At 72.1% G+C, this 223,926-nt stretch carries 206 protein-coding genes, 1 tRNA gene, 6 pseudogenes and 1 riboswitch (2 of these 214 only partly in view); of the genes and pseudogenes, 94 read left to right on the top strand and 119 right to left on the bottom strand.

The annotated features are described in order from the left end of the window. Positions 1-536, top strand: partial view of a citrate synthase 2 gene (locus tag ACIBG6_RS22430; RefSeq protein ID WP_399224304.1) — the 3' end only. It extends 565 nt beyond the left edge of the window; only the last 536 of its 1,101 coding nucleotides appear in the window; its start codon lies beyond the left edge, outside the window; its stop codon occupies positions 534-536. Here ACIBG6_RS22430 and ACIBG6_RS22435 read toward each other — a convergent pair. Further along, complete coding sequence (locus tag ACIBG6_RS22435; protein WP_399224305.1) at positions 533-1,684, bottom strand: isopenicillin N synthase family dioxygenase; 1,152 nt, start codon at positions 1,682-1,684, stop codon at positions 533-535. The genes ACIBG6_RS22430 and ACIBG6_RS22435 overlap by 4 nt on opposite strands. A 379-nt stretch (positions 1,685-2,063) precedes the next feature. Here ACIBG6_RS22435 and ACIBG6_RS22440 point away from each other — a divergent pair, with 379 nt between their 5' ends. Next, the gene (locus ACIBG6_RS22440; RefSeq protein WP_399224306.1) at positions 2,064-3,116 is read left to right on the top strand and encodes a M4 family metallopeptidase; all 1,053 of its coding nucleotides are present in this window, start codon (positions 2,064-2,066) and stop codon (positions 3,114-3,116) included. 90 nt (positions 3,117-3,206) lie between these two features. Here ACIBG6_RS22440 and ACIBG6_RS22445 read toward each other — a convergent pair whose 3' ends face one another. After that, the gene (locus tag ACIBG6_RS22445; protein ID WP_399224307.1) at positions 3,207-4,502 is read right to left on the bottom strand and encodes a hypothetical protein; all 1,296 of its coding nucleotides are present in this window, start codon (positions 4,500-4,502) and stop codon (positions 3,207-3,209) included. 188 nt (positions 4,503-4,690) lie between these two features. Between ACIBG6_RS22445 and ACIBG6_RS22450 the strand changes: the two genes are divergently transcribed. Continuing rightward, positions 4,691-5,296 carry a hypothetical protein gene (locus ACIBG6_RS22450; RefSeq protein ID WP_399224308.1) on the top strand — a complete coding sequence of 202 codons (606 nt, stop codon included), beginning with the start codon at positions 4,691-4,693 and terminating at the stop codon, positions 5,294-5,296. A gap of 93 nt (positions 5,297-5,389) precedes the next feature. Here ACIBG6_RS22450 and ACIBG6_RS22455 read toward each other — a convergent pair whose 3' ends face one another. The 8 genes from ACIBG6_RS22455 to ACIBG6_RS22490 all read right to left on the bottom strand — a co-directional run bounded on the left by ACIBG6_RS22455 (position 5,390) and on the right by ACIBG6_RS22490 (position 15,616). Further along, positions 5,390-5,968: a TetR/AcrR family transcriptional regulator gene (locus ACIBG6_RS22455; protein ID WP_399224309.1), complete on the bottom strand. Its 579-nt coding sequence runs from the start codon at positions 5,966-5,968 to the stop codon at positions 5,390-5,392. After that, entirely contained in the window at positions 5,956-6,690 is a 735-nt protein-coding gene (locus tag ACIBG6_RS22460; protein WP_399224310.1) for an enoyl-CoA hydratase family protein, read from the bottom strand. The genes ACIBG6_RS22455 and ACIBG6_RS22460 overlap by 13 nt, the downstream gene beginning before the upstream one ends. Next, on the bottom strand, positions 6,687-8,270 hold the full coding sequence (locus tag ACIBG6_RS22465) for an AMP-binding protein (protein ID WP_399224311.1): 1,584 nt from the start codon (positions 8,268-8,270) through the stop codon (positions 6,687-6,689). Before ACIBG6_RS22465 ends, ACIBG6_RS22460 begins: the two co-directional genes overlap by 4 nt. Before the next feature lie 150 nt (positions 8,271-8,420). Further along, entirely contained in the window at positions 8,421-9,554 is a 1,134-nt protein-coding gene (locus ACIBG6_RS22470; RefSeq protein WP_399224312.1) for an acyl-CoA dehydrogenase family protein, read from the bottom strand. Continuing rightward, positions 9,551-11,458, bottom strand: coding sequence for a biotin carboxylase N-terminal domain-containing protein (locus ACIBG6_RS22475; protein ID WP_399224313.1), 1,908 nt, complete (start codon positions 11,456-11,458; stop codon positions 9,551-9,553). The genes ACIBG6_RS22470 and ACIBG6_RS22475 overlap by 4 nt, the downstream gene beginning before the upstream one ends. Before the next feature lie 35 nt (positions 11,459-11,493). After that, entirely contained in the window at positions 11,494-13,092 is a 1,599-nt protein-coding gene (locus ACIBG6_RS22480; protein WP_399224314.1) for an acyl-CoA carboxylase subunit beta, read from the bottom strand. Next, on the bottom strand, positions 13,089-14,789 hold the full coding sequence (locus ACIBG6_RS22485) for an acyclic terpene utilization AtuA family protein (RefSeq protein WP_399224315.1): 1,701 nt from the start codon (positions 14,787-14,789) through the stop codon (positions 13,089-13,091). The genes ACIBG6_RS22480 and ACIBG6_RS22485 overlap by 4 nt, the downstream gene beginning before the upstream one ends. Then, positions 14,789-15,616, bottom strand: a complete 828-nt coding sequence (locus ACIBG6_RS22490; RefSeq protein WP_399224316.1) for a TIGR03084 family metal-binding protein — start codon at positions 15,614-15,616, stop codon at positions 14,789-14,791. Before ACIBG6_RS22490 ends, ACIBG6_RS22485 begins: the two co-directional genes overlap by 1 nt. Before the next feature lie 254 nt (positions 15,617-15,870). On the opposite strand from ACIBG6_RS22490, the gene ACIBG6_RS22495 reads away from it, so the two are divergent. Further along, a complete protein-coding gene (locus ACIBG6_RS22495) occupies positions 15,871-18,420 on the top strand; it encodes an FtsX-like permease family protein (protein ID WP_399224317.1) in 2,550 nt (849 codons plus the stop codon). Between the two features lie 23 nt (positions 18,421-18,443). On the opposite strand, the gene ACIBG6_RS22500 is transcribed toward ACIBG6_RS22495, so the two are convergent. From ACIBG6_RS22500 to ACIBG6_RS22520, 5 genes are all read right to left on the bottom strand, one after another. Beyond that, positions 18,444-18,932: a carboxymuconolactone decarboxylase family protein gene (locus tag ACIBG6_RS22500; RefSeq protein ID WP_399224318.1), complete on the bottom strand. Its 489-nt coding sequence runs from the start codon at positions 18,930-18,932 to the stop codon at positions 18,444-18,446. Positions 18,933-19,052: 120 nt separating this feature from the next. Beyond that, positions 19,053-19,235, bottom strand: a complete 183-nt coding sequence (locus ACIBG6_RS22505; protein ID WP_399224319.1) for a DUF1272 domain-containing protein — start codon at positions 19,233-19,235, stop codon at positions 19,053-19,055. A 121-nt stretch (positions 19,236-19,356) separates the two neighbouring features. Next, positions 19,357-19,509, bottom strand: coding sequence for a hypothetical protein (locus ACIBG6_RS22510; protein ID WP_399224320.1), 153 nt, complete (start codon positions 19,507-19,509; stop codon positions 19,357-19,359). Positions 19,510-19,882: 373 nt separating this feature from the next. Continuing rightward, positions 19,883-20,260 (bottom strand): VOC family protein, encoded by a 378-nt coding sequence (locus ACIBG6_RS22515; RefSeq protein WP_399224321.1) that lies wholly within the window; start codon positions 20,258-20,260, stop codon positions 19,883-19,885. Between the two features lie 137 nt (positions 20,261-20,397). Further along, the gene (locus ACIBG6_RS22520; RefSeq protein ID WP_399224527.1) at positions 20,398-21,354 is read right to left on the bottom strand and encodes an EamA family transporter; all 957 of its coding nucleotides are present in this window, start codon (positions 21,352-21,354) and stop codon (positions 20,398-20,400) included. Between the two features lie 211 nt (positions 21,355-21,565). Here ACIBG6_RS22520 and ACIBG6_RS22525 point away from each other — a divergent pair, with 211 nt between their 5' ends. Next, positions 21,566-22,423: a LysR family transcriptional regulator gene (locus ACIBG6_RS22525; RefSeq protein WP_399224322.1), complete on the top strand. Its 858-nt coding sequence runs from the start codon at positions 21,566-21,568 to the stop codon at positions 22,421-22,423. 67 nt (positions 22,424-22,490) lie between these two features. On the opposite strand, the pseudogene ACIBG6_RS22530 reads toward ACIBG6_RS22525, so the two are convergent. The 3 genes and pseudogenes from ACIBG6_RS22530 to ACIBG6_RS22540 form a co-directional block, all read right to left on the bottom strand. Beyond that, positions 22,491-22,703, bottom strand: a pseudogene (locus ACIBG6_RS22530) (RNA-guided endonuclease TnpB family protein); the annotation flags it as partial. Positions 22,704-23,032: 329 nt separating this feature from the next. Next, complete coding sequence (locus tag ACIBG6_RS22535) at positions 23,033-23,314, bottom strand: pyrimidine/purine nucleoside phosphorylase (protein ID WP_399224323.1); 282 nt, start codon at positions 23,312-23,314, stop codon at positions 23,033-23,035. A gap of 174 nt (positions 23,315-23,488) precedes the next feature. Then, positions 23,489-26,314, bottom strand: coding sequence for an FAD-binding and (Fe-S)-binding domain-containing protein (locus ACIBG6_RS22540; RefSeq protein WP_399224324.1), 2,826 nt, complete (start codon positions 26,312-26,314; stop codon positions 23,489-23,491). 51 nt (positions 26,315-26,365) lie between these two features. On the opposite strand from ACIBG6_RS22540, the gene serC reads away from it, so the two are divergent. Next, positions 26,366-27,484, top strand: coding sequence for a phosphoserine transaminase (gene serC / locus ACIBG6_RS22545; RefSeq protein WP_399224325.1), 1,119 nt, complete (start codon positions 26,366-26,368; stop codon positions 27,482-27,484). 69 nt (positions 27,485-27,553) lie between these two features. Here serC and ACIBG6_RS22550 read toward each other — a convergent pair whose 3' ends face one another. Both ACIBG6_RS22550 and ACIBG6_RS22555 read right to left on the bottom strand, forming a co-directional pair. Continuing rightward, positions 27,554-27,919, bottom strand: a complete 366-nt coding sequence (locus ACIBG6_RS22550) for a hypothetical protein (protein ID WP_399224326.1) — start codon at positions 27,917-27,919, stop codon at positions 27,554-27,556. Positions 27,920-27,988: 69 nt separating this feature from the next. Further along, the gene (locus tag ACIBG6_RS22555) at positions 27,989-28,984 is read right to left on the bottom strand and encodes a WD40 repeat domain-containing protein (protein WP_399224327.1); all 996 of its coding nucleotides are present in this window, start codon (positions 28,982-28,984) and stop codon (positions 27,989-27,991) included. 71 nt (positions 28,985-29,055) lie between these two features. On the opposite strand from ACIBG6_RS22555, the gene ACIBG6_RS22560 reads away from it, so the two are divergent. From ACIBG6_RS22560 to ACIBG6_RS22570, 3 genes are read left to right on the top strand one after another with little or no spacing between them, the layout of a single operon-like run. Continuing rightward, complete coding sequence (locus ACIBG6_RS22560) at positions 29,056-29,907, top strand: alpha/beta fold hydrolase (protein WP_399224328.1); 852 nt, start codon at positions 29,056-29,058, stop codon at positions 29,905-29,907. 60 nt (positions 29,908-29,967) lie between these two features. Further along, positions 29,968-30,654, top strand: coding sequence for a GDSL-type esterase/lipase family protein (locus ACIBG6_RS22565; RefSeq protein WP_399224329.1), 687 nt, complete (start codon positions 29,968-29,970; stop codon positions 30,652-30,654). Positions 30,655-30,661: 7 nt separating this feature from the next. Beyond that, complete coding sequence (locus ACIBG6_RS22570) at positions 30,662-31,102, top strand: GNAT family N-acetyltransferase (protein WP_399224330.1); 441 nt, start codon at positions 30,662-30,664, stop codon at positions 31,100-31,102. A gap of 16 nt (positions 31,103-31,118) precedes the next feature. Here ACIBG6_RS22570 and ACIBG6_RS22575 read toward each other — a convergent pair whose 3' ends face one another. Continuing rightward, the gene (locus ACIBG6_RS22575; RefSeq protein WP_399224331.1) at positions 31,119-31,574 is read right to left on the bottom strand and encodes a carboxymuconolactone decarboxylase family protein; all 456 of its coding nucleotides are present in this window, start codon (positions 31,572-31,574) and stop codon (positions 31,119-31,121) included. On the opposite strand from ACIBG6_RS22575, the gene ACIBG6_RS22580 reads away from it, so the two are divergent. Beyond that, a complete protein-coding gene (locus ACIBG6_RS22580) occupies positions 31,573-32,130 on the top strand; it encodes a MarR family winged helix-turn-helix transcriptional regulator (RefSeq protein ID WP_399224332.1) in 558 nt (185 codons plus the stop codon). The two genes, ACIBG6_RS22575 and ACIBG6_RS22580, sit on opposite strands and share 2 nt — an antisense overlap. A 10-nt stretch (positions 32,131-32,140) precedes the next feature. Here the strand turns inward: ACIBG6_RS22580 and ACIBG6_RS22585 are convergent, their stop codons facing one another. After that, on the bottom strand, positions 32,141-33,130 hold the full coding sequence (locus tag ACIBG6_RS22585; RefSeq protein WP_399224333.1) for an aldo/keto reductase: 990 nt from the start codon (positions 33,128-33,130) through the stop codon (positions 32,141-32,143). 174 nt (positions 33,131-33,304) lie between these two features. Further along, complete coding sequence (thpR, locus tag ACIBG6_RS22590) at positions 33,305-33,889, bottom strand: RNA 2',3'-cyclic phosphodiesterase (protein ID WP_399224334.1); 585 nt, start codon at positions 33,887-33,889, stop codon at positions 33,305-33,307. 51 nt (positions 33,890-33,940) lie between these two features. On the opposite strand from thpR, the gene ACIBG6_RS22595 reads away from it, so the two are divergent. Then, positions 33,941-34,441, top strand: coding sequence for a GNAT family N-acetyltransferase (locus ACIBG6_RS22595; RefSeq protein ID WP_399224335.1), 501 nt, complete (start codon positions 33,941-33,943; stop codon positions 34,439-34,441). A 124-nt stretch (positions 34,442-34,565) separates the two neighbouring features. Here the strand turns inward: ACIBG6_RS22595 and ACIBG6_RS22600 are convergent, their stop codons facing one another. Then, positions 34,566-35,903 (bottom strand): MFS transporter, encoded by a 1,338-nt coding sequence (locus ACIBG6_RS22600; RefSeq protein WP_399224336.1) that lies wholly within the window; start codon positions 35,901-35,903, stop codon positions 34,566-34,568. 27 nt (positions 35,904-35,930) lie between these two features. After that, positions 35,931-36,374, bottom strand: a complete 444-nt coding sequence (locus tag ACIBG6_RS22605; protein ID WP_024759949.1) for a MarR family winged helix-turn-helix transcriptional regulator — start codon at positions 36,372-36,374, stop codon at positions 35,931-35,933. A 198-nt stretch (positions 36,375-36,572) separates the two neighbouring features. On the opposite strand from ACIBG6_RS22605, the gene ACIBG6_RS22610 reads away from it, so the two are divergent. Next, entirely contained in the window at positions 36,573-36,830 is a 258-nt protein-coding gene (locus ACIBG6_RS22610; RefSeq protein WP_399224337.1) for a hypothetical protein, read from the top strand. Here ACIBG6_RS22610 and ACIBG6_RS22615 read toward each other — a convergent pair. Further along, the gene (locus tag ACIBG6_RS22615; RefSeq protein WP_399224338.1) at positions 36,800-38,248 is read right to left on the bottom strand and encodes an NCS2 family permease; all 1,449 of its coding nucleotides are present in this window, start codon (positions 38,246-38,248) and stop codon (positions 36,800-36,802) included. The genes ACIBG6_RS22610 and ACIBG6_RS22615 overlap by 31 nt on opposite strands. Before the next feature lie 146 nt (positions 38,249-38,394). On the opposite strand from ACIBG6_RS22615, the gene ACIBG6_RS22620 reads away from it, so the two are divergent. The 4 genes from ACIBG6_RS22620 to ACIBG6_RS22635 all read left to right on the top strand — a co-directional run bounded on the left by ACIBG6_RS22620 (position 38,395) and on the right by ACIBG6_RS22635 (position 44,711). Then, positions 38,395-38,715 (top strand): DUF2530 domain-containing protein, encoded by a 321-nt coding sequence (locus ACIBG6_RS22620; protein ID WP_399224339.1) that lies wholly within the window; start codon positions 38,395-38,397, stop codon positions 38,713-38,715. 110 nt (positions 38,716-38,825) lie between these two features. Further along, complete coding sequence (locus tag ACIBG6_RS22625; protein WP_399224340.1) at positions 38,826-41,234, top strand: HAD-IC family P-type ATPase; 2,409 nt, start codon at positions 38,826-38,828, stop codon at positions 41,232-41,234. Between the two features lie 135 nt (positions 41,235-41,369). Then, positions 41,370-43,460: a protein kinase gene (locus tag ACIBG6_RS22630; protein WP_399224341.1), complete on the top strand. Its 2,091-nt coding sequence runs from the start codon at positions 41,370-41,372 to the stop codon at positions 43,458-43,460. Positions 43,461-44,177: 717 nt separating this feature from the next. Continuing rightward, complete coding sequence (locus ACIBG6_RS22635; RefSeq protein WP_399224342.1) at positions 44,178-44,711, top strand: DinB family protein; 534 nt, start codon at positions 44,178-44,180, stop codon at positions 44,709-44,711. Positions 44,712-44,734: 23 nt separating this feature from the next. Here the strand turns inward: ACIBG6_RS22635 and ACIBG6_RS22640 are convergent, their stop codons facing one another. Both ACIBG6_RS22640 and ACIBG6_RS22645 read right to left on the bottom strand, forming a co-directional pair. Beyond that, the gene (locus tag ACIBG6_RS22640; protein ID WP_399224343.1) at positions 44,735-47,935 is read right to left on the bottom strand and encodes a sacsin N-terminal ATP-binding-like domain-containing protein; all 3,201 of its coding nucleotides are present in this window, start codon (positions 47,933-47,935) and stop codon (positions 44,735-44,737) included. Between the two features lie 164 nt (positions 47,936-48,099). Next, on the bottom strand, positions 48,100-49,029 hold the full coding sequence (locus ACIBG6_RS22645; RefSeq protein ID WP_399224344.1) for a DUF3027 domain-containing protein: 930 nt from the start codon (positions 49,027-49,029) through the stop codon (positions 48,100-48,102). Positions 49,030-49,485: 456 nt separating this feature from the next. Between ACIBG6_RS22645 and ACIBG6_RS22650 the strand changes: the two genes are divergently transcribed. The 4 genes from ACIBG6_RS22650 to ACIBG6_RS22665 all read left to right on the top strand — a co-directional run bounded on the left by ACIBG6_RS22650 (position 49,486) and on the right by ACIBG6_RS22665 (position 53,128). Further along, the gene (locus tag ACIBG6_RS22650; protein ID WP_399224345.1) at positions 49,486-50,874 is read left to right on the top strand and encodes an MFS transporter; all 1,389 of its coding nucleotides are present in this window, start codon (positions 49,486-49,488) and stop codon (positions 50,872-50,874) included. Between the two features lie 151 nt (positions 50,875-51,025). Continuing rightward, positions 51,026-51,505, top strand: a complete 480-nt coding sequence (locus ACIBG6_RS22655; protein ID WP_317597978.1) for a DUF2771 domain-containing protein — start codon at positions 51,026-51,028, stop codon at positions 51,503-51,505. A gap of 7 nt (positions 51,506-51,512) precedes the next feature. Continuing rightward, positions 51,513-52,280 (top strand): futalosine hydrolase, encoded by a 768-nt coding sequence (locus ACIBG6_RS22660; RefSeq protein WP_399224346.1) that lies wholly within the window; start codon positions 51,513-51,515, stop codon positions 52,278-52,280. Further along, complete coding sequence (locus ACIBG6_RS22665; protein ID WP_399224347.1) at positions 52,277-53,128, top strand: 1,4-dihydroxy-6-naphthoate synthase; 852 nt, start codon at positions 52,277-52,279, stop codon at positions 53,126-53,128. Before ACIBG6_RS22660 ends, ACIBG6_RS22665 begins: the two co-directional genes overlap by 4 nt. 18 nt (positions 53,129-53,146) lie before the next feature. Here the strand turns inward: ACIBG6_RS22665 and ACIBG6_RS22670 are convergent, their stop codons facing one another. The 3 genes and pseudogenes from ACIBG6_RS22670 to ACIBG6_RS22680 all read right to left on the bottom strand — a co-directional run. Further along, positions 53,147-53,530, bottom strand: coding sequence for a cold-shock protein (locus ACIBG6_RS22670; protein WP_033211384.1), 384 nt, complete (start codon positions 53,528-53,530; stop codon positions 53,147-53,149). 280 nt (positions 53,531-53,810) lie between these two features. Next, a complete protein-coding gene (locus ACIBG6_RS22675) occupies positions 53,811-55,166 on the bottom strand; it encodes a recombinase zinc beta ribbon domain-containing protein (protein ID WP_399224348.1) in 1,356 nt (451 codons plus the stop codon). A 49-nt stretch (positions 55,167-55,215) separates the two neighbouring features. Then, a pseudogene (locus tag ACIBG6_RS22680) lies at positions 55,216-55,473 on the bottom strand (recombinase family protein); the annotation flags it as partial. A gap of 131 nt (positions 55,474-55,604) precedes the next feature. Between ACIBG6_RS22680 and ACIBG6_RS22685 the strand changes: the two are divergent. Then, the gene (locus tag ACIBG6_RS22685; RefSeq protein ID WP_399224349.1) at positions 55,605-55,883 is read left to right on the top strand and encodes a hypothetical protein; all 279 of its coding nucleotides are present in this window, start codon (positions 55,605-55,607) and stop codon (positions 55,881-55,883) included. On the opposite strand, the gene ACIBG6_RS22690 is transcribed toward ACIBG6_RS22685, so the two are convergent. Continuing rightward, positions 55,871-56,530: an HAD family hydrolase gene (locus ACIBG6_RS22690; protein ID WP_399224350.1), complete on the bottom strand. Its 660-nt coding sequence runs from the start codon at positions 56,528-56,530 to the stop codon at positions 55,871-55,873. The two genes, ACIBG6_RS22685 and ACIBG6_RS22690, sit on opposite strands and share 13 nt — an antisense overlap. A gap of 89 nt (positions 56,531-56,619) precedes the next feature. Here ACIBG6_RS22690 and ACIBG6_RS22695 point away from each other — a divergent pair, with 89 nt between their 5' ends. From ACIBG6_RS22695 to ACIBG6_RS22705, 3 genes are read left to right on the top strand one after another with little or no spacing between them, the layout of a single operon-like run. Beyond that, positions 56,620-57,624, top strand: a complete 1,005-nt coding sequence (locus tag ACIBG6_RS22695; protein WP_399224351.1) for a FecCD family ABC transporter permease — start codon at positions 56,620-56,622, stop codon at positions 57,622-57,624. After that, the gene (locus ACIBG6_RS22700) at positions 57,621-58,673 is read left to right on the top strand and encodes a FecCD family ABC transporter permease (protein WP_399224352.1); all 1,053 of its coding nucleotides are present in this window, start codon (positions 57,621-57,623) and stop codon (positions 58,671-58,673) included. The genes ACIBG6_RS22695 and ACIBG6_RS22700 overlap by 4 nt, the downstream gene beginning before the upstream one ends. Next, entirely contained in the window at positions 58,670-59,512 is an 843-nt protein-coding gene (locus ACIBG6_RS22705; RefSeq protein ID WP_399224353.1) for an ABC transporter ATP-binding protein, read from the top strand. The genes ACIBG6_RS22700 and ACIBG6_RS22705 overlap by 4 nt, the downstream gene beginning before the upstream one ends. Positions 59,513-59,516: 4 nt before the next feature. Here the strand turns inward: ACIBG6_RS22705 and ACIBG6_RS22710 are convergent, their stop codons facing one another. Then, entirely contained in the window at positions 59,517-60,614 is a 1,098-nt protein-coding gene (locus tag ACIBG6_RS22710; RefSeq protein ID WP_399224354.1) for a hypothetical protein, read from the bottom strand. 72 nt (positions 60,615-60,686) lie between these two features. Between ACIBG6_RS22710 and ACIBG6_RS22715 the strand changes: the two genes are divergently transcribed. Continuing rightward, a complete protein-coding gene (locus ACIBG6_RS22715) occupies positions 60,687-63,212 on the top strand; it encodes a helicase-associated domain-containing protein (RefSeq protein WP_399224355.1) in 2,526 nt (841 codons plus the stop codon). 3 nt (positions 63,213-63,215) lie between these two features. Here the strand turns inward: ACIBG6_RS22715 and ACIBG6_RS22720 are convergent, their stop codons facing one another. Then, positions 63,216-63,794: a Uma2 family endonuclease gene (locus ACIBG6_RS22720; RefSeq protein ID WP_399224356.1), complete on the bottom strand. Its 579-nt coding sequence runs from the start codon at positions 63,792-63,794 to the stop codon at positions 63,216-63,218. Between the two features lie 129 nt (positions 63,795-63,923). On the opposite strand from ACIBG6_RS22720, the gene ACIBG6_RS22725 reads away from it, so the two are divergent. Beyond that, the gene (locus tag ACIBG6_RS22725; RefSeq protein ID WP_317597960.1) at positions 63,924-65,564 is read left to right on the top strand and encodes a DNA repair helicase XPB; all 1,641 of its coding nucleotides are present in this window, start codon (positions 63,924-63,926) and stop codon (positions 65,562-65,564) included. Positions 65,565-65,582: 18 nt separating this feature from the next. On the opposite strand, the gene ACIBG6_RS22730 is transcribed toward ACIBG6_RS22725, so the two are convergent. Next, complete coding sequence (locus tag ACIBG6_RS22730) at positions 65,583-65,882, bottom strand: hypothetical protein (RefSeq protein WP_399224357.1); 300 nt, start codon at positions 65,880-65,882, stop codon at positions 65,583-65,585. 48 nt (positions 65,883-65,930) lie between these two features. Next, positions 65,931-66,119 carry a hypothetical protein gene (locus ACIBG6_RS22735; RefSeq protein ID WP_017239332.1) on the bottom strand — a complete coding sequence of 63 codons (189 nt, stop codon included), beginning with the start codon at positions 66,117-66,119 and terminating at the stop codon, positions 65,931-65,933. 268 nt (positions 66,120-66,387) lie between these two features. On the opposite strand from ACIBG6_RS22735, the gene ACIBG6_RS22740 reads away from it, so the two are divergent. Both ACIBG6_RS22740 and ACIBG6_RS22745 read left to right on the top strand, forming a co-directional pair. Then, positions 66,388-68,454: a HelD family protein gene (locus ACIBG6_RS22740; RefSeq protein WP_399224528.1), complete on the top strand. Its 2,067-nt coding sequence runs from the start codon at positions 66,388-66,390 to the stop codon at positions 68,452-68,454. Beyond that, positions 68,451-68,849: a VOC family protein gene (locus tag ACIBG6_RS22745; RefSeq protein ID WP_399224358.1), complete on the top strand. Its 399-nt coding sequence runs from the start codon at positions 68,451-68,453 to the stop codon at positions 68,847-68,849. Before ACIBG6_RS22740 ends, ACIBG6_RS22745 begins: the two co-directional genes overlap by 4 nt. On the opposite strand, the gene ACIBG6_RS22750 is transcribed toward ACIBG6_RS22745, so the two are convergent. From ACIBG6_RS22750 to ACIBG6_RS22765, 4 genes are all read right to left on the bottom strand, one after another. Beyond that, positions 68,846-69,613: a hypothetical protein gene (locus tag ACIBG6_RS22750; protein WP_399224359.1), complete on the bottom strand. Its 768-nt coding sequence runs from the start codon at positions 69,611-69,613 to the stop codon at positions 68,846-68,848. The genes ACIBG6_RS22745 and ACIBG6_RS22750 overlap by 4 nt on opposite strands. 71 nt (positions 69,614-69,684) lie before the next feature. Next, a complete protein-coding gene (locus ACIBG6_RS22755; RefSeq protein ID WP_399224360.1) occupies positions 69,685-70,578 on the bottom strand; it encodes an aminoglycoside phosphotransferase family protein in 894 nt (297 codons plus the stop codon). 198 nt (positions 70,579-70,776) lie between these two features. Then, a complete protein-coding gene (locus ACIBG6_RS22760) occupies positions 70,777-71,475 on the bottom strand; it encodes a copper homeostasis protein CutC (protein ID WP_399224361.1) in 699 nt (232 codons plus the stop codon). Between the two features lie 51 nt (positions 71,476-71,526). Then, complete coding sequence (locus tag ACIBG6_RS22765) at positions 71,527-72,531, bottom strand: hypothetical protein (protein WP_399224362.1); 1,005 nt, start codon at positions 72,529-72,531, stop codon at positions 71,527-71,529. 197 nt (positions 72,532-72,728) lie between these two features. Here ACIBG6_RS22765 and ACIBG6_RS22770 point away from each other — a divergent pair, with 197 nt between their 5' ends. The 10 genes from ACIBG6_RS22770 to ACIBG6_RS22815 all read left to right on the top strand — a co-directional run bounded on the left by ACIBG6_RS22770 (position 72,729) and on the right by ACIBG6_RS22815 (position 82,032). Beyond that, entirely contained in the window at positions 72,729-73,016 is a 288-nt protein-coding gene (locus ACIBG6_RS22770) for a heavy-metal-associated domain-containing protein (RefSeq protein ID WP_399224363.1), read from the top strand. 84 nt (positions 73,017-73,100) lie between these two features. Beyond that, positions 73,101-75,368 carry a heavy metal translocating P-type ATPase gene (locus tag ACIBG6_RS22775; RefSeq protein ID WP_399224364.1) on the top strand — a complete coding sequence of 756 codons (2,268 nt, stop codon included), beginning with the start codon at positions 73,101-73,103 and terminating at the stop codon, positions 75,366-75,368. A gap of 41 nt (positions 75,369-75,409) precedes the next feature. Continuing rightward, positions 75,410-75,691 carry a metal-sensitive transcriptional regulator gene (locus tag ACIBG6_RS22780; RefSeq protein WP_189834861.1) on the top strand — a complete coding sequence of 94 codons (282 nt, stop codon included), beginning with the start codon at positions 75,410-75,412 and terminating at the stop codon, positions 75,689-75,691. A 313-nt stretch (positions 75,692-76,004) separates the two neighbouring features. Further along, on the top strand, positions 76,005-76,406 hold the full coding sequence (locus tag ACIBG6_RS22785) for a BlaI/MecI/CopY family transcriptional regulator (RefSeq protein WP_399224365.1): 402 nt from the start codon (positions 76,005-76,007) through the stop codon (positions 76,404-76,406). Continuing rightward, positions 76,403-77,314 carry a M56 family metallopeptidase gene (locus tag ACIBG6_RS22790; protein ID WP_399224366.1) on the top strand — a complete coding sequence of 304 codons (912 nt, stop codon included), beginning with the start codon at positions 76,403-76,405 and terminating at the stop codon, positions 77,312-77,314. The genes ACIBG6_RS22785 and ACIBG6_RS22790 overlap by 4 nt, the downstream gene beginning before the upstream one ends. A 256-nt stretch (positions 77,315-77,570) precedes the next feature. Beyond that, on the top strand, positions 77,571-77,939 hold the full coding sequence (locus ACIBG6_RS22795) for a GNAT family N-acetyltransferase (RefSeq protein WP_399224367.1): 369 nt from the start codon (positions 77,571-77,573) through the stop codon (positions 77,937-77,939). Between the two features lie 190 nt (positions 77,940-78,129). After that, positions 78,130-79,023, top strand: a complete 894-nt coding sequence (locus ACIBG6_RS22800) for an SAM-dependent methyltransferase (RefSeq protein ID WP_399224368.1) — start codon at positions 78,130-78,132, stop codon at positions 79,021-79,023. A 125-nt stretch (positions 79,024-79,148) separates the two neighbouring features. After that, entirely contained in the window at positions 79,149-79,580 is a 432-nt protein-coding gene (locus ACIBG6_RS22805) for a Fur family transcriptional regulator (protein WP_399224369.1), read from the top strand. Between the two features lie 151 nt (positions 79,581-79,731). Next, a complete protein-coding gene (locus ACIBG6_RS22810; protein WP_399224370.1) occupies positions 79,732-80,757 on the top strand; it encodes a LuxR C-terminal-related transcriptional regulator in 1,026 nt (341 codons plus the stop codon). Between the two features lie 234 nt (positions 80,758-80,991). Then, a complete protein-coding gene (locus tag ACIBG6_RS22815; RefSeq protein ID WP_399224371.1) occupies positions 80,992-82,032 on the top strand; it encodes a LuxR C-terminal-related transcriptional regulator in 1,041 nt (346 codons plus the stop codon). 102 nt (positions 82,033-82,134) lie between these two features. On the opposite strand, the gene ACIBG6_RS22820 is transcribed toward ACIBG6_RS22815, so the two are convergent. The 6 genes from ACIBG6_RS22820 to asnB form a co-directional block, all read right to left on the bottom strand. Then, positions 82,135-82,380, bottom strand: coding sequence for a hypothetical protein (locus ACIBG6_RS22820; protein ID WP_399224372.1), 246 nt, complete (start codon positions 82,378-82,380; stop codon positions 82,135-82,137). A 217-nt stretch (positions 82,381-82,597) separates the two neighbouring features. Next, a complete protein-coding gene (gene mshA / locus ACIBG6_RS22825) occupies positions 82,598-83,920 on the bottom strand; it encodes a D-inositol-3-phosphate glycosyltransferase (RefSeq protein WP_399224529.1) in 1,323 nt (440 codons plus the stop codon). Between the two features lie 139 nt (positions 83,921-84,059). After that, positions 84,060-85,625 carry a class I tRNA ligase family protein gene (locus ACIBG6_RS22830; RefSeq protein WP_329621953.1) on the bottom strand — a complete coding sequence of 522 codons (1,566 nt, stop codon included), beginning with the start codon at positions 85,623-85,625 and terminating at the stop codon, positions 84,060-84,062. Positions 85,626-85,669: 44 nt separating this feature from the next. Continuing rightward, the gene (locus tag ACIBG6_RS22835) at positions 85,670-86,416 is read right to left on the bottom strand and encodes an SDR family oxidoreductase (RefSeq protein WP_399224373.1); all 747 of its coding nucleotides are present in this window, start codon (positions 86,414-86,416) and stop codon (positions 85,670-85,672) included. 91 nt (positions 86,417-86,507) lie between these two features. Then, on the bottom strand, positions 86,508-87,371 hold the full coding sequence (locus ACIBG6_RS22840) for a hypothetical protein (protein WP_399224374.1): 864 nt from the start codon (positions 87,369-87,371) through the stop codon (positions 86,508-86,510). A 58-nt stretch (positions 87,372-87,429) separates the two neighbouring features. Then, positions 87,430-89,244 carry an asparagine synthase (glutamine-hydrolyzing) gene (gene asnB, locus ACIBG6_RS22845; RefSeq protein ID WP_399224375.1) on the bottom strand — a complete coding sequence of 605 codons (1,815 nt, stop codon included), beginning with the start codon at positions 89,242-89,244 and terminating at the stop codon, positions 87,430-87,432. A gap of 195 nt (positions 89,245-89,439) precedes the next feature. Between asnB and ACIBG6_RS22850 the strand changes: the two genes are divergently transcribed. The 5 genes from ACIBG6_RS22850 to ACIBG6_RS22870 all read left to right on the top strand — a co-directional run bounded on the left by ACIBG6_RS22850 (position 89,440) and on the right by ACIBG6_RS22870 (position 93,033). Continuing rightward, the gene (locus ACIBG6_RS22850; RefSeq protein WP_399224376.1) at positions 89,440-90,171 is read left to right on the top strand and encodes a PIG-L deacetylase family protein; all 732 of its coding nucleotides are present in this window, start codon (positions 89,440-89,442) and stop codon (positions 90,169-90,171) included. Between the two features lie 135 nt (positions 90,172-90,306). Beyond that, positions 90,307-91,269 carry a hypothetical protein gene (locus tag ACIBG6_RS22855; protein WP_399224377.1) on the top strand — a complete coding sequence of 321 codons (963 nt, stop codon included), beginning with the start codon at positions 90,307-90,309 and terminating at the stop codon, positions 91,267-91,269. Between the two features lie 340 nt (positions 91,270-91,609). Continuing rightward, positions 91,610-92,233 carry a hypothetical protein gene (locus tag ACIBG6_RS22860; RefSeq protein ID WP_399224378.1) on the top strand — a complete coding sequence of 208 codons (624 nt, stop codon included), beginning with the start codon at positions 91,610-91,612 and terminating at the stop codon, positions 92,231-92,233. Positions 92,234-92,292: 59 nt separating this feature from the next. Beyond that, entirely contained in the window at positions 92,293-92,799 is a 507-nt protein-coding gene (locus tag ACIBG6_RS22865) for a DinB family protein (protein WP_399224379.1), read from the top strand. Positions 92,800-92,868: 69 nt separating this feature from the next. Next, positions 92,869-93,033 (top strand): hypothetical protein, encoded by a 165-nt coding sequence (locus ACIBG6_RS22870; protein ID WP_399224380.1) that lies wholly within the window; start codon positions 92,869-92,871, stop codon positions 93,031-93,033. 22 nt (positions 93,034-93,055) lie between these two features. Here the strand turns inward: ACIBG6_RS22870 and ACIBG6_RS22875 are convergent, their stop codons facing one another. After that, the gene (locus ACIBG6_RS22875) at positions 93,056-93,964 is read right to left on the bottom strand and encodes a GlxA family transcriptional regulator (protein WP_399224381.1); all 909 of its coding nucleotides are present in this window, start codon (positions 93,962-93,964) and stop codon (positions 93,056-93,058) included. Positions 93,965-93,971: 7 nt separating this feature from the next. Next, positions 93,972-94,574, bottom strand: a complete 603-nt coding sequence (locus ACIBG6_RS22880) for a cysteine hydrolase family protein (RefSeq protein ID WP_399224382.1) — start codon at positions 94,572-94,574, stop codon at positions 93,972-93,974. A 197-nt stretch (positions 94,575-94,771) separates the two neighbouring features. Between ACIBG6_RS22880 and ACIBG6_RS22885 the strand changes: the two genes are divergently transcribed. Further along, a complete protein-coding gene (locus tag ACIBG6_RS22885; RefSeq protein WP_399224383.1) occupies positions 94,772-95,314 on the top strand; it encodes a GNAT family N-acetyltransferase in 543 nt (180 codons plus the stop codon). A 43-nt stretch (positions 95,315-95,357) separates the two neighbouring features. Here ACIBG6_RS22885 and ACIBG6_RS22890 read toward each other — a convergent pair whose 3' ends face one another. After that, on the bottom strand, positions 95,358-95,930 hold the full coding sequence (locus ACIBG6_RS22890; RefSeq protein ID WP_399224384.1) for a dihydrofolate reductase family protein: 573 nt from the start codon (positions 95,928-95,930) through the stop codon (positions 95,358-95,360). 162 nt (positions 95,931-96,092) lie between these two features. Here ACIBG6_RS22890 and ACIBG6_RS22895 point away from each other — a divergent pair, with 162 nt between their 5' ends. Next, positions 96,093-96,326 (top strand): hypothetical protein, encoded by a 234-nt coding sequence (locus ACIBG6_RS22895; protein WP_399224385.1) that lies wholly within the window; start codon positions 96,093-96,095, stop codon positions 96,324-96,326. 22 nt (positions 96,327-96,348) lie between these two features. On the opposite strand, the gene ACIBG6_RS22900 is transcribed toward ACIBG6_RS22895, so the two are convergent. Next, positions 96,349-96,969: an NADPH-dependent FMN reductase gene (locus ACIBG6_RS22900; RefSeq protein WP_399224386.1), complete on the bottom strand. Its 621-nt coding sequence runs from the start codon at positions 96,967-96,969 to the stop codon at positions 96,349-96,351. A gap of 125 nt (positions 96,970-97,094) precedes the next feature. On the opposite strand from ACIBG6_RS22900, the gene ACIBG6_RS22905 reads away from it, so the two are divergent. The 3 genes from ACIBG6_RS22905 to ACIBG6_RS22915 all read left to right on the top strand — a co-directional run bounded on the left by ACIBG6_RS22905 (position 97,095) and on the right by ACIBG6_RS22915 (position 99,558). Further along, positions 97,095-98,210, top strand: a complete 1,116-nt coding sequence (locus ACIBG6_RS22905; protein ID WP_399224387.1) for an MFS transporter — start codon at positions 97,095-97,097, stop codon at positions 98,208-98,210. 95 nt (positions 98,211-98,305) lie between these two features. Next, entirely contained in the window at positions 98,306-98,809 is a 504-nt protein-coding gene (locus ACIBG6_RS22910) for a cupin domain-containing protein (RefSeq protein ID WP_399224388.1), read from the top strand. An 83-nt stretch (positions 98,810-98,892) separates the two neighbouring features. Further along, positions 98,893-99,558 (top strand): TetR/AcrR family transcriptional regulator, encoded by a 666-nt coding sequence (locus ACIBG6_RS22915; protein WP_399224389.1) that lies wholly within the window; start codon positions 98,893-98,895, stop codon positions 99,556-99,558. On the opposite strand, the gene ACIBG6_RS22920 is transcribed toward ACIBG6_RS22915, so the two are convergent. From ACIBG6_RS22920 to ACIBG6_RS22955, 8 genes are all read right to left on the bottom strand, one after another. Continuing rightward, positions 99,512-100,795 (bottom strand): amino acid permease, encoded by a 1,284-nt coding sequence (locus ACIBG6_RS22920; RefSeq protein WP_399224530.1) that lies wholly within the window; start codon positions 100,793-100,795, stop codon positions 99,512-99,514. The genes ACIBG6_RS22915 and ACIBG6_RS22920 overlap by 47 nt on opposite strands. A 335-nt stretch (positions 100,796-101,130) precedes the next feature. Then, positions 101,131-101,742: a LysE family transporter gene (locus tag ACIBG6_RS22925; protein WP_399224390.1), complete on the bottom strand. Its 612-nt coding sequence runs from the start codon at positions 101,740-101,742 to the stop codon at positions 101,131-101,133. Then, positions 101,739-102,047, bottom strand: a complete 309-nt coding sequence (locus tag ACIBG6_RS22930) for a DUF2087 domain-containing protein (protein ID WP_399224391.1) — start codon at positions 102,045-102,047, stop codon at positions 101,739-101,741. The genes ACIBG6_RS22925 and ACIBG6_RS22930 overlap by 4 nt, the downstream gene beginning before the upstream one ends. Positions 102,048-102,111: 64 nt before the next feature. After that, positions 102,112-102,390 (bottom strand): hypothetical protein, encoded by a 279-nt coding sequence (locus tag ACIBG6_RS22935; RefSeq protein WP_399224392.1) that lies wholly within the window; start codon positions 102,388-102,390, stop codon positions 102,112-102,114. A gap of 114 nt (positions 102,391-102,504) precedes the next feature. Continuing rightward, entirely contained in the window at positions 102,505-103,179 is a 675-nt protein-coding gene (locus tag ACIBG6_RS22940) for a hypothetical protein (RefSeq protein WP_399224393.1), read from the bottom strand. Between the two features lie 104 nt (positions 103,180-103,283). Beyond that, a complete protein-coding gene (locus ACIBG6_RS22945) occupies positions 103,284-103,748 on the bottom strand; it encodes a protein-tyrosine phosphatase family protein (protein WP_399224394.1) in 465 nt (154 codons plus the stop codon). A gap of 65 nt (positions 103,749-103,813) precedes the next feature. Further along, complete coding sequence (locus tag ACIBG6_RS22950) at positions 103,814-104,338, bottom strand: GNAT family N-acetyltransferase (protein WP_399224395.1); 525 nt, start codon at positions 104,336-104,338, stop codon at positions 103,814-103,816. A 103-nt stretch (positions 104,339-104,441) separates the two neighbouring features. Then, entirely contained in the window at positions 104,442-105,005 is a 564-nt protein-coding gene (locus tag ACIBG6_RS22955) for a dihydrofolate reductase family protein (RefSeq protein ID WP_399224396.1), read from the bottom strand. Between the two features lie 94 nt (positions 105,006-105,099). On the opposite strand from ACIBG6_RS22955, the gene ACIBG6_RS22960 reads away from it, so the two are divergent. Next, positions 105,100-105,600, top strand: a complete 501-nt coding sequence (locus tag ACIBG6_RS22960; protein WP_399224397.1) for a hypothetical protein — start codon at positions 105,100-105,102, stop codon at positions 105,598-105,600. Between the two features lie 510 nt (positions 105,601-106,110). Here the strand turns inward: ACIBG6_RS22960 and ACIBG6_RS22965 are convergent. Both ACIBG6_RS22965 and ACIBG6_RS22970 read right to left on the bottom strand, forming a co-directional pair. Beyond that, the gene (locus tag ACIBG6_RS22965) at positions 106,111-106,851 is read right to left on the bottom strand and encodes a class I SAM-dependent DNA methyltransferase (protein ID WP_399224398.1); all 741 of its coding nucleotides are present in this window, start codon (positions 106,849-106,851) and stop codon (positions 106,111-106,113) included. 59 nt (positions 106,852-106,910) lie between these two features. Then, on the bottom strand, positions 106,911-107,351 hold the full coding sequence (locus ACIBG6_RS22970; RefSeq protein WP_399224399.1) for a hypothetical protein: 441 nt from the start codon (positions 107,349-107,351) through the stop codon (positions 106,911-106,913). A 303-nt stretch (positions 107,352-107,654) separates the two neighbouring features. Here ACIBG6_RS22970 and ACIBG6_RS22975 point away from each other — a divergent pair, with 303 nt between their 5' ends. Further along, positions 107,655-108,626 carry a hypothetical protein gene (locus tag ACIBG6_RS22975; RefSeq protein WP_399224400.1) on the top strand — a complete coding sequence of 324 codons (972 nt, stop codon included), beginning with the start codon at positions 107,655-107,657 and terminating at the stop codon, positions 108,624-108,626. Here the strand turns inward: ACIBG6_RS22975 and ACIBG6_RS22980 are convergent. The 16 genes from ACIBG6_RS22980 to ACIBG6_RS23055 form a co-directional block, all read right to left on the bottom strand. Continuing rightward, on the bottom strand, positions 108,595-112,296 hold the full coding sequence (locus ACIBG6_RS22980) for an amino acid adenylation domain-containing protein (protein ID WP_399224401.1): 3,702 nt from the start codon (positions 112,294-112,296) through the stop codon (positions 108,595-108,597). The two genes, ACIBG6_RS22975 and ACIBG6_RS22980, sit on opposite strands and share 32 nt — an antisense overlap. Positions 112,297-112,626: 330 nt before the next feature. Beyond that, positions 112,627-113,304 (bottom strand): maleylpyruvate isomerase family mycothiol-dependent enzyme, encoded by a 678-nt coding sequence (locus ACIBG6_RS22985; protein ID WP_399224402.1) that lies wholly within the window; start codon positions 113,302-113,304, stop codon positions 112,627-112,629. A gap of 6 nt (positions 113,305-113,310) precedes the next feature. Beyond that, on the bottom strand, positions 113,311-114,768 hold the full coding sequence (gene ahcY / locus ACIBG6_RS22990) for an adenosylhomocysteinase (protein ID WP_399224403.1): 1,458 nt from the start codon (positions 114,766-114,768) through the stop codon (positions 113,311-113,313). After that, positions 114,761-115,621, bottom strand: a complete 861-nt coding sequence (gene metF, locus ACIBG6_RS22995) for a methylenetetrahydrofolate reductase [NAD(P)H] (protein WP_399224404.1) — start codon at positions 115,619-115,621, stop codon at positions 114,761-114,763. Before metF ends, ahcY begins: the two co-directional genes overlap by 8 nt. Then, a complete protein-coding gene (metH, locus tag ACIBG6_RS23000; protein ID WP_399224405.1) occupies positions 115,618-119,088 on the bottom strand; it encodes a methionine synthase in 3,471 nt (1,156 codons plus the stop codon). Before metH ends, metF begins: the two co-directional genes overlap by 4 nt. Beyond that, complete coding sequence (locus tag ACIBG6_RS23005) at positions 119,085-120,068, bottom strand: carbohydrate kinase family protein (RefSeq protein ID WP_399224406.1); 984 nt, start codon at positions 120,066-120,068, stop codon at positions 119,085-119,087. Before ACIBG6_RS23005 ends, metH begins: the two co-directional genes overlap by 4 nt. A 5-nt stretch (positions 120,069-120,073) precedes the next feature. Next, positions 120,074-121,405: a methionine adenosyltransferase gene (gene metK / locus ACIBG6_RS23010; protein WP_399224407.1), complete on the bottom strand. Its 1,332-nt coding sequence runs from the start codon at positions 121,403-121,405 to the stop codon at positions 120,074-120,076. Beyond that, positions 121,402-121,665 carry an acyl carrier protein gene (locus ACIBG6_RS23015; RefSeq protein ID WP_317597878.1) on the bottom strand — a complete coding sequence of 88 codons (264 nt, stop codon included), beginning with the start codon at positions 121,663-121,665 and terminating at the stop codon, positions 121,402-121,404. Before ACIBG6_RS23015 ends, metK begins: the two co-directional genes overlap by 4 nt. Positions 121,666-121,677: 12 nt before the next feature. Beyond that, on the bottom strand, positions 121,678-122,136 hold the full coding sequence (acpS, locus tag ACIBG6_RS23020) for a holo-ACP synthase (protein WP_399224408.1): 459 nt from the start codon (positions 122,134-122,136) through the stop codon (positions 121,678-121,680). Position 122,137: 1 nt separating this feature from the next. After that, positions 122,138-123,094, bottom strand: a complete 957-nt coding sequence (locus tag ACIBG6_RS23025; RefSeq protein WP_399224409.1) for a hypothetical protein — start codon at positions 123,092-123,094, stop codon at positions 122,138-122,140. Positions 123,095-123,143: 49 nt separating this feature from the next. Next, positions 123,144-124,037, bottom strand: coding sequence for a diiron oxygenase (locus tag ACIBG6_RS23030; RefSeq protein WP_399224410.1), 894 nt, complete (start codon positions 124,035-124,037; stop codon positions 123,144-123,146). A 26-nt stretch (positions 124,038-124,063) separates the two neighbouring features. Further along, a complete protein-coding gene (locus ACIBG6_RS23035; protein ID WP_399224411.1) occupies positions 124,064-125,107 on the bottom strand; it encodes a class I SAM-dependent methyltransferase in 1,044 nt (347 codons plus the stop codon). Next, positions 125,104-125,970, bottom strand: coding sequence for a class I SAM-dependent methyltransferase (locus ACIBG6_RS23040; RefSeq protein ID WP_399224412.1), 867 nt, complete (start codon positions 125,968-125,970; stop codon positions 125,104-125,106). The genes ACIBG6_RS23035 and ACIBG6_RS23040 overlap by 4 nt, the downstream gene beginning before the upstream one ends. A gap of 148 nt (positions 125,971-126,118) precedes the next feature. Continuing rightward, positions 126,119-126,661: a MaoC family dehydratase gene (locus tag ACIBG6_RS23045; RefSeq protein ID WP_329625615.1), complete on the bottom strand. Its 543-nt coding sequence runs from the start codon at positions 126,659-126,661 to the stop codon at positions 126,119-126,121. Between the two features lie 99 nt (positions 126,662-126,760). Continuing rightward, positions 126,761-127,942, bottom strand: coding sequence for a trans-sulfuration enzyme family protein (locus ACIBG6_RS23050; protein ID WP_399224413.1), 1,182 nt, complete (start codon positions 127,940-127,942; stop codon positions 126,761-126,763). Between the two features lie 101 nt (positions 127,943-128,043). Beyond that, on the bottom strand, positions 128,044-129,480 hold the full coding sequence (locus tag ACIBG6_RS23055) for an MFS transporter (RefSeq protein WP_399224414.1): 1,437 nt from the start codon (positions 129,478-129,480) through the stop codon (positions 128,044-128,046). A gap of 191 nt (positions 129,481-129,671) precedes the next feature. Between ACIBG6_RS23055 and ACIBG6_RS23060 the strand changes: the two genes are divergently transcribed. Both ACIBG6_RS23060 and ACIBG6_RS23065 read left to right on the top strand, forming a co-directional pair. After that, positions 129,672-130,346, top strand: a complete 675-nt coding sequence (locus ACIBG6_RS23060) for a hypothetical protein (RefSeq protein WP_399224415.1) — start codon at positions 129,672-129,674, stop codon at positions 130,344-130,346. A 101-nt stretch (positions 130,347-130,447) separates the two neighbouring features. Continuing rightward, on the top strand, positions 130,448-131,188 hold the full coding sequence (locus ACIBG6_RS23065; RefSeq protein WP_399224416.1) for a hypothetical protein: 741 nt from the start codon (positions 130,448-130,450) through the stop codon (positions 131,186-131,188). A gap of 94 nt (positions 131,189-131,282) precedes the next feature. Here ACIBG6_RS23065 and ACIBG6_RS23070 read toward each other — a convergent pair whose 3' ends face one another. Together ACIBG6_RS23070 and ACIBG6_RS23075 are read right to left on the bottom strand one after the other, a co-directional pair. Further along, on the bottom strand, positions 131,283-131,576 hold the full coding sequence (locus tag ACIBG6_RS23070) for a hypothetical protein (protein ID WP_399224417.1): 294 nt from the start codon (positions 131,574-131,576) through the stop codon (positions 131,283-131,285). 25 nt (positions 131,577-131,601) lie between these two features. After that, positions 131,602-138,789, bottom strand: coding sequence for a hypothetical protein (locus ACIBG6_RS23075; RefSeq protein WP_399224418.1), 7,188 nt, complete (start codon positions 138,787-138,789; stop codon positions 131,602-131,604). Positions 138,790-139,301: 512 nt separating this feature from the next. Between ACIBG6_RS23075 and ACIBG6_RS23080 the strand changes: the two are divergent. Next, positions 139,302-140,532 (top strand): annotated as a pseudogene (locus ACIBG6_RS23080) (Cmx/CmrA family chloramphenicol efflux MFS transporter). Positions 140,533-140,649: 117 nt separating this feature from the next. Here ACIBG6_RS23080 and ACIBG6_RS23085 read toward each other — a convergent pair. Together ACIBG6_RS23085 and ACIBG6_RS23090 are read right to left on the bottom strand one after the other, a co-directional pair. Beyond that, entirely contained in the window at positions 140,650-140,919 is a 270-nt protein-coding gene (locus ACIBG6_RS23085; protein WP_399224419.1) for a DUF4031 domain-containing protein, read from the bottom strand. A gap of 66 nt (positions 140,920-140,985) precedes the next feature. After that, positions 140,986-141,342 carry a hypothetical protein gene (locus ACIBG6_RS23090; RefSeq protein ID WP_399224420.1) on the bottom strand — a complete coding sequence of 119 codons (357 nt, stop codon included), beginning with the start codon at positions 141,340-141,342 and terminating at the stop codon, positions 140,986-140,988. 122 nt (positions 141,343-141,464) lie between these two features. Between ACIBG6_RS23090 and ACIBG6_RS23095 the strand changes: the two genes are divergently transcribed. The 3 genes and pseudogenes from ACIBG6_RS23095 to ACIBG6_RS23105 all read left to right on the top strand — a co-directional run. Beyond that, positions 141,465-142,391, top strand: a complete 927-nt coding sequence (locus tag ACIBG6_RS23095; protein ID WP_329622005.1) for a MurR/RpiR family transcriptional regulator — start codon at positions 141,465-141,467, stop codon at positions 142,389-142,391. Between the two features lie 115 nt (positions 142,392-142,506). Then, a complete protein-coding gene (murQ, locus tag ACIBG6_RS23100; RefSeq protein WP_399224421.1) occupies positions 142,507-143,487 on the top strand; it encodes an N-acetylmuramic acid 6-phosphate etherase in 981 nt (326 codons plus the stop codon). 268 nt (positions 143,488-143,755) lie between these two features. Beyond that, positions 143,756-144,040: pseudogene (locus tag ACIBG6_RS23105) on the top strand (zinc ribbon domain-containing protein); the annotation flags it as partial. Positions 144,041-144,164: 124 nt separating this feature from the next. Here ACIBG6_RS23105 and ACIBG6_RS23110 read toward each other — a convergent pair. Next, a complete protein-coding gene (locus tag ACIBG6_RS23110) occupies positions 144,165-145,700 on the bottom strand; it encodes an alpha/beta hydrolase (protein ID WP_399224422.1) in 1,536 nt (511 codons plus the stop codon). A 1,041-nt stretch (positions 145,701-146,741) separates the two neighbouring features. Here ACIBG6_RS23110 and ACIBG6_RS23115 point away from each other — a divergent pair. Continuing rightward, entirely contained in the window at positions 146,742-147,479 is a 738-nt protein-coding gene (locus ACIBG6_RS23115) for a transporter substrate-binding domain-containing protein (RefSeq protein ID WP_399224423.1), read from the top strand. A 76-nt stretch (positions 147,480-147,555) separates the two neighbouring features. Here the strand turns inward: ACIBG6_RS23115 and ACIBG6_RS23120 are convergent, their stop codons facing one another. Further along, positions 147,556-150,654 (bottom strand): FG-GAP repeat domain-containing protein, encoded by a 3,099-nt coding sequence (locus ACIBG6_RS23120; RefSeq protein ID WP_399224424.1) that lies wholly within the window; start codon positions 150,652-150,654, stop codon positions 147,556-147,558. 371 nt (positions 150,655-151,025) lie between these two features. Here ACIBG6_RS23120 and ACIBG6_RS23125 point away from each other — a divergent pair, with 371 nt between their 5' ends. Next, entirely contained in the window at positions 151,026-151,790 is a 765-nt protein-coding gene (locus ACIBG6_RS23125) for a class I SAM-dependent methyltransferase (RefSeq protein WP_399224425.1), read from the top strand. 15 nt (positions 151,791-151,805) lie between these two features. Here ACIBG6_RS23125 and ACIBG6_RS23130 read toward each other — a convergent pair whose 3' ends face one another. Next, positions 151,806-152,264 (bottom strand): SRPBCC domain-containing protein, encoded by a 459-nt coding sequence (locus ACIBG6_RS23130; protein WP_399224426.1) that lies wholly within the window; start codon positions 152,262-152,264, stop codon positions 151,806-151,808. Positions 152,265-152,477: 213 nt separating this feature from the next. Between ACIBG6_RS23130 and ACIBG6_RS23135 the strand changes: the two genes are divergently transcribed. Together ACIBG6_RS23135 and ACIBG6_RS23140 are read left to right on the top strand one after the other, a co-directional pair. Next, positions 152,478-154,094, top strand: coding sequence for a hypothetical protein (locus ACIBG6_RS23135; protein WP_399224427.1), 1,617 nt, complete (start codon positions 152,478-152,480; stop codon positions 154,092-154,094). Further along, positions 154,084-155,808: a hypothetical protein gene (locus tag ACIBG6_RS23140; protein WP_399224428.1), complete on the top strand. Its 1,725-nt coding sequence runs from the start codon at positions 154,084-154,086 to the stop codon at positions 155,806-155,808. The genes ACIBG6_RS23135 and ACIBG6_RS23140 overlap by 11 nt, the downstream gene beginning before the upstream one ends. A gap of 128 nt (positions 155,809-155,936) precedes the next feature. Here the strand turns inward: ACIBG6_RS23140 and groL are convergent, their stop codons facing one another. The 4 genes from groL to thrC form a co-directional block, all read right to left on the bottom strand. After that, positions 155,937-157,565 carry a chaperonin GroEL gene (groL, locus tag ACIBG6_RS23145; protein ID WP_030321969.1) on the bottom strand — a complete coding sequence of 543 codons (1,629 nt, stop codon included), beginning with the start codon at positions 157,563-157,565 and terminating at the stop codon, positions 155,937-155,939. Between the two features lie 342 nt (positions 157,566-157,907). After that, positions 157,908-158,111, bottom strand: a complete 204-nt coding sequence (locus tag ACIBG6_RS23150; RefSeq protein WP_015035246.1) for a cold-shock protein — start codon at positions 158,109-158,111, stop codon at positions 157,908-157,910. 403 nt (positions 158,112-158,514) lie between these two features. Next, entirely contained in the window at positions 158,515-158,793 is a 279-nt protein-coding gene (locus tag ACIBG6_RS23155; protein ID WP_329622015.1) for a MoaD/ThiS family protein, read from the bottom strand. Between the two features lie 13 nt (positions 158,794-158,806). Then, the gene (thrC, locus tag ACIBG6_RS23160; RefSeq protein WP_317597852.1) at positions 158,807-160,117 is read right to left on the bottom strand and encodes a threonine synthase; all 1,311 of its coding nucleotides are present in this window, start codon (positions 160,115-160,117) and stop codon (positions 158,807-158,809) included. Continuing rightward, positions 160,111-160,257: riboswitch (SAM riboswitch) on the bottom strand. It overlaps the preceding gene by 7 nt. A gap of 159 nt (positions 160,258-160,416) precedes the next feature. On the opposite strand from thrC, the gene ACIBG6_RS23165 reads away from it, so the two are divergent. The 3 genes from ACIBG6_RS23165 to ACIBG6_RS23175 all read left to right on the top strand — a co-directional run bounded on the left by ACIBG6_RS23165 (position 160,417) and on the right by ACIBG6_RS23175 (position 164,841). Next, positions 160,417-161,364: a glucosyl-3-phosphoglycerate synthase gene (locus tag ACIBG6_RS23165; protein ID WP_399224429.1), complete on the top strand. Its 948-nt coding sequence runs from the start codon at positions 160,417-160,419 to the stop codon at positions 161,362-161,364. Between the two features lie 38 nt (positions 161,365-161,402). Then, the gene (locus ACIBG6_RS23170; protein WP_399224430.1) at positions 161,403-163,280 is read left to right on the top strand and encodes a hypothetical protein; all 1,878 of its coding nucleotides are present in this window, start codon (positions 161,403-161,405) and stop codon (positions 163,278-163,280) included. A gap of 112 nt (positions 163,281-163,392) precedes the next feature. Next, positions 163,393-164,841: a trehalose-6-phosphate synthase gene (locus tag ACIBG6_RS23175; RefSeq protein WP_399224431.1), complete on the top strand. Its 1,449-nt coding sequence runs from the start codon at positions 163,393-163,395 to the stop codon at positions 164,839-164,841. An 87-nt stretch (positions 164,842-164,928) separates the two neighbouring features. Here ACIBG6_RS23175 and ACIBG6_RS23180 read toward each other — a convergent pair whose 3' ends face one another. Further along, complete coding sequence (locus ACIBG6_RS23180) at positions 164,929-165,225, bottom strand: hypothetical protein (protein WP_399224432.1); 297 nt, start codon at positions 165,223-165,225, stop codon at positions 164,929-164,931. 121 nt (positions 165,226-165,346) lie between these two features. Beyond that, a complete protein-coding gene (locus ACIBG6_RS23185) occupies positions 165,347-165,697 on the bottom strand; it encodes a winged helix-turn-helix transcriptional regulator (protein WP_399224433.1) in 351 nt (116 codons plus the stop codon). Positions 165,698-165,794: 97 nt separating this feature from the next. On the opposite strand from ACIBG6_RS23185, the gene ACIBG6_RS23190 reads away from it, so the two are divergent. Continuing rightward, on the top strand, positions 165,795-166,694 hold the full coding sequence (locus ACIBG6_RS23190) for an NAD(P)-dependent oxidoreductase (RefSeq protein ID WP_399224434.1): 900 nt from the start codon (positions 165,795-165,797) through the stop codon (positions 166,692-166,694). Between the two features lie 147 nt (positions 166,695-166,841). Here the strand turns inward: ACIBG6_RS23190 and otsB are convergent, their stop codons facing one another. The 3 genes from otsB to ACIBG6_RS23205 form a co-directional block, all read right to left on the bottom strand. Continuing rightward, the gene (otsB, locus tag ACIBG6_RS23195; protein ID WP_399224435.1) at positions 166,842-167,687 is read right to left on the bottom strand and encodes a trehalose-phosphatase; all 846 of its coding nucleotides are present in this window, start codon (positions 167,685-167,687) and stop codon (positions 166,842-166,844) included. Positions 167,688-167,772: 85 nt separating this feature from the next. After that, positions 167,773-168,045: a DUF3263 domain-containing protein gene (locus ACIBG6_RS23200; protein WP_399224436.1), complete on the bottom strand. Its 273-nt coding sequence runs from the start codon at positions 168,043-168,045 to the stop codon at positions 167,773-167,775. Between the two features lie 86 nt (positions 168,046-168,131). Continuing rightward, positions 168,132-168,281: a FitA-like ribbon-helix-helix domain-containing protein gene (locus ACIBG6_RS23205; protein ID WP_399224437.1), complete on the bottom strand. Its 150-nt coding sequence runs from the start codon at positions 168,279-168,281 to the stop codon at positions 168,132-168,134. Between the two features lie 17 nt (positions 168,282-168,298). Between ACIBG6_RS23205 and ACIBG6_RS23210 the strand changes: the two are divergent. After that, positions 168,299-169,505 (top strand): annotated as a pseudogene (locus ACIBG6_RS23210) (RNA-guided endonuclease InsQ/TnpB family protein); the annotation flags it as partial. 90 nt (positions 169,506-169,595) lie between these two features. Here the strand turns inward: ACIBG6_RS23210 and ACIBG6_RS23215 are convergent. Further along, positions 169,596-170,879, bottom strand: coding sequence for an extracellular solute-binding protein (locus ACIBG6_RS23215; RefSeq protein WP_399224438.1), 1,284 nt, complete (start codon positions 170,877-170,879; stop codon positions 169,596-169,598). A gap of 253 nt (positions 170,880-171,132) precedes the next feature. Here ACIBG6_RS23215 and ACIBG6_RS23220 point away from each other — a divergent pair, with 253 nt between their 5' ends. The 4 genes from ACIBG6_RS23220 (at position 171,133) to ACIBG6_RS23235 (ending at position 174,913) form a co-directional block, all read left to right on the top strand. Then, positions 171,133-172,092 carry an ROK family protein gene (locus ACIBG6_RS23220; protein WP_399224439.1) on the top strand — a complete coding sequence of 320 codons (960 nt, stop codon included), beginning with the start codon at positions 171,133-171,135 and terminating at the stop codon, positions 172,090-172,092. After that, complete coding sequence (gene nagA / locus ACIBG6_RS23225) at positions 172,092-173,246, top strand: N-acetylglucosamine-6-phosphate deacetylase (protein ID WP_399224440.1); 1,155 nt, start codon at positions 172,092-172,094, stop codon at positions 173,244-173,246. The genes ACIBG6_RS23220 and nagA overlap by 1 nt, the downstream gene beginning before the upstream one ends. Before the next feature lie 144 nt (positions 173,247-173,390). Then, on the top strand, positions 173,391-174,317 hold the full coding sequence (locus ACIBG6_RS23230) for a 1-phosphofructokinase family hexose kinase (RefSeq protein ID WP_399224441.1): 927 nt from the start codon (positions 173,391-173,393) through the stop codon (positions 174,315-174,317). A 170-nt stretch (positions 174,318-174,487) separates the two neighbouring features. Next, positions 174,488-174,913: a hypothetical protein gene (locus ACIBG6_RS23235; protein WP_399224442.1), complete on the top strand. Its 426-nt coding sequence runs from the start codon at positions 174,488-174,490 to the stop codon at positions 174,911-174,913. 111 nt (positions 174,914-175,024) lie between these two features. On the opposite strand, the gene ACIBG6_RS23240 is transcribed toward ACIBG6_RS23235, so the two are convergent. The 4 genes from ACIBG6_RS23240 to ACIBG6_RS23255 form a co-directional block, all read right to left on the bottom strand. Continuing rightward, entirely contained in the window at positions 175,025-175,993 is a 969-nt protein-coding gene (locus ACIBG6_RS23240) for a carbohydrate-binding protein (protein ID WP_399224443.1), read from the bottom strand. 108 nt (positions 175,994-176,101) lie between these two features. After that, positions 176,102-177,883 (bottom strand): diguanylate cyclase CdgB, encoded by a 1,782-nt coding sequence (gene cdgB / locus ACIBG6_RS23245; protein ID WP_399224444.1) that lies wholly within the window; start codon positions 177,881-177,883, stop codon positions 176,102-176,104. Positions 177,884-178,159: 276 nt separating this feature from the next. Beyond that, the gene (locus ACIBG6_RS23250; RefSeq protein WP_399224445.1) at positions 178,160-178,822 is read right to left on the bottom strand and encodes a DUF1707 domain-containing protein; all 663 of its coding nucleotides are present in this window, start codon (positions 178,820-178,822) and stop codon (positions 178,160-178,162) included. A gap of 69 nt (positions 178,823-178,891) precedes the next feature. Next, positions 178,892-179,845: a DMT family transporter gene (locus tag ACIBG6_RS23255; protein ID WP_399224446.1), complete on the bottom strand. Its 954-nt coding sequence runs from the start codon at positions 179,843-179,845 to the stop codon at positions 178,892-178,894. Positions 179,846-179,966: 121 nt separating this feature from the next. On the opposite strand from ACIBG6_RS23255, the gene ACIBG6_RS23260 reads away from it, so the two are divergent. Both ACIBG6_RS23260 and ACIBG6_RS23265 read left to right on the top strand, forming a co-directional pair. Continuing rightward, a complete protein-coding gene (locus ACIBG6_RS23260; RefSeq protein ID WP_329622032.1) occupies positions 179,967-180,419 on the top strand; it encodes an Lrp/AsnC family transcriptional regulator in 453 nt (150 codons plus the stop codon). A gap of 107 nt (positions 180,420-180,526) precedes the next feature. Then, positions 180,527-181,093: a flavin reductase family protein gene (locus tag ACIBG6_RS23265; RefSeq protein ID WP_399224447.1), complete on the top strand. Its 567-nt coding sequence runs from the start codon at positions 180,527-180,529 to the stop codon at positions 181,091-181,093. A gap of 29 nt (positions 181,094-181,122) precedes the next feature. Here ACIBG6_RS23265 and arfB read toward each other — a convergent pair whose 3' ends face one another. After that, a complete protein-coding gene (gene arfB / locus ACIBG6_RS23270; RefSeq protein ID WP_399224448.1) occupies positions 181,123-181,563 on the bottom strand; it encodes an alternative ribosome rescue aminoacyl-tRNA hydrolase ArfB in 441 nt (146 codons plus the stop codon). A 115-nt stretch (positions 181,564-181,678) separates the two neighbouring features. Here arfB and ACIBG6_RS23275 point away from each other — a divergent pair, with 115 nt between their 5' ends. Continuing rightward, entirely contained in the window at positions 181,679-182,254 is a 576-nt protein-coding gene (locus ACIBG6_RS23275; protein ID WP_399224449.1) for a TerD family protein, read from the top strand. Between the two features lie 82 nt (positions 182,255-182,336). Continuing rightward, a complete protein-coding gene (locus ACIBG6_RS23280) occupies positions 182,337-182,864 on the top strand; it encodes a GNAT family N-acetyltransferase (RefSeq protein WP_399224450.1) in 528 nt (175 codons plus the stop codon). Positions 182,865-182,885: 21 nt separating this feature from the next. Here the strand turns inward: ACIBG6_RS23280 and ACIBG6_RS23285 are convergent, their stop codons facing one another. Continuing rightward, entirely contained in the window at positions 182,886-183,560 is a 675-nt protein-coding gene (locus ACIBG6_RS23285; protein ID WP_399224451.1) for a response regulator, read from the bottom strand. A 108-nt stretch (positions 183,561-183,668) separates the two neighbouring features. On the opposite strand from ACIBG6_RS23285, the gene ACIBG6_RS23290 reads away from it, so the two are divergent. From ACIBG6_RS23290 to ACIBG6_RS23300, 3 genes are read left to right on the top strand one after another with little or no spacing between them, the layout of a single operon-like run. After that, entirely contained in the window at positions 183,669-184,616 is a 948-nt protein-coding gene (locus tag ACIBG6_RS23290) for an ABC transporter ATP-binding protein (protein ID WP_399224452.1), read from the top strand. Further along, on the top strand, positions 184,613-185,419 hold the full coding sequence (locus ACIBG6_RS23295; protein WP_399224453.1) for an ABC transporter permease: 807 nt from the start codon (positions 184,613-184,615) through the stop codon (positions 185,417-185,419). Before ACIBG6_RS23290 ends, ACIBG6_RS23295 begins: the two co-directional genes overlap by 4 nt. 10 nt (positions 185,420-185,429) lie before the next feature. Continuing rightward, positions 185,430-186,998 carry a sensor histidine kinase gene (locus ACIBG6_RS23300; RefSeq protein ID WP_399224454.1) on the top strand — a complete coding sequence of 523 codons (1,569 nt, stop codon included), beginning with the start codon at positions 185,430-185,432 and terminating at the stop codon, positions 186,996-186,998. A gap of 32 nt (positions 186,999-187,030) precedes the next feature. Here ACIBG6_RS23300 and ACIBG6_RS23305 read toward each other — a convergent pair whose 3' ends face one another. Beyond that, positions 187,031-188,488: a M1 family metallopeptidase gene (locus ACIBG6_RS23305; RefSeq protein ID WP_399224531.1), complete on the bottom strand. Its 1,458-nt coding sequence runs from the start codon at positions 188,486-188,488 to the stop codon at positions 187,031-187,033. Positions 188,489-188,630: 142 nt separating this feature from the next. Then, positions 188,631-189,170, bottom strand: a complete 540-nt coding sequence (locus ACIBG6_RS23310) for a heme-binding protein (protein ID WP_399224532.1) — start codon at positions 189,168-189,170, stop codon at positions 188,631-188,633. Positions 189,171-189,429: 259 nt separating this feature from the next. Here ACIBG6_RS23310 and ACIBG6_RS23315 point away from each other — a divergent pair, with 259 nt between their 5' ends. From ACIBG6_RS23315 to ACIBG6_RS23325, 3 genes are all read left to right on the top strand, one after another. After that, positions 189,430-190,611 (top strand): sensor histidine kinase, encoded by a 1,182-nt coding sequence (locus tag ACIBG6_RS23315; protein WP_399224455.1) that lies wholly within the window; start codon positions 189,430-189,432, stop codon positions 190,609-190,611. A gap of 70 nt (positions 190,612-190,681) precedes the next feature. Then, the gene (locus ACIBG6_RS23320) at positions 190,682-191,302 is read left to right on the top strand and encodes a response regulator transcription factor (RefSeq protein ID WP_317597815.1); all 621 of its coding nucleotides are present in this window, start codon (positions 190,682-190,684) and stop codon (positions 191,300-191,302) included. A 134-nt stretch (positions 191,303-191,436) separates the two neighbouring features. Further along, a complete protein-coding gene (locus ACIBG6_RS23325; protein ID WP_399224456.1) occupies positions 191,437-192,642 on the top strand; it encodes an FAD-dependent monooxygenase in 1,206 nt (401 codons plus the stop codon). 62 nt (positions 192,643-192,704) lie between these two features. Here the strand turns inward: ACIBG6_RS23325 and ACIBG6_RS23330 are convergent, their stop codons facing one another. After that, a complete protein-coding gene (locus tag ACIBG6_RS23330) occupies positions 192,705-193,511 on the bottom strand; it encodes an ABC transporter permease (protein ID WP_399224457.1) in 807 nt (268 codons plus the stop codon). Beyond that, a pseudogene (locus tag ACIBG6_RS23335) lies at positions 193,508-194,413 on the bottom strand (ATP-binding cassette domain-containing protein); the annotation flags it as partial. The pseudogene ACIBG6_RS23335 and the gene ACIBG6_RS23330, both read right to left, overlap by 4 nt. Positions 194,414-194,926: 513 nt before the next feature. Between ACIBG6_RS23335 and ACIBG6_RS23340 the strand changes: the two are divergent. The 3 genes from ACIBG6_RS23340 to ACIBG6_RS23350 are packed head-to-tail and all read left to right on the top strand — an operon-like array spanning position 194,927 to position 197,431. Further along, on the top strand, positions 194,927-196,207 hold the full coding sequence (locus ACIBG6_RS23340; RefSeq protein ID WP_399224458.1) for a sensor histidine kinase: 1,281 nt from the start codon (positions 194,927-194,929) through the stop codon (positions 196,205-196,207). After that, on the top strand, positions 196,204-196,917 hold the full coding sequence (locus tag ACIBG6_RS23345; RefSeq protein WP_399224459.1) for a response regulator: 714 nt from the start codon (positions 196,204-196,206) through the stop codon (positions 196,915-196,917). The genes ACIBG6_RS23340 and ACIBG6_RS23345 overlap by 4 nt, the downstream gene beginning before the upstream one ends. A 13-nt stretch (positions 196,918-196,930) precedes the next feature. After that, entirely contained in the window at positions 196,931-197,431 is a 501-nt protein-coding gene (locus tag ACIBG6_RS23350; protein WP_399224460.1) for a hypothetical protein, read from the top strand. 16 nt (positions 197,432-197,447) lie between these two features. Here the strand turns inward: ACIBG6_RS23350 and ACIBG6_RS23355 are convergent, their stop codons facing one another. Then, a complete protein-coding gene (locus tag ACIBG6_RS23355) occupies positions 197,448-198,125 on the bottom strand; it encodes a pentapeptide repeat-containing protein (RefSeq protein ID WP_399224461.1) in 678 nt (225 codons plus the stop codon). A gap of 111 nt (positions 198,126-198,236) precedes the next feature. Here ACIBG6_RS23355 and ACIBG6_RS23360 point away from each other — a divergent pair, with 111 nt between their 5' ends. Both ACIBG6_RS23360 and ACIBG6_RS23365 read left to right on the top strand, forming a co-directional pair. Beyond that, on the top strand, positions 198,237-199,400 hold the full coding sequence (locus ACIBG6_RS23360) for an NAD(P)-binding protein (protein WP_399224462.1): 1,164 nt from the start codon (positions 198,237-198,239) through the stop codon (positions 199,398-199,400). 71 nt (positions 199,401-199,471) lie between these two features. Then, positions 199,472-200,470 carry a zinc-binding dehydrogenase gene (locus tag ACIBG6_RS23365; RefSeq protein WP_399224463.1) on the top strand — a complete coding sequence of 333 codons (999 nt, stop codon included), beginning with the start codon at positions 199,472-199,474 and terminating at the stop codon, positions 200,468-200,470. A 42-nt stretch (positions 200,471-200,512) separates the two neighbouring features. On the opposite strand, the gene ACIBG6_RS23370 is transcribed toward ACIBG6_RS23365, so the two are convergent. Genes ACIBG6_RS23370 through ACIBG6_RS23380 form a run of 3 tightly spaced genes read right to left on the bottom strand, consistent with a single transcriptional unit; the run spans position 200,513 to position 202,274 of the window. Beyond that, positions 200,513-200,842, bottom strand: a complete 330-nt coding sequence (locus ACIBG6_RS23370; protein ID WP_056652160.1) for a hypothetical protein — start codon at positions 200,840-200,842, stop codon at positions 200,513-200,515. A 21-nt stretch (positions 200,843-200,863) separates the two neighbouring features. Beyond that, positions 200,864-201,352: a GNAT family N-acetyltransferase gene (locus ACIBG6_RS23375; RefSeq protein WP_399224464.1), complete on the bottom strand. Its 489-nt coding sequence runs from the start codon at positions 201,350-201,352 to the stop codon at positions 200,864-200,866. Positions 201,353-201,371: 19 nt separating this feature from the next. Further along, a complete protein-coding gene (locus ACIBG6_RS23380; RefSeq protein ID WP_399224465.1) occupies positions 201,372-202,274 on the bottom strand; it encodes an aminoglycoside phosphotransferase family protein in 903 nt (300 codons plus the stop codon). Between the two features lie 226 nt (positions 202,275-202,500). On the opposite strand from ACIBG6_RS23380, the gene ACIBG6_RS23385 reads away from it, so the two are divergent. Next, a complete protein-coding gene (locus ACIBG6_RS23385) occupies positions 202,501-203,892 on the top strand; it encodes an NAD(P)/FAD-dependent oxidoreductase (protein ID WP_399224466.1) in 1,392 nt (463 codons plus the stop codon). A gap of 56 nt (positions 203,893-203,948) precedes the next feature. On the opposite strand, the gene ACIBG6_RS23390 is transcribed toward ACIBG6_RS23385, so the two are convergent. Continuing rightward, positions 203,949-206,006, bottom strand: a complete 2,058-nt coding sequence (locus tag ACIBG6_RS23390; RefSeq protein WP_399224467.1) for a restriction endonuclease — start codon at positions 206,004-206,006, stop codon at positions 203,949-203,951. A 184-nt stretch (positions 206,007-206,190) separates the two neighbouring features. Here ACIBG6_RS23390 and ACIBG6_RS23395 point away from each other — a divergent pair, with 184 nt between their 5' ends. Beyond that, entirely contained in the window at positions 206,191-206,418 is a 228-nt protein-coding gene (locus tag ACIBG6_RS23395; protein ID WP_399224468.1) for a hypothetical protein, read from the top strand. Between the two features lie 138 nt (positions 206,419-206,556). Here ACIBG6_RS23395 and ACIBG6_RS23400 read toward each other — a convergent pair. Then, positions 206,557-206,630, bottom strand: a tRNA-Thr gene (locus tag ACIBG6_RS23400). A gap of 182 nt (positions 206,631-206,812) precedes the next feature. Between ACIBG6_RS23400 and ACIBG6_RS23405 the strand changes: the two genes are divergently transcribed. The 3 genes from ACIBG6_RS23405 to ACIBG6_RS23415 all read left to right on the top strand — a co-directional run bounded on the left by ACIBG6_RS23405 (position 206,813) and on the right by ACIBG6_RS23415 (position 209,363). Continuing rightward, complete coding sequence (locus ACIBG6_RS23405) at positions 206,813-207,910, top strand: ABC transporter ATP-binding protein (protein ID WP_399224469.1); 1,098 nt, start codon at positions 206,813-206,815, stop codon at positions 207,908-207,910. A gap of 222 nt (positions 207,911-208,132) precedes the next feature. Next, positions 208,133-208,543, top strand: coding sequence for a hypothetical protein (locus ACIBG6_RS23410; protein WP_329622062.1), 411 nt, complete (start codon positions 208,133-208,135; stop codon positions 208,541-208,543). A gap of 103 nt (positions 208,544-208,646) precedes the next feature. Then, positions 208,647-209,363 carry an NDP-sugar synthase gene (locus ACIBG6_RS23415; RefSeq protein ID WP_399224470.1) on the top strand — a complete coding sequence of 239 codons (717 nt, stop codon included), beginning with the start codon at positions 208,647-208,649 and terminating at the stop codon, positions 209,361-209,363. 211 nt (positions 209,364-209,574) lie between these two features. On the opposite strand, the gene ACIBG6_RS23420 is transcribed toward ACIBG6_RS23415, so the two are convergent. From ACIBG6_RS23420 to ACIBG6_RS23445, 6 genes are all read right to left on the bottom strand, one after another. Then, positions 209,575-211,287, bottom strand: coding sequence for a DoxX family membrane protein (locus ACIBG6_RS23420; protein ID WP_399224471.1), 1,713 nt, complete (start codon positions 211,285-211,287; stop codon positions 209,575-209,577). Positions 211,288-211,403: 116 nt separating this feature from the next. Next, entirely contained in the window at positions 211,404-212,360 is a 957-nt protein-coding gene (gene rlmB / locus ACIBG6_RS23425) for a 23S rRNA (guanosine(2251)-2'-O)-methyltransferase RlmB (RefSeq protein WP_399224472.1), read from the bottom strand. An 80-nt stretch (positions 212,361-212,440) separates the two neighbouring features. Next, a complete protein-coding gene (gene cysS / locus ACIBG6_RS23430; RefSeq protein WP_399224473.1) occupies positions 212,441-213,841 on the bottom strand; it encodes a cysteine--tRNA ligase in 1,401 nt (466 codons plus the stop codon). Positions 213,842-213,906: 65 nt separating this feature from the next. Continuing rightward, entirely contained in the window at positions 213,907-214,413 is a 507-nt protein-coding gene (gene ispF, locus ACIBG6_RS23435; RefSeq protein ID WP_399224474.1) for a 2-C-methyl-D-erythritol 2,4-cyclodiphosphate synthase, read from the bottom strand. Then, positions 214,403-215,152: a 2-C-methyl-D-erythritol 4-phosphate cytidylyltransferase gene (ispD, locus tag ACIBG6_RS23440; protein ID WP_399224475.1), complete on the bottom strand. Its 750-nt coding sequence runs from the start codon at positions 215,150-215,152 to the stop codon at positions 214,403-214,405. The genes ispF and ispD overlap by 11 nt, the downstream gene beginning before the upstream one ends. A 412-nt stretch (positions 215,153-215,564) precedes the next feature. After that, positions 215,565-216,047, bottom strand: coding sequence for a CarD family transcriptional regulator (locus tag ACIBG6_RS23445; RefSeq protein WP_003953493.1), 483 nt, complete (start codon positions 216,045-216,047; stop codon positions 215,565-215,567). A 698-nt stretch (positions 216,048-216,745) separates the two neighbouring features. Between ACIBG6_RS23445 and ACIBG6_RS23450 the strand changes: the two genes are divergently transcribed. After that, on the top strand, positions 216,746-217,378 hold the full coding sequence (locus ACIBG6_RS23450; RefSeq protein WP_399224476.1) for a DUF461 domain-containing protein: 633 nt from the start codon (positions 216,746-216,748) through the stop codon (positions 217,376-217,378). Positions 217,379-217,628: 250 nt separating this feature from the next. Here ACIBG6_RS23450 and ACIBG6_RS23455 read toward each other — a convergent pair whose 3' ends face one another. Together ACIBG6_RS23455 and ACIBG6_RS23460 are read right to left on the bottom strand one after the other, a co-directional pair. Further along, positions 217,629-218,309, bottom strand: coding sequence for a response regulator transcription factor (locus ACIBG6_RS23455; RefSeq protein WP_017242433.1), 681 nt, complete (start codon positions 218,307-218,309; stop codon positions 217,629-217,631). Next, positions 218,306-219,535, bottom strand: coding sequence for an ATP-binding protein (locus tag ACIBG6_RS23460; protein ID WP_329622069.1), 1,230 nt, complete (start codon positions 219,533-219,535; stop codon positions 218,306-218,308). Before ACIBG6_RS23460 ends, ACIBG6_RS23455 begins: the two co-directional genes overlap by 4 nt. A gap of 265 nt (positions 219,536-219,800) precedes the next feature. Between ACIBG6_RS23460 and phoU the strand changes: the two genes are divergently transcribed. Beyond that, positions 219,801-220,481, top strand: a complete 681-nt coding sequence (phoU, locus tag ACIBG6_RS23465) for a phosphate signaling complex protein PhoU (RefSeq protein WP_024756335.1) — start codon at positions 219,801-219,803, stop codon at positions 220,479-220,481. A 102-nt stretch (positions 220,482-220,583) separates the two neighbouring features. Then, a complete protein-coding gene (locus tag ACIBG6_RS23470; protein WP_399224477.1) occupies positions 220,584-220,736 on the top strand; it encodes a hypothetical protein in 153 nt (50 codons plus the stop codon). Positions 220,737-220,789: 53 nt separating this feature from the next. On the opposite strand, the gene ACIBG6_RS23475 is transcribed toward ACIBG6_RS23470, so the two are convergent. Beyond that, on the bottom strand, positions 220,790-221,299 hold the full coding sequence (locus ACIBG6_RS23475; protein WP_399224478.1) for a GNAT family N-acetyltransferase: 510 nt from the start codon (positions 221,297-221,299) through the stop codon (positions 220,790-220,792). 67 nt (positions 221,300-221,366) lie between these two features. On the opposite strand from ACIBG6_RS23475, the gene ACIBG6_RS23480 reads away from it, so the two are divergent. Continuing rightward, positions 221,367-221,903, top strand: a complete 537-nt coding sequence (locus tag ACIBG6_RS23480; protein ID WP_399224479.1) for a hypothetical protein — start codon at positions 221,367-221,369, stop codon at positions 221,901-221,903. Positions 221,904-222,199: 296 nt separating this feature from the next. Here the strand turns inward: ACIBG6_RS23480 and ACIBG6_RS23485 are convergent, their stop codons facing one another. Continuing rightward, on the bottom strand, positions 222,200-223,465 hold the full coding sequence (locus ACIBG6_RS23485; RefSeq protein ID WP_399224480.1) for a serine hydrolase domain-containing protein: 1,266 nt from the start codon (positions 223,463-223,465) through the stop codon (positions 222,200-222,202). A 156-nt stretch (positions 223,466-223,621) separates the two neighbouring features. Between ACIBG6_RS23485 and ACIBG6_RS23490 the strand changes: the two genes are divergently transcribed. Continuing rightward, positions 223,622-223,926, top strand: the 5' portion of a protein-coding gene (locus ACIBG6_RS23490; protein WP_399224481.1) for a sensor histidine kinase. Its footprint extends 865 nt past the window's final position; the window shows 305 of its 1,170 coding nt (coding positions 1-305); it begins with the start codon at positions 223,622-223,624; its stop codon lies off the right edge, out of view.

Below are 223,926 nucleotides of genomic sequence, written 5' to 3' on the forward strand. Positions count from 1 at the left end.
ATGTCGCCGCAGCGCTCTCCGGCGCCGTGGGTGCCATGTCGGGCCCTCTGCACGGCGGTGCGCCCTCCCGCGTCCTCGGCATGATCGAGGAGATCGAGCGGACCGGCGACGCCACCGCGTACGTGAAGCAGGCCCTCGACAAGGGCGAGCGGCTCATGGGCTTCGGCCACCGCGTCTACCGCGCCGAGGACCCGCGCGCCCGCGTCCTGCGCCGGACCGCCAAGGAGCTGGACGCCCCGCGCTACGAGGTCGCCGCCGCGCTGGAGAAGGCCGCGCTGGACGAGCTGCACAACCGCCGCCCCGACCGGATCCTGGCGACGAACGTCGAGTTCTGGGCGGCCATCGTCCTCGACTTCGCCGAGGTCCCAGCGCACATGTTCACGTCGATGTTCAGCTGCGCCCGTACGGCCGGCTGGTCGGCGCACATCCTGGAGCAGAAGCGCACCGGGCGGCTCGTGCGCCCCTCGGCCCGCTACACGGGTCCCGGCCAGCGGGACCCGCGCGAGATCGAGGGGTACGCCGACATCGTCGGCTAGGACGCCATAGCCGGGTACGTCTCCGGGTGCAGCAGCAGGTCCGCGTGGTGGCGGGCCGCCACCAGCGGGTGGGCCCGGAGCTTGCCCTTCAGCTCGTTGCGGCCGTACTCGGCGAACAGCGGGTTCGCCGGGTCGGCCGTGACACCCGGGGCCGTGGAGGCGTGCGGGAAGGTCAGCGGCGCGATCCGGGCGTCCAGGCGCGGGTTGTAGAAGAACGGGACGGAGTACCGCTCCGTCGCCCCGGGAGGGGACACCACCCGGTGGTTCGTCGCGATCAGGTAGCCGTTCGTGGCCACTTCCAGCAGCTCGCCGAGGTTGACGACGAACGCACCCGGCAGCGGCGGCACGTCGTGGAACTCCCCGTCCTCCCGCTCGACCTGGAGCCCGCCGACCTGGTCCTGGAGCAGCAGCGTGAGGAAGCCGTAGTCCTTGTGCGCGCCGACGCCCTGGTCGTCGCCCTCGCCGCTGCTGCCCGGGTACCGCACCAGCTTGAGGTGCGGGTGGGCGCGCGGGCCGAAGATGTCGTCGTAGAAGTCGGCGGGCGCGCCGATGGACGTCAGGAGTTCGTGGAGGAGTCGCTCGGCGACGCCGCTCAGGCGGTCGATCCAGTGCAGGGCCGCTGTGCGCAGCTCGGGGAGCGCGGCCGGCCACTGGTTGGGGCCTTCGAGCCACCAGTACGGGGCTTCCCAGGCGCCGGGAGTGCGCGCGGGGCGCTCGGCGCCGATGTCGAGCTGGTCGCGCCAGTCGCGGGCGCCCGCGGTGCGTTCGTCGCCGATGCGGGTGTAGCCGCGGAAGTGCGGTGAGTTGATGTTGTCGAGGGCGAGCCGGTCGGCCTCGGGCAGCGCGAAGAACGCGCGCATGGCGGTGGTGAGGGCGCGCGTCTCGGCCTCGGTCACGCCGTGCCCGACGAGCTGGAAGAAGCCGACGTCGTGGGCGGCGGAGTGGAGCTGGGCGTGGAGCAGCCGGCGGGCCTGGGGGCCGCGGTCGGCGGCGGAGAGGTCGACGATCGGGAGCTGCGCGGCGTAGGAGGGGTGGATCCGCGAGCCGGGCACCGGCTCGGACGAGCGCGCGCGGCGGGTCGTCTGCTGGAGGGTGTTCGCGCTGCTGGTCGGCTGCTGCTGCTGAAGGGAGGACGAGCTGAGAGTCATGGGTGCGTCCGCGGGGTCTACGGGTGCCCGGGGCGGCCGCCAGGGGTGGGGCGGGGGCCACGGGTGCCGGTCGGCTTGGGCTCTGAACGAGGGACCCGGGGGGCGGGGGCGCGGTGTGGGCGCCGGTGCCTCAGGGGTCAGGCGGAGCGGCGACAGCTCATGCTCGTGACGCGGAGGAAGTCCACGTGGCGACGGCGTACGAGCGAAGGCATGCGAACAGCGTACTGCGGAGGGCCGTGACGCGGTGTGGTCCGCGTCACGCTCGGGCCCGGAGCTCCGGGCCCTGGTCAAAACGGTGGGCGTGCGCGAAGATCACCGCCACGCGTGTCACGCGCATGCCAAGCTTCCCGTCGCAGCACCCCATCGCAGGAGGATGTCCATGACTCCCCGCACCCGCAGCCCCCGCCGCACCTCGCGCGGCCTGGTCGCCGCGGCCGCCGTCGCCGGCACGGCCGCCGCCGCCCTGCTCCCGTCCCCGGGGGCCGCCGCGGCCGTACTGCCGCAGGCCCGGGTCTTCATGGTGAACCCGGTGCAGTCCTCCGGCGACCAGTCGCTCACCGACCACAAGGACGCGGCGAGCGACGTGCCCGCCTCCGCCTACGCCACCGTCACGCTGCGGAACCTCGACGCGAGCGGCGGCCTGTCCGGGAAGTGGGCCGTGGTCCGCTCCGAGACGGGCAAGCCCGCCGCCGTCGCCGACGCCGCCTCGTACGACCGCTCGCAGGACCAGTTCGAGCAGGTCATGGCGTACTTCTGGGTCAACGAGGCACAGGAGTACCTCCAGGGCCTCGGCTTCGGCACCGAGCTGCCCGGGGCGAACGACCGCGTGCAGCCGGTCCGGCTCAACCAGTGGGGCGCCGACAACTCCTTCTTCACCGACAAGAAGGACGAGATCCGCTTCGGCAAGGGCGGCGTCGACGACGCCGAGGACGCGGACGTGATCGTCCACGAGTACGGCCACGCCGTCCACGACGCCCAGGTGCCCGGCTTCGGCACGAACGCCGAGTCCGGGGCGATCGGCGAGGCCTTCGGCGACTACCTGGCCGTCGCCGTCGGCACCCACGCGGCGGCGAAGTACGGCTGGCCGCTCAAGGCCGACGCGGCCTGCGTGGCCGACTGGGACGCCACCGGCTACAGCGAGGCACCGCACTGCCTCCGCCGGATCGACGGCACGAAGACGTACGCGGACCGCGAGGGCGAGGTCCACGCCGACGGCGAGATCTGGTCCCGGGCGCTCCTCGACATCCGCACCTCGCTCGGCGCCCGCACGGCCGACCGGATCATCGTCAACGCCCAGTTCGGCTTCGCGCCCGGCACCAGCTTCCGCGACGCGGCCCTGACGACGGTCGCGACGGCGGAGCGGATGCACGGCAAGGGCGCGGCGGACGCGGTACGGAACGCCTTCCGGGCGCGCGCGATCCCGGGCCTCTAAGGCCCCGGGCCTGATCCGCCGGACAGGCCCTAAGGCCCCGGGCCTGATCCGCCGGACATCCACCAGGCCCTGTCGATCAGGCCCTGTCGATCAGGCCCTGTCGATCGAGAACACCACCCGCACCCCGTCGGTCGAGTTGATCCGCTCGTTGAGTCCCCAGATGCGGCCCGTCGCGGGTGAGTACCCGAGGTTCTGGGTGTAGACGGGCGAGGTCGTCAGGACGTGCGGGGCGGTGTTCGCGGCCGCCTTGTGGATGCAGGAGTAGGAAGCACCCGACGGGTCGCCGGAGCCGCCGCCCACTCCGGTGGGGCAGTCGCCGGCGAGGAACCAGCTGGTGCCGTCGGTGGCGGCGCCCTGCATGGCCCAGATCGGGGAGGAGTACGCGACGGTGGCGTGCCCGTAGGGAAGGGCGGTGTTGGCGTCGAGGGCCCAGCGGATCACCCGGCCGCCCGCGGCGCCCTTCTTGTACTCGGCGGACACCAGGCCGTCCTGGCCGGTGCGGTCCAGGCTCAGGGAGTTGAGGCAGGGACGGTCCTTGGTGGCGGGATCGGTGGAGGCGGCCGCGCAGGCGCCGCCGTCGGCGGTCGTGACGTACTCGCCGATCATCGGCAGGGCGTAGTTGCTCCACCGGGCCGACGAGGTGGAGCCGGTGACACCGACCGCGTCGCTGTGGGAGTTGACCTGCCAGATGTGCCGCAGGTCGTACACCTGGAGCCAGCGCCCGTTGGCGACGAACAGCTTGTTGCCGTACCAGACCACCCCGTCGCTGTGGCTGGAGACCCCGGTGAAGCTGCCCTTGCCGTTCGCGTCGACCGTGGGGCGCACCAGAAGCAGGTGGTTGTAGCGGATCTGCCCGCCCTCGGTGTTGACGAGGCTGACACGGCTGAACTCGTTGGCGACATGGGCGCCGCCGGTCTGCATGCCCCGGCTGAAGTGCCACGAGGCCAGGAAGGCGGTGCGGCCGTCCACCTTGCCGTCGGGCTGTGCGTCGTACGAACCGGTCAGGCCCTGCGGGGTCCAGCCACCGGCGTCCGTGTACGAGTTGGAGGTGTCGTCGCCCTTGTCCCAGCAGAAGCCGCCGGGGTTGAGGGAGGCGGCGAGGCCGGTGGCGTGGCACAGGCCGTTGATCCCGGTCCGCCCGCCGGAGGTGAGGACCTGGGTGGCGTTGCGGACGGTCACGGCCCCCTGGGCCTCGACGGCCTTGATGGCCGCGTCGTTCTCGGTGAACGTGTTCCCGGCCCGCAGCTGGAAGGTCGCGACGGTCGCCGCGTCGACCGCCCCGAAAGGCATGGCGGCCTGTGCGGGGCCCGCGGCCACGAGGCACGAGGCGAGAGCCAGAAGGGCGGCACCGAACGCCGCGAGGTGTATACGGATTGTCTGAGCCATGGCGCCCGATCCTAGACGCCCGCCGCCGGCCACGACCGTCTCCTGCCACACCAGGACCAGCGGCATGCCTCGTGTCTCGCACGTTCACCCGCGGGGCGCGGTGGAAGAGTTGAGTCCGACCGGTCGGCCGAGTCGCGGGCGGGGCGGCCGGACCTCCTCGACGCCACGACTCGAACGGGAGCACTCCGTTGCGCTTCTACGCCCAGACACCCGCACGCCGGAACCGCCAGGTGCTCGTGGACCTGATCGCCGTGGCCCTGATCGCCGCCGTGGTGTGGGCGGCCCTCGCCGTCCGCGACACGATCATGCTGTTGGCCGAACCGGGGCGCAAGGTGGAGAATTCCGGCGACAGCCTCGCCAAGGAGCTCGACAGCGCGGCTGAAGCAGCGTCGGACGTGCCCTTCATCGGCGGCGTCCTGAAGAAGCCGCTCCAGTCCGCGGCCGACGCCGGTTCCGGCTTCGCCGACGCGGGAGTGTCGCTCCAGGAGACCGTAGGCCAGGTGGCCGACGTGATCACGACGGCCCTCATCGTCGTTCCGGTGCTCTTCGTCCTGCTGCTGTGGCTCCCGCCGCGCCTGCTCTGGATCCGCCGCAGCAGCACCCTGCGCCGCCTCGCCGAGGCTCCCGGAGGCGCCGACCTGCTCGCCCTGCGCGCCCTCACCGGCCCTCCGCGCGCACTCGCCGAACTGCCGGCCCCGCCCGGCGGATGGGCCGACGCCTGGCGTCACGGGGACCGGCAAGCCATCACCGACCTCAGCACGGTCGCTCTCGAACGCGTCGGGCTGCGCCTTTGAGGAGTCGATCGTCCGGCGGCGCGCACGGCCTCGCGGGGCCAGGGGGTGTCTTGCCGATCAAGCCGGGCTCGGGCCTCAGGACCCGTTCCTCCCCTACGCCAGGGCCTCGTTCACCAGCCGCGCCCACTGGGCCACCACCCGTTCCCGGCGGGCGCGGTCGTCCGTCAGGAGGGTGGCGAGGCCCAGGCCGCGGGCCATGTCGAGGAGGCCCTGGACCGTTTCGCGGACGCCGGGGACGGACTCGTCGGCGCCGAGGACCTCGACCGCGATGCGGTGGGACTCGCGGCCGACGCGGGCCTCCAGTTCGGTGACGCGGTCCCGGAGCTGGGCCTCGTCGGAGGCCGCGACCCAGAGGTGGAGCGCGGCCCGGAACAGCGGCCCGGTGTAGAGGTCGACGAGGGCCTCGACGGCCTCGTGGCGGTCGCGGGACGGGAGGGCGCGCAGGGCCTGGGAGCGTTCCTCGGCGACGTACTCGACGGCCGCCGTGAAGAGGTCCTCGCGGGTCGGGAAGTGGTGCTGGGCCGCGCCCCGGGAGACGCCGGCGCGTTCGGCGACGACCGCGACCGTGGAGCCCGCCCAGCCGTGCTCGGCGAGGCAGGCCACGGCGGCTTCCAGGAGCCGCTGCCGGGTGGCGCGGCTCCTGTCCTGCTTGGGCGCGGTCAGAGCCGCCATTCCGGGTCCCGTCGTTCGAGGAAGGCCGTCATCCCTTCGCGCGCCTCGGCGGAGGCGAAGAGCGTGGCCGACCTCCGCACCAGGTCCTCCGCGTCGCGTTCGAAGGTCTCCAGGACTCTAGCGGTGACCAGCCGTTTCGCCTCCCGCAGGCCTTGCGGGGAGCCGGCGCGCAGGGCGTCGAGGATGCCGTCGTACGCGGTGGCGGGTGCCGTGACCAGGCCCATGGCGATCGCCTCGGGGACGCCGAAGCGCTCGCCCGTCAGGTAGTAGCGGGCGGCCGCGCGCGGGTCGAGCCTGGGGAGGAGGGTGAGGGAGATGACGGCCGGCGCCACCCCGATCCGTACCTCCGTGAGCGCGAAGTCCGCGGCCTCCGCGGCGACCACGATGTCGCAGGCCCCGAGGAGGCCGAGGCCGCCGGCCCGGGCGTGGCCGGTGACGAGGCCGACGACCGGTTTCGGCAGTTCGACGATCTGCCGGAGCAGGTCCACGAAGGCGTACGGGCTGGGCGGGGCCTTCAGGTCGGCGCCCGCGCTGAACGTGCCGCCGGTGTGGGTGAGGACCACCGCCCTGACCGCCGGGTCCTTGCCGCAGGCGGTGAGGGCGTCGGCGAGCTCGGTGACGAGGTGGGTGGAGAGGGCGTTGCGGGTGGCCGGGGAGTCGAGGGCGAGGGTGGTGATCCCCCGCTCCTCGGTGAGCGCGACGAGGGGTTCGGGTGGGGTCATGCGCGGGCCCTCAGTTCTCTGCGGAGGATCTTGCCGGACACCGCCCGCGGGATGCTCTCGACGAACTCCACGCTGCGGACCTTCTTGTACGGGGCGACGCGTCCGGCGACGTATGCGACGACGTCCTCGGCGGTGAGGTCGGGGGCGTCGGGGGCGCCGGCCTGGCGGACGACGTAGGCCTTGGGGATCTCGGTGCCCTCGGCGTCGGTGACGCCGATGACGGCGGCGTCGGCGATGCCGTCGTGGGTGAGGAGGAGCGCTTCGAGTTCGGCCGGGGCGACCTGGAAGCCCTTGTACTTGATGAGCTCCTTGACCCGGTCGACGACGAACAGCCAGCCGTCGTCGTCGACGCGTCCGATGTCGCCGGTGTGGACCCAGCCGTCGCCGTCGATCATCGCGGCCGTGGCGTCGGGGCGGCCCAGGTAGCCCTTCATGACCTGCGGCCCCCGGATGGCGACCTCGCCCGCCTCGCCGGGCGCCGCGTCCTTCGCCGGGTCGTCGAGGGAGAGGATCCGCAGCTCGGTGGAGGGCAGGAGTTTGCCGACGGTGCCGGGCGGGGGGTTCGGGACGACGAGCGGGGTGACGTGGGTGCCCGGGGAGAGCTCCGTCATGCCGTACGCCTGGCGGACCGGCGGCAGTCCGAGCCGGGCCGAGCAGGCCTCGGCGAGGGCCGCGTCGAGCGGGGCGGCGGAGCTGACGATGTACTGCAGGGAGGACAGGTCGTAGTCGGCGACGGCCGGGTGCTTGGCGAGGGCGAGGACGATCGGCGGGGCCACGTACAGGCCGTTGATGCGGTGCTTCTGGATCGCGCCGAGGAAGGTGTCGAGGTCGAAGCGGGGCAGGACGACGACGGTGGCGCCCTGGCGGAGCGGGGCGTTCATGAGGGCCGTGAGGCCGTAGATGTGGAAGAAGGGGAGGACGGCGAGGATGCGGTCGCCGGGGCCCATCGGGACCAGCGGGGACAGCTGGGCCAGGTTGGTGGCGATCGACGTGTGGGTGAGCATCACCCCCTTGGGTACGCCGGTGGTGCCGGAGGAGTACGGGAGGGCCGCGATGTCCTCGTCGGGGTCGATCGGGGGATCCGGGACCGGGCCGGTGGAGGCCAGGAAGGACTGGAGCGACCGGACGTCATCCGTCTCCGCCTGGTCGCAGACGAATATCTCCTTGATCCCGCCCGCGAGTTCGGCCGCCGCGCGGGCGGCCGGGAGCAGCGGCGAGACGGTGACGATCCAGCGGGCGGAGGAGTCGCGGAGCTGCTTCGCGAACTCCTCGGGTGTGGCGAGCGGGTGGACGGTGGTGACGGACGCGCCGGCGCGGGTGGCGGCGTAGAACGCGATCGGGAAGAGCACGGTGTTGGGGCTGTGCAGGGCGAGCACGTCGCCCTTGCGGACCCCGGCCTCGGCGAGCCCTGCGGCGACCAGCCGGTGGAAGCCGTCGACCTGGGCGTACGTGAGGGTCAGCTCGCCGGCCCCGTCGATGAGCGCAGGGGTGTCGCCGTACTCGGCGGCGCGGCCGAGGACCGCGTCGTGGATCGGGAGGGAGACGGTGGGAACGTTCTCGTACTCACTGTGGAACACCATGCGTTGCCCCCTGGACGGCAGTGGCGGAAGGTGCGGATCTGGTCGGCTCTCGTCGGCTCTCGTCGGTCACCGGAAAGCAATCAAGCACGCCGGCATGGTCTTGGGAAGACGGCGGATTGCCGACGGCTCCCCCGCCGCCGGGCACCCCCGTCAGTACGACTTGGGCAGGCCCAGCGTCTGGTGCGACACGTAGTTGAGGATCATCTCCCGGCTGACCGGGGCGATCCTGGCCACGCGGGCGGCGGTGATCAGGCGGGCCAGGCCGAACTCCTTCGTGAGGCCGTTGCCGCCGAGGGTGTGGACGGCCTGGTCGACGGCCTTCACGCAGGCCTCGCCGGCGGCGTACTTCGCCATGTTGGCGGCCTCGCCTGCGCCCAGGTCGTCGCCCGCGTCGTAGAGCTGGGCCGCCTTCGCCATCATCAGGCGGGCCAGTTCGAGCTCGATGTGGGCCTGCGCGAGGGGGTGCGCGATGGCCTGGTGGGCGCCGATCGGCGCCTTCCAGACCTGGCGCTCCTTCGCGTACTTCACGGCCTGGGCGAGCGCGTACCGGCCCATGCCGATCGCGAACGCGGCCGTCATGATCCGCTCCGGGTTGAGGCCGGCGAAGAGCTGGAGCAGGCCCGCGTCCTCGTCACCGACGAGGGCGTCCGCCGGCAGGTGGACGTCGTCGAGGGTGAGCTCGAACTGCTTCTCGTTCGCGTCGAGTTCCATCTCGATGTGGCGGCGCTCGAAGCCGGGGGCGTCGCGCGGCACGATGAAGAGGCAGGGCTTGAGGTTGCCCGTGCGGGCGTCGGACGTGCGGCCCACGATGAGGGTCGCGTCCGCGATGTCGACGCCCGAGACGAAGACCTTCCGGCCGCTGAGGACCCAGCCCTCCTCGGTACGGGTCGCGGTCGTCGTGATGCGGTGCGAGTTGGAGCCCGCGTCGGGCTCCGTGATGCCGAAGGCCATGGTGCGGGAGCCGTCCGCGAGGCCCGGGAGCCACGTCCGCTTCTGCTCCTCCGTGCCGAAGCGTGCGATGACCGTGCCGCAGATCGCGGGCGAGACGACCATCATGAGGAGCGGGGCCCCGGCGGCGCCGGCCTCCTCCAGGACGATCGACAGCTCGGCCATGCCGCCGCCCCCGCCGCCGTACTCCTCGGGCAGGTTCACGCCGAGGTAGCCGAGCTTGCCGGCCTCGGCCCACAGGGTGGCCCGGTCGAAGCCGGGGCCGTGGCGGTGGCCGAGCGCGGAGACGGCGGCCCGGAGGGCGGTGAGCTCTTCACTCTCGATCATGGTGCTCATACGGTCTTGTCCTCCTGTGCTTCGGTCTGTACGACGGCGAGCAGGGCGCCTACCTCGACCTGGCGGCCGGGGGCGGCGTGGAGCGCGGTGAGCGTGCCGGAGGCGGGAGCGGTGACGCGGTGCTCCATCTTCATGGCCTCCAGCCAGAGGAGCGGCTGTCCGGCGTCGACCCGGTCGCCGACGGCGAGGCCGTCCGCGACCCGGACGACGGTGCCGGGCATGGGGGCGAGGAGGGAGCCGGGTTCCCGCTGGTCGGCGGGGTCGGGGAAGCGGGGGCGGACGGTGAGGCGGTGGGGGCCGACATGGACGGTCTCGCCGTACCGGGCGACCTCGAAGTCCCTGACGACACCGGCTACTTCGAGGCGTACGCGGTCGGGGGCGGCCGACACCACCCGGACCCCCTCCGGGGCCGTGACCTCGTAGCCGCCGGCGGTCCGGGTCGGCCGGTACCGGACCTCGTGTTCCCCGTACGTCCTCGTCTGATCCTGCGAAGGGACGTTGCGCCAACTTCCGCCGAAGCGGGATGTGTTGGTGGCCGCCTCGGCGAGGGCCGCCGCCACCGCCGCGTACTCCTCGCCGTCCGGCGGGGCGGTCAGGGCGGTGAGGTTCCGCTCGTAGAAGCCGGTGTCGAGCTTGTCGGAGGTTTCGGCCGAGAGGTAGTCGGGGTGGCGGAGGGACGCGACGAGCAGGGCCCGGTTGGTGGCGGGGCCGTGGATCCGGGTCCGCTCCAGGGCGTGGGCGAGTTTGCGGGCGGCCTCGGCGCGGGTGGGGGCGTGGACGACGATCTTGGCGAGCATCGGGTCGTAGTGGACGCCGACCCCGTCGCCGGAGACGTATCCGGTGTCGACCCGGACCCGGCTGAGGACGGCGCCGCCCTCCCGGGGGACCTCGAAGCGGTGCAGGAGGCCCGTCTGGGGCGCCCACTCCCGGGCCGGGTCCTCCGCGTAGAGGCGGGCCTCGATCGCGTGGCCGCGCGGGGCCGGGGGCTCGGGCGGCAGCTCCCCGCCCTCCGCCACGGCGAGCTGGAGGGCGACGAGGTCGACCCCGTACACCTCCTCCGTCACCGGGTGCTCGACCTGGAGCCGGGTGTTCATCTCCAGGAAGTGCGCCCGGCCGTCCGCCACCAGGAACTCGACCGTGCCCGCGCCGACGTAGCCGACGGCCTTCGCCGCGCGGACGGCCGTGTCGAGGAGGGAGGCTTCCAGGGCGGCCGGCAGGCCGGGCGCCGGGGCCTCCTCGATCACCTTCTGGTGCCGGCGCTGGAGGGAGCAGTCGCGGGTGCCGAGCGCCCAGACCGTGCCGTGGGTGTCGCAGAGGAGCTGCACCTCGACGTGCCGGCCGTTCTCCACGTACGGCTCGACGAAGACCTCGCCGTCGCCGAAGGCGCTCGCCGCCTCGGCGGAGGCCGCCCTCAACTCCTCCGGGAGGGAGGCGAGTTCGCGGACGATCCGCATGCCCCGACCGCCGCCGCCCGCCGCCGCCTTCACCAGGACGGGGAGGTCGGACGCGGTGACGTCCGTCAGGGGCGCGATGCCCAGGAGTTCCTTCGCCCGGGTCTTCGAGGCCATCGCCTCGATCGCCTCGGGCGGCGGGCCGATCCAGACGAGGCCCGCGTCGGTGACGGCCCGCGCGAAGTCGGCGTTCTCGGAGAGGAAGCCGTAGCCGGGGTGGACGGCGTCGGCGCCCGCCGCGAGCGCCGCCTTCACCACCAGGTCGCCGCGCAGGTACGTCTCCGAGGGCGCCGCCCCCGGCAGCCGTACGGCCGTGTCGGCCTCCCGGACGTGCAGGGCGTCCGCGTCCGCGTCGGAGTACACGGCGACGGTGGAGATGCCCAGGTCACGGCAGGTGCGGAAGACCCGGCAGGCGATCTCGCCCCGGTTCGCGACCAGTACGGTCGAAATCAACTTCTGAGCCCTCGTCTGAGCCCTCATCTGAGCCCTCACATTCGGAAGACGCCGAAGCCGCCGCGCGCGCCCTCGACCGGTGCCGTGTGGATCGCGGACAGGCACAGCCCGAGGACCGTGCGCGTGTCGCGGGGGTCGATGACCCCGTCGTCGTACAGCCGCCCCGAGAGGAACATCGGGAGGGACTCCGATTCGATCTGCGCCTCGACGAGCGCGCGGAGACCGGCGTCGGCCTCGTCGTCGTAGGGCTGCCCCTTCGCGGCGGCGCTCGCGCGCGCCACGATCGAGAGGACGCCGGCGAGCTGCTGCGGGCCCATGACGGCGGACTTCGCGCTCGGCCAGGCGAAGAGGAAGCGGGGGTCGTAGGCCCGGCCGCACATGCCGTAGTGCCCGGCGCCGTACGAGGCGCCCATGAGGACGGAGAGGTGCGGGACCTTCGAATTGGCCACCGCGTTGATCATCATCGCGCCGTGCTTGATGATGCCGCCCTGCTCGTACTCCCTGCCGACCATGTAGCCGGTGGTGTTGTGGAGGAAGAGCAGCGGGATGTCGCGCTGGTTGGCGAGCTGGATGAACTGCGCCGCCTTCTGCGACTCGGCGGAGAAGAGGACGCCCTGCGCGTTGGCGAGGATGCCGACCGGGTAGCCGTGCAGGGACGCCCAGCCGGTGGTGAGCGAGGTCCCGTACAGCGGCTTGAACTCGTCGAAGTCGGAACCGTCGACGATCCGGGCGATCACCTCGCGGGGGTCGAAGGGGGTCTTGAGGTCGCCGGGGACGATGCCGAGGAGTTCGTCCTCGTCGTACTTCGGCCCCTCGGCGAGCTGCGGATCGGCATGCGCCTTGCGGTGGTTGAGGCGGGCGACGATCCGGCGGGCCTGGCGGATCGCGTCCGTCTCGTCGACGGCGTAGTGGTCGGCGAGGCCGGAGGTCCGGGCGTGCATCTCGGCGCCGCCGAGGGACTCGTCGTCGCTCTCCTCCCCCGTCGCCATCTTCACGAGCGGCGGGCCGCCGAGGAAGACCTTCGACCGCTCCTTGATCATCACGGTGTGGTCGGACATGCCGGGGACGTACGCGCCGCCGGCCGTCGAGTTGCCGAAGACGACCGCGACGGTGGGGATGCCGGCGGCGGAGAGGCGCGTGAGGTCGCGGAAGAGCGCCCCGCCGGGGATGAAGATCTCCTTCTGGGAGGGGAGGTCGGCGCCGCCGGACTCGACGAGCGAGACGACCGGCAGCCGGTTGGCGAAGGCGATCTCGTTCGCCCGCAGGGCCTTCTTCAGCGTCCACGGGTTGGAGGCGCCGCCGCGCACGGTCGGGTCGTTGGCCGTGATCAGGCACTCGACGCCCTCGACGACGCCGATGCCGGTGACGAGCGAGGCGCCCACCTGGTAGTCGCTGCCCCAGGCGGCGAGCGGCGACAGCTCCAGGAAGGGGCTGTCGGGGTCGACGAGCAGCTCGACGCGCTCGCGGGCGAGGAGCTTGCCGCGCCCCCGGTGCCGGGCCGTGTACTTCTCGCCGCCGCCCGCGAGGGCCTTGGCGTGCTCGGCTTCGAGGGCGGCGAGCTTGTCGAGCATCGCGGCGCGGTGCTCTCGGTACTCGGGTCCGCCGGTGTCGAGGGCGGAGGCGAGGACGGTCACAGCAATACCTCCGGGATGTCCAGGTGCCGGGAGCGGAGCCACTCGCCGAGGGCCTTGGCCTGGGGGTCGAAACGGGCCTGCGAGGCGACGCCCTCGCCGAGGATTCCGGCCACGGTGAAGTTGAGCGCCCGGAGGTGCGGGAGGACGTGCCGGACGACCGGCAAGTCGGCGGTCTCCGGGAGGAGTTCGTGGAACCTCTCGACGGTGAGCGCGTGTGCGAGCCAGCGCCACTCCTCGTCCGAGCGGACCCAGACGCCGACGTTGGCGTCGCCGCCCTTGTCGCCGCTGCGGGCGCCGGCGATCCGGCCGAGGGGGGCGCGGCGGGTGGGGCCGTATGGGAGCGGCGGCGGGAGCTCCGGGTCGGGAACCGGGATCAGGTCTTCCGTGCTCTTCGGCGGTACGGGGACGGGGACGCGGGTGCCGTCCGGGAGGACGGCCGTGTGCGGGACGTCGGCGGCGGGGACGTACGCGGTCCCGAAGACACCGTAGGGGGCGCCCTTCCCGGGAGGCGCGGTGACGTGGAAGCCGGGGTAGCTCGCGAGGGCCAGTTCGATCGCGGCGCCGGTGAGGGCGCGGCCGACGGCCTCGGGGTCGGGGTCGCGGACGACGAGCCGGAGCAGCGCGCTCGCGGTCTCCTCGGTGTCGGCGTCCTCGCGGTCGGTACGGGCCAGCTCCCAACGGACGTCCGTGGGACGGGAGTCGGCGGCGGTGAAGGCGTCCTCGATCTGGTCGCGGACGAGCCGGGCCTTGGCCTCGACGTCGAGGCCGGTGAGGACGAACACGACCTCGTTGCGGAAGCCGCCGAGGCGGTTGAGGCCGACCTTGAGGGTGGGGGGCGGGGCCTCGCCCGTCACGCCGTGGATCCGGACCCGGTCCGGGCCCTCCTGGGTGAGCCGTACGGTGTCGAGGCGGGCCGTCACGTCGGGGCCGGGGTAGCGGGCGCCGGCCGTCTCGTACAGCAGCTGGGCCGTGACCGTACCGACGTCGACGAGGCCGCCCGTACCGGCGTGTTTGGTGATGACGGCGCTGCCGTCCGCATGGAGCTCGGCGACCGGGAAGCCGGGGCGGCGGAAGACGGCCGGGTCGTGCTCGGCGAAGAAGGCGTAGTTGCCGCCGGTGGCCTGGGTGCCGCACTCCAGGACGTGCCCGGCGACGACCGCGCCCGCGAGCCTGTCGTACTCCTCCGGGCCCCAGCCGAAGTGCCACTGCGCGGGCCCGGTGACGAGGGCGGCGTCGGTGACCCGGCCGGTGACGACGACGTCGGCCCCGGCGGCGAGACAGGCGGCGACACCGGCCCCGCCGAGGTAGGCGTTGGCCGTCAACACCCCTTCTTGGGGCGGCAGTCGGTCGCCCTCGACATGGGCGATACGGGTCGGCAGGCCGAGCTTCTCGGCGAGGGAGCGCAGCGCGTCGGCGAGGCCGGCGGGGTTCAGGCCGCCCGCGTTGGCGACGATGCGGATTCCGCGTTCGTGGGCGAGGCCGAGGCCCTCCTCCATCTGGCGCAGGAAGGTCTTCGCGTATCCGGCGGACGGGTCCTTGAGCTGGTCGCGGCCGAGGATGAGCATGGTCAGCTCGGCGAGGTAGTCGCCGGTCAGGACGTCGATCGCGCCCTCGGGCCCGCCGCCGGTGAGCATCTCGCGGACGGCGTCGAAGCGGTCGCCGTAGAAGCCCGAGGCGTTGCCGATGCGGAGGACCACTACACCTCCTCCCTGGGTGCGCGGCCGGTGCCGGCCGGGCCCGCGAAGGCCTGGGCGATGGCGAGCCAGCGCTCGGCGTCGGGGCCGTGCGCGACGAGCGCGGTGTCGTCGCGGTGGACGCGCTGGGTGACGAGGAGGCAGAAGTCGAGGGCGGGTCCGGTGACGGTCTGGGTCGCGTCCTCGGGTCCGTACGCCCACACCTCCCCGCCGGTTCCGTCGATTCCGTCGATTCCGTCGATTCCGTCGATTCCGTCGAGTTCGACGCGGAAGGGCTCGGCGGGTGCCGGGATCCCCCGTACGAGGAAGGCGTAGTCGCGGGCGCGGACGCCGATCCAGGCGACGTGCCGGAGCCGCGCCGTGGGGGTGCGGACCACGCCGAGGGCGTCGGCGACGTCCTGGCCGTGTGCCCAGGTCTCCATGAGCCGGGCGGTGGCCATGGCCGGGGCGCTCATCGGCGGCCCGTACCAGGGGAAGCGCGCGCCGGGCGGGACCGCCCGCAGGGCGTCCTGGAGGCGCTCGCGGCCCGCGCGCCAGGCGGCGAGGAGCTCGGCGGGCGGCAGCTTCGCGCCCTCTTCCGCGCCGTCGTCGACGAAACGGTCGGGCGCGGCGAGGGCCTTCGCGGTCTCGGCGGCGAAGGCCTCGGGGTCGGTGGCGGCGAGGAGGGCCGCCCGGTCGGTCCAGGCGAGGTGGGCGATCTGGTGGGCGACGGTCCAGCCGGGCGCGGGGGTCGGCGCGCTCCACTGCTCGTCACTCAACTTGCGTACGAGCAGATCGAGTTCCTCGCTCTCCTCACGCAGATCATCGAGGACGACGGCGGGATCGGACACGGTGCGCTCCCCTCGGGACACGGCGACGTGCCCCGGAGCATGGCAGCGAACCAGAAAACAATCAAGCATGCTTGCTTTGATTGATGGATCCCAGAGACGCCCCAGGGACGCCTCGGGTACGCCTCGGGGACGCCTCGGGGCGGGGGTCATCCCTCAGGAGTACGACGGGCCGTGCGGCGGGCGACTCGGGGACGACCCCGAATCGTGCCTGGTGGGGCCGCGTGCCGGAGGGATCGGCTCCTAGCGTGGAGGGCATGCCGTCACTGCTCGCCTTCGCCGTCAAGGACTTCCGGTCCCAGCTCCGCCAACTGGTCCTCACGGGCGCCGCCGTCGCCGTCGGCGTCGCCTTCCTGGTCCTCTCCGTCGGCGGTGCCGGAGCACTCGTCCAGTCGTACGAGCAGTCCGCCGCCGCCGACGTCGGCACGGCCCCCGTCCAGGTCGTCGCCCCCGAGACGGGCGTCCTCCCCGCCGGCGCGGCGGCGAAAGCGGCGACGCTGCCCGGGGTCGTCGAGGTGAGTGAACGGCTCGTCGGCCACGCCAACGTCCTGCTGCCCTCCGGGCGCCCCCTCGACGACCGCGCCCTCGTCACCTCCGTCGCCGCCGACCCCGCGCTGCGCTGGCAGCGCCTCGACAGCGGCAGCTGGCCGCGGGCCCGGGACGAGGCCGTCCTCGACACCGACACCGCGCACCGGGTCGGGGCGGCGCCCGGCGACACCGTACGGCTGACGAAGGCCGCGGGCGGCACCGCCGACGTACGGCTCACCGGGCTTCTCGACACCTCCGCGTCGGAGGCGCTCAGCGCGCAGCCGGCGATCGGCGTGCCGTACGCGCAGACGCGGACGTACGCGACGGGCGTCCGCGCCACCCACCTCGACATCGACCTGGCGCCCGGCACGCCGGCGGGTGCGGGTGCCCCGGCAGCCGGCGCCACCGCCGCCGCGGCGAAGAAGGCGATCGGCGGCGGCGTCGCCGCGTACACCCACGCCGGAGCGGTCGAGAACGCCAAACAGAGCGGCAGGACGATGTACGCCGTCGTCCTCACGGCCGCGCTCTCCTTCGTCCTCATCGCCATGGCCGTGGCCCGCATGGTCGTCACCAACACCTTCTCCGTCGTCCTCGCCCAGCGCGCCCGCCAACTCGCCCTGCTGCGCTGCGTCGGCGCCGACCGCGAGCAGGTCCGCCGCGTCATCCGCCGCCAGGGGCTGCTGCTCGGCCTCCTCGCCTCCGCCGCCGGCCTCGCCGCCGGCGCGGGCGCCTGCCTCCTCGGCACCGCGCTCATCGACGGGCTCGCCGACCTCGGCCCCATCGAGGTCTCGCTGATGCCCGGCCGGCTCACGTTCCTCCTCGCCGGGGTGTTCGGCGTCCTGCTCACCCTGTGGGCCGTCCGCAAGCCCGCTCGGGCCGCCGCCGCCGTCCCGCCGGTGGCCGCGCTCGCCGCGAGCGGCGCCGCGAGGCTCCCCGAACCCGGCAGCCGCACCCTGCGCGAGGTCGTCTCCGTTCTGTTCGTCGTCACGGGCGCGGCCCTGCTCGCGCTCGGCACGCTCGGCGGCTCGCCCCTCGCGCTGCTCGCCGTGACGCTCGGCGCGATCCTCACGTTCTTCGGCGTCCTCCGCTACGCCCGCCATCTGCTGCCGCCGCTGGTCGGCCTCCTCGGCCGGGGCCTGCGCCGCCCCTTCGGCACCGCGGGGAAGCTCGCCGTGCAGCAACTGCGCGCCAACGCGGCCCGGACCGGCGCCGCGGCCTCCGCGATGCTCGTCGGCGTGACGGTCGCCGTGTCCGCGGTGACCGCGATCGGGGTCGCGAGCGGCGGCCTGGAGACGATGCTGGCGAGCCGTACGCCGGCGGCCTTCAGCTTGGTCGCCGGCGAGGCGGGCACAGAGGGCAGAGCGAACGCCGACGCGCGGGACGCCGTCCCCGCCGACGCGCTCGCCGCCCTGAGCGACCGGCGCGCACTGGCCGTCACCCCGGTCCGTACGGCCACCCTCACCATCGACGGCCGCAGCACCGTGATCGCCGCCGCCGACCCGGCCCGTCTCAACCCGGCGGCGGAGGGCGTCGCGGAGGCCCGCGCCCTCAAGGACGGGGAGGCGCTGACGCTGACGGGGGACGGAACCCTGACGGTGAAGAGCACGGACACCACCCTCACCGCCCGCCGCTCCGTGCTGCCCCTCGCGCTCGCCCCCGGGGCCACCGTGTACGTCACCCCGGCCACGCTCGACCGGCTCGCGCCCGGCGCCGTCGGCGTGGCCACCGTCCTCGTCGACCCGGCCGCCGGCACCGACCACGCCGCCGCCCGCACCGCCATCGACCAGGCGCTCGCCGCCCACCCGGACCTCCGGGTCGCCGACGCGACCGCTGACGCCCGGCTCATCCGGAGCATGCTGGACCGGCTGATGCTCGTGGTGACCGTGCTGCTCGGCTTCTCGATGGCCATCGCCGCGCTCGGCGTCGCCGCGACCCTGATGCTCACCGTGGAGGAACGCACCCGGGAGTTCGGCATGCTCCGCGCCATCGGCCTGGCGGGCGAGCAGCTCCGCCGGATGCTCACCCTGGAATCCGTGCTCCTGGCCGTGTCCGGCGCCCTCGCCGGTACGCTCCTCGGCCTGGTCTACGGCACGCTCGCCGCCCGCTCCGTCCTCACGGCGGTGTCCCCCCTGGAGATCCTCGCCTCCTCGGGCGGTACCGCCCTGACGGTCCTCGGCATCCTGGCGGCGACCGTCCTCACCGGCATCGCCGCCTCGGCCCTCCCGGCCCGCCGGGTCCGCCGCATGGCGGTGGTGGACGCGCTCCAGGCACCGGCGTGACGGACCGTGCGTGACGGGTCAGGTCAGTCCCACTGCTCGTCCGCGAGGGAGGTGACCGGCTGCGGCTTGCCGATGACGGCCAGGGCGATGAAGAAGTTGATCTGGCCGATCGCGATGGTGAGAGTCGCCAGCGCCTTCTCGTCGTAGTGCTTCGCCACCTCGGCGTACAGCTCGTCGGAGACGCGCTCCTTGCCGTGCGGGGCGGGCTGGAGGGTGGCCTCGACGAGGGCGAGGGCGGCGCGCTCGGCGTCGGTGAAGTAGGGGGCGTCCTGCCAGGAGGCGACGGCGGTGATGCGCTCCTCGGACTCCTTGGCCTTGCGCAGGAAGCCGGTGTTCAGGATGGTCAGGTAGGTGTTGCGGACGATCTGCCCGGCGCGCAGGTGGACAAGGTTCATCGTGGTGCGCGGCACCGACTGGTTGCCCGTGGCCCGGAAGAGGGCGGCGCTGATGTCGTTCAGCTCGGGCACGAACTCGGCGGGGTTCGACATCCGGGAGATGGAGGGGTTCGCCATGGCTGTCGTTCTCCTTGGTGTCTGTCTGTCTGAACTGACTGTCCGGTCGGTGTCTTCACAGCACTGACGGACAGCCGCACGACGATGTGACAGGAATCCGAAGAGAAGTTCCGCCAGGGGCTAGGCGAGGGCGCGGCGGGGGCGCGGGGCCAGTTCGCCGCCGCAGTTCGGGCAGACGTCGCCCATGGCGTCGGCGCACGGCACGCAGAAGCTGCACTCGTACGTACAGATCCTGGCGGGCCCGTCCACGGTCAGGGTCGCCGTCTCACAGCGCTCGCAGCGGTCTCGCATCTCCAGGGCCATGTTCGGCTCCCCTCCTCGTACGTCGGATGACACCCCTCATCCTCCGAGGCGCCCCCGCACCCCCGAAACAGTCCGGAAGCCAAAGATCAAAGGGATCGGGCCGCCACCCACCGCGCGCGGCTCAATGCTGCGCCCACCATGTTCCCGCTGCCCCGCCGACCGTGGTGACCAGGGCGACGAGCCATCCGGGGATGCGCTGGACTGTCACATGCAGTCCCCCGACGCGGAGTTCGAATCGAGCGGGCGGGTTGGCCTGGTCTTTGGTGTAGGACACGTTTCCTCCTGTAGGTCTCCCGCTACCTGACACCTGCCGCCGGGGGGCACACCATATGGTGAGCCCTGGCGGACCCTGGCGAATCGTCGCGCTCTCCTGGCGAACCCGACCGACCCATTGACACACCCCACTCGCCAGGGCGGTACCCACGCCCGGCCGCCCCCGCCCCCGGGACGGCGACGCTCCACCCATCACAGGTTGAGGGAGGAGGGAGCGGCGCCATGGCCACGAAGGCTGCGGTCGACACCAGCAGGGGTGTGCGGGGCCTTGCGGCGACCGCCCCGTGCCCGGCGCCCGGAGAGCTTGAGCGGGAGATGTGGTCCCTGGAACGCAGAACGCCCCGTGTGGCCAACCGCTCTGCGGGCCCGCCGCCTCAGTGCCGGACCAGGCAGAACGGGTGCCCGGCGGGGTCGGCGTACACGCGCCAGCTTCGCTTGCCGTCGCCCTCGTCCAGGAGGGTCGCGCCGTGGGCGAGGACGTACTCCTGGGCCGCGTCCAGGTCCGGGACGCCGAAGTCGAGGTGGGACTGCTGGGGGCGCTCGGGATCCGGCCACGTCGGCGGGCGGTGGTCGGCGACGCCCTGGAAGCAGAGGACGAGCCCGCCGGGGGCGTGCAGCGTGGACCAGGCGTCGTCGAGGGACCAGCGGGGATCCGGCCGGTCGACCTCCCCGCCGAGGACCGAGCGGTAGAACTCCGCGAGCGCGCGGGGCGCGGGACAGTCGATGACGAGGCACTGCAGGTCGGCGATCACGCGCGGATTCTAGAGGGGCGGCCCCAGCCCTAGCCCCGGCCCTAGCCCGCGCCCTAGCCCCGGCCCTAGCCCGCGCCCTAGCCCCGGCCCTAGCCCGCGCCCTAGCCCCGGCCCTAGCCCGGGCCCTAGCCCGCGCCCTAGCCCGCGCCCTGACCCGCGCCCTGGTCCACGAGCTTGGCCGCGCGCTTGGACGCGCGGACCTGGGTGCGGACCGCGCCCATGCTCGCCGCGATGACGAGGGCGATGGCGAGGGCGTCGGTGACGGACAGGGCCTGGCTGAGGATGAGGAAACCGGCCGCGGCGGCGATGGCCGGTTCCAGGCTCATCAGGATCGCGAAGGTGGGCGCGGGCAGACGGCGCAGGGCGAGGAGTTCGAGGGTGTACGGGAGGACGGACGACATCAGTGCGACCCCCAGGCCGAGCAGGATCGTCGACGGTACGAGGAGCTTGTCGCCCGCCTCCGCGATGCCCAGCGGCAGGCTGAGGACGGCGCCGAAGGCCATGGCGAGCGCGAGCCCGTCGGCCTGCGGGAAGCGGCGGCCGGTGCGGGCGCTGAAGACGATGTACGCGGCCCACATCGCGCCCGCGGCGAGCGCGAAGGCCGCGCCGACGGGGTCGAGGCGGTCGAAGCCGCCGCCGCTGAGCAGGACGCAGCCGCCGAGGGCGAGTCCGGCCCAGAGCAGGTTGCTCAGCCGGCGCGAGGCGACCACCGAGAGGATCAGCGGGCCGAGGACCTCCAGGGTCACGGCGGCGCCGAGCGGGATCCGGTCGGCGGCCTGGTAGAAGAGGATGTTCATCCCGGTCATGGCCGTACCGAAGGCCACGATGGTGCCCCAGTCGGCGCGGCTGTAGCCGCGGACCGTGGGCCGGCAGATCGCCAGCAGGACGACGGCGGCGAGCACGAGCCGGAGGGTGACGACACCGAGGGCCCCGGCGCGGGGCATCAGGAGGACGGCGACGGCGGAGCCGAACTGCACGGAGAGTCCGCCCGCGACGACGAGCGCGACGGGCCCGAGGTGACGGCCCGCCTTCCCGGGCGCCGCCTTCCCCGGTACGGGAACCCGTGCGGGAACTCCCTGGGTTTCGACGGCCACGGCGACCGGCGGCACATCCCTGACCGGACTGTTCACCGGACTGTTCACCGGGCCACTCCTCCACTCCACATCTCACCAATGGTTCACTGCACTGTACTGCAAGTACAACACAATGAACGCAACGTCTCCTCCCCCACGATCCCCCTCTCACGCTACGAGCACCCGCGCGGCACCGGAAATGCCGATTGCGCTGCGGTTATGCTCCGAAGACATGAGCATCGAGCTACGCCACCTCCGCTGCTTCCTCGCCATCGCCGAGGAATCCAGCCTGACCAGGGCGGCCGCCCGGCTCCACCTCACCCAGCCGGCCGTCTCCCGCACGCTCGCCGCGCTCGAACAGCACCTCGGCGCCCGGCTCGTCGACCGCTCCACCCACCACCTCGCCCTCACCGCCGAGGGCCACGCCTTCCGGGACAGGGCGGCCGCGGCCCTCGCCGCCTTCGACGCCGCCGTCGACCCGGCCAGGCTCCGCCACCGCCCCCTGCGCCTCGGGCACGCCTGGTCGGCCTTCGGCCCGTACACCACCCCGCTGCTCCGGCGCTGGCAGCGCCTGCACCCCGAGACCCCGCTCGAACTGCTCCGCATCGACGACCGCACGGCCGGGCTCGCGCGCGGCGACGTGGACGCGGCGCTGCTCAGGGGCCCGGTCGACGCGCCCGGCCTGGTCACCGAGGAGCTCGCCACGGAGGACCGGGTCGCCGCGCTGCCCGCCGACAGCCCGCTCGCCGACCGGAGCGACCTCACGCTCGGGGACCTGGCCGCAGAGACGATCGTCCTCAACACCGTCTCCGGTACGACCACGCTCGCGCTCTGGCCGGCCGGGGCCCGCCCGGCGGCCACCCTGACCGTCGCGAACACCGACGACTGGCTCACCGCGATCGCCGCGGGCCGGGGCACCGGCGTCTCGTCCGGCTCCACGGCCGCGCTCCACCCGCACCCGGGCGTCGCCTACCGCCCACTGTCCGACGCGCCGCCGCTGCCGGTGGTCCTGGCCTGGCGGGACGCCTTCCCACACCCCGCGACGCGCGCGCTGGTCGCGATGGCGCGGGACATCGTCAGCGGGGACTGACGGAGGGGGCGGGCCCCTCAACTCCTCCCGCCCCGCCGGAGGATCCCGTACGTGAATCCTCCCCCTCCTAATGGAGGGGGATTCCTGGCTCACGTCGGCTGTGGACCGGCGGTCCGCCAGCTCTTACACGATCAGCACCAGCCGGGTTGAGACCAGCCCGGACGAGCATTACGCGGGCGGAGTTCTTGCCCCTGGGGGACACGGCTCCACATGCGGTGCAGGCGTAGGTTCGCTCTGGTCGGGCAGTGTCGGGGGTTGTGTGAGCACCCTCGGGCAGGCGGGTGGGGGCTTGACTAGTGGCCGGGACGGGTGGCGCCCCGAACCGACCGGAGAGCACCACCGGCCCCGGCCGCTAGCCGAGCCCCCACCCACCGGCCCGAGGCCGCTCACGCGCCCCGCCCGATGCCCGGGCCCCCCGCGTGGCCACGCCCCCGGCCGCCCTCCGAGTGTGAAAAGGCGACCTCCGCCGCCGGGTCAAGGGTGGCCGCAGGCCATCGGCGGAGCCGACTTGCCCTTGACGCGGCGGTGGAGGCCGCCACACTCGGAAAGAGGGCGGCCGCACCAGAAGCTCGCGGTGCCGGGCATCCCCAGCACCTAAGAAACCCCGGGTCAGCGGTATTCGCAGAGGTACGCGGTGGCAACCGCGACCTTCAGCTGGAACGTGCTGTTGCCCGGGACCTCGAAGCGCGTGCCCGCATCGAAGGTCTCCCAGCCATCCGCGTCCGGCAGCTTCACCGTCAGGGCGCCGCTGACCACGTGCATCGTCTCCGGAGCGGCCGTGCCGAACTCGTACTCACCGGGAGCCATGACGCCGACGGTCGCCGGGCCCTGCTCCTGCTCGAACGCGATCGACTTGACCGTACCGTCGAAGTATTCGTTGACCTTGAACATGACCATCCTCCGGAGGACCTCGTCGCGCGCCGCTACTGGCGAGGCGAGTGTACGAGCCACCCTTCCAGGCCCTCCGCCCCCGCTCCGGTCAGAAGACGCGGTTGTACGCGCCCCAGCCCGCGCCGACCCGCACGCGGGTCTTGAAGCGCGGCCCGGTGAAGCTGCCCGTGCCCTTCAAGATGCGGACCCTCCCGGTCCGGACCCCGACCCGGACCCCGCCCCCGACCCCGCTCCGACCCCCGGTCCGTCTTCCAGGCCCTCCGCCAGGACTTCCGCCAGGTGTCGGGCCCGGTGGTCCGACAGGTCGGCGATCTGCGTCCTGCACGAGAAGCCGTCCGCCAGGACCGTTGTTCCTTGGGGGGTCGCTCGGAGTGCCGGGAGGAGTCGGTCCTCGGCGCAGGCGACCGAGACGGCGTAGTGGTCCGGTTCGAAGCCGAAGTTGCCCGCCAGGCCGCAGCAGCCGCCCGCCGGCTCGCCCGTGAGGCCCGCGCGGGCGCGGAGGCGGCGGTCGGCGGTGTCGCCCAGGACCGCGTGCTGGTGGCAGTGGGTCTGGCCGGTGACCGGGCGGTCGAGGCGGGGCGGGGTCCAGTCCGGGGCCAGGGTCTCCAGGGCCTCGGCGAAGGTCAGGACGGAGGCCGCGAGGCGGGCCGCCCGGGGGTCGTCCGGCAGGAGTTCGGGCAGGTCCGTGCGGAGAGTCGCCGCGCAGGAGGGTTCGAGGACGACCACGGGTCCCGGGGCGGCGGAGACGTCCAGGACGTCCAGCGTCCGGCGCATCACCTTCCGCGCCGCGCCCAGCCGGCCCGTCGACACGTACGTCAGGCCGCAGCAGACCCGCCCCGACGGCAGCGACATCCCAAGGCCCGCGTCCTCCAGGACGCGCACCGCCGCGCGGCCCACCTCCGGGGCCAGGTGGTTCGTGAAGGTGTCCGGCCAGACGGTCAGGGTCGGCGGGCGGCGCGAGCCGCGTTCGCCGAACCAGGAGACGAACGTCCGGTCCGCCACCTTCGGCATCGGCCTCTCCGGCGTCACCCCCGCCAGGCGCGGCGCCAGCGGCAGCCTCGTCGCCAGGTTCACGCCCCGGCCGAAGAGCGCCAGCCAGCGGGGCAGGCCGCCCATCGTCCAGTGCGAGCGCGGCCGGCGCCACGCCCGCCGGCCCGCGTAGTGGCGGTCGAGGAACTCCGCCTTGTACGCGGCCATGTCGACGCCCACCGGGCAGTCGCTGCGGCACCCCTTGCAGGACAGGCACAGGTCCAGCGCCTCCCGGACCTCCTCCGAGCGCCAGCCGTCCGTGATCACCTCGCCGAGCGCCATCTCGTGCAGCAGCCGCGCCCTACCCCGCGTGGAGTGCTTCTCCTCTCCGGTCGCCCGGTAGGACGGGCACATGACCGAGGAGCCCGAACTCGGGCCTTCCGTGCGGCATTTGGCTACGCCTACGCATCGGGCCGCCTCCCGGCCCACGCCCACCAGCGGCAGCCCCTCGAAACGCAGGCCGGAGTCGAGTGGCTTCGGGCGGACCAGCATCCCCGGGTTCAGGCCCCCGTCCGGGTCCCACACGTCCTTCACCGCGCCGAAGAGTGCGACGAGCTCCTCCCCGTACATCCTCGGCAGCAGCTCCGCCCGCGCCTGCCCGTCTCCGTGCTCCCCGGAGAGCGAGCCGCCGTGGGCGACCACGAGGTCCGCGACCGCCTCCGAGAAGCGGCGGAAGTCCCGTACCCCCTGCGCCGTCCACAGGTCGAAGTCGATCCGGACGTGCACGCAACCGTCCCCGAAGTGCCCGTACGGGATCCCCCGGAGGCCGAAGTCCGCCAGCAGCGCACGGAATTCCCGCAGGTACGCGCCCAGCCGGGCCGGCGGCACCGCGCAGTCCTCCCAGCCCGGCCACGCCTCCCCGCCCTCCGGCGTCCGCGTCGCCGTCCCCGCCGCGTCCTCGCGGATCCGCCACAGCGCCCGCTGCCCGGCCGGATCCCGGACCAGGGTCGAGTCGAGCGCGTCCGCCGCCCGGACCAGCCCCCGCGCCGGGCCCTCCCCGTCCATCTCCACGAACAGCCACGCCCCGCCCCGGGGCAGTCCGCCCGCGCCTCGTACGAGGTCGGCGGCCATGCCCTCCACCGTCAGCGGGCTGTAGGGAAGGAGTCCCGCCGCCGCCTCCGCCGCCGCGCTCTCGTCGGCGTACCCGAGGACGACGAGCACCGGCTCGGCCGGCAGCGGGACGAGCCGTACCGCCGCCTCCGTCACCACCCCGAGCGTCCCCTCGCTCCCGCAGAACGACCGGACCACGTCCACGCCCCGCTCCGGCAGCAGCGCGTCGAGCGCGTAGCCGGAGATCCGGCGCGGGAGGCCCGCCGGGTAGCCGGTCCGCAGGAGGGCCAGGTGGCGGTCGACGAGGTCGACGAGTCCGGGGGGCGCGCCTTGTCCGTTCCGGCCGAGCGTCAACCGTCCGCCCCCGTACGTCACCACATCCAGCGAGCGCACGTTGTCCGCCGTGGTCCCCCAGGCGACCGAGTGCGCCCCGCACGCGTTGTTGCCGATCATGCCGCCGAGCGTGCAGCGGCTGTGCGTCGACGGGTCGGGGCCGAAGGTCAGCCCGTACGGCCTCGCCGCCGCCCGCAGCCGGTCGAGGACGAGCCCCGGCCCGACGACGGCCGTCCGCTCCTCCGGGTCCAGGGAGACGAGACCCGCCATGTGTCGTGTGAGGTCGAGCACCACGCCCGTGCCGGTGGCCTGGCCGCCGATGGACGTGCCGCCGCCGCGCGCGACGACCGGTGTCGCCCCGTGCGCCCGGCACACCTCCAGGACGGCGGCCACGTCGGCCGCGTCGCGCGGCGCGACCGTACCGACCGGCACACGGCGGTAGTTGGAGGCGTCCATCGTCGTCAGGGCCCTCGCCGTGACGGAGAAGTCGACGTCTCCGGCGACGGCGGCGCGCAGGTCCGCGGCGAGGGCGGACGCGTCTACATCGTGTGTTCCCACAACGCCAGGATGTCTCAGTTCTCGTCTCATCCGGCGGACATCCCGCGACCGGCGCCTTCCCGAACCGATACTCTCCGCCTCGTGGCTGAGATCCAGATTCCCGCTGACATCAAGCCCGCCGACGGCCGTTTCGGCGCGGGCCCCTCCAAGGTGCGTACGGAGGCGCTGGACGCCCTGGCCGCGACCGGCACCTCTCTCCTCGGCACGTCCCACCGCCAGGCTCCGGTCAAGAACCTGGTCGGCGAAGTGCGTGCCGGCGTCTCCGACCTCTTCTCGCTGCCCGAGGGCTACGAGGTGATCCTGGGCAACGGCGGCTCCACCGCCTTCTGGGACATCGCGACCCACGGCCTGATCGAGAACAAGTCGCAGCACCTCACCTTCGGCGAGTTCTCCTCCAAGTTCGCGAAGGCCGCCAAGCTGGCTCCCTGGCTTGCCGAGCCGACCGTGATCTCCTCCGACCCGGGCACGCACCCGGAGCCGGTGGCCGAGGCGGGCGTCGACGTCTACGCGTACACGCACAACGAGACCTCCACCGGTGTCGCCGCCCCGATCAAGCGGGTCGCCGGTGCCGACGAGGGCGCGCTCGTCCTGGTCGACGCGACCTCGGGCGCGGGCGGCCTGCCCGTCGACATCACCGAGTCGGACGTCTACTACTTCGCCCCGCAGAAGTCCTTCGCCGCCGAGGGCGGCCTGTGGCTCGCGGCCTTCTCCCCGGCCGCCCTGGAGCGCGCGAAGAAGATCCACGAGTCCGGTCGGCACATCCCCGAGTTCTTCTCGCTGCCCACGGCGATCGACAACTCGCTGAAGAACCAGACGTACAACACCCCGGCGCTCTCGACCCTCTTCCTGCTCAACGAGCAGCTGAAGTGGATCAACGGCCAGGGTGGCCTCGACTGGGCCGTGGCCCGGACGAAGGAGTCCTCGGACGCGCTGTACGGCTGGGCCGAGGAGTCCAAGTACGCGTCGCCGTTCGTGACGGACGCGGCGAAGCGCTCGCAGGTCATCGGCACGATCGACTTCGCGGACGACGTCGACGCGGCGGCGGTCGCGAAGGTGCTGCGCGCCAACGGGATCGTGGACACCGAGCCGTACCGCAAGCTGGGCCGCAACCAGCTGCGGGTCGCGATGTTCCCGGCGATCGACCCGGCGGACGTGCGGGCGCTCACGGCCTGCATCGACTACGTGATCGACAAGCTCTGATCCGTCCGTACGGAGGGCCCGGTATCGGACATCGTCCGTGCCGGGCCCTTCGGCGTGGTTCCCCGTGGCTCACCCCATCTGCGCCTTCACATGATCGATCACCGCGGTGAACTGGTCGGTCGGCGAGAACTCCACGACGTCGACGTCCTCAAGGGCCTCGGGGGCGTGGCCGGGGCCCCAGTAGTAGGCCTGCCCGGCCTCGTAGATCTCCTCGCCCGAGGCGGTCCGCATCCTGATGCGGCCCTTGAAGAGGTACCCCCAGTGGGGACACTGGCACAGATCGCCTTCGAGGCCCTTGAGCGCCGGTCCCATGTCCGTGCCCGCGGGAAGGTGGATGAACGCGGCGCTCATGCCGCCCCCGGCCTCCGTCACGCGCAGCTCGACACCACCGCCCTCCAGGGCGACGGGGGTGGTCTCTCGGGTGGTTGCCGTCATGATTCCTCCACGGCCGCTCCGGTCCCGGTCTCCGGTTCTCCGGTCTCCTTCCAGTCTCGCGCGCCCGGGTCAGCGGCGCAGCAGACGCTTGATGCCGAGGACGAGGACGGTGGCGCCGGCGAGGACCAGGAAGCCCACGGTCGCGCTGCCCTGGCCGCCGCCCTGGGTGTCGCCGGTGGCGGGGGTGGCCGAGGCCTCGGGGCTCCCCGGTGTCTTCGGGGCCTCCGTGGCCGGCACGTCGGCCGTGTCCCGGTCGACCCGCACCACCTTGCTGTTCACGCCCTCCGAGCCGAACATGAGCGCCGAGCCGTCCGTCGTGTACGTCACCGACTCCGCCTGCCCCTGGAAGGGGGCGCCGACGCCCGTGCCCCCGTCGCCGAGGCGCCCGTCCTTCCACGCGTGCTCCTTCGCGCTGAAGTAGCCGCGCAGCACGAGCCGTTCACCGTCCGGGGAGAAGGCGCCGTCGGTCACCCACGGCACCTCGTCGACGCGCCGGAAGGTGTTCGTCCCGGACGAGGAGAGCCGCTCGGGGCCCGCGTACAGGCCGCCGCCGGCCTGGTTCTTGCTCGCGATGTACACCCGGCCGGTCTTCGGATGGACCATCAGGGCCTCGGCGTTGCGCGGCCCGTCGGCGTACTTCACGACGTACTGCTTCGCCGCGACCTTCTGGTCCTTGAGCGTCTTCGGCTCGGGGAAGCGGTAGATCCAGACGTGGTCCCAGGAGCCGTCGAGGTTGTCGCCGATGTCGCCGACGTAGATGTCGCCGTCCGGGCCGACGGCGATCGCCTCCATGTCCCGGGGCGTGCCGACGCCCTCCATCGTCAGGGTCGCGACGGTCTCTCCCGTGCGGGAGTCGATGCCGTAGATCAGGGGCGCGTCCTGGTCGTTGTGCGTCCAGTAGATCCCGGGGTGGGCGCGGCTCGCCGCGAGACCGCTGGACTCGGTGATCCGGGGGTCCGAGATCGTGAAGTCCCGGTCGGGGTCCTGCCCTTCGGCACGGGCATGACCGGCGGGGAGCAGCGCCAGGGCCGCCGCCGCGCCGAGGACGCACAGAGCAGTTCGCATGCCCTCAAGCCTGCCACGGACCCGGGGAAACCCGCTTGACCAGCGAGGGAGCCGCTGTCATGGTCGCCCGCATGCCCACTTTCACCGCGCCCGACGGCACGGCTCTCACGTACCACGTCTCCGGCTCCTTCCCGGGTTCCGGATCCCCGCTGCTGTGCCTGCCCGGCGGCCCCATGCAGGACTCCGCCTATCTCGGTGACCTGGGCGGCCTCACCGCCTTCCGTACGGTGATCCGGCTCGATCTGCGGGGCACGGGCGCGTCGGCGGTGCCGGACGACCCGTCGTCGTACCGCTGCGACCGGCTCGTCGAGGACGTCGAGGCGCTGCGGATCGGGCTCGGGCTCGACACCGTCGACCTCCTCGGGCACTCGGCGGGCGCCAACCTGGCCGCGCTGTACACGGCCGCGCACCCGGAGCGGGTGGCCCGGCTGGTCCTGGTGACCCCGGGCACGGCGGCGGTCGCGCTCGACACGAGCGGCGAGGAGCGGCTCGCGGCGGCGCGGCTGCGGAGCGCGGAGCCGTGGTTCGGTCCGGCGTACGCGGCCCTGGAGGAGCTCGCGGCGGGACGCGGGTCGGCCGAGGCCTTCCAGGCGATCGCGCCCTTCTTCCACGGGACGTGGGACGACGCGGCGCGCGAGCGGCACGCGGAGAGCGACCGGCAGCGGAACGGCGAGGCCGCGGGGGTCTACGGGAGCGAGGGCGCCTTCCAACCGGCGGCCACGCGCGCCGCGTTCGCGGAGTTCGGGCGTCCGGTGCTCGTCGTCGCCGGGGAGGGCGACGCGAACACGCCGGTGCCGACGGCCACCGCGTACGCGGAGCTGTTCCCGAAGGCCACGCTCGCGGTCCTGGCCGGGGGCGGGCACTTCCCGTGGCACGACGACGAGCGGTGGTTCACGGAGACGGTCGACACCTTCCTGGGATGACCCCTGTCCGTGTCTGGGATCACGTCGCCGCCCCGGGGAGCGGTCCGCAATGATGTGACCATGCGTTTTCTGTTCGTCGGCGACAGCATGACCATCGGACGCGTCGGCGACTGGACCTGGCGCCACCGGATGTGGCAGCACCTGGAGTCGACGCTCCCGGGCGGGTACGAGATCGTCGGCCCGCGCACCGGGCTGTACGACCCGACGGCGGCCGACGACCCCGACGGTGTCGACGCCTACGCCGACCCCGCCTTCCCCGCCCCCGCCCGGCGCCATCTGGCCGGCTGGGGCGAGGGCTGGCTGCACATGGCGCCCGTGATCGGCCAGACGGTCACGGCCACGGGGGCGGACGTCCTGCTGATCTCCCTCGGCCTGATCGACCTCGGCTTCTACACGAACAGCGACCAGACCGAGGAGAACGTCCGCGCGTTCGTCGCGGCGGCCCGCGCCGCGAACCCGCGGGTGCGGGCCGTCCTGCTGCCGGTCATCCCGAACGTCCGCGCCGAGTACGACGCCCCCTTCGCCGCCGAGTGCGACCGCTTCAACGAGCTCCTCGCGAAGGCGGTCGCCGACCTGGACACGGCGGCCTCACCACTGCTCCTGGCGGCGATCCCGGAGTCGTACGACATCCACGCGGACACCTACGACGGCACCCACCCGGGGGTGACCGGCGAACACAAGCTGGCCGCGGCGTTCGCCACGGCGATGCACCAGGCCTGGGGCCTGGGCGGTCCCTACTCCCCTTGAGGTCATCATGGAAATCCAGCGCACCGGTGCCGCGCTGAGCGTCGGCCACCACGACGCCGAGCTCGACGCGCGCCTGTCCAGCGGCCTCGACGAGATCAACTTCCCCGCCACCGGGACCACCGCCGCCGATCAGGGCACGCTGTCGGTGAAGGCCGTCGACGAGGCCGGCGAGCTCATCGGGGGCCTGTCCGCCTGGACGTGGGGCGGGCTGCTGGGCATCGAGATGCTCTGGGTCCGCGCGGAGAGCCGCCGGGACGGCTGGGGCGCCCGGCTCCTCCTCGCCGCGGAGGAGGAGGCACGGCGGCGCGGCTGCGACCGCGCGTCCGTGTCGTCGTTCAGCTTCCAGGCGCCGGAGTTCTACCGGCGCCAGGGGTACGTCGAGACCGGCAGGACCCTGGGGATCCCCGGCGGCGCCGAGGACGTCCACTTCTCCAAGGAGCTGAGCTGACGGGCGGGCAGGCGGGTCACGCTGCGCGGGTGAGGCGGTTCGCGAACGTCGACACCGTGTACGTACCGATGCCGAGGACGACCTCCAGGGCGTTCCGGCGGGTGTAGCCGTGGGACGTGAAGGCCGCGAGCTCCTCGTCGCTGACGGCGCCCGAGGAGGCGAGCACCTGGAGGGTGAAGAGGCGGACGGCGGCGAGGCGTTCGGGTGCGGGGGCGGTCTCCGGGTCGAGGGAGGCCATCTTGGCCTCGTGCATGTCGACGCACAGGTGGCACTGGTTGCGGGCGGCGACGGTCAGGATCACGGTCTCGCGGGAGTGCGGGTCGAGCGTCGTGGACTCGAAGATCTCGCTGAGCTTGAGGAAGCCGTTCAGGGTCTCCGGCGACTCCTTGAGGAGGGCGACGGCGCCGGCGGTACGGGCGGAAAGGTCTGCGGGCAAGGCTTCTCCTGGCGGATCGGATAGAATGGACAACATGGTTGACCATGTCGATGGAGAGAACGTAAACCAGGTTGTCGATCAGGGCAAGGGGGAATCGGGGAAATCCACGGCTGCACCCGGCCCGGGTTACGAGCTGCCCCTGCTCCTCTTCGGCGGCTTCCGCACGCTCATCGACCGGCTCCACGCCCGTCTCGCCACCGAAGGTCACCCCGACCTCCGCCCCGCCCACGGCTTCGCCATGCAGGCCATCGGCGCCGGGGGCGCCCCCGGGGGCGCCACCGCCAGCGACATCGGGCGGCGCCTCGGCGTGTCCAAGCAGGCCGCCGGCAAGACCGTCGACCGGCTCCTCACCCTCGGTTACGCGGAACGCGCCGACGACCCCGCCGACGCGCGCCGCAAACTCGTCCGCCTCACCCCGCGCGGCCGCGACGCCCTCGCCCGCTCCGCCGCGATCTTCGACGAACTGCGGGCGGAGTGGGTCGCGGCCCTCGGCGCGGACCGCGTCCGCGACGTCGAGACGGCCCTGCGGAACGTCGTCCCCGCGGAGACGGCGTTCCGCCTGGACGCCACGAGCTGGCTCGGCGCCCCTTAGGACCGGGGCATCACCAGGCGAAGGCCTCCGGCGAAGGACCCGGGCCAGGGAAGATCTCGTCCAGCGCGGACAGGACCTCCTCGCTCAGCTCCACCTCCAGAGCGCGCAGCGCGCTCGTCAGCTGCTCCGGTGTGCGCGGGCCGACGATCGGGCCCGTCACGCCCGGGCGGGTGAGCAGCCACGCGAGGGCCGTCTCGCCCGGCTCCAGGCCGTGCTTGTCGAGCAGGTCCTCGTAGGCCTGGAGGCGCGCCCGGGACGCCGGGTCGGCGAGCGTCGCCGCCGCGCGGCCCTCCGAGCGGCGCTTGCCCTGCGCCTCCTTCTTCAGGACCCCGCCGAGCAGGCCGCCGTGGAGCGGCGACCACGGGATGACCCCGAGCCCGTACTCCTGCGCGGCCGGGATCACCTCCATCTCGGCGCGCCGCTCGAAGAGGTTGTAGAGGCACTGCTCGCTGACGAGGCCGACCGAGCCGCGCCGGGCGGCGGTCTCGTTGGCCTGGGCGATCTTGTAGCCGGGGAAGTTCGAGGAGCCCGCGTACAGCACCTTGCCCTGCTGGATCAGGACGTCGACGGCCTGCCAGATCTCCTCGAAGGGGGTCGCGCGGTCGATGTGGTGGAACTGGTAGACGTCGATGTAGTCCGTGCCGAGCCGCTTGAGGCTGGCCTCCACCGCGCGGCGGATGTTGAGCGCCGAGAGCTTGTCGTGGTTGGGCCAGGCGTCGCCCTCGGCCGCCATGTTCGCGTACACCTTGGTGGCGAGCACGGTCTTGTCGCGGCGGCCGTCGCCCTGGGCGAACCAGGAGCCGATGATCGACTCCGTCCGCCCCTTGTTCTCGGCCCAGCCGTAGGCGTTGGCGGTGTCGAAGAAGTTGAGACCCGCGTCCAGCGCGGAGTCCATGATGGCGTGACTGGTGGCTTCGTCCGTCTGCGGACCGAAGTTCATCGTGCCGAGGACGAGTCGGCTTACCTTGAGTCCGGTGCGTCCGAGCTGCGTGTACTCCATGAGGGTCAAGCCAACTGCTTCGAGTCCGCTCGAAGCAAGGGGATTCCCAGGGAGTGAAGATGCCTGCGGAGGCGCTTACTGTCCGGTCAGCGACGCCACCGCGATGATCGCGAACATCAGTACGAGCGCGCCGGCCATGATTCGATTACGGGTCTTCGGGTCCACGCATCGAGGTTAACCCGACCGCCCCTCCCGTCCCTCAAGGGGCCAGCCGTCGAGCTTCTCGTACCGGGGCTGCTCGCCCCGCACCCCGCTCACCGGCAGGTTCGAACGGACGAGCGCCAGCTCGGCCACCTGCCAGCGGTCGCCCTCGAAGGTGTGGAGCTCGTCGAGGAACGGATGGAGGTCGATCTCGTCCGTCCGCGCGCGGGCGAGCGTCAGATGGGCCTGGTAGCGGCGGTGCTCGTCCATCGCGACCCCGGCCCGGCGCGCGGCTGCGTCGGCCCGCTCGGCGAGCAGCCGCAGCTCGTCCAGGTCCCCGGCGACGCCCGTCCACAGGGCACGGCGGCCGAAGTGGCCGCCGCCGTGCAGGCGCAGCGGGAACGGCGGGGTGCGGTGCGCGGCCCGGGCGAGCCGGACCCTCAGCTCGGGCAGCAGCTCCTCGTCGACCTCGCCCATGAAGGCGAGAGTGAGGTGCCAGGCGGGCCGCGCGGTCCAGCGCAGCCCGTCGGCCCCGGGCAGCCGGTGCAGTCGGTCCGTGACGTGTCCGAGCGCGGCCAGCTGCTCCGCAGGCGGCAGGACGGCGGCGAAAAGCCTCATGGGGAGAGTCTGGCAGGCCGGGGCGCCGGGCCGGGGGCTAGCCTCTGCGGAATGAAGATCAGAAAGGGCGGGGCGGAGGACCTCCCCGCGATACTCGCCGTGCTGGACAGTGCCGTGGTGTGGCTCAACGGCAAGGGGATCACGGCCCAGTGGGGCACGGAGTCGTTCTCGGCCCGCCCCGCGGCGGTGCGGCAGGTCGAGGACACGATGGCCGAGGGCGACCCGTGGATCGCCGAGATCGACGGCGTACCGGCGGGCACGATGACGCTGACGCCGCACCCGGGCAAGCACGTGCCGCCGGCGGACGAGCCCGAGGTGTACGTGCGCCTGTTGGCGACCGACGCGCGGTTCCACGGGCACGGGGTGGGGGCGGCGCTCCTGGCCCACGCGGCGGAGGAGACGCGGCGGCAGGGGGTGTCGCTGCTGCGGGTGGACTGCTTCGCGGGCAGCGAGGGGCGGCTCGTCGCGTACTACGAGGGACAGGGCTTCGCCAGGACCGACCCCTTCGCGGTGGGCGAGTGGCAGGGGCAGATCCTGGAGCGCCGGGTCTGAGACGAGGCGGGCAGGGGTGCGGGGGCGCGACCGGCGCCCCCGCACCCTTACCTGTCCCTGTACCTGTACCTGTACGCGCACGGGACGCCCACCTGTACCCGCGCCCGTGCCCGTACGCGTACCGTCAGGCGGCGGTGACCAGCCGTTCGCGCGCCACGAAACGCACCTGCGGGTGGCCGTGGCGCCAGCCCAGGGCGACCTTCAGGCCGCCGACCCTGGCCAGGATCAGACCGATGATGCCCGCCGCGGCCAGCGAGATCACGCCGCCCGTGGCGAAGCCGACGCGGGCGCCGTACGTGTCGGTCACCCAGCCGAGGAGCGGCGCCCCGATCGGGGTGCCACCGGCGAAGACCATCATGTAGAGGCTCATCACGCGGCCCCGCATGGCCGGGTCGGTCGCCATCTGGACGGCCGAGTTCGCCGTGATGTTGACCGTGAGGCCGATCATGCCGATCGGCACGAGCAGCAGCGCGAACAGCCAGAACGTCGGCGACAGCGCCGCCGCGATCTCCAGGACGCCGAAGACCGCCGCCGCGACGACCAGCATCCGCAGCCGGGTCGAGCCCCGGCGGGCCGCGGCGAGGGCGCCCACGAGGGAGCCGGCCGCCATCAGGGTGTTGAGGAAGCCGTACGTACCGGCGCCGACGTGGAAGACCTCCTCCGAGAAGGCCGTCAGCCAGATCGGGAAATTGAACCCGAAGGTGCCGATGAAGCCCACGAGGGCGATCGGCCAGATCAGCTCCGGCCGCCCGGCCACGTACCGCAGGCCCTCCCGGAGCTGGCCCTTGCCGCGCGGGGCGCGCTCCACCTTGTGGAGCTCGCTCGTGCGCATGAGCAGGAGGCTCACGAGGGGGGCGAGGAAGGACAGGCCGTTGAGGAGGAACGCCCAGCCGCTGCCGACTCCGGCGATCAGCACGCCGGCGACGGCGGGGCCGACGAGCCGCGCGGACTGGAAGTTCGCCGAGTTCAGGGAGACGGCGTTGCGGAGGTGCTCGGGGCCGACCATCTCGGCGACGTAGGCCTGCCGGGCCGGGTTGTCGACGACGGTCACCATGCCGAGGAGGAAGGCGATCAGGTAGACGTGCCAGACCTGGATGGACCCGGAGAGGGTGAGGACGGCGAGCGCGAGACCGCAGAGGCCGAGGGCGGCCTGGCTGAAGAGGAGCAGGGTGCGCTTCGGGTAGCGGTCGGCGATGACGCCGCCGTACAGCCCGAAGAGCAGCATCGGCAGGAACTGCAGGGCCGTGGTGATGCCGACGGCGGCGGCCGAGCCGGTGAGGCTCAGGACCAGCCAGTCCTGGGTGATGCGGGCCATCCACGTACCGGTGTTGGAGACGATCGCTCCGGTGAAGAACAGCCGGTAGTTGCGGATTTTGAGCGAGGAGAAGGTTTCCCCCCGCCCGCGGGTCTTGAGGGTGGGTCGGTGGACGGGTGCGGAGTCTGCTCCGGGTCCCGTACTCAAAGTGCGTTCGCCTCCTTGGCGCGTCGGTCAGAGGTGAGCGAGCTTCTCCAGGACCGGGGCGGCCGCGCGCAGCTTGGCCCATTCGTCCTCGTCCAGACCTTCGGCGAGGGTGGCCAGCCAGGCGTTCCGCTTGCGGCGGGACTCTTCGAGCATGGCCTCGGCCGTCTCGGTCTGGCGGACAACCTTCTGCCGGCGGTCGTCGGGGTGCGGCTCCAGCCGGACCAGTCCCTTGGCTTCGAGCAGCGCGACGATGCGGGTCATCGACGGCGGCTGGACGTGCTCCTTGCGGGCCAGCTCACCGGGAGTGGCCGAGCCGCAGAGCTTCAGGGTGCCGAGCACCGACATCTCGGTGGGGCTCAGCGACTCGTCGACGCGCTGGTGCTTGAGTCGTCGGCTCAGTCGCATGACGGAGGAGCGGAGCGCGTTCACGGCCGCGGCGTCGTCGGCTGTGCCGTGGGACAGGTCAGGCATGTTTGTTAGCCTAACTCATTACTCTTCCTAAATACCAACCGGAATGCGCCGACGTCGTGTGGATCACACGACCGGGGGACGGATTGAGGAGGAACCGCCACCAGAGGTCACGCTTCGGCATCCATGCATCACCCAAACGAGTGAGTCGGATCCGGAAAGTGACGCAAAGAGGCACCGGGTGCCCCGACCCTGAACGGCATGGGATCGACAGTGCTCAGCCTGCGCATCGACGGTGAGCTGCTCGACCGGCTCAGGAGTCACGCCGCGAAAAGAGGAATGAGCGTCCAGGACTATGTCGTCCGGACGCTCATTCGCGAGGATTTCGACGAGCGGTTCAAGACCGCCGTCGACGAGACGGAGAGGTTCTACGGGTCGGAGCCGGCGTCGGCGTCAGCCGCGCCCTCGCCTTCCCCCTCACCCGAGGATCACGTGAGGCCGAGCGCCGGCATCGCGTAGTAGAAGACGAAGACCGCGGACACGACGTACATGGCCGCCGGGACCTCACGGCCCCGGCCGGCCGCCAGGCGCAGCACGCTGAACGCGATGAAGCCGAAGCCGATGCCGTTCGTGATCGAGTACGTGAACGGCATCATCAGCATCGCCAGGAACGCCGGCACCGCGATGGTGTAGTCGCTCCAGTCGATGTCCTTGATCGAGCCGGCCAGGATCAGGAAGCCGACCGCGAGCAGCGCGGGCGTGGCCGCCTGCGACGGGACCATGGTCGCCAGCGGCGTCAGGAACAGCGCGACCGAGAAGAGACCGCCGGTCACGACCGAGGCGAGGCCCGTCCGCGCGCCCTCGCCGACGCCCGCCGTGGACTCCACGAAGCAGGTGGTGGCGGAGGACGAGGTCGCGCCGCCGGAGGCGACGGCCAGCCCGTCCACGAGCAGGACCTTGTTGATGCCCGGGAAGTTGCCGTCCTTGTCGATCAGCTTGGCCTCGTCGCCGACGCCGAGGATCGTGCCCATCGCGTCGAAGAAGCAGGACAGCAGCACGGTGAAGACGAAGAGCACGCCGGTCAGGAGACCGACCTTCTCGAAGCCGCCGAAGAGGCTGACCTCGCCGACCAGGCCGAAGTCGGGCGAGGCGACGGGGTTGCCCGGCCACTTCGGGGTGGTGAGGCCCCAGGAGGGGACGGTCGCGACCGCGTTGATCACCATGGCCACGATCGTCATGGCGACGATCGAGATCAGGATGGCGCCCGGCACCTTGCGGATGATCAGGGCGAGGGTCAGCAGGGTGCCCAGGATGAAGACGAGGACCGGCCAGCCCAGAAGGTGACCGCCGCTGCCGAGCTGGAGCGGGACGGTGGTGTGCGCGGCGTCGGGGATGCGGGAGACGAAGCCCGAGTCGACGAGGCCGATGAGCATGATGAAGAGGCCGATGCCGATCGCGATGCCCTTGCGCAGGCCGACCGGGACGGCGTTCATGACGCGCTCGCGCAGACCGGTCGCGACGAGCAGCATCACGACGACGCCGGCGAGGACGACCATGCCCATGGCGTCCGGCCAGGACATCTTCGGCGCGAGCTGGAGCGCGACGACCGTATTGACGCCGAGACCGGCGGCGAGGGCGATCGGCACGTTTCCGATGACACCCATGAGGAGCGTCGAGAACGCCGCCGTGAGGACGGTCGCGGTGACGAGCTGGCCGCTGTCGAGCTGGTTCCCGTACATGTCCTTGGCGCTGCCGAGGATGATCGGGTTCAGCACGATGATGTAGGCCATCGCGAAGAAGGTGGCGAAACCGCCCCGGACCTCGCGGGCGACGGTCGACCCGCGCTCGGAGATCCGGAAGTAGCGGTCGAGGCCCGAGCTCGGCCGCGGGGCCGCGGGCTCGGGAGAAGTGGCCTTGGCCGTGGCCGTGGTGCTCATGGGGGGTTCCTCTTCGGAAGACGTCCATTTGGCGGTTCATACGAGGGAAACCCGCCAGAGGCAAACCGTTTCAGTATGAACACATGAACGAGCGAGCGTCTATCTCCGCGCGTAGATACGAATTCCCGCCACCTAGACTGAGTCCCATGGCGAAGTGGACACCGAAGCACGAGGCACCCGAGCCCCTCGAAGGGCCCGTCGTCGCCACCATCACCGGCGGCACGATCCTCTGGTTCGCGCTCTTCCTCGTCCAGGTCCCCTTCTACGGCTGGTTCGACGACCGCGACCTGACCTGGTGGGTGTGGACCTGCCTGGCGGGCGGCGGGCTCGGCCTGATCGGCATCTGGTACGTGCGGGGACGCGAAGCGGCGATCAAGCGGCACGCGGCGGAGGCGCGGACGGCGGAGGCGGCGGGGAACCCCGGGGCGACCCCGGACACGACCCCGGAGACGACCCCCGGCGCGTGACCGGCGCGTGACCGACGCGTAGCACCACAGGACCATTCCCCTCCTCCCCCGGTCTGATCTTCGCCCTTCTCGGCAGGTGAACGACCCGTTCCGGTCGTACCGTCGAAAACATGACTCAGCGGGCGAAGATCGACACGGGCGGCATGGAGACCGAGGCGGTGGAGCCGCCCGTCGTGCACCGCCCGGCCGGGCTCACCGCGGCCGAGGTCGCCGAGCGGGTCGCGCGCGGCGAGGTCAACGACGTACCCCTGCGCAGCTCCCGCTCTACCACCGACATCGTCCGCGCGAACGTCTTCACCCGCTTCAATGCCATCATCGGCGTGCTCTGGGTGATCATGTTCTTCGTCGCGCCGATCCAGGACAGCCTCTTCGGCTTCGTGATCATCGCGAACACCGGCATCGGCATCATCCAGGAGCTCCGCGCCAAGAAGACCCTCGACGGGCTCGCCCTCATCGGCGAGGCGAAACCGACCGTCCGCCGCGACGGGGTCGCCGCCGAACTCTCCACCTCCGAGATCGTCCTCGGCGACCTGATCGAGCTCGGCCCCGGCGACAAGGTCGTCGTCGACGGCGTCGTCGCCGAGGCCGACAGCCTGGAGATCGACGAATCGCTCCTCACCGGCGAAGCCGACCCGGTCGTGAAACAGCCCGGAGACCCGGTCATGTCCGGCTCGTTCGTCGTCGCCGGCGGCGGCGCGTTCACCGCCACCAAGGTCGGCCGCGAGGCCTACGCGGCCCAGCTCGCCGAAGAGGCCTCCCGCTTCACCCTCGTCCACTCCGAGTTGCGCAGCGGCATCTCCACGATCCTCAAGTACGTGACGTGGATGATGATCCCGACCGCGATCGGGCTGATCATCAGCCAGCTCGTCGTGAAGGACAACGACCTCAAGAACTCGATCGCCCGCACGGTCGGCGGCATCGTCCCGATGATCCCCGAGGGCCTCGTCCTCCTCACCTCCGTGGCCTTCGCGATCGGCGTGATCCGCCTCGGCCGCAAGCAGTGCCTCGTCCAGGAACTCCCCGCCATCGAGGGCCTGGCCCGCGTCGACGTCGTCTGCCTCGACAAGACGGGCACGCTCACCGAGGGCGGCATGGACGTCACGGAGCTCCGCCCGCTCAACGGCTCGGACGAGGCGTACGTACGAAAGGTCCTCGGCGCGCTGGGCGAATCGGACCCGCGCCCGAACGCCTCCCTCCAGGCGATCATCGACGCCTACCCGGACTCGGTGGACTGGCGCTGCACGGAGTCGCTCCCCTTCTCCTCGGCGCGCAAGTACAGCGGCGCGGCCTTCAGCGAGGGCAACGGCGAGAACTCGACATGGCTCCTGGGCGCCCCCGACGTCCTCCTCCCGTCCGGGGACCCGACCCTCACCGAGATCGACCACCTCAACGAACAGGGCCTGAGGGTCCTCCTCCTCGCCCGCACGACCCACGACCTCGACGCCCCCGAGGTCGCCGCCGACGCCCGCCCGACGGCCCTCGTCGTCCTGGAACAGCGGCTACGCCCCGACGCGGCCGACACCCTCGCCTACTTCGCCGAGCAGAACGTCGCCACGAAGATCATCTCGGGCGACAACGCGGTCTCGGTCGGCGCGGTGGCCGGAAAACTGGACATGCCCGGCGCCGAGAACACGGTCGACGCCCGCCGGCTCCCCACGGACCGGGAGGAAATGGCGAAGGTCCTCGACGAGAACGCGGTCTTCGGCCGGGTCAGCCCGCAGCAGAAGCGGGACATGGTGGCGGCGCTCCAGTCCCACGGCCACACGGTCGCGATGACGGGCGACGGCGTCAACGACGTCCTGGCCCTGAAGGACGCGGACATCGGCGTCTCGATGGGCTCGGGCTCGGAGGCGACGCGGGCCGTCGCCCAGATCGTCCTCCTGAACAACTCCTTCGCGACGCTCCCCTCCGTCGTGGCGGAAGGCCGCCGAGTCATCGGCAACATCACGAGGGTCGCGACCCTCTTCCTCACCAAAACGGTCTACTCGGTCCTCCTCGCGGTCCTCGTCGTCTGCTCCCAGGTCGAGTACCCCTTCCTCCCCCGCCACCTCACCCTCCTCTCCACCCTCACGATCGGCGTCCCGGCCTTCTTCCTCGCCCTCGCCCCCAACAAGGAACGCGCGAGGCCGAACTTCGTCCGCCGGGTCATGCGGTACGCGATCCCCGGCGGCGTCATCGCGGCGGCGTGCACCTTCACCACGTACCTCCTCGCCCGCCACCACTACAGCGGCGAAGGCGCCCTGGAGGCGGAGACCAGCGCGGCCACCCTCACGCTCTTCCTGGTCTCCATGTGGGTCCTGGCGATCATCGCCCGCCCCTACACCTGGTGGCGCATCACCCTCGTCGCCACGATGGCTGGCGCCTTCCTCCTGGTCCTGGTCGTCCCCTGGCTCCAGGACTTCTTCGCCCTGAAACTGGTCGGCACGACGATGCCGTGGGCAGCGGTCGTGATCGCGGCGGCGGGCGGGGTACTCCTTGAGGTGGCGTACCGCTGGGTGAGCCGGAGGTTCCCGGCATAAGCCCCGGCGGGCCGAGCCCCGGCGGCAAGGTCCCTGCCGAGCCGCCCAAGTCCCCGCTAGGGTGGCCGATCGATCGCGCGTGATCATCGGTTGGGGGCGGGGATGGCTGCGGGTACGGGGGAAACGCGTCTCACGATGCTCGGGCACTATCAGGTGGCCGAGTTGCTGGGAGCCGGCGGCATGGGCGAGGTCTACCTCGCCCACTCGCCCTCCGGACGGGCGGTCGCCGTCAAGGTGATCCGCGAGGACCTCGCGGCGAAGCCCGGATTCCGCGAACGGTTCGCCCGCGAGGTCCAGGCGGCCCGGCAGGTGAGCGGGGCGTTCACGGCACCGGTCCTGGACGCGGACACGACGGGTCCGACCCCATGGATGGCCACCCAGTACGTCGAAGGCCCCACGCTCGCCGACGTGGTGAACGACCGGGGCACTCTCCCCGCCGACGAGGTCTGGCGACTGGCGTCCGGCCTGTGCGAGGCGCTGCGCGACATCCACCGCGCGGGCCTGGTCCACCGCGACCTGAAGCCCGGGAACATCCTGCTCGCCGAGGACGGCCCACGGGTCATCGACTTCGGCATCTCGCGCGTCGTGGACGCGACCGCCCTGACGCAGAGCGGTCAGATCCTGGGAACACCCCTCTTCATGGCGCCCGAACAGTTCCGCACCCCCCGTGACGCGGGACCGGCCGCCGACGTCTTCGCGCTGGGCTCGGTCCTGGTCTACGCGGCGACCGGCCACGGCCCGTTCGACGCGGACACCCCGTACGCGATCGCCTGGAACGCCGTCCACGAGGACCCGGACCTCACCGGCCTGCCCGAGTCCCTCCGCCCGGTCGTCGAACCCTGCCTGCGCAAGGATCCCGCCGAACGCCCCGCCCCCGAAACCCTCCTGACCCTCCTCTCCTCCCGCCGCGAACGCCGCGCCCACCGCACCTCCGCCCGCGCAGCCGAACTCGCCCGCACCCGCCGCGTCCGGCTGCGCCGGGGCGCGCTCGCGGCGGGCGCGGTGGCGTGCGCGGCGCTGATCGTCGGCGTATGGACGTGGTGGCCTAACGGGGACGGCGGCGAAAGCCCCCGGAAACCGCTCGCGACGGCCGGGACCGCACGGCCGACCCCGACACCGACACCGGTACGGCTGCCGGGCTGGAAGCCGTGGACCACGCAGGTGCTGACGAACACGGACCCGATGGACCGGATGCTGCACTGCCGCTACCAGTTCTCGGCGCTCTGGTGCACGGGAAACGGCCTGCTGGTGGCACGCCTGGATCCCCTCACCGGAAAAGTGCTGTGGCGGCGGGAAGGCCCCGACGAGGGGCCTCTGCCCCTTCTCGAGCTGACCCGCTCGGCCACGTTCGCCGCCACGTACGGCGATGGCACCGGTGCCGATCCCTCGCGCAAGTTCTGGACGTTCGATCCCACGACGGGCACTCCCCTGCTCGAGCGCGAACTCACTGGCGTGGAAGCCTGCGTTACCGCCCACCACACGCTCCTCTGTGCTCGCGACGGGAAGATCTCGGCGTGGGACGCGGGCTCGATGCACCCTATGTGGACCGCCGCGCCGGGCTGGGAACTGTTCATCCCGCCCGCGAGTTCTCTGCCGAGCAGCCGCGTCCACGTCGTCAGACGAGACCCCGAAGAGCGCGTCATCGAAGTCGGGGAGATCACCCAGGGCGACGGCACGCTCCTCTGGAACCGCAGCGTCTCCCCGGACACGGACGTGATCATGATCTCCGAGGAGGGTGACGTGTACGCCGCGTCCCCCGCCCGGCAGGACATGACCAGGCTCACCAGGACCGACCGCAGGACCGGAGCCGAGAAATCCGTCGAACTGGGCACTTCCGAAGAGCTGTTGGGCATCGCGGGCGACGTGTTCTACAGCCATCGCGACGGGGTCATCAGCGCCTATGACATCGCCGCGGAACGACGACTGTGGTCCTCGACCACACTCCACGAAGGTTTCTCCGCCCCGGCGGTAGCGGGCGACCGCGTCCACTTCACCGCCGAGGACGGCACCGTCATCGCCCTGAACCGGCACGACGGCGGCGCCCTGTGGGAGCGCCGCCCACCGAAGAGCACCGTGGATCTCAGCCAGTCCGACCCACCACCCACGACCCAACTGCGGGCGCCCGTCATCATGGGCGACATCATCATCGCGCCCACCTACGATTCACGGATCCACTCGTTCCTCGCTCCGGAGACGGCCACGCCTCCTCGGGCAAAGGCCCCTTGAACCGGCGACGCCCCGGTGGGTGGGGGCTGGGTTCGTAGCGGGGGTAGGTCGACCCCTCCCGGTCGGTTCAGGGTGCGCGGCCGTTGAACGGGGCGGTCGGGCGACGCTCAGCGGCGAACGTCCGCCCCTCGGGGTGGAGAGCTGACTAACCCGTAGCTACTCCGAGTAACAGGACCCGAGATAACCCCCAAAGGGGGGCACACCACCCTTATCGGGCGGAGAAAGTGCACGAATGTCTCGCCGCCCGCCCTCAACCCCGACCACCCAGGACCCAGCGCCCACCACCCACCGAGTCGGACCAGCGGGGCCTGAATCCCCATCACCCACCGGCCGGGACTCGCTAAGCCAAGCCCGACTGCCCCATTCAACGACCGCGCACCCCGAACCCACCCCGGCGGAGCCACCCGCCCCCGCCGCTGACCAAGCCCCACCCCACGGGCCTGCCAGGCGCTGTCCGACCCCCGCCGATGCCCGGGCCCCCCGCGTGGCCACGCCCCCGGCCGCCCTCCGAGTGTGAAAAGGCGGCCTCCGCCGCCGGGTCAAGGGTGGCCGCAGGCCATCGGCGGAGCCGACTTGCCCTTGACGCGGTGGGGGAGGCCGCCACACTCGGAAAGAGGGCGGCCGCACCAGAAGGTCTCAAGGATCGTTCGCCCCCAGAACCCCGCCCGAAGCAGCATCGCGGTCAGCTTCTGGCTAGATGCCTCCTACCGTCGGACCATGACCACTTCACCCGAAGCCGAAGGTTCCGTCCCGTTCCCTCCCGGAGAGCACGGTGAGCTGTTGCGTGCGCTCGCCGAGCAGCGCGAGTTGCTTCTCATCACCGTGCGCGACATCACGGACGCCCAGGCCGCGCAGCGTACGACCGTCAGCGAGCTCACCCTGGGCGGGATCGTCAAGCACATCGCCCGTGGGCATCAGGTGTGGACGCAGATCCTCGTCGAGGGGGACGGGGAGCTGCCGGACGGCATGCTCGACATGGAGCAGTACCGCATGGTCGGCGGCGAGACCCTCGACGGGTTGTTGGAGCAGTACGCGGCTTCGGCTCGCATGACCGAAGAGGCCTTGGGCGGTCTGCCGGATCTGGATCGGAGCGTGCCCCTCCCCCGGACTCCGTGGTCCCCGCCCGAGACCGTCTACTGGTCCGTCCGCCGGATCCTGCTGCACCTCCTCAGGGAGACGGCGCAGCACGCCGGGCACGCGGACATCATCCGGGAGGCCCTCGACGGAGCGAGCACCACCGCTCAGCGGTGATCGCTCGCCCCTCGGGCGCCTCCTCAGTCGAACCAGCGGTCCCTTGCCAGTTCCGCGGTGCGAGACGGGTCTTCGAGCAGCGCCGCTACCTCGAAGCGGCGGGGCCACTGGCCTGCCGACCAGGCCAGGCCTGCCGCCACGCCTTCCAGGGTGGCGGCGTGGAGGATGCCGTCCGGTGTCACCCGCCAGTCCAGTTCCACGCCCCCCGCGCGGAGTTCCTCGTGTTCGATGTACGAGGCAGGGGTCGCCGGGCCCAGGAGGGCGTGGACCGACGGCGGGACCTCGTGTTCCTCGCCGACCGTCGTCACCTCCGCCTCGAACGCCTCGCTCAGGCGGCGGACCTGGAACAGTTCCGCCAGGTCGGCCGCGCGGGACGGGGCCACCGGGAGCAGTGGGGTGTCGCCCGTGAGGGGGAGAAGGTCGGGGGCGTCCGCCACCAGGGCTTCCGCCGCGTCCACGACGACCAGCTGCCCGTCCACGACCGCCCGCAGCTCGTCCGGGAGCGTCACCTGGTCCGGGTCCAGGTCCGCCAGCGCCGTGTAGAGGGCGTGGAGTTGGGGGGCCGTGACCTCGCGGGACGGGTCCGCCAGGCGGGTCAGGAGTTCGGCCGCGCCGCCCGGTTCCTCCAGGAGCGCCGCCACCGACGTGCGGACGCCCAGCGCCCGCAGGACCTGCTCGTCGTCGAAGCCGGTCGCGTCGGCGGAGTCGTACAGGCCGGCCAGGAGGGGGTCCGATCCTTCGGCTCGCAGGCCCGCTGGGCGGCGGCCGTCCAGGACCGGGTGGTCCCGGAGCCACCATGCCGTGTACGAGCGGACCGTCTGCGTCGTGCCGTCCGGGAGGAGGATCCGTACCGGCTGGGTGAGGGCGTCGCGGAGTGGGGGCTGTGCCAGGAGGGCGAGGGCCTGCGGCCAGGCTTCGTCGTCCACCAGGTCCAGGTCCCGTACCGCCACGATCTCCGTCGCCACCGGCGGCACCGGCGACTCCGGCAGGCGGTCCAGGACGTCCTCGCACCACACGTCGACCGCGTCGAGGAGGCCGGCGTCGTCCGGCTCCGGGTAGTCGCTCTCCCGGGGCTCGACCTCGTCCGGGTCGAGGACCAGGTCCGTCGCACGGACCAGGGCGAAGGTGGACAGCACTCCGCAGGCCGCCAGGGGGCGTTCGCCCCAGCGTGCTGCCAGGTCCCCGTCGACGAAGGGCAGTTCGTCCTCGCGCATCACCGACGCGAAGGGGGAACCCGGGAGGACCAGCTCGCCCGCCGGGGAGAGTTCGCCGTCCTCGTCGGGGAGGGCGAGCGCGCCCAGCCACGGCTCCTCGCCCGGTTCGAGTTCCGCGTCCCGTACGAGTGCGAGGACCGTCTCCGCCAGTTCCTCCGCGTCGAGGGCGTCCGCGTCTTCGTCCCAGATCTCACCCGCGTCCAGCGAGGCCGCCACCGCCGCCCGTACCTGCGGGGTCGTCAGGACCGCGCGGGGCGTGGCGGGCAGGGCGCCCAGCTTCTCCAGGAGCGGGTGCGCCGCCTCCGGATGGGCGACCTTCAGGCCGAGGCGGGTCAGTTCGGCGGGGGTCTGCTCCTGCGGGAGCAGGACCTGACGCGGGCCGATCGTCGTACGGATCCGGACGTCTTTGCCGGAGCCGGAGCCGGAGTCGGAGCCGGAGTCGGCGTCGGCGTCGGCGTCGGCGTCGGAGTCGTTCGCCAGCGGCACCGGAAGGCCCGTCAGGCGGTCCGGGTCGACGCCGGCGAGGGAGTCGTACAGCCGCCACCACCACGTCGGGGCCCTGTCCACGCCCGCCAGGCGGTCGATCGCCTCCGTCAGGGGTACGCGGCCCACGCCGAGCGTGCGCAGTTCGGGGCGCCTCTCCAGGCCGGCCGGGAGGAGCGTCGGGAACACCTCGGCGAGGACGTCGACCGTCTCGGCGCCCGTGCCCTCCGCCACCTCCGCCTCGATCGGGCGGAGTGCCGGGAGCTCTTCGGAGGGGGCCGCCGGTGCCAGGAACGCGACCCTCGGCAGCCGGTCGAGGATCGCCTCGCGCAGCGCCCCGTCGAGCGGGCCCTTGCCGAGCGGGCCGGGTACGAGGTCGAGGGTCGCGGTCGTCACCGGGTGCCAGTCGGCGAGGAGTTCGGCGTACGCGTCGGCCGCGCGCTGCACCAGGAAGTCCGTGAGCGGGCCGGGCGCCGGGTGGCGGCGCGCGGTGTCCAGCGGCAGGGAGGCGATGAGGAGCGCGGGGATGCCGAGGGGCTCGTCGGTGGGCGTCGGGGCGTGCACGACCGGTTCGGTACGGGGGTGGCGCGGGGCGCCCTCCGCGTCCACGGGCACGGCCCAGGTGACGGCCCAGTGGGGGCGGAGCCGCTCCTCCACCGGGCGGTCCTTGAGGAGTTCGGCGTCGAGGGGCCCGGTGTGGGAGACGGTCCGCCAGCGGTGGGTGCCGGTCGCCGTGTCGTCGATGCGTACGTAACCGTCGTCCTCGGACCTGCGGAGGGTTCGTACGCCCTCGGCCGTCTCCACGACGATCTCCGCGAGACCCGGGAGCGTGAGGAGCAGCGCGTCGTCGACCTCTTCGAGGAGCCGCTCGGCCAGGTCGCGGGCGGCGGTGTCGCGCAGGGGGAGGACGACGACCGTGTCGTAGCCGTCGGGCGCGCTGCCCTCGGCGGGCAGCGGGAGACGCAGGAGGGGTACGTGGCCGTCCCTGCGGCGCAGTTCGTCGCCGAGGCCCGGGCTGTAGCGGGCGGACTCGGCGGCGAGTTCGCGGGCCTCGGCGAGGGACCAGCGGACGCCGCCGTGGCGGCCGAGGACGGCGGGTTCGTCGGTCACGGCGAGGACGGCGGCGAAGCCGACGCCGAAGCGGCCGACGGCGCCGGGGCCCTGCTCGCGCTTGGCGGAGGCGCGGAGCGTGGACAGCGACTCGGCGCCGGTGGCGTCCAGCGGGGCGCCGGTGTTCGCGGCGGCGAGGATCGCGGGGCTCTCGTCGTCCGCGGGGTGGAGGGTGAGGCGGAGGCGGCCGGTGACGCCGGCGCGGTGGGCGGCGTCGGCGGCGTTCTGGGCGAGTTCGACGACGAGCCGGTCGCGGTAGCCGCCGAGCGCGAGGTCCTCCTCGGCGTTGGCGTCCTCGCGGAACCGGGCGGGCGAGGCGCCCCAGGCGTCGAGCACTCCCCGCCGCAGCCGTGCGGTGCCGAAGGGATCGGTTCCGTCGGTCGTCGTCCGGACGCTGACGCTCACGTCTGACTCCACTCTGCGGGGCGGTGATCATGGGCTGATCAGGGGGTGGCGCTGCCGGACCCGAAGGTCCGGGCCCGAAAGGTACCGCGCTCCGCCCCGCCCCGGACGCCGGGGCACGACCCTGCCCCGGGGCGCGCGGAAGCACATCCCGGGGAGGGAACGGGGGTGGACAGACCCTACGAGTGGCCCAGGTCCTCGGAGGAGTCGTCGGGCTCCGTCGTCGAGCCGGAGTCCTTGGCCGGGCGGAGCGGGAAGACGTCCGCGGCCATCGAGTCGAGGACCGGGGGCGCCGGGCGCGGGGGCTTCGGCATGACCGCGGCCTCCGAGTGGCCTCCGCAGCCGTACGCGAGGGAGACGACCCGGCCGTCCGCCGGCGAGAACTCGTTGGCACAGACGCCGAAGGCCTGCTTCAGGGAGCCGGCGAGCGGCACCAGGAAGGCGCAGGAGTCGCAGGACGCGGGTGCCGCCTGCGCCATCGGGGTCTTGGCGCCGAAGCTCTCGTCCCAGCGGTCCGCGGCCACGTGCAGGCCGTAGCGGGAGAGGACCCGGGCCCGGCGCATGCCGAGCTCCTCGGCGACCGACGCGATCGCGCCGCGCGAGGGCGTACGGGAGACGATCTCGGCGTCCTCGGCGTCGAGGTGGTCCGCCAGCTCCTCCGAGACCGCCGAGTTCGGCGGCGGCGCGTCCTCGCCCGAGTATCCGGGCTCCAGGCGCAGGTCGTCCTGCTCGGTGGGCAGCAGGTCGCCGGGGCCCATGTCGCCGGGGCGGAGGCGCTCGCTCCACGGCACCCACTCGGGGGCGAGGAGGGCGTCGGCGCCGGGCAGCAGGACGGTTTCGTCAAGCGTGACGTTCTTGGCGCGGGAGGCGCGGGTGACCGTCACCGCCCAGCGCCAGCCGCGGTAGCCCGGCTCCTCGCACTCGAAGAAGTGCGTGACGACCCGGTCGCCCTCCGCGACGACCTCGACGTGTGCGCCCACCTTGCCGGGCGCGGCCGCCTCGTCGGCGGCCTCCCGCGCGAGGTCTACCGCCTCGACGCACAGGCGGTCGGGGGTACGCGTGGCTCGCGGGGTACGCGGGGCACCGCTTCGCGTCGTCGCAGCACTCACAGGTCTCGCTTCTCTCCTACGCCGTCTCACGGGTGCGCCGGCCGAGGGGCGAAAGCGAAGCCACGGGCGGCGGGCGGAGCGGACCTGAGGGCCGCATCGACGTCCGCACCCGACTTGTCTCGCGTGTCTCGGGCACACCTATCGCCATCCATTCTGCGGGATGCCGAAGAGGCGCGCGGCCGAGAACTTCCGCCGGTGACGCGCTACGCACGCTACCCCGTTCGCGGGCCTCCGCCCACCTGCCCGCCTCAAGTGGCCCGGATCGCGGACGGTCGGAGTCGGCTCCGGGCCCCCTGGAGACTCGGATCGCGGGCCGTCCGGAGCGGCTCCGTACCGCCCCCGTACCGGCTCATTACCGCCCCGTACCGGCTCATTACCGCCCCCGTACCGGCTCCGTACCTCCGCCGTTCGCCGCGCCACGGTTCGTCCGGCGCGCCGGTGGGGCACTATGACGGAGTGGCAGCCGCACGGTCCCCCGCACGATCCGAAGATCATGCCGGACCGCTCAGCCGAGCGGGCCGGGCGGTCGGACGCGCCCTGCACCTGCCCTTCACCGGGACCGCGAAAGGCATCCGGAAGGCGACCCACGCCCATGGCGCGGGCGAGTCGGGGCTCGGCAAACTGATCGAGCTGCACGCCGTGAACGGCGCCGGCGACGTCATGATCACCGTCGCCCTCGCCTCCACGGTCTTCTTCTCCGTGCCCACCGACGAGGCCCGCGGCCGCGTCGCCCTCTACCTCGCCGTCACCATGGCCCCCTTCGTCCTGCTCGCCCCGGTGATCGGCCCGCTCCTGGACCGCATCCCGCACGGCAGGCGTGCGGCGATGGCGGGCGCGATGCTGACCCGCGCGGTGCTCGCGATCATGATGTCGGGCGCGGTCGCCACCGGCGGCCTGGAGCTGTACCCGGCGGCGCTGGGCGTCCTGGTCGCCTCGAAGGCGTACGGGGTGGTGCGCAGCGCGGTCGTCCCGCGCCTGCTCCCACCGAAGTTCTCGCTCGTGAAGGCGAACTCCCGGGTCACCCTCGCCGGGCTGCTCGCCACCGGGATCGCCGCGCCCATCGGGGCGGGGCTCCAGCTGATCGGGCCCCGGTATCCGCTGTACGGGGCGTGCGCGCTGTTCCTGCTCGGGACGTTCTGGGCGCTGCGGATGCCGCCGAAGGTGGACTCGGCGAAGGGTGAACGGCGGGCGCACCTGCTGACGCACGGCGAGCGGAAGCCGAGTCTGCGGACGGTCGGCCCGTCCGTCCTGCACGGCCTGGAGGCGAACGCGGCGCAGCGCATGCTGTCGGGTTTCCTGATCTTCTTCCTGGCGTTCCTGCTGCGCGAGCACCCACTGTCGGGGCAGAGCGCCGCCGTCTCCCTGGGGATCGTGGGCGTGGCGGCGGGCGTGGGGAACGCGTGCGGCACGGCGGTCGGCTCGCTCCTGCGCGACCGGGGCCACGGTCCCGAGGTGATCATCGCCACGATGATCACCGTGGTGTGCGGCACGGCGATCTGCGCGGCGATCTTCTTCGGCGGCGTGATGGTCGCCGTCCTCGGCGCGGTCGCGGGGCTCACGCAGGCCCTGTCGAAGCTGTCCCTGGACGCGCTGATCCAGCGGGACGTGCCGGAGGTGGTCAGGACCTCCGCGTTCGCGCGCTCGGAGACGGCGCTGCAGATGGCGTGGGTGGTGGGCGGGGCGATCGGCATCTCGCTGCCGCTGAACGGCACGCTCGGCATGGCCGTGGCCGCCGGGATCCTCGCGGTGGGCGCGCTCCTCGCCGTCCGCGGCCTGCTGACGGCGGCCCACCGCCGCCCCGGGCCCCCGGGCCCGCAGGGCCGTTCGAAGGCGCGGGTGGCCTAGTACGGGCGTACGAGGGGGCGGCTCCGGTCTCGGGACGAGCCGGCTCCCGGGGTCGGCCCGAGGTCGGTCCTGGGGTCTCCCGAGGTCACGGAGCGGCGGCGCGCCGTACCCCCGCGTGGCGCGGGCGCGGCGGCCCGATAGCCTTCGGCTCATGACCGTTGCGTTCTTCTCCGGCTCGCGCCGCCGGGCCGCCGTCGCCCTCGGGGCCGTCTCCGCCGGGCTCCTCGTACTCTCCGCCTGCGACAAGCCGACTCCGATCGCGACTGTCACGGTCGGGTCCGACTCGATCCACTCCGAGGCCGCCTGCTACAACGACGGCGACGCCATCAAGGAGTCGCAGATCCAGCAGTGCCTCAACAAGAAGGCCGAGAAGTCCATCACCGTGGCGATGGACGACAAGATCCGTTTCGGGGTCGACCCCGAGATCGCGGACAACGGCTGGACGATCTTCCTCGGCGGCCAGCAGGCCGAGCCCGAGCCGTACAAGAAGACGTACCGGACCATTCCGGCCAGCGCCTTCTTCTCCAGCCAGACCGGCGAGGCCCCTGACAACTCCCAGGTGACCATCGTCGAGAACACCGGCAAGAAGCTGACCGGCATCTGGCACTTCCAGCTGAAGAAGGAATCCTGATCCGCCGGTGGTCCACCGGATCCTGATCGTGACGGCCGTGGCGGCGGAGGCCGACTCCGTCGCCGCCGGCCTCGGTCACGACGCCCAGGAGACAGCGGCCTGGGAGGCCCTGGCACTCCCGGGCGGCCTCACCCTGCGCCGCCACGCCGCCGGGGTGGATCTCCTCGTCGGCGGGGTCGGACCGGCGGCCGGGGCCGCCGCGACGGGTACGGCGCTGGCCCACGCCTCGCTGACCGGCGCCGGCACCGACACCGGCGCCCCCTACGACCTCGTCGTCTCCGCCGGGATCGCCGGCGGATTCGCGCCGCACGCCCCGATCGGCACCGTCGTCGTCTCCGAGGCGATCGTCGCCGCCGACCTCGGCGCGGAGACCCCGGACGGGTACCTCGCCGTCGAGGAGCTCGGCTTCGGACGGTCCGCGCACCCCGTACCGGGCTCGCTCACCCGCCCCCTGGCCGCCGCGCTGCACGCCGGCGGCCGGCCGCACACCGTCGCGCCCGTCCTCACCGTCTCCACCGTCACCGGCACCGCCGGACGGACCGCCGAGCTGGCCGGGCGCCACCCGACGGCCGCCGCCGAGGCGATGGAGGGCTTCGGCGTCGCCGAGGCCGCCGCCGCGTACGGCGTGCCCGTCGTCGAGATCCGGGCCGTGTCGAACGCCGTCGGCCCGCGCGACCGCGCCGCCTGGCGGATCGGCGAGGCCCTGGACTCCCTCCGGCAGGCGTTCTCCCTGCTGGGCCCCGCTTTCCCCCTGTTCTCGCCGGAGGCGAAGTGAAGCTGAAGATCGCCTACTCGCCCTGCCCGAACGACACCTTCGTCTTCGACGCGTGGGCCCACGGCCGCGTCCCGGGCGCCCCCCGGCTCGACGTGACCTTCGCCGACATCGACGTCACCAACGGCTGGGCGGAGGGCGGCGCCGACGACCACGACGTCCTGAAGGTGTCGTACGCCGTGCTGCCCTGGATCCTCGACGAGTACGCGCTGCTGCCCTGCGGCGGCGCCCTCGGCCGGGGCTGCGGGCCGCTCGTCCTGACCCGCGACTCGGGCACGGGGGCGGACCTCGCGGGGAAGACGGTCGCGGTGCCGAGCGAGCGCTCGACCGCGTACCTCCTCTTCCGGCTGTGGGCGGCCGAGACCGTGCCGGGAGGCGTCGGGAACGTCGTCGTCATGCCGTTCCACGAGATCATGCCCGCCGTCCGCGACGGCAAGGTCGACGCGGGGCTCGTCATCCACGAGGCCCGCTTCACGTACCAGAGCTACGGCCTGCACTGCCTCGCCGACATGGGCGAGCACTGGGAGGCCACGACCGGGCTCCCGATCCCGCTCGGCGCGATCGTCGCCCGCCGCTCCCTGGGCGAGGAGACCCTGCGGCTGCTCGCCGAGTCGGCCCGCACATCCGTGCGGATGGCCTGGGACGACCCGGCGGTCTCGCGGCCGTACGTCCTGGAGCACGCCCAGGAGATGGACCCGAAGGTCGCCGATCAGCACATCGGCCTCTACGTCAACGAATTCACGGCCGACCTGGGCGAACACGGCTACGCGGCGGTCCGCGGGCTGCTCACCCGCGCCGCGGCCGAGGGACTCGTACCGCCCCTCGGCCCCGACGCGCTGGCGTTCCCGTAACCGGCTCCTGGCCGGGTCCTACACGTCGAGCTGATCGGCGACCGCGCGCAGCAGGCCGGCGATCTTCTTGCCCTGGGTCTTCTCCGGGTAGCGGCCCCGCTCGAGCGCCGGTGTGATGTTCTCCAGGAGCGTCGTCAGGTCCTGGACGATGGACGCCAGTTCGTCGGGCTTACGGCGCTGCGCGGCGGCGACGGACGGCGTCGGGTCGAGGATCGCCACGGAGAGCGCCTGATCGCCGCGCTGACCTGCGACGACCCCGAACTCGACCCTCTGGCCCGGCTTCAGCGCGTCGACTCCGGCGGGGAGCACCGACGAGTGCACGAAGACGTCGCCGCCGTCGTCGCGGGAGAGAAAGCCGAAGCCCTTCTCGCTGTTGAACCATTTGACCTTGCCGGTAGGCAAAGCACGCACCCCATTCCACCAGTCAGCCGAACCACTGTCGTCGCGGATCAGGCCGTCCAGCGTTTGCTCGTGCCTGCCGTCGTTCGAAGCCTCCCCAGCTCTGTACCCCCCGTCAAGCAGCTCCATCCCTCCCGGCCGCCAGTCCTGGCCGGGATCGATCGCAGCTCGCCGGGGCGAGAAGGCACGGACATCACAGCACACGCACGGGACCCCCGAGAGCGGATTACCCCTGGACCTACGACAAACCCCTCTCTCGTAGTGAATACGGGAGGGGGGTTTGTCAGGTCGCGCGCTCCCGCTCATACGCGTCCAGGCGGCCTCGCAGCGTCATGGGCAACTCTGTCGACCCATAGGTCTCGGCCAGGGCCTCGCGCGTCTCATGGTCTTCGAGGAGGTGAGGGGACGCCCAGTGCCGGGGAACGTTCCATCCGCACCAGATCCAGTCCGCCGGTACCGGCATCACGAGCTTCTGCTCCGCCGCGATCCTTCCGATCTCACCAAGGTCGAGCACAGCCCCGGAGCGGCTGGCGCGGGCCATGCCCGGCAGGCAGTCGCGCCAGACCCACATGGTCACCTTGTACTCCTTCAGGAAGGACCGGCGGTCGTCCTGGTCCTTCTCGTCCCACACCTCGCCGTACTGTCGTCCGGTCGGCCTGATCTGCGGATTCCTGCGTTCCTCCTGCAGCTTCTTCAGGTGCCGCACCGTGCCGGACAAGGACTTGTGCATCCGCCAGTAGGACTCCTCCTGGCCTTCGCCGTCGTACTTCCCCGCAAGGAAGTCGGCCTCGAGCCGGGTGAGCCGCGCCCCGGCCGCTGCGAGTTCCTTCTCGACCGAAGGGCCCGCGCCCGCTCGTTCGTACTGCTGCCACTGGCCGACGCTCTGGAGGACGAGGTCCTCGGCGACCCGGTCCAGTTCCTCACACGCGATGTAGGCCCCCTTCTTGCAGGAGCCACCGCGGAATCGGTTGGTGCACCGGTAGGAGTACCGCGAAGGAGACCGGGTGCCGTCCTTGCGCCATGCCCCGGAGGTCGATACCCGGACCCGGGCCAGTGGTGCGCCGCATTCTCCGCACTTGGCGATTCCGGCGAGCAGGCTCTTGGCGGCTCGGGTTCCGGGCCCCCTGGCGCTCTTCTCCTTCGGAGCGATTCTCTCGACCAGGTCGAACCACTCGTCCATTTCCGCGTGCGGACGGTCGGGCAGGATGTAGGGCTCGCCGTCATCGCCGAGAACGGCTTCGCCCTTGTACGTGTAGATACCCGGGAACCAGTTCGAGCGGACCATCTTGTTGATGATCGTGGCCTGCCACATGACCCCCTTCGGGGCCTGACCCTTCCGCTCCCGCAGATGATCACTCCACGTGAGAACGCCCTTCTCGTTGAGCTCCTTGGCGATCCTGTGGGTGGTCTGCTTCTTCTCGCCGATCCGCGTCTTGATCTCGTCGATCACGGCCCAGTAGGTCTCGTCCCGCGCGAGGACCTTACGGCGCTCCCCTTCCACGGAGACGATCCTGTATCCGGCCGGCGGTGCGCCCACGAGCCAGGACTTGTTCTCCAGGCGGGCCTGGACCCCGTTCAGGACGCGAGCCTGGATCGTGTCCCATTCGGCCTCGGCGAAGACAGCGGTGATCTGGGCCATCGTCTTTCCCGGACCGGTGGAAAGGTCGAATCCCTCCTCGGGTGAGGCGATCGACCTTGGAGGCGATGAGGACGTCGAACTCGTCGGCACGGTGGTTGAGCCAGCGGCCGAGCCGAGGCCGTCCGAACGGAGACAGTCCGCCGGACACGTCCGTGTCCTCGGCCTCGCCGACGAGGATGCCCGCCACGTGTGGTGCGTTGACGTAGTGCTCGATTCCCCGCCGCTGCCGCGCGATGGCGGTCGACTCGTCGGAGTCGGACGACAACCGCAGGCACGCCAGGTAGCGCAGATCGGATTTCATGAACATCACGGTGCGTGCGTGCCCAGGCGAACCGCTAGGACGTATGGGTAGGCACGTTTGTTCTCATGCTCATACTCGGGAGCCGCTGACAAGACGGCGCCCGATCGTCCTTCCGGCCCGGGAACTACCCTGGCCGGATGCGTACTGAAATCCCCGCCGTGCCGGTGAACGACAGCGCTCCGGGTGACGGGCTCGTCAAGGTCGGTGTCGTGCTCTTCGCCGTCGGTGCCGTGGCGACGCTGGTCACGGTGGCTCCGCTGTTCCTGGGGACCGAGCCGTTTCCCACCGTCGCGTACACCGTCTCCATGCTCATGGGCGTCGGATTCGCCGTCGCCGCCGCCGGGGTGCTGCGGTCGATCGCGGCCCAGCGGCGGCAGGTTCGGGAGAGTGCGGCCGCGGCCGTTCAGGCACGGTAGGTCTCCAGCCAGGGGCGGAAGTCCGTCAGGTCCGTGAGGACCACGTCCGCGCCGGCCGCGCGCAGCTCCTCGGGGGCGCAGGGGCCGGTCGCGACGGCCACCGCGAGGGCGCCCGCCGTGGCGGCGCCGCGGACGTCGCCGACGTGGTCGCCGACGTACACCTGGGCGTCGTGGGCGCGCAGGGCCTCGGCCTTGCCCTCGGCCCAGAGGCCGCCGACGACGGCGTCCGGCTCGATCCCGAGGTGCTTGAGGTGCAGCTCGGCGTGCGGGCCGTTCTTGGCGGTGACGACGATCGTGCGGCCGCCCGCGTCACGCACGGCCTGGATCGCGTCCCGGGCGCCCGGCATCGGCGGCGAGGGCTCGATCGCGTACGCCGGGTAGAGCGCGCGGTAGCGCACCACCATCTCCGCGACCTGCTCCTCGTTGAACCAGTAGGCCATCTCGTGTTCGAGGGGCGGGCCGAGGCGGGTGACGACCAGGTCGGCGTCGATCGTCGCGCCGGTCTCGGCGGCGAAGGCCTCCCAGGCGGCCTTGATGCCGGGGCGGCTGTCGATCAGCGTGAGGTCGAGGTCGAAGCCGACGGTGAGGGTGGGTGCGGGGGTCGTCGGGGTGGCGGGGGTGGGGGTGGGCTTCCCGGTCGTCGTCATGGGGCCATTCTGCGGGACCTCGGGTACCTGCGTTCGAATAATCGGTGCTGCTTACACTGAGGCGAGCCTTACCGAACCGATGGGTCCCCATGCCAGCCGCTTTCCCCTCCAGACGGGTCCTCGCGACCTCGGCGGCTGTCGTCGCCCTGCTGCTCGCCGTCCTCCTGAGCCTCGCCGTCGGCGCCCGCGCCATCGCCCCCTCGACCGTCTTCGACGCCCTGCTGCACGGCGGGACGAGTGACGACGCCGAGGTCGTACGGCAGCTCCGCGTCCCCCGCACCCTCATCGGGCTGATGGTCGGCACCGCGCTCGCCCTCGCCGGCACCGCCCTCCAGGGCATCACCCGCAACCCGATCGCCGACCCCGGCATCCTCGGCATCAGCCAGGGGTCGTCGGTGGCCGTCGTCCTCGCCATCGCCTTCCTCGGGGTGCACGACCTGAGCGGGTACGTGTGGTTCGCCTTCGTCGGCGCCGCGCTCGCCTCGGTCGCCGTCTACGCCATCGCCTCCGGCGGCCGCGGCGGGGCCACCCCCGTGAAGCTGGCGCTCGGCGGGGCGGCGATCAACGCGCTGCTGCTCTCCGTCACCACCGGCGTCCTCACGACCAAGGCCTCGGCGCTCGACGAGTTCCGGTTCTGGCAGATCGGCTCCCTCGACGGGCGCGACGCCGAGATCGTCGGCCAGATCTGGCCCTTCCTGCTGCTCGGCACGGTCCTGGTGCTGTCCGTGGCCCGCGGCCTCGACGCGCTCGCGCTCGGCGACGACGTCGCCAAGGGCCTCGGGCAGCGGGTCGCGACCGTACGGATCGTCGGCGGACTCGGCGCGACCGTCCTGACCGGCGCCGCCGTGGCCGCCGCCGGGCCCGTCGCCTTCGTCGGCCTCGCCGTCCCGCACATCGCGCGGGCCGTCGTCGGCTCCGACCACCGCTGGGTCCTGCCGATGGCCGCGCTCATCGGGCCCGTGATGCTGCTCGTCGCGGACGTCGCCGGACGGGTCGTCTTCCCGCCGGGCGAGATCCCCGCCGGGGTGATGACCGCGCTGATCGGGGTGCCGTTCCTGGTCACCCTGGTCCGGCGGAAGGCGGTGCCCGCATGAGTACGACGTCTGTGCGGCCCGCCGGGTACGGGCTCGTGCGCGCCGGGCGTGGGTCCTTCCTGGTCCACCGGCGCTCGGCCCTCGTCGCGGGTGGGCTTCTCCTGCTCCTGGCCGCCGCCTCCGTCGCGTACCTCTGCGTCGGCGAGCGGTTCGTCGGCCCCTCGGAGGTCGTACGGATCCTCCTCGGGCAGCCGTCGCCGTCCGCGTTCGTCGTGGAGGAGCTGCGCGAGCCGCGGCTCGTCGTCGCCCTCGCCGTCGGCGCCGCCTTCGGGATCGCCGGCGCGCTCATCCAGACCGTCGCCCGCAACCCGCTCGCCAGCCCCGACATCATCGGCATCAGCCAGGGCGCCGGTGCCGTCACCGTCGCCGCGATGACCTTCGGCCTCACCTCGTACACGCTGCTGCCGTACGTCTCGATCGCGGGCGGCATCCTCGCCGCCGCGCTCGTGTACGTGTTCGCCTGGCGCGGCGGGCTGCACGCGACCCGGTTCGTCCTCATCGGCATCGGCATCGCGATCGCGCTGCGGTCCCTCATCACCCTCTTCATGACGAAGGGCGACTACCTCGTCGCCCAGCAGGCCCAGGTCTGGATGACCGGCTCCCTCAACGGCCGCGGCTGGGACGAGTCCGGGCCGATCCGCTGGACGCTGCTCCTGATGCTGCCCGCCGTGCTGTGGGCCGCCCGCGCGCAGCGGACGGTCTCCCTCGACGACGACACGGCGACCGCCCTCGGCGTACGGCTCGGCCGGGTCCGCCTCGGGCTCGTCGCCGTCGGGGTCGTCCTCGCGTCCGTGGCGACGGGTGTCGCGGGACCGGTCGACTTCGTGGCCCTGCTGGCCCCGCAGATCGCCCGCCGCATGACGCGGACCGCGCAGATCCCGCTGCTCTGCTCCGCGCTCGCGGGCGCGGTGGTCGTGGTCGTCGCCGACCTGCTCGCCCGGCGGCTCCTCTCCCCCGTCGAACTGCCCGTGGGCGTCCTCACGGCGGCGGTCGGCGCCCCGTATCTGATCTGGCTCATCGTCCGGAGCCGAACGGAAGGCAAGGCATGACGAGCACGACCACCAGCACGAGCACGAGCGCCGGTCGGTTGGCCGCGCGCGGTCTCACGCTCGCCTACGAGGACCGCACCGTCGTGCACGAGCTGGACCTCGCGATCCCCGACGGCAAGGTGACCGTCATCGTCGGCCCCAACGCCTGCGGCAAGTCGACCACCCTCCGGGCGCTCGGGCGGCTCCTCAAGCCGGCCGGCGGCGCCGTCCTCCTCGACGGCGAGGAGCTGGCCAAGCTCCCCACGAAGCGGATCGCCCGCTCCATCGGGCTGCTCCCGCAGACGCCCGTCGCGCCCGAGGCGATCACGGTCGCCGACCTCGTCTCCCGGGGCCGCCAGCCGCATCAGGCCTGGTGGAAGCAGTGGTCGGAGGAGGACGAGCGGGCCGTCACCGACGCGATGGAGCGCACGGACGTCGCCGCGCTCGCCGACCGGTCCGTCGACGCGCTCTCGGGCGGCCAGCGGCAGCGGGTGTGGATCGCGATGGCCCTCGCCCAGGAGACCGACCTGCTCCTCCTCGACGAGCCCACCACCTACCTGGACATCTCCCACCAGGTGGAGGTCCTCGACCTGGTGCGCCGCCTCAACCGGCTGCGCGGCCGGACCGTCGTCCTCGTCCTGCACGACCTCAACCAGGCCGCCCGGTACGCCGACCACCTCGTCGCCATGAAGGCCGGCCGGGTGGTCGCGGAGGGCCCGCCGGAGGAGGTCGTCACTGCGGAGCTCGTACGGGACGTCTTCGGCCTGGAGTCGGTCGTCGTGCCGGACCCGGTGACGGGGTCGCCACTGGTGGTGCCGGGGGCGCCGTGGCACGCGGACGACGGGGAACAGGCCTTCTGAGACCTCAGTGCCTGCGGGAGCGCCAGAGCAGGAACAGCGCCGAGGCGACCGCCGCGCCCCGCAGCACCCACGGCCAGGTCTCCGCGATCGCCGCGCTCATCGCGGGGCCGCCCGGGGCCACGGCCTCGCCCCAGCGGCCCTCGACGCGGCCCCACAGCCACACGATGCCGGTCGCGGCGGCGAGGCCGGGGACGACGAGGACGGCGCCCTTGACCTCGCCGGGGGTCAGACGGCGGGAGGCGTACGCGAGGAGCCAGCCGGCGGCGAGCGCGACGAGCGAGCCGAAGACGGCGCCGCCCAGCAGGAGCAGCGCGGCGAGCAGGACGAAGGGGTTCGCGAGGCGGGGGCGGGCGGGGGCCGGTGCGGCCTCCGGCTCGTCGAAGGCCTCGTCCGGCTCCGGTGCGGGGGCCGTCCTCCGCCGCAGGACGACGCGGGCGAGGCGGCGCCACCGGCCCGGGGCGGCCTCCTCGCCGTCGAACTCCTCGTCGTCGGCCTCGGGGACCGGGGGCTCGAAGAGGTCCGGCCGCTCGATGCCGCCGACGAAGCCCGGGAGCCCTTCGGTCACGTCGATGTCGGTGGCGTGGGTGGCGTCGGTACGCCACCAGTCCGGGTCCAGATCGTTGTCGCGGACGCCGTCGCGGGGCGGGGGGACGGAGGCGGGCGGCGGGGACGGCTTGGCGGGGCGCTTCGCCATGGGCTTGGGGGACGGCTCGGCGGACTTCGCCGATCTCGTCGGCTTCGCGGATCGCGGGGACGGCACCGGCACCGGCGCCCCGCCCGGCCTGGCAGTGCCGGTGGCACCGCCCGGCGCCCCGCCCGGCCTGGCAGTGCCGGTGGCCCCGCCCGCCCCTCCCGTACCGCCCGCCCCGCCCGGCCCGTCCTCCGCCCGTTCCACGACTTCGTCGGGCGTACCCAGGGCGCCGAGGATCCCCCGTACCGCCGCCGGGCTCTCCTCGCCGTGCGTGGCGCGCCGTCGGTCGATCTCGTTCCGCAGCGTCGACACCAGCCGCGCCCGGTCGCTCGCCGGCAGCTGTCGCTGCTGTGCCAGATCGCCGACCCGGCTCAGATAGTCGTAGACCAACTGGTCGCTCTCGATCCCCACAGTGCCCCTCCACAGCCGGTTCGCCCGGTACGCCCCGACGTTAGCGCGCGGGCAGGGGCTAACGTGGGGCGGATGGGGATCGGTGAGCTCGACCGGGAGGCGCACGTGGCCGAAGCATCTGGCGCCGCGGCGCCGCGCACGCTCGCGGAAGCGCTGCGCGCGCGGGGCGACGACGGCCTGGCCGCGCTGCTGCGCGCGCGGCCCGACCTCCTGGGCCCCGTGCCGAACGACCTGACGCAGCTGGCGACCCGTGCCGGTACGCGCGGTTCCGTGATCCGCGCGATCGAGCGGCTCGACCGGTTCGCGCTCCAGACGGCCGAGGCGCTCGCCGTGGCCCCGGACCCGACGCCGTACCCCGTACTCCTCGCGCTGCTCGCCGGCGACGAGGGCGATCCGGAGATCGAGGCGGCGCTGCCCGCCGCGGTCGCGCTGCTGCGCGAGCAGGCGCTCGTGTGGGGCGACGACGAGCGGCTGAGGCTCGTACGGACCGCGCGGGAGCTGCTCGCGCCGTCGGCGCAGCATCCGTCGCCGACCGGGCTCGGGCCGACGGTCGCCGAGGCCACGTCCGGGATGTCGCCGGGCCGGGTGCAGGAGATCATCGCGGCGGCCGGGCTGACGTCGACGCACGACCCGGTGTCGGCGGTGGCGGTGCTGACGGAGCTGTTCACCGACCGGACGCGGATGGGCGAGCTGCTCGACACGGCGCCGCCGGAGGCGCTCTCGGTCCTGGACCGGCTGGTGTGGGGTCCGCCGTACGGGGAGGTGACGGCGAACCCGGCGCCTCCCGTGCGCTGGCTGCGCGACCGGGGGCTGCTGCTGCCGGTGTCGCCGCGGACGATGGTGCTGCCGCGGGAGGTGGCGCTGCACCTGCGGGGCGGGCGGGCGCACCGGTCGCCGGAGCCGCTGCCGCCGGAGCCGGTGGTGGGGCGGGACTACCGCCCACAGGTTGTGGACAGCGCGGCCGCCGGGCAGGCGTACGTGGCGCTCGCGACGATCGAGGAGCTGCTGAAGTCCTGGGACCGGGGCGGCCCGCCGGTCCTGCGCGCGGGCGGACTCGCCGTACGGGACCTCAAGCGGATCGCCGCGACGCTGGACGTCTCCGAGCAGATCGCCTGTTTCTGGCTGGAGCTCGGTTACGCGGCGGGGCTGCTCGCCTCGGACGGCGAGGCGGACGAGCGGTACGCGCCGACGCCCGCCTACGACGACTGGCTGGACCTGCCGCCGGCCGAGCGGTGGGCGCGGCTCGCCACGCCGTGGCTGACCGCGACCCGTACCTCCGGTCTGGTCGGCGGCCAGGACGCGAAGGGCCGCACGCTCTCGGCGCTCGGCCCGGACCTGGACCGTTCGTCCGCCCCCGAGGTCCGCCACCGGGTCCTGTTCCTGCTCGCGACGCTCCCGCCGGGCGCCGCGGCGGACCCCGAGTCGGTCCTCGCCCGGCTGCGCTGGGAGCGGCCCCTGCGGGGCGCCGAGGGGTCGTCCTCCGCGGGCGCCGCGACCGTGCGGACCCGGATCGCGCGCTGGACCCTGGAGGAGGCCGAGCTGCTCGGGCTCACCGGGCGCGGCGCCCTGTCCGGACCGGCCCGCGCGCTCCTCAACCTGCCGCTCGCCGAGGCCGCGTCCCCCGCGGAGCCGGGCGGCGGGGTGGAGGCGTCGGTGGCCGCGACACGGGCGGCGACGCTGCTCGCGCCGCTGCTCCCCGAGGCCGTCGACCACGTCCTTCTCCAGGCGGACCTGACGGCCGTGGCGCCGGGCCCCCTGCGGCGGCCGCTGGCGGACGCGCTGGGTGTCCTCGCGGACGTGGAATCGAAGGGTGGTGCGACGGTCTACCGGTTCACGCCGGGCTCCGTGCGGCGCGCGCTCGACTCGGGGCAGACGGCGACCGACCTCCACGAGTTCCTCGCGAAGCACTCGACGACGCCCGTCCCCCAGCCGCTCGCCTACCTGGTGGACGACGTGGCGAGACGCCACGGCCATCTCAAGGTCGGGGCGGCGTCGGCGTACGTGCGCTGCGACGACGACACGGTCCTCGGCGAGATCCTGGCCGACCGGCGGTCCGCGCCGCTGGGGCTGCGCCGCATCGCCCCGACGGTGCTCGCGGCGCAGACGGACCCGGTGTCGCTGCTCGACGGGCTGCGGTCGATGGGGTACGCCCCGGCGGCGGAGTCCGCGGAGGGCGACGTCCTGATCGCCCGCGCCGACGCGTACCGCACCCCTGCCCGTACGGCCCCGGTCCCCGTCCCCGACGGCCCGCCGTCCCCGGACGGCACCCTGCTCGCGGCGGCGGTCAAGGCGATCCGGGCCGGCGACCGGGCGGCGACGGCGGTCCGCAAGGAACCCTCGACCCCGACGACCGCCGGCACCCTCCCCCGCACGTCGGCGGCCGAGACCCTGGCCACGGTCCAGGCGGCCGCGATGACCGGTTCGGCGGTCTGGATCGGCTACGTCAACGCGGAGGGCGCGGCGAGCCAGCGGGTCATCGCCCCGGTCCGCGTGGAGGGCGGCTTCGTGACGGGCTACGACCACACGGCCGACGAGGTCCGCACGTACCCGCTGCATCGGATCACGGGCGTGGCGGAGCTGGCGGACGACCAGGTGTAGCCGCTACCGCCTCGGGCTCACGAGGGCTCCGGGGTCGACCTTCAGCGGGAACGGCGCTACGACGGCCGTGTCCAGCCCCGCCTCTGCGACGAGTCGCTCCACGTATCGGCCGTCCTCCAGCTCGGAGACGACCAGCGCCGGCACGGGCTCCAGTTCAAGGCGCCAGAGGTGCTCGATCCCGGCCTCCGCGTAGTACGGCGGCTTGAGCAGTCTGTCCGTGCGGCGGCCGGAGGACGACGGCGAGACGATCTCGACGACGAGCAGCACGGCGTCCGCGTCGTACGTGATCGGATCCTCCGCGGCGGCAGCCGCCTCGACCACGACGATGTCGGGGATGAAGAGGCCGTCGGGGAGGGTGACGTTCACGGCTTCAAGAACCTCAGCCGGTGCGCCCGCCGCCTGCACGGCGGCGTCGAGCAGACTCCACAGCCGCGACGAAGCCCGCTGGTGCTTCGTCCCCGGAGCAGGTGACATCAAGAGCGCTTCCCCCATCAATTCCCGACGCTGACCGCGGTCCTCCTCCAGAGCCAGTACCTGCTCTATGGTCCAGGGCCCATAGTGCGGATCGTGCGCGACGCTCATCTCGCCACCTCCCTTGCGCGGAAACCGACGCCTTCAGTGTGGCAGCCCACGCCGACAGCGGCCTCGTATCAGGCACACTGGAGGATTGGCCGCCGTCATCGGGAGCGGCCCGGGAAGGACTGATCGCGCGTGAATGGGCCTCTCATCGTCCAAAGCGACAAGACGCTGCTCCTGGAGGTCGACCACGAGCTCGCCGAGACGTGCCGGCGGGCCATCGCGCCCTTCGCGGAGCTGGAGCGGGCGCCCGAGCACATCCACACGTACCGGCTGACGCCGCTCGGGCTGTGGAACGCGCGGGCCGCCGGGCACGACGCCGAGCAGGTCGTCGACGCGCTCGTCGAGTACTCCCGCTACCCCGTGCCGCACGCGCTGCTCGTCGACATCGCCGAGACGATGGACCGGTACGGGCGGCTCACGCTCTCCAAGCACCCCACCCACGGGCTCGTGCTCACCAGTACGGACCGGCCCGTCCTGGAGGAGATCCTCCGGTCGAAGAAGGTGCAGCCGCTGGTCGGGGCGCGGATCGACGACGACACCGTCGCCGTGCATCCCTCCGAGCGCGGGCAGATCAAGCAGACGCTGCTGAAGCTGGGCTGGCCCGCCGAGGACCTCGCCGGGTACGTCGACGGGGAGGCCCACCCGATCGAGCTCGCCGAGGACGGCTGGAGCCTGCGGCCGTACCAGCGGCAGGCCGTCGACGGCTTCTGGCACGGCGGTTCCGGGGTCGTCGTGCTGCCGTGTGGTGCGGGGAAGACGCTGGTCGGGGCCGGGGCGATGGCGGAGGCCAAGGCGACGACGCTGATCCTCGTGACGAACACCGTCTCCGCTCGGCAGTGGAAGAGCGAGCTCGTGAAGCGGACCTCGCTCACCGAGGACGAGATCGGCGAGTACAGCGGGACGAAGAAGGAGATCCGGCCCGTCACCATCGCCACCTACCAGGTCCTCACGACCAAGCGGAAGGGCATCTACCCGCACCTGGAGCTCTTCGACTCCCGGGACTGGGGCCTCGTCGTCTACGACGAGGTGCATCTGCTGCCCGCGCCCGTCTTCAAGTTCACCGCCGATCTCCAGGCGCGGCGGCGCCTCGGGCTGACCGCGACGCTCGTCCGGGAGGACGGCCGCGAGTCGGACGTCTTCTCGCTGATCGGGCCCAAGCGCTTCGACGCGCCGTGGAAGGAGATCGAGGCGCAGGGCTACATCGCGCCCGCCGACTGCGTCGAGGTCCGGGTCAATCTGACCGACTCCGAGCGGCTCGCCTACGCGACGGCCGAGCCGGAGGAGAAGTACCGCTTCTGTGCGACGACGGCGACGAAGCGGAAGGTGACCGAGGCCCTGGTGAAGAAGTTCGAGGGTCAGCAGATCCTCGTCATCGGGCAGTACATCGACCAGCTCGACGAGCTCGGCGAGCATCTGGACGCCCCCGTCATCAAGGGCGAGACGTCGAACGCGCAGCGGGAGAAGCTCTTCGACGCGTTCCGTACGGGCGAGATCAGCGTGCTCGTGGTGTCGAAGGTCGCGAACTTCTCGATCGACCTGCCGGAGGCGACGGTCGCGATCCAGGTGTCGGGCACCTTCGGGTCCCGGCAGGAGGAGGCGCAGCGCCTGGGCCGGGTCCTGCGGCCGAAGGCCGACGGGCACCAGGCGCACTTCTACTCGGTGGTCGCGCGGGACACGATCGACCAGGACTTCGCGGCGCACCGGCAGCGGTTCCTGGCGGAGCAGGGGTACGCGTACCGGATCGTCGACGCGGACGAGCTGCTGGCTCCCTGAGCCTGTACGAGGGCGGGCTCAGTCCATCAGCGCGAGGAACGGGCCCGCGATCGCCAGGCAGTACTGGGCGATGACGAGTCCCCGGCGGGGCACGATCAGGGCCGCCACGCCCGCCAGGGCTCCGGCGACGAGTGCCCAGAAGCCGGCCACGATGAACATGCCGCCCACGCCGTCGCCGTCGATGGAGTCGGCGAGGGTGATCGCGCCGGTGGCCACCAGGCAGCCCAGGAGGAGCAGCAGGCCGAAGCTCGCTGTGACGCGCAGGGTGAAGGGGGTCGGGCCGGTGGTGTCGTCCGTGGTGGCGGTCGTCGTCTCCATGTCCTGATCACATCAGGGCGGCGGGGCGGCCGCCAGGCGTTCGCGTACTCAGTCGGGGCCTGGCGCGTACTCAGGGCGCGGGTTCCTGACGCCGGCCTCGGGCGGGCCGTAGTCGCCGAGGAGGACGACGCCGGCCGCCGCGCCGCCGAAGGCGCGTATCGCGCGGAACGCGGTGGCGAGGGGGCGGGTGCGGGGTCGGGGGACGGTGGTCACGAGGGTGAAGGTCGTCGCGGTCATGTCTCCATGATGGAATCCGGACATTCCGAACACATCGGCCTGGGGGTGGAACCCGGGGTCCCCCTCATGGCGGACCCCGACCCCTACGAATTTGGGGGCTTCCGGTGGAGTGAAATCGATTCGCCGTGCCCGGCCCGGCGGAGTTACACTCGCCAGCTTCCCCGCCTCCCTCCGTGGAGAGCCGCCGCCCGGCCGGAAACCGGCGGCCACCGCGTCGTGTCCGCGTATCCACCTGCTCGGAGGCTTCACCGTGTCCGTTTCCGACCCCGTGCCCGTTTCGGACGCTGTTTCCGATCCGCTCTCGCGCGAGCGCGCCCACCTGACCTCCTCCCGCGCCGCCCTCCGCGCGATGCGCGAGGACGTCGAGGCGCTCGACATCAAGGACGTCACCGCGAACTGGGTCAACTCCCTCGTCCTCGGGCGCCAGATCGAGGACCGGATCAAGGCGCTCGCGGACCTCGCGGACACCCCGCTGTTCTTCGGCCGGCTCGACTACCTGCACACCACGCAGGAGGGGCAGCGCTTCTATATCGGGCGGCGGCACGTCCACGACGCCGACGGCGACCCCATGGTGATCGACTGGCGTGCGCCGGTGTCGCAGCCGTACTACCAGGCGTCGAAGGAGGACCCGCAGGACGTGGGGCTGCGGCGGCGCTTCGGGTACACGTCCGGCGACCTCACCGCGTACGAGGACGAGCACCTCTCCGACCCGGCCGCTGTGACATTTACCGGCTCCGCCGAGGGGTCAACCACGAGCCGGCTGCTCCAGACCGAGATCGAGCGGCCCCGCGTCGGCCCCATGCGGGACATCGTGGCGACGATCCAGCCCGAGCAGGACGGGATCGTCCGCTCCGACCTGTCCGGGACGGTGTGCGTGCAGGGCGGCCCCGGCACCGGGAAGACGGCCGTGGGCCTGCACCGTGTCGCGTACCTCCTCTACGCGCACCGGGAGCGGCTCGCCCGCACCGGCACCCTGGTCATCGGCCCGAACCGTTCCTTCCTCCACTACATCGAGCAAGTCCTCCCGGCGCTCGGCGAGTTGGAGGTCCAGCAGGCGACCGTCGACGACCTCGTGGCACACGTCGAGGTGCGGGGGACGGACGAGGCGGCGACGGCGGTCGTCAAGGGCGACGCCCGGATGGCGGAGGTGCTGCGGCGCGCGGTCCGTGCCCACGTCTCGCTGCCGAAGGAGCCGCTGATGGTGGTGCGCGGCTCACGGCGGTGGCGGGTGCCCGCGTACGAGATCGAGCAGATGGTGCGGGAGCTGCTGGACCGGGACATCCGGTACGGGGCGGCCCACGAGGCGCTGCCGCAGCGGATCGCGCACGCGGTCCTGGTGCGGATGGAGGAGGCCGGCGAGGCGCCCGACGACCGGGTGCAGAACGCGGTCGCGCGAAACGCCGCCGTGAAGGCCGTCGTGAAGGAGTGCTGGCCGCCGGTGGAGCCCGCGAAGCTCGTGCTGCGGCTGCTCGGCGACGCCGACTTCCTGGCGGAGCACGCGGAGGGGCTGCTCACCGAGGACGAGCAGAAGCTGCTGCTCTGGGCGAAGCCCGCACGGAGCGTGAAGTCGGCGAAGTGGTCGGCGGCGGACGCGGTACTCATCGACGAGACGAGGGACCTGGTCGAGCGGACGCACTCGCTCGGGCATGTCGTCCTCGACGAGGCGCAGGACCTGTCCCCGATGCAGTACCGGGCGGTGGGGCGCCGGTGCACGACCGGTTCGGCGACGGTCCTGGGCGACCTGGCGCAGGGGACGACGCCGTGGGCGACGGAGAGCTGGGCGCAGGCGCTCGTGCACCTGGGCAAGCCGGAGGCGGTCGTGGAGGAGCTGACGGCCGGCTTCCGTGTGCCGCGCGAGGTCATCGCGTACGCCTCCCGGCTGCTTCCGCACATGTCGCCGGGGCTCGCGGCGGTGGAGTCGGTCCGGGAGAACCCGGGCTCGCTGGCCGTCCGGCACACGGCGGACCCCGAGGGCCTGGACGCCGCCGTCGTCGCCGCCTGCGTCGAGTCCCTGGCCCACGAGGGCTCGATCGGCCTGATCGCCGCCGACGCGCGGATCGCACCGCTGGCGGAGGCGCTGACGGCGGCCGGCCTCGCGTACCTCTCCCCCGGCGAGGAGACGACGGCCGAGTCCCGGCTGACCCTGGTCCCGGCCTCGCTCGCGAAGGGCCTGGAGTACGACTACGTGGTCCTGGACGAGCCGGCGGCGGTCGTCGACGGCGAACCGGACGAGCGGACGGGCCTGCGGCGGCTGTACGTGGCGCTGACCCGTGCCGTCTCGGGCCTGACGGTCATTCACTCGGCTCCGGTTCCCGGGCAGTTGGGCGACCTGTGACGACGGTCGGGGCCCTGCATCACGTCGAGCTGTGGGTGGGCGACCTGGAGCGCGCCGAGGCGAGCCTCGGCTGGCTCCTCGGCGCCCTCGGGTACGCGCCCTTCCAGCGCTGGGAGGGCGGCCGCAGCTGGGCGCTCGGCTCCTGCTATCTCGTCGTCGAGCAGTCCCCGGCCCGTACGGGGGACGCCCACGACCGGCTCCGGCCGGGCCTGAACCACCTCGCCTTCCACGCGGGCGACCGGACGGCCGTCGACGCACTCGCCGCCGAGGCGCCGGCCCACGGCTGGCGCCTGATGTTCGCCGACCGGCATCCGTACGCGGGCGGCGAGGGCCACTACGCGGCCTACCTGGAGAACGCGGACGGGTTCGAGGTAGAACTCGTGGCGACTGCTTAGCGGTTGGCGGGTCTGGCGGTGAGCAGCCGGAAGCGCATGCCGTGGCGCACGTACAGGCGCCAGAGTTCGATCCCGGCGATCAGCGTGGTCGCCACGGCACCGCCGAGGGGCAGCAGGACGGGGTCGCCCGCCCAGCGGGTCAGCGGGAAGAAGACGTCCTGGAGGGCGAGTTCCCAGGCGAGTGCCACCGTGATCAGCGCCGGGAGCGCCTGGTGGATCTCGACCGTGCGGAACATGTGGCGCGACACCTGTGGGACGGCGAAGCAGAGGAACGCGATGCCCCGCGCCACCCCGTAGATGCAGACGGTGATCGCGACGACCGTGAGGACGGGTTGCTCGTCGAAGAAGGCGATGCCCAGCCAGACGGCGGTCGCCCCTCCCCCGACCGCGAGCACGAGATGGCCGAGGAAGGCGCCGGCCGCCGTGAGGGGGCCGCGCAGCCGCTCGCCGAGGCGGCCCTGCGTCGGCGGCCGGATGATCAGGATGTACGCGACGGTCACCAGCGGCGCCGTCACGAGGAGCAGGAACGGGACGAGGAGCAGCCGGAAGCCGCCGTCCCGTAACCAGAGCACGAGGAGGCCGCTCTCGTTCGCGACGAGGGGCCATTTGACCGCCAGCGCGACCGCGAGGCCGCCCCAGAACCTGAGGGCCTGGAGGAGCGCGATGGGAAGGTCCCGCAGGACCGCGTCCCCGCGTGGTTCCATCCAACGCCGGGCCAGGACCCGGTCCTTGTGTTCCTTCGGAACGTTCACGGCCCCCGTCATGCGCCGGATTGTGGCAGCGGGGGCCTGTGGACGACAGCGTTCCGGGGCGCCCCCGCGAAGGGCGCACGGGATCAGGCGGCGAATTCGGGCAGGGCCTCCGACCAGGTCCGGTGGGCGACGGCGGCCAGGACCGGGTTCGTGACGCGGTAGTAGGCCTCGGTCACCAGGCCCCAGCACAGGGCCCAGCCACGGCCGCGGTCCCAGGTGGCGTCGTCGACCTGGGCGGCCTCGCGGAAGAGGGGGCGGGTCTCGGCGGTGAGGAGCGTCCAGGCGGGCATCGTGTCGCAGGCCGGGTCGCCGACGCCCAGGCCGCCGAAGTCGATGACGGCGCTGATGCGGCCGTCGCGGCCGAGGAGGTTGCCGGGGAGCAGGTCGCCGTGGATCCAGACGGGTGCGCCCTGCCACTGCGGGAGCCGGAGCACCTCCTCCCACGCCGCCGTCGCGAGCTTCGCGTCGACCGTTCCGTCGGCGCCGAGGGCGCGGATCGCGCCCGGCATGTTGCCGTCCTCCCAGGCGGTGACCGGGCCGCCCCGGGAGGACGCCGGGCCGCCGGTCGCGTCGACCGCGCGGAGGGCGGCGCCGAAGCGGCCCAACTCCACGGCGGCGTGGGCGAGGTCGGTGAGCGGTGCGGTGAAGGTGTCGGCGCCGTCGAGCCATCCGAACACGGACCAGGCGCGGTCGAAGCCCTCCGCCGGTACGCCGTGGCCGACGGGGACGGGGACGGGCAGCGGCAGGTGCGGGGCCAGGTGCGGGAGCCAGCGCTGTTCCTTCGCGGCCTGCCCGGCCGCCCAGTCGGCCTTCGGGAGCCGTACGGCGAATTCGTCCCCGAGCCGGAACATCGCGTTGTCCGTACCGGCGGAGTCCACCTCCCGCACGGGAAGTCCCGCCCACTCGGGGAACTGTGCGGCGATGAGGCGTTCGACGAGGGCGGTGTCGATCGGGGAGGGGGACTTGAGGGAGGGCATGGCGGCGACGCTAGTGGTCGTTCACCCTGACCACCACGGGTTTTCCGCTCCGCCCAGCGCCGCACGCGGGCCGTCGTCGACGGCGGCGGCAGAAGTCCGCGAGGCGCCGGCCGGCCTCCCCCGGCCCGGATCGCGTGGACCGCCTCGGACGGTGACCGCCCGAGGCCGAGGCCCGTCGTTACGCGTCGACGCCCGTCGTTACGCGTCGACCGCCTCGCGCCAGGCCCGTACCGCGTCCGCCGAGACGGGGGCGGCCCAGCCCTGGGGGCGGGCCGCGCCGCCGATGTGGAAGGCGTCGAGGCCGGCCGCGCGCAGCTCGGGGAGGTGGTCGAGGCGCAGGCCGCCGCCGACGAGGATCCGGGCCTCGTAGCCCGGTTCGCCCGCGCGGGCGGCTTCGGCCTTGAGGGTGGCGAGGCCGTCGTCGACGCCGGTGGCGGAGCCCGCCGTGAGGTAGGTGTCGAGGCCCGGCAGGTCGGCGAGCCGCTTGCGCAGCCCGTCGCGGTCGTTCGTGCGGTCGATGGCCCGGTGGAAGGTCCAGCGGGCGCCGTCGAGGACGGCGATGAGCCGTTCGACGGCGACCAGGTCCGGTTCGCCGTCGGCGGTGAGGAAGCCGAGGACGAACTCGTCGGCGCCCGCCTCGCGGAGCTCGGTGGCGCGGGCCACGAGGGCGTCGATGCCCGCGGGGCCGCCGGCCGAGAATCCGTCGGTGAGCCGGAGCATCACGCGCAGCGGGATGTCGACGGCGGCGCGGATGGCGGCGAAGCCGGTCCGTGACGGGGTGAGCCCGTCCGCCGCCATGTCGGTGACGAGTTCGAGCCGGTCGGCACCACCGGTCTGGGCAGCGACCGCGTCTTCCTCGTCGAGGGCGATCACCTCAAGGACAGCACGGTTGCTCATCGAGCCCATTCCTCCATGAATGACGGCTACAGGTCTAGTCCAATGACCAGACTAGCCGTGCGTGTGGCCTCCCGCATCGCCCGTGGTCTCACCGGCTGCGGGAACGGTGGCCTCGGGCGCCGGGTCCGTGGCCTTCCCGGCCCCCGCCGTGACGGTGAAGGCGGCCGTCCGGACCTTGCCCTCGTGCTGGAAGTCGAGGAACAGACGGTACGTCCCCGCGCTGGGCGCCGTCGCGGTGAAGGAGACGTCCGGGCCGGGACCCCCCTCGTTCGGGTGCACGTGGAGGTAGGCGAGGTCGCCGTCGCGGAGGGCGACGAGGTGTCCGTACGCGCCGAGGTAGGGCTCCAGGTCGGTGACGGGCTTGCCGGCCTTGGTGACGGTGAGCTTGAGCTCGCCGGCCTTGCCCGGGTCGAGGGTGCCGCCGAGGCGGACCTGGTAGCCGTCGACGTTCGCGGTCGGGGCGACGGCCGGCATGGGCTTCGGGGCGTACGCGCCCGGTACGGAGAGGTCGGCGCCGAGCGTGATGCCCTTGGCGCCGGGGGCGGCGGGCTTGAAGTCGGCGAAGGCCTTGTAGGCGCCGGCGGCGGGCAGGTCGACGGGGGTCGTCCAGGTGCCGTCCGCGGCCTTCACCGGGTGCAGGTGGCGGAAGGTGCCGAGGTCGCGCGAGGCGACGATGAAGTGCAGTTCCTTGCCGTGCTCGGTGGTGAAGGCGGTGACCTTCCTCCCGGCGGCGTCCTTGATCGAGAACTTCAGGACGCTCTTGCCGGTGGCGGGGGTCGGCGTCTCCAGGGCGAGGGTGTAGCCGCCGTCGGAGACCTGGAGTCCGCCGGGGAGGTTCGCGGCGGCGGGCGTGTCCGTGGCCGTGCCCTCCTCGTGGCCGGCATGGCCGTCGCCGGCGGCCGCGCTCCTGGTCGGAGTCGGTGCGGCGGCGTGGTCGCCGTGCTCGGCCTTCTTCGGCTCCTCGACGGGGCCGACGCCCGCGCCGACCCCGTACGCGGCCCCGAAGGTCGCGGCGAGCGCGGCGGCATAGGCAGTGATCTTCACACCGGTGTTCATGGCTGCTCTCCCGATACGTGGGGTGGGTGCGCGGGGTGGCGCGGTAACCGTTCGATGCACTTCACCATACCCCTGGGGGGTATCAAGTCAAGTCGGGGATCCGCTTGCGTCGGATACGGGTGGGGGGTATACATGGACTCACAACCAGATACCCCCCGAGGGTATCTCGGTCCCGGAGAACCGACCGAGGAGAAGCCATGGGCTCCTGCTGCACCCCTGACAACAGCTGCTCGACCAGCACCACCGACACGGCCGCCGTCGCGGTCGCCGAGAGCACCGCGACCGTCTACGCCGTCTCCGGCATGACGTGCGGCCACTGCCGGACCGCGATCACCAAGTCCGTCAGCGCGCTGGACGGCGTCATCACCGTCGACGTCGACGTCAACGGCGGCCTGGTGACCGTCACCACCGGCGGCGAGCCGGACGACGCCGCGATCGCCGCCGCCGTCGACGACGCGGGCTACGAGCTGACCGGCCGCGCCTGAGCCGCAAGACCCCCGGCCGCCGGGACCCGCCCACCCACGCCCGGGTCCCGGCCCCCGCCTCCGTACTCACGAGGAGCAGATCTGATGACCACGACCACTCCGGGCACCGCCCAGGTCGAGCTCGCCATCGGCGGCATGACCTGCGCCTCGTGCGCGGCCCGTATCGAGAAGAAGCTCAACCGCATGGACGGGGTCGAGGCCACCGTCAACTACGCCACCGAGAAGGCCAAGGTCACCTTCGACGCCGACATCGACGTCGCCGCCCTGATCGCGACCGTCGAGGCCACCGGCTACACCGCCGCCGAGCCCGCGCCGCCGAAGAGCGAGACGCCCGGCGCCCCCGAGGGGCCCTCCGACGAGGAGAAGGCCGACGAGGAGCTGCGGCCCCTCAAGCAGCGGCTGATCACCGCCGTCGCGCTCGCCGTGCCCGTCATCGCGATGGCGATGATCCCGGCGCTCCAGATCGAGTACTGGCAGTGGCTGAGCCTCACGCTCGCCGCGCCGGTCGTCGTCTACGCCGCATGGCCCTTCCACCGCGCCGCCTGGACCAACGCCCGGCACGGCGCGGCCACCATGGACACCCTGATCTCGGTCGGCACGATCGCCGCGTTCCTCTGGTCGCTGTGGGCGCTGTTCTTCGGGACCGCCGGTACGCCGGGGATGACGCACCCCTTCGAGTTCACCATCGCCCGTACCGACGGCGCCGGGAACATCTACCTGGAGGCCGCCGCCGGCGTCACCGCCTTCATCCTCGCCGGCCGGTACTTCGAGGCCCGGTCGAAGCGCAAGGCGGGCGCCGCGCTCAAGGCGCTGATGCAGCTGGGCGCCAAGGAGGTCACCGTCCTGCGCGGCGGCCAGGAGGTCACCGTACCGACCGCCGAACTCCAGGTCGGCGACCGCTTCCTGGTCCGCCCGGGCGAGAAGATCGCCACCGACGGCACCGTCGTCGAGGGTTCGTCCGCCGTGGACGCCTCCATGCTCACCGGCGAGTCCGTGCCGGTCGAGGTCTCCGTCGGCGACTCCGTCACCGGCGCCACCCTGAACGCCGGCGGCCGGCTCGTCGTCGAGGCCACCCGCGTCGGCTCCGACACCCAGCTCGCCCGCATGGCCAAGCTCGTCGAGGACGCGCAGAACGGCAAGGCCGCCGCCCAGCGCCTCGCCGACCGCATCTCGGCCGTCTTCGTCCCGATCGTCATCGCGCTCGCGCTCGGCACCCTCGGCTTCTGGCTGGGTACGGGGCAGGGCCTGACCGCCGCGTTCACCGCCGCCGTCGCCGTCCTGATCATCGCCTGCCCCTGCGCCCTCGGCCTGGCCACCCCGACCGCCCTCATGGTCGGCACCGGCCGCGGCGCCCAGCTCGGCATCCTGATCAAGGGCCCCGAGGTCCTGGAGACCACCCGCAAGGTCGACACGATCGTCCTCGACAAGACCGGCACCGTCACCACCGGCCGCATGACCCTCATCAAGGTCCACGCCGCCGAGGGCGTCGACGACAAGGACGTCCTGCGGCTCGCGGGCGCCCTGGAGCACTCCTCCGAGCACCCCATCGCCCAGGCCGTCGCCACCGGCGCGGCCGCCAAGGTCGGCACCCTGCCCACCCCCGAGGACTTCGCCAACATCCCCGGTCTCGGCGTCCAGGGCATCGTCGAAGGACACGCCGTCCTCGTCGGCCGCGAGAAGCTCCTCGAAGAGTGGGCCATGGCCCTCCCGGCGGACCTCAAGACCGCCAAGGACACCGCCGAGAAGGCCGGCAAGACCGCGATTGCCGTGGCCTGGGACGGCGAGGCCCGCGCGGTCCTGGAGGTCGCCGACGCCGTCAAGGAGACCAGCCCCGAGGCCATCCGGCGGCTGCGCGCCCTCGGCCTCACCCCGATCCTGCTCACCGGCGACAACAAGGCGGTGGCCGAGGCCGTCGCCGCCGAGGTCGGCATCGACGAGGTCATCGCGGAGGTCATGCCGCAGGACAAGGTCGACGTCGTCAAGAAGCTCCAGGCGGAGGGCCGTTCGGTCGCCATGGTCGGCGACGGCGTGAACGACGCCGCCGCGCTCGCCCAGGCCGACCTGGGCCTGGCGATGGGCACCGGCACGGACGCCGCCATCGAGGCCGGCGACCTGACCCTCGTACGGGGCGACCTGCGGGCCGCGGCCGACGCGATCCGGCTCTCCCGCAAGACGCTCGGCACGATCCGCTCGAACCTCTTCTGGGCCTTCGCCTACAACGTGGCCGCCCTGCCGCTCGCCGCGGCCGGACTGCTCAATCCGATGATCGCGGGGGCCGCGATGGCCTTCTCCTCGGTCTTCGTCGTCGGCAACAGCCTGCGCCTGCGCGGCTTCCAGGCCGCGGACAAGTGACCTGATCACCCAGAAGCGAGCGATGTGACGGGGAGACCGCCGTGGCCGGTTACGGACAGCACAAGGAAGACATCATCAGACGCCTGCGGCGCATCGAGGGCCAGGTGAGGGGGGTGCAGCGGATGGTCGACGAGGACGTGTACTGCATCGACGTCCTCACCCAGGTCTCCGCCATCAACGCGGCCCTCCAGTCCTGCGCGGTGGCCCTCCTGGACGAGCACCTCAGCTGCTGCGTCACGGAGGCCATCGCCCAGGGCGGGGACCAGGCGAAGGAGAAGGTGGGCGAGGCGTCGAAGGCCATCGCCCGGCTCATCCGGACCTGACGAAGTAGCGCGGACGGCGTTCGGAATACCGAAGCGGTATCAACCGCCCTTGTGTGAAGGGCACTCAGCGGAAAGCCTGATGCTCAGGCGAAGACACAGCCCGAGCACCTGCCGGAGGAGCACCAGCTCCGCCGAACCGGGAAGACCGGGGCCGCAGAGCTTCACGCAGGGGCGGTTCCTCATGAGGGCACTCAGGGAGGTGCTCAGGGGGGTGCTCAGCGGGGACGACATCCCGCCATCGTACCCCTGGGGGGTATACCTGAGCGAGTGACGCGGCCCGTACGATGAGCCGCCCAGGGGGAAGGGGATCCACGTGCGCCGGCTGGGAGAGCTGGAGGCCGAGATCATGGACCGGCTGTGGGCCTGGCAGCGGCCCGCCACGGTCCGCGAGATCGTCGACGACATCAATCGGGGACGCCGGGTCGCCTACACGACCGTCATGACGGTGGCGGACATCCTGCACCGCAAGGGCTGGCTCCGCCGCGAGAAGGCGGGCCGGGCCTGGCTGTACGAGCCCGTCCGCAGCCGCGAGGAGTACACCGCGGGCCTGATGCGGGACGCCCTCGGCGACAGCCAGGACCGGCCGGCCGCCCTCCTGCGGTTCGTCGAGGTCATCTCGGACGAGGACATGGCCGCCCTGGACGCGGCGCTCCGCGCGGCCAGGGGCGGCCCGGCGGGGGGAGCCGGCGGCGCCTCCGCGGGCGGTGGCGCGTGAACCACCACGCCCTCGTCCCGCTCGGGCTCGTCCTGCTCACCGGCCTCCTCGTGCCCTGGCTCGTCGTCCGGGCCCGCTGGGCCCAGCAGGTGCCCCGCCTCGCGCTCGCCGTGTGGGCCGCGTGCGGCGCGGTCTTCACCACGGCGAGCGCCCTGCTGCCCGCCCAGATGGTCCTGTCCGGAGAGAGCAGCCACCGCCTCACCGACATGCTGCTCACGCTCCGACTCCCCACCCCCGCCCAGCTGTTCGCCCTCGACGGCCGCGAGCAGCTCGCCCTCGCGATCGCCCTCGGCGTCCTCTCGCTCCCCTGCACCGCCTTCGTCCGGAGACTGGCGCGGGCCCGCCGGGTGCGGGTGCGGCACGCGGGGGTGCTGCGGCTCGTCGGACGGTACGACCCCGATCTGCGGGCCACCGTCCTCGACGACGACCGGCCCGCGGTCTACTGCCTGCCCGGCCGCTCGCGCCGCGTCGTCGTCTCCTCCGGAGCGGTGCACACGCTGACGTCCGCGCAGCTCGCGGCGGCCCTCGCGCACGAGCGGGCGCACATCGCGGGGCGGCACCATCTCCTCGTCGCGGCGACGGAGGCCTTCGCGGCCGTCTTCCCGCGCCTTCCGCTCGCGCGGTACGGCGGGACGTCCGTACCGCTGCTGCTCGAAATGGCCGCGGACGACCGGGCGTTGCGGCGATGCACGCGCGACGCGCTCGCGACGGCGCTGTACGCGCTGGCCTCGGGGCGGGCGCCGCGGTCCGCCTTCGCGGCGGGCGGCCCTTCGGCGGCGGTGCGGATGCGGCGCATCCTCACCCCGTACAGCGCGGGACACCCCGTCCTGCGCGGACTGTTCACGATCTCGTCGGCGGGGCTCGCGATGGCCCCGCTGATCATCGCCTGCTGTTCCTTCCCCGGCTAATTTACTCGCTTCACCGTCCGACCTCCCGAACACCGCTATTTACTAAGCGAATTCGTAGATTTCGCATCGGTCACGGGCAACTTAATTCACCGCTATTGTGGGTACGTTGGGGCTCTGGCTCGGCACGTCGAAGGGTACGAAACCTATGCAGCTGGCTGGCGTTCGAACGGCCGCGGCCGGCGATGCGACGACGATATCCAGGCTGCTCGCGGACGTCATTCGGAGCAGCTACGCCGGAATACTGGCCGAAATCCCGATGCGGCGGCTGATCTCGGAGCAATGCGCGCTCCCCCGCATACGCGCGGAAATTGAAATTCCGGGGGGCGCGCCCGGCTGGCTCGGCTGGCTCGTCGCGACCGACCCCGAGGGCGCCGTCGTCGGCGTCGCCGCGGGCGGGGTCCCGGTGCCGGGCGAGGGCGAGGTGTACGCGCTGGCCGTCGCGGACGGCTCCCGCCGCCGAGGAGTGGGTACGGCCCTGCTGTCGGCGGCCACGGACCGGATGCGGAGCTACGGCGCCCACGACCAGCGGGTCGAACTCCCGGCGGAGACGGACCCGGCACTCCCCTTCTACACGCACCAGGGCTTCGCCCCCCTCGGCCCCACACGCTGGAGCCGCAAGGTCTGACGCCCCCGGCGCAGGCCCGTACGACTGTCGAACCGGCGGTCGTGGCAGATCCACGCCATCGCGTGTTCACGCAGCCCGATCCGGTGGATCGGCGCTCCCCCGCCAGGTCAGGATGGGTCCAGCGGCGCGGTCCCGGCGGCACGGGTACCTCGTCCGGACGGCATGGACCGAGCGAGCCCCTGGAGGAGCGATGCACACACCGAGCGGCATTTCCCTGCCCGTCGTGCCCGCAGCGCTCGCCCCGGTCCTGCCGTCCCGATACGACCGGGAGCGGGAGCCCGCCCCTGGGGCAGGCATCCGGATCGAGTCCGACACGCTGCCCGGACTCGAATCGGTCTCTCCCGCCGACGAGGGCTCGGTCTGGCTGCACGACGCCCTGCTCGGCCCGCACAGCGCGGACATCGTCCGGTACCTCAGCCTCGCCCGCTCCACCGGCGGACCCGTTCTGGACCTCGGCTCCGGCGCCGGGCGGCTCGCCGTCCCGTTCGCCCGGCACGGCTTCGCCGTGGAAGCCGTCGACCGGGACGCCTCGGCCTTGGAGCGCCTCGAAGGCTGGGCCCGCCGGATCGGCCCGCAGGTCGCCGGGCTCGTCGTCACCCACCGGGCCGACCTCACCGACCTGCGGCTCGAAGGGAGTTACCGGCTGGCGATGCTCGCGGGCGCGATGGTCACGGCCGTCCCGCCCGCGCACCGGCCGGAGCTGCTGCGCGAGGTCGCCTCCCACCTGGAGACGGGCGGGGCGCTCGCCCTCGACTACACCGCGCACCAGCTGCCCGGTCTCATCGCGGAGCCGCGCAGGACCTGGGCGTTCCAGGTGCCGCGCTTCGACGGGATCGACGAGTGGGTGGTGGCGCGGCAGGTCTTCGACCTGCCGTCGATGAGCGAGCGGATCACGTACTACACGGCCCGCACCGGCAAGCTCTCCACCGAGCGGGTCGTGCTGACCACCGACAAGTGGATCGTGGATCCCGAGCGGCTCGCGGCCGAACTGCACTCGGCCGGCCTGCACATCGAGGGCCGGCGACGCCACCGGATCGACGACCGGACCGAGAGCGTCCTGCTGGTGTGCAGGACGGACGACTGAGACGGACGACCGGACGCGGACAGGGGAGGCGACCGGGCCGGACGCCTGACGAGGTTGACGAGCAAGAGGTACGATGCCCACAAACGTTTGAGCCGACCAGGTAGCGGGCGGAGAAGATGGCAGTCGTGGAAGAGCTGACGGGCCGCGAGGCGGTGATCCAGCGCCTGCGCGACGTCGGGCTGCGGGTCACGGGCCCGCGCCTCGAGGTGCTCACGGTGCTCGCCGCCGGCGGCCATCTCGACGTCGAGGCGATCACCACGACCGCGCGCGAGCGGCTCGGCACGCTGACCAGCCAGGCCGTGTACGAGATGCTGCGGCACTTCCAGGAGACCGGCCTGGTCAGCAAGTTCGACCGCCCCGGCCTGCCCGCCGTGTTCGAGATCTCCGGCCCGGCGCACCAGCACGCGCTGTGCGTCGTCTGCGGCCGCGTGGAGAACGTCGACACGGCCGCGCCGAAGCCGCCCCGGGGCGCGCTGCCGGAGTGGACGGTCGAGGACGCCGAGATCGTGTTCAAGGGCCTGTGCCCCGACTGCCGGGCGAACACCCCCGCCGCCTGAGCGGTCCCGAGCCCCCCGCCAGGCCCCCGCCAGGCCGTCGCGAACCGTCCTGAGCTGCGGTGAACTCCGTGCGCGGCGTTCGAATGTGTGGCAGGGTCTAGCGGGGCGATTCATCAGGATCCATGGGGGTCCGAGGGGAGTCTGCTGCGCCGTGTCCAGAAACGCCGCCGTGGCCCGTACGGGCAGCGAACAGGCTCTCGCCGTCTACCAGCAACTCCGCGCCCGTCCGGGGACGGCCTTCGACGAGGTCGCGGACCGGCTGGAGCTCTCCGCCGAGGAGCGGGTGCGATGTCGTGACGAACTCGTCTCCTTAGGACTGACCGCACCCTCTCACGACACGAGCGCCGACGCCGTCGTCGACCCCGACGTCGCCCTGTTGCGCCTGCTGCGCCGGGAGCGCGACCGGCTCCGGGAGCGCCTCGCCGCCACCAGCCGCGCGCACACCGCCCTCGAAGCCCTCGCCGGACCGTTTCTGCGGGCCGGGGCCACGCCGCGCGGGGAGATCGAGGTCGAGATCGTCGACGATCCCCACCGCATACGGCGGAGCCTCGCGGACCTGACGGACTCCGTCCGGACGGCCGCGCACTTCATGCACACCGGCTCCGTCCGCCGCGAGGAGCTGCCGGACGAGCTGGCCCAGGACCGCCTGTGGGCCGAGCGAGGGGTCCGGATCCGGGCCATGTACAGCCGGCGGGCCGCCTCGGTGCCGGAGATGGCGCAGCACCTGGAAGAGCGGGCCGCGCTGGGCGTGGAGGTCCGGTTCGCCTCCGTCGTCCCGATGAACATGGTCCTCGCCGACGAGAACTTCGCGCTCCTGCCGACCGATCCGCACGACCTGTCCTCCGCCGCGATCCTCGCCCGCGGCCCCGGCCTCGTCCGCTCGTACCTCGCCCTGTACGAGTACTGCTGGACGGCCGCCGCCCCGTACGGCGAGGAGGAGGCCGCGGAGAAGGGCGGCGACGGGCTCTCCGAGCAGCAGCGGGCGGCGCTGCTCATGCTCGCCTCCGGCATCAAGGACGAGCAGATCGCCAAGAATCTGGGGGTCTCGCTGCGGACGGTCAGCCGGCTGCTCTCCGAGGTGATGCAGGAGCTGGGCGCGGCGAGCCGCTTCGAGGCGGGCGTGAAGGCGTCCCGGCTCGGACTGCTCGACGGCGAGGGGGCCGAGCGCGGGGTGTAAGAGCGGGATACCACCGGGGAGTTCGGATGACGCACGATGGATGCCTGATCGGTCGGACCGGTCGGATCGGTATGACGGACGGCCGCCCAGCCGTGTGACAGGGTGACGGCGGCGCGACTCGAGGGAACAGGGGGTCACTTCGCCTTGATCACCACCGGCGGCATCACGGGTCCGGGGACGGGTTCGAGTACGGGGAACGGAACCGGGCGCTCGGACGGCTCACCCGATGCTGTGGTGACCCTTTATCAGGAACTGCGCAGGCGCGGAGTGTCCAGCCTCGGCGAGGTGGCCTCCGAACTCCGCCTCTCGTCCGAGGAGTACGAGCGATGTCGGAGCGAACTGACGGACCTCGGACTCATCGTGCCGACCAACCAGGCCCAGCACGGCGCTCGTACGGAACCGCGGACGGAACCGCAGGCGCGCGAGGGCGACGGACGGCAGGGCGGCGGGCAGCAGGACGGCGACACGGTCGCGGTGATCGACCCGGAGATCGCGCTGCTCCGGCTGCTGCACCGGGAGCGGGAGCAGCTGCGCGAGCATCTCGACGAGGCTGACCGCGCGTACAGCACCCTGGAGACCCTGGCGGGGGCGTTCCTGCGGGCCGGTTCCCTCACGCGCTCGGACGCCGATGTGGAACTGCTCAGCGACTACCGGCGGATCCAGCAGGTCCTTGAGGACATCACGGACGTCATCCAGCACAGCCTGGCGTCGATGCATCTGACGTCACTGAAGCGCGAGGTGGGCGATCGGGTGCTGAGCCGGGACCGGCGGCAGCTCGACAACGGGGTACGCGTCCGCGCCATGTACAGCGAGCAGGCCTGCGCCTCGCCCGAGGTGGCGGAGCATCTGCGGCGCCGGGTCGAGGCGGGGGTGGAGGTACGGATCGCGTCGGCCGTGCCCATGCCGCTGATCATCGCGGACGCGCAGTTCGCGGTCGTGCCGGTCGATCCGGCCGAACCGGCGGCGGGGGCGGTACTGGCCAGGGGCCCAGCCCTCGTCCGCTCGTACCTCGCGCTGTACGAGCACTGCTGGCACACCGCCCTGCCGTACGGGGACGGATTCGCGCCGGATCAGGGCGGCGACGGGCTGTCGGAGCAGCAGCGGGCGGCACTGAGCATGCTTGCCTCCGGGATGAAGGACGAGAAGATCGCACGCGGACTCGGGGTGTCGCTGCGGACGGTGAGCCGCATGCTCTCCGAGCTGATGCAGGAGATGGGCGCGACGAGCCGGTTCGAGGCCGGGGTGCGGGCCCATCGGCTGGGCTGGGTGGACTGAGGAAGTCCGAGAAGTCCGAGAAAGCTCGCCGGGGAATGCGAAGAGGCTCCGCGCTCGCCCTTTCCAGGGCAGTCGCGGAGCCTTTTCGCATTCCCCGGACGCTCAATTGGCAGGTATCGGCGCCGGGGAGACCTTGTCCCACTCGTTTCCGTTGGACGGGGACGGCGTGGGGGTCGGGGTCGCGGTGGTCTCGCCGGCCGCCCCTTCGGCCATCACGTGCTGGGGGGCCGAGACCCCGCTCGGGGCCGTCGCCAGGGCCGCGCCGCCGGCGACGGCGAGACACGCGGCCGCGGCGAGGGCGAACTGACGGACGGTCTTGCGCATCCCCGTGGCGTGCTCAGCAGACATGATTCCTCCAGGAGTTGGAATGTGAATTCCGCCTTCCGGGGGCCCGTGCCGCCGGGCGTTCCCTGAAGACATCTCCATTCTGTCCCCGCCCCGGAATCCGATCCAGGGATTCTCTGTGCGTGGACCCGCCATGGCGTGGATGCGTCAATACGCCCGCGCCACAACGGAATTGAAGGATCCGGAGCCTTCCATATCTTTGGTCGAACCAAAAGAGATGCTAGACTTGAGCTACGGCCTTCTCGTTCCTCCAGGAGAGAGAGGCCGCCGGGGCAGGGGCGTGCCGCCGCCCCTGCCCCGACCCCTGTCCACGCCCCTCCGCCAGCGCCCCGCGGTACACCTCGACGGTCCGGGTGGCGGACGCGCGCCAGCTCATCCCGCGCGCATGGCGGACCGCCGCCTCGCCCATCGTCTCCACCGCCTCCGGGTGCGCGGCGAGCCACCGCAGCCGCCGCGCGTACTCCACCGGGTCGTGGCCGTGCACCAGAAGCCCCGTCACCCCGTCCCACACCGCCGTCGGCAGTCCGCCGACCGCCGCCGCGAGCACCGGGGTCCCGCAGGCCTGCGCCTCCAGGGCCACCAGACCGAACGACTCGCTGCGCGAGGGCACCACCAGCACGTCCGCCGCCCGGTACCAGTCCGCCAGGCGTGACTGCGGTACGGGAGGGAAGGCCCGCAGCACGTCGGTGACGCCCAGCTCCCCCGCCAGTTTCCAGGCCGTCCCCTCGCGGGTCGCGCCCGAGTGGCCGCCCACCACCGGCACCAGGAGCCGCCGGCGCAGCCCGGGCTCCAGGTGCAACAGCTCGGCGACGGCCCGTACGAGCACGTCCGGGCCCTTCAGGGGCTGGATGCGGCCGGCGTAGAGCGGGACGAACGCGTCGGCGGGGAGCCCGAGCCGGGCCCGGGCCGCCGCCTTGCCTCCCCCGGAGCCTTCGGCCTGGGAGGTACCCCCGGCGGGGCGGAAGGTCCGCAGGTCGACCCCGGGCCGTACGACCTCGGTCCGCTCGCCCGCCGCCCCGTAGAGCGCGCGCAGCGCGTCCGCCTCGTCGGTGGTGTTGGCGATCAACCGGTCGGCGGAGCCGACGACCTGGAGCTCACCGCGGACGCGGAGCTCGGGCTCGGGGGTGTCGCCCTCGGCGAGCGAGGCGTTCTTCACCCGGGCCAGGGTGTGGGCGGTGTGCACGAGCGGGATCCGCCAGCCGACGGAGGCGATCCGGCCCGCCTGGCCGGAGAGCCAGTAGTGGGAGTGGACCAGGTCGTAGCGCCGGTCCTCCTTCAGCAGGGCCAGCGAGAAGGGCACGACGAGGTCCGGCATGGCCTCCTTGGGCAGCGGGCCGCGCGGCCCGGCGTGCAGATGGCGGACCCGGACGCCCGGGGCGAGCTCGACGAGCGGGGGCAGGCCCTCGCCCCGGCAGCGGGTGAACAGGTCGACCTCCACGCCCTGTTCGGCGAGGGCGCGGGAGAGTTCGACCATGTAGACGTTCATTCCGCCGGCGTCCCCCGTCCCGGGCTGGTGGAGCGGGGAGGTGTGGACGCTGAGCATGGCGACGCGCAGGGACACGTGGGGCTCCTGTGGAGTGGGGGCCACGTGTCCCTGCGCGTCGCTCGCGCGCACGGTCACGCGGCAGGGACTGGGGTACTCGGAGATACGTAAATACTTAGTTGCTTAGTAGTCGAGGAGGTCAGAACCCGAAGACCGGGCCCGAGGGCGGTGCGAGCCGGGTCCCCGGGAGGGGGCCCATGAGGGCGTGCCAGTCGACCGGCCGCCCCGGCTCCACCTGGAGCGCCGCCGCGAGCCGGGCCGCGCCCTCCGGCATCACCGGTCGCGCCCACGCGGAGAGCGCCGACGCCACCGCCAACTGGGCTGCGAGCGCCGGGAGATGACGGCAGGAGGTGCTGGGCCGGCACCGCTCGTGGGCGTTGACGTGGCCGAAGTCGGCCACCGAGCGGACCATCTCGTCGAGGACGGCGACCGCCCGGCGCGGGTCGAAGGCGTCGGGGCCGTACGCCTCGCGCAGGTCGTCCACGCCCCGGTGGAGCCGCCGCTCCAGGATCTCCCAGCCGGTGCCGCCGGGCAGCGCCTGCGGGGCGAGTCCGCCGCACTCCTCCCGTACGGAGGAGAAGAGCCGCGCGAGCCAGCTGTTCCAGCTCTCGTCCAGCTCCCGGCGGGCGGCCGCGAGCCGCTCCCGGTGGAAGACGGTGCGGCGGCCGAGCGGGCGGGCCTGGAGGACGTGCCGGCGGAGGGTGTCGGAGCCGTACTCGGTGAGGAGGTCCAGCGCCCAGACGTTGCCCTCCTGGACGCCTTCCTCGATGACGTACGACTCGTTGACGTTGAAGTCCTGCGGCAGCTTGATGTCCTGCGCGAGGAGCAGGACCGGCAGGAGCACCGCGTGGCAGAAGGAGTGTCCGAAGCCGCAGAAGTGGATGGCGCGGCGGGGCAGCGGGCCCTTGGTGTCGTAGCCGAAGAGGTGCATCGCGGCGGCCTCGAAGCAGCCGTCGATCCGGTGCTCGGGGAAGCCGTCGACCGGGACCGGGAGGCCCCACTCGGCGGGGTGGCCGACGGCGATGTCCGGCAGCCCGTCCTCGACGAGCGACTCGCACAGGGCGGCGAGCCGGGGCGGGAGCCCGGCCGTCGCCCAGTACTCGGCGAGCGTCTCCCGGAACGGCTCCAGGGGCACGTACAGCCGGCGGCAGCGGCGGGCCACCGCCGGGGTGTCGCAGACCGCGCAGCGCGCCGAGACGAGGTCGCCGCCGTCGTTGGGGCGGGCGCACTCGTGGCACATGCCGCCGTCGCTGTCCGCGCCGCAGTGCGGGCAGCTGCCGGTGGCGTGCGCCCCGTACAGCCAGCGGTCGCACGGCTCGCAGTAGGGCAGGAGGCGGGTGCGCGGGGCGATGACCCCTTGCGCGAACAGTCTGCTGAAGAGGTCCTGCACCCAGCGTCCGTAGCCCTTGTCGCGCCGCGGGCGCACGATGTGGTCGAACTCGACGCCCGAGCGCAGCCAGTCGGCGGTGATCGCGGCGCGGTAGCCCTCCGCGACCTCCTCGGGCTTGCGGTTGTGACGCAGCGCGCGGACCTCGACGGAGCTGGCGTGGTCGGCGGTGCCGGTGGTGAACCGGACCGCCTCCCCCTCGGCCCGCAGATAGCGGGTGAGGACGTCGGCGGCGACGTACGGCCCTGCGAGGTGGCCGATGTGGAGTTCGCCGTGGGTGGCGGGAGGGGTCGCGGTGATCCAGACGGGGGTGCTCATGGGACTGGGACCTCCTTGACGCTGTGGTGCGAAGCTTCAGCGGGTCAGCGGGGCTCGAAGTGGAAGGAACGGATGAAGCAGTCGCGCGGCTGCTCGACGGCGTAGACGATGCATTCGAAAAGGGCCTGGGTGGTCAGCTTCTCGTCGGGTGCTATTCCGTCCGGATTCGATCCGTCCCATTCCGCGAATCGCGGATCGGAGGTCGAGAAGTCGGGCGGGAAGAGCGAGAAGACCCGGACCCCGGACGGTCGCAGCCGGCGGGACAGGATGTCGGCGAATCCGGCCTGCGCGCTCTTCGCCGCCCAGAACGCCTCGTGGGCGTGGCCGGCGGTCGCGGCGGAGGCACCCTCGGCATCGCGGACGGCGACCATGTTGACGATGTCGGGCCGCAGGGAGCCGCGCAGCAGCGGCAGGAAGTGCTTGACCATGAGGACCGTGCCGCCGGCCGTCGACTCGATCGTCTCGACGATCTCGCGGTCGCTGGCGGCCTCCAGGTCCATGCCGTCGAGCCAGCGCGCACCGTTGTTGACCAACAGGTCGACGCGGTCGGTGTGTTCGCCGACACGGGCGGCGAACTCCCGGATCTCCGCGGGCCTGCTGAGGTCGCAGCCGAAGGCGTGGATACGGTCGCGGGCCGAGCCCATGACTTCGGTACGGGTGCGTTCGGCGGCTTCGACGGTCCGCGCCGAGACGTAGACCTCGGCGCCGAGATGCGCGAATCCGACGGCGAGCGCGCGACCGAAATAGCGGGACGCTCCGGTCACGACGACACGCAGGTTCTCGAATTTCATGTGCGTCTGCTCTCCCCACGGATACCGATTACCGGTCCATTTCAGCGTGGCAGAGAAAGGACACCGTGGGCCCTGTGAGAGGGGTGCGCGTTCACGCCGTTGCGTGGATGCGCCACGGCAGTTCGAGCCTGCCGAGGACCGTCGCCCGCTTGTGGTGGACGCGGACGCGGTCGGGTGCGGCAGAGACGGTGACGGTGCCGCCGGGGGTGCGGACGGGGCCGGTCGGCGCGGGGACGACGGTGCCGTCGAGCGCGCCGGCGGCGGCGAGGGCGGCGGCGCCGGTGAGGGCGAGCCGGGGGTGCCAGCCGCCGACGGTGAGGGCGCGGACGGAGAGCCCGCCGGGGCCGTCGCCCTCGGTGAAGGCGGCGATCTTGGGGAGGGCGGAGTGGGGCGGATACCCGAGGATGCGGGCGGCCTCGGCGCGCAGCGCGAGGAGCCGTGCGTGGAGGGCGTCCGCCGGGAGGTGGCGGGCGTCGACGAAGACGTACGGATTGCCGTACCGCACGAGCGAGACGGGCACCCCGCAGAGGACGTCGACGGGCCGACCGGTGGGGAGGGTGCCGGGGGCGGTGGGGGCCTTGAGGAAGCTGAGCGTGTACGCGTCGGTGCTGCCCTGCGGCTCGCAGAGGACGGTGTCCCCGGTGGTCACGGCCCGGACGGTGACGGGCCCGGGCCGGCCGTCGGCGACGACGCAGGCGAGGAGGGAGTGCCCGCACCCGGCCCGGAAGTCGAAGGCACCACCGGGGAGGGCCTGCACGAACCGGTAGTCGAGGCCTCGCCGGCCGGGGCCGTACAGGGCGATCTTGTGGAGGTCGGCGTACGCCGTCCCGGCGAGGGCGCCCCGCAGCCGCGCCAACTCGCCACCCAGCGCGAGCGCCCCGACCGGAAGCTGATCGAGCCGCAGGACGAGCGTGGGCCCGGGCGCGTCCTCGGCCCGCACGACGGTGCCGAGCACGACGCCTCGACGACGGGCCCGGCCGCCGGTCGCGGCCGCCCGCCGGGTACGGGCACGCTCAGGCCGCACAGCCCACCGGGATTCGCATGCCCTGTACGACCTCCGTCCACAGTTCGTGGACGGCGAGGCCCCAGAGGGCCAGGGCGTCATGGTGCGAGGGGCGTTCGAGCTGGCGGGCGAGGAGCTTCTGCACCCGGTCCGCGCGTACCTTGCCGCCGAGGACGAGGCGGGCCGGGGAGAGCAGTTCGCGGACGGTGTCGAGGAGCGGGCTGCCGGGGGCGAGCATCGCCGCGAGCGGGAGGGTGAAGGGCTGCTTGGGGCGGCGGAGGACGCCCGCCGGGAGCAGCTCGGACCCGGCTTCGTACAGCGCCCGCTTGCCCGTCCGTGCCGCCGTCGGCAGGGCGCGGGCGTGCGCGACGACGGACGGCTGGCAGAAGGGCATGCGGGCCTCGACGGCCCACGCCATGGAGAGGTGGTCGACGCGCCGCAGGTGGTACGCGGGGAGCCGCCAGCGCGTCTCGAAGGCGGTCATCGCGGCGAGCCGGTCCTCGCCGACGGCCTCGGCGGAGCGCAGCTCCTGCTCGATGCGGTCCGCCGCGGAGCCCTGATCGGCGATGTGGGCACGGTAGTTGGCGGTGTAGAGGTGTTCGCGGAGCAGGCGCGGGGCGGCGGAGAGGGCGTCGGCGTACGCGCCGGCCCAGTCGGCTCCGCCGGGCGCGGCGAGCGCGGCGCGCATCCGGTCGTAGCCGCCGAAGAGTTCGTCGGCGCCGTCGCCGGCGAGCGCGACGGTGAAGCCGTTCTGGCGGACGGCGCGGAAGAGCGCGTACGTGGAGAGGGTGATGGGGTCGGCGTTGGGCTGGCCGAGGTGGCGGACGGTCCGGGTGAGGAGGGAGGAGAGCTCGTCGGGGTCGACGGAGACCTCGTGGTGGACGGTCCGGGCCCGGCGGGCGACGGAGCGCGCGAACGCGGCCTCGGAGTCCGGCCACTTGCCCCGGTACGTGAGGTGGAAGGTGTGCAGCGGCGGGGCGTCGGTCTCGCGGGCGTGCTCGGCGGCGAGCGCGGTGACGAGGCCCGAGTCGAGGCCGCCGCTGGTGATCGCGCAGACGGGCACCTCGGCGTGGGCGAGCCGCCGGACCTCGTGGCGCAGGACGTCCTGAGTGTCCTGGGTATCGCCGGGGGGCGTTGCGGGGCGGGGGCCCCGGCGGCGGACGACCGGGGCGGATCCCGGGCGTACGAGGGCGGTGGCGCCGGGCGGCAGGACGCTGACGCCGTCGAGCGCGGTGTGCGTGGAGAAGGAGGTGCGGGTGGCGAGGACGGTGTCGAGGGCGTCGTCGCGCGGGGCGATCCGTACCCCTTCGAAGGCGAGGAGGGCGGGGATCTCGGAGGCGAAGCGGGTGGAGCCGTCGTACGGATCGTGGTGGAAGTAGACCGGCTTCATGCCCATGTCGTCGACGGCGAGGACGAGTTGGGCCGAGCCGGGGCGCAGGTCGAGGATCGCGACGGCGAACATGCCGTCGAGGTGCTCGGCGAAGGCCGGACCGTACTCGGCGTACAGCGCGGGGAGCACGGTGCCGTCGCAGCGGTCGGGGAAGCGGTGGCCGCGGGCGGCGAGCGCGCGGCGCAGTTCGGCGTGGTTGTAGATCTCGCCGTTGAGCACGGCGAGGATGCCGGGGAGGTGCGGCAGCCGGTAGGGCTGCTGCCCGCCGCACGGGTCGGTCACGGCGAGCCGGTCGCAGCCGAGCGACCAGCCGGGCCCGCTGAGCACATGGTGCTCGTCGGGGCCGCCGTGGCGCTGGCGGGCCGAGACCGCCGCGAGCTCGGCGGGGTCCGGGCGGTCCGCTCCCGCGGCGATGGTGCCGAGAATCCTGCACATGGCGGTCGCCTCCGTATTCCGAAGTCGCGCTTCCGACGTCACGCGTCCGAAGTCACTGTCCATCTCACACTGGTCGCACCCAATGATTTGAATCTACCAAGTTTTTGAATGGCGCGTAAGTGCCATGTCCAGTTCACGCCACGGGTTGGCCTTGCGGCGCTCCCGCCACCCCAACAGGCTTGCCTCATGAGGGACATGGAGGATTTCGAGAGGGGCCGCGGCGCACCCGCATCCCTGCTGGTCGTGGCCGCGCACCCGGACGACATCGAGTTCTGCGTCAGCGGCACCGTCATGCAGTGGATCGAGCGCGGCACCCGCGTCACGTACTGCATCGTCACGGACGGCGGCGCCGGCGGTTACGACGAACAGCTCCCCCGGCAGGCGATGGCGGACCTGCGCCGCGCCGAGCAGGTCCACTCCGCGAAACTCAGCGGCGTCGCCGACGTCCGCTTCCTCGGCTACCCCGACAGCTTCGTCGAGGCGTCCGTGGAACTGCGGCGCGACCTGTGCCGGGTCATCCGCGAAGTGCGCCCGCAGCGGGCCATCATCCCGTCCCCCGAGATCAACTGGGCGCGCGTCGCCGACCTCCACCCCGACCACCGCGCGGTCGGGGACGCCTGCCTGCGCGCGGTCTACCCGGAGGCCCGCAACCCCTTCGCGCACGCGCAGCTCCTGAAGGACGAGGGCCTGGAGCCGTGGACGGTCCACGAACTGTGGCTGATGACCGGCCCCACCCCGAACCAGTACGTGGACGTCACCCCGGTCTTCGACCGCAAGGTCGAGGCGCTGCGCATCCACACCTCCCAGACGGCCCACTTCGACGACCTGGCCGGCCTGCTCCGCGACTGGCTCGGCGAACACGCGACGGCGGGCGGGCTGCCGCCGGGCCGCATGGCGGAGGCGTTCCAGATCGTGCACATCGACTGAGCCACCGGCTGAGCCACCGGCCGATCCCTTCGGCCCTTCAGCGTCCTTGTGACGGCACGGGTCGCGTGAGACGGTGAACGCCACACGTGGGGGCGCGTGGGACCAACACGCGCGTGACGAGGGGGAGTTCACGCCATGACCAGCACCGCTTCCGGCCTGTACGAGGCCCTGATCACCCAGTACCTCGCACGGGTCGAGGCCGACCAGGAGCCCTACTACTCGGTCGCGAGCAGTCTGCGCGGCTACGCCGACTCGATCTGGAGCGACGCCGGGGACGCGAACCAGCACGTCCAGCGGCTGCTCTCGTCCGGCAGGGGCGAGGCGCTGGACGCCCTGGGGCAGCAATGGGACAAGGTCATGAACCAGGACGTCCTGTCGATCTCGCAGGCGGCGGGAGTGGCAGGCGCCGCGGCGAACGCCATCGCTGTGACCATCGCGGAGGCCAAGGCGCAGCTCGTCCAGGTCGCTGCCGAGTGCGCCGAGACCACCGTCGCCGGGCTCGCCGGCGCGACGCTGACCTTCGGCGCCGCCGACGGCATCGTCACGACCGCGATCGCGGGCGCCCAGGCCCAGTCGCAGGTCATCGTCTCCCAGTGCACAAGGAACGTCCTCAGTACCCTGAGCCAAGTCCAACAGGACCCGAACGTGGCCCCGCTCGAACGCATCGCCGCCGGCCTCGCGGGAGGCATCGGCGGCCAGGCCCGCGACGGGGTGGCCGACGCGGGGACGGGGCACGCCTGGGGCAAGGACCTCGGCTCCGGCAGCGGCCGGGCCATCGCCGAGGGCATCAGCGTCGACCACGCCGAGCACGAGCGCGCGGCCGGGCGGCTCCGGGAGGTCGCCGTCGAGGTCCACGGCAAGACCGCGGGCCGGCTGTCCGAGGCTGCCGACCACCACGCCACCGCCGCCGCGAGCGGCGAGCTCGGCGCGGCGATCGCGTCCGTGCTCGACACGGTCCTGAACAACCTCGACAAGGGCACGGACGCCTTCGGCGACTACCTGAGCGGCGCGCTCCCCGACGGCATCCTGGTGATCTCCAGCAGTCAGCAGGCCACGGACGACGCCAGTAAGAAGCGGATATCCGAACTGGACCGATAGGGCCAGGGTCAGGCGGGCGGCCAGGGACTCTGGTGCCCCGCGCGGTGATCGGGTTCAATGCCCTTCCGTCGACGAGCAGGGGCCATCCGTGACCGAGTTACCACCGTCCCATGACCGGGTTCCACCGCAAGCGCCGCCGCCTCCGCCGCCCCTCCCGCCGGATCGGGCACCGGGATCGTCCCCGGGACCGTCCCCGGCATCGGATCCGGCACGGGATCCGGCACGGGATCCGGCAAGGGATCCGGCACCGGCGCCAGCACCGGCGCCGACGCCGACGCCGACGCCGGTCGCTCCTGAGCAGGCTCCCCGGCCCCGGCGGCTCGGTGAGGTCGCGGCGCTCGTGTCCGCCCTCACGGCCGTCGCGGGGCTCCTGCTCGGCTTCTTCGGCCTGCCGACACTGGTCAATTCGCCCACGGCCCGGCCGGTCGTCGTGACCGTGACCGTCCCCGCGCCCCCGGCCGCCGGCGCCAGTGCCACGCCTGCGAGCGCGACACCCACACCCACACCGGACCCGGAGACGAGCGGTCCCGAGACGATCCCCGCTCCGCCGCCGCTGCCGACCGGCGCGGTCGCCCTCAAGGACCTCACCCCGCTCGGCGACCACGGACCCGACAAGGTCGGCCTGAGCACCGCGACGCTCGGGGGCAAGGCCCACGAGAACGCGATCGTCCTCCGGTACCCGTGCATCAACACCGTCGAGTACGGCCTCAACGAGCGCTACAAGAGCCTCACCTTCACCACGGGCCTCGACGACAACGGCCTGGCCAAGCCCGGGAAGCTGACCGTCGCCGGTGACGGCCGGCCGCTCAAGAGCGTGATGCTGGAGATCAACCGCCCCCAGACCGTCACGGTCGACCTCACCGGCGTGGTCACACTCGCCATCTACAGCGACATCAGCGAGGGCAACTTCTGCAACGACGACGACGTCGTGATCGCACTCGCCGACGCCGTCCTCCGGTCATGAGACGGGCGGAGCAGGGAAATGCCTCGACACCGGCCTTGTGATCGGGGACGCTTCCCGCGATGACAAGAATCGACGACACACCGCCCGCGTGGGACGAGCGCACCCAGCTCGCCACGTTTCTCGACTACACACGCGGCACCGCCCGCGCCAAGTGTGACGGCGTCTCCGCGGAGGACGCCCGCAAGGCGCTCCTGCCCGGCTCGCCGCTGATGACCATGAGCGGACTGATCAACCACCTCCGCTGGGTCGAGTACTACTGGTTCCAGGTGGTCTTCCTCGGCGAGGAGGACCAGGGCCCCTGGACCGACGAGGACCCCGACCGCGAAATGCGCGTCGCCGTCGACTTCCCGCTCCCTCAGCTGCTCGACGAGTACGCCGAACAGAGCGCCCGTTACCGCGAACTCGTCGCCGCGAACAGCCTGGACAAGCGGGCGGAGCGACCCGTCCGCGACGGCCGCCACGTCGATCTGCGCTGGATCCTCCTCCACCTCACCGAGGAAACCGCCCGCCACAACGGCCACTTGGACATCCTGCGCGAGATGCTCGACGGCACGACCGGCGGCTAGCGGGTAGCGGCCAGCGGCCGGCGCGGAGGGAAGCGGTTCCTCCGCGCGACCGGCGGGTACGTGGCGAACATGTCAAAGGGATGGCGCTGGTTCCTCCTGGCCGTGTTCGTCGTCTGGACCGTCTTCGCACTCCAGTGGATCGACCTGGGCTGCGACTACCCGGAGGCGTACCTCGCGGTCGTCCGCTTCGGTACGCCGGAGGGGCTGGAGTTCCTGCCCGCCTGCGGCGGGTAGGAACGCCGGCCCTCTGGCACGGTCAGACCGACCGGGCGCGGAGGCGGCGCAGCATGCGCGGGTCCTCGAAGCCGACCGATCGCGCGGCGGCGTCGATCGTCGCGCCCTGGCTGATGACGTGTTGGGCGCGTTCGAGGCGGAGCGTCTGCTGGTAGCGCAGGGGCGTGAGCCCGGTGGCGCGGCTGAAGAGGCGGGTGAGGGTGCGTTCGCTCACGCCGACGGCCGCGGCCAGGGCGGGCAGCGGCAGCGGCTCGTCGAAGCGGGTGTCGATGACGTCCTGGGCGCGGTGCACGGTGTCGTCCAGGTGCGACCGGTGCCGGAGCATCGCGCTGGCCTGCGGGTCATGGCCGTTGCGGCGGGCGTAGACGACCATGTCCCGGGCCACTTGGGCGGCGGCGGCCGGGCCGTGCCGGGTCGCGACCAGGTGCAGGGCCAGATCGATGCCGCTGGCGATGCCGGCCGAGGTGATCACCCGCTCGGCGGCGGTGAACAGGACGTCGCGGACGACGACCGCCCTGGGGTGGCGCAGCGCCAGCTCGTCCTGCAGGTCGTGGTGGGTGGTGCAGCGGCGGCCGTCGAGCAGTCCGGCCCGGCCCAGCGCGTCGGCTCCGGCGCAGACGCTGGCCACCGTCCCGCCCCTGGCGTGGTGCTCCCGGAGGGCCTGGAGGGAGGCGGCGCCGAGGGCGGGGCCGTCGGCCAGGGTGCCGGTCCGCCAGCCCGGCACCATGATCAGGTCCTCGGGCCCGAGCTCGGGCCAGTCGAGCCCGGCCACCACCGGCAGGCCCTGGGCGGTGGGCACCTGCGGCTGCTCGGCGACGTAGGCGAGCGTGTACGGGTGCCCGAAGTCGGCCGCCGTGGAGAAGACCTGCGCGGGGCCGGCCAGGTCCAGCAGCTGGACTCCTGGCACCAGGAGGAAGACGATGTGGCTCACGATCCGGTCAGCGTACGGGGAGTTCCGCCGCGACCGCGAGACCATCGAGCGTGGCGATGGTGGCGAAGCGTCCGGCGAGGGCGTACTCGGTGCGCCTGATGGCTTCCGCGGACGGCAGCGTGCGGGGGTCGGCGAGCAGATCGGCGACGCTCCGGTCGGCGGGGGCGTCGCGGTGGGGGATGGGGTGGGTCGCGGTCGCGTCGGTGACGAACGTGACCTGGTAGCCGAGGTCGCATGCGACGCGCGTGGTCGTCTCCACGCACTGCTCGGTGCGGATGCCGCAGACGGTGAGCTCGCGGATGCCGTGCGCGGTGAGGAGTTGCTGCAGGTTGGTGGTGGTGAAGGCGTTGTGCGAGGTCTTGTGGATCAGCGGCTCGCCGTCCGCTCGCTCCACCTCCTCCATCAGCCGGACGTGGCCGAGGGCCGGGTCGAAGACGTCACCGGTGCCGGGCTCGGAGTGCAGGACCCACACGACCAGGTCCCCGGCCCGGCGGGAGAGCCGCACCAGGCGGTTCACCTTGTCGGCGATCTTCGGGTCGGAGATGGCTTCCCACAGCGGCTGGGCGCGGAAGGACTCCTGGACATCGATGACGATCAGTGCTCGGCTCATGTCCCCCAGCCTGGCCCTCGCGGGCGGGGCGGCGACAGGCCGCATCGGGTCCGGCAGCGGACCGATCCGGTCAGCAGGGCGTACGCCGGCAGGTCCCATGAGGTCCGGGGTTTCGCCCTGTTCGGTACGCCTCGCCGGCGACGCCTTGTCGGTTTATCGGTTTGCCGCCGGCCGACGGCGTCGGATAGGAAGCCTGCATGCTGAGAGGTAGCAAGGTCGGGCTCAGGGCCCGGCACGACGAGGACATCCCGATCCTTCGGACCGAGCTGTACGACGACGTGGTGACCGGCTCGCGGGCGGAAGCCGCGCCGTGGCGACCGGTCACGCCCGGCGCGAAGGATCCACGGCTCGTGGTGGACGACACGGTCCAGGGGAGCGTCTCGTTCTCCGTGGTGGAGCTGGAGGGCGGCACCCTGGTCGGCACCGCGAACCTGTGGGGCATCGACAACCACCACCGGTCCGCGCACATCGGGCTCGGGCTGCTGCCGTCCGCCCGCGGCAACGGCTACGGCACCGACGTGGTCGCGGTGCTGTGCCACTACGGCTTCGTCGTGCGCGGCCTCCACCGGCTGCAGATCGACACGCTGGCGGACAACACCGCGATGCTGCGCTCCGCCGAGCGCAACGGCTTCGTCCGCGAGGGCGTCCTGCGCTCCTCGGCCTGGGTGCTGGGCGAGTTCCTGGACGAGGTACTCCTCGGTCTTCTCGCCCAGGACTGGAAGCCGGACCCGGCGGCATAGGCAAGGGCAGCCGTCGGGGCCCTGCTTCGACAGGAAGGCCGCGTCAGCGGACCACGTCGAAGACCTGCTTCTGCAGTCCGTTGGCGTAGACCTCGTGCTCGACGAGCTTCAGCTTCTGGGTGTCCTTGTCGGTGGCGCTGAAGAGCCGCTTGCCGGCGCCGAGGAGGAGCGGGAAGACGAGCAGGTGGTAGCGGTCGATGAGGCCGGCGTCCGAGAGGGCCTGGTTCAGGGTGGCGCTGCCGTGGACGATGATCGGGCCGCCCTCGGTCTCCTTCAGCGCGGCGACCTCGTCGAGCGAGCGCAGGATCGTCGTCTCGCCCCAGTTCGACACCAGGTCGTCCTCGGTGAGCGTGGTGGAGACGACGTACTTCGGCATCTCCTTGTAGTCGGCGAAGTCCTCCATGTCGGGCCACACGGGGCTGAACGCCTCGTAGCTGGTCCGGCCCAGCAGGATCGCGCCGGCCTCCTTCTGCTCCCGGCCCTTGATCTCGAACGCCTCGGGGAGGAACTCGACGTCCTTGAAGGTCCAGCCGGAGTTCCGGTAGCCGGGCTCGCCGCCGGGGCCCTCCACGACGCCGTCGAGCGAGATGAAGGCGGAGCTGATGAGAGTGCGCATGTCGTTTCCTCGGTTCCTCGGTGTTCCGGCGCTTGTCTTCGGTTCTCGGCTCTCGGCGCTCGGCGCTCGGCGCTCGGCGCTCGGCGCCGCGTGCCAGTCGTGATGTATGACCGCGGCCCGCGGAAAAACTCATCGGTCGCCACTCAAGCCTAAGATCGAAGTATGGCCATGCAGCGCAGTTCCTCACTGTCCCTGTGGTCTCGGGACTCGTTCCTGTCCGTCGCGTCGGTGGGCTCGACGCTCTCGATCGGCTCCGTCGGGTCTTTCCTCTCCGTCGGCTCGATCGGCTCCGCACTGTCCGTCGGCTCCATCGGCTCCTGGGCGAGCGCCTTCTCGCTGTTGTCCGCGCGGTCGTGCCGGGCGATCCTCTCCCACGGCTCCCGGCGGGGCCGCTGACACACGGCGGCCCCTGTGGGCTTCAGGCCGCCGAGTCGATCTTGGACTGGAGGTTGGTCAGGAGGAGCTGGAGGAGTTCGATCGTCGTCTCGTCCGTCAGGTTGCCCTCCGCGTCGAAGCGCTCGTGCGAGCGGAACACGTGCACCTCCGGCTTCACCACGACGTCGTTGTCCGTCCAGACGAAGACCTGACGCAGGGCGATCTGTGCGCGGACCGTGCCGAAGTTGGTCGGCGCGGCGCCGAGGATCGCGGTGGGCTTGCGGTTCAGGGGCAGGCCCTCGGTGCGGGTCCAGTCGGTGCTCAGCCAGTCGAGGGCGTTCTTGAGGACGCCGGGGATGGAGTAGTTGAACTCCGGGGTGGCGATGAGCAGTCCGTCCGCCTCCGTGACCCGGCGGCGGAGCTCGTTGACGACGGCCGGGCGCAGGTCGGGCGTGTCGAGGTCCTGGTCGTACGGCGGGATGTCGCGCAGGCCCTCGTAGATCTCGATGTCCTGGCCGGTGTTGAACTTCTGGGCGGCTCGCAGCAGTTGGGTGTTGTGCGAGTCGGAGCGGATCGAGCCGGAGATGGCGAGGATCGTGGACGCGGTCTTGGACGTGGACGCGGACTTGGACGCGGACTTGGACGCGGACTTGGACGCGGTCATGGCGGTTCCCCCTCGGAAACGGTGTGTCGTATCTCGACGACCAGAAAGCTAAACCGATCGGTTCAGTCTGTCAACGGAACGGTTCAGTCTTGACAGTGAACTGAATGGTGTAGTTCATTCGACGCATGCCCACTCCCACGACCGCAGCTCCCCCGACGCTCACGAAGGACGGCTCAGAGCGGGCAGGCGGCGGCCTGTTCCTCGCGTTACTCGCCGCACCCGCCGCGATGGGCGTGTCCGGGCCGACCCTGGCCCTGTCCGACGCCGCCCGCGGACTCGCCGTCTCCCCGGGGACGGCCGCCTGGCTGCTGACCGCCTACGGGATCGGCATGGCGGTCGGTACGCCCCTGCTGGCCGCGGCCGGCGGGCGGCGCGGCCCCGCCGGCACCGTCCGGGCAGGTGCGGCCGTCCTCGTCCTGGGCGCGGCCCTCACCCTCGTCGCCCCGAACCTCCAACTGGCCGTCACCGGGCGCGCCCTGGAAGCGGCGGGCGCGGCCGGGCTCAACGTCGCGGCCTTCCAGATCGCCGGCCGGGACCGCTCGGGTCGGGCGCCCGGGCTCGTCGCGATCGGCAGCGCGGTCGGCGGCACGTCGGGCCTCTTCGTCGGCGCGGCCGTCGCCGGGACGCTCGGCTGGCGCGCCACCCTGCTGCTCCCGCTCCTCAGCCTGCTCGCCCTCGCACCGGCACTGCGCCTCGCGGGCCGCACCGCGCCGGAGGAGGGACCCGGGACCGGGCACCGGCCCCGTATCCCCGCACTCCCCCTCGACGTGCTGCGCGACCCCGGCTTCCGCACCGCCGCCGGGCTCATGCTCGCGCTCTCCACCGTCAACTTCGCCCTGCTGTACGCGGCTCCGCGCCGCGTCACCGCCCTCACCGGCTGGACCGGCGTGGAGACCGGCGCGGCGGCCTCGATCGCCACCCTGGTGGGCGCCCTGCTGTCCTGGCAGCTGATCCGCGCCGCCCCCCGCCTGGGCGCGCGCCGGACGCGGCTGCTGCTCGCGGCCGGATCACTGGCGGCGGCCGCCCTGGCGGCGTTCGCGCCCTGGGCGGCGGTGGTCCTCGTCGGCTCGGCGACCAGCTCCCTCGTCACGGCCGGCGGTCAGGGGCTGCTCACCGGCGCGGCGACCGGGCGGCTCCCCGAGGCGCGGCACGCGACGGCGATCGGGCTGTTCAACCTGGCCTTCCTGATCGGGGTGGCGGCGGGCCCGGCCGCGGCGGAGGCCCTCCAGAACACACCCTGACGTCACCCTGACCGCCCAACCGACCTACCGCCCTGCCGCCCTGCCGCCCCACCGCCCTACCGCCCAACCGCACACCCTCACCTCAGGAGCTCCCCATGTCCCTCCTCCACCCCTCCTACCCCGCCCCCCGCTACTTCGGCGAGCAGGGCGAGGTCAACGCCCGCTTCCGGCCCGCCGACGCCGAGCCCGACTACGTCTCGGGGCCGGGGCCCGGCGGCACCGCGTACCACTACCTGTCCCAGAACACGTCGACCGACGGCGAATACGGCCTGTACCGCGTCGACATGGGGCCCGAGGCGGGCGGTCCGAGCACGCACTTCCACAAGGCCATGTCGGAGGCGTTCTTCGTCCTCTCCGGCAGCGTGCGGCTGTTCGACGGGGAGAAGTGGGTCACCGCCGGCTCCGGCGACCACCTCTACGTCCCCGTCGGCGGCCTGCACGCCTTCCGCAACGACGCCCCCGAGCCCGCCTCGATGCTCATGCTGTTCGCCCCCGGCGCGCCCCGCGAGGAGTACTTCGAGGCGATCACGCAGCTCGCCGACCTGAGCGACGCCGAGCGTGTGGAGTTCTGCGAGCGCCACGACAGCTTCTTCGTGTAGGCGGCCAGGGCCGCCGGGCCTTGCAGACCAAACCGTTCAGTTCATATACTGACGGCCCCCGCCACCACAGCTAAGGACCCCGCATGGACGCCCAGGGCGCCATCGACGAGTACGGCATCCCGATCATCCCGGACCCCGCCGACGCGGCCTCGCGCAAGCGGCAGGCGATCATCGACGCCGCCCTCGCCGAGTTCCTCGCCGAGGGCTACTCCGCGGCCTCCATGGACGCGATCACCCGCGGTTCCGGGGTCTCCAAGGCGACGATCTACAAGCACTTCGGCAGCAAGGAGCGTCTCTTCCTCGCCGTCATCGGCGGTGTCCTGCCGAAGACGTACGCCGATCTGGAGCCCTCCAACTCCACGCTCGCCGACGCCCCCGACCTGCGGGCCGCGCTCGTCCGGCTCACCACCGACTGGGCGCGGATCCTGCTGCGGCCCGACATCATGTCGCTGCGGCGCCTGGTGATCGGCGAGATAGACCGCTTTCCGCAGCTCGGCCAGCTCTGGTACCGGGTCAGCTACGACATGAACAACGGCCCGCTCGTCGAGGCCTTCACCGAGCTGCACGCGCGCGGCACGCTCGACGCGCCCGACCCGAAGCTCGCCGTGCAGCAGCTCGTCGCGGTGACGGTGGGCGTACCGCAGCTCGTGCGGACCTTCTCGCCCGACGCGGTGATCGAGGACGCCGAACTGACGCGGGTGATCAGCTCGGGAGTGGATCTGTTCCTGGCCCGGTACGCGACCGCCTGACGATCCTGACCCGGGCCCACACCAGCAGGGCAGCCGCCCACGCCCCGGTGGTCAGGAGCTGGATACGGCTCGCCTCGTCGCCCAGCATGAAGAGCAGCACCCCGCCGATTCCCGCGAGGGCGACGACCGCCCGTCCGGACGTGCCGTGCAGGCGCAGGTGGGAGGCGGCGATCAGCGCCCAGACGACGAGGATCGCGGCGCCGATGGAGTTGAGCAGGAACGGGAAGACCGTGCGCGGCCAGAGCAGGCTGAGGATCACCGAGACGAAGCCGAAGGCGGCGGAGGCGAGGACGGCCGCGTACGGGACTCCCTTGCGCAGCCGGCCGAGCGCGCGGGGTGCGTCGCCGCGCCCGACGAGGGCGTACAGCATGCGCGAGGAGCCGTAGATGTTGGCGTTCATCGCGGACAGGAGCGCGACGAGGACGACGGCCTTCATGAGGTCGGCGGCGCCCGGGACGCCGATGCGGGCCATGACGGCGGCGTACGGGCCGCCGGCCACGGCCGGGTCGTTCCACGGGACGAGGGCGACGATCACGGCCATCGAGCCGAGGTAGCAGACCGCGACCCGCCACATGACGGCCCGTACGCCGGTGCGGACCGCGCGGACGGGGTCGTCGCACTCGGCCGCGGCGATGGTGACGGTCTCCAGACCGCCGAAGGCGAAGACCGCCGCGACCATGCCGACGGCGACGCCGTACCAGCCGTTCGGCAGGAAGCCGCCGTCGCCGAGCAGGTGCGCGGTCCCGGGCGAGGGCGTGCCCGGCAGCAGACCGGCCAGCACCACGACCCCCAGGACGAGGAAGCCGCCGATCGCGGCGATCTTGAGGCCGGCGAACCAGAACTCCAGCTCGCCGAAGTTCCGGACGCCGGCGAGGTTGCTCACGGTGAACAGGCTCATGAAGACGGCCACCCACACCCAGCCGGGCACGGCCGGCACCCATCCCTCGACGATGTGCGCCGCGCCGACGGCCTCGGCGGCGACGCTCACGACGAGCAGCGCCCAGTACATCCACCCGGCGAGGAGCCCGGCCCACGGACCGAACGCCGCCCGCGCGTGCTCCGCGAAGGAGCCCGTGACCGGGCGGGCCGCGGACATCTCGCCGAGCATCCGCATCACCAGGACGGTCAGGACGCCGGCGAGGCCGTACGAGACGAGGATCCCGGGCCCGGCGGCCGCGATCCCGAACCCCGAACCGACGAACAGCCCGGCACCGATGGCCCCACCCAACGCGATCATGGCCAGATGCCGCTGCCGCAGCCCCGCGCCGAGTACCCGCTCTGTCACGATTCCCCCGAAATTCAGACGACCGGCAGACGACCGGCGCAGGAGTTTCGCCGCTGACCTGGCACGATGGCAAACCGGTTCCGGCCGCTGAGACGTCCCGAGAAGCCGGAACGGGTTGGGGAACGCGCGGGACCACGGCCTTCCGGCCGTCGCGGGAACTCGGCACGGCGTGGAGGCACCGGAGGACGTCGTCCGACGTGCCCAGGCCCTCCGCTGGCTCCAGGACAACGCCGAGGGATTCCTCGACTTCGACGTACTGGAGGAGCGGGAGCGGTCCGGGACCGACGTCACACCACAAGACCCACCGCGAGCGCCGTGATCAGGAGCCCCGAGGCGAGGGCCGTCGTCAGGCGGCCTCGGGGGCCCGTGACGAGGTGGCCGAGGAGGGTGCCGCCGGTGGCGAGGAGCAGTTGCCAGCTCGCCGAGGCCGCGAAGGCGGCCAGGACGAAGACCGTCGCTTCCGTCGCGCCCGTCGTCGAGTGCCCGCCGAGGACGAGAGCGGTGAAGTAGACCACCGTCATGGGGTTGAGGACCGTGATCCCCAGGAAGGTGAGGAACGCCCGCCGGGGCGCCGGCGGCGCCGCCTCGGCGCTCTGCGCGCCCGCCCGGTACGCACGGACGGCCGTCACCGTGGAGTGGGCCGCCAGGATCACGAGGACCACGGCCGAAGCCCAGCGCAGCGGGCCCGCCACGGGGGCGAGGAGGGGGACGAGGGCCGCGCCCCCGAGGACCGCGAGCGTGGCGTACAGCCCGTCCGCGGCGGCGATGCCGAGCGCCGCGCCCGCCCCCGTACGCCAGGGGGAGCGTGCCGCGACCGCCACCAGATGGGCGCCGACGGCGCCGACCGGGATCGCGATGCCGTAACCGGCCAGCAGGCCGGCCACCACCGCGCCCGTCACGCGACGGCGGGGATCGCGCCTTCGGGGAAGCCGGGCTGCTGCTGTCGGCGGTAGTCCGCGCCGTCTTTGGTACGGGTGAGGAAGCCGCCGATCACGAGGTAGCGGCGCAGGGCCGAGAAGTCCTCGTGCACGGTGAGCAGGGCCTCGTTGACCTCGGACTCACGGTAGGACCGGTCCGCGTCGAAGAGGGTCTCGGCGAGATGCGCGAGCAGCGCCTCGCGGCGCGCGGGCTTGCGCGGGATCGCCTTGAGGCGCCCGTCCACGGAGAACAGATCCGCGACGGGGCGGGAAGGATGACTGGTCATGGGACGGAAGCCTGACGCCCACGGCCCCCGCCCCGCAAAGGGTTTTCGGGAGGCCCGGCCGGGGCTACTTGAGGATGACGTTCACGGCCTCCTGCACCGTCGGCAGGATCGACCGGACACCGCCCCGCTCGAAGATCGGCCGGGCCTTCTCCACGAACGCGAGGAAGTCGTCCTCCGAGTCCCAGAAGTCGACGACCCGCCAGCCCCCGGACCCGTCGGGACCGGCCGCGTGGGCGAGGAACCCCTGCGGCGGGAACCACTCCTCGGCCTCCAGGAGCCGCGTGGTCTCCTCGTACTGCGCCTGGGTACCGCCGGGGATCTCGACGGTGACGATGACGGCCATGGTGCTGCTCCTGTACGTGCGGGGAGTGGGGTCCCGACCAGCTGACCAGCCGGTCCCCCGCCCCGCACGGCGGCGGGCCCCGAACGAGCGAACGCGCCCATCAGGGCCCGCGGGTCAGGCCTTTCCAGCCTTGGCGGCAGGTGCGTCGGGTCCGCAGGACAGGCGGGCGGCCGTCAGAGCCGGTTCGCCCGCCTCCATGTCGCGGAGCGGTTGCGCGCACTCCAGGACGCCCGCGCCGTCGATGATCCAGCTGGTCGCCCGGCCGACCGCTCGCTTGCCGTCCGCGCACGTGTAGCGGAAGTCGGCGGTGACCTGCCGCACATAGGCGTAGTCCACGAACGTTCCGGCGCCGTCGACCCTGGTGCGGCCCGCGTTGAGATCCGGTGCGGGGCGGCGGACGTTGGTGAACTCGCCGGCGACGCCGTCAGCAGCGTCCCCTTCGTCGACATGGAGGCCCAGCGAGCGGAGCACGGCCTCGGCGCGTACCCGCGGCCCCTTCTCGAAGGTGACGGTGACACGCGGTGTGTGGAGCGGCGCGAGCTTGTTCGTCAGCTTGCCGCCTCCCTTGCCGAGCTTCTGCTTCTCGGCGACGCCCGTCAGGACGTCCCGCTTGTCGACGTTGAACCACGCGTACGTGCCGTTCGCGCAGGCGGTGTCAGCGGCGGCGGTGGCAGCGGCGGCGCGTGTGGGCTTCGCGGCCCGCTCCGGGCCGTCGGACGTGCAGGCGGCCGTGCCCGCGATCAGAGTGACGACGGCACACGCCGAGAGCCAGGTCTGTCGGATCTTCATGCTGTTTTCCCCCGGTCCCATTGGTCAATGGTGGGATCACTCTGCCCGCCGAGGGGCGGGCAGGACACGGGACTTGAGCATCTCCAGAGGTCGACCTGACGAAGTCAGTCCGCGAAGCGGGAGACGTAGCGCCTCTGCCAGGGGGTTTCGACCGCACGGGGGTCGTAGTTCCGGCGTACGAAGTCCACCGCCTCGCCGGCCGGTACTCCGTCCAGGACGGCGAGGCAGGCCAGGGCCGTGCCGGTTCGGCCACGGCCACCGCCGCAGGCGATCTCGACACGTTCGGCGTCGGCACGGGCGTACGCCTCGCCGAGGACGGCTCGGGCCTGTGCGTGGTCGGCGGGCAGCCGGAAGTCCGGCCAGCGCAGCCACCGGACGTCCCAGGGGACCTCGGGAGGCTGCTTGCCGAGCAGATAGACGGCGAAGTCGGGCGTCGGACCGTCCGGAAGCGGCCGGCGAAGGCCGCGGCCTCGGACCAGGCGCCCGGAGGGAAGCCGCAGAACACCAGCGCCGGTTGCGCTCCAGGTCTCGTTCACCCGCTCACCGTACTTGCGGCGCGGACGGAGCATCCCGCCGCACCTCACGCACAGCCACCCTGATCATCTGGGCTCCGGACGTGATCGCCGGCCAGCCCTCAGCGCAGCTCATCCTTCAGCATTCCCATGGCGTACTGGTCGTACCACACGCCCTCCCGGCGGAACACCTGACGCAGTCGGCCCTCTTCGACGAAGCCGACCTTCTGGTAGATGTGGTGAGCCGCATGGTTCTCCGTGACCACGGTGAGGGAGATCTTGTGCAGCCGCATGGTGTCGAATCCGTACCGGCACATGGTGCGCAGCGCGTCGGTGGCGTACCCGCGGCCCCAGTGAGACTTCTCGCCCAGGTAGATGTCCAGCTCAGCGCAGCCCGTCTCCGGCACGGCATCCCGCAGCCGCACCAATCCGATCAGCGTCTCCTCGTCACGCACCTCGATCCCGTACAGCGTGTCCCCGTACGTGTTCGGTCCCCGCGCATCGAGGCGTTTGCGCACCCCCTCCAGGTGCTGGTCGTAATACGCGTCCATCCAGCGCATCACGTCGGGGTCGTTGTTCCACCGCCACAACGACTCCGCGTCGGACGGTGCCAGCGCACGCAGTTGCACGAGATCTCCAAGAATCATGGCGTGCATTGCACCACGGCGTGTCTGGCGCCTCCACCGAATTCCGCGTCGCGCCTGGCCGGCCCCGCCCTCCGGGCGGCCGACGCCACGGTGACGACACTCCCTAGCGCGTCACCCGGTAGCGCAGGTAGACGAACTTCGAGGCGAAGGTGCGGGTCTCGACGAGTTCGAGATCGACCTGGCGCTCGTTCCGGGCGAAGAACGGGATGCCGCCGCCGACCAGCACCGGGTGGACGATGACCTGGTACTCGTCGATCAGACCCGCCTCGGCCGCCCCGGCGGCGAGCGTCGCACCGCCGATCGCGATGTCGCCCTCCCCCGGCTCGGCGCGCAGCCGCTCGATCTCCTCCGCCAGACCACCGGAGAGCAGGCGGGCGTTGCCCTGCACCTCCGTCAGCGTGGTGGAGAACACCACCTTCGGGAGCGGCTTCCAGAGCGCGGTCCACTCGCGGTTGGCGTCGTCGAGCGTCGGATCCTGGTCGGCGGTCTCCCAGTACAGCATCGTCTCGTACAGCCGGCGCCCCAGCAGGTGGACGTCGACGTGCCGGATCTCGTCGATCCAGAAGCGGAAGACCTCGTCGTCGGGCTCCGTCCAGTCGAAGCCGCCGTCCGGCCCGACGATGAAGCCGTCGAGCGAGACGCCCATCGAATAGGTCACGTTGCGCATCGGAAGTCCTCCTCCTCGGTGACGGGACCGACAGTACGACCGCCGGACGCCGCAGGCTCCTCACGCGGCCGGGCGAGGAGGCAGGATGGCCCCCATGAGCGGCATCTTCGACCCCCTCGACCCCCTCGACCCCCGCCGGGTCCTGCCCGGCGAGTACCCGCTGTGGGAGGAGGCGCTCGCTCTGGTCAACCGGGACCTGGCGGTGACCTTGCCGGACGTGGAGCCGCTGCGGCTCCTGGCGCTTCCCCCGTGGGACGAGGGAAGGGGCGAGGACGTCTACGTGGCCATGGCCAACGGCGAGTGGCAGGGCAACTGCCTGGATCCGAGTTCGGCCGACTCGCCCGCCCGCGCCTCGGCGGACGTCGCCGAGGCCGCGCAGGAGACCGTCTCCGAACTCCTCTGGCGGGCCTGGCCCGTGTGCGGCGAGCACGGCATCGGGTTGCACCCGCGCGAGGAGGACGGGCAGGCCAACTGGCGCTGCGCGGGCGGGAAATCGCCCGACGAACCAGCACACGTCCGCGCCGCCATCGGCGCCCTCGACACCCTGGTACGCCCCCACCGCCCGAACCGCAAGCGCCGACGGCACGAACGCTGACCGCTGACGTCAGATCGCGCGCGCCCGCGCGAACGCGGTGAAGACGGCCCATGCGGTCGGCGTGGCGGTCGGCGTGGCGGTCAGCTCGCCGCGCGCGGCCCCCTTCCTGACGCGGGTCGGACGGCGCCTGGCGGGTAGGTGGGTGGGGGCTTGGTCAGCGGCGGGGCAGGGTGGGTCCGCCCCCCGGCTTGGTTCGGGGTGCGCGGCTGTTGAATGGGGCGGCCCGGCTTGGCTTAGCGGGTCACGGCCGGGGGCAGTGGGGATTCAGGCCCCGCTGGTCTGTCTCGGTGGGTGGTGGGGCCGGCGGCGAGACATTCGTGCACTTTCCCCGCTCTATAAGGGTGATGCGCCCCCCTTTGGGGTTACCTCGGGGGGCGTTACTCAGAGTAGCCACGGGGTTGGGCACCTGTTAGGCACCTCTCCACCCACCGGGAGTGACCAGCCGGGACTGATGGTCTGGGGACGTGGGGTGGCTCGGCATGGCTTACGTTGACGGCCAGGTGGCCGGCCTCAGGCCGGCTTGCGCCAGACGGAGATGTGTTTCGCGGAGTCCTGGGTGAACGGCGACCCGTCCCAGTCCGTGACGCGACGTTCCAGTTCGAGCCCGGCGATCCGTGCCATCAGGTCGAGCTCGGCCGGCCAGGCGTAGCGGTGCCGGGAGTTCTCGCGGCGGTAGCGGCCGTCGTCGCCGTCGCGGGTGAGGTGGTGCGAGACGAGAATCTGCTCGACGAGGTCGAACGTGTCGAAGCCGAGATGCCGCTCGGAGACGTCGAACGGCACCGCGACCTGGCCGGGCGGCAGGAACCGCAGCGGCGGCACTCCCAGCTCGATGACGAATCGGCCACCGGGCTCCAGATGACGTGCGGCGTTGCGGAAGCACTCGACCTGCTCGTCCTGCGTGAGCAGGTTCGTGATGGTGTTGTAGACGAGGTAGACCAGGGTGAAATCGCCGGGAACGACGGTGGTGGCCATGTCCCCGATGACCACCGGGAGCGTGTCCTCGTCGATCTTGCGCCGCAGCACCGCCGCCATGTGCTCGGACAGTTCGATGCCCACGACCGGCACGCCGCGTTCCCGGAGGGGGACGCCCACTCGTCCGGTCCCGATGGCGAACTCCAGTGCCCGGCCGTCTCCGGCCAGCTCGGCGAGGAAGGCGAGAGTCGGTCCGAGAACGGCGGCCGAGGACGTCTCGGCCTCCTCGGTGTCGTAGCGTTCGGCGGTCGCACGGGTCCACAGTTCACTGCTCGTCACGGGGGCCACTTTGCCGGGTACCGAGGAGCACTGTCGACGCATTTTCGGCGGCAGCCGGGTCAGCTTGCCGGGCTGGTCAGCTCGCAGTGCGGATAGTCGTTGTCCGGATCGCCGACGGCGGTCCAGAGCATCAGGACCTTGCCTTGCCTCAAGGCGGCGTAGGAGTCGGGCTTCCGCTTGAACTCTCTGGGGTCGGTCATGTCGAAGCCCACGGGCTGGGCGTCGTCGAAGGTCACAGCGACGATGCTTTGCTGCTCCTTGTAGGTGTTCTCCTTCCAGGTGCCTGTTCCGGACCAGGTCAGACCGTCGTACCACGAGACGGCGACGCAGATCTTGTCGGCGATGAACGTCCCGTCCCGCTTCAGCGTGATGGTGCCGCCGTCGTCATCGGTCCACGTGGTCTCCAGATCGGCCGGCTTCAGGACGACCGGTTCGCCGTCGGGCGGCGGCATGACGGTGAACCTGCCGCAGGACGTCAGGGCGAGACCTGTGGCGGCCAAGATCAGCGCAGTACTCCAGCGACGCAACACACTCCACCCCTCGCGGGTTCCGCAGGCCGCGCGTGTGCGACCGGTGGACTCAGGAACCCGCGCCGTACCCTGACACGGAGTTTGAACATGTTCAAGTCCCAGCCGGAACGAGCAAGCCTGCGGACCGGCAGCGCACTTCACTCGTACGGGCGGTCTTTACTCTGCGTGTCGTTTCAGGCATATGCCGTGCGGTAGGTTCGCACAAAACGGCCCTCGCCAACGGGTGCAACCGTCGTCGAGGGCCTGAACCACTAGTGGAAATAGGCCTCCACCGTGATCTATCGCAACTTTATCGCGCCCTCGCGCGACTTCACCCAGCTCACCAACGCGATCATTCGCCATCCGCGCCTCGACTCGGACGCCGCGCGCATTCTCAACTGGCAGCTTTCCCTCGCCCCGCACGCCCACCAGACCCTCTCCGAGACCGCCGAGCGCGCCCGGATCGGGGCCTGTTCGTTCATCAAGGCGAAGCGGCAGCTCAAGGCCGAGGGGTACGTGCACGAGCGGCGCGTGCAGGGGGAAGGGGGGCTCTGGGCCACCCAGCAGCTCGTCTCCAGCGAACCCCTGCGGGCCGAGGAGGCCGCCAAGATCTTCGGCGGGATGCCCTTCCGCGCCGGGACCGAGCGGGTGTTTCCGCAGCTGGCGCCGAGTGCCGTGGTTCCGGCCGTCGGTCATCCGGCGAGTCCGTCGACCGACGGTCATCCAGAGAAAGATCCCAGGGAAGACACCTCCCTCCTTCCCCCCGCGCCGGAGCCGGAGATGGAGTCGGAGTCGGAGTCGGAGATGGAGCCCGTCGACGAGCCGGTCGACGAGGCCGTCGACGACGCCCGCGACGCTCAGTTCGACGAAGCTCGCGCCCTCGTCGGGGCCCTCCCCCTCCTCTCCCCCGCCCTCCGGTACATCCCGCCCGGCATGCGCGACGAACTCGCGCTGCTCGTCGGCCGCTGGCTCGCCGCCGGACACACCTCCGCCGACGTCCACGAACACGTCCTGCGCGGTCTGCCCGGCGCCGGGACGCCCGTACACCGACCCGGCGGGCTGGTGAGATACCTGCTCCGCCACGTGCCACCCCTGCGCGTGACCCCGCCGGCCGGGCCGCCCCGGCTCTCCCCACGGCTCGAAGGCGCGCAGGAGTGCGCGGGCAGACACACCCAGCCCATGCTGTTCCGGCCCGTTGCGGACGAGACCCTGTGCCCGGAGTGCGCCTCTTGGGCTACTGACCCAGTCGGTAGCGGATCTTCTTGACGAGTTCCTTCAGGTCGGGCTGACGCAACAGGCTGTAGTGGCCCGCGTCCAGCTCCACCACCGTCGGCGGGCGGGTCGACCAGCCCTCCGCGTTCTCCAGGAACGAGTAGTCGTCGCCCTCCGCCTTGAAGAGGGTCACCGGGCAAGCGACTTGGCGCTCGGTGAGCTCCTTGAAGGTGTACGTGAAGTCGAAGGTCTCCTCGACGATCGCGACGATCCGGGTGATCAGGTCCGGGTCCAGGGCCGGGAAGCGGTCCGCGACCAGGGCGACGAAGGAGTCGCGGTCGCCGGACTTCACCGTCGCGTCGATCGTGCCCGCGAAGACCGAGTAGAGGATCGTCACGAACGCCGGGTTGTCGTACGCCGCCCCGCCCGTCTCCGACGAGCGGACCTTCGGGGAGCCGGGGGCGATCAGGAAGAGGTTCTCCACCTGCTCGCCCGCCGCTTCGAGGAGGTGCGCGGACTCGAAGGCCACGCGGGCGCCGAACGAGTATCCCCACAGCGTGTACGGGCCTGTGGGCCGGCGGCGGCGGATCGCGGCGACGTCGGCCGCCGCCATCTCGCGGATCGTGGCGTACGGCTCCTCGCCCCGGTTGATGCCGTAGGCCTGCACCCCGTAGAAGGGGCGGTCGATGCCGATCTCCTCGGCCAGGTGCCGCAGGTTCATCGTGTAGCCGCCGAGGCCCGGCCAGCAGTACACCGGCGACTGGGCCCCCGCCGCGTGCAGCCGCACCAGGCGGGACGCGGGCGTCGCGGCCGCGCCGTCGACCCGGTGGGCGAGTTTCTCGATCGTCGGGGACTCGAAGAGGATCTGGAGGGGGAGCTGGACCCCGCCGCCGAACTCGCGGTTGATCCTGGTGATCAGGGCCACGGCTATGAGGGAGTTGCCGCCCGACTCGAAGAAGTCGTCGAGGACGGAGACCGCCTCGACCTCTTCGTACTTGAGCGCCGCCGCCCAGATCTCGGCCAGCCTGCTCTCCGTGCGGGTCCTGGGGAGGACGTGGGGGCGGCCGTGCAGGCCGGCGTTGACCACGGCGAGCTCGCCGAGCGCCTTCGCGTCCACCTTGCCGTTCGCGGAGAGCGGCAGCCGGTCCAGGACCACGACCCGGTTGGGGATCATGTAGTCCGGCAGGTGGTGGACGAGGTCGTCGCGGATCATCTCCGCCGGGCCCTTCATGTGGACCGTGTCCTCGTACATGCCCTCGCTGCGCCGCTGCTCCTCGCTGACTCTGCCCCCGACGAAGAAGTACGAGGGTCCTGTCGGGCGGTCCGCCGCCGTGAGGATCTCGTCCATCCGGCGGGCGGCGGGGAGCGGGTGGGCCGTCTTCGAGCTGTAGCCGGAGGACATGAACCCGAGGCCGTGGTCGCCGTGTTGGAGGCGTTGGAGCGCGCGGCCCAGGTCGACGTACCCGCGTCGGGTGTCGCGCGTACGGCTGATCACCGTGATGCCGAGCGCGGATCGTTCGTAGACCGCCTGATTGATGGCGATCACGTGCTTCTTCTCTATGAGGGAGGGGGAGATGGGCAGTAAGTCGCCTTGCTCGTAGGCGTATTGGGCTGGCGGGAGGTCGGCGATCGCCTCCGGGTGCGACTGGACGTAGACGTCCACCTCCGGGGCCATGCCCGGTGCCTCCGCGTCGTACGGGACCACGTCGAAGGTGCCGTCCCCGGCGGGGCGGATGTCGAGGCCGTAGCCCGGCAGGATCTCCTCGAAGAGGCCCACCATGTGGCCCGTCTCGATCTCCAGGACCTCCTGGATGTTGTTCTTGTAGACCGGCTCGATGGCGGAGCGCTTGCCCTGGAAGGAGAGGCGGAGGGTGGGGTCGCCGCCGTCCGCGAGCGCCTCCGTCAGGTACAGCTGGTGGCGTACCGGGTGGTAGTAGTACGTGCCCGGGTCGAGGCCCGCGATGCCGCGCGCCTCGACGTACAGCTGGGTGGCGTACAGCGCGCCCGGCGAGGCGTAGCCGTACTTCGGGAGGAGTCGCTCCTCGCTCGTGAACTGGCCGAACCAGCGGAGGAGTTCGCCAAGGTCGGCGGCGGTGAGGCTGCCGATCGCGCGGGAGCCGATGCCCTCGGGGCGGCGGGCCAGGGCCGCCAGGACGTCGGCGCGGGTGACGTCGCCGCCCTCGTAGAAGCGGTACGTCTTGCGGGCGAAGACCGTGCGGCGCATGCGGGCGGTCGGCGTGCGGCCCGGGAGGGCGACGGCCGGGCGGCCGGCCAGGTCGGCGTCGTCGCGGGTGCCGGCGTTGGACAGCTGGGCCTTGACCTGGAGCTTGGACTCCTTGGACTGGTGGTGGGCGCCGTGGTTGCCCTGGTCCATCAGGGCGGCTTCCTTCGGGGAGAGCTCGACGCAGGCGACGAGGTTCTGGAAGCCGGTGCGGGGCTCGTTCTTGACGATGACCGCCGCGTTCTTCACCCAGTCGTGGTTCTCGATGGCGAGGGCGATCTCGTCCAGCTCGACGCGGAAGCCGCGCAGCTTGATCTGGTTGTCGGCGCGGCCGGCGAACTGGACGGTGCCGTCGTCGTTCCAGTGGGCGAGGTCGCCGGTGCGGTAGAGGCGGTCGCCGGTTTCGGTGTCGGTGATGAAGCGGTCGGCGGTGAGCTCGGGTCGGTCCAGGTACCCCCGCGCCACCTGGATGCCGCCGATGCACAGTTCGCCGTCGCGGATGTGGAAGGTCGTGTCGTACGCCGGTCTGCCGATGGGGATCGCGGACGGCCCTTCGGAGAGGGTCGCCCGGTCCACCGTGTGCGAGGAGGCGTTGATCGTGCACTCGGTGGGGCCGTAGAGGTTGATCAGCTCGGCGTCCGGCAGTTCGGCGAGGAGCTGGCCGGCGAGGTTCCGGGAGAGGATCTCGCCTCCCGAGTAGACGCGGCGGAGGGTGGTGCAGGTGGCCAGTCGTTCGGTGTCGACCAGGGCCTGGAGGAGGGTGGGGACGCCCTGCAGCATCGTCGCGCCGTGCGCGCGGACCGCGTCGATCAGGGCCTCGGGGTCGCGGTGGACGCCGGGCGGGCCGACGGCGACGCGGGCGCCGACGGCGGGGGCGAGGATCTCCCACTGGGCGGCGTCGAAGCTCATGGGGGTCTTCTGGAGGACGGTCTCGGCCGGGCCGAGGTGGTGCTCTGCGGCCATCCAGCGCATCTGGGCGACGATCGAGCGGTGCTCGATCATGACGCCCTTGGGTCTGCCGGTGGAGCCGGAGGTGTAGATGACGTATGCGAGGTCCGTGTCGTGGATGTCGTACGGGGTGGGCTCCTCGCCCGCTGTGCGCCAGGCGTGCTGGACGGCGTCCTTGAGGGTGACGACGGTGGTGCCGGGTGGGGCGAGCTCGGCCACGCGGGTGCTGAAGCGTTCCTGCGTGAAGACGATGCGGGCGCCGCTGTCCTCGATCATGTAGCGGAGGCGCTCCTCGGGGTACTCCGGGGAGAGCGGGACGTAGGCGGCGCCGGAGGAGATGACGCCCCAGGCGCCGATGACCAGTTCGAGGGACGGGTCCACGTGGACGCCTATGCGGGTGTCGGTGGTGGCGCCGAGGGTGCGGAGGTAGGTGGCGAGGATGGTGGCGCCTTCCGCGAGCTCGCGGAAGGTGAGCGTCTCGTCGTCGTAGCGGACGGCGGTGGCGTGGGGGCGCGCGTGGGCTTCGGCGCGGAGGAGGCGGTCGAGCGTGGACATGGGTTCCCTTCGTCTGCGGCCCCGCCGAGCCGGGCGCCCACCCAGTCGTTGGCCGCCCCTTCGCCGGGCTGGGGCCCGCCACCCACCCCCGTTGTGGGCATTCGTCCCGCTGGGGCGGGACTGGTGGGCACAACGGGACGGCGCCCCGTGCCGGGCCTAGGCTTCCGCGCCTGCACCCGCACCACGTGCGCGGCGTGCCGTTGGTGCGGGTAGGCGCAGGGAGCGGAGGCGCCCGCAAGGGCGCCGTCCCGTGTGCCCACCCGTCCCGCCCAGCGGGACGATTGCCCACACGGGGGTGGGGCGGGGTCGGGCCGGGTGGGGTCGTTGGGGTCAGCGGTAGATGAGTAGTTCTTGTTCTGTGGCGCCTGTCAGTTCGTAGCGGGTGCGGACCAGCGGGCGGCCCGCGTAGATGCGGATCAAGGTCGCCGCGTCGCCGACGAAGCGGGCCGGATCGCGGCCCTCGACCTCGTTGCCCAGAGCCACCGGGTGGTCTTCGCGGTCCGCCAGGACGCCCACCAGGCGGGGGGTCTCCCGTTTGCGGCTCGTGACCGAGAGGAGGGGGAGCGCCAGGTCCAGGCTGGCCCCGCAGTACGCGTCCGGGGCGCCGAAGGCCTCTCGGACGTCTCCCGCGTGGACCCATTCCCCCAGCGCTACCGCGTCCAGCCGGCCGTCCTCCCGTTCCGCGATCACCGGGCCCGCCTCCGTCAGGCCGCGTTCCAGTTCGTCGAGGATCCGGGCCAGCGGCCAGCCCTCGCGCTCGGCCACGTCGCAGGCGTTCGCCTCCGGCAGGAACACGCCTTCTTCCAGGCGGTCTTCGACGATCCTGACCAGGGCCGCCCCGCAGTGGGCCAGGACCTGCCTCGCCGTCCAGCCCGGGCAGGCCGTGCGGAGCTCGTACGCCTCCTCGGGTGTACGGCGGAGGAGTGGCATCAGCGCGTCCCGTTCCGTCCGGAGGAGGCGGTCGGGGAGCCAGGGGTCACGGGTGTCGACCGTGCAGTCCGTACACATGGCGGCTCAGTAGCGGTAGTGGTCCGGCTTGTACGGGCCCTCCACCGGGACCCCGATGTACGTCGCCTGCTCGGGGCGGAGCTTCGTCAGCCTGACGCCCAGGGCGTCGAGGTGGAGCCTCGCGACCTTCTCGTCCAGGTGCTTGGGGAGGGTGTGGACGTCCACCGGGTACTGCTCCGGCTTCGTGAAGAGCTCGATCTGCGCGAGGGTCTGGTCCGCGAAGGAGTTCGACATCACGAAGGACGGGTGGCCTGTGGCGTTGCCGAGGTTCAACAAGCGGCCTTCGGAGAGGACGATGACCACCCTTCCGTCCTCGAACGTCCACGTGTGGACCTGCGGCTTCACCTCGTCCTTCACGATCCCCGGGATCCGCGCCAGGCCCGCCATGTCGATCTCGTTGTCGAAGTGGCCGATGTTCCCGACGATCGCCTGGTGCTTCATGCGGGCGATGTCGGACGCCATGATGATGTCCTTGTTGCCCGTCGTGGTGATGAAGATGTCGGCCGTCTCGACGACGTCCTCCAGCGTCGCCACCTGGTAGCCGTCCATCGCCGCCTGGAGCGCGCAGATCGGGTCGATCTCGGTGATGATCACGCGCGCGCCCTGGCCGCGGAGGGACTCCGCACTGCCCTTGCCCACGTCTCCGTAGCCGCACACCACCGCCGTCTTGCCGCCGATGAGGACGTCCGTCGCGCGGTTGATGCCGTCGATGAGGGAGTGGCGGCAGCCGTACTTGTTGTCGAACTTCGACTTCGTCACGGCGTCGTTCACGTTGATCGCCGGGAAGAGCAGGGCGCCCTCGCGGTGCATCTCGTACAGGCGGTGGACGCCCGTCGTGGTCTCCTCCGTCACGCCCCGGATGCCGGCGGCGATCGTGGCCCAGTCCAGGGTGGTGGACCGCAGCAGCTCCAGGATCACCCGGTGCTCGTCGTTCTCGGCGGTCGACGGGTCCGGGACCTCGCCGGCCTTCTGGTACTCCACACCCTTGTGGACGAGGACGGTCGCGTCACCGCCGTCGTCCAGGATCATGTTCGGGCCGAGGCACGAGGACCGACCATCAGACGCGGCGGGGCCGTCGGCGTTCGGCCAGGTCAGCGCCTGCTCCGTGCACCACCAGTACTCCTCCAGGGTCTCGCCCTTCCAGGCGAAGACCGGGATGCCCGCGGCGGCGATCGCCGCGGCCGCGTGGTCCTGCGTCGAGTAGATGTTGCAGGACACCCAGCGGACCTCGGCGCCGAGCGCCACCAGCGTCTCGATGAGGACGGCCGTCTGGACGGTCATGTGGAGGGAGCCGGTGATGCGCGCGCCGGCCAGGGGCCGGGCCTCCGCGTACTCCCTGCGGATCGACATCAGGCCCGGCATCTCGTGCTCGGCAAGCGTGATCTCCTTGCGGCCGAACTCGGCCAGGGAGATGTCCGCCACCCTGTAGTCGGTGAATGAAGCATCGGTGAAGACGTCAGACATGGACAACGCTCCTTGCGCTCATGATGGTTCGGTGGATTTCCAGCGCCGCCGTCGACTTGTTCAGCGTGATGTAGTGCAGGCCCGGCGCGCCCTCGTCGAGCAGGCGCAGGCCCATCCGCGTCGCGTGCTCGACGCCGATGCGGTACGCGGCCGCCGGGTCGTCCTTCGCCGCCTCCAGGCGGTGCGCCAGGTCCTCCGGGAAGGCGGCGTCGCTCAGCTCGGCGAAGCGGCGGATCTGGCGGACGTCGGTGGCCGGCATGATCTCCGGGATGATCGGGGTGTCGCAGCCGGCGGCGGCGACCCGGTCCCGCAGCCGCAGGTAGTCCTCCGGGTCGAAGAACATCTGCGTGATGGCGTAGTCGGCGCCCGCCCGGCACTTGGCGACGAAGTGCGCCAGGTCGGCGGACGGATTCGCCGACCTCGGGTGGCCCTCGGGGAACGCCGCTACCCCGATTCTGAAGTCGCCCAACGAGCGGACCAGTTCCACCAGTTCGTACGCGTACGTGAAGCCCTGCGGGTGCGGGGTCCACGGGCCGCGCGGGTCGCCCGGCGGGTCGCCGCGCAGGACGAGTACGTCCCGTACCCCGGCGTCCGCGTACGCGCCGATGATGGCGCGGAGCTCGGCGACCGAGTGCCCCACAGCCGTCAGGTGGGCCACCGGCCGCAGCGTCGTCTCCGTCACGATCCGCTTCGTGACCTCGATCGTCCGGTCGCGGGACGAACCGCCCGCGCCGTACGTCACGGAGACGAAGTCCGGGGACAGGGCCTCCACTCGGCGGATCGCGTCCCACAGGGACTGCTCGCCCCGGTCCGTCTTCGGCGGGAAGAACTCGAAGGAGTACGTGGGGTTCACTGACGTCTGCCTCCCGCGTTGAAGTAGCTCGCCTCCGGGTGGTGGACGACGATCGCGTCCGTCGACTGCTCGGGGTGCAGCTGGTACTCCTCCGACAGCTCGACCCCGATCCGCTCGGGGCGCAGGAGGGCGGCGATCTTCGCCCGGTCCTCCAGGTCGGGGCAGGCCGGGTAGCCGAGGGAGTAGCGGCAGCCCTGGTACTCGGTGCGGAGCATGCCGTCGATGCCGGCAGGGTCCGTCGAGGCGATGCCCCATTCCGTCCGCACCCGCGCGTGCCAGTACTCGGCGAGCGCTTCCGTCAACTGGACGGAGAGGCCGTGGAGTTCCAGGTAGTCGCGGTAGGCGTCGGCGGCGAAGAGCCTCGCCGTCTCCTCGCCGATCCGGGAGCCGACGGTGACGACCTGGAGGGCGACCGCGTCGACCTCGCCGGAGTCCTCGGCGCGGTGGAAGTCGGCCAGGCAGAGGCGGCGGCCCCGCTGCTGGCGGGGGAAGGAGAAGCGGGTCCGCTCGCCTCCGTCCTCGTCCAGGACGATCAGGTCGTCGCCCTTGGACACACAGGGGAACCAGCCGTAGACGACGGCTGCTTCGACGAGGCCGTCGCGCTCGACGCGGTCGAGCAGCGCCCGCAGTCTCGGCCGGCCCTCCGTCTCGATCGTGTCGGCGTCCTTGAGGCCCCACTGGCCCTTGAAGAGGGCCGTCTCGTCGAGCCAGGGGGCGTACGCGGCGAGCGGGATGCCCTGGACGACCCTGGTCCCGAGGAAGGGGGGCTCGGGTACGGGGTTGTCGGCGGCGACGTCGGAGCGGCCGGCCGGCTCCGGCTCCCGTACCTCCAGGGCGACCGGGGTCTCGCGTTTGGGTACGCGCCGCGGCTTGAGGGGAGGCAGTACGGCTCCGGGGACGCCCCGTTTGACGCCCATGAGCGCGTCCATGAGGCGCAGGCCCTCGAAGGCGTCGCGGGCGTACCGCACCTCGCCCTCGTACAGCTCGTGGAGGTCCTGTTCGACGTACGCCCGGGTGAGGGCGGCGCCGCCGAGGATCACGGGGAACGTGGCGGCGAGTCCGCGGCCGTTCAGCTCCTGAAGGTTCTCCTTCATGATCACGGTGGACTTGACCAGGAGACCCGACATGCCGATGACGTCGGCGCGGTGCTGTTCCGCCGCCTCCAGGATCGCGGAGACCGGCTGCTTGATGCCGATGTTCACGACGTTGTAGCCGTTGTTGGAGAGGATGATGTCGACGAGGTTCTTTCCGATGTCGTGGACGTCCCCGCGGACCGTGGCCAGGACGATCGTGCCCTTCCCGTCCGCGTCGGTCTTCTCCATGTGCGGTTCGAGGTGGGCGACCGCGGTCTTCATGACCTCGGCGGACTGGAGCACGAACGGCAGCTGCATCTGGCCGGAGCCGAAGAGCTCGCCCACCGTCTTCATGCCGTCGAGGAGGACGTCGTTGACGATCTCCAGCGCCGGCCGGGACGTCAGGGCCTCGTCGAGGTCCGCCTCCAGGCCGTTCTTCTCGCCGTCGATGATCCGTCGCTTCAGCCGCTCGTCGAGCGGCAGCGCGAGGAGCTCCTCGGCCTTGCCCGCCTTGAGGGACTTCGCCGTCGCGCCCTCGAACATCTCCAGGAAGCGCTGGAGCGGGTCGTAACCCTCCCGGCGACGGTCGTGGATCAGGTCGAGCGCGACCTCCACCTGCTCCGGCTCCAGGCGGGCGATCGGCAGGATCTTCGACGCGTGGACGATCGCCGAGTCCAGGCCGGCCCGCACGCACTCGTCGAGGAAGACCGAGTTGAGGACGATCCGCGCGGCCGGGTTCAGGCCGAAGGAGATGTTCGACAGGCCGAGGGTCGTCTGCACGTCGGGGTGGCGGCGCTTCAGTTCGCGGATCGCCTCGATCGTGTGGACGCCATCCTTGCGGGACTCCTCCTGGCCCGTGCAGATCGTGAAGGTGAGGGTGTCGATGAGGATGTCCGACTCCCGGATCCCCCAGTTCCCGGTGAGGTCGTCGATGAGCCGCTCGGCGACGGCCACCTTGTGCTCGACGCTCCGGGCCTGGCCTTCCTCGTCGATCGTCAGCGCCATCAGCGCCGCTCCGTGCTCGCTCGCGAGGGCCGTGACCTGCGCGAAGCGGGACTCGGGGCCGTCGCCGTCCTCGTAGTTCACCGAGTTGACGACGGCCCGGCCGCCGATCTTCTCCAGGCCGGCCCGCAGCACCCCGATCTCGGTCGAGTCGAGGACGATCGGCAGGGTGGAGGCCGTCGCGAAACGGCCCGCCAGCTCCGCCATGTCCGCCGTACCGTCACGGCCGACGTAGTCCACGCACAGGTCGAGCATGTGCGCGCCCTCGCGGATCTGGTCCCGCGCGATCTCGACGCAGTCGTCCCAGCGGCCGTCGAGCATGGCCTCGCGGAACTTCTTCGAGCCGTTGGCGTTCGTCCGCTCGCCGATCGCCAGGTACGCGGTGTCCTGCCGGAACGGCACGTGGCTGTAGAGGGATGACGCACCCGCCTCCGGCGTGGGCCGCCGGTCGAGGACGGCCGCGCCGCGCACCCGCTCCACGATCTCCCGCAGGTGCTCCGGGGTCGTCCCGCAGCAGCCGCCGACGAGCGCGGGGCCGTAGTCCCGTACGAACGCCTCCTGGGCGTCGGCCAGTTCGGCCGGGGACAGCGGGTAGTGGGCGCCGTCGGAGGTGAGGACCGGCAGACCCGCGTTGGGCATGACGGAGATCGGGATGCGGGCGTGCCGGGAGAGGTGCCGGAGGTGTTCCGTCATCTCCGCCGGTCCCGTGGCGCAGTTCAGGCCGATCATGTCGATGCCGAGCGGTTCGAGCGCGGTGAGCGCCGCGCCGATCTCCGAGCCGAGCAGCATCGTGCCCGTCGTCTCCACCGTGACCTGCACGATCACCGGCAGGTCCACGCCGACCCAGTCCAGGGCCCGGCGGGCGCCGATGACGGCCGCCTTCGTCTGGAGCAGGTCCTGCGAGGTCTCGATGAGGAGGGCGTCCGCGCCGCCCCGGATCAGGCCCTCCGCGTTCTGCTGGAAGGCGTCGCGCAGCGGCTCGTACGTGACGTGGCCGAGCGTCGGCAGCTTCGTCCCGGGCCCCATGGAGCCCAGGACCCAGCGGGGGCGACCGTCGGCGGCCGTGTGCGCGTCGGCGGCGGTACGGGCGATCCGGGCGCCGGCCTCCGACAGCTCGTACACCTGGTTCTCGATGCCGTACTCGGCGAGCGCGGCGAGGTTCGCCCCGAAGGTGTTGGTCTCGACGCAGTCCACACCGACCGAGAAGTAGGCGTCGTGGACGGAGGCGACGATGTCGGGGCGCGTGAGGTTGAGGATCTCGTTGCAGCCTTCGAGGTTCCGGAAGTCGTCCATCGTCGGGTCGGCGGCCTGGAGCATCGTGCCCATCGCCCCGTCGGCGACCACGACCCGGGTCGCGAACTCCTCCCGGAGGGAACGCCTTCCCGTACTCATGTCAGTCCCCTCAGATGGGTGACCAGGGTGGCCGTGCAGCCCACCCCGTACGTCGTCCTGATCCGGTCCAGGAGCGAGTCCCGGTGCAGCCGGTACTCCTGCGTCCCCACGTAGTCGAGGACGGTCGCCGCGACCGCGCAGCCCAGCTGCGCCGCGCACCGCTCGGGCACGCCCCACAGCGTCCCGGCGAGGAACCCCGCCCGGAAGGCGTCGCCGACGCCGGTCGGGTCGACGACCCCGGCGACCTCCACGGCCGGGACGGCGAGCGGGGCACGGTCCGCGCCGCGGATACGGACGCCCGCCTCGCCGTGCGTGGTGACCCAGGTGCCGACCCTGGCGAGCACCTCGGCCTCGCTCCAGCCGGACTTCTCCAGGAGCAGGGCCGTCTCGTACTCGTTGGTGAAGAGGAACCGCGCCCCGTCCACCAGCTCCCGCACCTGCTCCCCGTCGAGCCGCGCCAACTGCTGCGACGGATCGGCGGCGAAGGGAATCCCCAGGTCACGGCAGGTGCGGGTGTGCCGGAGCATGGCCTCGGGGTCGTCCGGGGAGACCAGGACCAGCTCCAGCCGGCCGGTGCGCGCGACCACGTCCCGCAGGTCGGTCTCGCGCGCCTCGGCCATCGCCCCCGCGTAGAAGGTGGCGATCTGGTTCTGGGCCCGGTCGGTGGTACAGACGAAGCGGGCGGTGTGGAGCGACTCGCTGACGCGCACCGAGTCGGTGTCCACACCGTGGTCCTTGAGCCAGACCCGGTACGGCTCGAAGTCGGCCCCGACCGCGCCCACGAGGGCGGGCCGCAGCCCGAGCACACCGAGCCCGAAGGCGATGTTCGCTGCCACTCCGCCGCGCCTGACCTCCAGGTTGTCGGCGAGGAACGACAGGGAGACCTTGTCGAGCCGGTCGGCGAGCAGCTGCTCGCTGAACCAGCCGGGGAAGGTCATCAGATGGTCGGTCGCGATGGATCCCGTGACAGCGATACGCATCTCCCTCAGACCCCTTCCCTCTTTCGCGCCTCCGGAGCGCTCACGCCGGCGTCGACGGTCGACCGTGCTCGGTCGCTCGTTCCTCCCGACCTGCGCGCGCTCTCCCTTTCGACGCCGGCGCGCTCCTGCGGCGCGGGCGCTGCCTTCTTCAGGGCCTCGACGCGGTCCGTGCGCTCCCACGTGAACTCCGGGAGCTCGCGGCCGAAGTGGCCGTAGGCCGCCGTCTCCGCGTAGATCGGCCGCTTGAGGTCCAGGTCGCGGATGATCGCCGCCGGGCGGAGGTCGAAGACCGCGCTGACGGCCTCCTGGATCCGCTCGTCCGGGAGGGTGCCGGTGCCGAAGGTCTCCACGAAGAGGCCGACGGGCTCCGCCTTGCCGATCGCGTACGCGACCTGCACCTCGCAGCGGCGGGCGAGTCCGGCCGCGACGACGTTCTTCGCGACCCAGCGCATCGCGTACGCCGCCGACCGGTCCACCTTCGACGGGTCCTTGCCGGAGAAGGCGCCGCCGCCGTGCCGGGCCATCCCGCCGTACGTGTCGATGATGATCTTGCGGCCGGTGAGTCCGGCGTCGCCCATCGGGCCGCCGACCTCGAAGCGCCCGGTCGGGTTGACCAGGAGCCGGTAGCCGTCGGACTCCAGGCTGACGCCCTCCTCGACGAGCTCCTTGAGGACGTGCTCGACGACGTACTCGCGGACGTCCGGCGTGAGCAGGCCCTCGACGGAGATGTCGGCGGCGTGCTGCGAGGAGACGACGACCGTGTCGAGGCGGACGGGGCGGTCCCCGTCGTACTCGATGGTGACCTGCGTCTTGCCGTCGGGCCGCAGGTACGGCACGGTGCCGTTCTTGCGGACCTCGGTCAGCCGGCGGGAGAGCCGGTGGGCCAGCGCGATCGGCAGCGGCATCAGCTCGGCGGTGTCGTCGCAGGCGTAGCCGAACATCAGGCCCTGGTCGCCGGCGCCCTGGGCGTCGAGCTCGTCGCCCGCGCCCTCGACCCGGGACTCGTAGGCCGTGTCGACGCCCTGCGCGATGTCCGGCGACTGGGCGCCGATGGACACCGACACGCCGCAGGAGGCGCCGTCGAAGCCCTTCGCGGAGGAGTCGTAGCCGATGTCGAGGATCGCCTCGCGCACCAGCTTCGCTATCGGCGCGTACGCCGTGGTGGTGACCTCGCCGGCGATGTGCACGAGACCGGTGGTGATCAGGGTCTCGACGGCGACGCGCGAGGACGGGTCCTCGGTGAGGAGCGCGTCGAGGATCGTGTCGCTGATCCGGTCGGCGATCTTGTCGGGGTGGCCCTCGGTGACGGACTCCGAGGTGAAGAGGCGGCGGCTCATGCCTGGACCTCCACCGGAGCCTGCGCCGGGGCGTTGAAGAAGTGCTGCTCGATCGCGCCGAGGGTGCGGATCGACTCGACCTCCAGGGTCTCCATCTGGATGGAGGTGCCGCTCTCCTGCTCCAGGAGGAAGACGAACTCGACGAAGGACAGCGAGTCGATGAGCCGGTTCTCGATCAGGTCGAGGTCGGAGGCGATGTCGTCGCGCTCGGGGTGACGGTCGAGGATCCAGTTCTTCACCGTCTGCAGGCCGTCGGCCATGGTTGATCTCCTTTAGCTGCTGCTGGATACGGAAGAGGTGGGGGCGGGGGCGGGGGCGATGATCGGGGCGGCCACCGCGACCGCGTAGTCCACGTCGTGGCTGATGGACACGGTGATCTCGGTGATCCCGGACTCGGCGGCCATCTCGGCGGCGGCCCGGTGCAGCTCCACGAGCGGCCAGCCGCCCTCGGAGCGCCGTACGACGATGTCCGGCCAGGGCAGGAACCTGCCCCTGACCCGTAAGGTCTTGAAAGCCGCTTCCTTGGCCGCGATCCGTCCGCACAGGCTCAGGACGTCGAGCCCGGAGGACGTACGGCAGTCGGCGAGCTCGCCGGGGGTGAGCATCCGCTCGAAGAACCGCTCGCCGTACTGGGCGAGGAGCCTGCGGACACGGTTGACGGACACGATGTCCATGCCGAGGTTCGCCCACCCCAGGCCGCCCGCCGGCGGGGCGGCGGGACGGGCCGGCACGTCAGATCACCGGCCCGGCCGTGCCACTCGCATCGGCCCGCAGGCGGGCGTTCGCGTCGAGCACCGCCTGGGTGGCGGACTCCCAGCTGCCGTGGCGCCGGGTCAGTGCGGACAGCCAACGTTCGAGGCCGAAGGCGACGCAGCTGGTGAAGGCCGGTCCGCCGGTCGACTCCAGGGTGATGTCGCAGCGGTCGCCGAAGAAGTTCCGGTGGGTGTTGACCGAGGCGATCGCCAGGTCCTCGTACAGGAACTCGTACTTCACCGGGGTGAGCCGCTGGAGGACCGCCTTGGAGCCGCCCTTGTCGAAGAACGGGTCGCAGGCGGCCTCCTTGCGCAGCGGCAGGTCGAGCGCCGTCGCGAAGGCGTGGATGCGGGCGGTGAAGTCGGCGAGGTGCGTCTCGGCGTGCTCGCGCGCGCCGATGGCGACGATCTCCCGCATGCGGAAGCCGAGTTGGCGCCGCATGCCTTCGTAGTGGGTCTCCTTGCGGAAGCACCAGGAGCAGATCGTGACGAGGGTGTGGTCGGCGACCCGGGTGCCCTGGTGGTCGAGGTAGACGGCGTAGCAGGACGCCGAGGGCAGTCCGAGCGCGGCCGGTTCGAGGGCGTCGCTCGGGAAGCAGCCGGTGTCCGCGGAGAAGGGCGTGGTCGCGCGGCGCTCCAGATCGAGCGGGGCGGCGACGACGGCCTGGTGCGGGAAGTTGTCGTAGTAGTCCAGCTTCGCCAGGTCGGCGGCCGGCAGGAGCGGGGGCATGGTCATCGGGCGGGCGCCCGCGGTCACTCCCCAGCTTTCGAAGGTGTCGTCGAGGAGCCGCAGGAGGCGGGTCCCCTCGGGGCCGAGCGAGGGCAGGCCGCGGGTGGTGCCCGGCCGGTCGCCCTTCGTCCGGTCCGAGGTTTCCCCGACGGCGGATTCCCCGACTGTCTCGGGGGCCCCGGCATGCGCGGGGCTGGTCACGGTCATGATCTCTTCACCTCTCGGGTGGGAGGTCTCAGGCAGGTCCTGGGGCGCGTCAGACGACGGGCAGGGTGTCGTCGGTGAAGATCCCGGTCTTCAGGAAGAAGGAGAGCGGCTTGCGGATGGACTTGCGCTCGTGCGGGCGGCGGCGTTCGTCGGCGACCAGCGAGTTCCGCAGGGCCAGCGGGTCCGGGATGCCGGCGTCGCGGTAGACGTGCGGGTTGTAGAGGGAGTTGGTGCTGTAGACGACGTACCGCTTGAGGTACGCCTCGACCTCGCGCACCCGCTCGGCGCTGACGGACTGGCACATCCGGGAGTAGAGGAGCGAGACCAGTTCACGGCCGAAGGCGATGTGGCGGGACTCGTCCTGGTGGTGGATGCGGTTGACCTCGCGGATGGTGTGACAGAGGGAATCGTCCTTCGCCATCCGGGAGTTGTAGTGGTCCACGAGCTCCTCGAAGAAGAGGATGCGGGTGAAGACCAGGAAGTTCTCGACCTCCGGCTCCCAGGCCGCGTCGGCTCGCATCGCGGTGGAGCCGTAGATCTTGTGGCCGTAGCGGCGGCAGAACTCGGAGAAGAACCACATGTGTTCGTTCTCCTCACCGATGAAGTGGTGGAAGAAGTCCGAGGGGACCTCGAAGCCCGGCATGTGGATGCGGCCGACGACCTCGATGAGGAGCTCGCGGATGCCGTGCACGTTGAGGCTGTAGAAGTTGATGGACTCCCACTTCGACAGGCGCTGAAGCGTTTCCTCACCGAGGGTGTCGTAGTGCTCGGTGCCGTAGACGGTGAGCAGTTCCGGAGTCATCCAGAAACGGTTCTCCTCCAGCGTCTCGGGCCACTGGAAGGTCTGGTACGGGTTGTAGTAGTCCTCGACGGAGCGCTCGCTGAGCCGCTCCAGGACCTCCATGAACCGGTCCGTGACGGGCAGGGGGGCGGTCAGGCCCATGTGCTTACTCCTCTGACGATGGGGGGTTACGGCCGGACCTCGTACACGGCGTTCACAGCGGTCTCCGTGGCGCGGCGCCAGCGGGTGAAGCCGGCCTCCTCCGCGATGGCCCGGAAGGCCTTCTCGCCGGAGTGGTTGCCGAGGGCGTGCGGGCCGCGCTGCGCGACCGCGACCGGCAGGCACATCACGGCCGACAGGGCCATGAACATGCGGGCGGCGGGGGTCTGCGTGTCGATGTCCTGCGGGGACACGTTCGACTCGACGAGCATCCAGGTGCCGTCCGCGTCCAGGGACTTGTGGACGTGCTGGGCGGCGGCGACCGGGTCGCCCATGTCGTGCAGGGCGTTGAAGAAGCACACCAGGTCGTAGCCGGAGCCCGGGTAGTCGTCGGCCGAGGCGACCTCGAAGACGACCCGGTCGGAGAGACCGGCCTCCTCGGCGAGCTCACGGGCGAGGGAGATGGCCTCTTCGGAGTAGTCGAAGCCGTGGACCGTGGCCTGCGGGAACGCCTTCGCGATGAGCAGCGTGGTGTGGCCGACGCCGCAGCCGACGTCCGCGACGGTGCCGCCGTCCGCCAGCTTGTCGGTGACCTCGTGCAGGGCGGGCAGCCAGTCCGGGACGAGCTTGTGCTCGTACGTGGGCTGGAAGAAGGAGCCCATGCCGGTGTCGAGGGCCGCGTCGTGCTCGGCCCAGCCGACGCCGTCGCCGGTGCGGTACGCGTCGACGAGCAGGTCCTCGGTGGCGTACAGCGCCTTGAGGGCGGTGAAGAACCCGGCGGCGTACGTGACGGCCTTCGGGTCGGCGAGGACCTCGACGTGGTCGGCGGGCAGCGTGTACGTGAGCGAACTGGGGTGCCGCTCGACGTACCCGGCGGAGAGCTGGGCGTGCAGCCACTCCTCGATGTACCGCGGGTCGGTGCCGGTCTTCCCGGCGAGCTGCTCGGCGGTCAGGGGACCTTCGGCGGCCAGCGCCTTGTAGAGACCGAGGCGCTCGCCGAGGGCGACGGTCAGACCGCGGACGGCCGCGCCGGCGTCCGTGATGACCCGCTGGTGGAAGTCGTGGGCGCTCATGCCGCCTTCTCCTCGCTGTGGGTGGGCAGGTCGGAGCCGCTCGCACCGGGCAGGTCACATGTGAAGAGGAACGACCTCGGCACGCCCGGGAGGGCGCGCGGGGCGACCTGGTAGGGCCAGCGCTCGAAGTCGGCGCCGTCCTCGCCGGGCTGCTTGACCTCCCGTACGGCCCAGCCGCAGTCGTCGAGCAGCGCCTCGGGGTCCTCGGTGCCGAAGAGCCACGGGTTGCCGTCGTCCTTCAGGGCCTTGAGGAAGGTGCGGGCCAGCGGGTTGACGAGGGCGGCCTTCGAGATGACGTCGCCGAGCAGCACCGAGCCGGGCGCGGCGTGCGCGGAGAGCGTCGAGATGAGGGTGCGTACGGCCTGCTCGGGCAGGAAGAACAGCAGGCCCTCGACGACCCAGAGGACGGGCTCCTCGCTCTTCCAGCCCGCCTCCTTCAGCGGGCCGGTCCAGTCCTGGGTGAGGTCGACCGGGACGGTGATCCGGGTGCGGCCGGCGGGCTGCGGCTCGTCCGCCAGCATCTCGGCCTTGGCGGCGAGGAGCGCGGGGCGGTCGAGCTCGTAGACGGTGACGCCGTCCGGCCAGGGCAGCCGGAAGAAGCGGGTGTCCATGCCGGCGGCGAGGAAGACGACCTGGCGGATGCCCCGCTCCTCCACCGCCTTGACGATGGCCCGGTCGAGGTAGGTGGTGCGGATGGCGAGGAACGGCACGATGCCGCCGCCGTCGTAGCGGTCGAGCAGTTCGAAGCCGACCTCGTCGGCGACGGTCCGCGCGTAGGGATCGGCGAACAGCCGGTCCTCGCGCTCGGTCTCCAGGGCGCGCGCGGCGGCGGTCCACTGGGCGGTGCGGGATACGGCCTCCACAGGAGGTCCCCCTTCACTGGCGAACAGGGTGGTGGGAAGGAATGGCGCAGGAACGGCGAAGAGCCGGAGGTGGTGCGTGCGTGGTGCGTGCGTGGTGCGTGAGTAGTGCGGACGGCCGTGTTCAGGCGGCCTGGCGGAGGACGGTCCGTCAGGCGCTCATGGCCGGGACAGCGCTCTTCGCCGCCGGTCGCCCACAGGCGACGGGGTCCTCGGCCGCGGGCATCGACGACAGATGGTCGGCCTCGGAGTCGGCGGGGCGCCGGCGGAAGATGCTGTGCAGGATCATGCTGAACACGGCCGTCCCGTCGGCGGCCACCAGGGTGCACCGCGGTTTGACGGTGCCGGTGGTGCGGTTGAACGGCGACGGGGTGGAGCCGAGGATCTCGACGCGCGCGGTGAGGACGTCGCCCGGGCGGACGGGCCGCAGGTAGCGGACCTCGTCGATGCCGGGCGAGCCCATACAGGCGCTGTAGGCGAGCAGGCCGTCCACGTACCGCCGCATGAACATCGACTGCGTGTGGAAGCCGCTCGCGATCAAGCCGCCGAACTGCGAGCGTTCCGCGAGCTCGGGATCCGTGTGGAAGGGCTGCGGGTCGAAGCGCCTGCCGAACTCCAGCACCTCCTCCGCCGTGACGGTGACGGCGCCCAGCTCGTGGACGTCGCCGGGCCGGAAGTCCTCGAAGTAGCGCATCGCGCGCCCCCCTTGACCTAGGAGTGGTCTTTCCCTGGCGACATCCAATCTACGAATCGTTCGTTTATTTTGTCAACCCAAAAGAAGGCGGGAATCCGTTCAGGCGAGGGCCTGTTCGACGTCGGACCACAGGTCCTCGACGTCCTCGATGCCGACGGACATCCGCACCAGGCCCTCGCCGATCCCGGCGGCGGCCAGCGCGGTCGCGTCCAGCTCGCGGTGGGAGGTGGAGGCGGGATGCGTCACGAGGGTCTCCACGCCGCCGAGGGAGAGCGCGAGCTTCGCCACCCGTACGCGCTCGACGAAGGCCCGTCCCGCGTCCCGGCCGCCGGCCAGCTCGAAGGAGAGCAGCCCGCCGCCGCCCGAGAGGGCCTTGCGGGCGTTCTCGCGCGAGGGGTGGCCCGCGAGCCACGGGTAGTGCACGGCCGTGACGTCGCCGCGGGCCTCGGCCCGCTCGGAGAGCGCCGCGGCGAGCGAGACGGCGTTGGCGCAGTGCTCGCGCATCCGCAGCGGCAGGGTCGGTATCCCGCGCAGGGTCAGCCAGGCCGCGAACGGGTCGGCGCAGGCGCCGAGTTCGACGGTCCGCGGCCACACGCGGTGGCGCAGTTCGTCGTCGGCGAAGACGGCGGCGCCGCCGAGGACGTCGGAGTGCCCGGAGAGGTACTTGGTCGTCGAGTGGACGACGATGTCGGCGCCGAGCTCCAGGGGGCGGCACAGCACGGGCGAGGCGAGCGAGTTGTCGACGAGGCTCGTCACGCCCGCCGCGCGGGCGGCGGCGAGCAGCCCCGGCAGGTCGGGGACCTGGCCGGTGGGGTTGGCGATGGTCTCCAGGACGAGGAGCCGGGTGGCGGGATGGACGGCGGCCGCCTCCAGCTCGGCCGGGTCGTCGCCGGAGATCCGGACGACCTCGATCCCGTACCGCTCGGCCAGGTCGGACAGGACGGCGTGGGTGCCCCCGTACAGGCAGCGCTGGGCGACCACCCGGTCGCCGGGCCGCAGGAGTGCGAGCAGGACGCCGCTGAGGGCGCCCATCCCGGAGGCGAAGGCGATGGCCCCGGCGCCGCCCTCCAGGCCGGCGAGGGTCTGCTCCAGGGCCCGTACGGTCGGGTTGCCGCGGCGGCTGTAGACGTACCGGCCGTCGGGGCCCGCCATCGCGTCGGCGAGCTCGGCGGCGGAGTCGAAGGCGAAGGCGGAGGACTGGACGAGGGGCACGGACAGTGGCCAACTGCCGGTGGGGAAGGGCTCGTTGAAGACGTGCACGGCGCGGGTGTTCAGTTCCATGACGTTCCTTTCCTGCCGTTCCTGATACGGGAAAGGGGCCGCCCGACGTCCGGTGACGGACATCGGGCGGCCCCTGGGTGCGTGCGTGCGTGTCGGGCCGGTCAGGCGGAGACCTTCTCGCCCTGCGGCGCGGGGGCGGCGGCCTCGGCGGCCACGGCCTTGTCGCTCTTCATGACGAGGAGGGTGATCACACCGCCGACGGCGGCGATGATCGCGGCGCCGATGAAGGCGGCCGAGAACCCGTCGGTGAGGGCGGGCAGGTTGCCGAGCTGGTCGGCGCCCTGGGACATGGCGACGGCGGTCAGCGCGGCGAGACCGAGTGCGGAGCCGACGTTGTAGGTGGTGTTGACGATGCCGGAGGCCAGACCGGCCTGCTCCTGCGGGGCGCCGGACATCGCGGCGATCATCGCCGGGATGTAGGCGAGGGACATGCCGAGCGCGGCGACGAGCGAGGCAGGCAGGACGTCGATGAGGAAGGTGCCGGTCGGCGGGACGGCCGCGAGCCAGACCAGACCGGCCGCGAGGACGAGCAGACCGATGCCGATGAGCGGCTTGGCCCCGAACTTCATCATGAGCCGGGAGGTGATGGCCGTCATGAAGATCATGAGGAGCACGGTCATCGGGAGCAACGCGGCACCGGAGGCGAAGGCGCCGTAGCCCAGGACCTGCTGGAGGTACAGGTTGAGGAAGTACCACATCGGGATCCAGGCGGCACCGAGCAGCGTCATCGCGAGGTTGGCCGAGCCGAGGCGCGGGACCCGCCAGACGCTGAGCGGCATGAGCGGCTCGCGGATGCTCTTCTGGATCACGAAGAAGAGGACCAACAGGGCTGCGGCGCCGACCAGTTCGAGGACGGTGGCGGTGGCGCCCCAGCCGACCTCGGGGGCGCGGACGACGGCGAAGACGGCGAGCGCGAGACCGGCGGTGACGGCGACGGCGCCGAGGACGTCGACGGAGCCGCGGCGGGACTCGACGTTCGGGAGGAGCTTGGTCGCGGCGAGGGTCGCGAGGCCGATCGGGATGTAGATGATGAAGACCCACTGCCATGCGGCCCACTCGGTGAAGACGCCACCGAGGAAGACGCCCGCGGTGCCGCCGGCGGGAGCCGCGGCGCCGTAGAGCGCCATGGCCTTGCCGAGCTCCTTCGGGTCGTGCATGAAGAGCATCATCAGCAGGGTCATCGCGGCGGGCGCGATGAGCGCGCCGCCGACGCCCTGGACGGCGCGGCCGGCGATCTCCACCCAGGCGGTCTGCGCGGCGGCGGCGAGGATCGAGCCGACGATCATGATCGCCCAGCCGGTGACGAAGATCTTGCGGGCCCCGACGAGGTCGGAGAGGCGTCCGCCGAGGAGCAGCAGGCCGCCGAAGACGATGACGTAGGCGTTGAAGACCCACTGGAGCTCGCCCTGCGTGAAGCCCAGGTCCTTCTGCATCTCGGGGAGTGCGACCCCGATGATCGAGGTGTCCATGATGACCATGAACTGCGCGGCGGCGAGCACGACAAGTGCCCACCAGCGCCGGGGATTGACGGTTGACATTGCCCTGACCCTTCACTCGCTGCTGCATACCCCAGGGGGGTACCTTCGCGGAGCACCGTAGCATACCCATAGGGGGTATGTAAGAGTGAGGTGAGGGCGCGGCGGGAGCACCAGGGAGCCGAGCCTTCCGGCGCGGAGCGCGACACAGGGGAAGCAGGGCTTCCGGGTCGCACGCCGGGCAGAATGCCCCCATGACCGCCGAGGAACACCCCGAGCTGCTCCAGCGCTGGAACGCCACCCTGCGCGCCGCCCGCGCCGGCCACGAGGGCCCGGACCCCGCCCCGTACGGCCGGAACCTGCTCTCCCGCTGGGCCGAGCCGCAGCGCCGCTATCACACGGTCGACCACCTGCGGGCGGTCCTCGACCGCATCGACGAACTCTCCGACCAGGGCGGGGAGGGCGGCGAGCTGGAACTCGTCCGCCTGGCCGCCTGGTTCCACGACGCGGTCTACCGTCCGGACCGCACCGAGAACGAGGAACGCTCGGCCCAGCTGGCCGAACGCGCCCTGAGGGAAGCGGGCCTGACGGAGCATGAGGTGCGGGAAGTGGCGCGGCTCGTCCGCCTGACGGTGTCCCACGACCCGGCCGCGGGCGACCTGAACGGCGAGACCCTCTGCGACGCGGACCTCGCGATCCTGGCCACCGATCCGGATACCTACAGGGGGTATGCGGCGGCGGTCCGCGAGGAGTACGCCTTCGTCCCCGAGGGCGCCTTCCGGGCGGGCCGCGCGACCGTCCTCCGCCAGCTCCTCTCGCTCCCGCGCCTCTTCCATACGCCGTACGGGGCGGCGGTGTGGGAGGAGAAGGCGCGGGACAACATGGAAAAGGAGCTCAAGGAATTGACGGACATTTCCGACGCGAATTGAGTCCGGGCTGATCCGACGTCAAAACGTAATGAGAGCCGACCTCTACCGCCGGTAAGATCATTCTGCTCATTCTTCGCCAGCGAGAGATGCCAGGAAAGACCATGAAACTGCGCAGGGCCCTTCCGATTGCTGCCGTCATACCGGCCATCCTCGTCATGTCCGCGTGCAGCGGCGAATCCTCGGAATCCGACTCCAAGAAGCCGAAGCCGAGCGCGAGCGCGAAGAGCGAGCAGAGCCCCGAGGAGAAAGAGGCCGCCGAGGCGAAGCGCCTGGGGGCGTTCGACGGAAAAGCCCTCGAAAAGGTCGCCATCACGGGAATGACCGCGAACTTCGACGCCAAGAAGATCGCCAAGGCGGAGGTCGAGGCCGGCCGGGGCATGGAGGCCGACAAGAAGGCCTGCCAGCCGCTCGCCAGCCTGATCGGCGGCTTCACGCACGTCCCCGCGGTGTCCACGGTCCACCGCTCGCTCCAGCCCGGCGAGGCGGCCAACGCGACCGTGGGCTCGATGTGGCTCGCCTCGCACTCGGAGTCCAACGCCACCCGGGTGATGAAGGAGCTCCGCACGGCCGTCACCGAATGCCCCAAGGGCTTCAAGACGTTGGGCCTCACCTACGGCAAGGTCGAGAACCTCCCGGCGCCGAAGCTCGGCGACGAGGCCGTGGGCTACCGGATCACCGGCGACATCGCCAAGCAGAAGGTGCCGATGACGTACACGGTCGTGCGCAGCGGGGGCGTGATCGCGGCGTTCTACGGCGTGAACATGCTGGACCCGAAGAAGGCGGCGATCCCGGATCCGGTGATCACGGCCCAGCTGGACCGGATCGCGGACGCGCGGGGCTGACATTGCCGCCGTAAGCACGGAGAGAGCCCGGACACGCGAACGCCCGGCCGGATGGGTTCCGGCCGGGCGTTCAATTGTGAGGGAACGCGAAGGATCAGTCACCGAGGAACTGGAGGTATCCACTTCTCCGGTAGACCCACAGCGTGCTCTCCCTCAGTCGTCGGAGGACGGGCGTTCGCCGCTCCTCCGGGAGTTCCTCGAACTCCCGGAGAAGCTGCTCCGCCTGCTTGGAGTTGAAGAGCGTCTCGCCGTAGCCGCTCACTCCCCAGCGAACAGCCGTATCCGGCGCCTCGATGCAGAAGTGGAGCATGCTCTCCTCGTCGTCGTCCGCGAACTCCGACTGGATGTCCTGCGCCAGGTCGAGCACCCGGACCCCAAGACGGCTCATCTCTCGTTCCTCCTCGCTGGTCCGACTACTTCGGGTACATGGTGACCGGGACACCGTAGATGGACACGACCACCTCGACGAGGTCCGTGTCGTCTCCGCCGGGCTTCTTCTTGCCGATCATCTTGCCGAGTCCCGGATCGAAGACGCAGACGCGGTTGTTCGCCACCGACTTCGACTTCGTCCACTTGCCGGCGCACTTGATCGCCGCCATCAGGAAGATCGTCACGATGTCTCCGTCGGAGAGCACGTTGTTCCAGATGCCCTTGTCATCCTGGACCTTGTCACCGCCCTCGAAGTGGTACCTCCTGATGTTCTTCGTGAACGCCGGGCCGACCACCACCGGCTCGCACAGATCCGGCATCGAGGCCCAGTCGCCCAGGTCCTTGGGCCTGTCCTTCGGGTCGACGTAGTCATCGGGGTAGAAGGACTTCGGGTCGACGGGTTCGGGGATGTCGTCCTGGTAGTCATCCGGATACCAGTCGTCGCTGGGACGGCTGCCGACGGTGCTGAACGACGACGCCTCGCCGGACGACGGAGTCCGGTAGAGAGCGGTGCTGTACGAGCCGCTGCCGTACGACGCCACGCCGGACGTCCCGGACTGCGGCCTGACCAGGCAGACCGGAGAGTCCTTGACCCTCTTCAGGAAGCCCTGGTACTTCTCCATCAGCTTCTTCGCGAGCTTCGCCGCGTCGAAGAACTTGTCGAGCGCCATGCCGATCCGGTACAGCGCCTTCGCCACCGCGGGGATCTTCAGGACGGGGACGAGATACCCCGCCACGTCCACCAGCGCCCAGACACAGGCCTCGAAGTCCCAGGTGGACAGGCACTCCTTGATGTTGGCGAGACCGAACAGCTCAAGCAGAATCGCCCCGCCGTTGGCCTTGACCCACTCGACGATGTCCCCACCGGCCAGGTCCCTGGCAGCCGTGTACTCGTCGACGCACGTCTGGCCACACATCTTCATGAGCAGCTCTTCGACCGTCGGGGTCAGCTCCTGGCCGGTGACCAGGGAGCCGGCCTCGACATGATCACCACGCTGCTCCAGGAGGCGCTTGCGCTCCTCCTCCTCCGCCCGCTTGGCGGCCTCGTCGGCCTCCGTCGCGAGCGCGTGCGCGTTCTCGGCGGCGGTCTCGGCCGCGTCCGCGTCGCTCTCGGCCTGGGTGGCCGAGGAACGGGCGGCGGCGGCGTCGTTCTCCGCCGAAGTCGCCGCCGCACGGGCGCTCGCGGCGTCCTTCTCCGCCTCCGTGGCCGCGCTGTCGGCCGCGACCGCGTCACCCATCGCCGCGTTCGCGGCGGACGTCGCGGCCATGGCGTCCGAACCCGCCTGGAGGGCGTATCCGTCGGCGCGCTTGGCGGCGGCCTGAGCGGCCTTGGCCGCCTTCTCCGCCTCCACCGCCGCGGCCTGGGCGCGCTTCACGGCCTTCGCCGCGCGCTCCGCGTCCTTGGCCGCCGCCGCTGCCGCCTGGGCGGCCAGCTTGTCGTCGGCCGCCGCCTGGTCGGCGAGGCGCTGGGCCTCGGCCGAGTACGCGGCCGCCTGCACGGCCTTCGCCTCGGCGGCCTTGGCCTGCTGCTCCGAGAGGGTCAGCGCACTCTGGCCGGTGAGGACCGCGAAGCCCGCCGACGCGTCGGTCTCCTGGTACGGAGAGCCGATCGCGATGGCTTCCTTCGCCGGCTTGACGGCCTGGGTCGCGGTGTCCCGCGCCGCGCTCGCCGCCTGGGCGACGGCGTACGCGTGACCGGCCGTCTTCGCCGCCCACTCGGCGGTCAGGACCGCCTCGGTGTGCGCGGCCGCCGCCTCCTGCTTCGCGACGGCCGCAGCGGCCGACGCCTTCCGCGAGTCCGCCTCGGCGTTCCGCGCGTTCTGCGCGGCCGCCTCGGAGGCGTCGATGGCCGTGGCCGCGGCCGCGTGGGCGGCAGCCGCCGATCCCATCGCGGTCGCGTACGCGGCCCAGGCGCCGTCCGCGGCCGCCTTGGAGCGGTCCGCGGCACCCTTGGCCCGGGTCGCGGCCGCACGGGAGTTGACCGCAGCGGTCGTCGCCTCGTTCGCCGCCGCACGGGCGTTGGTCGCCGCGGTGGTCGCCGCGTTGGCGGCGGCACGCGCCTCGGTCGCCAACTGCCGCGTCTCGGTGGCGGCTTCGGTGCCCTCGGCGGCGGCAGCCGCGGATTCGAGGGCCGCGGCCCGGGAGTCCGCCGCCCTCTTGGTGCGCTCCGCCTCGACGGCGCGGTCACGGGCCAGCCTGGCCTGCTCCTCCGACGCCTCCGCGTCGGCCCGCTTGAGCGCGGCACCGTCGGCCGCGGTCGTCGCGTCGGAGCGGGCGGAGGCGGCCTTGCCCTTCTCCTCCTGCGCACGGGCCTCGGCCACACTGGCCTTGTCCCGCTCCTGCTCCGCGGTGGCCCGGTGGGCCGCCGCGTTGGCGCGCTCCAGCTCCGCCTCGGCGCGCTTGCCCTGCGCCGTGGCGGCCGCCTGCTTCGCCTCCTGCTCCTCCTTCTCCGCGGTGGCCTTGGCCTCCTGCGCGATCTTCAGGTTCGCCTCGGCCTCGGCCGCCTGCTCGTCGGCACTGTCCGCGGCGGCCTTCGCCTGGGCGGCGGCCTCCTGCGCGGCGATACGGCGGAACTCGGTGTTCACCGCGTGCGCCTGGGTCTTCGCCAGGGCGAGCAGCGTCTGGGACGTCGAGACCGTGGCGTTCGCCGCGTTCAGCGCCGTCTCCGTCGCCTTCGCGGCGGCCGTGGCGGCGGCGCCGGAAGCGCGCGCGACCTGGACCGACTGCTGGGCGTACATCAGGCCACGGCCGCGCGGCACCTCGGAGGCGTCCGCGATGGCCCAGGCGTCCTGCTGGGCGGTCACCGCGCGCTGGGAGGCGGCGGTGGCCAGAGCGGCCTGGGCCTGGGCCTTGGTGACCAGCGCCTGGACCTTGCCGCGGGCCTTGGCGAGGTCCGTCTTGGCCTGGTCGAACAGCGCCTGCTTCGGCTTGAAGAGGTGGTTCGGGTCGCGTGCGAGCTGGTCGTGCCAGTACTTCTGCCAGAGCAGGATCTGGTCGGCGAGCCACGCCTGCCCGATCGCCTCGATCATGTGGTCCGCGGCGGCCTTCGTCGCCGCGGCGGCGTCGGCCTCCGCCCGCATGATGATGCCGCGCTGTGTGTTCTGCCCGGCGTACTCCGACTCCCACTCGGCCGAGGCCCGGGAGACGACGTCGCTCAGGGCGTTGCGCGGGTCCACGGGGTCGCCGTGGTTGCACGTGGCCCAGGACTGCTTGAGGTTCTCGACCTCGACGCGGAACGCCGCGGTCCCCTCGGTGACCTTCTTGGCGGGGAAGCCGCCGTGCCGCAGGTACGTCGCGATGTCGGCGGACGTGGTGCCGCCGGAGAACAGGTCGTCGGACGTGCTGGCGTCGCGCAGCATGAAGTCCGCCGCGAAGTCGTGCCAGTCGTCCTTGCCGCGGTTCTGCTCGGCGACGGCCTTGGCCTGGGCGACGGACTCGGCGCTGGGGTTGGTGTGCCCGTCGTAGCCGACGCGGGCGGACAGCTTCGGCTGCGTGGCGTACGTGAACGCCATGACCTCGGCGCCGAACTGCGGTGCGTGCAGCGTGATCTCGTCGCTGAACGAGCTCATCGCGTACGGCCGGTTGGCGTCCTCCAGGATCGCCTTGCGGGCCGCGATGGCGTCCACGTACTCGTACGCGGCCTTCTTGTCCTGGGAGTTGGCCTCCCCCAGAGGCATGAACTGCAACCAGATGGAGTCGCCGATGACCGCGTGCAGCTGTGCGTCGGTCCCGGTCAGGCCCTCGATGGCCTTGGCCTTCGTCTTGACACCACCCGCGTGCAGGGCGACGCCGGTGATGCAGCGCTCCAGACGCGGGGTGGAGCGGACGCCGCTGATGACCGACGTCAGCTCGTTGAGCCGGCGCAGGGCGTCGTCGGCGGCGTTGAAGATCGTCCGCATGCCGTCGGAGACCTTCTCGATCGCCACGGCGAGCGCGGGGATACGCCCCACGATCACGGACGACGAGGGGATGTCCACGAGCGCCCAGAGGCAGTCGTCGACGTCCCGCGAGGCCAGGCAGTCCTTCACCTTGGCGGCGTCGAGCTGATCGAAGAGGATCTGCCCGCCGTTCGCGGAAGCCCACTCCACGACGTTCACGGAGACGGCCGCGAGGCCCTTCCGGTAGTCGTCGACACAGGTCTGACCGCACGCGTCGAGCAGGATCCGCTCCTCGCGCTCACCGAGCGCCGGCCAGTTGGACGCACCGCCCTTGATGGGCGTGGTGCCCTCCTCCAGGGCCTCCTGGTGCGCGGCCTCGTTCTTCTCGCGCTGCTCCTTCTCGATCTGCTTGGCGGCCTCCTCGGCGGCCGAGCTGTCGCCCGCCGCGTCGGATGCCTTGTCCTCGGCGTCCTTGGCGTCCTTCTCCGACTCGGTCGCCTTGCGCGCGGCTTCCGCGGCGGCTTCGGCGGACCGGCCGGCCTTCTCGTTCGCCTCGGCGGCGTGCCGCTCGGCGTCCGTCGCCTCACGGTCGGCCTCGGCGGCGATGCCGCTCACCGCACCGGCGGTGGTCCGGGCGCTGAGCGCGTCGACCCCGGCCTGTTCGGCGTGACCGGCGGCGGCGTCGGACGCGTCCTTCGCGCCCTTCTGGGCGTCGGAGGCCTGTCCCGCTGCCGTCTGGGCGCGGGTCACGGCCTCGACCGCGCGCGACGAATCGCTCGCCGCGCGAGCGGCGGCCTCGGCCGCGAGCTTCGCGTCACCCGTCGCCTGGTCGGCGGTCAGCTGCGCGGACTCCGCGGCGGCGGCCGCCGCGACGGCCTTGGCCTCCGCGGCCGCGGCCTGCTGCTCGGCGAGCGTCTTCGACGACTGGCCGGACAGCACCGCGAACGCGGCCGAACTGTCCTTCTCCTGGTACGGAGTACCGACCGAGACGGCGGTGTCGGCAGCGTTGATCGCCGCCTTCGCGCTGTCGCGAGCGGCCAGGGCGGCCTGCCCTGCCGCGTACGCACGGCCGACGACGGTCGCGGCCGACTTCACGGCCTCGTCCGCGCTGGTGCCGGCGGCGACCGACTCCAGCTGGGCCTTCTTGGCCAGCTCGGTCGCGTTCTCGGAGGCCGTCGCGGCGTTGTCCGCGCGGATCGCGGCATCCTGCGACGCGTCGAGCGCGGTGGCCGCGGCGACGTGCGCCGTGGACGCCTCGCCCTGGGAGGCGTAGAAGGCGGACCAGGCCGTGTCGGCACTGGCCTGGGCGCGCTCGGCGGCGCCCTCCGCCGTGGTGGCGGCGGTACGCGCGGCGACAGCGGCCGTGGTCGCCTGGTCGGCGGCGGTCTGCGCGGCGGTCGCGGCCTGCACGGCCTGGTTCGCGGCCGTACGGGCGTTGGTGGCCGCAGTCCGGGTCTCGGCGGCGGCGGCGCTGCCCTCGGCAGCGGTCGCGGCGGCTTCGAGGGCGGCGGCGCGGGCCGCGGTGGCCTGCTTCGCCTGGAGTGCGGCGATCGCCTTCTCGCGCGAGCTCTGCGCGGCCTTCGCCTTCTCGTCGGCGACCTTCCGCTTCGCCGTGGCGTCGGCTGTCGCCGTGCCCGCGGCCGTACCCGCGCTCGTGGCGGCGGTCTGCTGCGTGGCGGCGCGCTCCTCGGCCGCCTTGGCCTTGGCGCGCTCGGTGGCGGCCTTGGCGCGGGAGGCGGTGGCGGTGGCCTGCTCGGCCTGCGCCTTCGCCCGCTCGGCGGAAGCGGTGTCGGCGGCCTCCTTGGCCTTGTCGCGCTTCTGCTCGGCCGTCGTCCGCGCGGCCTTCGCCGTGTTCGCGCTCTCCGTGGCGGCCGTGGCGTTCGCCTCGGCCGTGTCGGCGGCGGCCTTCGCCTGGGCGGCGGCCTCCTGCGCGGCGACGCGACGGAACTCGGCGTCGATCGCGTGCGACTCGGTCTGCGCCTTGGCGAGCAGCGCCTCGCTGGTGGCCGCGGTGGCGTTGGCGGAGGCGAGCGTGGTCTCGGTCGCCTTCGTCGCGGCGGCGGCGGCAGCGGCGGAGGCACGGGCCACCTGCACGGACTGCTGCGCGTACATCAGACCCCGGCCACGCGGGACGTGGGTCGTGTCGGCGACGGCCCAAGCCTGCTGCTGCGCGGTCGTGGCCGACTGGGCGGCGGTGGCGGCCTTGGCCGACTGGGCCTTGGCCGAGGTGACGAGGGCCGCGATGTTGCCGCGGTACGTGGCGAGATCCGCGTCGGCCTTGGCGAGCCTGGCCTGGTCGGGCTCATCGGAGTAGTAACCGGGCGACTGGGCGATCCTGTCGCGCCAGAACGTGCTCCACTTCAGGATCTGGTCGGCGAGCCACGCCTGACCGATGGCCTCGATCAGGTCGTCGGTGGCCTCACGGGCCGCCACCGAGGCGTCGGCCTCCGCGCGCATGATGGTCGCGCGCTGGGTGGCCTGACCCGCGTACTCGAGCTCCCACTCGACCATCGCGGTCATGAGGGGCTCGTTGAGCTTGCGGGACGGGTCCCACGGGTTCTGGTAGTCGCAGCCGGCCCAGGCCTGCTTGAGGTCCTCGACCTCGACACGGTACTCGGGCGTGCCCTTGACGGGCGCCACGGTCGGGAAACCACCGCGCTTCAGATAGGCGGCGATGTCGCTGGAGGTGTTGGCGGTGTTGCCGACATTGCTGAACCTGAGCATGGAATCCGCTGCCCAGTCGTGCAGCTGGTCCTTGCCGTTGTTCTCCGCGGCGACGGCCTTCGCGCGTTCCATCGCCTCGGCGCTGGGCCGGCTGATGTCGGCCTCGCCAACGCGCCAGGCGAGTTCCTTCTGCGTGACGACGGTGAAGTGCCGGAGGTCCTCGCCGAACTTCGGCGCGTGCCACGTCAGCCCGGCGTCGGACGCCACGGAGCTGGCGTACGGGTGGTTGGCGGCGGTCAGGGCGTCCTGGCGGGCCCAGGACATGGCGGAGTAGACGCCGGCGGCCTCCTGATCGGCCTTGGAGGCCACGTTCAGGGGGCTGGGGTTCCACCATTCCGGGGCCCGGACGACCCCGCCGAGCTGCTCCTCCGTGCCGGTCAGGCCCTCGATGGCCTTGACCTTCACCTGCGGGCCGCCGACGTGCAGCGCCACCGCGGCGATGCAGCGGTCGAGGCGCCGGTCACTGCCGATGCTGTTGCGGTAGAGGCCGTCGTCCACCTCGGGCGTCGGCTCCTCGGCGGCGACCGGGGACGCCGAGATCATTCCCACGAGGACGGCGGACGCCGTCATGAGGGCTGTCGTACTGGTGGCCCTGGTCAGGGCCGACCGTAGGCGACGCCGGCGTCTGCCGGCGTCTCTGAGCAATGACATGTCCCGCCTTGCAATCTCGCGATCGTCCGGCAGCACCTAGACATGAACATGGGCATGACAGAACAGCGGTCAGCCGCACCAGGACACACTCCCCCTGACGCGACCGCCGGCACGCTCGCCCCCCACGAACCGGCGCTACCGCTTGCTCCGCGACGATGTCACGCGCACCGCCTCCAAGAGAAGATCAAATAATCCTCACCAAAGCCCCAGGGGAGCGGGAAAGAGGCCAAAGCGACGCCTAGTTGATCATGTTGTTACCGGCCGTAAGGGAGTGGGGCGAGCGGCACTCGTCTCGCATCGCAAGACATTCCTCCGCACACGGAATGACAGGCACAAAATCCGGGTTTACGCATGTCATGCCCTCCCTCTCCGCCGAAGACGCCACCCCCAGCCCCGGTCCCACCCCCAGCCCCACCGCCACCCCCAGCCGGATGCCCCTGGCCGTCTACATCCTCGGCCTCTCCGTCTTCGCACTCGGCACGAGCGAGTTCATGCTCTCGGGACTCCTCCCGCCCATCGCGGAGGACATGAACGTCTCCATCCCCCAAGCCGGACTCCTCATCTCCGCCTTCGCGATCGGCATGGTCGTCGGCGCGCCGCTGCTCGCCGTCGCCACCCTCCGGCTCCCCCGCAAGACGACCCTCGTCACCCTCATCACCGTCTTCGGCCTCGGCCAGATAGCGGGCGCCCTCGCCCCGAACTACGCCGTCCTCTTCGCCTCGCGCATCGTGAGCGCGCTCGCCTGCGCCGGGTTCTGGGCGGTCGGCGCGGCCGTCGCCATCGCCATGGTCCCGGTGGGCTCGCGCGCCCGCGCCATGGCGGTCATGATCGGCGGCCTGTCCATCGCCAACGTCATCGGCGTCCCCGCCGGCGCCTTCCTCGGCGAGCACCTCGGCTGGCGCTCCGCGTTCTGGGCGGTCGCCGCCGCCTCCGCGATCGCCCTCGTCGGCGTCCTCACCCGCATCCCCCGCATCCCGCTCCCCGAGACGAAGCCGCGCCTCAAGCGGGAGCTGGCCGTCTACCGCGACCCGCAGGTCCTGCTCCAGGTCGCGATCGTCGCGCTCGCCGCAGGCGGCGTCTTCTGCGCCTTCTCCTATCTGTCCCCGCTCCTCACGGACGTCTCCGGCGTCGACGAGAGCTGGGTCTCCGGCGTCCTCGCGCTCTTCGGGATCGGCGCCGTCATCGGTACGGCGATCGGCGGCCGGGTGGCCGACGCCCACCTCTTCGGCGTCCTGCTCACCGGCATCACCGCCTCCACCGTCTTCCTGATCGCACTGGCGTTCCTCGCGTCGAGCCCGGTCGCCACGATCGTCCTGACGTTCCTCCTCGGCGTCTCCGCCTTCTATACGGCCCCGGCCCTCAACGCCCGCATGTTCAACGTCGCCGGCGCCGCCCCCACCCTCGCCGGCGCCACGACCACCGCGGCGTTCAACCTCGGCAACACCGGCGGCCCCTGGCTCGGCGGCACCGTCATCGACGCCGGCCTCGGCTTCGCCTCCCCGGCCTGGGCGAGCGGCGATGACGGCGGTGGCCCTCGGCGCGACGGCACTGGCGCTGCGCCTCGGCGGGCGCGCCTCCGGCAGCCACGTCGTGACCAAGAGCCCGACGAAGCAGCCCGACGACGCCGGCACGCCCGTACCGTTGAAGAACACCGCCCACTGACGGCGCCCGCCGGTGTCCGCGCACCGGTCAGCAAGATCATGTCGGGATGCCGGTGGTCCAGGGTGCCCGGCCGCCTTCGGCCGCCCCGCATCCGGGGCAGGCGACCCGCACCCCGGGTCAGGCGACCGGCCGGCTCTTCGGGCGCCGCAGGCCCGCTTCGGTGAGGCGGCGGAGGAGTTCCTTCGAGCCGACCTCGACCGCGCCGCCCGCCACCGCGTCCGCGTACCGCTCGGACGGGATGTCGTAGTGGTCCCGCTCGAAGGCGCGCGGCGGGGCGCCTATCGAGGCGGCGAAGGCGTGCAGCTCGTCGAAGGAGACGTCGCTGACCAGGTGCGACCACATGCGGCCGTGCCCCGGCCAGGTCGGCGGGTCGATGTAGAGGCTCACGTCGGGCACCCCACCGGGTCGATGTAGAAGCTCACGCCAGGCACCCCACCAGGTCGATGTAGAAGCTCACGTCAGCTTGCCCACCGGTGCGACCACCACTCCCTGCTTGCCGCAGACCCAGTGCGGGTCGGGCCCGAGCTCGGGCTCCACGTCCAGGGCGTGCGGGTCGCCCGTGGAGCAGACCGGGCAGAGCGGCCAGCGTCCGTACCGTTCGAGGAGGGCGTCCTGGACGTCCTGGGCGACGAGCCCCGCGACGTACGTCACGCCCTCGGGCCACTGCTCGACCCACCAGCGCCGGTGGGTCACCGCGTCCTCCACCATCGACACGACCTCGGCGGCGGCCACCTCTCGGGCCACCAGGTCGGCCAGTACCAGCGCGCGAGCGGCGTGCAGCGCCTGCTCCACGGGGTCGATCTCGTCCATGCACTCATTGTCACCCGCCGCCGGGGCAGGGCGAAGGTCCCGTCCGTTTCCGGGACCGCCCGGGCCCGATCCGGGGCCGATGGGGTCTTGTCGGCCCACCCGGCCGAAAGTATCTTTCAGATGTGACCAATGAAGTGAAGGAAAGTTTCACGAGCGAGGCCCCTGCCGCGCCCCCCGCGCCCGCCGCCCTCGCGGCCAAGGTGCGGACCCTCGCGCCCTCCATGACCCGCTCGATGCAGCGGGTCGCCGAAGCCGTCGCCGGCGACCCCGCCGGCTGCGCCGCCCTCACGGTCACCGGCCTCGCCGAGCTCACCGGCACCAGCGAGGCGACCGTCGTCCGCACCGCCCGGCTCCTCGGCTACCCCGGCTACCGCGACCTGCGCCTCGCCCTCGCCGGCCTCGCCGCACAGCAGCAGTCCGGCCGCGCGCCCGCCGTCACCGCCGACATCGCCGTCGACGACCCCGTCGCCGACGTCGTCGCCAAGCTCGCCTACGACGAGCAGCAGACCCTCGCCGACACCGCCGCCGGACTCGACACCGTCCAGCTCGGCGCCGCCGTCGCCGCGCTCGCCACCGCCCGCCGCATCGACATCTACGGCGTCGGCGCCTCCGGCCTCGTCGCCCAGGACCTCGGCCAGAAGCTGCTCCGTATCGGCCTGATCGCGCACGCCCACAGCGACCCGCACCTCGCCGTCACCAACGCCGTACAGCTCCGCTCCGGCGACGTCGCCATCGCCATCACCCACTCCGGCTCCACCGGCGACGTCATAGAACCGCTGCGCGTCGCCTTCGACCACGGCGCCACCACGGTCGCGATCACCGGCCGCCCGGACGGCCCGGTCACGCAGTACGCCGACCACGTCCTGACCACCTCCACCGCCCGCGAGAGCGAACTGCGCCCCGCGGCCATGTCGTCCCGGACCAGCCAACTCCTGGTCGTGGACTGCCTGTTCACCTGCGTCACCCAGCGTACGTACGAGACGGCGGCCCCTGCCCTCGCCGCCTCGTACGAAGCCCTCGCCCACCGCCACTCGCCCCGGACCCGCTGACCATCCCGTAACGACCACCCCGTAACGACCACCCCGTAACGACGCCCCGCCCGCCGAGCGTCACACGTCGACCGCCAACGACGCCGACGACGTCCACGCACCGAAAGAGCCGCACATGTCCACCACGTCCACTCCTTCCACCGCCGCCGCCCAGGGAGCCGACTCCGCCACGTACTCGGAGCTCCGCGCCCAGCTGGCCACCCTCACCACCGAGGCGTTCCGCCCCGAGCTCGCCGAGATCGACCGGCTGCCGACCCTGGACATCGCCCGGACCATGAACGGCGAGGACCAGACCGTCCCCGCCGCCGTCGCCCGCCAACTCCCCGCCATCGCCGCCGCGATCGACGCCACGGCCGAGCGCATGGCACGCGGCGGCCGGCTGATCTACCTGGGCGCCGGCACCGCGGGCCGCCTCGGCGTCCTCGACGCCAGCGAGTGCCCGCCCACCTTCAACACCGACCCGTCCGTGGTCGTCGGCCTGATCGCGGGCGGCCCCTCCGCCATGGTCAAGGCCGTCGAAGGCGCCGAGGACTCCAGGGAGCTCGCGGTGGAGGACCTGACCGCGCTCGGGCTCACCGCCGACGACACCGTGGTCGGCATCTCCGCCTCCGGCCGCACCCCGTACGCCATCGGCGCCGTCGAACACGCCCGCGCACACGGCGCGCTGACCATCGGCCTGTCCTGCAACGCGGACAGCGCGCTCGCCGCGGCCGCCGAGCACGGCATCGAGGTCGTCCCCGGCCCCGAGCTCCTCACCGGCTCCACCCGGCTCAAGGCCGGCACGGCCCAGAAGCTCGTCCTCAACATGATCTCGACGATCACGATGATCCGCCTCGGCAAGACCTACGGAAACCTGATGGTCGACGTCCGCGCCTCCAACGAGAAGCTCCAGGCCCGCTCGCGGCGGATCGTCGCCCTCGCCACCGGTGCGCCGGACGAGCAGATCGAGGCCGCCCTCACCGCCGCCGACGGGGAGGTGAAGAACGCGATCCTCATGATCCTCGCCGACATCGACGCCCCCACGGCCGCGCGTCGCCTCACCGTCTCCCAGGGTCACCTGCGTGCGGCGCTGCACGCGACCGAGCCCACCGCGTGACCCATCCCCTGGACGCCCGTCCGAGCAAGCTGGGGGTGGCGGTCAGGGACGGATCTCCTCGGTCCGGGACAGCATGGCGTCGATGAACGCATTGCGTGGGCATTTCGTGACAAAAGCCAAGTGAACGTGCAGGTTGTGGACAACATGGCGCCCCGTTCTGACATCGGGGTGAGGATGCCAGCGTGGCGATATAAACCGATGCCACGTCCTCGGTCGTGAGCCAAGACACCCTGGTCAAGCGGCAGTTCGGGCACCGCGCCCGGCCCCCATGCCGGCGTACAAGACCGCCCAACACGGCGGCACCCTGCACAAGGTCCCCGCCCCCGGCACCTCCCAACGCTGCTCCGCCTGTGGCGTCACCACGCCCGGCAACCGGGAGTCCCAGGCTGTGTTCCTGTGCAAGAACCCGGACTGCGGATGGTCGGGCAACGCCGACCACAACGCGGCCCGGAACGTCTTGCACCTGTACCGGATGGGCCTCGCGCTCGTCCCGGCTGCCGGGAGGGCAGTCGTCAGGTGCGCCAAACGCGTCAAGCCCGCTACCGCGAGGTAAGCAGGAATCTCCCGGCCTCAGCCGGGAGAGCACTCCAACTCAAGCTCCCCCGCGACGGCTCCCTCCGCCGCGTCATCAAGTCCGTCCTCCCGGCGGACACCGTCCGCCGGGCCCTTCCTCGTACTCACCGGCAGAGAACGTCCTCCGACGGCCGCACACCCTCGGTCAGATAACGGGTCACCGCCGCGTCGCCACACGCGTTCCCGTTCCCCAGGTACACCCCGTGCCCGCCGTGGTCGACGGAGACGAGCCGCGCCCGCTGGCCGAGGGCCTCCCGCATCCGCAGCCCCTTGGAGTACGGCGTCGACGGGTCGCGCAGGTTCTGGATCATCAGGATGTTCGACGGCCCCCGGTCGGTGATGCGGACCGGCTTCTCCACCGCCCCACCCTTCCAGAAGGAGCAGGGCGTGATGTTCGCCGGCATCCCCGCCGTCAGCGGGAACCGCTCCCGGTCCTTCGCCACGGCCCGCTCGTACGCCGGTACGGACGCGGGCCAGTTCACGTCGTTGCAGATCACGCCGACGGTGATGGCCGCCGCGTCGTCCGGCATCGCGCCGGCCAGCTCGCGCGGCAACACCGGCTCGCCCTCCGGGTCGAGCGCCTCCGTCACCATCTGCGCGAAGGACGGGAAGAAACCGTCGGAGTAGAGCGCGAGCTGAAGCGCCTGGAGCAGCATGGACCCGGTGAGCGGGGGCCCGGGCCGCACGGGCTCGCCGGGCGCACCCGGCAGCACCGAGGCATGCGGCTCCCGGTCGAGCCGCCCCGCGAGGTCCATGAGCACAGCCCGTACGTCCTCGGGCCGCTCCGCGAGCCGCAGCCCCTCGTCCGCCCGGTCGGGGTGCGCCGCCCAGTCCGCGAAGTCCGGGAACCGGTCCTCGGCACCCTGCGCCATGCCCTCAAGCCAACCCCGGGCGACCCGCCTCGGGTCGGGGTCGTTGCTGCTGTCGAGAACCCAGCGATCGGTCCGCCCGGGGAACTTCTCGGCGTACGAGGCCGCCACGTACGTCCCGTACGACACGCCCCACGCCGACAGCTTCCGCTCGCCGAGCGCTTGCCGCAGCCGCTCCATGTCCCGCACCTGGTTGGCGGTGGTCAGCCCGCGCAGCATGGCACCCCCGTTCCGGGCACAGGCCTCGGCGACCCGCTTGGACCGGGCGACGTTCTCCTCGATGCCCCCGTCGGCGCCCGGCCACGACCGCAGCGTCATCATCCACCGGTCGCCCTCGTCGAGCCCGCACCGCGCCTTCGCGGAGCCGCCGATGCCGCGCGGGTCGAAGGCCACGAGGTCGTACGCCCCGTCCATCTCCTTCGCCAGGGCGGCACCCTTCTGCGCCAACCGCTGCACCCCGGAGCTGCCGGGCCCGCCCGGGATCACCATCAGGGTCCCGCGCCGCGCCTCGGGCCGCGTGCTGGGCAGCCGGGAGACGGCGAGCTGGATCTGCTCCCCGTCGGGCCGGGCGTAGTCCAGGGGTACGGAGAGCATGGCGCACCGCTGCCCGGGCAGCGGCCGTAGGGCCGGGGCGCAGTCGCCCCACGCGAGCCCGGCCGTGGCGCCGCCGGTGGCGGCGACGGCGGCACCGCCACCGGAGAGAGCGGCACCGGCGACGGCGGCGGCGGAGAGGGCGAGGAGAAGCGTCGTGCGTCCACGGGTCGTTGTCATGCGCACAGCCTCGCGAATCGACGGCCGCCACCCCATCCGGCAGGCACGCGGGTCTGGGGTGGGGCCAACCCCCGCCCAGAAGTGGGGCGTTCGGGCCCACTGGGGAGGCGCAGGGGGCGGGCGTCTCCGACAGGCTTCTGGTGGGACCGCCCTCTTTCCGAGAGTCGCACCTTCCACCACCGCGTCAAGGGCGCCTTCGGCGTCGCTGCGCGATGGCCTGCGGCCACCCTTGACCCGGTGGCTCCAGGAGCGAAAGACCTCTCGGAGGGCGGTCCGGGGGCCGGGGTCGCGGGGGCCTCGGGCAGTGTCGGGGGCCGGAGGGCGCCCGTCGGGCCGGTGGGTGGGGGCTGGGTTCGCAGCCGGGGCGGGTAGGCACCTGGCGGCCGGTCCGGGGTGCGCGGCTGTTGAATGGGGCAGTCGGGCGGCGCTTAGCGAGTCACGGCCGTCGAGTGGTCGGGCTTCAGGCCCCGCTGGTCACTCCCGGTGGGGGAAGGGTCGCCAGCGGCGGCGAGGAGAGCCGATACGAGACATTGCTGCAGATCGATCGCCGATCGGGGTCGAAACGCCCTGACTTCTCCGACCCAGCGGCTAGTTACTCGTAGTAAGTGCACGCCAGGCATGCCTCCACCCACCGAAACAGACCAGCGGGGCCTGAATCCCCCCTGCCCACCGGCCGCGACCCGCCAAGCCAAGCCGGGCCGCCCCATTCAACAACCGCGCACCCTCACACGACCGGTGAGACCCACCGGCCCCCGCTACGAACCAAGCCCCACCCCACCGGGCTGCCAGGCGCCCTCCGAGCCCAGCCGCTGCCCGAGGCCCCCGCGACCCCGGCCCCCGGACCGCCCTCCGAGAGTTGTTGCGCGGCTTCCGCCGCCGGGTCAAGGGTGGCCGCAGGCCATCGGCGGAGCCGACTTGCCCTTGACGCGGTGGCGGAAGGTGCGACTCTCGGAAAGAGGGCGGTCCCACCAGAGGCCCACGAAGCAGGCCCACACCGAGTGCCCCCGCCCGGTACCCGCCCGGTACCTAGACTCCGCACCCATGACGACCACACCGAACTCCGCGCACCTCGCCGCCGTCGCCGCCGACCTGGCGCCCACCGGTACCCTGCGCACGTCCATCAACCTCGGGAACCCGGTCCTCGCGCAGGGCACGCCCGACGCGCCCGCCGGGATCACGGTGGACCTGGCGCGCGAGATCGGCGCGCGCCTCGCGCTGCCCGTCGAGCTGCTCTGCTTCGACGCGGCGCGGAAGTCGTTCGGGGCGATGGCGGAGGGGCGGGCCGACCTCTGCTTCCTGGCCGTGGACCCGGCGCGCGAGAAGGAGGTCGCGTTCACCTCCCCGTACGTCGTCATCGAGGGCGTGTACGCCGTGCCGCGCGATTCGGCGATCAGCACGGTCGAGGCGGTGGACGCCCCCGGCGTCCGGATCGGCGTCAAGCAGGGCTCGGCCTACGACCTGTTCCTCTCCCGTTCCCTCGTCCACGCGACCGTCGTACGGGGCGAGGAGGGCGTCGACGTGTTCCGCGCCGAGGGTCTGGAGGCGGGCGCGGGGATCCGGCAGCCGATGACCGCCTACGCCGCCGCGCACGAGGACGTGCGCCTGATCGAGGGCCGTTTCATGGAGATCCGGCAGGCCGTCGGAACCACGTCCGGCCGGCGGCCCGAGACCGTCGCCTTCCTCCGCGACACCGTGGAGGAACTGAAGACGAACGGCTTCGTCGCCGCCTCCCTCCGCCGCACGGGCCAGGACCCGGCCCTCCTGGCCCCGCCGGCGTGACGAGACGCCCGAGGGCCCGACCGCACCACGGCGGCCGGGCCCTCGGGAGGACATCCGGATTCACAGGACGTCCGGATCAGTAGAGCCCCTTGAGAATGCTCCATCCGCTGCCGACGGCCACCCGGCCGCCGTAGGCACCGGTCCCGGTGCCGCTGTAGCGCCACAGCTTCCCGGCGGTGTCGCGGGCCAGGAGATCGGCGCGCCCGTCGCCGGACAGGTCGCCGACGCCGACGAGCGAGGAGTACCCGCCCCAGCCGCCGCCGACCTTCACCCGGGCGGTGACGCCGCCGGTCGCGGTGCCGTAGTACCGCCACAGCGCACCGGAGGCGTCGACACCCAGCAGGTCACCGCGCCCGTCGCCGTTCAGGTCGCCCGCGCCGGTGATCTTCTTGTACAGCTTCCAGTTGGTGCCGATCCGGACGCGGGCCTTGACCCGGTGGTCGGCCGTTCCGCCGTAGAAGTACACGTCACCCGTCGACGCCTGACGTGCGACCAGGTCCGCGTACCCGTCACCGTTCACATCACCCGGCGAGGTCAGCACGTCGTACTGGCCCCAGCCCGAACCGACGACCGTGTACGGCGAGAAGGCGGAGAGCACCTTCCCGCAGCCCGGCCGGTACGCCCGCAGCTGGTCGCCCACGCGGGCGTACACGTCCGCGCACCGGTCGCCGTTCAGGTCACCCGTCGGCACGAACACCGACGACGTCGCGAACTTCGTCCCCGTACCGGCGATCCGCGCGGACACCGCACCCGTCCCGGTCCCCCGGTACATCGACACGAGCCCGGTCGTGTCCATCACCAGCAGGTCACCGAAGCCGTCGTCCCCGGCGAGGTCCCGCCACACGGCGGCTCCGCCGGTCACGGAGAGGTTCCCGGACTGGACGAGGTCGGCGCCCTGGCCGTCGGCCGGCTTCACCGTCAGGGTCCAGGTGTGGGTGCCGTTCCGGACGAGCTTCCCGGTCGCGTCCTTCCCGTCCCAGACGGGCGTGACGACACCACGACCCTCATCGGTGAGGGTACGGACGGTCGCGCCGGTCGCCTTGCGCTTGAGCGCGAGGGACCACGTGACGGGCTTCGAGACGGTCCAACGGGGCCTCCAGAGGGAGGACCTCAGGTTCACCGAAGTCGGCACGGCCGAGTCGAAGACCGTCACGCGGCTGGTGGCTCCGCCGAGACCGACAACGTGGATCGTCTGCTGGGGGTCGATGAAGGCGATACCCCCGCCGAAACGGTCGATCGTCCACCTCTCGCCGGTCTCGGAAAGCGTTCCGATGGTGCGCACGACGGGCGCGCCGGAGCGGACGTCGATCACGTTCAGCGAGTCGGGGGCAGCACCGTTGGACTCGGTGTAGGCGATGAAGCCGTCTCCCAGCGATGTCTGGCCGTAGCTGGGCGCCGAGAAGGAGACTTTGGTCTTCCGCTCCTGGTCGTACACGATCGCGGATGTGCCGCGCAGGCACTGGGCGTAGATCCACTTGCCGAGGACCGCGAAATCGCCGGTTCCGCAGTTCGTCCCGAGGTCAACGGTCGCGACCGTCGACCCGGTGCGCAGGTCGACCGCCGAGACGGTGTCGTTCTCCAACGACGCCGTCCAGAGCTGACTGCCCCACAGGAACTGGTTCGCGTTGCTCACGACGGAGAGGATCTTCCGGGTCTCGATGTCCGCGACGACCGACTTGACCTCGTAGTTCTCCGTTGCGAGGTAGTGCACGTAGCGGCCTGAGACCGTGTAGAGCACCTCGGGCTCGAGCCTCCGCGTGGTGTCCAGCGTGATCTTCCGGGTGGTCGCACCCGGCGCGGCCGTCGTCACGTACACCGTCGGGACGCACCAGCCGCACCAGTCCCCGCGAGACGGCGGAACGTCGTCCGCCCCGAGCCTGACGAGGCGGCCGTCCCCGCTGTCGGCCCAACGGGCGCCCACCATCCCCGGACCGTAGGGCTCGGCACACGGCGAGGTGCCGCCGGAGGTCACGGCACAGCTCCAGACCGAGGCGGCCGTGCGCGGCTCGGTGAGGGACACGTCGTATCCCTGGAGGCCGCGGTAGCCGTCCTCGTGCTCGGTCGTGACCCGGCCGTTCGCCAGGGTCAGTCCTGTCCGCTGGACCGGCTTGGGCGGGGTGCTCAGGACCTGGGTGGTGACGGGCACTCCGGTGGCGTCGGGAGTGACGCGTCGGACGCCCCAGTGGGTGGAGTCGGTGCCGCCCACGAAGTAGAGGGTGCCGTCCGTGCCGGTCCTGAGCTCGGAGTCCCCGGCGACGAGGACGCCCAGGTCACGGGTCGCGCCACTGGTGAGCGAGGTGGCCTTGAGCGGGCCGGACCCGTACGAGCTGTAGGCGCCCACGATCCAGCCGCCGAGGAAGGCGAGACGGCCCTGCCTGGCATCGGTGCTCGGCAGCTTGACCGTGGCGGCCGGACCCGCGGGGGTGGCGCGGGGCACGATGAACGCCTCCGTCGTGCCGTACCCGCCGTAGAGGGCGATACGGTCGGCGCTGAGCGTTGCCTTCACCCCGTAGGGGAGACCGGCCGCGGGCTGGGCCAGCGGGACGAGCGTGGCGGTGACGAAATCGACGAGCCCGACGCCCTGTCCACCGGAGGCCCGGGTGTACGTGACGACGGCGCCCTTGGCATCGAAGGCCAGGACCTCGGGGTAGCCGGTGATCCGCTCGGTCGCCGCGACGTCGACGTCCGCCGGAGCGCCCTCGCCGAAGCCCGGAAGGTGCAGGGTCACGGCGCCTTCGGCATCGGTGCTGTAGCTGAGCAGCCGGTCCGTGCCGAAGGCCCGCAGCCAGGTGTGGCCCTCGGGGTGCGGGCGGGTCAGGGTGACGCCGGTGGCCCAGTCGTGGATCGTGGCGTCCGAGGTGCCCTGGTGGTAGTCGAGGCACGCGAACCGGTCACCGTGGAACGCCATCCTGTCGGTGGAGTCGCAGGCCGCGTGGTATGTGACCGGACCACCCGCGAAGCTCTGCCAGCGCATGCCCCGGTCGGGGTCGGAGGCCTGGAGACCGGTGCCCGCGCCGAAGACGGTCTGGGGCGGCGGGGTGACGCTCGGCGGCGCGGCGATCGTCACCTCGTACGGCGCGCCGGTCGCCGCCGTGGCGGACGGCGCGACGGCCGCCAGGCCGGTGAAGCCGAGCGTGGCGCTCAGAGCGAGCGCGACGACTCTTCGTACGGACAAGTCCTGTGTCCCCTCGTACGGATGTGAAGACGGGTACGACACGGGAGGGGCGGCGCGAAGGCAGGACGGGCAGGACGGCAGGACGAAGCGGGCCGCTCGGCCGGGGCCGGCGGGACCCCCCCTGTCGGCAGTCGGATCGTACATTCACGCGACACGGGAGTTCGAAAAGTTTCCTGGGAGCCGCCCGCGAAGGCCTCTTCCCGGGCCTGGAGGCGGCCTCCGCGAGCCCGTACGGCATCCCCGAACCCCTGGGTCCGGGCCTCTGGGGATGGGGTGCGTGCGCCCCTCACAGGCGATCACCAAAGTGCCTCTGACCTGCACTTTTACCCTCCATTCCCGTACTCTGGAGATCGACTTGGAGGGGGATCCCCATGGACCGCAACAGCCGTGAGAACCGTGACATCCGCACGGTCGAGGACGTCCTGCGCCTGCTCGACGGGCTCTTCGCACCCAGCGCCGACCGGTGGTCGGAAGGTGGGGCCGGGTGGTGGGACGAGTTCTACGCGGACCGGGACAAGCCGGTGCCGTTCTTCGTCGCGAAGCCCGACGAGAACCTGGTGTCGTACGTCGAGCGGGGCCTGCTCCCGGCCGGCGGGCGGGTGCTCGACCTCGGGTGCGGACCCGGGCGGAACAGCATGTACCTCGCGTCGCTCGGGTACGAGGTGGACGCCGTCGACCTCTCCGCCACCGCGATCCGCTGGGCAGAGGAACGCGCCCGCGAGGCCGGCGCGGCGGAGAGCGTGCGCTTCGTGTGCGGCGACGCCTTCGCCGCGCCCCTGGACGGCCCGTACGACCTCGTCTACGACTCCGGCTGCTTCCACCACCTGCCCCCGCACCGCCGCGTCAGCTACCTCGCGCTCCTCGACCGCGTCCTCGCACCCGGCGGGCACTTCGCGCTCACCGCGTTCGCCGCCGGGGAGGGCGGCATGGGCTCGGAACTGCCGGACGCCGACTTCTACCGGCAGGGGAAGCTGGACGGCGGACTCGCCTACACCGACGCGGAGTTGCGCGCGCTCTTCGCCGACCTGGCGGAGATCGACGTCCGCCGCATGCACGACGAACCCGCCGACTCGGCGCACTTCGGCGAGCCCTTCCTCTGGACGGCGCTCTTCCGTAACCCCTGGCGTAACCCCTGACTCGTCACCCCTGACTCACATCGTCCGTACGTGCTCCGCGAGGCGGTCGTACTGTTCGCGTACGCCCGCCTCCATGCCCGCCGCCAGTGCCTGGTCCCTGACCTCGTTCGAGGGCCAGAGCGAGGTGCTGGTCAGGGCCGTACCACCGTGCGGGGTCGCGTCGAAGGTGAGGGTGACGTGGACCGGGGCCGTGTCCGGCATCTGCTCGAAGACCTCCGTGTAGTCGAGCCGCTCCGCCGGGACGATCTCCTCGTACGTGCCGGAGAAGACGATCTCCTGGCCGTCCGGGGCTGTCTGGCCCCACCGCCAGGCTCCGCCCACCCGCAGGTCGACGTCGACGACCGTCGTCGTCAGCCCGGAGACGCCGTACCACTCGCGTACGTGCTCGGGGCGCGTCCAGGCCTCCCACAGCCGGCCCGGCGGGGCGTCGAAGGTCCGGGTGATGACCAGTTCGCGATCAGCGGGTGTCGTCATCAGGGTGACCATGGGCTCGGCCCTTCCACGGTGTCCCTTCCAGCATCACTCCGGTGCGCCCCCACAGCCACTTCCGTAAAGGGAGTGAACACGTTCAACAGGTGAGCGCTAAAGTTCTGCCACGCGGCCGTCCCGATCACGTGCGACGCCGCCTTCTCAGACCTGTGGGGGGTCCCTTTGCCGCGCTCACCGCGCAGGCTTACGCACGCCCTTGTGCGTGCCGCAGCCGTCTTCGCTCTCTCGGCGGGTGTCATCGTGCCCGCCGTCATCCACGCCCCGGCCGCACACGCGGATTCGACGGGCCTGTCCGGCATGACGCTGGACGACGGGCGCTACCGCGTGAAACTGCCCGCCAACGCGCTCTGGATCAAGGTCAGCGTCCTGGCCTCCACCGCCCCCGGCGCCACTGTCCTCGCCTCCACGGAGGCGCTCACCACGGACAACATCGACTGGGAGACCGACGCGCCCTTCGCGCTCCCGCAGGGCACCGCCCTCTCGGACTACCCGGTACGCGTCGACTACCGGCTGCCCGGCCAGACCACCCAGCAGTCGACCGGCGGCACCTACAGCTACCGTCCGCACGTCGGCGTCACCGACGTGTCCTGGAACCGCCGCACCACCAGCTACGACCAGCGCCAGGCCGTCCTCTCCGGAAAGACGACCCTCTGGAACCCCGCCACCGGCGCCCGCACCGCCGCGCCCGGCGGCACCAAGGTGGCGATCACCCTCACCGCGCAGGACGGCACCGACAGGGTCGTCAACTCCAGCGCCACGACCCGCACGGACGGCAGCTTCTCCGTGACGCTGACCCCGAACGGCTGGGTGTCCGGCAGCGCGACCGTGGTCACCGCCGGCACCGTCAACGACCCGAACGACGCGGCCTACGTCCCGTCCCTGGGCGTCGACACACTCCTGTACCGGATCAGCGCCGACGTGAACAAGTACCGCGTGCGCGCCGGTACGGACGTGCGGGTCACCGGGCACGTGGAGCGGTACACGCCGACCGGCTGGAAGCCCTTCCCCGGCGCCCCCGTCGTCGCGACCGGGGAACACTCCTACGGTTCCGCCCTGACGAACGTCCTCGGCGGCGCCACTTCCTCCGCGACCGGCACCTTCTCCTTCAACGCGCGGGCCCAGTACAGCACCGACTTCGTCTACACGTCGCTGCGGCCCTCGCCGTACCTCGGCGACTCCCGCCCGTACGCCAAGAGCGACATCGCCGTACCGCAGCAGTTCTCCTACTCCCCGCACACGATCACCCTGGACGAGCACGGGAAGCTCACCGCCACGGGCGGGTTCGGGTCGGCCTACTGCCGCAACGGGCAGCCCGTGCAGCTCCAGGTCTCCTTCGACGCCGGATCCACCTGGCGCGTCATGCGCACCGGCATGACCGACAGCGGCTGCTCCTACACCTTCACCACCCAGGGCTACGAGAGCGCCCTCTACCGGATCCACCACCCGGAGACGAACGAGCTGGTCGCCAAGGGGAGTACGTCCCTGAAGCGGGCCCGCACGCCCACCCGCTTCTCCGCCTTCGACATCAGCCCCACGCAGCCCACGGTGAACGGGAAGATGACGGTCTCCGGCACCGTCCAGCGCAAGGTCGGCGGCCTCTGGAAGCCGCTCCCCGGCACCAAGGTGACCCTGGTCTACAAGCCCAAGGGCGAGAGCCAGTGGTACTGGGTCAACCAGGGCATCACCACCGACGCCTACGGCCGGTTCAGCTACCGCGCCACCGCGTACGGCGACGGCTCCTGGGCGCTGTACCTCAACACCACGGGCAGCTACTTCTACAGCGAGACGATTGCGAAGTACATCGATGCGCGCTGATCTCTCCTCCTCCTACCGGCGCTCCCTGACGGCGGGCCTGGCCGCCGCCGCGCTCGCCGCCGGGACCCTGACGGTCACGGCCGCGCCCGCCGCCCACGCCGCCACGGCCGTCGGCATCGGCCGGGCCGTCACCGACGACGCCCAGCGCGGCATCTTCCAGGTGACGGCCTGGACCGACGCCCCGAACGCCAAGATCACCAAGGTCTCGGCCACGGTCCGGCAGGGCTCCACGGTCCTCGTCGACATCCCGACGCTCCCTGTCGTCCCCGACCCCTGGGACCCGAGCGCCGCCAACCTCTTCCGGCTCGCGGACGCCGCCACGTTGAAACTCGTCGAGGACGGCGGGCGCATCCCGGCCCTCGGGACGTACGCCATCGACGTCACCGCCACCGACTCCCTCGGCAACAAGCAGACCCGCACCGACGCCGGACAGCTCGACTTCCGGCTCCGCCCCGAGATCACCCTCGTCCCCACCAAGCCCACGTACGCCGACCGCAACGCCCGCCCCTCGGGCAGCGTCGTCGGCATCCAGCCCGGCTCCGGGGACCGGGTCACGCTGACCGGCCGGCCGGTCACCATCGAGCGGACCAGCCCGACGCAGGACGGGACATGGAGCGCGGCACAAGAGGCGGTCACCGACGCGGCCGGCCGGTTCACGTCGCCGCCGTTCCCGATCTCCAGCGAGGACCTCGGCACCTCGGCCATCCACTTCCGGACGACGGTCACGGCCGACACCCCCGAGATCCACGGCACCGTGACGGATTACCTCAGCGTCTCCGATCACGTGTCGCGCAAGGTGGCCGTCACCGCCACCGCCGACAAGAAGCGGGCGCTCGACGGGCAGACCGTCACCATCAGCGGCCGGATGACCGACCCGGCGGCGGCGGGCGCACCGGTCGCCGACCACCAGGTCCGCGTGCGGCTCGGCGGCCCCACCTACGGAACGGGCCCGAGCACCGTCGTCCGGACCGGCGCGGACGGCCGGTTCACCGCCCGGCTCGTCGCCATCGCGGGCAAGGAGTCGGGCGGCTGGTTCGTCGAATCCCCCGACCGGTACGTGAGCTTCCCGGATCTTCACGGCGCGCTGGCCATCCCGCTGGACTCCCGCACCGACCTCCGCACGTACGGGCTCTCCGCCGACGGCCGGGTCACGGTCTCCGGCACCTTCCGCGCCCGGTACGTGGCCGAACCGTCCTTCCCGGCGGCGCAGTTCGTCCGGCTGGAGCAGCTCGTCGCCGGCGGCTGGAAGGCTATCGCCTGGGCGAGCGTGAGCTCGGCCTACTACGACGAGTTCACGCTCTCGGCGGCGAGCAAGGGCGGCTGGTTCCGGGTCCGGCACCTCACCACCGACCAGTTCGCCGAGTCCGTCACTCCGTCGTTCCGGCTCACCCGCCTCGACACCCGGATCGTCTCCCTGAACGCCGGCCCCGAGCCGGTCGCGAAGGGCGGGTACGTGACGGTCACCGGCGGGCTCCAGCACTACGCGGACTGGAACTGGCGCGCGTACGCGAACGCTCCGGTCGTCCTGCAGTTCCAGCCGCGGGGCAGCACGACCTGGAAGCAGATGGCGACGGGCCGGTCGAACGCGAGCGGCAACGTCTCCCTGAAGGCGAAGGCCACCGGGGACGGCACCTGGCGCATCCGCCACTACGGCGACAGCAGGCACTTCAACACCCCGGCGTCGGCCGGCGGGGACTACGTCGACGTGCGCTGACGGATCCCGGAAAGCGCTCCTCCATAACGCCCGAGGGCGGCACCCCCCTGCTGGGGAGTGCCGCCCTCGATCGCGTTCAGCAGTACGGCTCTACAGCGGTACTGCGATGAACCACCGATCCCGGAGGATCAGAAGTCCATGTCACCGCCCGGCATGCCGCCGCCGGCCGGCGCGGACGCCTTCTCCGGCTTGTCGGCGATGACGGCCTCGGTGGTGAGGAACAGCGCGGCGATCGACGCGGCGTTCTGCAGCGCGGAGCGCGTGACCTTCGCCGGGTCGATGATGCCCTCGGCGATGAGGTCCACGTACTCGTTGGTCGCGGCGTTCAGGCCGTGACCCACGGGCAGGTTGCGGACCTTCTCCGCCACGACGCCGCCCTCGAGGCCGGCGTTGACCGCGATCTGCTTCAGCGGGGCCTCAAGCGCCAGCTTGACGATGTTGGCACCGGTGGCCTCGTCGCCCGCCAGGTCGGCCTCGAGCTTCTCGAAGACCGAGGAGGCCTGGAGAAGGGCCACGCCGCCACCGGCGACGATGCCCTCTTCGACGGCCGCCTTCGCGTTGCGAACGGCGTCCTCGATGCGGTGCTTGCGCTCCTTGAGCTCGACCTCGGTCGCGGCACCGGCCTTGATGACCGCAACACCGCCGGCGAGCTTCGCCAGGCGCTCCTGCAGCTTCTCGCGGTCGTAGTCGCTGTCCGAGTTCTCGATCTCGGCGCGGATCTGGTTCACGCGACCGGCGACCTGCTCGCTGTCACCGGCACCGTCGACGATGGTGGTCTCGTCCTTGGTGATGACGACCTTGCGGGCGCGGCCCAGCAGGTCGAGGCCCGCGTTCTCCAGCTTGAGGCCGACCTCCTCGGAGATGACCGTGCCGCCGGTGAGGATGGCGATGTCGTTCAGCATGGCCTTGCGACGGTCGCCGAAGCCCGGGGCCTTGACCGCGACGGACTTGAAGGTGCCGCGGATCTTGTTGACGACCAGGGTCGACAGGGCCTCGCCCTCGACGTCCTCGGCGATGATCAGCAGGGGCTTGCCCGACTGCATGACCTTCTCCAGGAGCGGGAGCAGGTCCTTCACGGAGGAGATCTTGGAGTTGACGATCAGGAGGTAGGGGTCGTCGAGCGACGCCTCCATGCGCTCCATGTCGGTGGCGAAGTACGCCGAGATGTAGCCCTTGTCGAAGCGCATGCCCTCGGTGAGCTCCAGCTCCAGACCGAAGGTCTGGGACTCCTCGACGGTGATGACGCCTTCCTTGCCGACCTTGTCCATCGCCTCGGCGATGAGCTCGCCGATCTGGGTGTCGGCGGCGGAGATGGAGGCCGTCGAAGCGATCTGCTCCTTGGTCTCGACATCCTTCGCCTGCTCGAGGAGGGCGCCGGAGACGGCCTCGACGGCCTTCTCGATGCCGCGCTTGAGGGCCATGGGGTTGGCACCGGCGGCGACGTTGCGGAGGCCCTCGCGGACGAGCGCCTGGGCGAGAACGGTGGCGGTGGTCGTACCGTCGCCGGCGACGTCGTCCGTCTTCTTGGCGACTTCCTTGACCAGCTCGGCGCCGATCTTCTCGTACGGGTCCTCGAGCTCGATCTCCTTGGCGATGGAGACACCATCGTTGGTGATCGTGGGGGCGCCCCACTTCTTCTCGAGGACGACGTTGCGACCCTTGGGGCCGAGGGTGACCTTGACGGCGTCAGCGAGCTGGTTCATGCCGCGCTCGAGACCGCGCCGGGCCTCCTCGTCGAACGCGATGATCTTGGCCATGTGAAGTGGTCCTCCCGGACATGGGGTGGATAACGCTCCAGGACCGCGCCGACGCCCGCGACGGACGGCCTCCGCGTGTTCCGTGTGGTTCCCTGCCCCACCCGGTCGGCGACCTCGTCTGCCCGATCCTCGTAGCACTCTCACCTGCCGAGTGCTAACGCCAATGATTAGCACTCGCCCTAGGAGAGTGCAAGCGACTCTCGGGTTTCGGGCAGTCCTGACACGGGTCGGCACACGTGCGGCACGGGTACGCCACGGGTGCGGAAACGCGTGAGGGGCCCGCTTCCCCTGGGGGATGCGGGCCCCTCGACGGCGTTGCGTCGGTGGCCGATCGCGCCGCGCTCAGACGGCGAGCTTGACCATGTCCGCCTGCGGACCCTTCTGGCCCTGCGAAATCTCGAACTCGACCCGCTGCCCCTCTTCGAGGCTGCGGTAGCCATCCATCTGGATCGCGCTGTAGTGGACGAAAACATCCGCACCACCGTCGACCGCGATGAAGCCGTAGCCCTTCTCCGCGTTGAACCACTTGACGGTGCCCTGAGCCATGCCTAACTCCCCTATTACTGGCCCTTGCGCGGGAACCGCACTTCGCGGACCCGGGGTCAGACCCTGCGCCGGAACGCGTCGACCGCCGCTGAATGTATCTGCCCAACTGCCCTCTGCAACAGGTCATTCGAGCGAGAATTCTGGGCATGGCAGAAAGGGGAATTAGGGAGAATCCCTGGAGTTCCGGGGCAAGTCGGGCCCGGCAAAACGCGCAGAACGTACACAACGCACATGCACTTTGGCTGCTTCCTGACGCGCAAGGACGCATTCTCATATGCGTCCGGCATGAGCAGCGGAGGGGACTTCCCCAACTCTACCCCGCTTAACCATGCAGAATTGCCCCCTCCGCTTTATGTCGCGGAAGGGGCAATTCAAGAAAGACGGGACAGAAGAGTCCCGGGACTCAGCAGCCGCCGGCGACGGCCGGGATGATCGAGACGCCCGCGCCGGCCGGGGTGGCCGTCTCCAGGCCCTGCTCGAAGCGCACGTCGTCGTCGTTCACGTACACGTTGACGAAGCGGCGCAGCTTGCCCTGGTCGTCCAGGACGCGGGCGGCGATGCCGGTGTGGTTCTTCTCCAGGTCCGCGATGACCTCGGCGAGGGTCGCGCCCTCGGCCGGGACCTCGGACTGCCCGCCCGTGTAGGTGCGGAGGATGGTGGGGATGCGGACGTTCACGGCCATGTCTTCGTACCTCTCAGAGGGCCAGGCCCGCGGCGCGGAACGCGTCCAGGCTCGGGCGGATGGTGGCGGTCGCCTGCGAGCCCTCGGCCACGGCGTCCAGGGTCTTGAGGCCGTCGCCGGTGTTCAGCACGACAGTGGTGAGCTCCGGGTCGATCAGACCCGCCTCGACGAGCTTCTTCGTGACGCCGACGGTCACGCCGCCCGCGGTCTCGGCGAAGATGCCCTCGGTCTGCGCGAGCAGCTTGATCGCGTCCACGACCTGCTCGTCGTTCACGTCCTCCACGGCGCCGCCGGTGCGGCGGGCGATGTCGAGGACGTACGGGCCGTCGGCCGGGTTGCCGATCGCGAGCGACTTGGCGATCGTGTTCGGCTTCTGCGGGCGGACGACGTCGTGGCCGGCCTTGAAGGCGGCGGAGACCGGGGAGCAGCCCTCGGCCTGCGCGCCGAAGATCTTGTACGGCTTGTCCTCGACGAGGCCCAGCTTGATGAGCTCCTGCAGACCCTTGTCGATCTTGGTGAGCTGCGAGCCGGACGCGATCGGGATGACGAGCTGGTCGGGGATGACCCAGCCGAGCTGCTCGCAGATCTCGTACGCGAGCGTCTTGGAGCCCTCGCCGTAGTACGGGCGGAGGTTGACGTTGACGAAGCCCCAGCCCTCGCCCAGCGGGTCGCCGATGAGCTCCGAGCAGAAGCGGTTGACGTCGTCGTAGTTGCCCTCGATGGCGACGAGGTCACCGCCGTAGACGGCGGCCATGACGACCTTGCCCTGCTCCAGGTCGTGCGGGATGAAGACGCAGGACCGGAAGCCGGCGCGGGCGGCGGCGGCGCCGACGGCGCCGGCCAGGTTGCCGGTGGAGGAGCAGGAGAGCGTGGTGAAGCCGAAGGCGCGGGCGGCCTCGAGGGCCTGCGCGACGACCCGGTCCTTGAAGGAGTGGGTCGGGTTGCCCGAGTCGTCCTTGACGAAGAGCTTGCCGGGGGCGACACCGATCTCGCGGGCGAGGTTGTCGGCCTGGACGAGCTTGGTCCAGCCCGGGTTCAGGTTCGGCTTCTCGGCGACGTCGGCCGGGACGGGCAGCAGGGGGGCGTAGCGCCAGATGTTGGCGGGGCCGGCCTCGATCTGCTTGCGCAGTGCCTCGGGGTCACCGGTGGGGAGGTCGTACGCGACTTCGAGCGGTCCGAAACAGAGTTCGCAGGCGAAGATCGGACCAAGTGCGAACACTTCACCGCATTCGCGACAGGAAAGCCCTGAAGCGGGACCGAGGTCGACGGTGGTGGCAGAGGCGACAGTCTGTACAGCCATGGAGGCGAGGCCCTTTCTCCTCATCTTTCCCATGACGAACTTTTCGTCATGAGACGGATTTGGCACCTTCCCTAGCCGGGGACCTCGCTGGAGGACGAGACGAACCGACTGGAGGGTTGCCGGGGCTTCAACGGGCCGTTTCCCTCTGCCCCTCTGGATGAGCGGTATTCGATTGTGAAGTGCGGTGAAGTCCTCGCGGGCTTCGTTCCTGCGCTCCGACGCGGGCGGCACCCCGACGTGCATCGGGCATCCGCGTTGTTCAAGACTGTAACCGAAGGCCCCGGAGCTTGGACGGGCCGTCCGTACCGCGAGATGGAGATCACGTGCTGGAAGAGGTGGAGCGCTGGCTGGACCGGCGGTCCTGGTCCGTGGCTGACCGGCCGATGGAGCGGATCCTCGCCGCCAAGCGAAACACGAAGGTCAGCGTCGTGCTGCCGGCGCTGAACGAGGAGGCGACGGTCGGCGACATCGTCGCCGTGATCCGCCGCGAGCTGATGTCCGAGGCGGTGCCGCTCGTCGACGAACTGGTCGTGATCGACTCGGGCTCCACCGACCGTACGGCGGAGGTGGCGGCGGCAGCCGGGGCGCGGGTGGTCGCGCGGGACGCGATCCTCCCCCGGATACCGGCCGTCCCCGGCAAGGGCGAGGTCCTGTGGCGGTCGCTCATGGTGACGAGCGGGGACGTCGTGTGCTTCGTGGACGCGGATCTGCGGGACTTCTCCGCGGACTTCGTGACGGGGATCGTGGGCCCGCTGCTCACCGACCCCGACATCGACTTCGTGAAGGCGACCTACGACCGCCCGTTCGGAGCCGGGGACACTCCTGGCCAGGGCGGTCGCGTGACGGAGCTGGTGGCACGCCCCCTCCTCAACATGCACTGGCCGCAGCTGGCCGGCTTCGTCCAGCCGCTGGGCGGCGAGTACGCGGCGCGGCGCTCGCTCCTGGAGCGGCTGCCCTTCCCCGTCGGTTACGGAGTGGAGTTGGGGCTGCTCGTCGACGCGCTGCACACCGTGGGCCTGGACGCGCTCGCGCAGGTCGACGTGGGCGTACGCAAGCACCGCCATCAGGACGAGCGGGCGCTCGGCCGGATGGCGGCGGCGATCTACCGGACGGCGCAGCTGCGGCTCTCGCGCGGGCACCTCGTACGGCCGCGGCTGACGCAGTTCGAGCGGGGCGAGGAGGGGTTCGTCCCGCGGACCTACGCGGTGGACACGGAGGAGCGGCCGCCGATGCTCGACATCAGGGAGTACACGCGCCGCCGCGTGGCGTAACGCCACCAGATGATCCGCTTTGCCTACATTGCCCTTTTATGCGCTTCAGACAACAACACCTGGGCAGTGTGGCGGCGGTCGTCGGCCTCGCCGTGGCCTCGTTTGCGCTCTCGACGGCCGGTCCGGCCTCGGCGGACGTCATCGAGCCCTTCGGCAAGCGGTACGACGAGTCGATCTACGGCGACTTCACGACGCTCGGCAACACGGTCATGGGCTGCCCCGACTCCCCCGCGGACCTGGCCGCGCGCTGCGCGACCGCCGCGAAGGGCGAGGGCTCCGACAACAACAACACCTTCGTGATGCGGCGGATCGACGCGGCCGGCATGGCGGCGGCGGGTGACGCGCCCGAGTTCGGCTCCAGTACCGGCCACGTCGTGATCCCGGCGGGCGCCGAGGTCGCGTACGCCCGGCTGTTCTGGGGCGGCAACGACGGCACGTACAAGGGCCCGAGCGGGGCCCAGCTCCGGCGCTGCGACATCTCCGGCACCGACGTCGAGGCCTCGCCCGGCGACCCGGCGACGACCGCGCCGGTGATCAAGGTCGGGGCGGGGCCCGCGACCCCGGTCTCGATCGACAGCATGGTCACCGACCCGTCCGACACGAACGGCCCGCACTACTACACGGGCGAGTCGGACGTGACGGCCGCCTTCGCGGGCGTCTCGGGGACGGACGCGCGGGTGGCCGTCGGCAACATCTGGGCACCGGACGGCAAGGGCTGTGTGGGGGGCTGGTCCCTGACGGTCGTCCACAAGTTCCCCGGCCCCGACCCGGTCAAGGCCCCGGAGCGGCGGAACGTGTACGTCTACGGCGGCCACGTCCTCCAGCGCTCGACCTCGCCCGCCACCACGATCACCGTCGACGGCTTCTACCGGAGCGGCGGCACGGCACGGGCGAGCGTCACCGCGTACGAGGGCGACTGGAACACCCCGGGCGACAAGTTCCTCGTCGACGGCAAGAACGTCACCGAGGCCCACACCGGCAACACCGACAACTTCTTCGTCAGCGAGGACGACGGCGCGGTCGCGCCGAAGCTCGTCAACAACCTCAGCATCGACGCCAAGGCCTTCGACATCCCGGCGGGTGCCATCCCGCAGGGCGCGACCTCGGCCGATCTGACCTTCTCCACGAACGGCGACACCTACGTGCCGTCGGGGCTGGCCTTCTCCGTGCCGGTGCCCGACCTGGAGATCACCAAGACGGCGAGCCCGCGCACGGTGAAGCCGGGCGACACCCTCACGTACACGATCACCGCGAAGAACATCAGCACGATCGACTACCCGAACGCCAAGTTCGGCGACGACCTCACCGGGAACCTCGACGACGCCGACTACAACGGCGACGCGAAGACGGACCTGGGCAAGGTGTCGTACGAGAAGCCGAAGATCGGGTACTTCGGAAACATCCCGGCCGGGAAGACGGCGACCGTCACGTACTCGGTGAAGATCAAGGACCCGGTGACCGGCGACGGGAAGCTCCGCAACAGCGTCGAGGTGGAGACCCCGCGCTCCAACTGCGGCGACGGCAGCGAGGACCCGGCCTGCGCGGTGACCCCGGTGCTCGACAAGCCGAAGCCGAGCCCGACGCCCACGCCGACGCCCACGCCCACTGACCCGACGAAGCCTCCGACGCCGACGACCTCGGCACCGGTGGAGCCCACGGACCCGGCCTTCCCGTCGGGCTCGGTCTCCCCGACGACCCCGGCCTCCCCTTCCGCCCCTGCCTCCCCCTCAGCCTCGAAGACCACGTCCGCCGCCCCGGTGGCGCCGGCGCCGGGGCCGCACGGGGAGAACGGCGGCTCGATGGCCGAGACGGGCAGCAGCGGTGAGCGGCTGTGGCTGCTCGGCGCGCTCGGCGTGGCGCTCGCGGCGACGGGCCTGGTGGCGAAGGCGGCGATGCGCGGCCGACGCGAGCACTGACAGCCGCTGACCGCCACTGACCCTCCCTGCCCCGCCCTGACCCTCCGTGGCCGGATCGGCCCGTCTCGTATACGTACGTTTGAGCGTTTACGGGACGGGCTAGGTTCGCCACATGGCTACTGTGCTCGTGGCATCCAACCGGGGACCCGTCTCGTACGTGCTCGGCGAGGACGGTGAGCTCGACGCCCGCAGGGGCGGCGGCGGCCTGGTCTCGGGCCTGAGCGCCGTCTCCCAGGACTCCCAGGACAGCCTGTGGGTGTGCGCGGCCCTCGGCGAGGGCGACCGCGAGGCCGTACGGCGCGGGGTCGGCGAGCCGGGCGTGCGGATGCTGGACATCGCCCCGGACGTGTACGCCGACGCGTACAACGGCATCGCGAACTCGGTGCTGTGGTTCCTCCACCACCATCTGTACGACATCCCGCGCGAACCCGTCTTCGACGCGGAGTTCCGGCGCCGCTGGGAGGCGTACCGGAGCTACAACCGCGCCTTCGCCGAGGCCCTGGCCGCGGAGGCGGCCGAGGGCGCGGCGGCCCTCGTCCAGGACTACCACCTGGCCCTGGTCCCGGGGATGCTCCGCGACCTCCGCCCCGACCTGCGGATCGCCCACTTCACGCACACCCCGTGGGCCTCCCCGGAGTACCTGCGGATGCTCCCGGACGACGTCCGCGAGGAGCTCCTGTGGGGGATGCTCGGCGCGGACGAGCTGGGTTTCCACACCTGGGGATGGGCGTCGGCGTTCGTCAGCGGCGCGTCCATGGACGGCGCGGCCGGGTCGGCCCAGGGCCTGTGGCGCAGCGGGGACCCCTGGCGCGGGGTGGAACACATGCGGCACGGCTCGGAAAAGGCCCACACCCGGGTCCGGGCGTACCCGCTCGGCGTGGACGCCGACGAGCTGCGGGCGCTGGCGCACCGCCCCGAGGTGGACGAGCGGCTGGCGCGGCTGCGGGAGGAGGTCGGCGACCGGAAGACCATCGTCCGTGTCGACCGCACCGAACTCTCCAAGAACATCCTCCGTGGCCTCCTCGCCTACCGCGAACTGCTCACCACCCACCCCGAGTGGCGCGAGCGGGTGGTCCACCTGGCCTCGGCGTACCCCTCGCGGCAGGACCTGGAGGTCTACCGCGCGTACACGACCGCCGTGGGGACGCTCGCCTCGGAGATCAACAGCGAGTTCGGCACGGCCGACTGGCAGCCGGTCCTGGTCTCGGTACGGGACGACTTCACGCGCTCCCTGGCCGCCTACCGGCTCGCGGACGTGGCCCTGGTGAACCCGGTCCGCGACGGCATGAACCTGGTCGCGAAGGAGATACCGGTCGTCTCGGAGGCCGGCTGCGCGCTGGTCCTGTCGCGGGAGGCGGGGGCGTACGAGGAACTGCGCGAGGACGCGCTCACCGTGAACCCCTTCGACGTGTCGGAGACCGCCGAGGCCCTCCACACCGCCCTGTCGATGCCGCCGACCGAACGCGCCGACCGCACCGAACGCCTCGCCGCGGCGGCCACGGCCCTGCCGCCACAACGCTGGTTCCTGAACCAGCTGGAGGCGCTGCGGGAGCCCTCGTAGCGTCGCGGAGGTCGGCGGGGGCTCATGCTGAGTCCTCCGCCGGTTCCTCCGTTCCCCGCGGGTCCCCGCACGCGTGGCGGACGCCCGTCAGGTGACGGGAACCGACTTCGGCCTCAGGCCGGCGGGGCGGTCGGCGAATGCCTTGTCCGCGTCGACTTCGTAGCACACGTTGACGCTCGCGTCACCGAGAGTGGTGTCGGCGAAGCCCTGGACGTCCGCTACGGATTCCGTCTCCCACAAGCACGTCACGACGGATCCGTCGACGTGCGGGTAGAACTGCAGCACGCGGGTGCCGTCGGGCGCGCCGGTGCCGTCGATGAGGGCCTGGCCGCGGGGGAACGCCGTCTCGGGGTTCAGGATCTTGTGCTGGACGACGACATACATGGTGTCCTCCTCGTCCGTTGTCCACCGATTCCATTGTGGACCGGCTGGTCACGCCTGGCTAAGGCCTGCCCGTGGGATCGCGGGAACGCCGCGCCGAACCGGCCGACCGGACCGGAGTCCCTCAGGCTCCGGAGGCCCGCTCCAGCCGTTCGCGCCCCCAGGCCGCGAGCGGTTCCAGGGCGTCGTTGAGGCGCATCCCGTCCTTCGTCAGGTCGTACTCGACGCGGGGCGGGACCTCGTCGTACGAGACGCGGTCCACGATGCCGTCGGCCTCCATCTCCCGGAGGTGGGAGGCGAGGACCTTCTCGGTGATGCCCGGGACGAGGCGCCGCAGCTCGCCGAAGCGGCTCCTCGGGCGCTGGTGGAGCGCCCACAGGATGAGCACCTTCCACTTGCCGCCGATCACCTCCATCGAGGTGTCGATCCCGCAGACGTGCCCGTCGTCGGCTCCGGGCCGGTTCAGCGTCGCCATCCCCCACACCCTTCTGACCTGTTCACTCACCTCAGGGTAACCACCCACTTCCAAGTGGGTACTTGAGCAGGTCAGGGGCCTGGAGCAGCCTGTGGGCATGACGCAGAACACGCAGAACTCCGCAGAGAAGACCCCCGTCACCCTCCTCGGTCTCGGCGCCATGGGGACCGCGCTCGCCCGTACCTGGCTCGCCGCAGGTCACCCGCTCACCGTCTGGAACCGCACCCCGGGCCGCGCGGCCGGGCTCGCCGACGACGGCGCGAAGGCGGTCGGCAGCGCCGCCGAGGCGGTCGCCGCGAGCACCCTGGTCGTCGTCTGCCTCCTGGACGACGCCTCGGTCGGCGAGGCCCTCGCCGACGCGGACCTGACGGGGAAGGACCTCGTCAACCTCACCACCACGACCCCGGCCCAGGCCCGCGCCCGAGCCGACTGGGCCCGCGAGCGCGGGGCCCGCTACCTGGACGGCGGGATCATGGCCGTACCGCCGATGGTCGGCATCCCGGAGGCCGGGGGGTACGTCTTCTACAGCGGCTCGGGCGAGCTGTTCGCGGAGCACCGGGAGACCCTGGCCGTGCCCGTGGGCACCACGTACGTCGGCGAGGACGCGGGGCACGCGGCCCTGCACGACGTGGCGCTGCTCAGCGCGATGTACGGGATGGTCGCGGGCGTCACGCACGCCTTCGCCCTGATCCGGAAGGAGGACATCGACCCGGTCGCGTTCGCCCCGCTGCTCGTGGACTGGATCAAGGCGATGGCCGGTCCGTCGATCACACAGACCGGCAGGCAACTGGCGAGCGGCGCCCTCACCGAGGACGTGGTCTCCAACCTGGCGATGCAGGTCGCGGGCGTGCCGACCTTCCTCACCACGGCCGAGGAGCAGGGCGTGAGCCCGGAGCTCATCAGCCCGTTCTTCGAGCTGATGCGCCGCCGACTGGCCCTCGGCAGCGGCGAGGAGGACCTGACCGGAACGGTGGACCTGCTGCTGCACGACCGGTAACCCCGGAAGCAGTGAAAGCGCTCACCGCACTCCTCGCCGCGGGCCTCACCCCCGCCGCCGCGCAGGAGACCCAGGACGCGGCACCGGCGGGCGCGGGAGCCGGAGGGCTTCGGCTCCCCCGTACCGCCCTCGCCGCATGGTGGGGCCTCAGCCCCGCTCCCGTACCGCCCTCGCCAGTTCCGTCAGGAACTCCACCACCCCCGGCGGGCCCGCCACCGAGAGGTCCGCGCGGGCGGCGAGCTCCGGGACCTCGGTGGAGCCGCTGCAGACCAGGAGGCCGGGGGTGCCGTCGGAGCGGAGTTTCTCGACGGCGGCGAAGGCGGGCAGGTCGCCCAGGTCGTCGCCCGCGTAGAGCACGGACCCGGCGCCCGTCTCCCGTACGTACTCGGCGAGCGCCACGCCCTTGTCCATGCCCGGGGGCCGCAGCTCCAGGACCATGCGGCCCGGTTCCAGGACCAGGCCGTGGTGGGTGGCGAGGTCGCCGAGGGGGCCCTTGAGGGCCTCGAAGGCGCCCTCCGGGTCGAGGGCGCGGCGGGTGTGGACGGCGACCGCGCGGCCCTTCTCCTCGATCCAGACGCCCGGCCAGGCGCCGGCGCGGTCGAGGAAGCCGGGGAGTTCGGCGCGGACGGAGGCGACGCCCGGGTGCGGGGCGGCGGCCTTGACGGTGCCGGTGACGGCGTCCCAGCGTTCGGCGCCGTAGTGGCCGAGGACGACGAGGTGTTCGAGGCCGGGGACTCCGGCGAAGCCGCCGTAGCGGACGGCGACCCCGGCGGGGCGGCCGGTCACGACGGCGACGGAGGCGACCTCGGGCGCGAGGGCGGCGAGGGCGGCCACGGCACCGGGGTGGGCGCGGGCCTGTTCGGGGTCGGGGACGATCTCGGCGAGCGTGCCGTCGAAATCGAGGGCGACGACGGCTTTCGCGGGCCGCGCGAGGAGCGCGTCCAGACCGTCGCGGCCGGTCGGGGTGGTCGGGTGCGGAAGGCTGCTGACCATGCTCACGACCCTACCGACGCGGGGCGGCCGCGTCAGCGTGGCCGGGGTCACCGCCTCCGACCCCTTGCGCCGCCGGCCCCGTGCGTTACCGCCGCCCCTGCTTCTCCGCCCTCACCCGGCGCAGCCGGTTGACCGTGACCGGGTCGTGGGCGAGGGCCCGCGGGTCGTCGAGGAGGGCGTTGAGCAGCTGGTAGTAGCGGGTCGGCGAGAGGCCGAGGCCTTCGCGGACGGCCCTCTCCTTGGCGCCGGGGCCGGGCCAGGAGCGGCGCTCGACGGCGAGGAGGGCCCGCTCGCGCTCGCCGAGCCCACCGGCGTCGCCATCGTCGTCAGCCGGCTCCCGGGCGTCGTCGGTGGTCATCCGGACTCCTTCGTGAATACCCCCACCTTTACGTGGGGGAGGAAACGAAACACCTGCGGAGCAGGGCTGGGCAAGGCGCGTCGTCGTCAGGGCGATTCGTCGCCTTCCACCGGAGTGGGCAACGCGCCCTCCAGTAGGTACAGGATCTCAGCGTTGATTGACCTGCGGTCCGCAGCCGCTTGCGCGACGAGACGGGCGTGGAGGTCTTCGGGAATGCGCAGCGCGAAACGGATCATGATGCTACTTTGACATCATGACGACATCAAGGGAAGCGAGAGAGGCCGGGCGCGCCCGGTTTACCTATCGCCTCCGCGTGTCGTCCAGCGCGAGGGCCGCCCTGGAAGCGGAGTGGTCGAGATGCCGGTGGATCTGGAACGAGTCCGTCGCCAAGTCCAAGCAGACTCACCAGAACAACCGCGCGTTACCCGAAGACGCAGACAAGTCGACGTGCGGCCCGGTTCAGCTCGCGAAGATGCTGACCGAGGCACGTGCCAAGAACGAGTGGCTTCGCGATGGCGCCTGCGTTCCGCAGCAGCAGTTGATCCGCGACTTCGGAAAGTCCCGCGCCAAAGCACTCAAGGACATCAAGGCCCGGCTTCCCATGCGGCAGCGGGCGGGGATGCCGAAGTACAAGAAGAAGCGCGAGAGCGCGCCGACGCTTGAGTACACCCGGCGCGCCTTCCGGCTGAAGGACGGCCGCCTGCACCTGCCGGGCGGCATCGTCGTTACCGTGGTGTGGTCGCGTGAGCTGCCTTCCGACCCGTCCAGCGTGCGCGTCTACCGCGACAGCCTCGGCCATTGGTACGCATCGTTTGTCGTCGCCACCGAGACCGAACCACTTCTCGCCACGGGCGCGGCGATCGGCATCGACTGGGGTGTGAAGGAAGCCGCCACCACCACCAGCGACGCACACGATCTCCCGCACGCCCAGCACGGGAAGAACGCCGCGCAACGCCTCGCCCGGTATCAGCGGATGATGGCTCGGCGTAAGCCGAAGCGAGGTCAGGTCGCCTCCAAGGGGTACCGCGAGGCGAAGCGCCAGGCGGCGAAGTCACACAAGAAGGTCGCGCGTCAGCGTCAGGACACCGGCCGCAAGTGGGCCAAGAAGGTCGTCCGCGACTTCGACCAGCTCGCGGTGGAGGACTTCCGCCCGAAGTTCCTCGCGAAGTCGACCATGGCCCGCAAGGCCGCCGACGCGGCGATCTCCGCGACGAAGACGGCCCTGACCGAGATGGGCCGCAAGCACGGGCGCAAGGTGCACCTCGTGCACCCCGCCTACACCACGATGGACTGCGCAGACTGCGGAGCGAGAGCCAAGCACGCACTGCCCTTGTCCGAACGCACCTATACGTGCACCGCGTGCGGAGTCTCCCGACCGAGGGACAAGAACTCCGCCCGCGTGATGCTCGTCCGGGCTGGTCTCGCACCCGGCTGGTGTTGATCTTGTAAGACCTGCCGGCCCGCCGGTCCGCAGGCGAAGTGAGCCAGGAATCCCCCTCCTGCAGGAGGGGGAGCAGTCAATACTCGGCGTTCTCGGCCGGGCCGCCGTCCTACTCGGCGTTCTCGGCCGCCGTCGCCGCCCGGCCTATGGCGCCGAGGACCTCGGCGGGGCGGCCGGCGGGGGTGACGGCCTTGCCGATGTTCTGCTTGACGTTCTCGCTGACCGTGGCCCACGAGGTCTTGCCGACGGGCGGGAGCTGGGAGTCCGGGAGTCCCTTGAGGAACGCGCGCAGGTTGGCGTACTCGGGGTCGGTCTCCATGCGGGTGGAGGCGCTGACGGTGACCGGGAGCAGGTCGTTGTCCCCGGCGAACTTCAGGACGTTCTCATCGGTGAAGACGAAGTTGAGGAAGTCACCGATCTCCTTGCGGTGACCGTTCTGCTTGAAGCCCATGATCCAGTCGGCGACGCCCATGGAGCTCTTGGGCGTGCCGTCGATGCCGGGCAGCGGGACCTCGCCGACCTCGACGCCCTTCTTCGCGGCCTCCTTGAGCAGCGAGGGGTGGCCGTTGAGCATGCCGACCTCGCCGCTCGCGAAGGCGGCGAAGGCGGCCTTGCGGTTGAGCTTGCCGGGGGCGACGGGGCCGGTGAGGCCCTTGCCGACCAGGTTCTTCTTCAGCCAGTCGAAGGTGCGGACGTTCGCGTCGGAGTCGACGGCGTAGTGGTCGGTGGCGTCGGTCCAGCCGCCGCCGCCGCTGAGGAGCCACATCAGGGCCTCGGCCTGGGCCTCCTCGGGGCCGAGCGGCAGCGCGAAGGGGGTCTTGACGCCCTTGTCCTTGAGCTTCTCGGCGGCGGCGGCCAGCTCGTCCCAGGTGGTGGGGGCCTCGGCGCCGGCCTCCTCGAAGAGGGCCTTGTTGTAGAAGAGCGGCCGGGTGGAGGCGACGAACGGCAGCCCGTACTGGGTGCGCTCGGTCTCTCCGGCGGCGGCGAGCGGCGCGAGGAAGTTGGCCTGGACGGGGATGGAGAGGATCTCGTCGGCGGCGTAGAGCTCACCGGCGGCGGCGTAGTCGGCGTAGGCACCGATCTGCGCGACGTCGGGGGCCTCGTCGGCCTTGACCATCTCGGCGACCTTGCGGTCGACGTCGTCCCAGGACTCGATCTGGACCTCGACCTTCACGCCGGGGTGCTCCGCCTCGAAGGCGGCGACGAGGCCGGCCCAGTACTTCTTGGTCGTGTCCCCGCCGGTCAGGTCGTAGTCGGCGGCGACCAGTCTGAGGGTCACGTCACCGGATTCGCCCCCCAGGACGCCGCATCCGGCGACCGTGGCGGTCAGTCCGAGGGCGGCGGCGGCCGCGGTCAGTCCAAGGAATCGTCGCCGCTCCACGGCTTCATCCACCTTTTTGCTCGTCGTTGAGCTGCGTTGAGTTGTGATGTTCACGGTTTTCGCACGGCTGTGAGCTGCGCGTTTGCTCTACGCAGGGCAGCAAGTCTCTCCTGCGGGCGGGTATGAGGTCTACACCACCTGGGTATCACTTCCGCAACACAGCCGGGACCATGGACCCATGACGGGTCCCGAATTTGTATCCGTGCGCAACAATCCTCGGCAGTGGACTAGACCTTTTGGGTCCTCGCGCGCCAAACTGTCCCCCGTGAGACACGTCATCGCCCTGGATGTGGGCGGCACCGGCATGAAGGCCGCCCTAGTCGGGGCGGACGGCACCCTGCTCCACGAGGCCCGCCGCGCCACGGGGCGCGACCGCGGCCCCGAGGCCGTGGTCGAGACGATCCTCGGGTTCGCGGAGGACCTCCGCGCGCTCGGCCAGGAGCGGTACGGCGAGCCCGCCGCGGCCGCGGGAGTCGCCGTCCCCGGCATCGTCGACGCCGAGAACGGCATCGCCGTCTACGCGGCCAACCTCGGCTGGCGCGACGTTCCCATGCGCGAACTCCTCAGCCGCCGCCTCGACGGCATCCCCGTCGCCCTCGGCCACGACGTCCGCACCGGCGGCCTCGCCGAAGGACGCATCGGCGCGGGCAACGGCGCCGACCGCTTCCTCTTCGTGCCCCTCGGCACCGGCATCGCCGGCGCCATCGGCATCGGCGACCGCATCGAGGCCGGCGCCCACGGCTACGCCGGCGAGATCGGCCACATCGTCGTCCGCCCCGGCGGCACCGACTGCGGCTGCGGCCAGCGCGGCTGCCTGGAGCGGTACGCCTCCGCCTCCGCCGTCTCCCAGGCCTGGGCCGCCGCCTCCGGCGACCCCGAGGCCGACGCCGCCGACTGCGCCAAGGCCGTCGAATCCGGCGACGCCACCGCCGTACGCGTCTGGCAGGACGCTGTCGACGCCCTCGCCGACGGCCTCGTCACCGCGCTCACCCTGCTCGACCCCCGCACACTGATCATCGGTGGCGGTCTCGCCGAGGCCGGGGAAACCTTGTTCACACCACTTCGGGCCGCGGTGGAGGAGCGAGTCACGTTCCAGAAGCTGCCCGCCATCGTCCCGGCGGCCCTCGGGGACACCGCCGGTTGCCTGGGCGCGGGCCTCCTCGCCTGGGATCTGCTCGCCGACCAGCACCCCCAGCGCCCCACCGACTCGGAGGTTTCCGCCTGATGGCCGATCACAAGGTTCTCGCCGGCGCACACGTCGTGCTGCCCACCGGAATCGTCGAGAACGGACGCGTGATCGTCGAGGGCGACCGCATCACCGGCAGCGCCCCCGAAGGTGCCCCGGCCATCGACCTGACCGGGCACTGGCTCGTCCCCGGCTTCGTCGACATGCACAACCACGGCGGCGGCGGCGCGTCCTTCACCTCCGGCACCGTCGACGACGTCCTCACCGGCGTCCACACCCACCGCCTGCACGGCACCACCACCGTCGTCGCCTCCTTCGTCACCGGCGACATGGACTTCCTCACCCGGCGCGCCGGGCTGCTCTCCGAGCTCGCCGAGCAGGGCGAGATCGCCGGCCTCCACTTCGAGGGCCCGTTCATCTCCCCCTGCCGCAAGGGCGCCCACGACGAGACGCTGCTCCGCGACCCCGACCCGGCCGAGGTCCGCAAGCTGATCGACGCCGGCCGCGGCCAGGCCAAGATGGTCACCCTCGCCACCGAGCTGCCCGGCGGCATCGACTCCGTACGCCTCCTCGCCGAGCACGGCGTGATCGCCGCGATCGGCCACACCGACGCGACGTACGAGCAGACCGTCGCCGCCATCGACGCGGGCGCCACCGTCGCCACGCACCTCTACAACGCGATGCCCGCCCTCGGCCACCGCACGCCCGGCCCGATCGCCGCGCTCCTGGAGGACGAGCGGATCACCGTCGAGCTCATCAACGACGGCACGCACCTCCACCCCGCCTCGCTGGAGCTCGCCTTCCACCACGCGGGCGCCGAGCGGGTCGCCTTCATCACCGACGCGATGGACGCGGCGGGCTTCGGCGACGGGACCTACTCCCTCGGCCCGATGGCCGTCGAGGTCAAGGACGGCGTCGCCCGCCTCGTCGAGGGCGGCTCCATCGCCGGCTCGACCCTCACCCTGGACCGCGCCTTCAAGCGCGCCGCCACCATCGACGGCCTCCCCGTCGAGTCGGTCGTCCAGGCCATCTCAGCCAACCCGGCCCGCCTCCTCGGCGTCTACGACCGGGTCGGCTCCCTGGAGCCCGGCAAGGACGCCGACATCGTCGTCCTCGACGCGGAGTTCAACCTCAAGGGCGTCCTGCGCAAGGGCGCCTGGATCGTCGACCCGACGACCACCACACCGGCCTGATCAGCGGTCTGATCTGCGGTCATACGGCGTCAAACGGAAGGGCGGTCGGTCGCGGGTCTGGGCCAACCGCCGTTCCTTTGGCATGATCGGTGCCCGTCGGAACGCCCGTTCCGCAGGACTTCACACGGAGTACGGGGTGCACAGGTGATTCTGACGGTCACCCTCAACACGGCGCTGGACCTGACCTACCGGGTCCCCGCCCTCACCCCGCACGCCACCCACCGGGTCACCCAGGTCATCGAACGCCCCGGCGGCAAGGGCCTCAACGTGGCCCGCGTGCTCGCCGCCCTCGGCCACGAGACCGTCGTCACCGGCTTCGCGGGCGGCGCCACCGGTGCCATGCTGCGGGACCTCCTCGTCGCGACCCCGGTCCGCGACGAGCTCGTGGAGACCGGGGGCCCCACCCGTCGTACCGTCGCCGTCGTCGACACCACGACCGGCGACACGACCCAGCTCAACGAACCGGGTCCGACCGTCACCGCCGGCGAGTGGGCCGTCTTCCGGGACCGCTTCGCCGAACTCCTCGACGGGGCCCGGGCGGTCGCCCTCTGCGGCAGCCTGCCGCCGGGCATCCACGTCGGGGCGTACGCGGAGCTCGTCCGGCTCGCGCGCGCGGCCGCCGTCCCCGTACTCCTCGACACCAGCGGGGAGCCCCTGCGGCGGGGCATCGCCGCCCGCCCCGACCTGGTCAAGCCGAACGCCGACGAGCTCGCCCAGCTCACCGGCTCCCGCGAACCCCACCGGGCCACCCGCGACGCACGCCGCCGGGGCGCCCACGCGGTGGTCTCCTCCCTCGGCCCGGAAGGGCTGCTCGCCGCCACGCCCGAGGGCCTGTGGCGCGCGGCCCCACCGGCGGCCGTGCAGGGCAACCCGACCGGCGCGGGCGACTCGGCCGTCGCGGGCCTCCTCTCGGGCCTGGTGGACGACGCCCCCTGGCCCGAGCGCCTCACCCGCGCGGTCGCCCTCTCTGCGGCGACGGTCCTCTCCCCGGTCGCCGGGGAGTACGACGCGGCGGCCTACGAGGAGCTGCTGCCGCGCGTGAAGGTGACGTCCGAGTCCGAAGCCGCGTGAGACCTGCCGGCTACTCGATGCCGAAATCGCTTCCCTGGCTCAAATAGGCTGCCCCAGCGGGGTCAGTATCACGGGGCATTACCGGCCATTCTCCGCTCTCCCCCTGGACGTCAATCGAACACGCGAACGAAAATCGTCGTGTTCCGTAAGTCAATCCGGAGGAATCTCACGTGCGCAGAAGCATCATGACCGCTGCGGGAGTCACAGCTGCAGCGCTCGCTATCTCCCTGTCGACGTCCGGGTCTGCCCAGGCGACCCAGGCGGGCCTCGACTCCGGCGCCAAGAGCTGCATCACGACCGGCGCCTCCGGCGTAATGTCTTATAGCAACTACTGGGGACCTGGCTACACCATCAATCTCAAGTTCACCCTGACCGACACACAGGCTGACGGGAACAGCGTCGCTCTGCGCCTGGTCTCGAAGGACACCTTTGGCAGGGTCCACCTCTGGAAGTGGAACAAGAATACGCAGGGCAATGGAAAAACAAGCACCTGGAACACCACGGCCTCGCACATGAACGGACTCTTCGATATCGGACTCGAAGTGGCACGCCTCAACAGCGATGGGTCCGTGAAGAACATCTGCACCAAGTGGTAACTGCCACAAGGATGTGATGGTGGGTGGCGCGACTCGCGTCACCCACTCATCGCCTCCGCCACGCCTCAGAGCGGAGCCCCGTCGGCGCGGCAGAAAAAGAACCCTTGAGGGTCACCTACCGGTGTGACCGGCCTCCAAGTAGACCTGGTCGAGGATCGCCTCACATGCGTCGCCCGTCTCACAGGAGATCTTGAGGGCGTTGTCACCCTTGTTCAGGTTCACGTAGGCGTACGTGTAGGTCCAGCCCTTCTCCCAGTCGCCCTCGGCGGCCTTCGCGAAGTTGGACATGTTCAGCCCCCGCGGCGTCTCGCCGTTGACCGTCAGGGAGGTCTTGGCATCCTTGCCGGGCACGCTGTAGATGATGCGGAGCGTGTACTCGCCAGTGTCCGGTACGTCGACCGACCAGCTCGCGGAGCCGCCCACACCGTTGAAGGTCACGTAGGCGCCGTTCGTGCCCTGCGCTCCCTTGATGGCGCTGTCCGTAGCGGCGGTGCCGCCGAGCTTCAGCGTCGCCGCGTCCTGCTTCGGCAGCTCGACCGGGGTCGGCTCCGTGCTCGGTTCGGTGCTGGGCTCCTCGGAGACCTGGGACGGCGCGGTCGACGGCGTACCGCCACCGGCCTGGCTGTCCTTGTCGTCCTTGTCGCCGTTGTTCGTGATCACGGCGGCGGCGATGCCGACGACGACGACCGCGACGACCGCGACCGCGCCGATCAGCAGACCCCGGGAGTTGGGGCCGCCGCCGGAGCCGCCGCGCGAGGGCGGCGGGGCCTGGCGGGTCGGCGGGCCGCCGTAGGTCTCGGGAGCGGCGTACTGCGCGTGCGGCTGGCCGTAGGGGGCCTGCTGCTGCTGCGGTACGTAGGGCTGCTGGCCCTGCGGCGGCTGCCCGTACTGGCGCTCACCGACCGTCCTGACCTGGTTGTACGAGGTCCGGGGCACGCCGGGCTGAGCGGGTCCGGGGCCGGGGTAGCCGTAGCCGCCGCCCTGCGGCGCCTGGGCGCCCGCCGCCTGACCGTCCTCGTACAGGTAGCCGAACGGATCGTCGTCCTCGGGCTTGCTCGCGCCGTGGTTACCGGCAGCCATCCGGGTCACTCCTATCCATGCTCGCCAGCCGTCGCCGACCGGCCGAGCCTACCCCGAACGGACCAGCGCCCGGGGCGAGCCTTGACAGGCGGACGGGTGGCGGTGGACTCAGCCGGCCCGGCGCTGGACCTTGGCGCGGGAGCGCTTCTCGATGTACATCCGCTGGTCGGCGGAGTTGAGGACCTCTTCGACGGTCATCCCGCACTCGGCCCAGCCGATGCCGAAACTCGCCCCGACACGCACGGCCCGGCCGTCCACCCGGATCGGCGGAATGATCGCGTTCCGGAGGCGTACGGCCAGGTCGGCGGCGTCGGCCGCGCCGAGGCCGTCGGCGAGGACGACGAACTCGTCACCGCCGAGCCGGGCGACGGTGTCCCCGTCACGGACGCCCGTGGTGAGCCGGCGGGCGACCTCGATGAGGACGGCGTCGCCGGTGTGGTGTCCGAAGCGGTCGTTGATCGACTTGAAGCCGTCGAGGTCGCAGAAGAGGACGGCGAGCCCCTTCGTACCGTCGTCGACGTCACCCGTGGACGGGGCGACGGTGTGGATGTGGTGGTCGTACGGTCCGGCGCCGTTCGCCGGCTCGAATCCGAAGCCGTGCTCGTGCTCGTACGGCGACTCGTAGCCGGATTCGTGGCCGGTGCCGACGTGGGGCGCGGCGTCGTGTCCCTGGCCGTAGCCGCCGTCCCGTGCCGAGTCGTAGCCGCCGTCGTGCCCGCCGCTCTCGTACGCCGCGCCGCCCTCGTAGCCGGCGTACCCCGCGGCCTGCGCCGGGCGCTCGCAGAGGCGGGCGGAGAGCCGGGAGCGCAGCTCGGCGCTGTTGGGGAGGCCGGTGAGGGCGTCGTGCGAGGCGCGGTGGGCGAGCTGGAGCTCGTGGCGCTTGCGCTCCTCGATGTCCTCGACGTGGGTGAGGAGGAAGCGGGGGCCGTCGGCGGTGTCGGCGACCACCGAGTTCCGCAGGGACACCCAGACGTAGGTGCCGTCGCGCCGCCCGAGGCGCAGCTCGGCGCGGCCGCCCTCGGCGGAGGTCCGGAGCAGTGTCCCTATGTCCTCGGGGTGGACGAGGTCGGCGAAGGAGTAGCGCCGCATGACGGAGGCGGGCCGGCCGAGGAGCCGGCACAGGGCGTCGTTGGTACGGAGCAGCCGGCCGTGCTGGTCGCCGCCCATCTCGGCGATGGCCATGCCGGAGGGGGCGTACTCGAAGGCCTGCCGGAAGGACTCCTCGCTGGCGCGCAGGGCCTGCTGTTCCCTTTCGAGCCGGACGAGGGCCCGCTGCATGTTGGAGCGGAGGCGGGCGTTGCTGATCGCGATCGCCGACTGCGAGGCGTACATCTGGAGCGCTTCCTGGCCCCAGGGGCCGGGGTGCCGGCCGTTGCGCGGGCGGTCGACGGATATGACGCCGAGCAGTTCACGGCCGGAGCCGGGTGGGGGTCCCCCCGGGCGAGCGGAGCCGAGCCTGGGGGAGTACATGGGGGCGTAGAGGCGGTCGTGGGGGTGCCACTCGTCCTCGAAGCGGGGTGCGGGGCCGTCGGTGTGCCACTGGGGGACGTCGTCCTCCATGAGGACCCAGCCCTCGGTGTGCGGGATGAAGCGGAGCTCGCCCCAGGCGGAGCCCATGGAGAGGCGGCGGTCCCAGGAGGCGCGGGAGCCGACCCGGCCGGTGATCAGGGCCTCGGCGGCGGAGCTTCCGGCGAAGGCGGCGACGACGAGGTCACCGTCGGGGCGTACGAGGTTGACGCAGGCCAGCTCGTAGTTGAGGCCGGCGACGACTCCGTCGGCGACGGTCTGCAGGGTGTCCGCCAGGCTGCGGGCTGTGTTGAGGTCCGCCACGACCTGATGCAGCTGCCGCAGGGTCGAGAGACGGACGTACGGCTCCGACTCGGTCTCCATCGCTCGCTCTCCCCGAGACCTCGACAGCAACTCCAGGGTTCTCATCGGCTTCGTGCTGCACTGTCCCTGCCACTGAATCACAGCGAGCTGCGCACCCGGTACACAGGGTCAGCAAATACTGCCGTCTGTGACTCAAGTCACAGCAGGTCATGGCGGGTCGCGCACAACCCCGTGGGGCGGTCCGGGCCTAGTGGGTCGTCCCGGGGGCACGTGCCACCGGACATATGCCTCGGACGCGTGCCATCGGAAGCCCTCTCGGGGCGTGCGGCGGCGGACTCAGTCGCCGGCCGGGAGGGCCGCCCGCGGCCTGCGCAGCAGCCACTGGCCGAAGGTCCGGCGCGGGGGCCGCACCACGACACGGCCGAAGCTCTTCCTGCCGACCAGCTCCACCCGCAGCCGGACGGGCGCGCCGGGGACGTCCGGGGCCTGGCGGATCCTGAACCTGCTGTGTTCGAGGGCCAGGCCGTCGACGTCGACCACGATGCCGGGCCGCGTCACCAGCGTCAGCGTCTTCCCCTGACTGTCCACGTCGATCCGCAGGGTGTCCTGCGTGATCACCGCCTCGGTGAAGTCGAGCGTCACCTCGCACCACTCCGCCACGAGCTCCATCCGCCGCGGCACCACCCAGCGCCCGGCGCGCGCGATGGTGCTGTGCTTCTGGTGGATCCTGAGCACGTCCTTGACCTCCGCCGCGGCCGCACCGCCCGGCGACACGGACGGCAGGTCGACGGTGAGTGCCGCGAGCTCGCCGAGGGTCCGCGCCGACAGGGCGGCCTCCAGGCGCTCGTCCAGCTCGTCCAGGGTCAGCCGGCCGTCCCCCGCCGCGACGCGCAGGACGTCCACGGTCCGGTCGCGGTCCTCGTGGGAGGCGCGCAGCTCGGGCGACGCGGACGCGCCGGGGCCGGAGTGCTTCCCGGTGGACGAGATCTCTCGCGACATGCTGCCGTCCTGGTCGTGTCGAGGCGGGCGTCGAGGGCAGTCGAGGGCTTCACAGCTGAAGAACTAACGCTATATCGCGTCTTGGGTCTCGGCCAGGTCCCGCGAGGAAGCCCGTCCGGAAGCTTTCCGCTCCCGCTCGACCATGCCCAGCGCCACCCCGGCGACGATGACGGCGCCACCCGCAGCCTGGGCCGGCCGGATCGACTCGCCGTTGATCAGGACGGCGCCGAGGACGCCGAAGACCGGGACCAGGTTGAGGATGTTCACGGCGACGCTCGACGCCATCCTCCGCAGGCCGTGGTTGTAGAGCAGGAAGCCGCCGACCGAGCACGCCACGGCCAGGTAGACGAGCAGCGCCGACGCGGTCGCGTCCGGCATCCGCCAGTCGTCGGCCTCGAGGAGGGAGGCGAGGAGGAATCCGGCCGCGCCCGCGAGGGTCTGGTGGTACGTGACGCTCATGGCGCTCTGCCCGGCGCTCGCGCGCTTGCCGAGCACGTTGTACCCGGCCCAGGCCAGCCCGCCGAGCAGCAGGAGGACGTCGCCCGTCCACCGTGCGCCGCCGCCGACCTGGGCGCCGTTGCGTACGACGAGGAAGGCGCCGGCGGTGGCCAGCAGGACGCCCGCGATCCGCAGTGGCGGCATCCGGGCGCGGAGGACGACCCGTTCCAGGAGCATCGTCATCAGCGGGTACGTGGCCACGATCAGGGACGCGTCGGAGGCCGTGGACAGATCGACGCCGACGTTCTCCAGGACGAAGTAGACGGTGATGCCGAGGAAGCCGCTGAGGTGGAGCTGCCGCCGCTGCCGGGCGTCCGGCCGGGCGTCGGAACGGCCCGCGCGGCGCCGGTTCAGGCGTACCGCCACGCCGAGGAGCAGGGCCGCCAGCGCGAACCGGACGGCTCCGATGCTGAGCGGCCCGACGTCCTCGAGGAGCCGTTTGGTGACCGCGTACGAACTGCTCCAGAACAGCGCGGCCGCCACCACGGCGCACACCGCCCACACGCCGGACCCTCGCTCACGCATAACGAACCCACACCCCTCTCCACCGAACAAACATCAGCCGATCGACGCGGACAGTAATCGACTGTCGAAAGTCCCGCTTAGACTCCGAATTACCTTCGGAATCCGACTGAGAGAGGCGATCGTGGACGAACTAGATTCGGCGTTGGTGCGGATGCTCCAGGAAGACGGTCGGCGCACCAACCGGGACATGGCCCAGGCGCTCGGCATCGCCCCGTCGACCTGTCTGGAGCGGATCCGGTCGCTGCGCGAGCGCGGCATCCTGACGGGGTTTCACGCCGAGGCCGACCTCGCGGCGATCGGCCGCGGGCTCCAGGCCGTGATCGCCGTACGGGTCCGCCCGCCGACGCGTGCGGTGATCGAGTCGTTCCAGGCCTTCCTGGAGGGGATGCCGGAGGTGATCTCGCTGTTCGTGCTCACCGGGCACGACGACTTCCTGGTGCACGTCGCGGTCCGCGACACCGACCATCTGCACGCGGTGGTCCTGGACAAGCTGACGAAGCGCCCGGAGCTCGCCGACGTACGGACGTCGGTGGTCTACGGGCACATGCGGAAGAAGGTCATCGGTCCGACCTGAGGGTCGTGAGGGTTCCGGACCCGGGAGGGGTCCTAGGACCCTCGGGGGTGGCGAACTGGTCCCCGGGCCCGATGCGGCCCCCGAGCGGCCCGGTCTAGCGTGCGGGTGTGCTGCAGAAGACGCCCGCCCCGCCCCCCGTGTCCGATCTGGCCATCCCGCATGCTGAGGGGGTGAGCAACGACGAGTTCCGGGCGGCGATGTCCCGCCTCGCCGCGGGCGTGGTCCTGGTGACGGCGCACGACCCCGACGAGGGACCGCGCGGCGAGGACATCGGCATGACGGCCACCGCCTTCATGTCGGTCTCCCTCGACCCGCCGCTCGTCCTGGTCAGCCTCCGCAACGGCTCCCGCATGGACGACCTGCTCGCCGAGGTCCCGGTCTGGGCCGTGTCGATCCTCTCCGAGGGCCAGCGGCAGATCGCCGGGCGCTTCGCGATGAAGAACCGGGTCAGTGACCGGCTCCTCTTCGCCGACCTTCCGTACACGCGGGGCGCGGAGAGCGGCGCGCCGCTGCTCGGCGGGGCGCTCTCGGTCCTGGAGTGCCGCACGGAGAGCCGTGTCGTGGCCGGGGACCACACCCTGGTCGTCGGCCGGGTCGTGACGGTCGGCCTGCCCTCGGCCGACGGCAGCGGCCCTCTCACGTACTTCCAGGGGAAGTACCGGCACCTGAGCTGAGAGCTCCGCGCGGGGGCCGGCGGGGGGGCTCAGCCCCAGTCGCCGCGGGACTGCCGGGTGCGCTTGGTCTCCGAGCGCTGCTTCTTCTCCCGCAGCCGCCGTTCGTTGATGCCGCGCGGGATCTTCGTCGCTCTGCGGGGCTTCGGCGGCGGGGCCGTCGCCTCGGCGAGGAGGGCGGCGAGGCGGACCGCGGCCGTCTCGCGGTTACGCCACTGGGAGCGGTGCTCCGAGGCGCGGACCGTCACGACGCCGTTGACCAGGCGGGAGGCGAGGCGCTCCAGGGCGCGGGCCTTCCACACCTCGGGGAACGCCGTGGTGGCCGCGAGGTCGAAGCGGAGCTCCACCTGCGAGTCGCTGGTGTTCACGTGCTGCCCGCCCGGCCCCGACGACCGCGAGAAACGCCACTGGAGCTCGGCCTCGGGGAGCGAGACGGAGCCGCGGATGGGATAGGGACCGGACATGCCCTCCATGTTCCCCGCAGTGGGCCGTTGGAGTCATCCTGTTTTCGCCGGGAACCCGTCGGGAACCGCTGGGGGTCCGTGCGCGTTTCTCCAGGCGACGACACCACGATGAAAGGGACTTTCCATGGCTGTGAGCCTGTCCAAGGGCGGCAACGTCTCTCTGACCAAGGAGGCCCCGGGCCTCGCCGCCGTCACCGTGGGCCTCGGCTGGGACGTCCGCACCACCACCGGTACCGACTTCGACCTCGACGCGTCCGCGATCGGTGTGGACGCCGCCGGCAAGGTCGCCTCCGACGCCCACTTCGTCTTCTTCAACAACAAGGCGACGCCGGACCAGACCATCGTCCACACCGGTGACAACCGCACCGGCGAGGGCGGCGGCGACGACGAGCAGATCAACGTCAACCTCGCGGGCCTCCCGGCGACCGTCGACAAGATCGTCTTCCCGGTCTCCATCTACGACGCGGTCAACCGCTCGCAGAACTTCGGCCAGGTGCGGAACGCCTACATCCGCATCGTCAACCAGGCCGGCGGCGCCGAGCTCGCCCGCTACGACCTCTCCGAGGACGCCGCCGTCGAGACCGCCATGGTCTTCGGCGAGCTCTACCGCAACGGCGCGGAGTGGAAGTTCCGCGCCGTCGGCCAGGGCTACGCCTCGGGCCTCGAGGGCATCGCCCGCGACTTCGGCGTCAACCTCTAGTACCTCCGGTACGCCTGGTACGCCGCCGCAGCGCCACTGAGCCCCGGCCGGGAATCCCCGGCCGGGGCTCTACCCTTGCCGCGTGATCGTCGAAGCCCTCGTCCCCAAGGCCCTGGAGGACGGCGCCGCCCTCCCCGGCCCGCTGCTCACCGAACTCACCGCGCTCTACGCGTCGAACGAGGAGTTCCAGCAGCTCAGCGGCGACTTCCCGGACCCGTCCGACATCCGGCCCGAGCAGGTCGCGGCGGCCCTCGCCGACGATCTCGCGCAGCCGACCGCCGAGGTCCTCCTCGCCCGCTCCGAAGGCCGGCTCGTCGCCGTCGCCGTGACCCTCGGCCGCCACCCCGACCCGGCCGAACCGGACCCGTGGCTCGGCCTGCTCATGGTCCACGGAGACGAGCGGCGCGCCGGCCACGGACGCCGGCTCGCCGCGTACGTCGAGGACCGCTTCCGCGCCGGGGGCCGCACCGGTCTGCGGCTCGCCGTCCTGGAGAACAACCCGAAGGCGCTCGCCTTCTGGACCTCCCTCGGATACGAGGAGACCGACCGCCGCCCGGACCTCGCGCACGGCCGCCCGTGCGTCGTCCTGCGCAAGAGCCTGACCCCTTAGGGCATCACGAGCCTCAGGGCCTCAGGGCCTCACGAGCCCCGACTCGTACGCGACGATCGCGGCCTCCACCCTGTTGCGCGCCCCGAGCTTGGCGAGGACGGCGCTGACGTGGGCCTTCACGGTGCCTTCGACCAGGTGCAGCCGGGCCCCGATCTCCGCGTTGGAGAGCCCCGCGCCGACCCCCGCGAGGACGTCCCGCTCCCGTGGCGTCAGGTGGTCGAGGGGGCGGTGGGCCGGCCGCGCCGCCCGGTCGGAGCGCAGGCCCTCGATGACCCGGGCGGCCACCCTCGGCGACAGGTAGGCGCCGCCCGCCCCCACCGCCCGTACCCCGTTGAGCAGCTCCCGGGGGTCGTCCGCCTTGAGCAGGAAGCCACTTGCCCCGTCCGCCAGGGCCCGCGTGATGAACGCGTCCTCGCCGAAGGTCGTCAGCATGATCACGCCGGCCGTCGGCAGCGCCTGGTGGATCCTGGCCGCCGCCGCGAGGCCGTCGAGGCCGGGCATCCGGATGTCGAGGAGGACCACGTCGGGGCGGTGGCGCCGGGTCAGCTCGACGGCCTCGTGGCCGTCGGCGGCCTCCGCGACCACCTCGGTGCCCGCGTCCCTGGCCAGGATGGCCCGTACCCCGGCCCGGACCATCGCCTCGTCGTCGGCGACGAGGACCCGGACCGGCCGGCTCTCCGCCGACGTCTCTTCCACGCGCCGAGCCTACGACTCCGGGTGGGCGGAGCACCCCTGACGAAAGGAAGGAAGGTCCTTCCGATCGCCCCATGCGCCGCCGGGCCCGCCGCTCCTAGCGTCCACCGTGTGATCGCACTCCGAGAGCTGACGAAACGCTACGGCGGGTCCACCGCCGTCCACGAACTGACCCTGGACGTCGCGGCGGGCCGGGTGACCGGCTTCCTCGGTCCCAACGGGGCCGGGAAGTCCACCACGATGCGGATGATCCTCGGCCTCGACCACCCCTCGCGCGGCACGGCGCTCATCGACGGCAGGCCCTACGCGGCCTTGCGGCATCCCCTCCGCGAGGTCGGCGCGCTGCTCGACGCGAAGGCCGTGCACCCGGCCCGGACGGCCCGCTCCCATCTGGTCGCGCAGGCCCGCAGCAACGGCATTCCGGTACGCCGGGTCGACGAGGTCCTGGAGACGGTGGGCCTCGCCAAGGCGGCCCGGCGCCGGACCGGCTCGTACTCGCTCGGCATGTACCAGCGGCTCGGGGTCGCGGGAGCGCTGCTCGGCGATCCGCCGACGCTCGTCCTCGACGAACCGGTCAACGGCCTCGACCCGGACGGCGTGCGCTGGATGCGGCAGCTCGTCCGGGGCCAGGCCGCGCAGGGCCGCACGGTCTTCCTCTCCAGCCATCTGATGAGCGAGATGCAGCTGACCGCGGATCACCTCGTCGTCATCGGACGGGGCCGGCTGCTCGCCGACACCCCGATGGCCGCGTTCCTCGCGGGCGGCGCCCGGCCGTCCGTACGGGTCGAGGTGCCCGATCCCCAGGAGCGGGCCGTCCTGGTGAGCCGCCTCGCGGCGGAGACCGGTGTGACGGTGGAGGCGCAGGAGGCTCCCGGGGTAGCCGGGACAGCCGGGGCGGTCCTCGTGCGGGGCCGGAGCGCCTCCCACGTCGGCGACCTCGCCCACCGCCACGGCGTCAGGCTGCACGGGCTGAGCGACGTCCAGGTGTCCCTGGAGCAGGCGTACATGGAACTGACGGCGCGGAGCGTCGAGTACGTGACGGGAGGGGGAGAGAAATGAGCGCCACGATCAGCCGAGACCGGTCCGACAGCATCTCCGGCGGGGGCTTCGCCGGGGCGGTCGGCGCCGAGTGGACCAAGCTGTGGTCGGTCCGCGCGCCGTACGTCTGCCTCGTGACGGCCCTGGCGACGACGGGGGCCTTCACCTTCTACTACGGCTCGATCGCCCGGATCAACGGGCACCCCGTCCAGCCCGTCGGCGACGCCTCGGTCTCCTCCACCGCCGTCGTCCAGTTCGCCGTGGTCGTCCTGGCCATGCTCATGGTCACCGGCGAGTACACGACCTCCAGTGTCCGCGCCTCGCTCCTGTGGGTGCCGGTCCGGCACCGGGTGCAGCTGGCGAAGGCGCTGCTCGCCGCCGGGGTCTCCTTCGTCACCGGCGCGGTGTGCGCGGCGGCGGGCATGGCCGCGGCCTGGGGGCCGTTCGCCGGCCACGCCTCCTTCGACGCGGCCTCCGCCGCCCGCCAGACCGTGGCCGTCGGCGGCTACTACGCCCTCGTCGCGGTCCTCACCGTCGGCGTGTCCTTCGCGACGCGGCACGCGGCCGGGGCGCTCGCCGTGCTCCTCACCCTGTTGTGGGGGCTGCCGACCGTGCTCCTGGGGCTGGGCGGCTCCGCCCTGCTCGCCGTCCACGACTGGCTGCCGCACAGCGCGGGCGGCGTCTTCATGCGAGGCGCCGCGCCCGACGCCCCGCACGCCCCCGACGCCCCGTACGGGCCCGGCGTGGCCGTCCTGGTCCTGGCGGTGTGGGCGCTGGCCGCCCATCTGACCGGCCTGTACCTGCTGCGGCGGCGTGACGCGTAGCGTCGGACGGATGAAGACAGCCCCTCCCGTGCGGCGCGCGCTCGCCGACCTGGCCCTGTGGGCCGTGCTCTGCGGCGCCGCCGTCCTGTGGCTCCGGGACGACCCGACGCCCTCGGTCGCCCTGGGCCTGGTGCTGCCGCTCGCGGTCGCGGCGGTCGCGCTCCCCCTGTCCCGGCACCGGCCGGAGGCCGCGGTCCTGCTGGCCGGCGTCCCGTGCGCGGTGGGGCTCGCGGACACGACGAGCCCCGCGCACGTCTCCGTCCTGATCCTGGCGGTACTGAGCTGCCTCCTCGGCCTGCGGACGGCGACGACCCGCACGCCGCTGCTCGTGCTCGCGGCGGCCCTGGCGGGCTGCCTCGCGGGCTGCGCCGTCCTGCGGGTGGGCCCGGTGTGGTGGTTCTACGCCCTGACGGTGCTGCCCGCCGCGCTCCTCCTGCCGTGGCTCGCGGGCCGCTACTGGCGCGGCCGTACGGAGCTGGTGCGCGGCGGGTGGCAGCTGGCGCGGAGCCTGGAGGAGCGGCAACGGTTCGTCGCCGAGCGGGCGCGGCTGACGGAACGCGCCGACATCGCCGCCGACATGCACGACTCCCTCGGGCACGTCCTGAGCCTGGTCGCGCTGCGCGCCGGGGCGCTGGAACTCTCCCCGACGCTCGCCGAGCGGGACCGGGAGGACCTCGCCGAGCTGCGCGCGACGATCGCGGACGCCGTCGACCAGCTGCGGGAGACGGTCACGGTCCTGCGCGAGAAGCCGCAGGCCGACCCGCTCCGGCCGGCCACCGACACCGTCGAGGAGCTCCTCGGCCGGGCGGTCGCCTCCGGCGTCCCCGTGCGGTGGGAACGCGAGGGCCCGGCGCCCACGCTGTCCCCGCTGATCGAGCGCGGGGTGTACCGGGTGGTGCAGGAGGCGCTCACCAACGCCACCAAGCACGCGCCGGGCAGTCCCGTCCGCGTGAGCATCGCCCACGACGCCGACCGTGACCGCACCCACGTCCGGATCGTCGACGCGGGACCGCTGCCGGGCCGGGTCCCCGGCGAACAGGCGGGCGGCCACGGGCTCGCGGGGCTGCGCGAGCGCGTCACCGTCCTCGGCGGCACCCTGCACACCGGCCCGTACGAGGAAGGCGGCTTCCAGGTCAGCGCGACCCTCCCGCACCGCGCGACGCCCCCGCCGCGCCCCGACGACAGCACCGGCACCGCGCCCGAGTCGGCGCGCCGACTGGCCCAGGTGCGGCGCAGTGCCCGGCTGCGCCTCGCGACGGCCTTCGCGATCCCGGCGGGAGCGGCGCTCGTCTTCGTACCGGCGGCGGGCTACTTCGCGTACCAGCTGAGCGCGGGAGTGCTGTCGCCGTCCGCGTACGAGCAGCTCCACGTCGGCCGGACCCACGCCGAGCTGGCCCCGCTCCTGCCGTCCAAGCCCTTCCCGTACCCGCCGGACGACGCCCGGTCGGCGCCCCGGCCCCCGGGAACCACCTGCGCCTTCTACCGCTCGAACGGCAACCTCCTGGAGGAGGTCGACCTCTACCGGCTGTGCTGGTCGGGCCCCCGCCTCGTCACCAAGGACACGCTGCCCGCCGGGTGAGGCCGCCCACCGGACACGGCCGCGGACAGGCCCTACGGCGCGGCCGGCTTGCCCTCGCCGTACAGCCAGACGTCCCACAGCCCGTCGAGGTCCTTCCCCGCCACGCTCTCCGCGTAGGCCGTGAAGTCGTCCGTGGAGGCGTTGGCGTGCCGGTACTTCGCGGGCCAGCCGCGCAGGATCTCGTCGAAGGCCGCGTCCCCGACCGTCTCGCGCAGCTTGTGGAGGACCATCGCGCCACGCTGGTAGACGGGCGGGTCGAAGAGGTTCTCGGCGGACGGCGGGGTGGCCGGCGGGAAGGCCCAGTTGGCGTCCTGGGCGAAGGCCCGCGCGAAGTGCGTCCGCGCCGGAACGCCCTCGTACTCCTCCGCGTACAGCCACTCGGCGTACGTGGCGAAGCCCTCGTTCAGCCACAGGTCCCGCCAGGTGGCGGGGGTCACCGAGTTCCCGAACCACTGGTGGGCCAGCTCGTGGACGAGGGTCGTCCGGTCGAAGGAGGCCGCGGGGAAGACGGGCCGGGTCTGGGTCTCCAGGGCGTAGCCGAGGGTCCCGTCCTCGGTGACGATCGCCCCGGCGGCCGAGAAGGGGTACGGGCCGAAGCGCTCGGTCTGCCGGGCGAGGATCTCGGGGATCTCGCCGCGCAGCGCCGCGCTGCCCGCCGCGACCGACGGGTCGGCGGCGGTCAGCACGGGGAGGGAAGCGGGACCGGCGTCGGATCCGGTCGTCGGCCCGGGCGCCCTGGCCGTCTCCGTCGCCGTCTCGTAGCGGCCGATCGCGACCGTCGCCAGATAGCTCGCCATCGGCTCGGCCGAGTGCCACACCGTGGTGACGCGGCCGTCCCGCTCCGTCCGCCGGTCGGTCCTGACGCCGTTGGAGAGCGCTTCGAGCCCGGCCGGGACGGTGAGCGTGATGTCGTACGCGGCCTTGTCGGCCGGGTGGTGGTTGCCGGGGAACCAGGTCATGGAGCCCTCCGGTTCGCCGACCGCGACCGCCCCGTCGTCGGTGCGCAGCCAGCCCTCCTCGGAGCCGTCCGCGTCGGTGATCGGCTCCGGCACGCCCGTATAGGTGACGGTGGCCTTGAACTCCGCCCCGTCGCGGATGTCCTCGCGCGGGCGGAGCGTCAGCTCGTCGCCCGCCCTGTTGTGCGCGGCGGGGGCGCCGTCGACGGTCGCCCCGGCCACCGTGAGACCGGCCAGGTCGAGGTTGAACGCGCTGAGGTCCTGGGTCGCGCGGGCGGTGATCTCGGCGGTGCCGTCGAGGCGCCCGGTGCCGGGGTCGTAGGCGAGGGACAGGGCGTAGTGCCGCACGTCGTAGCCGCCGTTGCCGAGCTTCGGGAAGTACGGGTCGCGCAGTCCGGCCGCGCCGGGAAGGCCCCGGACCCCGCCGCCGACCTCCGTGCAGCCGCCCGCGAGGAGCGCGAGGGCGAGGAGGGCCGCGGCGGCCCCGGTCCGGGGGCCGGTCCGAGCCCCGGTCCGGGTGCGTCGCCGGGTCACGTACTCGTCCTCGTACACGTACACGTACACGTACCGATCCTAAGCAGGACGGATACGACCGACACCGTACGGAAACGTTGGTGGCGCCCGGCGGGGGATCCGGGCGCCACCACCGGCTGGGGGGCTACTGCCGAGCGAGGGCTCAGTTGGCGAGCGCGGCCACGCCCGCCTGGGCGAACTTCTCGTCCAGGTCGCCGGACGGGGCGCCCGCGACGCCGATGCCCGCGATGGGCGCGCCCTTGGCGGTGACCGGGGCGCCGCCCGCGAGGAAGAGGGTGCCGGGGATGTCCTTCAGGTTCGGCGCCTGGGCGAGGCGGCCGGCGAGGACGGAGGTCGGGGCGTTCCACGAGACGGCGGTGAAGGCCTTGAGCTCGGCGGACTCGTAGGACTGCGGGCCGGCGCCGTCGCCGCGGAGGGTCACGATGGTGTTGCCGTTGCGGTCGACGACGGCGACGGAGACGCGCTGGTTCTCCTTCTCGGCGGCGTCCAGCGTGGCCTGGGCGGCCTTCGTCGCGGCCTCGATCGTCAGGTGCGTCGACTGCTGGAGGTTGTCGTTGCCGGCGTCGGCCTGGACGACGGCGGCGGGGGCGGCGGCCGGGGCGGAGGCGTTCGCGGAGACCGCGCCGAAGGTGCCGGCGGCGACGACAGCGGCAGCGGTGGCACCGAAGAGGATCTTCTTCATCAGGAACTCCGTGAGGTGAGGAGGAGGCGAGGAGGGCGGTTCGTTCGTTCGCTCTGCCATCCATCCTGTGGCCGGAACCGAGGCCTTTCGGTCCACGGTCCGGCTGCCCTCCTCACGCACACTGGAGGACGTCCGGGTCAGCCGATCGGCTGATGCCGGTCTGGTCCCTCCGGGCCACGATAGACAGATATCCCCAGGTCAGGGATGCAGTTCGGAGAGAAGGGAAGGCAGGCAGGTGACACAGCCGGCAGGCAGGCGGATGACACAGCCGCCCACCGAGCAGGACCCGGACGCCCCCTGGCTCGCACGCGTCATGCACATCGCGTTCTTCCTCCTCCTCGGCGCCTCCCTCGCCCGCTTCCTGCTGCGCCATCCCTGGGAGGACCGCAGCCCCTGGATCGTCGCCCTCTCCGGCGCCCTCGCCTCGCTCTACCTCCTCGGTCCCGTCCTCGGCACCCGCGCCGCCCCGCGCCGGATCGCCTGGCTGGGCACGGTCGTCGCCGTCTGGATCGTCCTCGTCGTCCTCGCGCCCAGCTTCGCCTGGTGCGCGGTCCCGCTCTTCTACACGGGCCTGCGCACCCTCCCGCCGCGCGCCGCGCTCGGCCTCGTCGTCCTGCTGACGGCCTTCGTCGTCTTCGCGCAGGTGCAGCTCGCCCACGGCGGCTGGGACCCGAACCTGATCGTCGCGCCGCCGGCCGTCGCCGCCATCGCCACCGGGGTGTTCGTGTACTCCGACCGGCAGGCCGCACGGCAGCGCGCGCTCATCCACGACCTGATCCGCACCCGGCGCGAACTGGCCGCGATCGAGCGCCGCGAGGGCACCCTCGCCGAGCGCCAGCGGCTCTCCATGGAGATCCACGACACCCTCGCGCAGGGCCTGTCCAGCCAGCAGATGCTGCTCCAGGCGGCGGACCGCACCTGGGACAGCGACCCCGGCACCGCCCGGCGCCATGTCCGTACGGCCGAGTCCATCGCCGAGCGCAACCTCGCCGAGGCCCGACGCTTCGTCCACGACCTCGCCCCCGCCGACCTCGCCGAGGGCGGCGGCCTCGAAGAGGCCCTGCGCGGTCTGGCGGCCCGCGAGTCGGCGGAGTTCCGGGTGGACGGGACCGCGGTGCCGCTGCCCGACCGGACGCAGTCGGCGCTCCTGCGGATCGCGCAGGGCGCCCTCGCCAACATCCGCGAGCACGCGGGCGCCGAGTCCGCCGCCCTGACCCTCACGTACCTCGACGACCAGGTGGTCCTGGACATCGCCGACGACGGCCACGGCTTCGACCCGGCGCTCGCGCGCGACGCGGGCGAGCGAGGCGAGCGCGGCGACCGGGGCCACGGGCTGCCGGCGATGCGGGTGCGGGCCCAGCAGCTGGGGGGCACGCTGACGGTCGAGTCCACCCCGGGCGAGGGCACGGTGCTCTCGGCCGCGATCCCTCTGACCCCCTGACCCCTTGACCGCTCGACCGCTCGACCCCCTTGACCGCTCGACCCCCTCATCTCTCGTTCCAGGAGTCGTGATGTCCGTACGGATCCTCCTCTGCGACGACCACGTCGTCGTCCGCGCCGGGCTGCTCGCCCTCCTCGGCAGCACCCCCGACATCGAGGTCGTCGGCGAGGCCGGCAGCGGCGAGGAGGCCGTCGCCATGGCGGCCAAGCTGAAGCCCGACGTCGTCCTCATGGACCTCCAGCTCGGCCCGGGCATCGACGGCGTGGAGGCGACCCGCCTCATCGCGCCCACCGGCGTCCACGTCCTCGTCCTCACCACGTACGACACCGACGCCGACATCACCCGGGCCATCGAGGCGGGCGCCACCGGCTACCTCCTGAAGGCCGAACGGCCCGAGGAGCTCTTCGCCGCCATCCACTCCGCCGCGCAGGGCCGCACCGCCCTGTCGCCGCCGGTCGCGAGCCGGGTCATGGACCGGATGCGGGGCGCGGCGGGCCCGAGCCTCACCGACCGGGAGCGGGACATCCTCGGCCAGCTCGGCCGCGGCCTCGGGAACCGCGAGATCGCGCGGGCGCTGTTCATCAGCGAGGCGACGGTGAAGACGCACCTCGGCCGGATCTACGCGAAGCTCGGCGTCGACACGCGCGCGGGCGCCGTGGCGGTCGCGAAGGAACGCCGCCTGCTGCCGTAGCGACGCTTCCCGCCCGCGTAGCGCTTCCCGCCTCCGAGACACAGACTCACTGCTACCGTGCGTTGCTGTCCGAACGCACGGTGTCATCTCTCCGTCCCGTCTCAGTCTCGATCTCAGTCTCCGTGGGAGCGCACGTGAAGCTCGCCATCGTCGGCGGCGGCCCCGCCGGCCTCTACCTCTCGATCCTGCTGAAGCGGCAGGACCCGTCCCACGACATCGCCGTGTACGAACGGAACCCCGCGGGCTCCACGTACGGCTGGGGCGTCACCTACTGGGCCGGGCTCCTCGACAAGCTGCGCGCGGGCGACCCCGAGTCCGCCGCGGCCGTCGCCGAGGCCTCCGTCACCTGGACCGACGGCGTCGCGATCGTCCGCGACGAGCGGACCGTCCACCGCGGCGACGCCGGCTTCGGCATCGGGCGGCGGCGGATGCTCGCGCTCCTCGCCGACCGGGCCGAGGAGCTCGGCGTACGGGTCGCCTTCGAGCACGACGTGACGGGGCGGGACGCGCCCGAACTCGCCGACGCGGACCTGGTCGTCGCCGCCGACGGCGTCAACAGCGTGCTGCGCGAGGCGCACGCGGACCACTTCGGCAGCGAGGTCACCGCCGGCCGCAACCAGTACATCTGGCTCGGCACCACCAAGGTCTTCGACTCGTTCAGCTTCGCCTTCAAGGAGACCGAGCACGGCTGGATCTGGTGCTACGCCTACGGATTCAGCGGCGAGCGCTCCACCTGCGTCGTCGAGTGCTCCCGCGAGACGTGGACGGGCCTCGGCCTCGACACGAGCGGCGAGACCGACACCCTGCGGCTCCTGGAGAAGCTCTTCCACGACCTCCTCGACGGCCACGAGCTGATCGGGCGGGAGCGGGCCGACGACGCCGCCCAGTGGCTCACCTTCCGCACCCTCACCAACCGGGTATGGCACCGCGGCAATCTGGTCCTCCTCGGCGACGCCGCCCACACCACGCACTACTCGATCGGCGCGGGCACCACCCTGGCCCTGGAGGACGCGCTCGCCCTCGCGGACGCCCTGCGCGCGCACGCCGACCTGGACACGGCCCTCACCACGTACGGGAAGCGGCGCCGCGCCGAGCTCGTCTCGGCCCAGAGCGCGGCCCGGTACAGCGCCCAGTGGTACGAGAACCTGCCTCGCTACATGCGGCTGGAGCCGGCGCAGATGTTCGCGCTCCTGGGCCAGCGCCACTCGCCGCTGCTCCCGCACATCCCGCCGCAGCTGTACTACCGGATCGACCGGGCCGCCGGACGACTGGAGGCCCTGCGCCGCCTCAAGCGCTGGCTGGGCCCGCGGGTGGCGCGCGCGGTGCACGGCCGCCGCTGAGCGTGCCTGGTCGCGGCCGGCCTGGTCGCGGCCCGCCCGGTCGCGGCCCGCCCGGTCGCGCGTCACACGTCCCGGCGGTTGACCGCGATCAGGGCCACCGCGGCCGCGCCGAGCGACCAGGCCGCGTACACGGTCCACGCCCCGCCCGCCGTCCACGGGTACTCCACCGGCACCGGCGAGTCGCCCACCTGCGTGAGCCGCCGCCACGCGCCCTGCGGCAGGGCGTGCAGGAACGTCGCCGACCAGCGGCTCCGGTCGTCGACGAGCGCGGGCAGTAGGAGCAGGACACCGGTGACGGTGACGATGGTGGTCGCCGTGTGCCGCAGGAGCGCCCCGAGTCCGAAGCCGACGAGCGCGCACACCGGGGCGAGCAGGGCGGACGCGGCGACGGCGGCCGGCGCGCCCGGGTAGTCGATCGACATGCCGGCGTCCCGGCCGGAGAGCACGGCCTGCGTGGCGGCGAAGGAGACGGCGGCGACGAGGATCCCGTACACGAGCATGACGCCCGTGAGGACCAGCGTCTTCGCGGCCGTCACGGCCCGCCGGTCGGGTACGGCCGCGAAGGTCGTACGGATCTGGCCGGTGCCGTACTCGCCGACGATCACGAGCGCGCCGATGGAGCCGGCCGCGAGCATGTACACCATGGCCCCGCCGAGCGTGAAGGCGTCCCGCATCGCCCAGATGGGCACGAACAGGTCGCGGATGCCCTGCGCGTAGTGAGGGTAGTTGCGGTAGTCGGCGAAGGTCGCGTTGAGGTTGACGGCGAGCACGGCGAACGCGCCGACGCCGAAGGCCCAGGGGGTGGAGCGCAGGGACCACAGCTTCATCCACTCGGCGGCGAGCAGATCACGGAAGCGGGCGCCGCTCATCGGTTCTTTCCTTTCTTCTGGAACTCGACGCTGTCGGCGGTGAGTTCCATGAACGCGTCCTCCAGGGAGGAGGCGCGGACGGCCAGTTCGGCGAGCGCGGCGCCGTCCCGGAAGGCGAGCGCGCCGATCCGGTCCGCGCCCATCCCGGTCACGGTGAACGCCCCACCCGCCCCACCCGCCCCGTCCGGGGGCCGTACGGTCGCCCCCTCGCGGGCCAGGGCGGCGGCGAGGCCCGGTGCCGCGGCCGGGTCGGCGGTCCGTACGGTCACCCCGCCGCCGGAGCCGCGCGCGGCGAACTCCGCCAGGCTCTCCGCGGCGATCAGCGTGCCGCGGCCGATGACCACGAGGTCGTCGGCGGTGTGCTCCATCTCGCTCATCAGATGGCTGGAGACGAACACCGTGCGCCCCTCGGCGGCGAGCCGCCGGAACAGGCCGCGCGCCCACAGCACGCCCTCCGGGTCGAGGCCGTTGACCGGCTCGTCGAAGAGCAGGACCGGCGGGTCGCCGAGCAGGGCGGCGGCGATCCCGAGCCGCTGCCGCATGCCGAGGGAGTAGCCGCCGATCCGGCGCCGGGCGGCGTCGGCGAGCCCCACCTCGTCGAGGACCTCGCCGACCCGGCGGCGCGGGATGCCGTTGGTGCGGGCGAGGGCGGCCAGGTGCGCGTCGGCGGTCCGACCGCCGTGCACGTCGTGCGCGTCCAGCAGCGCCCCGACGTGCCGCAGCCCCCGCGGCAGGTCCCGGAACCGCCGCCCGTCGACGGTGGCGGTCCCGGAGGTGGGCTCGTTCAGCCCCAGGATCAGCCGCAGGGTCGTGGACTTCCCGGCCCCGTTGGGCCCGAGAAACCCGGTCACCCGCCCAGGCCGCACCCGGAAACTGAGGCGGTCGACGGCGACCCGGCCGCCTGCGGCGGGCCCGCGACGGTCCCGGGCGGAGCCCGGACCGCCGAGGCCGGAGCCCGGACCCTCGCGGCCGGAGGCAGGACCGCCAAGGCCGGAGCCCAGACCCTCGCGGCCGGAGGCAGGACCGCCAAGGCCGGAGCCCAGACCCTCGCGGCCGGAGGCAGGACCGTCGAGGCCGGAGCCCGGACCCTCGCGGCCGGAGCCGGGGCTGCCCCCGGCGGAGGCCGAGTCAGCCCCGCCGGAGGCCGGGCCGTCGTCCCCGCCGCCCGCGCGGCGGGCGAGCAGGCGGGTCACAGGGCCGAAGGCGGCGCCCACCGGACCGGACGGGCCGCTTCGGCGGCGGTCGTGGCCGTAACGTTTGGTCAGTTCTCGGACTTCGATCACCCGACCCACGGTGCCGGGACGGCACCCCCGCCGGCATCGGCCCGCCGGCCACGAACGGGCCGGTGGGGTGGCCCGGGGGCGTACGCCCCGAGGCCGATGCCCGATCCCCCTCCCCCTGCCTACGATCGGCGCATGTCCGCCACCGCCGCCGCCACCACGACCGCCGCCCCTCCTCCCGCCGCCTCATCGGCCGGGCGCGTGTCGGCGGTCCTGGCGTGGTGTGTGGCCGCCGCCCACCCCTTCGTCCTCTTCTTCGGCGTGCAGGCCGGGCCGTTCCGCTCGACGGAGCTCCGTCTCTTCCTCACCACCGTCGGCATCGGCATGCTCCTGCCCCTGGCGCGGCGCAGGCCGGAGGCGGCGCTCGGGCTGCTCCTCGTCGGACTGTTCGCGGCGGCGACCACCTGGCCGGCCCCCGAGCTGCTGTACCTCCCCGTCCTCGCCGCCGACGCCTGCGTCGGGTGGCTGACCGCCCGGCGCCCGCTCCGCATCGCGGTGCCCGCCGCCCTGACGACGCTCGCCGTGCAGCTCGGAGCGGCGACGTACACGACCTCCGGCCGGAACGTCTTCGTCACCACGGCCCTGGCCCTCGCTCTCGCGCTCCTCACCGCCGGGCTGCTCGGCCGTTCGGTACGCGAGCGGCGCGCGCACGCGACCGAGCTGCGGGCGCGGTCGGAGGCGGAGGCCGTCACCGCCGAGCGGCTGCGGATCGCCCGCGAGCTGCACGACGTCGTCGCGCACAGCATCGGCGTCATCGCCATCCAGGCGGGCGTCGGCCGCCGGGTCATCGACACCCAGCCCGCCGAGGCCCGCAACGCGCTCGCCACCATCGAGACCACCAGCCGCGAGACCCTCGCCGGTCTGCGCCGCACCCTGGGCGCGCTCAGGGCCTCCACGAAGGACACTCCCGCCCCCGGGCGCACCCCTGCGCACCCGTCCTCCCCCGCCCCCGCACCGCTGGAACCCGCGCCGGGCCTCGCCGATCTGGACCGGCTCGTCGCGTCCACGGCCGACGCGGGCGTACGGGTCGAGGTGCGGCGGCTCGGCGCCCCCGGCCTGCCGTTGCCGCCGGAGGTCGACCTCGCCGCGTACCGGATCGTGCAGGAGTCGCTGACGAACGTCGTACGCCACGCGTCGACGGCCGCCTGCCGGGTGACCGTGGACCGGAGCGAGGACACCCTGCTCGTCGAGATCACCGACGACGGCCCGTCGAAGAACACCGCCCTCGACACAGGCGCCTACACAGGGGCCGGTACCGAGCACGGACACCGGCACGGATACGGCATCGTCGGCATGCGCGAGCGAGCCGCGCTCCTCGGCGGCCGCTTCTCCGCGGGCCCCCGCCCGGGAGGCGGCTTCCACGTGACCGCCGCACTGCCCCTGCCGCTTCCCCAGGAAGGCCCCCGCACGCCATGACCGCGCCGACCCCGCCGACCGCGCCGATCCCGCCGATCCGTGTCCTTCTCGTCGACGACCAGCCCCTGGTCCGGGCCGGCCTGCGCGTCCTGATGGCCGACAGCCCCGACCTCGCGGTCGTCGGCGAGGCCGGCACCGGCACCGACGCGGTCCGGCTGGCCGGCGACCTCCGGCCCGACGTGGTCGTGATGGACGTCCGGATGCCCGGCATGGACGGCATCGAGGCCACCCGGCTCGTCACCGCGGGACCCGGCGCGCCCCGCGTCCTCGTCCTCACGACCTTCGACGACGACGAGTACGTGTACGGCGCGCTCCGCTCCGGCGCGAGCGGCTTCCTGGTCAAGGACATGGCCCTGGACGACATCCTCGCGGCGATCCGCGTGGTCGCCGCCGGGGACGCCCTGATCGCGCCGGCCGTCACGCGCCGCCTGATCGAGGAGTTCGCGGCCCGCCCCGAACCGGCGGCCCGCCCCGAACCGGGCCCGGCGCCCGCCGCCGCCCGGTGCCGTCCGCTCACCGGCGTGACGCCGCGGGAGCGGGAGGTGCTCGTCCTCGTCGGCCGCGGCCTGTCCAATGGCGAGATCGCGGTACGGCTCCACATCAGCGCGGCCACCGCCAAAGCGCACGTCGCCCGGCTCCTCGCCAAGCTGGACGCACGCGACCGGGTGCAGCTCGTGGTCCTCGCGTACGAGGCCGGCCTGGTGCCGTGACACCATCGGTCCCGTGCTCGACATCGGCTACTCCCTCTCCCGTCGCTTCCCCGACCCTCCGCAGACCGACTACCGCCGCGCGGACGTCCACGCGCTGCGCCACGACCTCTTCTGCGGGGACGTCTACCTCGCCGACACCAAGGCCGACCGCGAGGTGTCCACAGCCTGGGGATGGGTCCCGGTCCTCGACTTCGCCTGGGCCCTGTGCGACATCGTCGAGCAGCTCGACCAGGACCCGCGCGGCAGCCGCGCCGCACAGCCGCAGTACGCGGAGCTCGACTTCACCGAGTCCTCGGACCGGATGCTCTTCGAGCGCCGCTTCGGCTGGGTCGACGTCGAGGCCGACTGGATGCCGGGCGACGAGCCGCCGGTCACCTTCAACCACGCCGAACTGCGCCGCGAGGCCCGCGACTTCCTGCACGACCTGATCGCCGACCTCACCGACATGCACGAGGGCCTCGGCGACAACCCGGCCGTCTGGTCCCTCCAGGCCCGCTTCCCCCGCCTCACGTAGCAGCGGCCCCGCCCCCTCACCCCTCCACCCGCACCCCCAACCGCGCCGCGAGCACCGGCGCCAGGTCGAGGAGCTGCGCCGTCGAGATCACCGCGCCCGCCAGCGATTCCACCCCGCGCGCGATCTCCAGGCGCTGCACGCCCCGCAGGTCGACGTCCTTCAGCCGCGCCCCGGAGAAGTCCGCCCCGGTCAGGACGCAGTCCACGAACTCGACCCGCTCAAGGACCGCGCCCCCGAAGTCCGGCTCGCTCAGCACGCACCCCTCGAAGACGACGTCCTTCAGCTTCGCCGCCCGCAGGTTCAGGTAGTCGCACTTCCCGCCCCGCACCACGACTCTCTCCAGAACCGCCCCGTGCAGCTGCACCCCGCCGAGCCGCGCGTCCACGAGCTCCACGTCCCGCAGCTGCGCCGCGGACAGGTCCGTGCCCACGCCCCGTACGCCGCTCAGCACCGAGTCGAGGAACCGCGCACCCGTCAGACGCGCCTCGTCGAGCCCGCACTCCCGCAGCGCGCAGTCCAGGAACCGCGCGCCCGCCCCCGACTGCCCCGCCAGGTCGAGCCCGGTCAGTTCGAGCCCGTCGTAGTCCCCGTCCGCCTCGATCCCGCCCTCGTACGCCACGAGGGGAGGCAGCCGCACCTCCGGCCGCCGCGCCCCCGCCACCGCTCCCGCCTTCTTCTTCCTCGCCGTCGCCATCCCCCCATAGTGATCCATGCCACTGACAACACCCCCGCCCCGATGTCACGAACGCGGCCTCGCCACCCGTCCCCCGTACGAGACCGAACGACCACGGCGAGGGAGACGGACATGCGCAAGCTCACGATCATCGGCGGCGGTTTCGCGGGGCTCACCGCGGCGATCACCGCCGCCGAGGCCGGCGCCAAGGTGACCGTGCACGAGGCACACCGGACCCCCGGCGGCCGGGCCCGTACCGCCGAAGGCCCGTACCGCACCAACGAAGGCCCGCACGCCCTCTACGACGGCGGCCCCCACTGGACGTGGCTCGAGCAGCGCGGCCTCCTCGGCCCGCTCGCCCCGCTGCCGCCCGCCGAGGCCCTCCGGTTCCGCTTCCACCGCGACGGCGCCCTGCGCCGCACCCCGCCGCTCGGCCTGCTGCGCCAGACCCTCCGCGGCGCCGGCCAGGCCCCCGTCGACCTGGACTTCCGTACGTGGGTCACCGGTCTCGCGGGCGAGCGGACCGCCCACGACGCCGCCGCCTACAGCGCGGTCGCCCTCTTCCACCACGACCCGGGCTCGCTCTCGGCCCGCTTCGTCCAGGAGCGCCTGCACCGGGCCGGCTCCCTGCCGCCCGAGGCGCACTACGTCCGGGGCGGCTGGGGTCAGCTGATCGAACGGATGGTCGCGCGCGCCTGGGAGATGGGCGTACGGATCGAGACCTCGTCCCGCGTCGACAGCCTGCCGCTCGGCGAAGGGCCGGTGGTCGTCGCCACCGCCCTGCCCGCCGCCGCCCGGCTCCTCGGCGACCCGTCGCTGACCTGGGAGAGCGGCCGCACGGTCCTGCTCGACCTGGCGCTGCGGACCCGGAAGGGCGATCCGTTCGTCGTCTCGGACCTGGACGCGCCCGGCTGGATCGAACGGTTCACGGCGCAGGACGCCTCGCTCGCCCCCGCCGGACAGCAGCTGATCCAGGCCCAGCTGCCCATCGGTCCCGGCGAGTCCAAGGCGGACGGTGTCGCCCATGCCGAGCGGCTGCTCGACCGCGGCTTCCCCGGCTGGCGCGAGCGGACGGTGTGGCGGCGGGAGGCCGTGTCCCAGGGCCGTACGGGTGCGGTGGACCGGCCGGGCACCACCTGGCGCGACCGGCCGGCGGTCGACCGGGGCGACGGCGTGTACCTGGTGGGCGACCAAGTGGCGGCGCCCGGAGTGCTGTCGGAGGTGTCGTTCACGAGCGCGATGGAGGCGGTGTCGCTGGCCGTCCGCACGGAACTGCTTGACCTCAAGCGCGCTTGAGGTCGGAGGCTCTCCCTGTCACCGCGAAAGCACCACGGGAAAGACACCCGGACGACGACAGGGGAACCGTCATGCACGCCATCCGCCTCCACGCCTTCGGCCCCGCCGAGAACCTCACCTACGAGGAGACGACCGATCCCGTACCGGCCCCCGGCCAGGTCCGCATCCGCGTCGCGGCCGCCGGCGTGCACCTCCTCGACACCGCCCTGCGACTCGGTCACACCGGCCCCTTCCCCGCCCCCGCCGAACTCCCCGCGATCCCCGGCCGCGAGGTCGCCGGCACCGTCGACGCGCTCGGCGAGGGCACCGACCCGTCCTGGCTCGGCCGACGGGTCGTCGCCCACCTCGGCATGGTCCCCGGGGGGTACGCGGAGCTCGCCGTCACCGACGCCGCCCGCCTGCACGCCCTGCCCGAGGGCCTCGGCGAGGCCGAGGCCGTCGCCATGATCGGCACCGGCCGCACGACCCTGGGCATCCTCCAGTTCACGGAGCTCGGCCCCGACTCGATCGCGATCGTCCCGGCGGCCGCGGGCGGCATCGGCACCCTGCTCGTCCAGTACGCGAAGAACGCCGGCGCGACCGTCGTCGGCCTCGCCGGCGGCCCCGCGAAGGTCGCGCTCGTCGAGGCGAACGGCGCCGACCTCGCCGTCGACTACAAGGAGCCGGACTGGCCGGAGAAGGTCCGCGCGTACCTCGGCGGGCGCTCCGCGACCGTCGTCTTCGACTCGGTCGGCGGCGACACCGGCCGCGCCGCCGTCGGCCTCCTCGGCAAGGGCGGGCAGCACGTGGTGTTCGGCTGGTCCGGCGCGGGCCTGCACGACGGCGAACCGCTGACGTTCACGCCGGAGGAACTCGCGGAGCGGGGCATCACGTCGGACTCCGTCCTCGGCCCCGTCATGATCCAGAAGGCGGGCGGCGACGTCCGCAACCTCGAACTCGCCGCCCTCGCCGCCGCGACCGACGGCAGCCTCCGCCCGGCGGTCCACCGCTTCCCGCTGGCGGACGCGGCGGGAGCCCACCGCGCCCTGGAGACCCGGGGCACGACGGGCAAGGTGGTCCTGATCCCGTAGGACCCGCGGCTCACCGACTCACCGGCTCACCGGCTCACCGGCTCAGACGCCGATGACGTCCCACGAATGCGCCTTGAACTCCTTCTGGAAGTCGGCGTGGTCCTCCCACATCCGGGCGGCGGAGCGCAGCACGTCCCAGTTGTGCTCAAGGGCCTGGTCGACCACGGGCCGCAGCTCCGGCGCCGACTCCCGCTTCTCCACGAGGCCCTTGACCGCCGAGGCGGCCTGCACGGTGTAGCGCAGGGCGCGCAGGGCCCGGGACGTGTCGTCCATCCCGAAGCCGTGGTCCTTCCCGTTCGCGGGGTCGAAGAGGGGCGTCAGGCGCGCCTCGATGAAGTCGGTGATCCGCTGAAACCGCTGCTCGATATCCATGCACCCTTCCTACAGCACGTCCTACAGCGCTCCCGCCCCACCACCACCGAGCTCGGCCAGCGCCCCGTCCGTGAGGCGGTAGACCGTCCACTCGTCCTGCGGGCGGGCGCCCAGGGACTCGTAGAAGTCGATCGACGGCTTGTTCCAGTTCAGGACGGACCACTCCAGGCGCTCGTAGCCGCGGTCCACGCAGATACGGGCCAGCTCGCGCAGCAGGGCCTTGCCGTGGCCGCCGCCGCGCACCTCCGGACGGACGTACAGGTCCTCCAAATAGATGCCGTGGACACCGCGCCAGGTCGAGAAGCTGAGGAACCAGAGCGCGAAGCCGGCGATCTCGCCGGACTCCGTCTCCGCGATGTGGGCGAAGGCGGCGGGGCGGTCGCCGAAGAGGGCCTCGTGGAGCTGCTCGGGGCTCGTACGGACCTCGTGGAGGGCCTTCTCGTACTCCGCGAGGTCGCGGATCATGGCGAAGACGAGGGGGACGTCGGCGGGCGTGGCGGTACGGATCATGGGACCAGCCTGCCTCGGGTCAGACCCTCCTGGCCAGCAGGATTCGTGCGAGTGCCACCTGCTCCTCGTCCAGGCCGGGCTCCCCGTCCTCGATGTCCCAGAGTCCGTTCTGCAGGACCCGGCCGAGCGTCCAGGCCACCGCCCGCCGCCGGTCGCCGACGACCTCGGCCAGCAGGTCGAACCGCCAGAGCGTCTCGTCCGGATCGGGATCGAACCGGTCCATCAAAGCGGGCAGCAGATCGAAGCCGGGATCCCCGGCGAGCGGCTTGGGGTCGATGGCCAGCCAGGGCTCCCGCTCGGCCGCGAGCACGTTGTCCAGGTGGAGGTCCCAGTGGAGCAGCCGGTCCCCCGGCTCGCCCGCCACGTCCCGTACGGCCGCCGCGCAGTCCCGCAGGACGGCCGCGTCCTCCGCGCCGAGCCGGGCGGCCGCCTCCGGTACGTCGGCGAGCATCCCGGCGGCGATGTCGCCGAGGGTCCGCAGCCCCGCCGGCGCCGGAACGGCCACGAGCCGGGCGAGCAGCGCCGCCACGATCCGCAGCGCCTCCCGGGTGCCCGACGTCTCCGCGACCGAGGACAGCGGCCGGGCGGCGTCGAGCCACTCGAGGAGCATGGTCCCGGTCCCGGCGTCGTGATCGAGCAGCCGCACCGAACCCGCCCCGTCCCACACCCGCAGCCCGACGGGCTCCCCCTCGGTCTCGTCGTCCAGGATCTGCATCTTCAGCGCGGCGCGGGTGCCGTCCGCGACCCGCTCCACCGGCAGCACCAGCGAGGCCACCCCGTACAAGGAGGGGCCGGTGACCCGCAGCCCCCAGCGGCCCAGGAACTCCTCGGCCCGCGCGGGCAGTCCGGCGACGAACGCCCGCCCGGCCTCACCGTTGTACTTGGCCTGCGAGCGCGCGAGTTCCGCGGGTACGTGAATCACGTACCGAGCCTAGACACCGGCGCCGCGCAGCGCCTTCGAGAATGCGCCGACGTCGCAGAGGGCGCCCTGCCCGTCGACGCGGCCCCGCCGGAGGGCGGCCCCGTCGACGGGCACGGTCGGCGTACCGCGGCACCACGGTCACGGCCGCGGCGGAGCCGTATCCACAGGCCCGAGGCCCGGGTAACGTCCCGCCCACGCACCCGGAAGACGGACTGAGGAACGACACATGAGTACGGTCAACGGCGGCATCTCGTTCTGGTACGGGCAGGAGGGCGCCCCCGCCCCCCGCGAGCCGCTCCCCGGCGACACCACGGCCGACATCTGCATCGTCGGCGGCGGCTACACGGGCCTGTGGACGGCCTACTACCTGAAGAAGGCCGTCCCGTTCCTCAACATCACGGTCCTCGAAGCCAAGTTCTGCGGCTACGGCGCCTCAGGGCGCAACGGCGGCTGGCTCTACAACGGCATCGCGGGACGCGCGCGCTACGCCAAGCTCCACGGCCACGAGGCCGCCGTCCGCCTCCAACAGGCCATGAACGCCACGGTCGACGAGGTCCTGGACGTCTGCGAGACGGAGAAGATCGAGGCGGACCAGCACCGCGGAGGAGTGCTCGAAGTAGCCGTGTCCCCCGCCCAGCTGGCCCGGCTGAAGGAGTTCCACGCGACCGAGGCCGCCTTCGGCGAGAGGGACCGCGAGCTCTACGGCGCCCGCGAGACGGCCGACCGGATCCGCGTCACCGGCGCCGTCGGCTCGTCCTGGACACCGCACGGCGCGCGCCTGCACCCGGTGAAGCTGGTCAAGGGCCTGGCGGCGGCCGTGGAGTCGCTCGGTGTGACGATCCACGAGTCGACGCCGGTCACGGAGATCAAGCCGAAGCACGCGATCACCCCGTACGGCACGGTCCGCGCCCCGTACGTCCTGCGCTGCACGGAGGGCTTCACGGCCTCCCTCGCAGGCCAGCGCCGCACATGGCTCCCCATGAACTCCTCCATGATCGCCACCGAGCCGCTCACGGACGCCCAGTGGGAGTCGATCGGCTGGGAGGGCCGCGAGACCCTCGGCGACATGGCGCACGCCTACATGTACGCGCAGCGCACGGCGGACGGCCGCATCGCGCTGGGCGGCCGGGGAGTCCCGTACCGCTACGGCTCGAAGACGGACAACGACGGCCGCACCCAGCCCCGGACGATCGAGGCCCTCCGCGACATCCTGGTCCGCTTCTTCCCGCAGCTCGCCGCCATCGGCGTCGACCACGCCTGGTCGGGCGTCCTCGGCGTCCCCCGCGACTGGTGCGCGACGGTCACGCTCGACCGCTCGACGGGCCTGGGCTGGGCGGGCGGCTACGTGGGCTCCGGCGTCGCCACCGCGAACCTGGCGGCCCGCACCCTCCGCGACCTGATCCAGCAGGACTCGGGACAGTCGGGCCCCACGGACCTCACCGCACTGCCCTGGGTGAACCACAAGGTCCGCAAGTGGGAACCGGAACCCCTGCGCTGGCTCGCGGTCCAGACGATGTACGCGGCGTTCCGCGGAGCGGACCGCCGCGAACTGACGGGCCACAGCGCGGAGACGGACCGGGTGGCGGTCCTGGCGGACAAGGTGACGGGCCGCCACTGAGGGGACGGGGGGCGGGCCCGAGACAAGGACCGCCCCCACCTTCCCCACCCCTCCCGTCACTCCACTTGAATGCCGAAGTCCCCCACCAACTCCTCAAGGCCGCCCCGGTACCCCTTCCCGCCGAGGACGAAGTCCCAGTTGCCGCCGGAGCGGCGCCGGAACGACCCGAGGACGAGGGCGGTCTCGCCGGGACGCCCGTCGGACACCTCAAGGCTGTCGAGCTCGCCGCCGGAGTCGTCCCGCAGCCGGATGCCCGCGTCGGCGAAGGCGGCCAGGTCGGCGTCGGGGTTGACCTCCGGGTCCACGGCGGCGACCAGGACGAGCCGGTCGGCGCGGGCGGGGAGCGCGTCGAAGCCGACGCGTACGGCGGCGCGGTCGCCGGGGGCGGCGGCGACCATGGCCACCGAACCATCGGGTGTGGCGGGGTTGTTGAAGAAGACGAACCACTCGTCGCCGAGGACCTGGTTGCCGGAGCAGACCAAGGCGCACACATCAAGAGCGGTGGACCCGGACCACACCATGCCGAGCAGGTTGAAGTCGTCGTCGGCCTCGGCGGGCGCGGTCACAGGGGCCTCGACGGGAGGAGCCGACGCCGCCTCGCCGCTCCCCAACCGCCCCCGCAGCCCGTGCTGATGGAGGAGGTCGACGAGCTCGGTGCCCGAAATCAGCGTCAGCGGCTTCCCGTTGGCGAAGGCGTAGGAGCCGGGACCGAACTTGGAGGTCGTGACGAGCACGCCCTTGTTCGCGCCGGCGTCCTGCACGGTCCCGTACAGATCGCGGACGGCGGTCGGCGGGACGGTGTTCCGGTACCGCTTGACCTGCACGACGATCGAGCCGCCGCTGATCGGATCGGAATCGAGCGCCTCGACGTCGACGCCGCCGTCGTTGGAGCGGCGCGTGGTGACGGCCTGAAGCCCCCGAGCACGGAACAGCTCGGCCACCAGCCCCTCGAAGGCGATCGGATCCATGGCGAGGAGATCGGGTTCGTCCCCGTCCCCCTGCACGACGACGTCCGAACCGACCTGCTCGGGCGTGCGCAGCGGTGCCACGGCGACCCGCTCCTCGGGCTTGGCGGACAGCCGCCCGCCGAGGGCCCCGGTCAGGCACTCCACGGCCCCGACGAGCTCCAGGTTCAACCGGTCGAAGTCACGCCGTCCGACGACGACGGAGGCGACGCACACCCGCCCGGCGAGCCCGGTGGCGGGATCGACACCGCCCACGTACCCGTTGAGGGCGACACTCTCCAGCACCCCGCCCCGATCGGCGACGAACAACTCCCGCACGGCGAGGAGCACGCTCTGCGCGAGCACGTCCCGATAGAGGGCGCGCCGCTGCGTGACGGGCCGCGGCACCTCCTTGTCCTGGTCGGTACTGGGCAGGTACTTGACCCCCTTGGCGGCGGGCACGACCTCGTACTCGGGCAGGTCCCAGTCGAGGACGAACGTGCGCCCGGCGCGGTCGTAGGCGGCGGCGACCTCGCGCGGAAACCCCTCAGGCCAGGCGCCAGAGGCGAAGAGCACGGCCGAGAAGAACTCGACGACGGTCTCGGGCTCCCCCACCCTCAAGGCGTCGGCGGTCCCGGCGAGCCCGACGTTGTGCGCGCGGATCTCCTCGATCCGCGCCGCGGCCCAGGAGTCGTACGCCTGCCGATACGCGGCCAACTGCTCCAGGCGCCGCGCCTCGGCGGCCTGTGCCGCGTACCAGTCGCGCTCGAACCGCGCCCGCCCGCCGTGGTCCTGGTAGTGCCGCTGGTCCGGCATGGCCACGGGCTCACCCAACGCCCCGGGCTCGAACGGCTGCACGACCTCGCTCCGCCGCAACCCCTCCACGCCGAGAACGGGAGCCCGACACCCCGCGACGAGCAGCCCCTGAAGCTGGGCGACGCGCGCGTCCAACTCATGGGTCCGCCGCAGAGCGTCCTCATCCCGATGCCGCCGATACGCGGCGCGCTGCTCCTTCTGCATCCGGGCGACATCCCGCTCGTACGCCCGCTGCGCCCCCTCCGCCTCCCTACGCCGACGCAGCACGGCCTGCTGCTGCCCCTCACGCTCCCTCTGCGCAACGCGCTGCTGCTCGGCCCAGACCCCGATCAACCCACTGGAACGCCGCCCCATCCGCACACCCCTCCCCGAACGCCACCTGTACGCCCCCGTAACGCACAAGTGTCCCGGACGCCCCCGACAAGGAACACAGAAACGGTACGCATTCGCTCACCGCACGCGACTGCATCCTTCGGCCTACCGCGCTTTCGGCCCTGGGGAGGACGATCTTGCGGCACCGCGGCGAGAGGCTTGATCCGTGCGAACAACCATCGGATACACCGTCGAAAGCATCGGCTACGTCATAGGAGCGCAGGGACTGGTCAGCTTCGCCTCGCAGACCTTCTTCGGCACGGAGTGGGGCTGGATCCACAAGGTCGCCGACCTTCCGTCCACCGCTTACCTCGGCATCGTCGCCGTGGGTCTGGCGCTCGTCGTCACCGGGGTGAAGACACGGAAGGCACCCCAGACCCGGAAGGCCGCCTGACCGACGAGCCTGGCACCCCGCGACTCCCGAGACGACCGGACCGCCGGACGAACCTCCCGGCCCATAGCCGGCACGACCGTGATCACGCGAAAGGGCCGGCACCGGGGAAACACGCCCCTGCGCCGGCCCTTCGCCGTGAGCCCCCTGTCGGGTTCGAACCGACGACCCCCGCTTTACAAGAGCGGTGCTCTGGCCAGCTGAGCTAAGGAGGCAGCGAGTGCAGTGTAACCAACCCCGCTCGGGCGGCGGCCGGAAATCTCACGTCCTCTGGGTGGCTGACAGATCGGGCATGGCCAGGTAGCGTCACTTGCGGTTCACCCAGGTGGACTAGACCTCAATCCTTCCTTTACTCGGATCGTCCGGCACGTTCCTGCCGGTGAAGGGAAACACCACCATGGCTTCCGTCACTTTCGACAAGGCGACCCGGGTCTACCCCGGTGCCACCAAGCCCTCCGTCGACCAGCTCGACATCGAGATCGCCGACGGCGAGTTCCTCGTCCTCGTCGGGCCCTCCGGCTGTGGCAAGTCGACCTCGCTCCGCATGCTCGCGGGGCTCGAGGACGTCAACGCCGGCTCCATCCGCATCGGTGACCGCGACGTCACGCACCTGCCGCCGAAGGACCGGGACATCGCGATGGTGTTCCAGAACTACGCGCTGTACCCGCACATGACCGTCGCCGACAACATGGGCTTCGCGCTCAAGATCGCCGGCGTCAACAAGAGCGAGATCCGCGCCAAGGTCGAAGAGGCCGCGAAGATCCTCGACCTCACCGAGTACCTCGACCGCAAGCCCAAGGCGCTCTCCGGCGGTCAGCGTCAGCGTGTCGCCATGGGTCGCGCCATCGTGCGTGAGCCGCAGGTCTTCCTCATGGACGAGCCGCTGTCGAACCTCGACGCGAAGCTCCGTGTCTCGACCCGTACGCAGATCGCCGGTCTCCAGCGTCGCCTCGGCATCACCACGGTCTACGTCACCCACGACCAGACCGAGGCCCTCACCATGGGCGACCGCGTCGCCGTGCTGAAGGACGGTCTGCTCCAGCAGGTCGACTCCCCGCGCAACATGTACGACCGGCCCGCCAACCTCTTCGTCGCCGGCTTCATCGGCTCCCCCGCCATGAACCTGATCGAGGTCCCGATCACCGACGGCGGCGTGAAGTTCGGCAACAGCGTCGTCCCCGTCTCCCGCGACGCCATCGCCGCCGCCTCCGCCAACGGCGACACCACCGTCACCGTCGGCATCCGCCCCGAGCACTTCGACGTGCAGGGCTCGGAGAGCGACCAGGGCCTGGCCGTCACGGTCAACGTCGTCGAGGAGCTCGGCTCCGACGGCTTCATCTACGGCTCCACCCGCGTCAGCGGCGAGGACAAGGACCTGGTCGTCCGCGTCGGCGGCCGTGACGTGCCCGCCAAGGGCTCCACGCTCCACGTCGTCCCGCGCGCCGCCGAGCTGCACGTCTTCTCCACCTCCACGGGCGCCCGCCTCAGCGACTGATCCACAACGCCGGCGCTTCGCTGAACGGCCCCCGCATCTCTTGCAGATGCGGGGGCCGTTCGCCTATGACGTCCAAGTCGTGGTTTACCCCGGAAAACCCCGGCATTCAGGGCCCTCCCACGACCCCCGCGTCAACACGGAATTCGAAAAGCCGCCTCGAACCATCCCCCGCGAGAGTGACTAAATGTCGCCATATCACTACCGGCCGCTACGCTCGCCTGCGTGACGCACACTGCCCGCCGAATCGGCCGCTCTCTCGCCCTCGTCCTGCCCGTCGTCCTGGTGCTCTCGGGAACGCTCGCGGTGTCCGCCGTTCCGTGGGCCGGCCAGGACTCCACCACCCAGCTGACGGCCTCCTCCACGGACGTCTCCGTCCGCGCCAAGTCCCGTGCCCCGCAGGATATTCTCCGCGACCAGCTCCTCGCAGAGCTTCAGGAGAAGGACCCCGGCACGGCCCTCACGCACCTCCAGCGCGAGGTCGAGAACCGGCCCTCCCTCGCCGAGCACTGCATGTCCATCGCCCGCGCCCTCGGCCGCGCCGCCGTCAAGCACTACGGCCCCTCCCGCGCCCAGTCCTTCTCCCGCCCGGTCTGCGACACCTCGTACGCGACCGGCGTCATGCGCACGAGCTGAGCCGGAAGCTGAGACGTCGGTCGAGTCGTCAGTCGAGCCGGGAGCCGAGCATCGTCGTGCGCCCCGCCGCCCTCCGGCGCGCGGGGCGCCTATCGTTCCCCGTATGCACTCCAATCCGACGCAGGCCGTGGTCCTGGCGGGCGGCCAGGGCTCGCGGCTGCGCCCCTACACCGACGACCGCCCCAAGCCGATGGTCGAGATCCCGGGCACCGGGACCCCGATCATCGGCCATCAGCTTTCCTGGCTCGCCGCCGAGGGCGTGACCGACGCGGTCGTCTCCTGCGGCCACCTCGCCGAAGTCCTCCAGGAGTGGCTGGAAACCGCCGAACTCCCCCTCAAGGTGACGACCGTCGTCGAGTCCGAGCCCCTGGGCCGCGGTGGCGGCCTCAAGTACGCCGCCGCGCATCTGCCCTCGCCGGACCAGCCCTGGTACGCGACCAACGGCGACATCTGGACCCGCTTCTCGCTCCGCGAGATGGCCGCGTTCCACGACGAGCGGGACGCCGTCGCGACCCTCGCCCTGGCCCGCCCCCGCATCCCCTGGGGCGCCGTCGAGACCGACACCTTCGGGCACATCACCGACTTCGTCGAGTCGCCCCCGTCGCCGTTCCTCATCAACGCCGGCGTGTACGTCTTCTCCGCGGCCTTCACCGAGCTCCTCCCGGACCTCGGCGACCACGAGCGGACCACCTTCCCCCGGCTCGCCCGCGAGCGCCGCCTCGCCGGCTTCCCGCTGCCCCAGGGGGCGTACTGGCGCGCCATCGACACCGCCAAGGACCTGACCGAGGCCGCCAAGGAGCTTGCCGCCCAGCGGGCCTGAGACACCCCCGCGGGGCATGAGAACACCCCAGCGGGCCTTGAGACACCCCCGCGGTCCTTGAGACACCCCCCGCGGGGGCTGAGAACACCCCAGCGGGCGTGAGACACCCCAGGAGGACGCGCACGTACGCGTGAGGGCGGCGCCGCTTCTTCGCGGCGCCGCCCTCTCTCGTACGCGTACGTGTGCGTCTACGTGTGCGTGTACGCCCGCCTCAGCCCAGCAGGCCGCCGATCGGGTTCCTCGCGCCGCCCGTCGTCGAGCCGCTCTCCGTCGGCGTGCTGCTGCCGCCCGTCGAGCCCGTCGACCCGGTGGAGCCGCCGCTCGACGTGCCGCCCGTGGTCGTCGGGGTGTCGCTGGTGGTCGGCGGAGGCGCCGGGTTCGACTGCGTCGGCGGGCGCGTGGTCGTCGAGGAGCCCGTGGTGCCGCTGCCCTGCGTGGCCGTCGGGCGCTGCTCCTGCGTGCGGGTGGCCTCCCGGGTCGTCTCGGTCGGCCGGGTCGCCTCCTCGGTCTCCTCGCGACCCGCGGTGGCCTCCGTCGTCTCGGACGTCTCGGACGTCGCGGACGGCTCCGGCGCGGTGGAGGCGCTCCCGGAGGGGGCCCGGCGCGTCGGCTCCGTGGGGAGCGGGCGGCCGGGGAGGTGGTTGATCGGGTCGTCGTTGGGGCCCGGGACGGTGATCATCTCGGTCGACCGGACCGCGCCGCCGAGGACGGAGCCGATGAGGAGCGTGAGGCCGACGACGACCGAGGCGAGAAGGGTGCTGCGGCGCGTCACGCGGCGGCGCAGGGCCCAGAGTTCGGCGCGGGGGCCGAGGGTGCGCCAGGCCTCTCCCGCGAGGCGGCCGTCGATCGAGTACACGGGGGCGCCGGCGATGATCAGCGGGGACCAGGCGGCCAGGTAGATGATGTCGGCCGAGTCGTAGACCGGGACGGTCTTCCAGCTGACGGTCAGGATGAGCGCGGCGGAGAGCAGGGCGGCGACGACCGCGGCCGCCCGCTGCCAGAGGCCGAGGACCGTGAGGACGCCGACGACGACCTGGAGGAACGCGACGGTGAGCCCGGCGCCCACGGGGTGCTGGAGGGCGAAGTCGCGGAGCGGTTCGGCGAGGGCCCACGGGTGCAGCGAGTTGAGCCACTTCACCATGGAGCCGCGCTCGCCGCCGTCGAAGTAGACGGGGTCGCAGAGCTTGCCCATGCCCGCGTAGATGGAGATGAAGCCGAGGAAGACGCGGAGCGGGAGGAGGACGACGCCGAGGTTCATCCGGCGGCCCGGGTAGTACGCGTGCCGGACGGGGTCGTGCGCCTGGCGCCGGCCGTCGCGGCCCTCCCGGCCGTCCGCCGTGCCGTACGCCGTGTCGTCCTCGTACGGCCCGGGGGTCTCGGCTCGGAGCTCGTACACGTCGTCGTAGGCGCCCTCGGCGCGGCGCATCGGCGGCAGCAGCGGCCCGGCGGCCTCGGCGGGCACCATCGGGGTGGGCATGGTGTCGTCGATGCGCGGGATGGCCTGGGTGGCGCCCGCGTCGAGCCCCGCGTCCAGGCCGGAGTGTCCGGCGTGTCCCGCGTGCCCGAGGTGTCCACCCGGTGCACCATGGCCGCCGGGTCCGCCACGGCCCACGGCCGGGTCCAGGGTGGAGACGGCGGAGGAATCGCGTACGGCCTGGAGGAGGCCGGTCGCGCCCGGCGCGGACTTCCCCGTCCACACGACGGGACGGCGGCGCGGCGCGCCCCCGCCCCCAGCGGCTCCCGCTCCCGCGAGTGCGGCGACGCGCGGGTTCGCGGCGAACGTCGGCGCCTGTGCCGGCGCGAGCCGCACACGGAAGCTGGCGTGGTTCACGATCACCTGGGCGGGATCTGAGTCCACTTTGACCATGCTCAGCGCGGGCTGATCGTCGAACCCCGGCCGGGGCGTTCTGGTGTCCACACTCATCTAACCGAGTGATCTGGGTTTAGGACACTGCCTTGACAGCTCGCAAATGTCCGAGACCCGTCAAGATCAACGCCGCGGCCGAGGCCGGGTCGTGCGCTGCGTGGTGCGGAGAAGTGTTACGCCATACGGCGGCGGGCCGCCTCGTACAGCACGACACCCGCGGCCACACCCGCGTTGAGCGACTCCGCGCCACCCGGCATGGGGATGCGGACGAGGTAGTCGCAGGTCTCGCCGACGAGGCGCGACAGGCCCTTGCCCTCGGAGCCGACGACGATGACGACCGGGCCGGACAGCGCCTCCAGCTCGTGGACCTCGTGGTCGCCGTCGGCGGCGAGGCCGACGACCGTGAGACCGGCCTTCTGGTACTGCTCCAGGCAGCGGGTCAGGTTGGTGGCGCGGGCGACCGGGGTACGGGCGGCGGTGCCGGCCGAGGTCTTCCACGCACCGGCCGTCATGCCGGCGGCGCGGCGCTCGGGGACGACCACGCCGTGGCCGCCGAAGGCCGCGACGGAGCGGACGACGGCGCCGAGGTTGCGCGGGTCGGTGATGCCGTCGAGGGCGACGATCAGCGGGTCCTCGTTGTTGTCGAAGGCGGCCGCGGCGAGGTCCTCGGGGTGCGCGTACTCGTACGGCGGGACCTGGAGGACGAGACCCTGGTGGTTCAGGTTGTTCGTCATCCGGTCGAGCTCGGGGCGCGGCGCCTCCATGATGTGGATGTTGCCGCGGCCGGTGGCGAGGTTCAGGGCCTCGCGCACGCGCTCGTCGTTGTCGATGAACTGCTGGACGTACAGGGTCGTGGCGGGCACGCCGTCGCGCAGCGCCTCGAAGACCGGGTTGCGGCCGACGACCATCTCGGACGTCCCCTTGCCACCGCGGCGCGCGACGGGCTTGCGCTTGGCCACGTTCCGGGCCATCGCGTTCGAGACGCGGAAGGCCTTGTGGCCCTTGCGGTCGGTGGCCTTGGGGGTCGGGCCCTTGCCTTCGAGGCCCTTGCGCCGCTGGCCACCGCTGCCGACCGTCGCACCCTTCTTGTTGGACGTGCGACGGTTCCTGCGCTGGCTGTTCCCGGCCATGACTACCTGTTTCCTCTATTGCCTGCGTACACAAGTCTGTAACTGAAGTGTGCCGCCCGGAGCCCCGAGCGGCACGTCTTCTAACGGTTGCCCAGCGTCCAGCGGGGGCCGTCGGGGCTGTCCTCGATGGCGAGACCGGAGTGGCTCAGCTGGTCGCGGATCGCGTCCGCGGTCGCCCAGTCCTTCCGCTCGCGAGCCGACTCGCGCTGCTGGAGCACGAGCCGTACGAGGGTGTCGACGACGCCGTGGAGCTCCTCGCCGCCACCGGACTCGTCGGCCCAGTGCGGGTCGAGCGGGTCCAGGCCGAGGACGCCGAGCATGGCACGGACCTCGGCGAGGCGGGCGATGGCCTCGTCCTTGTCGTCCGCCGCGAGGGCGCTGTTGCCCTGGCGGACGGTGGTGTGGATGATCGCGAGCGCGTGCGGCACGCCCAGGTCGTCGTCCATGGCCTCGGCGAAGGCCGGCGGCACCTCGGCCGCGGGGGCGACGGTCGTCCCCGCCTTCTCGGTGGCGCGCTGGACGAAGCCCTCGATACGGGCGAACGCCGACTCGGCCTCGCGCAGGGACTCCTCGCTGTACTCGATCATCGAGCGGTAGTGCGGGGTGCCCAGGTAGTAGCGGAGGACGATGGGGCGCCAGTTCTTGACCATCTCCGACACCAGCACGCTGTTGCCGAGCGACTTCGACATCTTCTCGCCGGCCATGGTGACCCAGGCGTTGTGCACCCAGTACGTCGCGAAGTCGTCGCCGTAGGCCTTGGCCTGGGCGATCTCGTTCTCGTGGTGCGGGAAGATCAGGTCGAGGCCGCCGCCGTGGATGTCGAAGGCGGAGCCCAGGTACTTGTGCGCCATGGCCGAGCACTCCAGGTGCCAGCCGGGGCGGCCGCGGCCCCACGGGGTCTCCCAGTCGGGCTCGCCCGGCTTGGTCGCCTTCCACATCGCGAAGTCGCGCGGGTCGCGCTTGCCGGTGATGCCGTCCTCGGCGGGCTGCCGCAGGTCGTCGATGTCCTGGTTCGACAGCTCCAGGTAGCCCGGGAAGGAGCGCACGTCGAAGTAGACGCTGCCGTCGGCCTCGTACGCGTGACCGCGCTCGATGAGGCCGCGCATCATCTCGATCATCTCGGGGACGTGCCCGGTGGCGCGGGGCTCGTAGGTGGGCGGCAGGCAACCGAGCGCGTCGTAACCGGAGTTGAACGCGCGCTCGTTCTCGTACCCGATCGACCACCAGGGGCGGCCCTGGTCCGCACCCTTGGCGATGATCTTGTCGTCGATGTCGGTGACGTTCCGGATGAACGTGACGTCGTAGCCGCGGTAGGCGAACCAGCGGCGCATGATGTCGAAGTTCAGCCCCGACCGGATGTGGCCGATGTGCGGGGCGGCCTGGACGGTCGCGCCACAGAGGTAGATCGAGACGCAGCCCGGTGTGAGCGGGGTGAAGTCACGGATCTGCCGGGCGCTGGTGTCGTACAGGCGAATAGTCACCACTCCAGGGTAGTGGGCGTGTGGTAGTGCCCCGCGACCCTGTCGGCTGACGCGGGGCACGTTTTTCACGCCCCCTGCTGCGATACGGGGTAGACGAGGGCGGTCGCGAGGGCGGCGAGGCCCTCGGCGCGGCCCGTCAGGCCGAGCCCGTCGGTGGTCGTGCCGGAGACGGAGACGGGTGCGCCGGCCGCCGCGCTCAGCGCCTTCTGGGCCTCGTCGCGGCGCTTGCCGACCTTGGGGCGGACGCCGACGACCTGGACGGCGATGTTGCCGATCTCGTACCCCTCGGCGCGGACGATCCGGGCGGCCTCGGCGAGGAGGGTGACGCCGGAGGCGCCGGACCATTCTGGGCGCGAGGTGCCGAAGTGGGCGCCGAGGTCGCCGATGCCGGCGGCGGAGAAGAGGGCGTCGCAGGCGGCGTGGGCGGCGACGTCACCGTCGGAGTGGCCGGCGAGGCCGTACTCCTCTCCCTCCCAGAGGAGGCCGGCGCACCACAGTTCGCGGCCCTTCTCGAAGGCGTGGACGTCGGTGCCGATGCCGGTGCGCGGCAGCACGGGGATCTCAGAAGCCATCGTTGGCCCTCCTGCGGGCGAGTACGGCCTCGGCGAGGACGAGGTCGAGCGGACGGGTCACCTTGAACGCCTCCTCGTGGCCGGGCACGACGACGACGGGCGCGCCGAGCCGCTCGACCATGCCGGCGTCGTCGGTGGCGCCTTCACCGGTGAGGGCGATGGTGGCGTGGGCGTTGACCAGCGTGTCGTGGTCGAAGCCCTGCGGGGTCTGGACGGCGCGGAGGCGGGCGCGGACCGGCGTGGCGACGACCTGCTCGGGGTCGCCGGGCTTCTCGGCCGGCTCGACCTCCTTGACGGTGTCCGCGACGGGCAGCGCGGGGACGACGGCGACGGCCCCGTCCCGTACGGCCTCGATGACGGCGTCCACGGTGTCGACGGGGACCAGGGGGCGGGCCGCGTCGTGGACGAGGACGGTGGTGATGCCCTCGGGCAGCGCCTGGAGTCCGAGGTGGACGGATTCCTGGCGGGTGTCGCCGCCGGGGACGACGACGTAGTCGGTCCGCTCGGGGAGGGCGTGGGCGTCGAGGAGGTGCTTGACCTCGGCGGCGCCGTCGGAGGGGGCGACCACGACGACGAGCGAGACCGCGCGGGAGGCGGCCATCGCGCGGACGGCGTGGATGAGGATGGGGGTGCCGTTCAGCGCGCGGAGCGCCTTGGGGGCGCCCGGGCCGAGGCGTACGCCCCGTCCGGCCGCCGGGATCACCACGGCGGTACGAGGAGGACGCGCTTCGTCTGACATCGGTTGCACTCCGGCAGGTTTGTTTCCGCGGCCGACATGGGTATGGCCTCACCGTGCCGGACGCGACGCCTTGACCGGGCCCTTTCCGTGACGACGGTCGAGGCGTTACCGCGTGAGCACAGGGGTTCGGACGTAACAGGGGGTGCGGGTTCTTCACAGCGGTACGCACGGGGTAGCCCGGCCTTACTGCCCGACTTTGTCCGCGTGTGTACGGTTCCGCGTACGCTCCGCATACGTACGCGAACATGCCGCAGCGCCCGGCGACAGCGCTGTGTGGTTCACAGCGCGCCAGCGGGCACCGCGGCATCGCTTCACTTGGAAGCACGCTCGGAACGAATCGCCCGGAAAGATCCGGCCGCCGGGCAGGACCCGGTCGCCCGGAAGAGACCGGAGCGATTCAGAGCGCGCTCACTCAGGACGCGAGGACCTCGTCGAGGAGAGCCTCGGCCTTGTCCTCGTTCGTGTTCTCCGCGAGAGCCAGCTCGCTGACCAGGATCTGCCGAGCCTTGGCAAGCATCCGCTTCTCACCGGCGGACAGCCCGCGCTCGCGCTCCCGGCGCCACAGGTCGCGGACTACTTCGGCGACCTTGATGACATCGCCGGAGGCGAGCTTCTCGAGATTTGCCTTGTAGCGACGGGACCAGTTCGTCGGCTCTTCGGCGTACGGCGCGCGCAGCACCTCGAAGACCCGGTCCAGCCCGTCTTGACCGACCACGTCGCGAACACCGACGAACTCCGCATTGTCCGCCGGTACACGAACCGTCAGGTCGCCCTGCGCGACCTTGAGCACCAAGTAGGTCTTGTCCACGCCTTTGATCTGGCGAGTTTCGATGGCCTCGATCAGCGCGGCCCCGTGATGGGGATAGACCACGGTGTCGCCAACCTTGAACGTCATGTGACAGGTACCCCTTCCGTGGCTATCCAGGGTAACACGGATACTGCTTCTTCTGAATGGCGTTTTCGCAGGTCAGAGCATATCTCGGGGCTTGACAACAGCATCACGATCGTGCTGCGGAGGGCTTCCGGAAGGCGGTATTCGCAGGTCGGAGCCGCTGTGCGGACGGAGAGAAACGCGCACGTTACACGTACCAGGAGCCCCTCCAGGGAGGGGCGATGTCCCGGTTTGCCGGGTTCGGGGCGCCCTTCATCGCGTACTCCGTTCGAGGATCGACCACCCGTACGGATGCATGCCGGGGTGATTCCGGAATTGATCAGCTCGACGACGGTCCGTGATTTTCCGGAGCGGGGCTGCGGGGAATGCGGGGTGACCCTCGAATTGATCAAGGCGGTTATGTGAACAACAGGTCAATGGGTCGCGATCCGGCCACAGGGCCCGATCGCGAGCCTGATCGCGAGCCCGATCGCGAGCGATCGCAAGCCCGCTCACGAGCTCGCTCACGGCGACGGCCGGGCGCCCCTCGGGGCAGGGCCCCGGGAACTCCCCGGGAGCCCGCCCGCCCACTGCCGCGGCCGGTTAGGGGCGGGTCGGGTGCGGGACGGAGAGTGCGGCTCGGTAACCTAAGCGCGCTGACACACCTTTAGCTGTTCCTTGGTCCCCAATCCTGTCCGTTCGTCCTAGGAGATGCCGCCGCCGTGAGCCGCAGCCTTCGACGCGGCGCCCTCGCCGCCACTGCCATCGTGTTCTCCATCGCCGCGCTGTCCGCCTGTGCCGCGGGCAACGACGCGCAGACCCTCGGAGTCAAGCCGGACAACGCGGCCGTCACCGTGGACGACGTCAAGATCCAGAACGCGCTCGTCATCACCCAGCCCCACCAGGGTGTGAAGGGCCCGGCCGTCGTCTCGGCCACCGTCTTCAACAACGGCAGCGCGCCGCAGACCCTCGACGCGATCACCCTGCCGGGTACGAGCGCGACGGTGAAGCTGACGCCGGCCGCGGGCAGCACCGGCCCGATCACCATCCCGGCGCTCGGCTCCGTCGTGATCGGCGGCGCGGGCAACGCGACCGCGACGATCGAGAACGGCACCGAGGCCGCCAGGAAGGGCGACGCGCAGGAGGTCGTCTTCAAGCTCAGCAAGACCGGCGACGTCGGCCTGCAGGCCTTCGTCGTCCCGGCGGCGAGCTACTTCAAGGAGTTCGGCCCGTCGGTCGTCCCCGCTCCCCCGGGCTCCTCGCCGACCGCCTCGGCGCCGGCCGAGGGCGAGCACGGCGGCGAGGGCGAGCACGGCACCGACGCCTCGGCCGAGGCGACGACCGCCGGTCACTGACCGAGCCGCGGCAGGACATACGTGTGAAGGGGCGCCCCCGGTCGGGGGCGCCCCTTCACACGTATGTCCGCCTCGTTCACGGCTCGAACTCGTAGCCCGGACCGCGGACCGTCACCAGGTAGCGCGGGGCGCCCGGCTCCGGTTCGAGCCCCGTCCCACGTGCGCCCCTCGCACTGGTCGGCCCTGGGGGGCCTCACAGGCTTCGGGGCGCTGTGCCGGACTCCGTCCGGCCTCCTCGGCCAGGGTCGGCTTACGGCTCGAACTTGTATCCGAGGCCGCGGACCGTCACCAGGTAGCGCGGGGCGCCGGGATCCGGTTCGATCTTGGCGCGGAGGCGCTTCACGTGGACGTCGAGGGTCTTGGTGTCGCCGACGTAGTCCGCGCCCCACACCCGGTCGATGAGCTGCATACGGGTCAGCACGCGGCCCGCGTTGCGCAGCAGCATCTCCAGGAGGTCGAACTCCTTCAGCGGGAGGTCGACCTTGCCGCCCGAGACCGTCACCACGTGGCGGTCGACGTCCATGCGGACCGGGCCGGCCTCCAGGGCCGCCGGGGTGACCTCCTCCGGCTCCCCGCGGCGGCGGAGCACCGCGCGGATGCGGGCGACCAGCTCCCGCGAGGAGAAGGGCTTGGTCACGTAGTCGTCGGCTCCTATTTCCAGGCCGACGACCTTGTCGATCTCGCTGTCCTTGGCGGTCACCATGATCACCGGGACGTTCGAGCGGCCGCGCAGCTGGCGGCACACCTCGGTACCGGGCAGGCCCGGAAGCATCAGGTCGAGGAGGACGAGGTCGGCTCCGTTGCGCTCGAACTCGTCGAGGCCGTCGGGCCCGGTCGCCGCCACGGCGACCTCGAAGCCTTCCTTGCGGAGCATGTATGACAGGGCGTCGCTGAAGGATTCCTCATCCTCGACGACGAGCACTCGGGTCACGGAAGGACCTCCGGGGCGGGAAGCGGTTCGGTCATGAGATCTGGGGTGGGAGAAGAGACGGGCCTGCGGTCCCGTGCGGAGCCCGCCTCGGGCAGCCGCAGGGTGAACGTGGAGCCCTGACCCTCGGTGCTCCATACGGTGACCTCGCCACCGTGCGAGGCGGCCACGTGCTTGACGATGGCGAGGCCGAGCCCCGTACCGCCGGTGGCACGGGAGCGGGCCGGGTCGACGCGGTAGAAGCGCTCGAAGACGCGCTCCTTGTCCTTGTCGGGGATGCCGATGCCCTGGTCGGTGACGGCTATCTCGATCAGGTCGCCGCCGGGCGCGGCGATCTTGCGGGCCGCGATGCCGACGCGGGTGTGGGCGGGTGAGTAGTTGACGGCGTTCTCGACGAGGTTGCCGAGGGCCGCGGCGAGCTGGCCGCGGCTCCCCCAGACTCGCAGGTCGGCCGCTCCGCCGGACACCATGGCGATCTGCTTGGTGGAGGCGGTGTGCCGGGAGCGGTCGATCGCCTCGGCGACGAGCTCGTCCACGGACACCGGCTCGGAGTCCTCCAGCGGGTCGTCGTTCTGCACGCGGGAGAGGTCGATGAGCTCCTGTACGAGGTTGGTGAGGCGGGTCGCCTCGATCTGCATGCGGCCGGCGAAGCGGGTGACCGCCTCGGGGTCGTCCGAGGCGTCCATGACCGCCTCGGAGAGCAGGGAGAGCGCGCCCGTCGGCGTCTTGAGCTCATGGCTCACGTTGGCGACGAAGTCGCGCCGCACCGCTTCGATGCGACGGGCCTCGGTGAGGTCCTCGACCAGCAGCAGCACGAGCCGCGAGCCCAGCGGGGCGACGCGGGCGGAGACGGCGAGGGCTTCGCCGCGTCCGGTGCCGCGCCGGGCCAGGTCCAGCTCGACCTGTCGTATCTCCCCGTCGCGACGGGTGTCGCGGGCCATGTTGAGCATGGGCTCCACGGCCAGCTTGCCGCCCCGGACCAGGCCGAGGGCGTACGCCGCCGAACTGGCCTTGACCACGGAGTCGCTCTCGTCGAGGACGACCGCGGAGGAGCGCAGTACGGACAGTACGGTGTCGACGCCGGGCGGGAGCACGGCGTCGGTGTGCAGGGAGGTTCGGGTGGGCCGCGCCTGGTCGCGCTCGCTCCAGCGGAACGCCAGCATGGCGATCACGCCGGTGCACACGCCGGCGATCGCTGCCAATGCGGCGACCGCCGCGTTCACGTCCATGCCCTCAAGGTTATGCGGGGTGGAGGACACTCTCCCAGCCGTCCGAGTGGCTCCTCGAACAGTCGTCGCCCAGAGTTCACCGTGGAGACGGTGGTGGTTCATTTGCTGCGACGGCGGTGGTGGCGCGTGTCGCCCAGAGTTCACCTAGAGGAAAGTACCGATTCATATGAGGGGGTGGAACCGGACGCGTAAGGGGCCGAACGTGGAAGCGTGGGGGTCCGAAGCCCCACCCGGACCCCGGAGCTTTGCGTAGAGAGGGACATCCATGCGGGACGCGTACCACGAGGAACTGGACTCGATCGGCGAGAGCCTGGTCGAGATGGCCCGACTCGTCGGATCGGCGATCGGGCGCGCCACGACGGCGATGCTCGACGCGGACCTGAAGCTCGCGGAGAGCGTGATCGCGGCGGACCAGAAGGTCGACGACCTCCAGCACGATCTGGAGGCCCGGGCCATCGCACTGCTCGCGCGGCAGCAGCCGGTGGCGACGGATCTGCGGATAGTGGTGACCTCGCTCCGCATGAGCGCCGACCTGGAGCGGTCGGGCGACCTGGCGCAGCACGTGGCGAAGCTGGCGCGGCTGCGGTTCCCGGACACGGCGGTGCCGCGGGACCTGCACGCGACCATCCTGGAGATGGGGCAGCTGGCGCAGCGCCTGATGGCGAAGGCCGCGGAGGTCATCATCACGAAGGACGTCGACCTGGCGCTCCAGCTGGAGCAGGACGACGACGAGATGGACCTGCTGCACCGGACGCTGTTCCAGCACCTGATGGACGACCGCTGGCGGCACGGCATCGAGACGGCCGTGGACGTGACGCTCCTCGGCCGGTACTACGAGCGGTTCGCGGACCACGCGGTGTCGGTGGCGAAGCGCGTCGTGTACCTGGTGACGGGTGAACACGCGGACGAGCTGCAGGCGGCGGACGCGCCGGTGGAAGGCGCGTAGGGCCTGTCCGGAGCGCACGGGCGCCGATGCGCCGTTGATGCGCCGGTCCGAGTGGGCATGCAATGGGGGGAGGCGACGCGCGCCTCGAAAGGGAGGGACCCCATGGCCGAATCCCCTATGACGACCGATCCCCAGCAGGAGACCCCGCGCGGGACGGAGTTCCTGCCCGTACTCGGCGCCTGTGGCTGCGGCTCGGGCTGCGGCTGCGGCTGCCAGTCGGGCTCGCCGTGCCAGTGCGGAGGCTGCTCGGGCTGACCGGTGAGGGAGGGGGGTGGGGCAGTGACCCCGCCCCCCTCCTTCCGGTCTTCTCAGATGTCGAGTACGCCGACGGTCTGGCCGCCGCTGAGCTCGCCGGTCGTGTGGAAACCGAGCCGGCGGTAGAACTCGCCGGGCCCGTCCTCGCCGGGCTCCCAGGTCACGTACAGCTGTCCCGTCCCGCGCCGCCGGAGCTCGTCGCGCACCGCCTCGACGGCGAAGCGTCCGTACCCCTTGCCCTGTCCGGTGGCGGCGATGTTGAGCCGCCAGAGGCCGCTGCGGCGGTCGGTGGGGTCCTTCTCCTCGTTCCACGGGATGTCGAGGAAGGCCATGAGGAAGCCGACGAGCTCGTCCCCGTCGAAGATCAGCCGGGGCCAGGCGATCTCCCCGAAGGCGTACGCCTCGGCGAGGGACTTCACGACGGGGGCGACGTTGCGTTCCTGATGGGGGTGGACGCGCAGTGCGAGGGCGGCGTCGACGTTCTCGGGCGTGACCCGCTCCAGGCGGAGGGACGTGCTGGGTGCCGGGCCGGGCTGGGACGGGCTGGGGTGTGGCGTGCTCATGACCCGGAACGCTAACGATTCGGTGCGATGCCCGCCCGCGAATATCGCGACGGTCCAGGGTGTCGTCATGACTGCCGCCGGGTTCCGCCGTGCCCTCCTCACCGCCGTCGCGCTGTCCGCGCTGCCCCTGCTCGCCGGCTGCGGCGTGCCGTCCGCCGGGCTCACCGGGGTCTCGGTGACGGCGGACGGCGAGCCGCTGGGGGTGATCCTGGTCTGCCACGACCAGGTCGACGCGGCGGTGCTTTACCCGGACGAGCAGGCCGGCGACCCGGACGCGGAGGTCACCGCGGATGCCGTGGAACCGGAGTACACCGACTTCTGGACCTCCGCCGAACCCGTCAGCGGCTTCTCGTCCTGGCGCCTGACGAGCGAGACGGGGGACGCCGGCTGGACGCCGGACGCCCGCCCGCGCGCTCTGCGGCCGGGGCAGCTCTACACCCTGTACGGGACGACCGGCGACAACTCCTGGTCGACGGGTCACCATTCGTTCACCCTGGAGGACCTGGCGAAGCTCTCGCGCGGCCAGGTCCGCTACTCGGTGGGCGACCTCGTCCGTACGACGACGGTGGAGGACTTCCGCGCCCGCGCCTGCGACGACTTCTGACGGTCCCTCTGATCGGCCGGACAGGTCCTAGCCGCGGACGAACACGACCGAGCGGAGCGTGAGGCGGTCCGTGGCCGGGCGGCCGTGGGGGCGGAGGGTCCAGGAGTCGCCGGTGCAGTCGGGCTCGGTGAAGACGATCGCGAACTCGTCCGTGTCGTCGTGCGGCGCGAACGCGGGCCCGGGTGCGGCGGGGTCGGTGGCCTCAGGAATGGCGATGCACTCATCGCTCGCCGGGTCGTGCAGCGTGCGCCGCCCCCGAGCCGTAGGGTTTCACCCTCACCCGTCCGGCTCAGCGGTCATTCTCCCCGGCCGTCGCCGGAGCTGTCGCACAGCGCGCGGTCGACGAGGTCTCCGGCGGCCTTGTGGTGCCGGAGCGCTGTGTCGAAGTCGTTGTGGCTGGTGGTCATGGAGACGGTGACGGCGCGGCCGCCGTCGCCGGTGGCGCCGTTCAGGGTGATGTAGCCGGCTTCGCCCCCTTCGTGGCTCCAGTAGGTGCCGCCGCAGGTCAGGGGGCGGTTGACCAGGCCGAGGCCGTAGCGTCCGCCGGGCCAGATCACCTCGAACCGCTTGGCCACCGGGATGGTGTCCCGCATCTCGGCCATGCGCGCCCCGGACAGCAGCCTGCCGCCCAGCAGTCCCCGGAAGAACCGGTTGACGTCCGCCGTGGTGGAGACGTAGCCGCCGAGGTCGGGAACGATCTGTCGGGTGACGTCGGTCCGTTCGCCGGAGGCGAAGACCTGGTAGCCGTGGGCGTGCGGGCGACGAAGGGTGGGTGTGGTGCCCGGCAGGTAGGTGTGGTGCATGCCGAGGGGTTTGAGGATCCGGCTCTCGACCTCGTCCTTCCACGGGCGACCGGTGACCCTTTCGACGATCATGCCGAGGACGACGTAGCCGGTGTTGGAGTAGCTCCAGCCGGTGCCGGGCGGGAAGTCCGGGCGGTGCTTCATGGCCCGGGCGACGATCTGTTCGGGGGTGAAGGTGTCGTAGCGGTGCCGGTAGTACTCCTGCGGGGTGTCGAAGCCGGGAAGGTCGTCGTGGAGGCCGCTGGTGTTCTGCAGGAGCTGCCGCACGGTGATCTTCCGTCCGTCGTTGCCGTTGGCGTCGATCACGCCGGGCAGTCGGCGGTCCACCGTGTCGTCCAGTGACAGCCGGCCCTCGTCGACCAGCTGCAGGATCACAACGGCCATGAGTGCTTTACCGGTACTGGCGATCCGGAAGTAGCCGTCGCGGGGCACCGGACGGTTCGTGCCCGCCACGGCGACGCCCGCGGTGGAGACCAGGTCGCGGCCGGAGGCGGTGGTCACCCGCGCCTGGACGCCGGTGATCCCCAGCGCCTGGAGGGCGGAGGTGTCCCGGCGCAGGTCGTCCTGCCGGTAGCCGGGCGCGGACGGCGGTGCGGCCGCGTCGCCGTCCGCGGGCCGGGCGGCCGCGGCGGCGGCGACCGTGCCGAGTAAGGCAGCCGCGACGGCCGGCCACCACCGGCCGATCCGGCGGTGACGCTGCCGGGAACGCTGCGGGGACGGGCGGTTCTTCGGCGCGGAGGCCGGGGTCGTGGATCTCATGGGCCTCACGCTAGGCAAGCGGGGCGTCACGGGTCGCTACCGCAGGCGGCCCCTCGAAAGCTACAGCCCGCTGTAGCGCCACAGGGGGTACCCGGCACGTACCGTGGCGCGTCCGAGGGCCGCTCCCGGCCCCGTACGACTGCCGAAGGCGAGCCAGTGCGCGGTGTGAACGGCAAGGCCCGAGCACGGTCGGTCCAGGCCCTGATCCAGGCCGGGCGCGGCGGTCGCTACCTGCTCGGCACGCTGATGACCGCGACGGTGACGCTCGTGGCGGCGCCGTTGCTGTGCGTTCCGTCGCTGGCGGCTCCCTGGGCGGAGCGCCAACGCCGCCGCGCCGGGGCGCTGCTGGGCAGGCCGGTGGAGCCGCGCCCGCGTTCCCCGCGCCGCGACCTCGGATGGCTCGTGACGCACGTGGCCACCGGGCTGCCGGCGGGCGTACTCGCCCTGCTGTGCCTGGGCAA

The sequence above is a fragment of the Streptomyces sp. NPDC050842 genome (genome assembly GCF_044456565.1).
Taxonomy (GTDB): domain Bacteria; phylum Actinomycetota; class Actinomycetes; order Streptomycetales; family Streptomycetaceae; genus Streptomyces.

Bases quoted from the DNA above. Each gene is read 5' to 3' on its own strand.
- ACIBG6_RS22435 (WP_399224305.1), bottom strand. From the start codon at position 1,684: ATGACTCTCAGCTCGTCCTCCCTTCAGCAGCAGCAGCCGACCAGCAGC.
- ACIBG6_RS22440 (WP_399224306.1), top strand. From the start codon at position 2,064: ATGACTCCCCGCACCCGCAGCCCCCGCCGCACCTCGCGCGGCCTGGTC.
- ACIBG6_RS22445 (WP_399224307.1), bottom strand. From the start codon at position 4,502: ATGGCTCAGACAATCCGTATACACCTCGCGGCGTTCGGTGCCGCCCTT.
- ACIBG6_RS22455 (WP_399224309.1), bottom strand. From the start codon at position 5,968: ATGGCGGCTCTGACCGCGCCCAAGCAGGACAGGAGCCGCGCCACCCGG.
- ACIBG6_RS22460 (WP_399224310.1), bottom strand. From the start codon at position 6,690: ATGACCCCACCCGAACCCCTCGTCGCGCTCACCGAGGAGCGGGGGATC.
- ACIBG6_RS22465 (WP_399224311.1), bottom strand. From the start codon at position 8,270: ATGGTGTTCCACAGTGAGTACGAGAACGTTCCCACCGTCTCCCTCCCG.
- ACIBG6_RS22470 (WP_399224312.1), bottom strand. From the start codon at position 9,554: ATGAGCACCATGATCGAGAGTGAAGAGCTCACCGCCCTCCGGGCCGCC.
- ACIBG6_RS22495 (WP_399224317.1), top strand. From the start codon at position 15,871: ATGCCGTCACTGCTCGCCTTCGCCGTCAAGGACTTCCGGTCCCAGCTC.
- ACIBG6_RS22500 (WP_399224318.1), bottom strand. From the start codon at position 18,932: ATGGCGAACCCCTCCATCTCCCGGATGTCGAACCCCGCCGAGTTCGTG.
- ACIBG6_RS22505 (WP_399224319.1), bottom strand. From the start codon at position 19,235: ATGGCCCTGGAGATGCGAGACCGCTGCGAGCGCTGTGAGACGGCGACC.
- ACIBG6_RS22525 (WP_399224322.1), top strand. From the start codon at position 21,566: ATGAGCATCGAGCTACGCCACCTCCGCTGCTTCCTCGCCATCGCCGAG.
- ACIBG6_RS22535 (WP_399224323.1), bottom strand. From the start codon at position 23,314: ATGTTCAAGGTCAACGAATACTTCGACGGTACGGTCAAGTCGATCGCG.
- ACIBG6_RS22540 (WP_399224324.1), bottom strand. From the start codon at position 26,314: ATGAGACGAGAACTGAGACATCCTGGCGTTGTGGGAACACACGATGTA.
- ACIBG6_RS22550 (WP_399224326.1), bottom strand. From the start codon at position 27,919: ATGACGGCAACCACCCGAGAGACCACCCCCGTCGCCCTGGAGGGCGGT.
- ACIBG6_RS22555 (WP_399224327.1), bottom strand. From the start codon at position 28,984: ATGCGAACTGCTCTGTGCGTCCTCGGCGCGGCGGCGGCCCTGGCGCTG.
- ACIBG6_RS22560 (WP_399224328.1), top strand. From the start codon at position 29,056: ATGCCCACTTTCACCGCGCCCGACGGCACGGCTCTCACGTACCACGTC.
- ACIBG6_RS22565 (WP_399224329.1), top strand. From the start codon at position 29,968: ATGCGTTTTCTGTTCGTCGGCGACAGCATGACCATCGGACGCGTCGGC.
- ACIBG6_RS22570 (WP_399224330.1), top strand. From the start codon at position 30,662: ATGGAAATCCAGCGCACCGGTGCCGCGCTGAGCGTCGGCCACCACGAC.
- ACIBG6_RS22580 (WP_399224332.1), top strand. From the start codon at position 31,573: ATGGTTGACCATGTCGATGGAGAGAACGTAAACCAGGTTGTCGATCAG.
- ACIBG6_RS22575 (WP_399224331.1), bottom strand. From the start codon at position 31,574: ATGTTGTCCATTCTATCCGATCCGCCAGGAGAAGCCTTGCCCGCAGAC.
- ACIBG6_RS22585 (WP_399224333.1), bottom strand. From the start codon at position 33,130: ATGGAGTACACGCAGCTCGGACGCACCGGACTCAAGGTAAGCCGACTC.
- thpR (WP_399224334.1), bottom strand. From the start codon at position 33,889: ATGAGGCTTTTCGCCGCCGTCCTGCCGCCTGCGGAGCAGCTGGCCGCG.
- ACIBG6_RS22595 (WP_399224335.1), top strand. From the start codon at position 33,941: ATGAAGATCAGAAAGGGCGGGGCGGAGGACCTCCCCGCGATACTCGCC.
- ACIBG6_RS22605 (WP_024759949.1), bottom strand. From the start codon at position 36,374: ATGCCTGACCTGTCCCACGGCACAGCCGACGACGCCGCGGCCGTGAAC.
- ACIBG6_RS22610 (WP_399224337.1), top strand. From the start codon at position 36,573: ATGGGATCGACAGTGCTCAGCCTGCGCATCGACGGTGAGCTGCTCGAC.
- ACIBG6_RS22615 (WP_399224338.1), bottom strand. From the start codon at position 38,248: ATGAGCACCACGGCCACGGCCAAGGCCACTTCTCCCGAGCCCGCGGCC.
- ACIBG6_RS22620 (WP_399224339.1), top strand. From the start codon at position 38,395: ATGGCGAAGTGGACACCGAAGCACGAGGCACCCGAGCCCCTCGAAGGG.
- ACIBG6_RS22625 (WP_399224340.1), top strand. From the start codon at position 38,826: ATGACTCAGCGGGCGAAGATCGACACGGGCGGCATGGAGACCGAGGCG.
- ACIBG6_RS22630 (WP_399224341.1), top strand. From the start codon at position 41,370: ATGCTCGGGCACTATCAGGTGGCCGAGTTGCTGGGAGCCGGCGGCATG.
- ACIBG6_RS22635 (WP_399224342.1), top strand. From the start codon at position 44,178: ATGACCACTTCACCCGAAGCCGAAGGTTCCGTCCCGTTCCCTCCCGGA.
- ACIBG6_RS22655 (WP_317597978.1), top strand. From the start codon at position 51,026: ATGACCGTTGCGTTCTTCTCCGGCTCGCGCCGCCGGGCCGCCGTCGCC.
- ACIBG6_RS22675 (WP_399224348.1), bottom strand. From the start codon at position 55,166: ATGGCCCAGATCACCGCTGTCTTCGCCGAGGCCGAATGGGACACGATC.
- ACIBG6_RS22685 (WP_399224349.1), top strand. From the start codon at position 55,605: ATGCGTACTGAAATCCCCGCCGTGCCGGTGAACGACAGCGCTCCGGGT.
- ACIBG6_RS22690 (WP_399224350.1), bottom strand. From the start codon at position 56,530: ATGACGACGACCGGGAAGCCCACCCCCACCCCCGCCACCCCGACGACC.
- ACIBG6_RS22695 (WP_399224351.1), top strand. From the start codon at position 56,620: ATGCCAGCCGCTTTCCCCTCCAGACGGGTCCTCGCGACCTCGGCGGCT.
- ACIBG6_RS22700 (WP_399224352.1), top strand. From the start codon at position 57,621: ATGAGTACGACGTCTGTGCGGCCCGCCGGGTACGGGCTCGTGCGCGCC.
- ACIBG6_RS22705 (WP_399224353.1), top strand. From the start codon at position 58,670: ATGACGAGCACGACCACCAGCACGAGCACGAGCGCCGGTCGGTTGGCC.
- ACIBG6_RS22715 (WP_399224355.1), top strand. From the start codon at position 60,687: ATGGGGATCGGTGAGCTCGACCGGGAGGCGCACGTGGCCGAAGCATCT.
- ACIBG6_RS22720 (WP_399224356.1), bottom strand. From the start codon at position 63,794: ATGAGCGTCGCGCACGATCCGCACTATGGGCCCTGGACCATAGAGCAG.
- ACIBG6_RS22730 (WP_399224357.1), bottom strand. From the start codon at position 65,882: ATGGAGACGACGACCGCCACCACGGACGACACCACCGGCCCGACCCCC.
- ACIBG6_RS22735 (WP_017239332.1), bottom strand. From the start codon at position 66,119: ATGACCGCGACGACCTTCACCCTCGTGACCACCGTCCCCCGACCCCGC.
- ACIBG6_RS22750 (WP_399224359.1), bottom strand. From the start codon at position 69,613: ATGACGGGGGCCGTGAACGTTCCGAAGGAACACAAGGACCGGGTCCTG.
- ACIBG6_RS22755 (WP_399224360.1), bottom strand. From the start codon at position 70,578: ATGCCCTCCCTCAAGTCCCCCTCCCCGATCGACACCGCCCTCGTCGAA.
- ACIBG6_RS22760 (WP_399224361.1), bottom strand. From the start codon at position 71,475: ATGAGCAACCGTGCTGTCCTTGAGGTGATCGCCCTCGACGAGGAAGAC.
- ACIBG6_RS22765 (WP_399224362.1), bottom strand. From the start codon at position 72,531: ATGAACACCGGTGTGAAGATCACTGCCTATGCCGCCGCGCTCGCCGCG.
- ACIBG6_RS22770 (WP_399224363.1), top strand. From the start codon at position 72,729: ATGGGCTCCTGCTGCACCCCTGACAACAGCTGCTCGACCAGCACCACC.
- ACIBG6_RS22775 (WP_399224364.1), top strand. From the start codon at position 73,101: ATGACCACGACCACTCCGGGCACCGCCCAGGTCGAGCTCGCCATCGGC.
- ACIBG6_RS22795 (WP_399224367.1), top strand. From the start codon at position 77,571: ATGCGGCGGCTGATCTCGGAGCAATGCGCGCTCCCCCGCATACGCGCG.
- ACIBG6_RS22800 (WP_399224368.1), top strand. From the start codon at position 78,130: ATGCACACACCGAGCGGCATTTCCCTGCCCGTCGTGCCCGCAGCGCTC.
- ACIBG6_RS22820 (WP_399224372.1), bottom strand. From the start codon at position 82,380: ATGTCTGCTGAGCACGCCACGGGGATGCGCAAGACCGTCCGTCAGTTC.
- mshA (WP_399224529.1), bottom strand. From the start codon at position 83,920: ATGCTCAGCGTCCACACCTCCCCGCTCCACCAGCCCGGGACGGGGGAC.
- ACIBG6_RS22830 (WP_329621953.1), bottom strand. From the start codon at position 85,625: ATGAGCACCCCCGTCTGGATCACCGCGACCCCTCCCGCCACCCACGGC.
- ACIBG6_RS22835 (WP_399224373.1), bottom strand. From the start codon at position 86,416: ATGAAATTCGAGAACCTGCGTGTCGTCGTGACCGGAGCGTCCCGCTAT.
- asnB (WP_399224375.1), bottom strand. From the start codon at position 89,244: ATGTGCAGGATTCTCGGCACCATCGCCGCGGGAGCGGACCGCCCGGAC.
- ACIBG6_RS22850 (WP_399224376.1), top strand. From the start codon at position 89,440: ATGGAGGATTTCGAGAGGGGCCGCGGCGCACCCGCATCCCTGCTGGTC.
- ACIBG6_RS22855 (WP_399224377.1), top strand. From the start codon at position 90,307: ATGACCAGCACCGCTTCCGGCCTGTACGAGGCCCTGATCACCCAGTAC.
- ACIBG6_RS22865 (WP_399224379.1), top strand. From the start codon at position 92,293: ATGACAAGAATCGACGACACACCGCCCGCGTGGGACGAGCGCACCCAG.
- ACIBG6_RS22870 (WP_399224380.1), top strand. From the start codon at position 92,869: ATGTCAAAGGGATGGCGCTGGTTCCTCCTGGCCGTGTTCGTCGTCTGG.
- ACIBG6_RS22880 (WP_399224382.1), bottom strand. From the start codon at position 94,574: ATGAGCCGAGCACTGATCGTCATCGATGTCCAGGAGTCCTTCCGCGCC.
- ACIBG6_RS22885 (WP_399224383.1), top strand. From the start codon at position 94,772: ATGCTGAGAGGTAGCAAGGTCGGGCTCAGGGCCCGGCACGACGAGGAC.
- ACIBG6_RS22890 (WP_399224384.1), bottom strand. From the start codon at position 95,930: ATGCGCACTCTCATCAGCTCCGCCTTCATCTCGCTCGACGGCGTCGTG.
- ACIBG6_RS22895 (WP_399224385.1), top strand. From the start codon at position 96,093: ATGGCCATGCAGCGCAGTTCCTCACTGTCCCTGTGGTCTCGGGACTCG.
- ACIBG6_RS22900 (WP_399224386.1), bottom strand. From the start codon at position 96,969: ATGACCGCGTCCAAGTCCGCGTCCAAGTCCGCGTCCAAGTCCGCGTCC.
- ACIBG6_RS22905 (WP_399224387.1), top strand. From the start codon at position 97,095: ATGCCCACTCCCACGACCGCAGCTCCCCCGACGCTCACGAAGGACGGC.
- ACIBG6_RS22910 (WP_399224388.1), top strand. From the start codon at position 98,306: ATGTCCCTCCTCCACCCCTCCTACCCCGCCCCCCGCTACTTCGGCGAG.
- ACIBG6_RS22915 (WP_399224389.1), top strand. From the start codon at position 98,893: ATGGACGCCCAGGGCGCCATCGACGAGTACGGCATCCCGATCATCCCG.
- ACIBG6_RS22920 (WP_399224530.1), bottom strand. From the start codon at position 100,795: ATGATCGCGTTGGGTGGGGCCATCGGTGCCGGGCTGTTCGTCGGTTCG.
- ACIBG6_RS22930 (WP_399224391.1), bottom strand. From the start codon at position 102,047: ATGACCAGTCATCCTTCCCGCCCCGTCGCGGATCTGTTCTCCGTGGAC.
- ACIBG6_RS22935 (WP_399224392.1), bottom strand. From the start codon at position 102,390: ATGGCCGTCATCGTCACCGTCGAGATCCCCGGCGGTACCCAGGCGCAG.
- ACIBG6_RS22940 (WP_399224393.1), bottom strand. From the start codon at position 103,179: ATGAAGATCCGACAGACCTGGCTCTCGGCGTGTGCCGTCGTCACTCTG.
- ACIBG6_RS22945 (WP_399224394.1), bottom strand. From the start codon at position 103,748: ATGCTCCGTCCGCGCCGCAAGTACGGTGAGCGGGTGAACGAGACCTGG.
- ACIBG6_RS22950 (WP_399224395.1), bottom strand. From the start codon at position 104,338: ATGATTCTTGGAGATCTCGTGCAACTGCGTGCGCTGGCACCGTCCGAC.
- ACIBG6_RS22955 (WP_399224396.1), bottom strand. From the start codon at position 105,005: ATGCGCAACGTGACCTATTCGATGGGCGTCTCGCTCGACGGCTTCATC.
- ACIBG6_RS22960 (WP_399224397.1), top strand. From the start codon at position 105,100: ATGAGCGGCATCTTCGACCCCCTCGACCCCCTCGACCCCCGCCGGGTC.
- ACIBG6_RS22980 (WP_399224401.1), bottom strand. From the start codon at position 112,296: ATGTCCACGCTCGACCGCCTCCTCCGCGCCGAAGCCCACGCGCGCCCC.
- ACIBG6_RS22985 (WP_399224402.1), bottom strand. From the start codon at position 113,304: ATGTGTACGGACTGCACGGTCGACACCCGTGACCCCTGGCTCCCCGAC.
- ahcY (WP_399224403.1), bottom strand. From the start codon at position 114,768: ATGTCTGACGTCTTCACCGATGCTTCATTCACCGACTACAGGGTGGCG.
- metH (WP_399224405.1), bottom strand. From the start codon at position 119,088: ATGAGTACGGGAAGGCGTTCCCTCCGGGAGGAGTTCGCGACCCGGGTC.
- ACIBG6_RS23005 (WP_399224406.1), bottom strand. From the start codon at position 120,068: ATGCGTATCGCTGTCACGGGATCCATCGCGACCGACCATCTGATGACC.
- metK (WP_399224407.1), bottom strand. From the start codon at position 121,405: ATGAGCCGCCGCCTCTTCACCTCGGAGTCCGTCACCGAGGGCCACCCC.
- ACIBG6_RS23015 (WP_317597878.1), bottom strand. From the start codon at position 121,665: ATGGCCGACGGCCTGCAGACGGTGAAGAACTGGATCCTCGACCGTCAC.
- ACIBG6_RS23025 (WP_399224409.1), bottom strand. From the start codon at position 123,094: ATGACCGTGACCAGCCCCGCGCATGCCGGGGCCCCCGAGACAGTCGGG.
- ACIBG6_RS23030 (WP_399224410.1), bottom strand. From the start codon at position 124,037: ATGGGCCTGACCGCCCCCCTGCCCGTCACGGACCGGTTCATGGAGGTC.
- ACIBG6_RS23035 (WP_399224411.1), bottom strand. From the start codon at position 125,107: ATGAGCGCCCACGACTTCCACCAGCGGGTCATCACGGACGCCGGCGCG.
- ACIBG6_RS23045 (WP_329625615.1), bottom strand. From the start codon at position 126,661: ATGCGCTACTTCGAGGACTTCCGGCCCGGCGACGTCCACGAGCTGGGC.
- ACIBG6_RS23050 (WP_399224413.1), bottom strand. From the start codon at position 127,942: ATGGAACTGAACACCCGCGCCGTGCACGTCTTCAACGAGCCCTTCCCC.
- ACIBG6_RS23055 (WP_399224414.1), bottom strand. From the start codon at position 129,480: ATGTCAACCGTCAATCCCCGGCGCTGGTGGGCACTTGTCGTGCTCGCC.
- ACIBG6_RS23060 (WP_399224415.1), top strand. From the start codon at position 129,672: ATGACCGCCGAGGAACACCCCGAGCTGCTCCAGCGCTGGAACGCCACC.
- ACIBG6_RS23065 (WP_399224416.1), top strand. From the start codon at position 130,448: ATGAAACTGCGCAGGGCCCTTCCGATTGCTGCCGTCATACCGGCCATC.
- ACIBG6_RS23070 (WP_399224417.1), bottom strand. From the start codon at position 131,576: ATGAGCCGTCTTGGGGTCCGGGTGCTCGACCTGGCGCAGGACATCCAG.
- ACIBG6_RS23075 (WP_399224418.1), bottom strand. From the start codon at position 138,789: ATGACGGCGTCCGCCGTCCTCGTGGGAATGATCTCGGCGTCCCCGGTC.
- ACIBG6_RS23090 (WP_399224420.1), bottom strand. From the start codon at position 141,342: ATGGACGAGATCGACCCCGTGGAGCAGGCGCTGCACGCCGCTCGCGCG.
- murQ (WP_399224421.1), top strand. From the start codon at position 142,507: ATGTCCACCACGTCCACTCCTTCCACCGCCGCCGCCCAGGGAGCCGAC.
- ACIBG6_RS23110 (WP_399224422.1), bottom strand. From the start codon at position 145,700: ATGACAACGACCCGTGGACGCACGACGCTTCTCCTCGCCCTCTCCGCC.
- ACIBG6_RS23115 (WP_399224423.1), top strand. From the start codon at position 146,742: ATGACGACCACACCGAACTCCGCGCACCTCGCCGCCGTCGCCGCCGAC.
- ACIBG6_RS23125 (WP_399224425.1), top strand. From the start codon at position 151,026: ATGGACCGCAACAGCCGTGAGAACCGTGACATCCGCACGGTCGAGGAC.
- ACIBG6_RS23130 (WP_399224426.1), bottom strand. From the start codon at position 152,264: ATGACGACACCCGCTGATCGCGAACTGGTCATCACCCGGACCTTCGAC.
- ACIBG6_RS23140 (WP_399224428.1), top strand. From the start codon at position 154,084: ATGCGCGCTGATCTCTCCTCCTCCTACCGGCGCTCCCTGACGGCGGGC.
- groL (WP_030321969.1), bottom strand. From the start codon at position 157,565: ATGGCCAAGATCATCGCGTTCGACGAGGAGGCCCGGCGCGGTCTCGAG.
- ACIBG6_RS23150 (WP_015035246.1), bottom strand. From the start codon at position 158,111: ATGGCTCAGGGCACCGTCAAGTGGTTCAACGCGGAGAAGGGCTACGGC.
- ACIBG6_RS23155 (WP_329622015.1), bottom strand. From the start codon at position 158,793: ATGGCCGTGAACGTCCGCATCCCCACCATCCTCCGCACCTACACGGGC.
- thrC (WP_317597852.1), bottom strand. From the start codon at position 160,117: ATGAGGAGAAAGGGCCTCGCCTCCATGGCTGTACAGACTGTCGCCTCT.
- ACIBG6_RS23170 (WP_399224430.1), top strand. From the start codon at position 161,403: ATGCGCTTCAGACAACAACACCTGGGCAGTGTGGCGGCGGTCGTCGGC.
- ACIBG6_RS23175 (WP_399224431.1), top strand. From the start codon at position 163,393: ATGGCTACTGTGCTCGTGGCATCCAACCGGGGACCCGTCTCGTACGTG.
- ACIBG6_RS23180 (WP_399224432.1), bottom strand. From the start codon at position 165,225: ATGTATGTCGTCGTCCAGCACAAGATCCTGAACCCCGAGACGGCGTTC.
- ACIBG6_RS23185 (WP_399224433.1), bottom strand. From the start codon at position 165,697: ATGGCGACGCTGAACCGGCCCGGAGCCGACGACGGGCACGTCTGCGGG.
- ACIBG6_RS23190 (WP_399224434.1), top strand. From the start codon at position 165,795: ATGACGCAGAACACGCAGAACTCCGCAGAGAAGACCCCCGTCACCCTC.
- otsB (WP_399224435.1), bottom strand. From the start codon at position 167,687: ATGGTCAGCAGCCTTCCGCACCCGACCACCCCGACCGGCCGCGACGGT.
- ACIBG6_RS23200 (WP_399224436.1), bottom strand. From the start codon at position 168,045: ATGACCACCGACGACGCCCGGGAGCCGGCTGACGACGATGGCGACGCC.
- ACIBG6_RS23205 (WP_399224437.1), bottom strand. From the start codon at position 168,281: ATGATCCGTTTCGCGCTGCGCATTCCCGAAGACCTCCACGCCCGTCTC.
- nagA (WP_399224440.1), top strand. From the start codon at position 172,092: ATGGCCGATCACAAGGTTCTCGCCGGCGCACACGTCGTGCTGCCCACC.
- ACIBG6_RS23240 (WP_399224443.1), bottom strand. From the start codon at position 175,993: ATGGCTGCCGGTAACCACGGCGCGAGCAAGCCCGAGGACGACGATCCG.
- cdgB (WP_399224444.1), bottom strand. From the start codon at position 177,883: ATGGAGACCGAGTCGGAGCCGTACGTCCGTCTCTCGACCCTGCGGCAG.
- ACIBG6_RS23250 (WP_399224445.1), bottom strand. From the start codon at position 178,822: ATGTCGCGAGAGATCTCGTCCACCGGGAAGCACTCCGGCCCCGGCGCG.
- ACIBG6_RS23255 (WP_399224446.1), bottom strand. From the start codon at position 179,845: ATGCGTGAGCGAGGGTCCGGCGTGTGGGCGGTGTGCGCCGTGGTGGCG.
- arfB (WP_399224448.1), bottom strand. From the start codon at position 181,563: ATGGAGGGCATGTCCGGTCCCTATCCCATCCGCGGCTCCGTCTCGCTC.
- ACIBG6_RS23275 (WP_399224449.1), top strand. From the start codon at position 181,679: ATGGCTGTGAGCCTGTCCAAGGGCGGCAACGTCTCTCTGACCAAGGAG.
- ACIBG6_RS23295 (WP_399224453.1), top strand. From the start codon at position 184,613: ATGAGCGCCACGATCAGCCGAGACCGGTCCGACAGCATCTCCGGCGGG.
- ACIBG6_RS23300 (WP_399224454.1), top strand. From the start codon at position 185,430: ATGAAGACAGCCCCTCCCGTGCGGCGCGCGCTCGCCGACCTGGCCCTG.
- ACIBG6_RS23310 (WP_399224532.1), bottom strand. From the start codon at position 189,170: ATGAAGAAGATCCTCTTCGGTGCCACCGCTGCCGCTGTCGTCGCCGCC.
- ACIBG6_RS23315 (WP_399224455.1), top strand. From the start codon at position 189,430: ATGACACAGCCGCCCACCGAGCAGGACCCGGACGCCCCCTGGCTCGCA.
- ACIBG6_RS23320 (WP_317597815.1), top strand. From the start codon at position 190,682: ATGTCCGTACGGATCCTCCTCTGCGACGACCACGTCGTCGTCCGCGCC.
- ACIBG6_RS23330 (WP_399224457.1), bottom strand. From the start codon at position 193,511: ATGAGCGGCGCCCGCTTCCGTGATCTGCTCGCCGCCGAGTGGATGAAG.
- ACIBG6_RS23340 (WP_399224458.1), top strand. From the start codon at position 194,927: ATGTCCGCCACCGCCGCCGCCACCACGACCGCCGCCCCTCCTCCCGCC.
- ACIBG6_RS23345 (WP_399224459.1), top strand. From the start codon at position 196,204: ATGACCGCGCCGACCCCGCCGACCGCGCCGATCCCGCCGATCCGTGTC.
- ACIBG6_RS23355 (WP_399224461.1), bottom strand. From the start codon at position 198,125: ATGGCGACGGCGAGGAAGAAGAAGGCGGGAGCGGTGGCGGGGGCGCGG.
- ACIBG6_RS23360 (WP_399224462.1), top strand. From the start codon at position 198,237: ATGCGCAAGCTCACGATCATCGGCGGCGGTTTCGCGGGGCTCACCGCG.
- ACIBG6_RS23365 (WP_399224463.1), top strand. From the start codon at position 199,472: ATGCACGCCATCCGCCTCCACGCCTTCGGCCCCGCCGAGAACCTCACC.
- ACIBG6_RS23370 (WP_056652160.1), bottom strand. From the start codon at position 200,842: ATGGATATCGAGCAGCGGTTTCAGCGGATCACCGACTTCATCGAGGCG.
- ACIBG6_RS23375 (WP_399224464.1), bottom strand. From the start codon at position 201,352: ATGATCCGTACCGCCACGCCCGCCGACGTCCCCCTCGTCTTCGCCATG.
- ACIBG6_RS23385 (WP_399224466.1), top strand. From the start codon at position 202,501: ATGAGTACGGTCAACGGCGGCATCTCGTTCTGGTACGGGCAGGAGGGC.
- ACIBG6_RS23390 (WP_399224467.1), bottom strand. From the start codon at position 206,006: ATGGGGCGGCGTTCCAGTGGGTTGATCGGGGTCTGGGCCGAGCAGCAG.
- ACIBG6_RS23405 (WP_399224469.1), top strand. From the start codon at position 206,813: ATGGCTTCCGTCACTTTCGACAAGGCGACCCGGGTCTACCCCGGTGCC.
- ACIBG6_RS23415 (WP_399224470.1), top strand. From the start codon at position 208,647: ATGCACTCCAATCCGACGCAGGCCGTGGTCCTGGCGGGCGGCCAGGGC.
- ACIBG6_RS23420 (WP_399224471.1), bottom strand. From the start codon at position 211,287: ATGAGTGTGGACACCAGAACGCCCCGGCCGGGGTTCGACGATCAGCCC.
- rlmB (WP_399224472.1), bottom strand. From the start codon at position 212,360: ATGGCCGGGAACAGCCAGCGCAGGAACCGTCGCACGTCCAACAAGAAG.
- ispF (WP_399224474.1), bottom strand. From the start codon at position 214,413: ATGGCTTCTGAGATCCCCGTGCTGCCGCGCACCGGCATCGGCACCGAC.
- ispD (WP_399224475.1), bottom strand. From the start codon at position 215,152: ATGTCAGACGAAGCGCGTCCTCCTCGTACCGCCGTGGTGATCCCGGCG.
- ACIBG6_RS23445 (WP_003953493.1), bottom strand. From the start codon at position 216,047: ATGACGTTCAAGGTTGGCGACACCGTGGTCTATCCCCATCACGGGGCC.
- ACIBG6_RS23460 (WP_329622069.1), bottom strand. From the start codon at position 219,535: ATGGACGTGAACGCGGCGGTCGCCGCATTGGCAGCGATCGCCGGCGTG.
- phoU (WP_024756335.1), top strand. From the start codon at position 219,801: ATGCGGGACGCGTACCACGAGGAACTGGACTCGATCGGCGAGAGCCTG.
- ACIBG6_RS23470 (WP_399224477.1), top strand. From the start codon at position 220,584: ATGGCCGAATCCCCTATGACGACCGATCCCCAGCAGGAGACCCCGCGC.
- ACIBG6_RS23475 (WP_399224478.1), bottom strand. From the start codon at position 221,299: ATGAGCACGCCACACCCCAGCCCGTCCCAGCCCGGCCCGGCACCCAGC.
- ACIBG6_RS23480 (WP_399224479.1), top strand. From the start codon at position 221,367: ATGACTGCCGCCGGGTTCCGCCGTGCCCTCCTCACCGCCGTCGCGCTG.
- ACIBG6_RS23485 (WP_399224480.1), bottom strand. From the start codon at position 223,465: ATGAGATCCACGACCCCGGCCTCCGCGCCGAAGAACCGCCCGTCCCCG.